The organism is Aestuariimicrobium soli (assembly GCF_051192575.1).
Classification (GTDB): domain Bacteria; phylum Actinomycetota; class Actinomycetes; order Propionibacteriales; family Propionibacteriaceae; genus Aestuariimicrobium; species Aestuariimicrobium soli.
This window is the reverse complement of sequence record NZ_JBPJSQ010000006.1, coordinates 56,053-282,931: the sequence shown is the minus strand read 5'-3', so window position 1 is coordinate 282,931 and position 226,879 is coordinate 56,053. Positions and strand designations below refer to the sequence as shown.

At 70.0% G+C, this 226,879-nt stretch carries 199 protein-coding genes, 4 tRNA genes, 1 other RNA gene and 3 pseudogenes (2 of these 207 running past the window's edge); 100 read left to right on the top strand and 107 right to left on the bottom strand.

Annotation, left to right across the window (positions count from 1 at the left end; translation table 11 throughout):
• Positions 1 to 490: the 3' portion of a YbaK/EbsC family protein gene (locus tag ACSDQ9_RS08095; RefSeq protein WP_435145866.1), read on the top strand. Its footprint begins 56 nt before the window's first position; only the last 490 of its 546 coding nucleotides appear in the window; its start codon lies beyond the left edge, outside the window; it ends in the stop codon at positions 488 to 490.
• 61 nt (positions 491 to 551) lie between these two features.
• Here ACSDQ9_RS08095 and ACSDQ9_RS08090 read toward each other — a convergent pair whose 3' ends face one another.
• Complete coding sequence (locus ACSDQ9_RS08090; protein WP_435145864.1) at positions 552 to 1,661, bottom strand: glycoside hydrolase family 172 protein; 1,110 nt, start codon at positions 1,659 to 1,661, stop codon at positions 552 to 554.
• Positions 1,662 to 1,946: 285 nt separating this feature from the next.
• Here ACSDQ9_RS08090 and ACSDQ9_RS08085 point away from each other — a divergent pair, with 285 nt between their 5' ends.
• Positions 1,947 to 3,461: a GMC oxidoreductase gene (locus ACSDQ9_RS08085; protein WP_435145862.1), complete on the top strand. Its 1,515-nt coding sequence runs from the start codon at positions 1,947 to 1,949 to the stop codon at positions 3,459 to 3,461.
• 34 nt (positions 3,462 to 3,495) lie between these two features.
• On the opposite strand, the gene ACSDQ9_RS08080 is transcribed toward ACSDQ9_RS08085, so the two are convergent.
• Complete coding sequence (locus tag ACSDQ9_RS08080) at positions 3,496 to 4,149, bottom strand: GNAT family N-acetyltransferase (RefSeq protein ID WP_435145860.1); 654 nt, start codon at positions 4,147 to 4,149, stop codon at positions 3,496 to 3,498.
• A 116-nt stretch (positions 4,150 to 4,265) separates the two neighbouring features.
• On the opposite strand from ACSDQ9_RS08080, the gene ACSDQ9_RS08075 reads away from it, so the two are divergent.
• Positions 4,266 to 4,874: a CueP family metal-binding protein gene (locus ACSDQ9_RS08075; RefSeq protein ID WP_435145858.1), complete on the top strand. Its 609-nt coding sequence runs from the start codon at positions 4,266 to 4,268 to the stop codon at positions 4,872 to 4,874.
• Positions 4,875 to 4,898: 24 nt separating this feature from the next.
• Here ACSDQ9_RS08075 and upp read toward each other — a convergent pair whose 3' ends face one another.
• Positions 4,899 to 5,540, bottom strand: a complete 642-nt coding sequence (upp, locus tag ACSDQ9_RS08070; RefSeq protein WP_435145856.1) for a uracil phosphoribosyltransferase — start codon at positions 5,538 to 5,540, stop codon at positions 4,899 to 4,901.
• Positions 5,541 to 5,664: 124 nt separating this feature from the next.
• Here upp and ACSDQ9_RS08065 point away from each other — a divergent pair, with 124 nt between their 5' ends.
• The 5 genes from ACSDQ9_RS08065 to ACSDQ9_RS08045 all read left to right on the top strand — a co-directional run bounded on the left by ACSDQ9_RS08065 (position 5,665) and on the right by ACSDQ9_RS08045 (position 9,304).
• Positions 5,665 to 6,273 (top strand): tRNA adenosine deaminase-associated protein, encoded by a 609-nt coding sequence (locus ACSDQ9_RS08065; RefSeq protein ID WP_435145854.1) that lies wholly within the window; start codon positions 5,665 to 5,667, stop codon positions 6,271 to 6,273.
• Positions 6,274 to 6,312: 39 nt separating this feature from the next.
• Positions 6,313 to 6,750 carry a tRNA adenosine(34) deaminase TadA gene (tadA, locus tag ACSDQ9_RS08060; RefSeq protein ID WP_435146340.1) on the top strand — a complete coding sequence of 146 codons (438 nt, stop codon included), beginning with the start codon at positions 6,313 to 6,315 and terminating at the stop codon, positions 6,748 to 6,750.
• Between the two features lie 92 nt (positions 6,751 to 6,842).
• A tRNA-Ser gene (locus ACSDQ9_RS08055) sits at positions 6,843 to 6,927 on the top strand.
• Between the two features lie 113 nt (positions 6,928 to 7,040).
• The gene (locus tag ACSDQ9_RS08050) at positions 7,041 to 8,537 is read left to right on the top strand and encodes a potassium/proton antiporter (RefSeq protein ID WP_435145852.1); all 1,497 of its coding nucleotides are present in this window, start codon (positions 7,041 to 7,043) and stop codon (positions 8,535 to 8,537) included.
• A gap of 332 nt (positions 8,538 to 8,869) precedes the next feature.
• Complete coding sequence (locus tag ACSDQ9_RS08045) at positions 8,870 to 9,304, top strand: hypothetical protein (RefSeq protein ID WP_435145851.1); 435 nt, start codon at positions 8,870 to 8,872, stop codon at positions 9,302 to 9,304.
• Between the two features lie 163 nt (positions 9,305 to 9,467).
• Here ACSDQ9_RS08045 and ACSDQ9_RS08040 read toward each other — a convergent pair whose 3' ends face one another.
• Positions 9,468 to 10,016, bottom strand: a complete 549-nt coding sequence (locus ACSDQ9_RS08040; protein ID WP_435145849.1) for a LytR C-terminal domain-containing protein — start codon at positions 10,014 to 10,016, stop codon at positions 9,468 to 9,470.
• Positions 10,017 to 10,086: 70 nt separating this feature from the next.
• Positions 10,087 to 10,380 carry a type II toxin-antitoxin system VapB family antitoxin gene (locus ACSDQ9_RS08035; protein WP_435145847.1) on the bottom strand — a complete coding sequence of 98 codons (294 nt, stop codon included), beginning with the start codon at positions 10,378 to 10,380 and terminating at the stop codon, positions 10,087 to 10,089.
• A gap of 144 nt (positions 10,381 to 10,524) precedes the next feature.
• On the opposite strand from ACSDQ9_RS08035, the gene ACSDQ9_RS08030 reads away from it, so the two are divergent.
• Positions 10,525 to 12,147, top strand: coding sequence for a helicase HerA-like domain-containing protein (locus ACSDQ9_RS08030; protein WP_435145845.1), 1,623 nt, complete (start codon positions 10,525 to 10,527; stop codon positions 12,145 to 12,147).
• A gap of 25 nt (positions 12,148 to 12,172) precedes the next feature.
• On the opposite strand, the gene ACSDQ9_RS08025 is transcribed toward ACSDQ9_RS08030, so the two are convergent.
• From ACSDQ9_RS08025 to ngcE, 3 genes are read right to left on the bottom strand one after another with little or no spacing between them, the layout of a single operon-like run.
• Entirely contained in the window at positions 12,173 to 13,075 is a 903-nt protein-coding gene (locus ACSDQ9_RS08025) for a carbohydrate ABC transporter permease (RefSeq protein ID WP_435145843.1), read from the bottom strand.
• On the bottom strand, positions 13,072 to 14,058 hold the full coding sequence (locus tag ACSDQ9_RS08020; RefSeq protein ID WP_435145841.1) for a carbohydrate ABC transporter permease: 987 nt from the start codon (positions 14,056 to 14,058) through the stop codon (positions 13,072 to 13,074). Before ACSDQ9_RS08020 ends, ACSDQ9_RS08025 begins: the two co-directional genes overlap by 4 nt.
• Complete coding sequence (gene ngcE / locus ACSDQ9_RS08015) at positions 14,055 to 15,470, bottom strand: N-acetylglucosamine/diacetylchitobiose ABC transporter substrate-binding protein (protein WP_435145839.1); 1,416 nt, start codon at positions 15,468 to 15,470, stop codon at positions 14,055 to 14,057. The genes ACSDQ9_RS08020 and ngcE overlap by 4 nt, the downstream gene beginning before the upstream one ends.
• A gap of 228 nt (positions 15,471 to 15,698) precedes the next feature.
• On the opposite strand from ngcE, the gene ACSDQ9_RS08010 reads away from it, so the two are divergent.
• The 6 genes from ACSDQ9_RS08010 to ACSDQ9_RS07985 all read left to right on the top strand — a co-directional run bounded on the left by ACSDQ9_RS08010 (position 15,699) and on the right by ACSDQ9_RS07985 (position 21,895).
• Positions 15,699 to 16,955, top strand: a complete 1,257-nt coding sequence (locus ACSDQ9_RS08010) for a multidrug effflux MFS transporter (protein WP_435145837.1) — start codon at positions 15,699 to 15,701, stop codon at positions 16,953 to 16,955.
• Entirely contained in the window at positions 16,952 to 17,932 is a 981-nt protein-coding gene (locus ACSDQ9_RS08005) for an N-acetylglucosamine kinase (RefSeq protein ID WP_435145835.1), read from the top strand. The genes ACSDQ9_RS08010 and ACSDQ9_RS08005 overlap by 4 nt, the downstream gene beginning before the upstream one ends.
• A 177-nt stretch (positions 17,933 to 18,109) precedes the next feature.
• Positions 18,110 to 18,823: an EcsC family protein gene (locus tag ACSDQ9_RS08000; RefSeq protein ID WP_435145833.1), complete on the top strand. Its 714-nt coding sequence runs from the start codon at positions 18,110 to 18,112 to the stop codon at positions 18,821 to 18,823.
• Between the two features lie 168 nt (positions 18,824 to 18,991).
• A complete protein-coding gene (locus tag ACSDQ9_RS07995) occupies positions 18,992 to 20,083 on the top strand; it encodes a LolA family protein (protein ID WP_435145831.1) in 1,092 nt (363 codons plus the stop codon).
• A complete protein-coding gene (locus ACSDQ9_RS07990; RefSeq protein ID WP_435145830.1) occupies positions 20,080 to 21,027 on the top strand; it encodes an ABC transporter ATP-binding protein in 948 nt (315 codons plus the stop codon). Before ACSDQ9_RS07995 ends, ACSDQ9_RS07990 begins: the two co-directional genes overlap by 4 nt.
• Positions 21,017 to 21,895: an ABC transporter permease gene (locus ACSDQ9_RS07985; protein ID WP_435145828.1), complete on the top strand. Its 879-nt coding sequence runs from the start codon at positions 21,017 to 21,019 to the stop codon at positions 21,893 to 21,895. Before ACSDQ9_RS07990 ends, ACSDQ9_RS07985 begins: the two co-directional genes overlap by 11 nt.
• A gap of 30 nt (positions 21,896 to 21,925) precedes the next feature.
• Here ACSDQ9_RS07985 and ACSDQ9_RS07980 read toward each other — a convergent pair whose 3' ends face one another.
• On the bottom strand, positions 21,926 to 22,603 hold the full coding sequence (locus tag ACSDQ9_RS07980) for a hypothetical protein (RefSeq protein ID WP_435145826.1): 678 nt from the start codon (positions 22,601 to 22,603) through the stop codon (positions 21,926 to 21,928).
• A 12-nt stretch (positions 22,604 to 22,615) separates the two neighbouring features.
• Entirely contained in the window at positions 22,616 to 23,797 is a 1,182-nt protein-coding gene (locus tag ACSDQ9_RS07975) for an MFS transporter (protein ID WP_435145824.1), read from the bottom strand.
• Between the two features lie 219 nt (positions 23,798 to 24,016).
• Between ACSDQ9_RS07975 and ACSDQ9_RS07970 the strand changes: the two genes are divergently transcribed.
• The 5 genes from ACSDQ9_RS07970 (at position 24,017) to ACSDQ9_RS07950 (ending at position 29,775) form a co-directional block, all read left to right on the top strand.
• Positions 24,017 to 24,871, top strand: a complete 855-nt coding sequence (locus tag ACSDQ9_RS07970; protein WP_435145822.1) for a phytanoyl-CoA dioxygenase family protein — start codon at positions 24,017 to 24,019, stop codon at positions 24,869 to 24,871.
• An 80-nt stretch (positions 24,872 to 24,951) separates the two neighbouring features.
• Complete coding sequence (locus tag ACSDQ9_RS07965; protein WP_435145820.1) at positions 24,952 to 25,884, top strand: AraC family transcriptional regulator; 933 nt, start codon at positions 24,952 to 24,954, stop codon at positions 25,882 to 25,884.
• A 146-nt stretch (positions 25,885 to 26,030) separates the two neighbouring features.
• Positions 26,031 to 28,172 (top strand): sialate O-acetylesterase, encoded by a 2,142-nt coding sequence (locus ACSDQ9_RS07960; protein WP_435145818.1) that lies wholly within the window; start codon positions 26,031 to 26,033, stop codon positions 28,170 to 28,172.
• 202 nt (positions 28,173 to 28,374) lie between these two features.
• Positions 28,375 to 29,421 (top strand): Gfo/Idh/MocA family protein, encoded by a 1,047-nt coding sequence (locus ACSDQ9_RS07955; protein ID WP_435145816.1) that lies wholly within the window; start codon positions 28,375 to 28,377, stop codon positions 29,419 to 29,421.
• Positions 29,422 to 29,589: 168 nt separating this feature from the next.
• The gene (locus ACSDQ9_RS07950; RefSeq protein ID WP_435146338.1) at positions 29,590 to 29,775 is read left to right on the top strand and encodes an ATP-binding protein; all 186 of its coding nucleotides are present in this window, start codon (positions 29,590 to 29,592) and stop codon (positions 29,773 to 29,775) included.
• Between the two features lie 994 nt (positions 29,776 to 30,769).
• Here the strand turns inward: ACSDQ9_RS07950 and ACSDQ9_RS07945 are convergent.
• Both ACSDQ9_RS07945 and ACSDQ9_RS07940 read right to left on the bottom strand, forming a co-directional pair.
• On the bottom strand, positions 30,770 to 32,059 hold the full coding sequence (locus tag ACSDQ9_RS07945) for a hypothetical protein (protein WP_435145814.1): 1,290 nt from the start codon (positions 32,057 to 32,059) through the stop codon (positions 30,770 to 30,772).
• Between the two features lie 195 nt (positions 32,060 to 32,254).
• Positions 32,255 to 33,553: a DUF6884 domain-containing protein gene (locus ACSDQ9_RS07940; protein WP_435145812.1), complete on the bottom strand. Its 1,299-nt coding sequence runs from the start codon at positions 33,551 to 33,553 to the stop codon at positions 32,255 to 32,257.
• Positions 33,554 to 34,217: 664 nt separating this feature from the next.
• On the opposite strand from ACSDQ9_RS07940, the gene ACSDQ9_RS07935 reads away from it, so the two are divergent.
• Together ACSDQ9_RS07935 and ACSDQ9_RS07930 are read left to right on the top strand one after the other, a co-directional pair.
• Positions 34,218 to 34,748 (top strand): hypothetical protein, encoded by a 531-nt coding sequence (locus ACSDQ9_RS07935; protein WP_435145810.1) that lies wholly within the window; start codon positions 34,218 to 34,220, stop codon positions 34,746 to 34,748.
• Between the two features lie 32 nt (positions 34,749 to 34,780).
• Positions 34,781 to 35,527 carry an ArsR/SmtB family transcription factor gene (locus tag ACSDQ9_RS07930; RefSeq protein ID WP_435145808.1) on the top strand — a complete coding sequence of 249 codons (747 nt, stop codon included), beginning with the start codon at positions 34,781 to 34,783 and terminating at the stop codon, positions 35,525 to 35,527.
• Positions 35,528 to 35,771: 244 nt separating this feature from the next.
• Here the strand turns inward: ACSDQ9_RS07930 and ACSDQ9_RS07925 are convergent, their stop codons facing one another.
• From ACSDQ9_RS07925 to ACSDQ9_RS07905, 5 genes are all read right to left on the bottom strand, one after another.
• On the bottom strand, positions 35,772 to 36,044 hold the full coding sequence (locus ACSDQ9_RS07925) for a DUF7218 family protein (protein ID WP_435145807.1): 273 nt from the start codon (positions 36,042 to 36,044) through the stop codon (positions 35,772 to 35,774).
• Between the two features lie 22 nt (positions 36,045 to 36,066).
• Positions 36,067 to 36,987, bottom strand: a complete 921-nt coding sequence (locus tag ACSDQ9_RS07920; protein ID WP_435145806.1) for an SDR family oxidoreductase — start codon at positions 36,985 to 36,987, stop codon at positions 36,067 to 36,069.
• Between the two features lie 118 nt (positions 36,988 to 37,105).
• Positions 37,106 to 37,193, bottom strand: a tRNA-Ser gene (locus ACSDQ9_RS07915).
• Positions 37,194 to 37,308: 115 nt separating this feature from the next.
• Positions 37,309 to 37,593: a hypothetical protein gene (locus ACSDQ9_RS07910; RefSeq protein ID WP_435145804.1), complete on the bottom strand. Its 285-nt coding sequence runs from the start codon at positions 37,591 to 37,593 to the stop codon at positions 37,309 to 37,311.
• Positions 37,590 to 37,934, bottom strand: coding sequence for an SHOCT domain-containing protein (locus ACSDQ9_RS07905; protein ID WP_435145802.1), 345 nt, complete (start codon positions 37,932 to 37,934; stop codon positions 37,590 to 37,592). The genes ACSDQ9_RS07910 and ACSDQ9_RS07905 overlap by 4 nt, the downstream gene beginning before the upstream one ends.
• A gap of 142 nt (positions 37,935 to 38,076) precedes the next feature.
• Between ACSDQ9_RS07905 and ACSDQ9_RS07900 the strand changes: the two genes are divergently transcribed.
• Positions 38,077 to 39,303 carry a sensor histidine kinase gene (locus ACSDQ9_RS07900; RefSeq protein WP_435145800.1) on the top strand — a complete coding sequence of 409 codons (1,227 nt, stop codon included), beginning with the start codon at positions 38,077 to 38,079 and terminating at the stop codon, positions 39,301 to 39,303.
• A complete protein-coding gene (locus ACSDQ9_RS07895; protein WP_435145798.1) occupies positions 39,300 to 39,956 on the top strand; it encodes a response regulator in 657 nt (218 codons plus the stop codon). The genes ACSDQ9_RS07900 and ACSDQ9_RS07895 overlap by 4 nt, the downstream gene beginning before the upstream one ends.
• Here the strand turns inward: ACSDQ9_RS07895 and ACSDQ9_RS07890 are convergent.
• A complete protein-coding gene (locus ACSDQ9_RS07890; protein ID WP_435145796.1) occupies positions 39,935 to 40,807 on the bottom strand; it encodes an oxygenase MpaB family protein in 873 nt (290 codons plus the stop codon). The genes ACSDQ9_RS07895 and ACSDQ9_RS07890 overlap by 22 nt on opposite strands.
• Before the next feature lie 59 nt (positions 40,808 to 40,866).
• Here ACSDQ9_RS07890 and ffs point away from each other — a divergent pair.
• From ffs to recR, 5 genes are all read left to right on the top strand, one after another.
• An RNA gene (gene ffs / locus ACSDQ9_RS07885) (signal recognition particle sRNA small type) lies at positions 40,867 to 40,957 on the top strand.
• Between the two features lie 223 nt (positions 40,958 to 41,180).
• Positions 41,181 to 43,775 carry a DNA polymerase III subunit gamma and tau gene (locus ACSDQ9_RS07880; RefSeq protein WP_435145794.1) on the top strand — a complete coding sequence of 865 codons (2,595 nt, stop codon included), beginning with the start codon at positions 41,181 to 41,183 and terminating at the stop codon, positions 43,773 to 43,775.
• Between the two features lie 122 nt (positions 43,776 to 43,897).
• Entirely contained in the window at positions 43,898 to 45,985 is a 2,088-nt protein-coding gene (locus ACSDQ9_RS07875) for an NAD(+) synthase (protein WP_435145792.1), read from the top strand.
• A gap of 63 nt (positions 45,986 to 46,048) precedes the next feature.
• A complete protein-coding gene (locus ACSDQ9_RS07870; protein ID WP_435145790.1) occupies positions 46,049 to 46,345 on the top strand; it encodes a YbaB/EbfC family nucleoid-associated protein in 297 nt (98 codons plus the stop codon).
• 6 nt (positions 46,346 to 46,351) lie between these two features.
• Complete coding sequence (recR, locus tag ACSDQ9_RS07865) at positions 46,352 to 46,966, top strand: recombination mediator RecR (RefSeq protein ID WP_435145788.1); 615 nt, start codon at positions 46,352 to 46,354, stop codon at positions 46,964 to 46,966.
• Positions 46,967 to 47,275: 309 nt separating this feature from the next.
• Here the strand turns inward: recR and ACSDQ9_RS07860 are convergent, their stop codons facing one another.
• A complete protein-coding gene (locus ACSDQ9_RS07860; protein ID WP_435145786.1) occupies positions 47,276 to 48,697 on the bottom strand; it encodes a threonine/serine exporter family protein in 1,422 nt (473 codons plus the stop codon).
• Positions 48,698 to 48,771: 74 nt separating this feature from the next.
• Here ACSDQ9_RS07860 and ACSDQ9_RS07855 point away from each other — a divergent pair, with 74 nt between their 5' ends.
• The 3 genes from ACSDQ9_RS07855 to ACSDQ9_RS07845 all read left to right on the top strand — a co-directional run bounded on the left by ACSDQ9_RS07855 (position 48,772) and on the right by ACSDQ9_RS07845 (position 52,116).
• Positions 48,772 to 49,557, top strand: a complete 786-nt coding sequence (locus ACSDQ9_RS07855; RefSeq protein WP_435145785.1) for an alpha/beta hydrolase — start codon at positions 48,772 to 48,774, stop codon at positions 49,555 to 49,557.
• A 186-nt stretch (positions 49,558 to 49,743) separates the two neighbouring features.
• Positions 49,744 to 51,336 (top strand): glycoside hydrolase family 10 protein, encoded by a 1,593-nt coding sequence (locus tag ACSDQ9_RS07850; protein ID WP_435145783.1) that lies wholly within the window; start codon positions 49,744 to 49,746, stop codon positions 51,334 to 51,336.
• A gap of 33 nt (positions 51,337 to 51,369) precedes the next feature.
• Positions 51,370 to 52,116 (top strand): DUF1345 domain-containing protein, encoded by a 747-nt coding sequence (locus ACSDQ9_RS07845; RefSeq protein ID WP_435145781.1) that lies wholly within the window; start codon positions 51,370 to 51,372, stop codon positions 52,114 to 52,116.
• A 19-nt stretch (positions 52,117 to 52,135) separates the two neighbouring features.
• On the opposite strand, the gene ACSDQ9_RS07840 is transcribed toward ACSDQ9_RS07845, so the two are convergent.
• The 6 genes from ACSDQ9_RS07840 to ACSDQ9_RS07815 form a co-directional block, all read right to left on the bottom strand.
• Positions 52,136 to 53,293: a hypothetical protein gene (locus ACSDQ9_RS07840; RefSeq protein WP_435145780.1), complete on the bottom strand. Its 1,158-nt coding sequence runs from the start codon at positions 53,291 to 53,293 to the stop codon at positions 52,136 to 52,138.
• Between the two features lie 115 nt (positions 53,294 to 53,408).
• The gene (locus ACSDQ9_RS07835) at positions 53,409 to 55,808 is read right to left on the bottom strand and encodes a glycoside hydrolase family 2 TIM barrel-domain containing protein (RefSeq protein ID WP_435145778.1); all 2,400 of its coding nucleotides are present in this window, start codon (positions 55,806 to 55,808) and stop codon (positions 53,409 to 53,411) included.
• A gap of 12 nt (positions 55,809 to 55,820) precedes the next feature.
• Positions 55,821 to 56,474: a DUF624 domain-containing protein gene (locus ACSDQ9_RS07830; protein ID WP_435145776.1), complete on the bottom strand. Its 654-nt coding sequence runs from the start codon at positions 56,472 to 56,474 to the stop codon at positions 55,821 to 55,823.
• Between the two features lie 96 nt (positions 56,475 to 56,570).
• The gene (locus tag ACSDQ9_RS07825) at positions 56,571 to 58,142 is read right to left on the bottom strand and encodes an ABC transporter substrate-binding protein (RefSeq protein ID WP_435145774.1); all 1,572 of its coding nucleotides are present in this window, start codon (positions 58,140 to 58,142) and stop codon (positions 56,571 to 56,573) included.
• An 84-nt stretch (positions 58,143 to 58,226) separates the two neighbouring features.
• Positions 58,227 to 59,246 (bottom strand): carbohydrate ABC transporter permease, encoded by a 1,020-nt coding sequence (locus tag ACSDQ9_RS07820; protein WP_435145772.1) that lies wholly within the window; start codon positions 59,244 to 59,246, stop codon positions 58,227 to 58,229.
• Positions 59,247 to 59,266: 20 nt separating this feature from the next.
• A complete protein-coding gene (locus tag ACSDQ9_RS07815; protein ID WP_435145770.1) occupies positions 59,267 to 60,268 on the bottom strand; it encodes an ABC transporter permease in 1,002 nt (333 codons plus the stop codon).
• A gap of 335 nt (positions 60,269 to 60,603) precedes the next feature.
• On the opposite strand from ACSDQ9_RS07815, the gene ACSDQ9_RS07810 reads away from it, so the two are divergent.
• Together ACSDQ9_RS07810 and ACSDQ9_RS07805 are read left to right on the top strand one after the other, a co-directional pair.
• Complete coding sequence (locus tag ACSDQ9_RS07810; protein ID WP_435145768.1) at positions 60,604 to 60,984, top strand: DUF2249 domain-containing protein; 381 nt, start codon at positions 60,604 to 60,606, stop codon at positions 60,982 to 60,984.
• A 32-nt stretch (positions 60,985 to 61,016) separates the two neighbouring features.
• Entirely contained in the window at positions 61,017 to 61,499 is a 483-nt protein-coding gene (locus ACSDQ9_RS07805) for a hemerythrin domain-containing protein (protein ID WP_435145766.1), read from the top strand.
• Positions 61,500 to 61,524: 25 nt separating this feature from the next.
• On the opposite strand, the gene ACSDQ9_RS07800 is transcribed toward ACSDQ9_RS07805, so the two are convergent.
• Positions 61,525 to 62,445 carry a MerR family transcriptional regulator gene (locus tag ACSDQ9_RS07800; RefSeq protein WP_435145764.1) on the bottom strand — a complete coding sequence of 307 codons (921 nt, stop codon included), beginning with the start codon at positions 62,443 to 62,445 and terminating at the stop codon, positions 61,525 to 61,527.
• 152 nt (positions 62,446 to 62,597) lie between these two features.
• On the opposite strand from ACSDQ9_RS07800, the pseudogene idi reads away from it, so the two are divergent.
• The 4 genes and pseudogenes from idi to ACSDQ9_RS07780 all read left to right on the top strand — a co-directional run.
• Positions 62,598 to 63,128 (top strand): annotated as a pseudogene (idi, locus tag ACSDQ9_RS07795) (isopentenyl-diphosphate Delta-isomerase); the annotation flags it as partial.
• Between the two features lie 30 nt (positions 63,129 to 63,158).
• Entirely contained in the window at positions 63,159 to 64,247 is a 1,089-nt protein-coding gene (locus ACSDQ9_RS07790; protein WP_435146336.1) for a polyprenyl synthetase family protein, read from the top strand.
• Complete coding sequence (crtI, locus tag ACSDQ9_RS07785) at positions 64,244 to 65,719, top strand: phytoene desaturase family protein (protein ID WP_435145760.1); 1,476 nt, start codon at positions 64,244 to 64,246, stop codon at positions 65,717 to 65,719. The genes ACSDQ9_RS07790 and crtI overlap by 4 nt, the downstream gene beginning before the upstream one ends.
• Positions 65,716 to 66,600 (top strand): phytoene/squalene synthase family protein, encoded by an 885-nt coding sequence (locus ACSDQ9_RS07780; protein WP_435145758.1) that lies wholly within the window; start codon positions 65,716 to 65,718, stop codon positions 66,598 to 66,600. The genes crtI and ACSDQ9_RS07780 overlap by 4 nt, the downstream gene beginning before the upstream one ends.
• A 5-nt stretch (positions 66,601 to 66,605) precedes the next feature.
• Here ACSDQ9_RS07780 and ACSDQ9_RS07775 read toward each other — a convergent pair whose 3' ends face one another.
• From ACSDQ9_RS07775 to ACSDQ9_RS07755, 5 genes are read right to left on the bottom strand one after another with little or no spacing between them, the layout of a single operon-like run.
• Entirely contained in the window at positions 66,606 to 68,168 is a 1,563-nt protein-coding gene (locus ACSDQ9_RS07775) for an FAD-dependent oxidoreductase (protein ID WP_435145756.1), read from the bottom strand.
• A complete protein-coding gene (locus ACSDQ9_RS07770; protein WP_435145754.1) occupies positions 68,165 to 68,956 on the bottom strand; it encodes a class I SAM-dependent methyltransferase in 792 nt (263 codons plus the stop codon). The genes ACSDQ9_RS07775 and ACSDQ9_RS07770 overlap by 4 nt, the downstream gene beginning before the upstream one ends.
• Positions 68,953 to 69,312 (bottom strand): lycopene cyclase domain-containing protein, encoded by a 360-nt coding sequence (locus tag ACSDQ9_RS07765; RefSeq protein WP_435145752.1) that lies wholly within the window; start codon positions 69,310 to 69,312, stop codon positions 68,953 to 68,955. The genes ACSDQ9_RS07770 and ACSDQ9_RS07765 overlap by 4 nt, the downstream gene beginning before the upstream one ends.
• The gene (locus ACSDQ9_RS07760; RefSeq protein ID WP_435145750.1) at positions 69,309 to 69,692 is read right to left on the bottom strand and encodes a lycopene cyclase domain-containing protein; all 384 of its coding nucleotides are present in this window, start codon (positions 69,690 to 69,692) and stop codon (positions 69,309 to 69,311) included. The genes ACSDQ9_RS07765 and ACSDQ9_RS07760 overlap by 4 nt, the downstream gene beginning before the upstream one ends.
• Complete coding sequence (locus ACSDQ9_RS07755) at positions 69,689 to 71,056, bottom strand: cytochrome P450 (RefSeq protein ID WP_435145748.1); 1,368 nt, start codon at positions 71,054 to 71,056, stop codon at positions 69,689 to 69,691. Before ACSDQ9_RS07755 ends, ACSDQ9_RS07760 begins: the two co-directional genes overlap by 4 nt.
• A 215-nt stretch (positions 71,057 to 71,271) precedes the next feature.
• Between ACSDQ9_RS07755 and ACSDQ9_RS07750 the strand changes: the two genes are divergently transcribed.
• The 5 genes from ACSDQ9_RS07750 to ileS all read left to right on the top strand — a co-directional run bounded on the left by ACSDQ9_RS07750 (position 71,272) and on the right by ileS (position 78,836).
• Complete coding sequence (locus tag ACSDQ9_RS07750; protein ID WP_435145746.1) at positions 71,272 to 72,666, top strand: cryptochrome/photolyase family protein; 1,395 nt, start codon at positions 71,272 to 71,274, stop codon at positions 72,664 to 72,666.
• A complete protein-coding gene (locus ACSDQ9_RS07745; protein ID WP_435145744.1) occupies positions 72,663 to 73,412 on the top strand; it encodes a CPBP family intramembrane glutamic endopeptidase in 750 nt (249 codons plus the stop codon). Before ACSDQ9_RS07750 ends, ACSDQ9_RS07745 begins: the two co-directional genes overlap by 4 nt.
• A 1-nt stretch (position 73,413) precedes the next feature.
• Positions 73,414 to 74,445 carry an NAD(P)H-binding protein gene (locus ACSDQ9_RS07740; protein WP_435145743.1) on the top strand — a complete coding sequence of 344 codons (1,032 nt, stop codon included), beginning with the start codon at positions 73,414 to 73,416 and terminating at the stop codon, positions 74,443 to 74,445.
• Complete coding sequence (locus ACSDQ9_RS07735) at positions 74,445 to 75,314, top strand: hypothetical protein (RefSeq protein WP_435145741.1); 870 nt, start codon at positions 74,445 to 74,447, stop codon at positions 75,312 to 75,314. Before ACSDQ9_RS07740 ends, ACSDQ9_RS07735 begins: the two co-directional genes overlap by 1 nt.
• Positions 75,315 to 75,593: 279 nt before the next feature.
• A complete protein-coding gene (gene ileS, locus ACSDQ9_RS07730; protein WP_435145740.1) occupies positions 75,594 to 78,836 on the top strand; it encodes an isoleucine--tRNA ligase in 3,243 nt (1,080 codons plus the stop codon).
• 109 nt (positions 78,837 to 78,945) lie between these two features.
• Here the strand turns inward: ileS and ACSDQ9_RS07725 are convergent, their stop codons facing one another.
• Both ACSDQ9_RS07725 and ACSDQ9_RS07720 read right to left on the bottom strand, forming a co-directional pair.
• Entirely contained in the window at positions 78,946 to 79,947 is a 1,002-nt protein-coding gene (locus tag ACSDQ9_RS07725) for a Gfo/Idh/MocA family protein (RefSeq protein WP_435145738.1), read from the bottom strand.
• Positions 79,944 to 80,435, bottom strand: coding sequence for a DUF1707 SHOCT-like domain-containing protein (locus ACSDQ9_RS07720; protein ID WP_435145736.1), 492 nt, complete (start codon positions 80,433 to 80,435; stop codon positions 79,944 to 79,946). Before ACSDQ9_RS07720 ends, ACSDQ9_RS07725 begins: the two co-directional genes overlap by 4 nt.
• Positions 80,436 to 80,587: 152 nt before the next feature.
• Here ACSDQ9_RS07720 and ACSDQ9_RS07715 point away from each other — a divergent pair, with 152 nt between their 5' ends.
• Positions 80,588 to 81,091, top strand: a complete 504-nt coding sequence (locus ACSDQ9_RS07715; protein WP_435145734.1) for an antitoxin — start codon at positions 80,588 to 80,590, stop codon at positions 81,089 to 81,091.
• A gap of 58 nt (positions 81,092 to 81,149) precedes the next feature.
• On the opposite strand, the gene ACSDQ9_RS07710 is transcribed toward ACSDQ9_RS07715, so the two are convergent.
• A complete protein-coding gene (locus tag ACSDQ9_RS07710; RefSeq protein ID WP_435145732.1) occupies positions 81,150 to 81,893 on the bottom strand; it encodes an SAM-dependent methyltransferase in 744 nt (247 codons plus the stop codon).
• Positions 81,894 to 82,210: 317 nt separating this feature from the next.
• On the opposite strand from ACSDQ9_RS07710, the gene ACSDQ9_RS07705 reads away from it, so the two are divergent.
• The 6 genes from ACSDQ9_RS07705 (at position 82,211) to ACSDQ9_RS07680 (ending at position 89,174) form a co-directional block, all read left to right on the top strand.
• A complete protein-coding gene (locus ACSDQ9_RS07705) occupies positions 82,211 to 83,311 on the top strand; it encodes a Gfo/Idh/MocA family protein (RefSeq protein ID WP_435145731.1) in 1,101 nt (366 codons plus the stop codon).
• 61 nt (positions 83,312 to 83,372) lie between these two features.
• The gene (locus tag ACSDQ9_RS07700; RefSeq protein ID WP_435145729.1) at positions 83,373 to 84,647 is read left to right on the top strand and encodes an aspartate kinase; all 1,275 of its coding nucleotides are present in this window, start codon (positions 83,373 to 83,375) and stop codon (positions 84,645 to 84,647) included.
• Between the two features lie 59 nt (positions 84,648 to 84,706).
• Entirely contained in the window at positions 84,707 to 86,326 is a 1,620-nt protein-coding gene (murJ, locus tag ACSDQ9_RS07695) for a murein biosynthesis integral membrane protein MurJ (protein WP_435145728.1), read from the top strand.
• A 44-nt stretch (positions 86,327 to 86,370) separates the two neighbouring features.
• A complete protein-coding gene (locus ACSDQ9_RS07690) occupies positions 86,371 to 87,069 on the top strand; it encodes a Pr6Pr family membrane protein (RefSeq protein ID WP_435145727.1) in 699 nt (232 codons plus the stop codon).
• A complete protein-coding gene (locus tag ACSDQ9_RS07685) occupies positions 87,066 to 88,109 on the top strand; it encodes an endonuclease/exonuclease/phosphatase family protein (protein ID WP_435145726.1) in 1,044 nt (347 codons plus the stop codon). Before ACSDQ9_RS07690 ends, ACSDQ9_RS07685 begins: the two co-directional genes overlap by 4 nt.
• Before the next feature lie 75 nt (positions 88,110 to 88,184).
• Positions 88,185 to 89,174, top strand: coding sequence for an SdpI family protein (locus tag ACSDQ9_RS07680; protein WP_435145724.1), 990 nt, complete (start codon positions 88,185 to 88,187; stop codon positions 89,172 to 89,174).
• On the opposite strand, the gene ACSDQ9_RS07675 is transcribed toward ACSDQ9_RS07680, so the two are convergent.
• The 6 genes from ACSDQ9_RS07675 to rfbB form a co-directional block, all read right to left on the bottom strand.
• Positions 89,146 to 90,015 carry an arsenate reductase/protein-tyrosine-phosphatase family protein gene (locus ACSDQ9_RS07675; RefSeq protein WP_435145722.1) on the bottom strand — a complete coding sequence of 290 codons (870 nt, stop codon included), beginning with the start codon at positions 90,013 to 90,015 and terminating at the stop codon, positions 89,146 to 89,148. The genes ACSDQ9_RS07680 and ACSDQ9_RS07675 overlap by 29 nt on opposite strands.
• Positions 90,012 to 90,872 carry a nucleotidyltransferase family protein gene (locus tag ACSDQ9_RS07670; protein WP_435145720.1) on the bottom strand — a complete coding sequence of 287 codons (861 nt, stop codon included), beginning with the start codon at positions 90,870 to 90,872 and terminating at the stop codon, positions 90,012 to 90,014. Before ACSDQ9_RS07670 ends, ACSDQ9_RS07675 begins: the two co-directional genes overlap by 4 nt.
• A 68-nt stretch (positions 90,873 to 90,940) precedes the next feature.
• Entirely contained in the window at positions 90,941 to 91,237 is a 297-nt protein-coding gene (locus tag ACSDQ9_RS07665; RefSeq protein WP_435145719.1) for a hypothetical protein, read from the bottom strand.
• A complete protein-coding gene (locus ACSDQ9_RS07660; RefSeq protein ID WP_435145717.1) occupies positions 91,234 to 92,067 on the bottom strand; it encodes a hypothetical protein in 834 nt (277 codons plus the stop codon). The genes ACSDQ9_RS07665 and ACSDQ9_RS07660 overlap by 4 nt, the downstream gene beginning before the upstream one ends.
• Positions 92,064 to 93,473, bottom strand: a complete 1,410-nt coding sequence (locus ACSDQ9_RS07655) for a sugar nucleotide-binding protein (protein ID WP_435145715.1) — start codon at positions 93,471 to 93,473, stop codon at positions 92,064 to 92,066. The genes ACSDQ9_RS07660 and ACSDQ9_RS07655 overlap by 4 nt, the downstream gene beginning before the upstream one ends.
• A gap of 12 nt (positions 93,474 to 93,485) precedes the next feature.
• Positions 93,486 to 94,484 carry a dTDP-glucose 4,6-dehydratase gene (rfbB, locus tag ACSDQ9_RS07650; protein WP_435145713.1) on the bottom strand — a complete coding sequence of 333 codons (999 nt, stop codon included), beginning with the start codon at positions 94,482 to 94,484 and terminating at the stop codon, positions 93,486 to 93,488.
• Between the two features lie 59 nt (positions 94,485 to 94,543).
• Between rfbB and rfbA the strand changes: the two genes are divergently transcribed.
• The 4 genes from rfbA to ACSDQ9_RS07630 are packed head-to-tail and all read left to right on the top strand — an operon-like array spanning position 94,544 to position 97,822.
• A complete protein-coding gene (gene rfbA / locus ACSDQ9_RS07645; protein WP_435145711.1) occupies positions 94,544 to 95,419 on the top strand; it encodes a glucose-1-phosphate thymidylyltransferase RfbA in 876 nt (291 codons plus the stop codon).
• On the top strand, positions 95,419 to 95,967 hold the full coding sequence (locus ACSDQ9_RS07640; protein WP_435145710.1) for an acyltransferase: 549 nt from the start codon (positions 95,419 to 95,421) through the stop codon (positions 95,965 to 95,967). Before rfbA ends, ACSDQ9_RS07640 begins: the two co-directional genes overlap by 1 nt.
• On the top strand, positions 95,967 to 96,977 hold the full coding sequence (locus ACSDQ9_RS07635; RefSeq protein ID WP_435145708.1) for a CgeB family protein: 1,011 nt from the start codon (positions 95,967 to 95,969) through the stop codon (positions 96,975 to 96,977). Before ACSDQ9_RS07640 ends, ACSDQ9_RS07635 begins: the two co-directional genes overlap by 1 nt.
• Positions 96,968 to 97,822 (top strand): glycosyltransferase family 25 protein, encoded by an 855-nt coding sequence (locus ACSDQ9_RS07630; protein WP_435145706.1) that lies wholly within the window; start codon positions 96,968 to 96,970, stop codon positions 97,820 to 97,822. The genes ACSDQ9_RS07635 and ACSDQ9_RS07630 overlap by 10 nt, the downstream gene beginning before the upstream one ends.
• A gap of 7 nt (positions 97,823 to 97,829) precedes the next feature.
• Here ACSDQ9_RS07630 and ACSDQ9_RS07625 read toward each other — a convergent pair whose 3' ends face one another.
• From ACSDQ9_RS07625 to ACSDQ9_RS07610, 4 genes are all read right to left on the bottom strand, one after another.
• Positions 97,830 to 98,690 (bottom strand): glycosyltransferase family 32 protein, encoded by an 861-nt coding sequence (locus ACSDQ9_RS07625; RefSeq protein WP_435145704.1) that lies wholly within the window; start codon positions 98,688 to 98,690, stop codon positions 97,830 to 97,832.
• Entirely contained in the window at positions 98,687 to 99,616 is a 930-nt protein-coding gene (locus ACSDQ9_RS07620; protein WP_435145702.1) for a glycosyltransferase family 2 protein, read from the bottom strand. Before ACSDQ9_RS07620 ends, ACSDQ9_RS07625 begins: the two co-directional genes overlap by 4 nt.
• Positions 99,613 to 100,563 (bottom strand): glycosyltransferase family protein, encoded by a 951-nt coding sequence (locus ACSDQ9_RS07615; RefSeq protein WP_435145701.1) that lies wholly within the window; start codon positions 100,561 to 100,563, stop codon positions 99,613 to 99,615. The genes ACSDQ9_RS07620 and ACSDQ9_RS07615 overlap by 4 nt, the downstream gene beginning before the upstream one ends.
• A 72-nt stretch (positions 100,564 to 100,635) precedes the next feature.
• Entirely contained in the window at positions 100,636 to 102,096 is a 1,461-nt protein-coding gene (locus ACSDQ9_RS07610; RefSeq protein WP_435145699.1) for a sugar transferase, read from the bottom strand.
• A 134-nt stretch (positions 102,097 to 102,230) separates the two neighbouring features.
• Here ACSDQ9_RS07610 and ACSDQ9_RS07605 point away from each other — a divergent pair, with 134 nt between their 5' ends.
• The 6 genes from ACSDQ9_RS07605 to ACSDQ9_RS07580 are packed head-to-tail and all read left to right on the top strand — an operon-like array spanning position 102,231 to position 110,192.
• The gene (locus ACSDQ9_RS07605; RefSeq protein ID WP_435145697.1) at positions 102,231 to 103,784 is read left to right on the top strand and encodes a tyrosine-protein kinase domain-containing protein; all 1,554 of its coding nucleotides are present in this window, start codon (positions 102,231 to 102,233) and stop codon (positions 103,782 to 103,784) included.
• Positions 103,785 to 103,794: 10 nt separating this feature from the next.
• Positions 103,795 to 105,051, top strand: a complete 1,257-nt coding sequence (locus tag ACSDQ9_RS07600) for an O-antigen ligase family protein (RefSeq protein WP_435145695.1) — start codon at positions 103,795 to 103,797, stop codon at positions 105,049 to 105,051.
• Positions 105,048 to 106,076 carry an NAD-dependent epimerase/dehydratase family protein gene (locus ACSDQ9_RS07595; protein WP_435145693.1) on the top strand — a complete coding sequence of 343 codons (1,029 nt, stop codon included), beginning with the start codon at positions 105,048 to 105,050 and terminating at the stop codon, positions 106,074 to 106,076. The genes ACSDQ9_RS07600 and ACSDQ9_RS07595 overlap by 4 nt, the downstream gene beginning before the upstream one ends.
• A gap of 59 nt (positions 106,077 to 106,135) precedes the next feature.
• Positions 106,136 to 107,131: a hypothetical protein gene (locus tag ACSDQ9_RS07590; RefSeq protein ID WP_435145691.1), complete on the top strand. Its 996-nt coding sequence runs from the start codon at positions 106,136 to 106,138 to the stop codon at positions 107,129 to 107,131.
• A complete protein-coding gene (locus tag ACSDQ9_RS07585; protein ID WP_435145689.1) occupies positions 107,128 to 108,939 on the top strand; it encodes an ABC transporter ATP-binding protein in 1,812 nt (603 codons plus the stop codon). Before ACSDQ9_RS07590 ends, ACSDQ9_RS07585 begins: the two co-directional genes overlap by 4 nt.
• Positions 108,936 to 110,192, top strand: a complete 1,257-nt coding sequence (locus ACSDQ9_RS07580; RefSeq protein WP_435145688.1) for a glycosyltransferase — start codon at positions 108,936 to 108,938, stop codon at positions 110,190 to 110,192. The genes ACSDQ9_RS07585 and ACSDQ9_RS07580 overlap by 4 nt, the downstream gene beginning before the upstream one ends.
• Here ACSDQ9_RS07580 and ACSDQ9_RS07575 read toward each other — a convergent pair.
• The 10 genes from ACSDQ9_RS07575 to ACSDQ9_RS07530 form a co-directional block, all read right to left on the bottom strand.
• On the bottom strand, positions 110,167 to 111,147 hold the full coding sequence (locus ACSDQ9_RS07575) for a glycosyltransferase (protein WP_435145686.1): 981 nt from the start codon (positions 111,145 to 111,147) through the stop codon (positions 110,167 to 110,169). The two genes, ACSDQ9_RS07580 and ACSDQ9_RS07575, sit on opposite strands and share 26 nt — an antisense overlap.
• On the bottom strand, positions 111,137 to 112,336 hold the full coding sequence (locus tag ACSDQ9_RS07570; protein ID WP_435145684.1) for a glycosyltransferase: 1,200 nt from the start codon (positions 112,334 to 112,336) through the stop codon (positions 111,137 to 111,139). Before ACSDQ9_RS07570 ends, ACSDQ9_RS07575 begins: the two co-directional genes overlap by 11 nt.
• On the bottom strand, positions 112,333 to 113,310 hold the full coding sequence (locus ACSDQ9_RS07565) for a glycosyltransferase family 2 protein (RefSeq protein ID WP_435145682.1): 978 nt from the start codon (positions 113,308 to 113,310) through the stop codon (positions 112,333 to 112,335). The genes ACSDQ9_RS07570 and ACSDQ9_RS07565 overlap by 4 nt, the downstream gene beginning before the upstream one ends.
• An 11-nt stretch (positions 113,311 to 113,321) precedes the next feature.
• A complete protein-coding gene (locus ACSDQ9_RS07560) occupies positions 113,322 to 114,332 on the bottom strand; it encodes a glycosyltransferase family 2 protein (RefSeq protein ID WP_435145680.1) in 1,011 nt (336 codons plus the stop codon).
• Complete coding sequence (locus ACSDQ9_RS07555) at positions 114,325 to 115,446, bottom strand: glycosyltransferase (RefSeq protein ID WP_435145679.1); 1,122 nt, start codon at positions 115,444 to 115,446, stop codon at positions 114,325 to 114,327. The genes ACSDQ9_RS07560 and ACSDQ9_RS07555 overlap by 8 nt, the downstream gene beginning before the upstream one ends.
• Positions 115,443 to 116,447 (bottom strand): glycosyltransferase family 4 protein, encoded by a 1,005-nt coding sequence (locus ACSDQ9_RS07550; protein WP_435145677.1) that lies wholly within the window; start codon positions 116,445 to 116,447, stop codon positions 115,443 to 115,445. Before ACSDQ9_RS07550 ends, ACSDQ9_RS07555 begins: the two co-directional genes overlap by 4 nt.
• Positions 116,444 to 117,574, bottom strand: coding sequence for a glycosyltransferase family 4 protein (locus tag ACSDQ9_RS07545; RefSeq protein ID WP_435145674.1), 1,131 nt, complete (start codon positions 117,572 to 117,574; stop codon positions 116,444 to 116,446). Before ACSDQ9_RS07545 ends, ACSDQ9_RS07550 begins: the two co-directional genes overlap by 4 nt.
• A complete protein-coding gene (locus ACSDQ9_RS07540) occupies positions 117,574 to 119,817 on the bottom strand; it encodes an N-acetylneuraminate synthase family protein (RefSeq protein ID WP_435145671.1) in 2,244 nt (747 codons plus the stop codon). Before ACSDQ9_RS07540 ends, ACSDQ9_RS07545 begins: the two co-directional genes overlap by 1 nt.
• Positions 119,818 to 119,920: 103 nt before the next feature.
• Positions 119,921 to 120,610 carry an acylneuraminate cytidylyltransferase family protein gene (locus ACSDQ9_RS07535; protein ID WP_435145668.1) on the bottom strand — a complete coding sequence of 230 codons (690 nt, stop codon included), beginning with the start codon at positions 120,608 to 120,610 and terminating at the stop codon, positions 119,921 to 119,923.
• Entirely contained in the window at positions 120,607 to 121,530 is a 924-nt protein-coding gene (locus ACSDQ9_RS07530) for a hypothetical protein (protein ID WP_435145665.1), read from the bottom strand. Before ACSDQ9_RS07530 ends, ACSDQ9_RS07535 begins: the two co-directional genes overlap by 4 nt.
• A 65-nt stretch (positions 121,531 to 121,595) precedes the next feature.
• Here ACSDQ9_RS07530 and ACSDQ9_RS07525 point away from each other — a divergent pair, with 65 nt between their 5' ends.
• From ACSDQ9_RS07525 to ACSDQ9_RS07495, 7 genes and pseudogenes are all read left to right on the top strand, one after another.
• Positions 121,596 to 122,618 carry a glycosyltransferase family 2 protein gene (locus ACSDQ9_RS07525; RefSeq protein WP_435145662.1) on the top strand — a complete coding sequence of 341 codons (1,023 nt, stop codon included), beginning with the start codon at positions 121,596 to 121,598 and terminating at the stop codon, positions 122,616 to 122,618.
• 26 nt (positions 122,619 to 122,644) lie between these two features.
• Positions 122,645 to 123,163 (top strand): annotated as a pseudogene (locus ACSDQ9_RS07520) (acyltransferase); the annotation flags it as partial.
• A gap of 69 nt (positions 123,164 to 123,232) precedes the next feature.
• Entirely contained in the window at positions 123,233 to 124,282 is a 1,050-nt protein-coding gene (locus ACSDQ9_RS07515) for a prephenate dehydrogenase (protein ID WP_435145659.1), read from the top strand.
• A gap of 182 nt (positions 124,283 to 124,464) precedes the next feature.
• On the top strand, positions 124,465 to 125,520 hold the full coding sequence (locus ACSDQ9_RS07510) for a glycosyltransferase family protein (RefSeq protein ID WP_435145657.1): 1,056 nt from the start codon (positions 124,465 to 124,467) through the stop codon (positions 125,518 to 125,520).
• A gap of 195 nt (positions 125,521 to 125,715) precedes the next feature.
• A complete protein-coding gene (locus tag ACSDQ9_RS07505) occupies positions 125,716 to 126,192 on the top strand; it encodes a polysaccharide pyruvyl transferase family protein (protein WP_435146334.1) in 477 nt (158 codons plus the stop codon).
• A gap of 44 nt (positions 126,193 to 126,236) precedes the next feature.
• Positions 126,237 to 127,244 carry a TlpA family protein disulfide reductase gene (locus ACSDQ9_RS07500; protein WP_435146332.1) on the top strand — a complete coding sequence of 336 codons (1,008 nt, stop codon included), beginning with the start codon at positions 126,237 to 126,239 and terminating at the stop codon, positions 127,242 to 127,244.
• A gap of 148 nt (positions 127,245 to 127,392) precedes the next feature.
• Complete coding sequence (locus ACSDQ9_RS07495; RefSeq protein ID WP_435145654.1) at positions 127,393 to 127,983, top strand: hypothetical protein; 591 nt, start codon at positions 127,393 to 127,395, stop codon at positions 127,981 to 127,983.
• A 91-nt stretch (positions 127,984 to 128,074) separates the two neighbouring features.
• Here the strand turns inward: ACSDQ9_RS07495 and ACSDQ9_RS07490 are convergent, their stop codons facing one another.
• Together ACSDQ9_RS07490 and ACSDQ9_RS07485 are read right to left on the bottom strand one after the other, a co-directional pair.
• Entirely contained in the window at positions 128,075 to 128,740 is a 666-nt protein-coding gene (locus ACSDQ9_RS07490) for a response regulator (RefSeq protein WP_435145652.1), read from the bottom strand.
• A gap of 90 nt (positions 128,741 to 128,830) precedes the next feature.
• The gene (locus ACSDQ9_RS07485; RefSeq protein ID WP_435145650.1) at positions 128,831 to 130,072 is read right to left on the bottom strand and encodes a sensor histidine kinase; all 1,242 of its coding nucleotides are present in this window, start codon (positions 130,070 to 130,072) and stop codon (positions 128,831 to 128,833) included.
• 167 nt (positions 130,073 to 130,239) lie between these two features.
• Here ACSDQ9_RS07485 and ACSDQ9_RS07480 point away from each other — a divergent pair, with 167 nt between their 5' ends.
• Both ACSDQ9_RS07480 and ACSDQ9_RS07475 read left to right on the top strand, forming a co-directional pair.
• A complete protein-coding gene (locus ACSDQ9_RS07480; protein WP_435145647.1) occupies positions 130,240 to 130,920 on the top strand; it encodes an FxLYD domain-containing protein in 681 nt (226 codons plus the stop codon).
• A gap of 168 nt (positions 130,921 to 131,088) precedes the next feature.
• The gene (locus tag ACSDQ9_RS07475; RefSeq protein WP_435145644.1) at positions 131,089 to 131,388 is read left to right on the top strand and encodes a hypothetical protein; all 300 of its coding nucleotides are present in this window, start codon (positions 131,089 to 131,091) and stop codon (positions 131,386 to 131,388) included.
• A gap of 80 nt (positions 131,389 to 131,468) precedes the next feature.
• On the opposite strand, the gene ACSDQ9_RS07470 is transcribed toward ACSDQ9_RS07475, so the two are convergent.
• From ACSDQ9_RS07470 to ACSDQ9_RS07430, 9 genes are all read right to left on the bottom strand, one after another.
• A tRNA-Leu gene (locus ACSDQ9_RS07470) sits at positions 131,469 to 131,551 on the bottom strand.
• A gap of 105 nt (positions 131,552 to 131,656) precedes the next feature.
• A complete protein-coding gene (locus ACSDQ9_RS07465; protein WP_435145641.1) occupies positions 131,657 to 132,286 on the bottom strand; it encodes a histidine phosphatase family protein in 630 nt (209 codons plus the stop codon).
• A 46-nt stretch (positions 132,287 to 132,332) separates the two neighbouring features.
• Positions 132,333 to 133,589, bottom strand: a complete 1,257-nt coding sequence (locus ACSDQ9_RS07460; protein WP_435145638.1) for an MFS transporter — start codon at positions 133,587 to 133,589, stop codon at positions 132,333 to 132,335.
• A 190-nt stretch (positions 133,590 to 133,779) separates the two neighbouring features.
• On the bottom strand, positions 133,780 to 134,907 hold the full coding sequence (locus tag ACSDQ9_RS07455) for an ABC transporter ATP-binding protein (protein ID WP_435145635.1): 1,128 nt from the start codon (positions 134,905 to 134,907) through the stop codon (positions 133,780 to 133,782).
• A complete protein-coding gene (locus ACSDQ9_RS07450) occupies positions 134,904 to 135,719 on the bottom strand; it encodes an ABC transporter permease (RefSeq protein ID WP_435145633.1) in 816 nt (271 codons plus the stop codon). The genes ACSDQ9_RS07455 and ACSDQ9_RS07450 overlap by 4 nt, the downstream gene beginning before the upstream one ends.
• A complete protein-coding gene (locus tag ACSDQ9_RS07445) occupies positions 135,716 to 136,639 on the bottom strand; it encodes an ABC transporter permease (protein ID WP_435145630.1) in 924 nt (307 codons plus the stop codon). The genes ACSDQ9_RS07450 and ACSDQ9_RS07445 overlap by 4 nt, the downstream gene beginning before the upstream one ends.
• Positions 136,636 to 137,805, bottom strand: a complete 1,170-nt coding sequence (locus tag ACSDQ9_RS07440) for an extracellular solute-binding protein (RefSeq protein ID WP_435145627.1) — start codon at positions 137,803 to 137,805, stop codon at positions 136,636 to 136,638. The genes ACSDQ9_RS07445 and ACSDQ9_RS07440 overlap by 4 nt, the downstream gene beginning before the upstream one ends.
• Before the next feature lie 55 nt (positions 137,806 to 137,860).
• On the bottom strand, positions 137,861 to 139,171 hold the full coding sequence (locus ACSDQ9_RS07435) for a cutinase family protein (RefSeq protein ID WP_435145624.1): 1,311 nt from the start codon (positions 139,169 to 139,171) through the stop codon (positions 137,861 to 137,863).
• Positions 139,172 to 139,230: 59 nt separating this feature from the next.
• Entirely contained in the window at positions 139,231 to 139,698 is a 468-nt protein-coding gene (locus ACSDQ9_RS07430; protein ID WP_435145622.1) for a YbhB/YbcL family Raf kinase inhibitor-like protein, read from the bottom strand.
• Positions 139,699 to 139,797: 99 nt separating this feature from the next.
• Here ACSDQ9_RS07430 and ACSDQ9_RS07425 point away from each other — a divergent pair, with 99 nt between their 5' ends.
• Positions 139,798 to 140,553: a beta/alpha barrel domain-containing protein gene (locus tag ACSDQ9_RS07425; protein WP_435145620.1), complete on the top strand. Its 756-nt coding sequence runs from the start codon at positions 139,798 to 139,800 to the stop codon at positions 140,551 to 140,553.
• Positions 140,554 to 140,668: 115 nt separating this feature from the next.
• Here ACSDQ9_RS07425 and ACSDQ9_RS07420 read toward each other — a convergent pair whose 3' ends face one another.
• From ACSDQ9_RS07420 to ACSDQ9_RS07405, 4 genes are all read right to left on the bottom strand, one after another.
• Positions 140,669 to 141,730, bottom strand: a complete 1,062-nt coding sequence (locus ACSDQ9_RS07420) for an ABC transporter ATP-binding protein (RefSeq protein ID WP_435145617.1) — start codon at positions 141,728 to 141,730, stop codon at positions 140,669 to 140,671.
• A complete protein-coding gene (locus ACSDQ9_RS07415) occupies positions 141,727 to 143,169 on the bottom strand; it encodes an ABC transporter permease (RefSeq protein WP_435145615.1) in 1,443 nt (480 codons plus the stop codon). The genes ACSDQ9_RS07420 and ACSDQ9_RS07415 overlap by 4 nt, the downstream gene beginning before the upstream one ends.
• Positions 143,170 to 143,291: 122 nt before the next feature.
• Positions 143,292 to 144,356, bottom strand: a complete 1,065-nt coding sequence (locus ACSDQ9_RS07410; protein ID WP_435145612.1) for an iron ABC transporter substrate-binding protein — start codon at positions 144,354 to 144,356, stop codon at positions 143,292 to 143,294.
• A gap of 111 nt (positions 144,357 to 144,467) precedes the next feature.
• Positions 144,468 to 144,611: a hypothetical protein gene (locus ACSDQ9_RS07405; RefSeq protein WP_435145609.1), complete on the bottom strand. Its 144-nt coding sequence runs from the start codon at positions 144,609 to 144,611 to the stop codon at positions 144,468 to 144,470.
• A gap of 186 nt (positions 144,612 to 144,797) precedes the next feature.
• On the opposite strand from ACSDQ9_RS07405, the gene ACSDQ9_RS07400 reads away from it, so the two are divergent.
• Both ACSDQ9_RS07400 and pgi read left to right on the top strand, forming a co-directional pair.
• Positions 144,798 to 145,895, top strand: coding sequence for an SH3 domain-containing protein (locus ACSDQ9_RS07400; protein ID WP_435145606.1), 1,098 nt, complete (start codon positions 144,798 to 144,800; stop codon positions 145,893 to 145,895).
• An 88-nt stretch (positions 145,896 to 145,983) separates the two neighbouring features.
• Positions 145,984 to 147,663: a glucose-6-phosphate isomerase gene (pgi, locus tag ACSDQ9_RS07395; RefSeq protein ID WP_435145603.1), complete on the top strand. Its 1,680-nt coding sequence runs from the start codon at positions 145,984 to 145,986 to the stop codon at positions 147,661 to 147,663.
• A 78-nt stretch (positions 147,664 to 147,741) separates the two neighbouring features.
• On the opposite strand, the gene ACSDQ9_RS07390 is transcribed toward pgi, so the two are convergent.
• On the bottom strand, positions 147,742 to 148,167 hold the full coding sequence (locus ACSDQ9_RS07390; protein WP_435145601.1) for a MarR family winged helix-turn-helix transcriptional regulator: 426 nt from the start codon (positions 148,165 to 148,167) through the stop codon (positions 147,742 to 147,744).
• 152 nt (positions 148,168 to 148,319) lie between these two features.
• Between ACSDQ9_RS07390 and ACSDQ9_RS07385 the strand changes: the two genes are divergently transcribed.
• Together ACSDQ9_RS07385 and ACSDQ9_RS07380 are read left to right on the top strand one after the other, a co-directional pair.
• The gene (locus tag ACSDQ9_RS07385; RefSeq protein WP_435145598.1) at positions 148,320 to 150,143 is read left to right on the top strand and encodes an ABC transporter ATP-binding protein; all 1,824 of its coding nucleotides are present in this window, start codon (positions 148,320 to 148,322) and stop codon (positions 150,141 to 150,143) included.
• A gap of 292 nt (positions 150,144 to 150,435) precedes the next feature.
• On the top strand, positions 150,436 to 151,434 hold the full coding sequence (locus ACSDQ9_RS07380; protein ID WP_435145595.1) for a hypothetical protein: 999 nt from the start codon (positions 150,436 to 150,438) through the stop codon (positions 151,432 to 151,434).
• Between the two features lie 94 nt (positions 151,435 to 151,528).
• On the opposite strand, the gene ACSDQ9_RS07375 is transcribed toward ACSDQ9_RS07380, so the two are convergent.
• The 3 genes from ACSDQ9_RS07375 to ACSDQ9_RS07365 form a co-directional block, all read right to left on the bottom strand.
• Positions 151,529 to 152,695, bottom strand: coding sequence for a nucleotide sugar dehydrogenase (locus ACSDQ9_RS07375; protein ID WP_435145592.1), 1,167 nt, complete (start codon positions 152,693 to 152,695; stop codon positions 151,529 to 151,531).
• 223 nt (positions 152,696 to 152,918) lie between these two features.
• The gene (locus ACSDQ9_RS07370) at positions 152,919 to 153,116 is read right to left on the bottom strand and encodes a hypothetical protein (RefSeq protein WP_435145590.1); all 198 of its coding nucleotides are present in this window, start codon (positions 153,114 to 153,116) and stop codon (positions 152,919 to 152,921) included.
• A gap of 16 nt (positions 153,117 to 153,132) precedes the next feature.
• Positions 153,133 to 153,963 (bottom strand): aldo/keto reductase, encoded by an 831-nt coding sequence (locus tag ACSDQ9_RS07365; protein ID WP_435145587.1) that lies wholly within the window; start codon positions 153,961 to 153,963, stop codon positions 153,133 to 153,135.
• 111 nt (positions 153,964 to 154,074) lie between these two features.
• Between ACSDQ9_RS07365 and argS the strand changes: the two genes are divergently transcribed.
• Entirely contained in the window at positions 154,075 to 155,715 is a 1,641-nt protein-coding gene (argS, locus tag ACSDQ9_RS07360; RefSeq protein ID WP_435145584.1) for an arginine--tRNA ligase, read from the top strand.
• 49 nt (positions 155,716 to 155,764) lie between these two features.
• On the opposite strand, the gene ppgK is transcribed toward argS, so the two are convergent.
• From ppgK to ACSDQ9_RS07315, 9 genes are all read right to left on the bottom strand, one after another.
• Positions 155,765 to 156,655 carry a polyphosphate--glucose phosphotransferase gene (ppgK, locus tag ACSDQ9_RS07355; protein ID WP_435145581.1) on the bottom strand — a complete coding sequence of 297 codons (891 nt, stop codon included), beginning with the start codon at positions 156,653 to 156,655 and terminating at the stop codon, positions 155,765 to 155,767.
• A gap of 264 nt (positions 156,656 to 156,919) precedes the next feature.
• Positions 156,920 to 158,278, bottom strand: a complete 1,359-nt coding sequence (locus ACSDQ9_RS07350; protein WP_435145578.1) for a PH domain-containing protein — start codon at positions 158,276 to 158,278, stop codon at positions 156,920 to 156,922.
• Positions 158,275 to 158,763 (bottom strand): PH domain-containing protein, encoded by a 489-nt coding sequence (locus ACSDQ9_RS07345; protein WP_435145575.1) that lies wholly within the window; start codon positions 158,761 to 158,763, stop codon positions 158,275 to 158,277. Before ACSDQ9_RS07345 ends, ACSDQ9_RS07350 begins: the two co-directional genes overlap by 4 nt.
• A 168-nt stretch (positions 158,764 to 158,931) precedes the next feature.
• Positions 158,932 to 159,642, bottom strand: coding sequence for a DUF1707 SHOCT-like domain-containing protein (locus tag ACSDQ9_RS07340; protein ID WP_435145572.1), 711 nt, complete (start codon positions 159,640 to 159,642; stop codon positions 158,932 to 158,934).
• A 98-nt stretch (positions 159,643 to 159,740) separates the two neighbouring features.
• A complete protein-coding gene (locus ACSDQ9_RS07335) occupies positions 159,741 to 161,525 on the bottom strand; it encodes a hypothetical protein (protein ID WP_435145569.1) in 1,785 nt (594 codons plus the stop codon).
• Complete coding sequence (locus tag ACSDQ9_RS07330) at positions 161,522 to 162,145, bottom strand: SigE family RNA polymerase sigma factor (RefSeq protein WP_435145567.1); 624 nt, start codon at positions 162,143 to 162,145, stop codon at positions 161,522 to 161,524. Before ACSDQ9_RS07330 ends, ACSDQ9_RS07335 begins: the two co-directional genes overlap by 4 nt.
• Positions 162,146 to 162,249: 104 nt before the next feature.
• Positions 162,250 to 162,320: transfer RNA gene (locus tag ACSDQ9_RS07325), tRNA-Gly, on the bottom strand.
• Positions 162,321 to 162,365: 45 nt separating this feature from the next.
• Positions 162,366 to 162,938 (bottom strand): type II toxin-antitoxin system PemK/MazF family toxin, encoded by a 573-nt coding sequence (locus ACSDQ9_RS07320; protein WP_435145565.1) that lies wholly within the window; start codon positions 162,936 to 162,938, stop codon positions 162,366 to 162,368.
• Positions 162,939 to 162,986: 48 nt separating this feature from the next.
• Complete coding sequence (locus tag ACSDQ9_RS07315) at positions 162,987 to 163,841, bottom strand: hypothetical protein (RefSeq protein ID WP_435145562.1); 855 nt, start codon at positions 163,839 to 163,841, stop codon at positions 162,987 to 162,989.
• Between the two features lie 172 nt (positions 163,842 to 164,013).
• Here ACSDQ9_RS07315 and ACSDQ9_RS07310 point away from each other — a divergent pair, with 172 nt between their 5' ends.
• Positions 164,014 to 165,825, top strand: coding sequence for an ABC transporter ATP-binding protein (locus ACSDQ9_RS07310; RefSeq protein ID WP_435145560.1), 1,812 nt, complete (start codon positions 164,014 to 164,016; stop codon positions 165,823 to 165,825).
• Positions 165,809 to 167,683, top strand: a complete 1,875-nt coding sequence (locus ACSDQ9_RS07305) for an ABC transporter ATP-binding protein (protein WP_435145557.1) — start codon at positions 165,809 to 165,811, stop codon at positions 167,681 to 167,683. The genes ACSDQ9_RS07310 and ACSDQ9_RS07305 overlap by 17 nt, the downstream gene beginning before the upstream one ends.
• 183 nt (positions 167,684 to 167,866) lie before the next feature.
• Here the strand turns inward: ACSDQ9_RS07305 and ACSDQ9_RS07300 are convergent, their stop codons facing one another.
• The 5 genes from ACSDQ9_RS07300 to ACSDQ9_RS07280 all read right to left on the bottom strand — a co-directional run bounded on the left by ACSDQ9_RS07300 (position 167,867) and on the right by ACSDQ9_RS07280 (position 173,756).
• The gene (locus tag ACSDQ9_RS07300; RefSeq protein ID WP_435145555.1) at positions 167,867 to 169,105 is read right to left on the bottom strand and encodes a M20 metallopeptidase family protein; all 1,239 of its coding nucleotides are present in this window, start codon (positions 169,103 to 169,105) and stop codon (positions 167,867 to 167,869) included.
• A 40-nt stretch (positions 169,106 to 169,145) separates the two neighbouring features.
• Positions 169,146 to 170,660: an acetyl-CoA hydrolase/transferase family protein gene (locus tag ACSDQ9_RS07295; RefSeq protein ID WP_435145553.1), complete on the bottom strand. Its 1,515-nt coding sequence runs from the start codon at positions 170,658 to 170,660 to the stop codon at positions 169,146 to 169,148.
• A gap of 137 nt (positions 170,661 to 170,797) precedes the next feature.
• Positions 170,798 to 171,625: an aldose epimerase family protein gene (locus ACSDQ9_RS07290; protein WP_435145550.1), complete on the bottom strand. Its 828-nt coding sequence runs from the start codon at positions 171,623 to 171,625 to the stop codon at positions 170,798 to 170,800.
• Between the two features lie 98 nt (positions 171,626 to 171,723).
• Entirely contained in the window at positions 171,724 to 172,626 is a 903-nt protein-coding gene (gene serB / locus ACSDQ9_RS07285) for a phosphoserine phosphatase SerB (protein WP_435145548.1), read from the bottom strand.
• Positions 172,623 to 173,756 carry a class I SAM-dependent methyltransferase gene (locus ACSDQ9_RS07280; protein WP_435145546.1) on the bottom strand — a complete coding sequence of 378 codons (1,134 nt, stop codon included), beginning with the start codon at positions 173,754 to 173,756 and terminating at the stop codon, positions 172,623 to 172,625. Before ACSDQ9_RS07280 ends, serB begins: the two co-directional genes overlap by 4 nt.
• 223 nt (positions 173,757 to 173,979) lie before the next feature.
• On the opposite strand from ACSDQ9_RS07280, the gene ACSDQ9_RS07275 reads away from it, so the two are divergent.
• The 6 genes from ACSDQ9_RS07275 to ACSDQ9_RS07250 all read left to right on the top strand — a co-directional run bounded on the left by ACSDQ9_RS07275 (position 173,980) and on the right by ACSDQ9_RS07250 (position 188,649).
• Positions 173,980 to 176,256 (top strand): FHA domain-containing protein, encoded by a 2,277-nt coding sequence (locus ACSDQ9_RS07275; protein WP_435145544.1) that lies wholly within the window; start codon positions 173,980 to 173,982, stop codon positions 176,254 to 176,256.
• A 28-nt stretch (positions 176,257 to 176,284) separates the two neighbouring features.
• Positions 176,285 to 182,425: an Ig-like domain-containing protein gene (locus tag ACSDQ9_RS07270; protein WP_435145542.1), complete on the top strand. Its 6,141-nt coding sequence runs from the start codon at positions 176,285 to 176,287 to the stop codon at positions 182,423 to 182,425.
• Between the two features lie 48 nt (positions 182,426 to 182,473).
• The gene (locus ACSDQ9_RS07265; RefSeq protein WP_435145539.1) at positions 182,474 to 183,445 is read left to right on the top strand and encodes an AAA family ATPase; all 972 of its coding nucleotides are present in this window, start codon (positions 182,474 to 182,476) and stop codon (positions 183,443 to 183,445) included.
• Between the two features lie 20 nt (positions 183,446 to 183,465).
• A complete protein-coding gene (locus ACSDQ9_RS07260; protein ID WP_435145536.1) occupies positions 183,466 to 184,737 on the top strand; it encodes a DUF58 domain-containing protein in 1,272 nt (423 codons plus the stop codon).
• A complete protein-coding gene (locus ACSDQ9_RS07255) occupies positions 184,734 to 187,268 on the top strand; it encodes a transglutaminase family protein (protein ID WP_435145533.1) in 2,535 nt (844 codons plus the stop codon). The genes ACSDQ9_RS07260 and ACSDQ9_RS07255 overlap by 4 nt, the downstream gene beginning before the upstream one ends.
• Positions 187,269 to 187,371: 103 nt before the next feature.
• Entirely contained in the window at positions 187,372 to 188,649 is a 1,278-nt protein-coding gene (locus tag ACSDQ9_RS07250; RefSeq protein ID WP_435145530.1) for an RDD family protein, read from the top strand.
• 30 nt (positions 188,650 to 188,679) lie between these two features.
• On the opposite strand, the gene dcd is transcribed toward ACSDQ9_RS07250, so the two are convergent.
• The 3 genes from dcd to ACSDQ9_RS07235 all read right to left on the bottom strand — a co-directional run bounded on the left by dcd (position 188,680) and on the right by ACSDQ9_RS07235 (position 191,118).
• The gene (gene dcd / locus ACSDQ9_RS07245; RefSeq protein WP_435145528.1) at positions 188,680 to 189,255 is read right to left on the bottom strand and encodes a dCTP deaminase; all 576 of its coding nucleotides are present in this window, start codon (positions 189,253 to 189,255) and stop codon (positions 188,680 to 188,682) included.
• A 33-nt stretch (positions 189,256 to 189,288) separates the two neighbouring features.
• Positions 189,289 to 190,062 carry a deoxyribose-phosphate aldolase gene (gene deoC, locus ACSDQ9_RS07240; RefSeq protein WP_435145525.1) on the bottom strand — a complete coding sequence of 258 codons (774 nt, stop codon included), beginning with the start codon at positions 190,060 to 190,062 and terminating at the stop codon, positions 189,289 to 189,291.
• 63 nt (positions 190,063 to 190,125) lie between these two features.
• A complete protein-coding gene (locus ACSDQ9_RS07235) occupies positions 190,126 to 191,118 on the bottom strand; it encodes a glucosaminidase domain-containing protein (protein WP_435145522.1) in 993 nt (330 codons plus the stop codon).
• Between the two features lie 166 nt (positions 191,119 to 191,284).
• Here ACSDQ9_RS07235 and ACSDQ9_RS07230 point away from each other — a divergent pair, with 166 nt between their 5' ends.
• A complete protein-coding gene (locus ACSDQ9_RS07230) occupies positions 191,285 to 192,832 on the top strand; it encodes a hypothetical protein (RefSeq protein ID WP_435145520.1) in 1,548 nt (515 codons plus the stop codon).
• Here the strand turns inward: ACSDQ9_RS07230 and ACSDQ9_RS07225 are convergent.
• From ACSDQ9_RS07225 to ACSDQ9_RS07215, 3 genes are all read right to left on the bottom strand, one after another.
• Positions 192,809 to 194,341 (bottom strand): sensor histidine kinase, encoded by a 1,533-nt coding sequence (locus tag ACSDQ9_RS07225; protein ID WP_435145518.1) that lies wholly within the window; start codon positions 194,339 to 194,341, stop codon positions 192,809 to 192,811. The two genes, ACSDQ9_RS07230 and ACSDQ9_RS07225, sit on opposite strands and share 24 nt — an antisense overlap.
• Positions 194,338 to 195,060 carry a response regulator transcription factor gene (locus ACSDQ9_RS07220; RefSeq protein WP_435145515.1) on the bottom strand — a complete coding sequence of 241 codons (723 nt, stop codon included), beginning with the start codon at positions 195,058 to 195,060 and terminating at the stop codon, positions 194,338 to 194,340. Before ACSDQ9_RS07220 ends, ACSDQ9_RS07225 begins: the two co-directional genes overlap by 4 nt.
• 65 nt (positions 195,061 to 195,125) lie before the next feature.
• The gene (locus tag ACSDQ9_RS07215) at positions 195,126 to 195,581 is read right to left on the bottom strand and encodes a DoxX family protein (protein ID WP_435145512.1); all 456 of its coding nucleotides are present in this window, start codon (positions 195,579 to 195,581) and stop codon (positions 195,126 to 195,128) included.
• Positions 195,582 to 195,721: 140 nt separating this feature from the next.
• Between ACSDQ9_RS07215 and ACSDQ9_RS07210 the strand changes: the two genes are divergently transcribed.
• The gene (locus ACSDQ9_RS07210) at positions 195,722 to 196,462 is read left to right on the top strand and encodes a YaaA family protein (RefSeq protein WP_435145509.1); all 741 of its coding nucleotides are present in this window, start codon (positions 195,722 to 195,724) and stop codon (positions 196,460 to 196,462) included.
• Positions 196,463 to 196,512: 50 nt separating this feature from the next.
• Positions 196,513 to 196,935: a hypothetical protein gene (locus ACSDQ9_RS07205; RefSeq protein ID WP_435145506.1), complete on the top strand. Its 423-nt coding sequence runs from the start codon at positions 196,513 to 196,515 to the stop codon at positions 196,933 to 196,935.
• Positions 196,936 to 196,950: 15 nt separating this feature from the next.
• Here the strand turns inward: ACSDQ9_RS07205 and ACSDQ9_RS07200 are convergent, their stop codons facing one another.
• The 6 genes from ACSDQ9_RS07200 to ACSDQ9_RS07175 all read right to left on the bottom strand — a co-directional run bounded on the left by ACSDQ9_RS07200 (position 196,951) and on the right by ACSDQ9_RS07175 (position 204,140).
• Positions 196,951 to 197,880, bottom strand: a complete 930-nt coding sequence (locus tag ACSDQ9_RS07200) for a siderophore-interacting protein (protein ID WP_435145504.1) — start codon at positions 197,878 to 197,880, stop codon at positions 196,951 to 196,953.
• Between the two features lie 76 nt (positions 197,881 to 197,956).
• Entirely contained in the window at positions 197,957 to 200,131 is a 2,175-nt protein-coding gene (locus ACSDQ9_RS07195; RefSeq protein WP_435145501.1) for an iron ABC transporter permease, read from the bottom strand.
• 11 nt (positions 200,132 to 200,142) lie between these two features.
• Positions 200,143 to 201,144 carry an ABC transporter substrate-binding protein gene (locus ACSDQ9_RS07190; protein WP_435145498.1) on the bottom strand — a complete coding sequence of 334 codons (1,002 nt, stop codon included), beginning with the start codon at positions 201,142 to 201,144 and terminating at the stop codon, positions 200,143 to 200,145.
• Between the two features lie 64 nt (positions 201,145 to 201,208).
• A complete protein-coding gene (locus ACSDQ9_RS07185; protein ID WP_435145496.1) occupies positions 201,209 to 202,156 on the bottom strand; it encodes an ABC transporter ATP-binding protein in 948 nt (315 codons plus the stop codon).
• Positions 202,157 to 202,320: 164 nt separating this feature from the next.
• Complete coding sequence (locus ACSDQ9_RS07180; RefSeq protein WP_435145493.1) at positions 202,321 to 203,139, bottom strand: DUF3152 domain-containing protein; 819 nt, start codon at positions 203,137 to 203,139, stop codon at positions 202,321 to 202,323.
• A 257-nt stretch (positions 203,140 to 203,396) separates the two neighbouring features.
• Positions 203,397 to 204,140: a DUF3152 domain-containing protein gene (locus tag ACSDQ9_RS07175; protein ID WP_435145491.1), complete on the bottom strand. Its 744-nt coding sequence runs from the start codon at positions 204,138 to 204,140 to the stop codon at positions 203,397 to 203,399.
• 90 nt (positions 204,141 to 204,230) lie between these two features.
• Between ACSDQ9_RS07175 and ACSDQ9_RS07170 the strand changes: the two genes are divergently transcribed.
• The 8 genes and pseudogenes from ACSDQ9_RS07170 (at position 204,231) to ACSDQ9_RS07135 (ending at position 212,081) form a co-directional block, all read left to right on the top strand.
• A complete protein-coding gene (locus ACSDQ9_RS07170) occupies positions 204,231 to 205,106 on the top strand; it encodes an aldo/keto reductase (RefSeq protein WP_435145488.1) in 876 nt (291 codons plus the stop codon).
• A gap of 61 nt (positions 205,107 to 205,167) precedes the next feature.
• A pseudogene (locus ACSDQ9_RS07165) lies at positions 205,168 to 205,317 on the top strand (LacI family DNA-binding transcriptional regulator); the annotation flags it as partial.
• A gap of 56 nt (positions 205,318 to 205,373) precedes the next feature.
• Positions 205,374 to 206,183, top strand: a complete 810-nt coding sequence (locus tag ACSDQ9_RS07160) for a LacI family DNA-binding transcriptional regulator (protein ID WP_435145485.1) — start codon at positions 205,374 to 205,376, stop codon at positions 206,181 to 206,183.
• A gap of 181 nt (positions 206,184 to 206,364) precedes the next feature.
• Positions 206,365 to 208,254, top strand: coding sequence for a molecular chaperone DnaK (dnaK, locus tag ACSDQ9_RS07155; protein WP_435145483.1), 1,890 nt, complete (start codon positions 206,365 to 206,367; stop codon positions 208,252 to 208,254).
• A gap of 142 nt (positions 208,255 to 208,396) precedes the next feature.
• Positions 208,397 to 208,954 (top strand): nucleotide exchange factor GrpE, encoded by a 558-nt coding sequence (locus tag ACSDQ9_RS07150; RefSeq protein WP_435145480.1) that lies wholly within the window; start codon positions 208,397 to 208,399, stop codon positions 208,952 to 208,954.
• A gap of 29 nt (positions 208,955 to 208,983) precedes the next feature.
• Positions 208,984 to 210,141 (top strand): molecular chaperone DnaJ, encoded by a 1,158-nt coding sequence (gene dnaJ / locus ACSDQ9_RS07145; protein ID WP_435145478.1) that lies wholly within the window; start codon positions 208,984 to 208,986, stop codon positions 210,139 to 210,141.
• 2 nt (positions 210,142 to 210,143) lie between these two features.
• Positions 210,144 to 210,563, top strand: a complete 420-nt coding sequence (locus ACSDQ9_RS07140; RefSeq protein ID WP_435145475.1) for a heat shock protein transcriptional repressor HspR — start codon at positions 210,144 to 210,146, stop codon at positions 210,561 to 210,563.
• A 270-nt stretch (positions 210,564 to 210,833) separates the two neighbouring features.
• Entirely contained in the window at positions 210,834 to 212,081 is a 1,248-nt protein-coding gene (locus ACSDQ9_RS07135) for a prolyl oligopeptidase family serine peptidase (RefSeq protein WP_435145473.1), read from the top strand.
• Positions 212,082 to 212,194: 113 nt separating this feature from the next.
• Here the strand turns inward: ACSDQ9_RS07135 and ACSDQ9_RS07130 are convergent, their stop codons facing one another.
• Together ACSDQ9_RS07130 and ACSDQ9_RS07125 are read right to left on the bottom strand one after the other, a co-directional pair.
• The gene (locus ACSDQ9_RS07130) at positions 212,195 to 212,614 is read right to left on the bottom strand and encodes a CBS domain-containing protein (RefSeq protein ID WP_435145470.1); all 420 of its coding nucleotides are present in this window, start codon (positions 212,612 to 212,614) and stop codon (positions 212,195 to 212,197) included.
• Positions 212,615 to 212,726: 112 nt separating this feature from the next.
• Positions 212,727 to 212,981 (bottom strand): RNA-binding S4 domain-containing protein, encoded by a 255-nt coding sequence (locus ACSDQ9_RS07125; protein ID WP_435145467.1) that lies wholly within the window; start codon positions 212,979 to 212,981, stop codon positions 212,727 to 212,729.
• Between the two features lie 147 nt (positions 212,982 to 213,128).
• Here ACSDQ9_RS07125 and ACSDQ9_RS07120 point away from each other — a divergent pair, with 147 nt between their 5' ends.
• The gene (locus ACSDQ9_RS07120) at positions 213,129 to 214,175 is read left to right on the top strand and encodes an LLM class flavin-dependent oxidoreductase (protein ID WP_435145464.1); all 1,047 of its coding nucleotides are present in this window, start codon (positions 213,129 to 213,131) and stop codon (positions 214,173 to 214,175) included.
• 45 nt (positions 214,176 to 214,220) lie between these two features.
• Here ACSDQ9_RS07120 and ACSDQ9_RS07115 read toward each other — a convergent pair whose 3' ends face one another.
• The 3 genes from ACSDQ9_RS07115 to dgoD are packed head-to-tail and all read right to left on the bottom strand — an operon-like array spanning position 214,221 to position 216,963.
• A complete protein-coding gene (locus ACSDQ9_RS07115) occupies positions 214,221 to 215,138 on the bottom strand; it encodes a sugar kinase (RefSeq protein ID WP_435145461.1) in 918 nt (305 codons plus the stop codon).
• Between the two features lie 29 nt (positions 215,139 to 215,167).
• Positions 215,168 to 215,791, bottom strand: a complete 624-nt coding sequence (locus tag ACSDQ9_RS07110) for a bifunctional 4-hydroxy-2-oxoglutarate aldolase/2-dehydro-3-deoxy-phosphogluconate aldolase (RefSeq protein ID WP_435145458.1) — start codon at positions 215,789 to 215,791, stop codon at positions 215,168 to 215,170.
• Between the two features lie 2 nt (positions 215,792 to 215,793).
• On the bottom strand, positions 215,794 to 216,963 hold the full coding sequence (gene dgoD / locus ACSDQ9_RS07105; protein WP_435145456.1) for a galactonate dehydratase: 1,170 nt from the start codon (positions 216,961 to 216,963) through the stop codon (positions 215,794 to 215,796).
• A gap of 75 nt (positions 216,964 to 217,038) precedes the next feature.
• Between dgoD and ACSDQ9_RS07100 the strand changes: the two genes are divergently transcribed.
• The 4 genes from ACSDQ9_RS07100 to ACSDQ9_RS07085 all read left to right on the top strand — a co-directional run bounded on the left by ACSDQ9_RS07100 (position 217,039) and on the right by ACSDQ9_RS07085 (position 222,804).
• Complete coding sequence (locus ACSDQ9_RS07100; RefSeq protein WP_435145454.1) at positions 217,039 to 217,308, top strand: hypothetical protein; 270 nt, start codon at positions 217,039 to 217,041, stop codon at positions 217,306 to 217,308.
• A 77-nt stretch (positions 217,309 to 217,385) separates the two neighbouring features.
• Positions 217,386 to 218,411, top strand: a complete 1,026-nt coding sequence (locus ACSDQ9_RS07095) for a LacI family DNA-binding transcriptional regulator (protein ID WP_435145451.1) — start codon at positions 217,386 to 217,388, stop codon at positions 218,409 to 218,411.
• 142 nt (positions 218,412 to 218,553) lie between these two features.
• Positions 218,554 to 221,847 (top strand): FN3 associated domain-containing protein, encoded by a 3,294-nt coding sequence (locus tag ACSDQ9_RS07090; RefSeq protein ID WP_435145449.1) that lies wholly within the window; start codon positions 218,554 to 218,556, stop codon positions 221,845 to 221,847.
• Between the two features lie 27 nt (positions 221,848 to 221,874).
• Entirely contained in the window at positions 221,875 to 222,804 is a 930-nt protein-coding gene (locus tag ACSDQ9_RS07085; protein WP_435145447.1) for a carbohydrate kinase family protein, read from the top strand.
• Between the two features lie 41 nt (positions 222,805 to 222,845).
• On the opposite strand, the gene ACSDQ9_RS07080 is transcribed toward ACSDQ9_RS07085, so the two are convergent.
• A complete protein-coding gene (locus ACSDQ9_RS07080; protein ID WP_435145445.1) occupies positions 222,846 to 223,625 on the bottom strand; it encodes a VOC family protein in 780 nt (259 codons plus the stop codon).
• 356 nt (positions 223,626 to 223,981) lie between these two features.
• Here ACSDQ9_RS07080 and clpB point away from each other — a divergent pair, with 356 nt between their 5' ends.
• A complete protein-coding gene (gene clpB, locus ACSDQ9_RS07075) occupies positions 223,982 to 226,543 on the top strand; it encodes an ATP-dependent chaperone ClpB (protein WP_435146330.1) in 2,562 nt (853 codons plus the stop codon).
• On the opposite strand, the gene ACSDQ9_RS07070 is transcribed toward clpB, so the two are convergent.
• Entirely contained in the window at positions 226,535 to 226,801 is a 267-nt protein-coding gene (locus ACSDQ9_RS07070; RefSeq protein ID WP_435145442.1) for a Rossmann-fold NAD(P)-binding domain-containing protein, read from the bottom strand. The two genes, clpB and ACSDQ9_RS07070, sit on opposite strands and share 9 nt — an antisense overlap.
• 48 nt (positions 226,802 to 226,849) lie before the next feature.
• Positions 226,850 to 226,879: the 3' portion of an NAD-dependent epimerase/dehydratase family protein gene (locus ACSDQ9_RS07065; RefSeq protein ID WP_435145439.1), read on the bottom strand. 255 nt of this gene lie beyond the right edge of the window; only the last 30 of its 285 coding nucleotides appear in the window; the start codon falls outside the window, past its right edge; the stop codon is at positions 226,850 to 226,852.

Sequence of the window (226,879 nt, the reverse complement as noted above, 5' to 3'; positions counted from 1 at the left end):
CCAACGTCTCGACCTGCTCGCCACCCCGGTGGCGCACGCCATCGCGGCGCTGCCCGATGCCCGGGTGTTTGCGATCGACCCCGACCTGGCCGACACCGCCGCCCTCAACGAGGCCTTCGACCTGCCCGGGGAGTCGGCCGCCAACTGCGTGCTCGTGGCGGGGCGTCGTGGCGACGACGAGCGCTGGGTCGCCTGCCTGGCGCTGGCGACGACCCGTGTCGACGTGAACAAGACCGTGCGCAAGAAGCTCGACGTGCGCAAGGCCAGCTTCGCCCCCATGGACGAGGCGGTCGGCCGCTCCGGCATGGAGTACGGCGGCATCACGCCCGTCGGGTTGCCGGACGAGTGGCCGATCTGGATCGACGCCGCCGTGCACGCCCAGGACTGGGTCTGCATCGGCGCGGGCATCCGCGGCGCGAAGCTGCTGGTTCCCGGTGCCTCGCTGGCGGGGTTGCCGCATGCCGAGGTGGTCGAGGGGTTGGCGGCCTGAGTCGTTGGCGGCCTGACTCGTTGGTGGCCTGAGTCGTTGGTGGCCTGACGGGGACCTGCGCTCAGACCACCTCGAGGTCGTCCACCGAACCCAGGGTCGGGAACGGGGCGTGCGGTTCGCTCTGGTACCAGAACGCCGTCGACGCGATGTCGTCGCGCAGCGGCAGGTACCGCCCCTGGCCGTCGCGCTCGGTGCCCCAACCCAGCGCCTGCACGGTCACCTTGAGGTCGGACGAGAACCTGATCGGGTCGGGCACATGCCAGCGGTACAGCCCGAATCGCTGGTTCATGCGATACGGAGGCTCGGGCTGGATCACCTGCGGCAGGCCCAGCCACGGCGTCGAGTAGGTGCCGTACTGTCCCGGCGGCTGCTCGAAGTTCCAGGCCCCGCCGAAGTAGTCCTCGGTGCCGGTGCCGCAGATGGTCGGCCACTCGTCGCCGTCGAGGTGGAACTTGACCTCGCCCTCACCCCACCAGCCGTTGTTGTTCGCCTGCCACGCCAGGTAGGTGCCGACGTAGTGCCCCTGCCCGCGAACCCCGTCGAGCAGCGTGTGCACCGCGCCCCGGGCCAGCGGGTTCGACCGGCGCCACTGGGCATGGAAGTAGGCCGCGTCATCGGGCACATCGGTGAGGGCGTAGGTCGCCTGGTAGTAGAAGCCGCGGCACTCGTCGCCGACCAGGTTCTCGACGGTGATCCGGGCGCGGCGGCGGAACGGCAGCTGCCAGTAGGAGTTGAAGCCGCCGGCCGGGTTGACGGCGATGGGCATCGAGTTGACGTTGGCGCGCTCGCACCAGCCCATGGCGAAGAAGTCACCCAGCGGCACCTCGACCGAGGGGGTCTCCTCGTCGTCCCAGTACATCCGCAGCACCAGCCGTCGCCACCAGGTCGGGTGCACGGTGAGCCAGAGGTGTTGGATGCAGCCGGGGCCCTCGATGTCGGCCAGCACCACGGTCTGGTGCCCGGCGATGTCGATGGAGGGGGAGACCTTCCACCCCTGGCCCAGCTCACGGGCGACGACCGCCCCGGTGCCCTCGGTGGCCTTGCCGCCTTCGCCCTTGGCCCCCGTCGGGTTCTCGGCGCTGATCGAGCGGGTGAGCGCGGGGGAGAGCAGGGCGAGGTTGCCCAGGTGGGTGCCCAGGCCGTTGAACGTGGGGTGCTGCGGTGAACTCATGTGTCCCACGTTGTCAGCTGGCGCCCAGGTTCGCCGCGAATCGTCCGAAGAGCCATCTGCCGCCTCTCGTGGCATCTGCCCACGTTGCACCAGGGGGCAAACGAGACAAGAGGCGGCAGACGACGGGAGGGGCTGAACCGGCGACCGACCGAACCGGGAGTGGTCTCGACGGGCCGTCCGAACGCGCACCACCCTCGTCGACGGCACTACAGTGAGACCGCACCCAAGGTCTGCCGTGGCACCCTTCCCGCCGACCTCCCACCACTGTTGCTTCGAGGCATCCGCATGACTGAATCCGTCGACGTGCTCATCATTGGCTCCGGACCCGTCGGGTCGACCTGGGCACGAACCCTCGGCGAGGCCAAGCCCGACCTGTCCCTGCTGATGGTCGAGGTCGGCCCCGAGATCCCCGGTACCCGCGGCGACCACACCCGCAACAAGTCCGCGGACGACCGCCACGCCGCCGAACTGCGCACCCAGGGGCCCGACCGGGGCATCGTCCGCGCCGACGCGCTCGACGACATCGCCCCCGGCCTGGACCCCAGCCTGGAGTTCCGGCTGACCATTCTGCCCGGGTTGTTCTTCCTCGACCCGCGTCCCGAGCGCGGCGACGGCGAGGTCGGCCTGCCGGCCGCCAGCATGGCCTCCGGCGTCGGTGGCATGGGCATCCACTGGGGCACCTCGTGCCCGCGCCCGAGCCAGTCCGAGCGCATCGGTTTCATTCCCGAGAACGAGCTCGACGAGGCCCTCGACAAGGCCGAACAGCTGCTGCAGGTAACCACCCCGCCGGTTCCGGGCCACGGCCTCGCCGAGGTCGTCCGGCAGGCCATGGCCGAGGTCTTCGACGGCCCCGGCCTCACCCCGGCCCAGTTCATGCCGACCGCCACCCACTGGGAGCAGGCCGCCGACGGCACCCAGAAGCTCGTCTTCTCGGGCTCCGGCGCCATTCTGGGCGACCTCGAGTCCGAGGTGCCCGGCTTCGAGCTGCGCTCCGAGACCCTCGCCAAGCGGGTGATCGTCGAGAACGGACGAGCCGTGGGCGCCGAACTGGTCAACCGCGTCACCGGCGAGAGCTATGAGGTGCGCGCCGACCGGGTCATCGTCTGTGCTGACGGCCTGCGCACCCCGCAGGTGCTGTTCGCCTCGGGGGTGCGCCCGCCGATGCTGGGCAAGACCCTCAACGAGCACTTCCAGGTGAACACCTTCGTCCAGCTCTCCGAGGAGTTCAATCCCGACCACTTCGAGCACGGCCCCCGCGACATCGTGCAGCCGATCGTCCCGTTCTCCGACGACCGCCCCATGCAGGGAGGCACGATCCTGCTGGCCAACTCGGCCTTCGCCGACGCCGACGACCAGCACGAACACTCCAAGTTCGCCCTGCTGGCCTGGTACGGCGCGAAGGATCTGCGCGAGCAGGACGCGGTCGAGTTCTCCGACACCGAGACCGACTTCTACGGCATGCCGAAGATGCGCATTCGCTACGGCCGGTCGGCGGTCGACGAGCAGACCCTTGCGGACATGAAGGCGAATTCGACCCGGATGGGCGAACGCATCGGCACCATCACCATGCCTCCCACCGAGGCGGCCGGCGGCTCGTCCCTGCACTACCAGGGCACGGTGCGCATGGGTGAGACCAACGACGGCAGCTCGGTCTGCGACCCGTGGCTGAAGGTGTGGGACGTCGACGGACTGTACGTGGGCGGCAACGGGGTCATTCCGACCTCGACGGCGTGCAACCCGACGCTCACCTCGGTGGCGCTGGCCTGGCGGGCAGCCCGCCAGCTGGCCTCCGAGCTGTGACCAGACCCCACCCCCACGAGGTCGGCCAGGGAGCTCAGTCGAGGCCCACGAAGGCCCGGAAGGCGTCGACGCCCGCGTAGCTGATCGGCTCGTCGGGGCGGACGAATGCCTCCGGGGTCAGCACCAGCGCGTGGTGGGTCTGCCACCCGCGCTCGTCGGCGCGAGGTTCGCGGGTGGTGTCGGCGATCCGGTAACCCACCTTGCGGCTCACCCCGAGCGAGGGCTGGTTGTCGGTGAAGGCACCGGAACGACACTCGACGGCACCCAGCTGATCGAACGCGAGCGCGCACGCCAACTGCCGCATGCGGGTGCCGATGCCTCGCCCCTGGAAGGCGAGGCCGAGCCACGACCCGGTGGTGGCGACGCGCACGGTGGCGAAGTGGCGACCCGAGAGTCCCTGCACCCCGACCACGCGGCCGTTCTCGAAGACCCCCAGGGTCAGCTCCCAGTCGTCGGGGGTGATCGCCGCTCGCCTCGACCACAGGAAACGCAGCGTGTTGGCCGGCAGGTCGGCGGGGTCGGCCAGGGTCCACGGATGCTGGAACGGCATGAAGTCGGGCGCATGCACCCCCGCCCGGGCCACCTCGACGAGGGCGGGCAGGTCGTCGTCCGACAACCACCGCAGTTCGAGGTCGCCGCAGCGCACCCGCACCCCGGCGGGCGGGAACAGGTCGATGAGAGTGGCCATGGGGTCACCCTGCCAGAGCGCCGGAGCCGCCGAACAGTGCATTTCGCGGACCCCCCTTGGGGGTGTGGCGGGTTTGGGGGCAGACTGTCGCTGAATCGTTTCGAAGGAGCTGCCCCGTGACCACCGTTCTGACCCGCCGCGGCCTCGCCGTGGGCGCGTTGGTCAGTGCGCTCGCGTCGACGGCAGCCTGCGGACGATCCACCGCCTCGTCGTCGTCAGTGGCTGCCGGGGCGGCGGCGGTCACCGACGACCTCGCCGCTCTATTGGGTCGCCACGGGCTCGCGGGCCGGACGGTCGAAGAGGTGGTCGAGGCCCTCGATCGCGACCCCCGGCCGCGACCGCTGTCGTTACGGGCCAAGGTGCGCTCGACCTCGGTGGTGCTGACGGACGACCGCAGTGAGCTCGTGGTTCCGCTGACCGGGGGGCGTCACTACCTGGCGATCGCCCCGTTCGAGGCGACCACCCACGAGTGTCACGTCCATGCGGCGGGATCCTGCTCCGGCGAACTGCCCGACGAGCCGGTGCACGTCACCATCACCAGCGCCAAGGGGGTGGTGTTGGTCGACACCGACGCCGTCACCCACGCCAATGGTTTCGTGGGCTTCTGGGTGCCCCGCGGGCTCAAGGGAACGGTCGAGGTGGCCTGCTCGAGCAAGCGCGGTCAGGTGGCCTTCTCGTCCGACCCGAAGGGCGCCACCTGCCTGACCAACCTGCAGATCAACTGACCCCATCCGCAAGAGGGGGCAGGCTCACTCGGCCAGGCCGTAGAGCCGGTCGCCGGCGTCGCCCAGCCCGGGCACGATGTAGCCGTGCTCGTTGAGGCGCTCGTCGACGGCCGAGACCACCAGCGTGCAGGGCACGTCGAGGTCTCCCACCAGCGCCTCGAAGTTCGCGATCCCCTCGGGGGCGGCCAGCAGGCAGATGCAGGTGATGTGGTCGGCGCCGCGATCGACCAGGAACTTCACCGTGCCACCCAGCGACCCACCCGTGGCCAGCATCGGGTCGAGCACGTAGCACTGACGCCCGGTGAGGTCGTGGGGGAGGCGCTCGGCATAGGTCACCGGCTGCAACGTCTCTTCGTTGCGGGCCATGCCCACGAACCCGACCTCGGCGGTCGGCACCAGCTTCATCATGCCCTCGAGCATGCCCAGCCCGGCCCGCAGGATCGGCACCACCAGCGGGGCGGGGCGAGACAGTCGGGTGCCAAGCGTCGGCGCCACCGGCGTCTCGATCTCGTACTGCTCGACGCGCACCTCGCGGGTGGCCTCGTAGGCGAGCAGGGTGACCAGTTCCTCCACCAGTTGGCGGAAGGTGGTCGAGTCGGTGTCCTTCTTGCGCAGCAGGGTCAGCTTGTGATCCACGAGTGGGTGTTCGACGACTTTGAGTTCCACGCCCCCACTGTCCCACACGGCTGCCTCTCATACCCGGGTGACCTCGCCGTCGCGACATGGCACGATGGAGGCACGTCCGTCCCGAGTGGTCGGGGATTCGTCCGGGCGGGTGAAGGAGGACGCCATGACCGCCGACGGTGACGACGTGTTCACCCGCGATGACGACGACCTCGACGATCTCGACCTCGAGGAAGTCGAGGACGACGACGATGATGACGAGGACGACGACGACTACGACGACGACCTCGAAGACGCCACCGTCGAAGACATCGACTGCGTCGTGGCCCTCTACCGCGAGGACGGGTTGCCCGTCGCCCAGTCGCTGGCGCCCGAACTGGCCAACGACCTCGATGAACTGATCGACCAGTTGCGCCGGCTTCCCGGCGACGCCGGTTCGCTGGGTGCGGTGTCGATTGCCGGTGAGTTCTTCGTGCTGGTGCGCGTGCGCGGACGCAACGTGCAGGCGATGCTGTCTGACTCACTGGCCGCGCAGGAGTGGCCGATCGCCCGCGACGTGGTCGACTACCTGGGCGTCGATGTCTCCGATGACGACGATGACGATGCCGAGTTGGTCGGCGACCTCGACATGCTGGCCGACCTGGGCGTGAGCGAGTTCGAACTCGAGAACCTGCTCGAAGACCTCGACGAGAGCTCGGACGACCAGCTGGCCAGGTTGGCCAACCGCATCAAGTTCGGGCCGCAGTTCCAGCGTGCCGCCGCCCAACTGGGCTGACGCGGCACCACTGGGCTGATGAGCAAGTGGGACGAGCCGATGCGGCACGCGCTCACCGAGGCCCGGGCGGCGCTCGAGCACGGTGACGTGCCGATCGGGGCGGTGGTGCTCGATCGTGATGGACGAGTGATCGCGCGCGCCCACAATGAACGCGAGCGCCACGGCGACCCGACCGCGCACGCCGAGGTGGTGGCCCTGCGCCGCGCCGCCGAGCACACCGGCGAGTGGCGGCTCGAGGGCTGCACGCTGGTGGTCACCCTGGAACCGTGCACGATGTGCGCCGGCGCCCTGGTGCTCGCCCGGGTCGGCCGCCTCGTCTTCGGCGCCTTCGACGAGAAGGCGGGGGCGGTGTCGTCCCTGTTCGACGTCGTGCGCGACCCGCGACTGAACCACCGCCCCGAGGTGGTCAGCGGGGTGCTGGCGGACGAGAGCGCCGCCCTGCTGCGGCAGTTCTTCGCCGGCCACCGCGCCGGCTGACCCCCGTGCCAGGGCCACAGTGATGCTCGGGTCACGGGCTGCCAGGGGGCTCGATTGGCGGCAGGGGACTCGTCCGCGCTATGGTTTTCGGCGGTGACGTGTCTGAGCGGCCGAAAGAGCTCGCCTCGAAAGCGAGTGTGGTGAAAGCCACCGAGGGTTCAAATCCCTCCGTCACCGCCGAGTGAACTCCCGGGTCCCGTCCAAGGGCCCGGGAGTTCTCTTTCTGCCGGCTGCCCTGCGGTAAGTTTCGACCAGCTTCCCGCCACCCGCCCCGACAGAGAGGGCCGCCCGTGAGCCTTGACCACGCCCTGCTGCTCGCGGCTGCGGTCACGCTCGTCGCGATCGGCGCGGCGCGGTTGTCGGCGCGGGTGGGTCTGCCGGCGCTGCTGCTGTTCCTCGGGGTGGGCATGGTGCTCGGCGACTCGATCCTCGGCATCGCCTTCAGCGACACCCGCCTCGCCGCCGAGCTGGGCTTCGCGGCGCTGGTGGTGATCCTGGCCGAGGGTGGTCTGACCACCAAGTGGGACGAGATCAGGCCGGCCGTCGGCATGTCGATGCTGCTGGCCACGGTCAGTGTCGGGGTGACGGTCGCCCTGGTCGGCGGATTCGGCCATTACGTCTTCGGGCTGTCGCCGGCGGTCTCGATCGTGTTGGGTGGCATCGTCGCCTCGACCGATGCGGCAGCAGTCTTCTCGGTGCTGCGCAACGTGCCGATCCCGGGGCGACTGCGGGCCTCGCTGGAGGCCGAGTCGGGCCTCAACGATGCCCCCACCGTGCTGATCGTCACCGCCGCGACCGGGGTGGCGCTGGGCCACGCACCCGAGGGCGGGTGGTGGATGGCGGTGCTGCTCGTGGTCGTCGAACTGCTGGCCGGGCAGGTGTTGGGGCTGGTGGTCGGCTTCGTGGCGGCCTGGGTGATGCGCAGGGTGCAGCTGCCGTCGTCCGGTCTGTACGCCATCGCGGCCGTCGCCTGGGCCTTCGGGGTCTACGAGCTGGCCGAGGTGCTGCACGTCTCGGGGTTCGCCGCCGCCTACGTGGCCTCAGTGGTGCTCGGCAACTCACAGCTGCCGCACCGGCAATCGGTGCGTGCCTTCGCCGAGGGGGTCGGGTGGATCGCCCAGATCGGTCTGTTCGTCATGCTCGGGCTGCTGGCCAGCCCCGGTCGCATCACCTGGGCCGTGGTCAGCGGCGCCCTCGTGCTGGGGCTGTTCCTGATCGTGGTGGCTCGTCCGTTGTCGGTGGCGGTGGTCGCGGCCTGGTTCCGGGTGCCGTGGCGCGAGCAGGTGTTCATGAGCTGGGCTGGTCTGCGCGGAGCGGTGCCGATCATCTTGTGCACGATCCCGCTGGCGGCCGAGGTTCCGGGGGCGCAGCAACTGTTCGACACGGTGCTGGTGCTGGTGATCGTGTTCACGTTCGTGCAGGGGCCGACGTTGCCGTGGGTGGCCAAGCGGCTGGGGCTGCTCGACCCGCACGGGCCCACCGATGTCGACATCGAGGCCGCACCGCTCGACCGGCTGCGCGCCGACCTGTTGCAGGTGCGGGTTCCGGTCGGGTCGAAGTTGGCTGGTGTCAGCGTGCGTGAGCTGCGGTTGCCGAAGAACGCGGTCGTCTCGCTGGTGATCCGCGACGACACCCCCTTCGCCCCCGCCGGTCGCGACCGACTCGAGGTGGGCGACGAGCTGATGATCATCACCCCGAGCCAGCAGCGCGCCAAGGTCGAGGTGCGGCTCACCGAGATCGGACGAGGTGGCCGCCTGGCCCGGTGGAACGGGATCCGCGCCGACTGACCCCTGCCGTCGCCGGTTGGTAGCGGGGAGTGGTCAAACCGCAGCAGCTGAGGCCCATCGATCCCTGGTGCGGATCGATGGGCCTCAGCTGCTGCAGTTTGACCACGGTCGAGGCCGCACCGACCACCCCTCACCAGAGACGAGCACCTGACCGGACTGCGCGAGGGGGCCATGATGGCAGCATGCGCGTGCCTTCGAGGTTGCCCCAAGACGAAGTTCAATGGCTTGGCCTTGATGACCGCTCTTGGCCTGAAACGGCTAGATTCGGTCCCCGACGGTTTGAGACGTATGCACGACTACGCTTCATCCCGGACCCCCAGTGGCCCGGACAAATGGAACACGACGTGCAACTGCCACCCGATCACCTGAGCGAAGGTCAACAGCTCAGCGGGGTCTTGGGTGTCTTGTCACGACATACGAGCACGCCACATCGAGTCTTCTTCTGCGTCTGGGACGGCTGGTGCGACCTCAATCATTCCCCCGAGTGCAGCATCGGCACTGATGATCGCTCCTACTACACGTTTGCAGGGGGTCTCGATCACACTCCCCCTGGCTGGGCGTCGTTGGACGCGGGCGAACTGCCAGCCCTGATGTGGCCCGCAGACCACAGCTGGATCGTCACCAACGACGTGGACCTGCACTGGGCGGGGATTGGATGCTCGGCTGGTGCAGTGCAAGATTTGCTGGCGCTGGACTTGGATGTGGTTCGGGTGGATCGAGATGATGAGTTCCCAAGCTTCTCCGGCGGGGCCGCCAATCGGCTTTAGCTGCTGAAGACGTTGGTGGCGCTGGTCGGGGCGAGTGGGGCCAACGGCTGGTCTGCAGTGTGGGGCAGCCCAGTCGAATCTGCCGCGGGTGCTTGGGTCGACCCTTGCCGCGGGGCCGGACGGGCCTCGTGGCAGACAATGCCATCGCGTGACGGGGGCCGGCTCAGCGGGTGGGAGTGGCCGACGGAGAACCCGAGGGCGATCCCGACGGCGTGGGGGTGGCCGAGGTGGGCAGGCAGACCTCGCCGCCCGGAACCGCGATCCACAGGGCACCCTTGTCGTTCATGCCGGCGTATTCGGTGCCGATCAGCACGTCGACGGTGTGGTCGGGACGATCGTCCGCCTTGATGGTGGCGCCCTTGAAGTGGCCGGCGACCAGCTTCACCTCGGGGTTGGCGGCCGCGGCGCCGACGATGACGGTCTGCTTGACCCGCTCATCGGTGTTGTCGACGTGCTTGATGATGAACCCCTTGGCCTTCAACGCCTTGGCGACGGAATTGGCCTGGCCAGCCTTGTAGCCGCCGTTGAACACGCTGACGGTGACCTGCTTGGCCTCGAGCTTCTGCGGAACCTTCTGCGTCACGCACGGGTCGGGCAGGTGCTCGGGCACGGGTGCCATCACGTTCTTGTAGCCCCACCACGCTCCCCACGTGAGTAGGCCGAGCAGGCCGAGTAGCAGCACGGGGGTGGCGATCATCCGCACGATGCGCATCTGGTCGTGTCTCCTGTCCTCGGCGGCTGGGTCGGGGTGGGGGCGGGCAAGTCGTCCGCCCGGGGTGCGGTCAGTTCAGTTCGAGCACGCGGGCGTGCATCGTCTGCCTCTGCTGCAGCGCCGCGCGCAGGGCGCGGTGCAGGCCGTCCTCGAGGAAGAGTTCGCCGCGGTAGCTGACCACGTGGGCGAAGAGATCGCCGTAGAAGGTGCTGTCGTCCTCGAGCAACGCCTCGAGATCGAGGGTGCGCTTCGTGGTCACCAACTCGTCGAGCCGCACCTGGTGGGGGGCGATGGCCGCCCACTGCTTCTGCACATACCCGTGGTCGGGATAGGGCCGGGTGTCACCCACACGCTTGAAGATCACTCGGTCACTCTAGCCAGCCGATGGCCTGCATCAAGGACCGACCCTCAAGCCGTGCTCAAGCCGTGACCAACTCCTTGGGGTTCTGTCAGCCCTGTCTCAGCTTCCGGGGTGTGGGCCGCCGAGGGGTGGATTAGATTCCTTGTCATGAGCACTGACGCGACCCCGCCGGGAACCGACTCCACCGGCACGAAGGCCATCGTGGATTCCATCACCCGGGGCTACACCTTCGAGGAGGCCAGCATCGAACTGGGGGTGCTGATGGCCGATGACACCCCGGTGCCCGACGCGAAGATCCGCATCCCCCTGAGCATGCTGAACCGTCACGGACTGGTGGCCGGCGCCACCGGCACGGGCAAGACGAAGACGTTGCAGCTGATGGCCGAGCAGATCTCGGCGGCCGGCGTGCCCGTCTTCGCCGCCGACATCAAGGGCGACCTGTCGGGGCTGGCTTCACCCGGTGAGTCGAACGAGAAGCTGCTGGCGCGCACCCAGAAGATCGGTCAGGACTGGCAGCCGATCGCTGCCCCTGTCGAGTTCTACGCCCTCGGCGGCGAGGGCATCGGGGTGCCGCTGCGGGCCACCATGTCGTCGTTCGGGCCGATCCTGCTGTCGAAGGTGCTCGAGCTCAACGACACCCAGGAGTCGACCCTCGGCCTCGTCTTCCACTACGCCGACCAGGCCGGTCTGCCGTTGCTCGACCTGGCCGATCTGCGGGCCGTGCTCACCCATCTCACCTCCGACGAGGGCAAGCAGGAACTGAAGAACATCGGCGGTGTCTCGGCGGCGACCGTGGGGGTGATCCTGCGGGCGCTGATCACCCTGGGCGACCAGGGGGCCGACACCTTCTTCGGTGAACCCGAGTTCGACACCCGCGACCTGCTGCACGTGACCGGCGACGGACGAGGCGTCATCTCGCTGCTGGAGTTGCCCAACCTGCAGTCGCGGCCCGCCATCTTCTCGACCTTCCTGATGTGGCTGCTGGCCGACCTCTTCCATGACCTGCCCGAGGTGGGCGACGTCGACAAGCCGAAGCTGGTCTTCTTCTTCGACGAGGCCCACCTGCTCTTCGACGGCGCCTCGAAGGCGTTCCTCGACGCCATCGCGCAGACCGTCCGGTTGATCCGGTCGAAGGGTGTGGGTGTCTTCTTCGTCACCCAGACCCCCAAGGACGTTCCGGACGACGTGCTCGCCCAGCTGGGGTCGCGGGTGCAGCACCAACTGCGCGCCCACACCCCCAATGATGCGAAGGCCCTGAAGCAGACGGTGCAGACGTTCCCCACCTCGTCCTACGACCTGGCCGAGGTGCTGCAGCAACTGGGCATCGGCGAGGCGATCGTCACCGTGATGGACCCGGACGGCGCCCCCACCCCGGTGGCCTGGACGCGGATGCGCGCCCCGCAGACGCTGATGGCACCCACGGACGAAGCGGCCATGCGAGCAGGCGTCGCGCAGTCGCAGATGCAGGGCAAGTACGGGCAGGCCATCGACCGCGACTCCGCCCGCGAGATGTTGGCCCGCAAGCTCGAGGAGGGGGCCGCCCAGGCGCAGGCCGAGCAGGCCCAGGCCGATGCCGCCAAGCAGGCGGCCGCAGACGAGAAGGAGCGGGCCCGCCTCGAGCGCGAGGCTGCCCGGGGCCAACGGTCGACCCGCGCCCAGAAGTCGGCGGTCGAGAACGTGATGGGCAATACCGTCGTGAAGTCGTTCATCCGCACCGCGGGGAACGAGATCATCCGTTCCATCTTCGGCACGGCCCGTAGGCGCCGCTGACCGGGGCGACGGGCCGTCCGACCCCTTATTTCATGGTTCCCTGGGCGACCGAACCCTGCAGCTGGCGCTGGAACAGCAGGTACACCAGCAGCACCGGCGCCACGGTGATCACGACGGCGGCGAACATGGCGCCGAAGTCGACCGCGTAGCCGGCGTCCGAGGTGAACCTCGCGAGCCCTTGGCTGAGCACGTAGTTGTCCTGATTCGTGTTCAGCGCCACGGGCAGCACGAACTGGTTCCACAGGCCGAGGAAGTTCATGATCGCCACCGACGCGAGCCCCGGCTTGGCCATGGGCAGCATCACCTGGAAGAAGGTGCGCCACTCGCCGGCGCCGTCGATCGCCGCAGCCTCGCTGATCTCGTAGGGCAGGGTGCGGAAGAACGAGTACAGGAAGAACACGGTGAACGGCAGCGCGAAGCCGACGTAGGTCATGATCAACCCGAACAGGGTGTCCTTGATGCCCAGCTGCTGCAGGATGAAGAACAGCGGCACGATGGCCAGGAAGATCGGCAGCATCAGCCCGGCCAGCAGCACGTAGTAGATGATCCGCGAACCGGGGAACTCGAAGCGCGCCAGCACGTAGGCGCACATCGCCCCCAGCAGCATCACCAGGAACAGCGCGCAACCGACCACGACGATCGTGTTCAGGAAGTAGTCGCCGATGCCGGCGGTGTTCCAGGCCGCGGTGTAGTTCGACACGTTGAACGACGACGGCCACGAGAACGGCGAGATGAAGATCTCGCGGGTGGTCTTGAACGAGGTCATCAGGGTCCACAGCATCGGGAGCACGACGACCAGGCTCCAGAGCACCAGCACGACGTGCGCGCCGACGCTGAAGGCGATGTCGCCGCCCTTGGCCGCGTCGGGAGATGGGGCGGGCGCCGGGGCCGTAGTGGGGGCCGGGGTGGAGGTGCTGGGAGCGCTCATGCCATCGTCACCTGGTCCTTGCCTCCGGCGAGGCGGTTGATCGCGAACACGATGGCCGCGAAGAGCATGGTCAGCAGTCCGATCACGACGCCCATCGCGCAGGCGACCCCGAACAGGTTCTTGCCGAAGGCCGTGTTCAGCAGCACCTGCGCCATCGTCAGGGTGGAGTTGTCGGGCCCACCGAACGGGTTCAACACGGCCACGTAGACATACAGGTCGAGCGCGGCGATGCCGAGGTAGATGAAGGCGGTCTGCACGTTCTCGCGGATCAGGGGAAGAGTGATCGACACCGCGGTGCGCAGGCGGGAGGCACCGTCGATGCGGGCGGCCTCGTAAATCTCGGCGGGAATGCCCTTGATGGCCGCGATGAACAAGATCATGTAGAAGCCGATGTAGCCCCACATGATGACGAAGGTGGTGACGGCCTTGGCGGTCGACACCTCGCCCAGCCAGGCGAAGTCGTCGAAGGACGACAGGCCGAGCCAGGTCAGCAGGCCGTTCACGAGCCCGTTGGGGTCGAAGATCAGGCTCCACATCAGGCCGACCACGACGGCGGGAATGGCGTAGGGGAAGAACGACACCACCCGGTAGAGGCCCGCACCGCGCAATCCGCGGGTCTGGCCCACGGATCGTCCGGCGACCGTGATGACGGTGGCCAACGCCAGGGCCAGCACGATCACGCAGATCGGCAGCACCAGGGCGAAGAAGAAGTTGTTGCCCATCGCCTTGAGAAAGATGTCGTCGGTGAGCACCCGCTGGTAGTTGGCGAGGCCGACGAAGTCCATCTTCTTGGAGTAGCCGCCCCAGTTGGTGAACGAGTAGCCGATGGCTTGCACGAACGGCGAGACGACGAAGATCACGTAGATCGCCAGCGGCACGCCCAGGAAGGCGGCCATGAAGGTGATCCGGTCGAGGGTCCAGCGGTTGCGCCGCCGCCGGCGGGGGGCCGCGGTGACCGCGGCCCCCCGCACGGCGTCGCTCACTTGGTGACCTCGATCTTCTTCACCGAGTCGTCATTGCGCACCTTGTCGGTGATCCCCTGCAGCGCCTTGGTGAGCCCGGCGGCATCCAACTGCCCGGCCAGGAAGGAGTTCCACGGCACGAGCATGTCCTTGTTGGTGCCGTACAAGCTCACGAAGCGCCAGTTGAAGGTCTTGTCGCCGGCGTTGGTGAGCATGGTGGTCTGCGAGACCAGCGCCGTCGACCCGAAGCCGTCCGCGGGCACCGTGTCCTTCACGATGGTGGGCGACAGCCGGGTCTTGGCGAAGTTGGTGGCCGCCTCCTTCGACAGCATGGCCCGCATGAACTCCTTGCCCGAGGCGACGTTCTTGCCCTTGGCCGGCACGATGAACGGTTCGCCGGCGGCTGCCCGCACGGCCTCGTGCCCCATCGCGGGGCTGTCCGAGACGGCCAACTCGGGCACGCCGGTCATCTTGAAGCCGTCCTTGGTCTGCTTCGACATCTCGTTTTCGATCCACGAGCCCGAGGGGTAGAGCAGCGCTTCCTGGGCCTGCGACCACTGCGCCTGGGCGGCGGTGAACTGGGTGCCCTGGCCGCCGGGCTTCATGTACCCGGCCTTGATGATGGCCTCCAGGCCCTGGATGGCTCCCTGCACCTGCGGGAGCGACCAGCAGCCCTCCTTGAGGTTCTCCAGGGCCAGGCGCACCTCGTCGCCACCCTCCTTGATGGCCGAGTCGACCACCAGGGTCTGGTAGTAGGTGGCGGCTTCCTTGCCCCACAGGAACAGGTACTTGCCCTTCTCCTTCGCCTTGGCGCCGAGCTCGAGTGCCTCGGCCCAGGTCTTCGGCGGGGTCCAGCCGTTCTCCTCGAAGAGGCTGGCCGAGTACCAGATGCCGTAGACGCTCATCACGTAGTTGATGACCTTGAACTTGCCGTCGTAGACGCCGGGGTCCTTCACCCCTGGGAAGAGGGTGTCGGCGATCGGGGTGCCTTCGTAGTTCTTGGCCTCGAAGACGTCGTCGAGTTCGGCCAGCTGGTCGAGGATGGCTCCCAGGCCCATGGCGCCGGCGCCCGAGTTGTCGACCACATCGGGGGGTGTGCCGCCGACGAAACGAGGCTGCAGCTCCTGGGCGATCTGCGTCGAGGGCTTCACCTCGGCCTTCAGGCCGGGGAACTTCTTCTTCATCTGGTCGGCGGCGAACGTGCAGTAGTCGTAGCCGTAGCCGCCGTTGAAGATCACGGCCTCGAGCGAGGCGTCCTCGGCGACACCGAAGGGGTTGTCGTCTGTCTTGTCGGCGCCGCCGGTGTCGGTGGTGGTTTCGTCCGAGCCGCCACCGGTCGCGCAGGCCGCCAGTGGCGCCACGGCCAGAGCGGCGATGGCGCCGGTCAGCAGACCGCGCCGCCCGAAGGGGCTGGTCTCGAGAATCGGGGTCATGGTTCCTCCAGAATCGATCGTCATTGATGGGGGAGGCGTCAGCGTTGCCCTTCCTTGCGCGGAGCACCCGCCCCGGGTTGATCCGGGGCGAGCGATTCGCTCACTGACAAAGGGGTGCACACTGATCGCTTGAGCGTTGATTCACTCAACCACGGGCGAGGTTCAGGGCGGGCCGTGGCGCCCTCGGACGAGGCGGTTCGCTCTCGTCCGCTGTGCTTGGATGAACCGGTGACCCAGACCCAGCACCGCCACCACCTCGGCGTGACGATCATCATCGCGATGCTGGGCATGATCGGTCCGTTCACCATCGACACGATGTTCCCGGCGTTCGCGCAGATCGGTCGCGCCTTCACCGTCGACACGGTGGCACTGCAGCAGCTCACCAGCGTCTACCTGGTCTCGTTCGCGGTGATGTCGCTGTTCCACGGCCCCATCTCCGATGCCGTCGGACGAAAGCCGGTCATGCTGGCGGGCCTCGCCGTGTACGCCCTGGCCTCGGCGGGTGCCGCGTTGGCCCCCGACTTCGGTGTCGTGCTCGCGTTCCGCGCGCTGCAGGGGCTGTCGGCCGGAGCCGGCCAGATCATCTCGCGCGCGCTCATCCGCGACCTGTTCGCGGGTGCCCAGGCCCAACGGCTGATGGCCCAGGTGTCGATGATCTTCGCCGTCGCCCCGGCGTTGGCGCCGGTGATGGGTGGCTGGATCCTGCTGGTGGGCGACTGGCGGTTGACCTTCTGGTTCCTGGTGGTGTTCGCCGCCGTGCTGTGGGGGTTGGTCTCGCTGGGGCTGCCGGAGACCCACCCCGCCGAGCGCCGGGTGCCGTTGCGGGTGCCCACCATGCTGCGTGGCCTGCGGGCCGTCTTCACCAACCGCATCTTCCTGCGGTTGGGGGTGGCGGCGGCGTTCTCGTTCGCCGCCCAGTTCCTCTACATCTCGGCGGCGCCGATCTTCATCGTCGACCTGCTCGGCAAGGGCGAACGCGACTTCTGGATCTTCTTCGTGCCGATGATCGCCGGCATGATGGCGGGCTTCTTCATCAACGCCCGCATGGCCGAGCGCATCTCGGGGCGGCGCCTCGCCACCATCGGGTACTGCCTGGCCATCGGCGCAGGCCTGCTGAACGTGATCCTGTCGGCCCTGCCGAGTGCCCCGCAGCTGCCGTGGGCGGTCGTCGGGCCGATGCTGATCGCCTTCGGGGTGGCCCTCAGCTTCCCGGTGGTCAATCTGGTGATGCTCGACCTGTTCCCGCTGCTGCGCGGGGCCGCGGCGTCGGGTCAGTCGTTCCTGCAGCTGCTGCTCAATGCCGCCCTGGCTGGCGTGATCGCCCCGCTGGTGACCGGCAGCGTGTTGCAGTTGGCGCTGGCGTCGGCGGCCTTCTCGCTCGGTGGCTTCCTGCTGTGGTTGTGGCACCTGCGGGCCGTCCCCGCCGAGGTGCCCGACGAGCTGGCCGGCTCTCAGGGGGCCACCTCGGCTGGGGGTGTCGCGTGATCGTTGTCGGCGTGGACGCCGGCGGCACCTCGACCAAGGCGCTGGCCTGGGACGTCTCGACGGCGGCCGTCGTCGGCACCGGCCGCTCCGGCCCCGGCAACCCCAACTCGGCGGGCGTCGACCTGGCCCGCGGCCACGTGCTCGAGGCGGTGCTCGGCTGTGTCGGTGAACGAGTCGAGGAGGTCGGCTCGGTCGCGCTCACGATGGCCGGCGGGTCGGCCACCGGGGGAGCGTTGGCCGGGCTCGACGAGGCCGCCCGCGCCGCCGGACTCAAAGGTGCGATCACCGTGCACCCCGACCAGCTCGGCGCCTGGTTCTCGGGCACGGCGAGCGAGCGCGGGGTGGTGCTGATCGCGGGCACGGGGGCGGTGGCCGCCACGGTCGTCGACGGCCGCATCGATGCGCTCGTCGACGGAGCGGGCTGGCTGCTGGGTGACGACGGGGCGGGCTTCTGGATCGGTCGTCGCGCCGTGCACGATGTGCTCGCCGCCATCGACGGACGAGGCCCCGCCTCCGCCCTGGTCGATCTCGTGCTGGCCCGCACCCCGCAGGAGGCGCGGCACCGCGATCGTCCGGGTGACCCCCGTCGGGTGGCCGTCATCGAGCACTGCTACGGCCTTCGTCCGGCGCAACTGGCGGGGTTCGCGCCCCTAGTGGTGCAGTCCGCGGGCGACCCGGTCGCCGACCGCATCCTGGCCGACGCCGCCGACCTGCTGGTGGGCACGCTCGACGCCGCGCTCACCCGGCTCGGCGACTCGTCCGGGGGTGCGGGTGACGAGGCCGAGGTGGTGCTCGCCGGGTCGATCGCGGGAGTCGACTCGGTAATCCGTGACCGGTTGGTCGCCCGACTCGACGGACGAGCCCGGTACGCCGGCGACGGCGTGATCGGCGCCACCCTGATCGCCCTGCGCGAGGCCGGGCTGCCCGCCGACGACAACGTACGGGCCGCGCTGGTGGCCGCCTCGTCGGGCCGCTGACGCACCCACCCCGAGGGGTTCAGGGCAAACCCTGAAAGCTCCCGTGGCGGGCATGCTGTGGGCCGAATCACGCCGTGGCTGGGCCGATTCCGTGCAAATCTTGTCTGTGGACCAGTGGCCGACCAGGGCCGAGTCTCTCGCGCATCACCCGCGCGAACCCAGCACAGGAGGACCCTCATGGGACTGTTCGACATCTTCGGCAACAAGAGCGACAAGGCCCCTCAGCGACCGGCCATGGATGCCGCGACCGATGGGGCCGGCGATGACGTCGCCACCCGGCTGATCCAGCAGCTGCTGGCCGTCGGGATCGACGGCAAGGGCCCCGCGAAGAGTGCCGCCACCGTGGCCGACAAGGTGCTGGCCGACTGCGGCGGCGACGTCGAGAAGGCCATCAACAAGCTGTGCGCCGGCTACCTGCGCACCGCCGCCGGCGCCGGTTTCCTGACCGGTCTGGGTGGTTTCGTCACCATGCCGGTGGCCCTGCCCGCCAACATCGTGGAGTTCTACGTCGTCGGCACCCGCATGGTCGCCGGTGTCGCCCACCTGCGTGGCTACGACCTCGACAAGGCGCAGGTGCGCACCGCGGTGCTGCTCACCCTGTCGGGTTCGGGTGGCTACGACGTGCTGCAGAAGGTGGGCGTGAACCCGGTCACCGGCAAGGCCACGGCCGTCGCCCTCGAGCGGCTGCCGCAGGCGGCGCTGATGATGGTCAACAAGGGCATCGGCTTCCGGCTGATCCGCCAGCTCACCACCAAGGGCCTGTCGAAGCTCGGCAAGTTCGTTCCCCTGGCGGGCGGTGTCATCGGCGGCGGGCTCGACCTGTACCTGATGAACCGCATCGCCGACAACGCCCGCCGCGAGTTCCCGCTGTCGGTGAACTCGAAGCTCTGAGCCGACGCGCTCTGAAGCGCCACCCGCAGGGTGACGCAATCGCGACTGCTCGACGCCGAATCTGGCCCCCAGAGGGCTGGTTTCGGCGTCGAGCAGTCGTATCTGCGTCACCCAAGGTCACGACCTTGGTCTGACGACGCCCTACCATCGCGGGAGCACAATGGAGGCATGACGAACTTGGCAGCCCAGAAGGCCCCGCGTGCCCGCGTCAGGTGGGTCGCTCCCGTCGCCGTGCTGGGGATCGCGCTGGCCGTGCCGGCGCTGGTGCAGACCAGCGCGAAGGCCGACCCGACGCTCCCGGCCATCACCGCCGAGAAGCTGGTCGCCGACGTGATCGCGGCCAAGCCGGCGGCGATGCAGGGTGAGATCACCCAAACGATGGACATCGGCCTGCCCGAGCTGGTCGGTGGGGTGCAGAAGCCCTCGACCCTCGACGTGATGAACCTGGCCCAGGGCACCCACACCTGGCGCGTCTGGTACGACGGTCAGCAGTCCGGCCGGCTCGCGCTGGTCGACGGCACCAGCGAGGCCGCGATCATCACCAACCCGACCGACACCTGGGTGTGGAGCTCCCTCGACCGCGAGGCCGTCCACTCGAAGACCCCGGCCGGTCAGGGCCCCCGCGAGGAGCTCACCGTCACTCCCGCCGAGGCCGCCAAGAAGCTGCTCACCACCGCGGACGAGTCCACCGCCGTCACCGTCGCGGGCACCACGACCGTGGCCGGCCACGCCGCCTACGACCTGACCCTGACCCCCAAGGACGGCACCACCTTGGTGAAGAAGGTGTCGATCGCGGTCGAGGCCACCACCAATCAGCCGCTGCGGGTGCAGGTCTACTCGACGCGGCAGAGCGACCCGGCGGTCAACATCGGGTTCACCTCGCTGCAGTTCACCCAGCCCGACCCCTCGGTGTTCACGTTCACCGCGCCCCCCGGCACCAAGGTGACCGAGAAGTCCGACGTCAAGGCCTCGAAGCCGACCACCCCGAAGAAGCCGGTGCAGACCCCCGAGCGCACGGGCCAGAAGCCGACCGTCACCGGGTCGGGCTGGGGCACCGTCGTCGTCGCCAACGGCCTCGGTGACCTCACCGGAGCCCCGGCCGAGCTGACCGGAGTGCTGCAGACGCTGCCGAAGGTCTCGGGCGACTGGGGCAGCGGACGCATCTTCGAGGGCACCCTGTTCACGGTAGTCGTCACCGATCAGGGTCGGGTCGCCGCCGGAGCGGTGCCCGCAGCCCAGCTCTATGCGGCCCTGAAGTGACCGCCACCGAGCAACACCTGCACGCCGTCCTCACCTCGGGACTGACCAAGACCTTCGGCCAGCAGCGCGCCGTCGACGACGTCGATCTGGTCGTCCCACGGGGAGCCGTCTACGGTTTCCTGGGCCCCAACGGTTCGGGCAAGACCACCACCATCCGCATGCTGCTCGGGCTGATCCATCCCACGGCCGGGTCGGTCACCCTGCTCGACGAGGCTATGCCCGCCCGGGCCGGACGCGTGCTTCCCCGGGTCGGTGCCCTCGTCGAGGGCCCGGCCTTCCACCTCCACCTGAACGGACGCGACAACCTGCGCCGCCTCGACGCCGCCGATGCGACGGCCGACCCGGGCACCTCGTCCGCGCGCATCGGTGCCGCCCTCGAACGGGTCGGACTCACGGCGGCGGCCAGGAAGCGGGTCAAGAACTACTCGCTGGGCATGAAGCAGCGGCTCGGCATCGCGGCGGCCCTGCTGCAGCCCCATGACCTGCTGGTGCTCGACGAGCCCACCAACGGGCTCGACCCGCAGGGCACGCGCGAGGTGCGCACGCTGGTGGCCGGGTTGGCCCACGACGGCACCACCGTGCTGGTGTCGAGCCATCTGCTCGCCGAGGTCGAGCAGATGTGCAGCCACGTCGGCGTGATGAGCAAGGGACGACTGGTCGCCCAGGACTCGCTGGCGGCATTGCGCCGCGCCCACGGGGTGCGGGTGCGGGTGACCACGCCCGACACCGACCTGGCCGTCGGCGCGCTGACCGGGCTGGGACTCAGCGAGGTCGCGTCGTCCGGGGCCGCTGAGGTGACCGCCCGCCTGGGTGACCACGAGGTCGAGGCGGTCGTGCCCGCCCTGGTGGGGGCCGGGGCCAGGGTGCTGGGGTTCCAGGCCGACTCCGACAGCCTCGAGGAACGATTCGTGGAACTGACCGGGGAGGGATTCGATGTCCGCTGAACGGGTGGACGACGTGGCCGTCGACGAGTCCGAGGCCCCGCAGCCGGCCGTGCCACCCCAGCGCAGGCGGCTGGCGTTCTGGCGGCTCTACCGCAGCGAGGTCGCGCTGATGCTGTCGCGGCGGCGCAACCAACTGGGCATGCTCATCCTGGCCGCGGTGCCGATCGTGATGGCGGTCGCCATCAAGACCTCGGGCGATGACGGCGGCCTGATCGTCTCGGTGGCCAACGGCACGGTGATCCCGATGTTGGCGCTGATGATGGAGTCGGCCTTCTTCCTGCCCATGGCGATGTCACTGCTCGCCGGCGACGCCATTGCCGGTGAGGCGCACGCCGGCACCCTGCGCTACCTGCTGATCACCCCCGTCGGGCGGGTGCGGCTCTTGGCCGTGAAGTTCCTCGGCCTGATGACCGGTGCCTTCCTGGGCACCTTCCTGATCACCGTCGTCGGGCTCGTCGTGGGGCTCGCGGTGTTCGGCGCAGGCCCGTCGATGACCCTGTCGGGCACGTCGATCACGTTCGCCCAGTCGCTCGGACGAGTGACCCTGATGGCGCTGTTCCTGGCGCTGATGATGACGGCCGTGGGAGCGGTCGGGCTGTTCCTGTCGACGTTGGTCGACCAGCCGTTGGGCGTGACCGTCGGGTGCATGGTGGTGGTGATCCTCAGCTGGTTGGCCGAGGCGACCACGCAGTTGTCGTGGCTGCAGCCCTACCTGCTCACCCACTGGTTCCTGCAGTTCACCGACGTGTTGCGCGACCCGCCGCTCTGGTCGCGGGCGGTGACCGGGCTGTGGGTCGCGCTCGGGTGGACGGCCGTGGCGCTGGTCGCGGCCTGGGCCCGGTTCACCAGCAAGGACATCGCCAGCTGAGGCGTGGTCGTCCGGCGCTCACCGGGCCGGTCAGGCCCGCGGATCGCCCTGCACCACCTCGACGGGCACGCCGTGGCGGTCGGCCTGCTCGGCGATCGTCCGCAGGGCCTGCTCGCGCTCGGCATCGGTGCGTTCGGCCAGGCTGATCAGCGTGAACCCCGCCCGGGCGCCGATCTCGTCGATGATCTGGGCCTTCTGCACGGTGGTGGTGGCTCGGGCGAGCACCCCCTTGGCGTCGGGCAGCCGGAACCTCACCTCCAGGTGGTTGAGACCGTCGTGGAAGGCCTTCGCCGCGATCGCCAGCCCCAGTCGGTCGCCGCGGGGGTGGTCGTGCAGATTGATGCGGTCGTGGGTGACGACCTCGACCGCGGAAATCTCGGCCCAGTCGAGGCGAAGGGCGCCGGCCACCAGCAGGTGATCGGGCATGACCACGAGGTCGATCAGGTCATCGCCCCGTAGCTTGGCTGTCGACCGGTGGTTGACCCAGAGCAGCACGGTCAGCACGAGACTGGCGAGGGCCAACCCCGCGATCACCCAGGCCCACCAGCGGCCCACGATCACGGCCATGGTCACGAAGCCCACGCTCAGCGCGGACGACAGCAGCACCGGTCGGATCGCTGCCCGGGCGCGCGCCAAGGCCTCGGTCGGGCTCGTCCAGAGCGCCAGCAATTGCCCGGGGCGGATGGCGGGGGAGGCGGAGTCGTCCATGCACGAACTGTGTCAGGCGACCGGTTCGGGCGCCACGGTGGCCCTCGCCGCGGGGGTCGCCGTTCGTCCGGCGATCAGCACCAACAGCAGCCCCACCAGGGTGGTCGGAATCGCCAGATAGAACACGCCCGGGTAGCTCCAGGTGGCGGTGGCGCCTAGGGCGATGATGGCGCCCGAGAGAATCGCCCCGACCTTCGAGGCATTGTTGAACAGTCCCGAGGCCAGCCCGGGCCGGGCGATGATCGACTGGAAGAGCGTCAGCCCCACCCCGGTCATGGTGGCGAAGCCCCACGACTTGAAGGCCTGCCAGGGCACCAGCAGCCACGGGTTGGTGATCACCGACATGCCCGCGTAGTAGACCATGAAGCTCACCGCCCCCGTCGCCACCAGCGCGAACGGCGAGAAGCGGCGGTTGAGTCGTCCGAGCAGCATCAGGGCGGGGGCCTCGAGGCCGGCGGCGGTGCCGAGTGCGATGCCGGCCCAGAAGACGGGCAGTCCGCGGTGGTCGTGCACGAGCAGCTGGGTGACCGCGACGGTGGCCGCGTTGCCGGCGCTGAGCAGCACGAACGCCGCGAAGATCGCCACCAGGCTGAGCCGTGAGATCTGCAGTTCGGGGGTGATGGTCGACGCGGCGGCTGCGTCGTCGGTGGTCATGCTCGGACGAGTCGCCTGCAGCGCCACGGTGACGGCGCTGACCAGCACCCCGGCCCCGAGAATCAACCAGAGCACCGCGTGAGGTCCGGCGGCGCCGATGGCGAAGGTGGCCAGCGGCTGGCCGGCGATCCAGGCGAACGAGACCCAGGCGCGCACGTTGAGCACGTCGGAGGCGGTGAACCCCGCGTGCCGCATGTGGGCGAACAGCAGCGTCATGCCCACCGTGGCGGGGGCGGCGAGCAGCAGCATCGACGCGACGCCCAACCACAGGGAGCCCGCGGCCAGCATCACGCCCGCCCAAGCCACCGACGCCAGCCCGCAGACCAGCATGGGGCGCAGGTAGTCGCCGATCCGGTCGGCGAAGCCCGGAATCAGCAGCGAGACGACCAGCCCGAAGGCGTTGTAGCCGCCCAGGATCCAGCCGACCTGCTGCGCGGTGGCGCCGAACAACTCGGTGAGCAGCAGGGCGATGGTTGGGCCGAGGAAGCTGAACAACAGTCCCCAGAGCAGGGCGGAGGCCGACACCAGGAATCGCTGCACCCCGACACCCTGTCACTCGTTCAGTTCGAGGGCGCGGTTGCCCATGTTTTTCGCTCAAGGACGGGTCTTCGCTCACGGCCGGCTGGGTGCGTCGAGTGGGAGCCGTGTCTGGCGGCCGTGTCCGGATCACCCCCCATCGCCGTCCGTCGATCCCGTTGTCGCTCCCGGGCGGGCGCCGTAGCGTCGGAGTCACCGACAACGAAGCCCAGGAGGGCCACCATGACCATCACTGCAGCGCCGCAGACCGACCTGACCGCGCCGCCCGCCACGTACGCCGACGAGGTGCTCGCCGACTACGCCCGCCAGTACGCCGAGCAGGGGTTCGTCCGCGTGAAGGGCCTGCTCAGCAAGGACGAGGCCGCCGCCTACCGGGCCGAGACGCACCGGCTGCTGGCCGCGCTGAACCGCAACGACGACCCGACCTGGGGGTCGGCCGCCGAGGTCGCCGGCGGGGTCAAGACCAGCCTGCAGCACCTGCATGACGCGCAGTTCTACTCGGCGGCCTTCAGCCGGCTGCTGGTCGACCCTCGCTTCACCGAGGTGGCGTCGGCGGTGCTGGGCACCCCCAACCTGCAGTTGCACCACACCAAGGCCTTCGTGAAGCCGCCGGCCAACGGATCGCCGTTCCCGTTCCACCAGGACTATCCGTTCTTCCCGCATCGCGACCACAAGGTCGGCGCCGTGATCTTCCACTTCGACGACGCCCCGGTCGCCAAGGGCTGCGTGAAGGTGGTGCCGGGCAGCCATCTCGAGGGCCCCCGCGAGCACGACTCGAACGGAGGCTTCCACCTGCCCGACATCGACCCGGCCACGGCGATCGACCTCGAGTGCGAGGCCGGTGACGCCATCTTCTTCCCCTACCTGACGGTGCATGCCTCCGGGGTGAACGTCGCCGACGAGGCCCGCACCACCTGGCTCGTGCAGTTCCGGGATCCGGCGGATCGTCCGACCGTGAAGTCGCACGACCACTCGCTGGGGCAGGGCATGATCCTGGCCGGAGTCGACCCGAGCGGCCGCTCGGGTGGGGAGCCGCCGGCCCCGGCAGCCGGTCAGCCCGCCATGATGGGGGGATGAGTCCCGCCCCGGCTTCCTTCGATGGTGGTCAGGATGCAGCACCACGGGCCGAGCATTGCGCACCAGACAATGCCTCGGCTGTGGTGCTGCATCCTGACCACGAGGCGCTCGGTCAGGCCGACGTGTCGGCGCTGATCGGACGATTGACCGCCACCCGCATCGACGGGTGCGACGTCGATTTCACCGACTGGGGCTTCTACCCAGACGCGGCCCACGGTGGCGTGCCCTGGCGCAACTGGTGGCACCGGCACTCCTACTACGAGGTCTGTCTGGCCTATGCGGGCGCGGGGGAGTTCCGGCACGGCGACGAGGTGTTCACCATCACCCCGGGTCAGGTCTTCCTTGCCCGCCCCGGCGTGCTGCACGAGATCGAGTCGAGCACCGACGACCCCCTCGGTATCGCCTTCTGGGGGCTCGACCTGGTCGGGTCACTGCCGGTGCCGATGCCCGCCTGGGCGCTCGGGCTCGACCACGGCCCGGTGGTCTCGACGCGGGTGGGGTCGCTGCCCGCGTTGGTCAGTGCGCTGGCCGCCGAGGCGAGGTCTCCGAGGTCGGGCGCCGCCGGAGTTCTGCGCGCTCTCGGGGCAGCGCTGGTGGTCGAGACCGGGCGTGCCTTCGCCGCCCCCGACACCCTGGCCGTCGAACCACCCCCGCGCGACCGCGGCGAGCAGCAGTACCGGGTGATGGTGCGTTACCTGCGTGACAATCTCGGACGGCCCGTCGCCGTGCGCGACGTCGCGGCGGCCGTGCACCTGTCGGAACGGCATGCCGAGCGCCTCTTCCGGCAGCAGGCGGGGGAGTCGCTGATGGTCACCCTGCGTCGGCTGCGGGTGGAGCGGGCGGCCGGGTTGCTGCGCGACGGCGACGACAGCGTCACCGACGTGGCGGCGCGGGTGGGCTATCTCGACGTGGCGTCGTTCCGGGCCGCCTTCCGTGAGGTGCTGGGGCAGTCGCCGAGCGAGTACCGGCGCACGAACGGAACCGTGCACAGGGGGGCGGCGCGCCAGGGGTGACCCCTCGTGGTCACGGGCTGCGGGGTGGTCACGGGCTGCGGGGTGGTCACGGGCTGCGGGTTTGGTCGGGGGCTGCGGGTTTGGTCGCCCGCGGTACCCCGGGGGAAGATGAACCAGCCCCACCCCTCGCCCCGGAGACCTGCACCATGCGCCGACGCCACCGCCCGCTTGCGGTGCCCCCGTGGCTGCTCGTGGTCCTGGTCACGGCGCTCGTGGTCGCCGTCGGGGTGGCCGGAGTGCTCGCCCAGCGCCTGCTGCAGCGCACGCCCGACGCCCCTACCACGCCGCTGGTGACCGGGGCGGACGGTCGTCCGACGACCGCCTGCGACGCAGCCGCCGAGGCCGAGGGGCTCGTGCCGATGAGGGTGCTCGACCTGCCCGAACACGCCAGTTGGACGACCACCCCGCCCGCCTACGCCTATGACCAGGTGCCGCAGGGGTTCGTGCCCGAACGCGTGGGCTACTGCCTTGAACTGGGCGACAAGGCCAGCAGCCGGTGGGCGTTCGCGTCGATGCTGCCGACGGGCAAGGAGTCCGATCTGGGGATGCCCATCGGGGTCGGCGCCATCACCCGCCAGTCCGCCCGCGACCTCACGGTGGCCAGCAGCGACGGCTCGGTGCCCGCGGTGGAGCACGGCAGCGGCTGGCTCGAGATGTGGCCCAATTCGTACTCGGCGCTGGCGTCGCGGCAGGTGCCCGGGCGCTACGCCGGCGACGAGTACCCCTCCGACGAGGTCTTCGACGCCGACGACACCCCCAGCGGCGGTGAGTTCGGCTCCTTCCAGGTGCACAGCGTCGATGCCGCGGCCCGCACGTCGGCCACCGTGCTGGCCGTCAACGGGTGGGCGGGCCGTTCGAGCCTCGACGTCGGCATCGGCTCGGCGGCCGGGCAGGACGCGGGTCACACCAATCCCGACTGGACGTTCGCGCAGAACGCCGGGGAGTTCTCGACCAGGCGGCTGACGTTCTACGCCCGCGAGGCCTCGGCGGTGGTCGAGACCGGGCCCAAGCCGCTGCAGTTGTTCGCGCGCGAACCGGGGGCCGCGCAGGTGCGCACGACCATCGCGGGTCGGGTCACCGGCCCGTCGGTGCGCGTGCGGCTGGCGACGACCCGGGCGGGCTCGACCACCGTGACCGACCTGCCGCTGTCGCAGGGGCGGTTCTCGTCCGAGGTGACCATTCCGGTGGCCCTGGCGGGAACCACCTTCGAACTGCGCGCCACGTCGGGTGCGGTCGAGCGGGTGGTCTGGCGGGCCGAGGACGTGCTGGCCGGCGACGTGATCCTGGTCGAGGGGCAGTCGAACGCGGTGGCGGCGCGCATCAAGGGCACGGGGCACGCGGCGGAGTCGCGGTTCGTCCGCAGTTACGGCTCGCAGACCTGGTTGACCGCGGCCAGCCTCGCCGACGACCAGTGGAATCTGGGGGTCGCCGACACGCTCGGCAATGCCGGCTCGATCGGGCAGTGGGCGGCCGAGATGGGGCACCGCATCGTGACCGAGCAGAAGGTGCCGGTGGCGATCATCAACGGCGGCCACGGCGGCAAGCCGATCGGCTTCTTCCAGCGGTCCGTCGACGGGGCCGCCGACCCCGACACCAACTACGGCCGCACGATCCTGCGGCTGCGTGGTGCCGGGGTGCAGCAGAAGTTGTCGGGGGTGTTCTGGTACCAGGGTGAGGGTGACCACGACAAGGCCTCCGTGCACGTGGCCGGGTTCAGCCAACTGGTGGCCGACTGGCGCGACGACCTCGACGGGCCGCGCATCTACGTGCACCAGGTGCGTGCCTCGCCCTGCGACGACCCGGCCGCGATCGCCCTGCGAGAGGGGCAGCGTGAACTGCGCGGACGACTCGACGTGCGCCTGCTGTCGACCAACGGCCTGAACGCCCAGATCGACTGCCACTTCGACTTCGAGGGCGGCTACCGGGTGCTGGGGGACTGGAACTACCGGGTGCTCGCGGCCGACCTGTACGGCGCCCCGGGGCAGGGCGTGCAGGCGCCCGACGTGGCCGCGGCCCAGCTGGATCGGCAGAACGGCCGGGTGGTCTGGCTCAGCCTGCGCGACGCCGACACGCTCACCGTCGACCCCGGCGCCGAGCGAAACTTCGTGATCGCCGGCACCGTGGTCACGTCGGTCACCTTCGAGAACGGACGACTGAAGCTGACGGCAGCCTCCGACGTGGCGGCGGGTGCTGAGGTGCGCTATCTGGGCCACTTCGGGTCGGGGCCGTGGGTCAGGGCCTCGGGTGGGCCGGGGCTGCTGGCGTTCGCGGGGGTTCGGGTCGGCTGAGGTCTGGGTGGCTGGGGTTGTGGGTCGATGGTGGTCAAACCGCAGCAGTACAGGGCCATCGATCCCTGGTGCGGACCGTTGGCCCTGTGCTGCTGCAGTGTGACCACGTCGCGCCGGTCACCCCCATCGTCCTGCTGCCCGGGGCTCGGCAACCTTTGGCAAGGCCGCGGGGGCCGGGGAACGCCTTCCTAGGGTGGAGCCCATGACTGCACCCTTCCGCTTCGCCGCCATCGGACTCGACCACGCCCACATCTACGGCCAGGTCAAGGGCCTGCTCGAGCAGGGGGGTGAGCTCGTCGGCCTGTGGACCGGTGATCCCTCGTCCGCCGTGGCCCAGACGGTCAAGCAGAACTACCCGGACTTCCGCTGGGTCGACGATGCCGAGGAAATCTACGGTGACCCCAGCATCGACATCGTGGTCACCGCGGCGGTGCCCGCCGATCGCGCCGAGATCACCGTGAAGGCCCTGCGCTCGGGGCACCACGTCGTCACCGACAAGCCCGGCGCCACCACCTTCGAGCAACTGCAGGCCATTCGCGACGCGGTCACCGAGTCGGGCAAGTTCTGGTCGGTGACCTTCTCGGAGCGCTTCGAGGTGCCCAGCGTCACCAAGGCCGGGCAGTTGGTGCGTGAGGGTCGCATCGGCACCGTCGTGCAGACGCTGGGGCTCGGCCCCCACCGTGAGATCGACAAGGTTCATCTGGGCACCGGGGCGACGGGTCGTCCGGAGTGGTTCTACGACGACTCGCGTTTCGGCGGAATCCTGTGCGACATCGCCTCGCACCAGATCGACCAGTTCCTGTGGTTCACCGGTCAGTCCGACGGCGAGATCGTGCACTCCGCTGTGGGCAATTTCGCCCACCCTGACACCCCGAAGATGCAGGACTTCGGCGAGATCGTGCTCAAGGCCGGCGACGCCCAGGGTTACATTCGCGTCGACTGGTTCAATCCGCAGGGCCTGCCCACCTGGGGCGACGGTCGACTCGTGATTCTGGGCACCAAGGGCTACATCGAGCTGCGCAAGTACGTCGACATCGAGGGACGTGAGGGCACCGATCACCTGTTCGTGGTGGACGACAACGGCACCGAGTACATCCACTGCGAAGACGTCGCCCTCGACTACTACCCCAATCTGGTGAAGGCCTTGTCGGAGGGCATGGACGCGGCCGAGCAGGAGCAGATGTTCACCGTCATGCGGCTGGCGATCACCGCCCAGCTAAATGCCGAGAGGCGCGGATACGCGGTCTGAAGGGGGCGGAGTCAGCAGTGATCAGGGGGCGCATGGCATGCGTGCTCGTCGGGGTCGGGGCCGGAGGATCAGTGCGCCCCGCCACTACTGAGTCAAGACCTATCGAGTAACGAGGAGTACTCCAACCCAGCGCCACCTCGTCCGAGTCGTCCGGCGGCTGACGTGAGCATGCTGGCCGTCGAGGGACTCCATTTCCGCTTCCGGCGCGGCGACGACGACCTGTTCGACGGGCTCACCCACGAGTTCACCCCCGGCCGGATCACCGCGCTCACCGGCCCGTCGGGGCGCGGCAAGTCCACTCTGTTGTACGTGCTCGGGCTGCTGCTCACCCCTACCCCGCCACCTGCGCGTTGAGGTCGCGGGCCGTCTGCGCGGTGGCGGCTCCCAGGACCACAGAAGCCCCCCACGGTGACCGGGGGGCTTCTGCCCTCTGGGAGGCTGGCGGAGGATACGAGATTCGAACTCGCAAACTCGCAACTTCCGATTCCTTGTCAGAGGGTGGATATGGCGTCTGACTAGGGTGTCTGGTTCATCACTATTCGCTTTGCGTGGACACGCGTAGGCATGGCAAGCGAATCTCGGGGCACACTCGGGGCACGAATCGTTCTTCAATCTGTTACGAGATGCGGCGGCAGAGGAAGCGAGAGGGGGCTGAGCCATGGCGGAGGGCCGGCGACCGTGGGGCAAGGTTCGTCAGCTTCCCTCCGGGCGTTACCATGCGTCCTACATCCTCGGCAGCGTTCGCGGCGGTTATCCGGGCACCCGGTACACCGCGCTCCAGACGTTTGATGCGAAGGGGGACGCCTGGGGGTGGCTCGACCGGGAACATCGGCTGATCGATCGCGGCGACTGGACTCCGCCGATAGACCGATTCCGCGAAGCCGAGGAGGAGCGCCAGCGCAAGGAAGCCGTCAGGCAGGCAGCGGCGGCGGTGCCCACCATCGGCGCCTACAGCTCGCAGTACTTGGAGCGCAGTGAACTCGCTGCCACGTCGCGGGACCGCTACCGACAGCTCCTGAAGTTCTACATCCTTGCCGAGCCGGCGACGATCACACGGCGGGGGATGATCAAGGGCAAGCCCGTCGCGAAGCACAGCCTCGGCGGTGTGCGCGTCACCGAGTTGACCCGCGCAGATGTGCGCCTGTGGTGGCAGGGTCCCCCGGTCAGCACGCGCGAGTCGTCGTGCCGGCAGGCACGGGGGTGGTCGACCTCGAGACATCCGTACGGCGACCATCGACGAGAATCTGACCGCTTCAGACGACGACTTGAGTTTTCGTGCCCTCCCCGAATGTGCTCAGTGAACGGCACGAGTACCCTCGGGCGCGATGACGTGGGCCGCCACTTCCCATCAGGCTTCGTCTGTGGAGGCGATCTGCTTGGTCTCCCGCTCGCCTCCATCGTCTACAGAGATGACCTGCACGATCTCGCCATCGGCGGTGCTGAGGAAGAGAAGCTCCACGTCGTGCTCCTTGCCAGTGGGGGAGGCGGCCAGTGCACGGATCTGCTCTTGACGTTTTGTGACTGACTTGACGCTGTCGTGCCAGCGGCCCTTCAACTCGATCGTCGTGAGTTGCTCCGTGATTGACGCGGCTGCACGGTCCGCCTCTTCGAGCTGGTGGGCCTGCGAGTCCAGGAATTTGCGGAGCGCCCTGTACGGGTTCTGTGGATCTGCGAGCGCAATCCCGGCAGCATCAGCCAGAAGTGCTTTTCGCCTGATTGCGATTGCACCACGAGCCATGTGGAGTCCGCGGATGACGTAGTCGATGTCCTCGCGATTATGGGCGAGGAGTTCCTCGAGCCGACGGTAGTCGACCTTGCCGTCCGCGTCGACGAGCTTCTTGATGAGACCTTGGTGCTTATCCAAGAACTGCTGGGAGCGATGGAACTCGTCGTAGGCGCTCTTGAGAGCCAGATCGAGATTCGGGTTGTGGCCGTCGAGCATCAGGCTGATCGCCCGGGTCAGCTGAGCATCAGCGGATCGTTGGTCCTTGATCCGCTCGACGTAGTGCCGCTCCTCCTGGCGGCCCAGGAGCGCCTCCACCTTCCGCTGGTGGGCGCGCAACTCGCGCTGGGCGACCATGTCGACGACCATGACCGTGCCGGCGACTGCGAACACCGGCCAGCCGGCAGCAATCGCTCCGCCGGCCGCCACCGGCTTCAAGACGGCTTGTGCCGTGATACCCGTCCCGTTGCGGGCGAAGCCCCTGAAACCCGAGGTCCCCACTGCCTTCACCAGTTCGGCCCCCTTGGGAAGCAGGACACGATAGAGCGTGGGGTTGGCCGGGTTCAGAGCCTTCACGATCTCGACCATCGACTGCTGGGCCGAAGTGTTGACCGGCACTGTATGAAACTTCGCGATCTCTGCTTCGGCAACTGGACGGTACTCGACAGCGATCGGAACCGCGGCCTCTTCAAGTGCTTCCCAGACAGTCATGGCCGAAGAGTCGACGACGCGAAGCACCTCCTGCGACACGAGCACGCCTGCCAACGGGTACTCCGGGGCCATCTCAGCCTCGGGGACCTCGGTGGCGTCCTCGTGCTGTGGGTCGCTTGGCGCAGGGCGCTTGGCGAATCGCCAGAGCAGCGCGGCGGCCACCAGCACCGCGATGATTGCAGCGACGATCAGCAGGGGCTCCATGGGCCACAGGCTATTCGGACCCAGCGACAATCCGAGGATGGCGGCGTATTCCGCGCCACCCATGTCGCAGGGTGCGCGAGGGTGGCCTTTCGGCTGGTCCACCCGACGCGCAAGCCCTATCGTGCCGCGGCGGGCCTGTCTCCCTGCGTCACCAGAACTGACGACGAGCCATGGCCGGGTACACCTAGCGGCCAGTTACCTTCGTTGATCGTCGGAGGCGACTCGACTGTCCGACGCGACTCTGCGCCGTAAGTCGGTCAGCCGGGCCCGGGCGTGGGTCCGCGGCATCTTCGCGAGGTTGAGGGGCGGATCGAGCGCACCGAGCACGCGCGTCTCGAGTTGGTCGAGGGCGTCGGCGTCGGCCACCGGGACGGCGATGACCCGAAGGTGCTCATACATCCATCGGGTCAGCCGGTCCTCGTCGATCGTGGATTCCCCACGCTGGGAGGCGAGCACCGCACCGAGCGTGCGGCGAAAGGTCGAAAAGTCGTGGCGTCCGCCCAAGTGCATGCCGCGGATGCGACCCCACAGGGTGTTTGACGACTTCTGACCGCTCTTGGCTCGGGTGGCGCCCGCGAGCCCCGCGTAGATCAACCCGCTGCCGATTGGATGGCCGAGCCCTTCGCTGAGGTCGCGCGCGCCGGCGTCGTCCACCCACCAGCTGTAAAGGCCAGGCCCGCCAAACCCAGCCCCCTGGGTCGCCACGAAGTCCTTCGGGGTCAAAGCGTGATCGGCCCGCCGAAGCTGATCCACCAACAGGGACGCCGACGGCGGCTGCGTGCCGGGCGCCGAGCCACCCACGGCGCTGTACCACCCCAGCCGCTGCCCGAGCGTGAGCCCAGCCAGCGGCTCGACCACCTGCGCACCCGCCGCTAGTAGGTGGGCCCGGATGGCGTCGGTGTAGGCAGCCCCCGCATGCACCTCGATCACACGCCCCTCAAGAGTGCCGGACGCTGCCAGCAGTTGGTGAGTCACCGAGATCCCCCACTGGCGACGATAGGAGGCCGAGGCCCTGGCGAGGTGAAGTTCGTAGGGCTCGATCACCTCTTCCGGCGCCACGAGTCCGTACTTCGCGGACAGGATGTACCAGCGCTCCGTTGTCTCCTCGGCGTATCGACGCGCCTTGCGGAACAGGTCCGAGACGTACAGATCCTTGGCAGGGGCAGCACGGCTCTGTTTGCTCTTCACGCAGCCCACGAGCACGATGTCGGGCCCACCCGATGACCGAACTGGAGCCAGCGATGGGTCTGGCTTGGGGAGATGGCGGTGCACCGGCCGATCAGGGCTACCAGCGCGGATGAACGTCACGCACCGGCCGGGGACGACATCGGTCGTCGTGAAGCCCGGCCACCCGGACCTCGCACCTGACCAGAATGCGCGGTGATTCCTCGCCGACGCCGGCAGCCCGCCAACGAGCGCATCCAGTTCCTCCCAGTCAAACGTGCGCTCATCAACGTCACGGAGTGCCTCGCGGAGCGGATCCCAATTGGCCATGCTTGCCATTCTGACCGGGGTGTGGGCGCAACGGGGCTGCTTGTCCGCCCACGCGTCGGCACGGTGCCGGCGCAGCGAACCCAGCCCACAGCGATCCGCGATGCCCACAGCCGCCCCGCCAGCGCGTGACCGCTGCCCGCAGCAGTCCTCTTCCCGACCAACGCGAACAAGCACTCTCAAGCTGCTGGCAGGGCGACGCGAGGTAGCCGACTCACTCGGTCAGCGACCGCGGCCGTGACAGCGAGGTCGGGTGCGGGCAACGATGGAACAAAGCGTCGACGTCGCGTGGGGCGAGCGTGAGGATCCGGCCGCACCGGTTGACGGGGAGCACGCCCTCGGCAATCCGGCGACGCAGGGTCTTCACGCTTACCCCGATCCGGACAGCTGTCGCAGGCAGTGACTCGTAGGTATGCGCGGTCATGGGACTTCCCTTCTTTGGCCCCAAGTGAGCGGGCCTGTGGGGAGAGAGGACCACGTCATCGTTACCCGTCCGCTGCGTCGGGAGGTGCCCACATCCGCCTTTCCAGAGCCGCGCTCCAGCCCTGTGCCGACGTGTCGTTCCTTGTGGAGAGCGGGTTAGGTGACTGTCCGGGCAGGCGAAGCAATGGAAGGCGCAGGGCGCGGGCCCGCTGCGACTCCGCTGGAATGGCCGTGGGCCGCCTGATTGTTCATCAGGCCACCGGTCGGACAGTTCCTCGACGAGACCCGCCTGCTGCGCGACGCCCTCGGCCAACTGGTCACCGGGGCACTGGCCGGCCTGTTCGACGCTCCCACCACCATCGCCGTCGACTGGACGGCGCCGATCCAGTCGTTCTCCCTGTCGCGCCTCGAACCCCTCGGCGACGAGGCCATGGGCATCGCCTTGACCTGCCTGTCGTCGTGGGGGCGCGCCATGCGCGAGATCAAGGCCCCCGGCGACCTGCGCATCAACATCCACGACGAGATGTGGAAGCAGATGCGCCTCGGCCTCGAAGCCGTCAAGAGCCTGGACGCCGACATGCGGTTCTCCCGCCGCGACGGCGAGATCCAGTTCGTCGTCGGCCACAAGCCCGGCGACATGCTCTCCGTCGGTGAGTCGACCTCCGCCGCCACTGCGATCGCCAAGGAATTGCTGAACCTCGCAGACCTGAAGATCCAGGGGCAGGACCCCAGCGCGCCGAGGAAGAGCGACAGCACGACGGCGGGCAGCCCTTGACATGTGAGTATTTGGTCACACATCATCGGTCCATGGAGGACGTGTTCAGGGCCTTGGCGGATCCATCCCGCCGGATGCTCCTCGACAGCCTGCGCAGTCGCGACGGCCAAAGCTTGGGTGAGCTGTGCGAGGTCCTCCCGAACATGACTCGTTATGGCGTCAGTTCTCACCTTGACGTCTTGGAGGCAGCCGATCTGATCTCGTCGAGGCGCGACGGTCGACTCAAGCTCCACTACCTCAACGCTGTCCCCCTACGCGAGATCCAGCGTCGCTGGCTCTCCAACTTCGGCGCCGCGACAGCGGATCGCCTGCTCGGCCTCAAGGCCTCCGTCGAACACAAGGAGAATGCAATGAACGACCGACACGTCTACACCGTGTACATCGACGCGCCTCGGCAGGCGGTCTGGGACGAGCTCACCGCCACCGGCCGTCCGCTCGAATGGCTCTATGGATCCATCACGGAGGCCACGTGGGAGAAGGGGACGCGCTACTCGTACTCCACGGCAAGCGGCGATGTGCTCATCGACGGCGAGGTCGTCGAGGTGCGCGAGCCCGAGTACCTCGCCATCACGTTCGACTGCCATTGGGACCCGGAGGTCGAGGCCGAGGCGCCCGGCCTGACAGAGTACGAGCTGACAGAGGAGAAGGGGCAGACCAAGTTCGTCGTGATCCAGTCCAAGAACGGGCCGGTCACCACCGCCCAGTCGATCGAAGCGACGCCGTGGATCTATTCGACGTTCAAGAGCGTGATCGAGGCACGGAGCGGCAGCTTGGCCTGATCGCCGCATGGCGACGGCAGCGCCGTGCTGGGCGGGGTCGCCGCGGGGCTCGCCTGGCTGGTCACGGTCCTGGGTGGCGGCGCGCTGCTCGCCTCGTCGTCGGCGTCGGGTGGGCGGGGTTCCTCCGCCGCCGCTTCGGCGGCCTCACCGGCGGCCCCTTCGGCGCGGTGGTCGAGGTGACGACGACGGTGGTCCTCCTCGCCGCCGCCCTCGCCGGTTGACCTCACTGGCTGTGTGACGTGACTCAGTGGTTGCGCAACGCGTCGATCAGTTCATCCTTCGACATCGATGAGCGACCCTCGATCCCGATCTCGCGCGCCCGATCCATGAGTTCCTTCTTCGTCCGGTCCTCGTAGTCTTCGGCCTCGGCACCCTTGCGGCCGACCTCCTCCCGCGACGTCGCCGCAGCGGCGTTGGCAATCCTGGCCGCCTTCTCCTTGCTGGCCCCGTCGTCGCGCAGGGCCTCGTACAGCTCCGGGTCCTTGACCGAGGGTGCCGGTGTCTTCTTCTTCGGCATTGTTCCTCCTTTGGTGAGCAGGTCAGATGGTCGCCCGACCGCCCGTGACGCCGATGATCGTGCCCGACACGTAGCTGGCATCACGCGGTGACGCCAGGAACACGTACGCGGGCGCGAGTTCGGCGGGCTGCCCGGCGCGACCCAGCGGGGTGTCGGCCCCGAACTCTTTCATCTCCTCGCCATCGCGCGTGGCCGGCTGCAGTGGCGTCCAGATCGGGCCGGGGGCGACCGCGTTGACCCGGATGCCCTTGGGGCCCAGACTGTCGGCCAGCGTGACGGTCAAGTTGTTGATGGCCGCCTTCGACGCGGCGTATTCGATGAGGCGCTCGGACGGGTCGTAGGACTGGATCGAGCTGGTGTTGATCACCGACGACCCGGGCCCCATATGGGCGACGGCTGCTTTGGTGATCCACAGCGTCGCCTGGACGTTGGTGTTGAAGACTCGGTCGACGGTCTCCTTTTCCAGTCCCTCGAGACCGCCAGCCCCGTCGCGGGTGAAGTGGAAGCCCGCGTTGTTGACGAGGATGTCGATTCCGCCGAGTTCCTTGACGGTATCGGCCACCAATTGGGAACAGAACTGCGCATCCTGGATGTCGCCGGGCAACGAGACACCCTTGCGACCGGCCTTCTTGATCCACTCGACGGTGTCGTCGGCGTCGGACTGCTCCTCGGGCAGGTGGTTGATCACGACATCGGCGCCTTCGCGGGCGAACGCGATGGCGACGGCGCGGCCGATGCCCGAATCGCCTCCGGTGATCAGAGCGCGCATCCCCTCGAGCTTGCCGTGGCCCTCGTAGCTCTCCTCGCCGTGGTCGGGCACCGGATCCATCTTCAGCGCCAGCCCCGGCGGCGGCTGTTCCTGCGAAGGGAACCCGCCGTCGGGATGACTGGCGAGGTCCTTTGCGTGCTTGGCCACCTGCGCTTCATTGTCCTGCTTTGGCACCCTGAATCCTCCTGAGGCGGTTGTCTTCGACGGCGATTTCGACCCTAACCCCGCTCTGACAAGGCTGTCCAGAGGTTCCGTGACAAAACGAAGACCCCGCCGAGGGGGCGGGGTCTCATGGCGGAGGATACGGGATTTGAACCCGTGAGGGCGTGAACCCAACCCGCTTTCCAAGCGAGCGCCATAGGCCTCTAGGCGAATCCTCCGCCGGGCAGCTTACAGGCTCACGCTCGTCCGGCGCGAACCGCCACCGCCCGCCGACCGACCGAGGCCCGCAGGCCAGCTTGTACCGGGGGGCCGACGAGGTCCGGGGGACACCCGTCAGCGCTCGTGGAGCAGGGCGCTGCGCTCCAGGTACTCGTCGGGGGAGAGGTCACCGTCGGCGAGGCGACGGGCCAGCACCTCCTCGGGGGTCTCGCCCCGCTGCACCAGAGCGGCCTCCGGTCCGTACTGGTGTGCCCACGACGGTCCGAACGGACGACCGCTTAGCTCGCCGGGGTGGCGGCTGCCGACGAGCTGCTCACGGCCCTCCCAGGCGAGCGGACCCAGCCGGCCCTTCTTGTACAGCACGAGCAGCAGCACGGCCACCATGATGACGCCGGTCACTGGTCAGCCTTTCCGTTGGCGGCTCCCGGGCTGCGCAGCACCGAACTGCGCTCCAGGAACTCCTCGGGGGTGATGTCGCCCGTTGCCAGGCGCATCTTGAGGGTCTCGAAGGCGGCGTCCTCGGCCGGCCGGCTCGCCGACCAACCCGTCACTGGGGAGGCGTCGCGGTGTCGTCCGAGCCAACGAATCGGCCCGACGCGACCCTTGGTGACCAGGACCACCGCGGCCACCGCGAGAGCGAGGAAGAACAGGGCGGGCAGGATCAGGCCGAACAGGCCGGGCCCGTGGTGCATGCTGCCGAAACCGGGGTGCATGCCGCCGTGCAGAAGGTAAGTGTCCATGGCTTCAAGTGAACGCGGGTGAGCTCTCGCGCACATCGGCCAGGATGCTGGTCTTCGCGCGGCGCTCCTACGTCAGCTGACGTAGGCGAAACTCGTCCCGGCAACCGATGTCGACACCGTCACGGTCTCGTAGGCTCGAACGGTGAGCCTTCCACCCACCCCGGCCGCCGACGGCCTCGCCCAGCGCGCCCGCACGCGCGGTTGGCGGTGGCTGCTCGACGCCGCGGCCGGGTTCGGCATCGGCTGGCTGCTGGTCGGGGGGTGGATCGTCACGCACCAGGGCTGGCAGCCCGACGGACGGGGGCCGGCCGGCCGTCATCCACGCCTGGACGAGCACGCACTGGCCCCCGACGGGTGGGTGCGTGGTTCGAGCGTGCTGGTGGGGGTCGCGGTGCTCGCCAGCCACCTCGCCCCGCGCACGGCCTGGGTGGTCGGACTCGCCGGCGTCGCCCTCTACCTGGCCAACGGCGGCGCCCCGGTCGCGGCCGTCATCGCGGTGGTCGTGCTCGGCAAGGGACTGCTGTCGCTACCGCAGCCCACCCGCCAGTGGCCGTGGCTGCTCGGATTGGTCCCCGCCTACGGCGCGGTTCTGCTGGCCGACGACGCCGGCGCGACCGCCCTGTTCCAGGTGCCGACCATGATGGTCTGGACGGTGCTGCCGCTGCTCGCCGTCGCCGCCGTCCGGGCCCGGGGCCGCCAGCGTCGCCGCGACCGGCAGCTCGAACTCGACCGGGTGGCGCGCGCCGAACGACTGCGACTCGCCCGCGACATCCACGACGTCGTCGGCCACTCCCTCTCGCTCATCTCGCTGCAGTCCGGGGTGGCCCTGCGGGTGCTCGACACCGACCCCAGCCAGGCCCGTCGCAGCCTCGAGGCCATCCGCGAGACCTCCAAGCAGGCCCTCACCGAGGTGCGCACCACGCTGGGAGTCTTCCGGGAAGACACCCCGGACGAGCCTCCGCTCGCCCCGACCCCGGGGCTCGTGCAGGTCAGGCGGCTGGTGGAGCAGGCGGCGTCGTCCGGGGTGGACGTGACGCTGACCAGCGAGGTCGACCCCGCGACGGTGCCGGCGAGCATCCAGGCCGTGGCGCACCGGGTGGTGCAGGAGGGGGTGACCAATGCGTTGCGGCACGCCCCGGGGGCGTCGGTCAGGGTCGAGCTCGTTACGACCGGTGACGCGTTGCTGGTGAGGGTGGCCGACACCGGACGACCGGTGGCCCCCGTGGTCGAGGGCAACGGTCTGACCGGCATGCGGGAGCGCGTGGAGGCGGTCGGCGGACGGCTCAGTCTTGGGCTCGGGAAGACGGGACCGAGCGGGAGTGGGTTCGTGGTGGAGGCCACGTTGCCGATCGGGGGGCGGGACGCATGATCACCGTGGTGCTGGTCGACGACCAACCGCTGGTGCGGATGGGGCTGCGGGCCCTGCTCGACGCCGAGGGCGACATCGCGGTGGTGGCCGAGGGGTCCGACGGTGACGAGGGGGTGCGGCTCGTCCGCCGTCACCGACCGCAGGTCGTGCTCATGGACATCCGCATGCCCGGAGTCGACGGGCTGACCGCCCTGCGCGAGATCGTCGGCGACCCCGACCTGGCGGGCGTGCGGGTCGTGGTGCTGACCACCTTCGAGTTGGACGAGTACGTGTTCACGGCGCTCGAGGCCGGGGCATCGGGCTTCCTCATCAAGGACGCCGAACCGGACGACATCGTGCGGGCGGTGCGGGCCGCGGCGGTCGGGGAGGGACTGCTGTCGCCGACGGTCACCAGGCGGGTCATCGGGAGTTTCGCCGGCACGGGGCTGGCGCGGCGGTCGTCCGTCGTGCACCCCGGACTCGACCAGCTGACCGACCGCGAGCGGGAGGTGCTGGGGCTGGTTGCGGAGGGGCTCAACAATGACGAGATCGCGGCGCGGCTGGTGATTTCGAAGGCGACGGCGCGCACCCACGTCGGCAACATCTTGGGCAAGCTGGGTGCCCGCGACCGGGCGCAGTTGGTGGTGATCGCCTACCGCTCGGGGCTGGCCTGAGCGACCCCGCGCGACCCGACCCCGGCGAGGCCCCAGCGGACGGTCTTCACGCCGAGTCGGCCACGGAGTCGTCCGCTGCGGGGTTGCGGGAAGCCGAGCATCTCGGCCGCCCACGGCTGCAGGATCGCGAGCCCGCCGGTGGCCAGCAGCCCGTATGCGGGGCGGGCCCACCACTGCAGCGGGGGCTCGTCGAGCAGGAACCGGGCGGCCTCGAGGGCGGCGGGGGAGACCTCGAGCTCGGCGCGGAACGAGTCGATGGCGGCCTCGAGCTCGGCGACCGAGGTGGGCGGCGTCGGAACGCCGAGCTTGGCGGCGGCGAGGCCGGCCTGGGCGACGTAGCGGTCCTCGTCGGCGGTTGTCAGCGGGTCATTGCCGTAGGCGCGGTGGCCGGTGAGGAAGGCCCAGATCTCGGCGACGTGCACCCACTCGAGCAGGCGCGGGTCACTGGCGCGGTAGGGGCGTCCGCGGAAGTCCTTGCCGCGCACCCGGTCGTGCACGGAGCGGACCCGGGCGATCATCGCCTCGGCGTCGTCGATGGTGCCGAAAGTGGTGCGTCCGATGTAGTCGCTGGTGCGCTGCAGCCGCCCCCACGGGTCGGTCTTGTAGCCCGAGTGGCCGGTGACGCCGGCCATCGCGAGCGGGTGCAGGGACTGCAGCAGCAGGGCGGTGACGCCGCTGGAGAACATGGCGGCGTCGTCGTGCACCCGCCAGACGGGATCGGCCGGGGTGAACCAGCGTTCGCCGGGCTTGTCGACGGTGTCGGCGCGCCTGGCCAGCGCGTCGTCGCCGCCGACGCGGTGCACGATCGCCATGCCGACGCGGCGCTGCAGGGGTGCGAGGGCTGTGGGCATGGGTCCAGCGTAGGCGGCGCCGGTTGGGACGACGCTGCCCCACCGGCTAGACTGCTCGGCAACCCCCGTGCGGCGGCACCTCGCCCAACTCCCCCAGGGTCGGAAGACAGCAAGGGTAAGTGAGCTCTGTCGGGTGCGCGGGGGCCTTTTCATGTCCGGACTCTGCCCGCCCTCCCTCCGCGCCCGCCCTCGTCCCGCGCCCGCCCTCGTCCCGCGTTTGCCTCTCGGACGTGCAGTTGCCCTTGTTGCAACAGCGGCAGATGGATCGTGGGCAGGCAAACGCGGATGTGGGGATCGGGGTGGAGGCCGGAACGACGAGGGGCAGAGTCGGCGGCTGGCGAAACTGTCGCACCGCTTCTCTAGAGTGGGGCCCGTGACTGACGACTACGACGACGCCCTGGACTTCGACGACGACGTCGAGGGCTCGGACGACGCCGACCTCGCCTTCGAGCAGGACGGCCCCGGCCTGTTCGACTTCGACGACGCGGACGAACCCGCTGCCGCCAGCACCGAACCCGAGGTGGTGGACGAGCCGGACGATGCGCCCGCCGATGAGCCGGCCGATGACCCCGTGGTCGAACTCGCTCCTCCGGCCGCGGCGGAGCGGGCCCCTCGTCCGACCGTTCCCGACGCACCGTTGGCCCTGTACCGCCGCTACCGGCCGGACACGTTCGCCGACGTGATCGGCCAGGAGCACGTGACCGAGCCGTTGCAGCGGGCGCTGGCCAACAACAAGGTGAATCACGCCTACCTGTTCTCGGGTCCGCGCGGGTGTGGGAAGACCACGTCGGCCCGCATTCTGGCGCGGGCCCTCAACTGCGAGCAGGGGCCGACCCCGACGCCGTGCGGCGAGTGCCAGAGTTGCCGCGAACTGGCGCGCGGGGGATCGGGGTCGATCGACGTCATCGAGATCGACGCGGCCTCCCACGGTGGCGTGGAGGATGCCCGTGACCTGCGGGAACGCGCCTTCTTCGCACCGGTGAACAGCCGCTACAAGATCTACATCGTCGACGAGGCGCACATGGTGACCTCGGCCGGTTTCAACGCGCTGCTGAAGCTGGTGGAGGAACCGCCCCCGCACGTGAAGTTCATCTTCGCCACGACCGAGCCCGAGAAGGTCATTGGCACGATCCGGTCGCGCACCCACCACTACCCGTTCCGGTTGGTCCCGCCGAAGGTGCTGTCGAGTTACCTGGGCAGGCTGTGCGAGGCCGAGGGGGTGCCGGTCGACGAGTCCGTGCTGCCGCTGGTGGTGCGCGCCGGGGCGGGGTCGGTGCGCGACTCCCTGTCGGTGCTCGACCAACTGCTCGGCGGTGCCGGTGACCAGGGGGTCAGTTACGAGCAGGCCGCCAGCCTGCTGGGCTTCACCCCCGACACCCTGCTCGACGAGATCATGGACGCGTTCGCCGCCGGTGACGCCAAGGGGGTGTTCGCCACCGTCGACAAGGTGATCGAGGTGGGGCAGGACCCGCGCCGGTTCGCCGAGGACCTGCTGCGTCGGTTGCGTGACCTGGTGATCGTGGCGGCGGTGCCCGATGCGGTGTCGTCGGGGCTGATCGACGTCGCCGGCGACCAGGCCGAGCGGCTCACCGTGCAGGCCCGAGGACTGGGTGCCGGCGAGTTGACCCGTGCCGCCGAGGTGATCGCCCAGGGGCTGACCGACATGCGTGGGACGACCGCCCCGCGTCTGCACCTCGAGCTGATGTGCTCGCGGGTGCTGCTGCCGGGTGCCGACGTCGACGGACGAGGCATCCACGCCCGCCTCGACCGGCTCGAGCGCAGGTTGGCCGACACCGGGGTGCCGGTGGACCGCAGCGCGGGGTCGCCGACGCCGGAGCCCTCGCCCCGGGAGTGGGACGACGCGGCGGCCGTGGCGGAGCGCCCGGCCGCTCGCCCGGTCCAGCGCCCAGCGGCTCCGGAGGCGCCGGAAGGCAGTCAGGGTGCTTCGCTGCAGGAACCCGCGCGGGAGTTTAAGGCTCAGGAGCCGACCAAACCCGAGCCGACGAACCCGCAGCCGGTGACGCAGTCGCAGGCAAGTCAGCCGGCGTCCCAGCCGGACGCGAGCGAGCCGCAGACCCAGGCCGAGCGGCCACGTTCGCTGCAGCGCCCACCCGCCCAGCGACGTCCCGAGCAGCCCCAGGAGGCGGCCCCGCAGCGTCCGACGGCCGCCGCGTCGGCACCGGGCACGGTCGACGTCACCCGCGTTCGCGCGGAGTGGCCGCGCGTGCTCGAGGAGGTGCGGTCGCGGCGTCGGTTCTCCTGGATCCTGCTGAGCCAGAACGCTCAGGTGCTCGACGTGACCGACGGGGTGCTGACGTTGGGGTTCGCCAACCCGGGGGCGCGTGACAACTACTCCCAGGGCGGCACCCCCGATGTGTTGGCCGACTCGCTGGTGGAGGTGCTCGGCGCCAACCTGCACGTGAACGCGGTGGTCGACGGCACCGAGCGCAGCCACGCCGCCCGCGGTGGGCAGCCGACCGGGCGTCCCACGCAGGGGCCGGCCGCGGCTGGTTCGTCCCACGGTGGGGCGAGTGGCCGTCAGGCGGGCGGGTCGGTGACCCCCGACACACAGGGCCAGGCTGGCGCGGCGAGCGCGCCGGTCGCCGGTGCGGCGGGGCGTCATCTGCAGGCGGTGCCCGATCCGTCTCACCCGTCGTCGCAGGAGCCGCCGCCCGAGGGTGACGACGACCCCGACCCGGCCGACGACGCCACTCGAGCGGAGCTGGCCCCGCCCGCCGATGGCGGCGCCGAGGCGCGTGCGGATCACTCCGACCACGTGCGGCGGGCGAAGCAGGCCATTCGTCCGACGGTGACGGCCAGCCCGCCCTCGCCGGACATTCCGGCAGCCCCGGACGAGGACGAGGGCGACGTGCTCGCCGAGGACGACGACCCGGTCATCGACTCTGGTGCGTCGGCGCACGAGCTGATCGCGAAGCACCTGGGCGGCACCATCATCCACGAGGAGTGATCGGTTCCCGTCGGTCGAGGTTGTGCAGATTCCGTCGGTCGCTCGTGCCTCGCTCCTCCTCGATCAGGGGTGGTGGGGGTTCCTCCGGTCGAGGGTGACCGCGAACAACTAGGCTCACGGCCATGGACTTCCGCAACGCCTACGCCCAGGGGTTCGCCCGCGTCGCCGCCTGCACGGTTCCCGTCGCCGACTTCGATCCGGCCACCAATGTCGCCCGCATCATCGAGCAGGCGAAGGCGCTGCACGACCAGCACGTGGCCGTGGCCGTCTTCCCCGAGCTGGGGGTCAGCGGCTACGCCCTCGATGACCTGCTGCTGACCGATTCGCTGCTCGATGCGGTCGATGCCGGCGTCACCGAGATCGTCGAGGCCTCCCGCGACCTGATGCCGATCCTCGTCGTCGGCGCACCTCTGCCCATCGGCCACCGCCTGTACAACTGCGCGGTGGTCGTCCATCGCGGCGAGGTGCTGGGCATCGTCCCGAAGATGTACCTGCCGAACTACCGCGAGTTCTACGAGAAGCGTCACTTCGCCTCCGCCGCGACCCTCGAGGTCGACGAGATCGAGCGCCCCGAGTGGGTGCGGCCCGGCTCCGACCCGTGGGTGCCCGTCGGCTCCCGGTTGCTCTTCCAAGTCGACGACGTGCCCGGGCTCACCATCCACGTCGAGGTCTGCGAAGACATGTGGGTGCCCGTGCCGCCCAGCTCGCACGCCGCGCTGCACGGCGCCACGGTGCTGCTGAACCTGTCCGCCTCGCCGATCACCATCGGACGAGCCGCCGACCGTCACCTGCTGGCGCGCTCGGCCTCGGCCCGTGACAACGCCGTCTACGCCTACGCGGCCGCGATGTTCGGGGAGTCGACCACCGACCTCTCGTGGGACGGCATGACCATGGTCTACGAGGTGGGCGCCCTGTTGGGCGAGAGCGAGCGCTTCCCGCAGACGGCCCAGGCCACCGTCGTCGACGTCGACCTCGACCGGTTGCGGCAGGAGCGCTTGCGCCAGGGGTCGTTCGACGACAACCGCGCGGCGCTGACCAGCGAGGGCTGGGACGACGGCTACACCGTCGTGCACACCGAGCTCGACCCGCCCGCCGGCGACCTCGGGCTGCTGCGCAAGATCGACCGCTTTCCGTTTGTGCCCGACGATCCCTCCCGCCTCGAGCAGGACTGCTACGAGGGCTACAACATCCAGGTCTCGGGGCTCGAGCGGCGCATGCTCGCCATCGGTGGCGGCAACCCCGAGAAGGCGCCGAAGATCTGCATCGGGGTCTCCGGTGGCCTCGACTCCACGCACGCGCTGATCGTCGCCGCCAAGGCGTGCGACCGGCTCGGGCTGCCGCGCACGCACATCCTCGCCTACACGATGCCCGGGTTTGCCACCACGGAACACACCAAGTCGAACGCCCAGTTGCTCTCGGAGGCGCTGGGGGTCACCTTCGAGGAGGTGGACATTCGTCCGATGTCGACGCAGTTGCTCAAGGATCTCAAGCATCCGTTCGGCGACGGCGAAGAGGTCTACGACGTCACCTTCGAGAACGTGCAGGCCGGCGTGCGGTACGACTTCCTGTTCCGGGCCGCCAACCACCACGGCGGCATCGTGCTGGGCACCGGTGACCTGTCGGAGCTGGCCCTGGGGTGGTGCACCTACGGGGTCGGCGACCAGATGAGCCATTACGGGGTCAACACGGGCGTGCCGAAGACCCTGATGCAGCACCTGATCAGGTGGGTGGTCTCGTCCGGTCAGTTCGACGACGAGGTGAACGGACTGCTGGAGAGCATTCTCGACACCGAGATCACCCCCGAGCTGATCCCGACCAAGGAGGGCGAGACGCCGCAGTCGACCGAGGCGTCGGTGGGGCCGTACTCGCTGCAGGACTTCACTCTCTACCAGTTGCTGCGCCACGGCACTCGTCCGCGCAAGATCGCCTACCTGGCGTGGGTCGCCTGGCACGACCGGGAGGCCGGGGAGTGGCCCGCGGGCTTCCCGGACGACGACAAGGTCGCCTTCGACCTGCCCACGATTCGCCAGTGGCTGGTGACCTTCGTGAAGCGGTTCGCGACCAACCAGTTCAAGCGGTCGGCGCTGCCCAACGGCCCCAAGGTGGTCTCGGGGGGCACGCTCAGCCCGCGCGGCGACTGGCGGATGCCGTCTGACGTGAGCGCGAAAGTGTGGCTCGACGAGATCGAACGCGACGTCCCCACCGCCTAGACTGTCGGGGTACGTGTGACCCACACCCCGATGTGACGAGGAGACACCGTGTTCGGTGAAGGCATGGACATGAACGCCCTGCTGGCGCAGGCCCAGGCCGTGCAGGCCCAGCTGCAGTCGGCCCAGGAGGAACTCGCCAACTCCGAGTTCACCGGTTCGGCCGGCGGCGACCTGGTCGTCGCCACCGTCAAGGGGTCGGGGGAGCTGACCAACCTAATCATCAAGCCCGAGGCCATCGACCCGGACGATGCCGAAGGTCTCGCCGACCTGGTGCTGGCCGCGGTGCGGTCGGCCAACTCGCAGCTGCAGGCCAAGGCGGCCGCCGTGATGCCGCAGATGCCCGGCGGACTGGGATTCTGAGCCTTCGTGTATGAGGGTGCACTGCAGGAGGTGATCGATGCGCTGGGCACGCTGCCCGGCATCGGTCCCCGCTCGGCCCAACGGATCGCCTTCCACCTGCTCGACGCCCCTGTCGAGGACGTCAACCGGCTCGCGGATGCCCTGCGCGAGCTCAAGGAGAAGGCCAAGTTCTGCGAGGTCTGCTTCAACGTCTCGACCGAGGATCGCTGCGCCATCTGCCGCGATCCGCGCCGCGACCACAGCTACCTCTGCGTCGTCGAGGAGTCCAAAGACGTCATGGCGATCGAGCGCACCCGCGAGTTCCGTGGGCTCTACCACGTGCTCGGCGGCACCATCTCGCCGATCGACGGACGAGGCCCCGGCGACCTGCACATCAGGGAACTCTTCCAGCGCCTGCAGGACCCGGCGATCACCGAGGTCATTCTGGCCACCGACCCCACCGTCGACGGTGAGGCCACCGCCACCTACCTGACGCGCCAGCTGTCGCCCACGGGGGTGACCGTGTCGCGCTTGGCCAGCGGGCTGCCGGTCGGTGGCGATCTCGAGTACGCCGACGAGGTCACCCTCGGTCGTGCCTTCGACGGACGACGCGTGGTCTCCCAGGCGGCTCCGGTTCAGTGATCGGGTCGTAGACCCCCCGCCCAGCACCCAGCCGCCCCGACCCAACCGCCCCGCACGCAAACCGCCCCGCACCCATGGCGACTTGGCTTCAGTTGGTGCACTTGGCTTCGCTCCAGACCTGAAGCCAAGTGCACGAACTGAAGCCAAGTCGGGTGTGGCGGGGGGGTTGGTCGGGTGTGGCGGGGGGTTGGTCGGGTGTGGCGGGGGTTGGTCGGGTGTGGCCCGGGCTGGTGGGGGTGCCCGGCTGGTGGGGGTGCGAGCTGGTGGGGGTGCCGGGGTTGGCGGACGTGGCCAGCGCCGGTGAACACCTCAGCGGGTCGGCGGTGTCTCCGGCGTGTTCCGGCGCCAGGCCTTCATCAGGGAGCGCCGCTCCTGGGCGTTGGCGGGCAGGCCGAACGGACGAGCGACCATCGCCCCGAACGCCGAACCCGCCGCCAACCAGACGGCCGTCAACACGGCGGTGAGCAGCAGGCGGGGGGACTCCGAGGCCAGCACCGTCTGCCCCTGGTCGAGTTGCACCGTCGCCAACAGCCCGCGGTAGGTGATCATGCCGGGCAGCAGCGAGACCACCCCGGCCGACAGCAGCGCGAGCTGGGGGATCCGCCACCGGCGCGTGCCCAGTTGGGCGACGAACGAGACCGCGAAGGCGCCCAACCCGGCGGCGGCGGCCGTGCCGATCTGGTGCACCAGCAACCCCGACACCACCACCCCGAGCGCTCCGAGACCCGCGCTCAGCGGCAGCGATCGCGGGCCGAGATGGCTCGAGACGGCGAAACTCAACGAGATCAGCATGGCGGCGGGCACCTGCACCATCAGGGGAGTGATGCCTCCCACCTGGGGCGTGAGGTAGGCCGGCACCCCGAACCTGAGCCCGATCCACAGGGTGGTCAGCAGCCCGAAGATGATGCCGCCTGTCTGCAGCAGCACCTCGATCATGCGGGCGCCCGACGTGACGTAGTACCCGTCGATGGCATCGCGGGCGGCGGTCATCAGGGCCAGTCCCGACAGCATCGCCACCATCCCAGCCGAGACCACCATCGACGGCGACACCGACAGCGGCACCGCGGGAGTGGCTCGTCCGACCATGATCAGGATCGCCACCAGGCCCAGCACGGCGGCGCCCGAGATCTGCTGGAAGAACCCCGGCATGCGGGTGCGCGCGACGAGCCACTGCACCCGCTCGATCACGGCGCAGACCAGCGCCGCGAACACGATCTCGCCCAGGTTGGCGCCGATCAGCAGGGCGACCGCGCCGCCCAGCACGCCCGTGGCCGTGGTCACCAGCCACCCGCGATAGGTCCGCGGACTGCGAGCCTCCGCCACCACGGCCTCACGCGCGGCCATCAACTCGAGCCGACCAGCGGCGATGTCCTGCCCGATCCCCTCGAGCCGGGCCAGTCGCTGGTAGTCGGTGGCCCTCGTCCGCACGGTGCGCAGCAGCGAGATCGGGTCCTCGTCGAAGCCGCGCTGGTGGGTCATCGTGACCGAGGTGAAGGTGACGTCGACGTGGCTGGGCACGCCGTAGTGGTCGGCGACCAGCAGTGCGAGTGCGGTGGCATCGGCCGCCGAGGCGCCCGCCCCCAGCGACAGCGATGCCAGCCGGGTGGCCACGTCGAGCACGATCCTGGCCTGCCTGGCCTCGAGTTCCTTCAGGGACTCCTCGCCGGTGAGGGTCGTCGAGGTCTCCCGACTCGCCTTCCAGGCGGCTCGTGCCCGTTCGCGCCAGTCCATGGCCGTGAGCCTAGTGCGTGGTGTCGTTTGGCGAGACGGGCCCCTCGTCCGGGCGTTCTGACTAGGGTCGAGACATGATTCATGCGCGCCTCGAACTGTTCAGCGAATCCCTCGGTATGTGCACCTCCGTGACGGTGCTGCTGCCCCAGAAGACCACCGGCCAGATCGGCATGGCGGGGGCCACCAGCGACGGCAAGCCGCCCGTCCTGTGGCTCCTGCACGGAGGCAGCGATGACGACACCATCTGGCTGCGGCGCACCTCGATCGAGCGCTACGCCGCCGAGTACGGCATCGCGGTGATCATGCCGCAGGCGGCGCTCAGCTTCTACTGCGACGAGGTGCACGGCCAGAAGTGGTGGACCTGGATCTCCGAGGAGCTGCCCGCCATTCTCGCCGACACCTTCCAGCTCTCGCAGCGCCGCGAGGAGACCTTCGTCGCCGGGCTGTCGATGGGCGGGTTCGGCGCGTTCAAGCTGGCCCTCAACCAGCCCGGACGATTCGCTGCCGCCGCCTCGCTGTCGGGTGCCCTGTGGAGCCTCAGCCCCGAGTTGAAGGAGCGCCTCAGTGAGCGCTTCCACCACGTCTGGGGGGACGAGGGCCTGGTCGAGGGCGGCCCCGACGACCTGGTGGGCCTGCTCAACACGGTCGACAAGCAGGCCCTGCCCAAGCTGTGGACGACCTGCGGCACCGAGGACTTCCTCTTCGAGGACAACCTCGTCTTCGAGAAGGCCGCCGCCGAGGCCGGGGCACCGCTCGAGATCGAGCACCGCCCGGGCGAGCACGAGTGGGGCTACTGGGACCAGGCCATCCAGGACGTGTTGGCGTGGCTGCCGATCGAGAAGGCCGCCGGCACCCACTGAGTCACCCCACCCGCATCTGCCCACGTTGCGCGCACCTGCCGCATGTTGCAACGAGGGCAGATGCGAGCAACGTGGGCAGATTGCGTGGGGGTTTCTCCCCGATTCCGGACGAACGACCCCCGCGCATGCTTGGTTGGTCAGATCCGCTCATCCCGAGCGGGGTCTGAACCCCCCGGAAGGACCTCCATGACTCCCGTCAGCCGCCGTGCACTTCTGGGCAGCGCCGCCCTCGGGGCCGCCGCCTGCTCGGTCGGGCTGGGCACCGTCGCCCAGGCCGCACCCACCTCGTCCACCATCACCCCCGGTGACCCCTACGGCCCCGGAACCGACCTGCACACGCGCAAGTTCGACCTGCGCGCCATGTGGATCGCCACCGTCACCAACATCGACTTCCCGTCGAAGCGTGGGCTCACCGCCGACCAGATGAAGGCCGAACTGATCGCCTGGCTCGACCTCGCGCAGCGGTCGAACCACAACGCCGTCGTCTACCAGGTGCGTCCGACGGCCGACACCTTCTGGCCATCGGCGCTGGAGCCGTGGTCGCACTGGCTCACCGGCACCCAGGGCAAGGACCCCGGCTTCGACCCGCTGCAGTTCTGCATCGACGAGGCACACGCCCGCGGGCTCGAGGTGCACGCCTGGTACAACCCCTTCCGCGTGGCCATGGACGAGGCCGGTGCGGCCCTCATCCCGACGCATCCTGCCCGCGTGCACCCCGACTGGACGATCCCGTACGGCGGCAAGCTCTACTACAACCCGGGTGTTCCCGAGGCGCGCCAGCACAGCATCGACGTGATCATGGAATCGGTGCGGGCCTACGACATCGACGCCGTGCACTTCGACGACTACTTCTACCCCTACCCGGTCGCGGGCGTGACCTTCCACGACGAGGAGCAGTACGCCCAGTACGGCAACGGCATGAGCCTGGCCGACTGGCGCCGCTCCAACATCGACGACCTGGTGCTCCGGCTCGGTGCGGCCATCAAGCAGGCCAAGCCCGAGGTGCAGTTCGGGGTCTCGCCGTTCGCCGTGTGGCGCAACGTCGGCACCGACCCCGAAGGCTCGCAGACCACCGCCGGCGCGCAGACCTACGACGACCTGTACGCCGACACCCGCAAGTGGGTGCGGGAGGGCTGGATCGACTACATCACCCCGCAGATCTACTGGTCGCTCACCCTCGCCGCCGCCGAGTACGACAAGGTCGCCGAGTGGTGGCTCGAGCAGTGCGAGGGCCGCAACGTGCACCTCTACATCGGGCAGGCCACCTACAAGGTCGCGCTCAACTTCGACCCGCCGTGGAGCGATCCGCAGGAGCTCAACCGGCACCTCGAGTGGAACGCCCAGTACGGCGAGCGCATCGGCGGCAACATGTACTTCTCGGCCAAGGACGTGCGGGCCAACCGGCTCGACGCCACGGCCATCGTGAACGCCACGTGGTACTCCCGCCCGGCGCTCACGCCGCGGTCGCCCTGGCTCGACGCCGTGGCTCCGAGCGCACCGCAGAAGGCCTGGCGGCTGCCGCAGGACCGCATCAACGTGCTGTACGGCTCGTCCGACACGAATGCGCTGCTCATCTACCGGGTGCCTGCCGGAGTCACGCCGACTCCCGAGGCCCTGGCCGATGCCCGTCACCTCGAGGCGATCGTGCCGGCGGTGCCCAACGACGGTGAGGAGCGGCTGCAGACGATCACGCTGCCGGCGGGATCGTCCGGCGATGTCTACTACGTCAGCGCTGCCGACCGGCTCAGCAACGAGTCGGCTGCGGTGCGGGTGCGCTGAACGACGACACCGCCCGTGCCTTAGGCTCGGCCGATGACCGAGACCACGCCTGACGACCACCTGCTGCCCCCACCGGCGCCGACGCTGACCACCGCCCAGAGACTGCTGGGCAATGAACTGGGCCGTCATGGGCTGGCGATGATGGTGGCGGTGGTCGTCGGGCTGCTGGCCAGTCTGTGGTTCGTGGTCACCCGGACGCGCGGGAGCGGCCTCGCGCTGCTGTTGACCAGCTACGGCCTCTACGGCTTCACCTATCTGGGCCTGAGCCACTGGTTGTTCCGCGGGCTGCGCGGGGTGGAGCTCCGAGAGGTGTTGCGGGCGACCTCGTCCCCGAGCAGCACCCTGCGAGCCTGGTTGCTGGGTCTGCACCCGACCTCGTGGGGGCTCACCTCGGCGCTGTTGGCGATGGCGGCCGTCGGTGCCGTGGTGGGCTTCGGCCGGGACTGGGGTGGCGCCCACGTGATGATCTCGGCGGTGCTCTGTCTGCTCGGCAGCTGGGTGTTGCTGTTCGCCACCTTCGCCGTCGAGTACGCCCGACTGTGGGCCTCGGGTGAGCATCTGCGGTTCCCCACCAGGCCTGGCGACAGGGACGACCAGGTGCGCGCCTTCGAGGACTTCATCTACCTGGGCGTGCAGGTCTCCACGACCTTCGCCTCGTCCGACGTGGAACTCCTGACGACGCGGGTGCGGCGACTGGTGACCACTCAGGCGTTGGTCGGCTTCGTCTACTCGACGGTGATTCTGGCCCTGTTCATCTCGCTGGTGCTCACCCGGGTGTGACGCGGGCGACGAGGCCGGGTCAGCGTTTGATCGTGATCGCGGTCGTCAGCGGACCCTTGGCCTTGAGGGCGAGGGTGCGCTTGATGCCCTCCTTGTAGGTGATCACGAACGAGGGGGGCAGGGTGAGAGTCAGGGTTCCGCCGGTGACCTGTTGGGGCACGTCGAAGAGCACCTGCTGGGGGTTAGTCTGCGTGATGTTCTTCCACAGATCGATCACCTGGCCGCGCGCCTTCGCGACCTGCTTGCCGACCGTGAGCGTCACCTGACGGGTGGGGTCGATGCTCACCTGCACCGGCCAGTTGTCGTAGTCGGCCCGCGTGCGGTGGGCGAGGACGAGCCACCCGCGTCCGGCCTTCGCCCAGCCGACCTGGGGGTGCCACGGTGTCAGGAAGCACTCGTCGGGCACGAACTCGGTCTCGACCGTGATGCCGCCGGAGTTGGTGCCGTCCGACCAGGTGGCACTCGTCGTTGCCGTCGGGGCGGTGGCCTTCGTGGTCACGGACGAGGCCGCCAGCGCCATCAGTTGGCTGGCGGCATCATCGGCGAGCCTGCCGGTGCGCAGGTCGAACGTGGCGGTCCGCTTCTCGTCCGTGACGGTCAGGGCGGCCTTGGCGCCCTTCGGCACGCTGAGCGCCAGCGCGATCACCTTGCCCGCGAAGCCGACGTTGTCGTGGTGGGTGCCGACGAGTTCCGTCAGGTCGATGTCGGCCTTGCCGGCGACGATCCGGCCGACTCCGCGGTGCTCCTTGGTGAGGGACATCGGTGCCCACGGCCGCAGCAGGACCAGCAACCACTCCTGACCCGAGGCAGCCGGACGAGGCCGGGCGGTGGGGCCGCCCTCGCCGGCGACCTGCCACACCCACAGCGACGGGAGTTCCTGGGAGATCGCGGTCTGCACCCGAAACGACAGGTGGGGGGCGCCCAACGTGCCGGACGACATGCCCTTCAGCGCCAGGCGGGGGTCGCTGGCGAAGGCCTTCGAGATGACGGCGTCGGGCGGGGCGGGGGTCGAGGACCGGCTGGGGCTGGTGGTGGGGGCGGGTTGCTGCGAGCTGTCGTGGGCCGAGGTTGTCGGCGAGACGAGGCTGCAGGCGGAGAGGGCCGACAGCGACGCCGATGAGAGGACGACGAGGCCGAGTCCGCGACGGGTGAACGACGGATGGAGGCGATCAGTCACGTCGTCCATTGTCGGGAAGGTGGGGTCAGGGCGCGTGTCCGTGGGTGATCTCGACACGGCCGCGGGCGCCCTACTCGATCAGCGGTGGTGGGGACGCTCAGCGGTGGTCGTCCTCTCAGCGGTGGCCGGGAACCTGGACCGTCACCGGGGGCAGTCCCTCTGGATGCACCGTCACCGCACCGGACCCCCGCACGTAGACGATGGCTCGCCCCTCGAAGGTGCGTCGCCGGGGCTCGCGGTAGGCCGTGGTGTCGGCCAGATCGCCGTTGTCGAGGCCCAGCAGCGTCGGCCCGTCCACCGTCACCGAAACCTCGACCTGATTGTCGGCTCCCTCGACCACGCGACCCGACTCGTCCACCAGGGTCAGCTCGAGCTGGTGCACCTCCCCGCTCACCCGGGCCGCCGACGGCGCGGGCGTCCACTCGTCCACCGTGAGCGCCGCCGCCACTCCGGACGCCTCCAGTTCGTCCGTCGCCTCGTCGGTGCCGCGGCGCGCGACCGCCCGCAGCACACCCCCGGCGGGGTTCGCTCGTCCGCGGAAGTACCCGCGCTCGTCGTCGAAGGTCAGCTCGACGGTGGCATCACCGCAGGTCAGCTCGACCTCGTCGGCGTTGGAGAAGACCGCCACCTCGAGCTCGTCCGCCCCCTCGCCCGCACCCACCGAAGACCACACCCGAGCGAACGGACGCCGCCACTCGCTGTCCGCGTCCACCTCGTCGGCCACCGGCCGGGTGGCGAGATGCACCACCAACGACTCCGACCACCACGAACGGCGCAGGTGGAAGCGCTGCTTGGGGAAGCCCGCCGTGGTCAGCAGTCCGGCGCCCGACCCGTGGCTCGGCCAGCCGTGGGTCTCGCCCAGGTAGTCGATGCCGGTCCACAGGAACTGTCCCGAGATGAAGGGGTGGTCGGTGACGGCGCGCCACTCGGCCCACCCGTGGCCGTTCTCGGAGCCCAGCAGCGGCTGGTCGACGAACCGCGCATGGTCGTCGACGTAGAGGTGCTCCTTGTAGTTGTAGCCGATCAGGTCGAGCCGATCGAGCAGCCCGGTGCGGCTCGACAGCTCCGGGAACGCGGCCGCCAGTGTGACCGGACGCGACGGGTCGTGGCGCTTGACGATGTCGATCAGCTCACCCGCCAGCGTCGTGAGCCGGCGGATGTCGGGCCGGTTGGGGTCGTAGACCCGCTCGGCCGCCGGCTTGTTGGCGTCGTTGTTGCCGGTCATCTCGTTGAACAGCGGGCTGGCGTAGGGGTCGTTCGGGTAGTCGATCTCGTTGCCGATGCTCCAGGCGATCACGCTGGGGTGCAGCTTGTTGGCCTCGACCATCGCCACCAGGTCGGCCTCGTGCCACGCCGGGTAGTCCTTGGCGTAACCCTGCAGCTTCGGCGGGTAGACGTTGTGCCCCTGCCACCACTTGTTCTTGGGGCTCTCCCACTCGTCGAAGGCCTCGTCGATGACGAACAGTCCGAGCTCGTCGCAGAGGTCGTACAGCTCCGGCGAGTGGGGGTTGTGGGCCATCCTGACCGCGTTGCAGCCACCAGACTGCAGCGTCTGCAGCCGCCTCAGCCACACCTCCTTCGGCACGGCGACGCCCAGCGGTCCGGCGTCCTCGTGCAGGCAGACCCCCTTCAGGGTGCGCGGCTCGCCGTTGACGAAGAACCCGTCGTCGGTGTCGAACGCCAGGGTCCGCAGGCCCACCACCGCGGTCTCCCGGGAGAGCTCCACCCCGTCGGACGAGGTGACCACGGTCACCCACTCGTGCAGGTGCGGGTGCTCGTCCGACCACAGCGCCGGCGAGGAGACGTGCTCCGTGGAGTGCAGGTCGGCGCGCTCGCGGGCCGTCAGCGACAGGCGGTGGCTGCGGGTGGCCACCGTCGACTCCTCGACCCCGTCGGTGGCGCGACGCTGGAGGGTGTGGGTGACCACCACCTCGCGGGCCTCGTCGGTGTGGTTCACCACGGTCTGGCTGAGCTCGACGACGGCGAGGTTCTCGTCCGCGCTCGTGGTGACGAGCATGGACCCGTGCTCGGCCACCGCGACCGAACCGCGCACCTGCAGGTCGACCCGGCGGGTGAGGCCAGTGCCGTTGTACCAGCGGGAATCGGCCAGGTCGTGGCGCTCGACGCGCACGGCGATCACCAGGTCGTCGTCCGGCGCGTAGCCGAGGATCTCGGTCAGGTCGAAGCTGAACGTCGACCACCCGTTGGGCCGACCGCCCAGGTGGTAACCGTTCACCCACACGTCGGCGTTCTTGTAGACGCCGTGGAAGACGAGCCGCAGATGGTCGCCGTCGCGCAGCCCCAGGTCGGCGATGGAGGCGTGGCAGCGGTACCAGCCGACCCCGCCGGGCAGGTACCCCGTGCCGCTGGAGGCGGTCTGGTCGAAATCGAGTTCCACGGCCCAGTCGTGGGGCACGCGGACGGCGCGGAAGTGGGACTCGTCGGTACTCTTCTTCCAGGCGTCGGCGTCGTCACCGAGCAGGAAGACCCAGTCGGTGAGGGTGTGGTCAGACATGCGGGGCAAACCTCAGTTCATGGCAGGGGGAGTGTCGGGGAAGGCGCCGTAGCGGCGGAAGACGCGGACGAAGACCGTCGCGTTCAGGAAGGCGATGCCGGCGAAACCGAACGCCAGCCAGGCGATGCCCCAGCCGACGGCGATCGGGTACCAGACCGAGACCACGACGGCGAGCACGGAGACCAGGGCGACGGTGAACGCCGACACCCCGTGGCGGGCCGACATGCGGCGCGAGATGTTGAGCACCTCGGGCACGGAGTTCTCGAAGGTGGCCTGGTAGGGGAAGACGAACAGGATGGTCGAGACCACCCGGAACCCGAACCAGATCACCCCGATCCACAGGACGATCCGCCACCCCGTCGAGACGTTGAGGTTCTCGGCGACCACCCACCAGGCGCCCACCACCGCGAGCAGCAGCAGGCAGATGACGCCCAGGATCGTCCCCTGCTTGAAGTTGGCGCGGAACGAGTCGAGGTAGCGGCGCGAGACCGACTCGTAGTCGTCGGTGACCAGCCGCATGGCGGTGTCGTTGAGGGCGGTGAGCGAGGCGCCGAGGGTGACCACCGGCAGCGAGGTGGCGATGAACAACAGGTTCAGCACCATGACGTCGGCGAGCTTGGCCAGGAACCGCGACAAGGGCGAGTACGGGCTGAGCAGGTTGGCCACGGCGGGGTCCTTCGGGAGGGTGGACGAGGGGCCGCGGAGGGTACGGCCCCTCGTCCGGGTTCGGGCTGGGTGGACGGCCGGGTCAACCGGCCACGATCACTTCAGCTTGTTGTCGGTGGCCCACTTGTCGAGCTGGGCCTGGATCTCCTTCTTGGCGTCCTCGTAGCCGGCCTGCTTGAGCTTGTCACGCATCTCGGTGATGGCCTTCTCGGGGTCGGCGAACTTGCCGTACTGCAGCTGCGGGATGTACTGCGAGAACACCGAACCCATGGCGGCCAGGGTCGAGTCGAGGTTGGTCTTGTCGAACTGCAGGGTCGAGTACGGGTAGTCCTTCGCCATGCCATCCAACTCCTTGAAGATCTCCGCCTTGTTGGCCGGCTCGCTCACGCGCGGCAGCTCGAACTCGTCCATGCGGCCGGCCCAGAAGTTGGTGCCGAGGGAGTCCTTCGAGGCGTCGTAGCCCTTGGGGGTGTCGAGCTTGTTGTCGCTGGTGATGACGTAGTCGGTGCCCTCGATGCCGAAGTTCAGCAGGCGGTAGCACTCCTCGTCGTTGCGCAGCAGGTCGTAGACCTTGAGCGCTCGGGAGGGGTTCTTCGAGTTCGCGGCGACGGCCATCGCACCGTGGGTCTTGATGTCGCGGAAGATGTTCTTGTTCTCCTGACCGAACCAGAACATGTTGACGCCGGCGTTGGGCTGGCGCTCCTTCATCGAGGTGATCAGGCCGAGGTAGGTCTGGGTGTGGTGCTGGTCGGCACCCGACAGGCCTGACAGGAACTCCTCGCGGGTGTCGCCGTCGTAGTTGAGGGCGTCCTCGCGCCAGACGCCCAACTCGCCCCACTGCTTGGCGATCTTGGCGGCGTCGATCAGCTCCGACGACTCGGCGTACCACGATCCGACGGTGTAGGGATCGGCGGCGGTGGTCTGGAAGGGGTAGTAGTTGCCGGCCGACAGCTGCTGGATGGTCTGGCCGTCGGTGTGGCCCTGCAGGTAACCGGTCAGCGGGGTCTCGTTGGCGCCGGCCACATCCCACGGGAAGGCTTTCTTCTGGTTCTGCTTCACCCAGGTGAAGTAGGTGGTCAGGTCGTCCCAGGTCTGTGCCTTGCCGTCGGCCAGGCCGGCCTCCTTGGCCCAGTCCTCGCGGTAGAAGTAGCCGTGGTTCGTCCACTGGGTGTAGTTGTCCTCCGGCATGAAGTAGATCTTGCCGTCGGGCAGCTTGCAGAGGTCCCAGTCGCCCTTGGAGTTGACCTGCTCCCAGGTCTTGGGGGCGTTGGTCTTGAGGATGTCCTCGTCCATGGCGTAGAAGGCGCCCTTCTGGGCGTTCTCCCAGCCGAACAGCCAGTCGGTGGCGGTGGTGATCAGGTCGATCTTCGAGTCGCCCGACAGCAGCTGCACGTTGTACTGGGTCTGCCAGTCGGCCCATTCCACGTAGAACAGGTCGAGGGTGGCCTTGACCTTCTCGGTGAGGATCGGGTTCAGCTTCTCGAGCATCTTCTGGTAGCGCCCGTTGGTTGGCTTGTCGCCCAGCACGAGCATGGTGATCTTGACCTGGGTGTTCTCGTCGACGCTGTCACCGCTGCCCCCCTTGCTGCACGCGGCGAGGGTGGTGGCGGCCGCAGCTGCGGCGACGGATCCGAGGACGGCACGACGGGAGAGTGCGGTGTGGAACATGATTTTCCTTGACTTTCGACGGGACTTGCTGGTGGTTGGCGTTGCTGGATGAGGTGTTGGTGAATGGGCGGACGAGGGTGGGTGTCAGCCCTTGACGGCGCCGACGGTGATGCCGCTGACGAAGTACTTCTGCACGAACGGGTAGAGCAGGATGATCGGACCCGTCGCGACGACTGCGCTGGCCATCTTCAGGGTGTTGCTGGGCAGGTCGGTGATGGTGACGTTGGCGCCGGCCACCGAGGTGCGCAGGGCATTGGCGGTGTTGATGATGTTGTAGAGGTAGTACTGCAGCGGCTTGAACTCGACGGTGCTGCCGAGGTACAGCGAGCTGAGGTACCACTCGTTCCAGTAGCCCAGCGCGAGGAAGAGGCCGATCGTGGCCAGGGCCGGCTTGAGCATCGGCAGCACCAGTTGGGCGAAGATGCGGAAGTCGCCAGCGCCGTCGATCTTCCCCGACTCGATCACCTCGTAGGGCACCGAGCGTGCGAAGTTCTTCATCAGGATGATCAGCCACGGCGACAGCAGCAGCTGCAGGAAGACGGCCAGGTAGTTGCCGCGCAGTCCCAGGGTCACGGCCACCCACAGGTAGGTGGGGGCCAGGCCCGCCGAGAACAACGTCGTGAAGTAGATGAAGAACGAGATGTGGTTGCGCATCGGGAAGTCCTTGCGCTGCAGCGCGTAGCCGGTCATCGCGGTGATGGCCAGGCCGAGCGCCGAACCGGCCACTGTCATGATGACCGTGACCGCGTAGCTGCCCACGATCTGCCGCGGCGAGCGGAAGATCAGCTCGTAGGCGTCGGTCGAGAAGCCGCGGGGGAACAGGCTGAAGCCGTGTTCCATGATCAGCGACTCCTTCGAGAACGACGCCGAGATGATCAGCAGGAAGGGCAGCGCGCACAGGATCGCGAAGATGCCCACGGTGACGTACGAGATCGTCCGCAGGGCCACCTCGGAACTGTCGAGCTTCATCTTGCGAGGCCCGCTCGGCATGGTGGTGCCGGTCAGGTCGGGGGTACCCAGGCTGGGTCCGCCGGGAGTGACCGCGTCGGTGTCGGTGGTGCCGGCCGCCGGAATGCCAGCGCCGGTGACGTGTGCTGTGCTCATGTCAGGCTCCTTCGTCCGGCTCAGAAGAGGGCGTAGTCGGCATTGATACGACGGACGATCCAGTTGACCGTCATCACCAACAGGAATCCGAACAGGGACTGGTACAGACCCACCGCCGTCGAGGTGGTGAAGTTGTTCTGCGACGTGAGCATGCGATAGACGCTGGTTTCGATGATGTCGGTGGTCTGGTAGAGCTGGGCGTTGTTGCCGACGAGGTTCCAGAACAGACCGAAATTGCCGCGCATGATGCCGCCCAGCGAGAACAGCAGCAGAATCACGAAGGTGGGCTTGAGGCTCGGCAGAATGATGTAGCGAATGCGCTGCCAGGCCGAGGCGCCGTCGATGGCGGCGGCCTCGAACATCGAACTGTCGAGGCCCATGATGGCCGCGAAGTAGACGATGGAGCCGTAGCCGGTGGACTGCCACAGGTGGGCGAGAATGATGATGAACGGCCACAGCCCGGCCTGGGAGTAGATCTTGATCGGGTCGCCGCCGGTGGCCTTGACGAGGGCGTTGACCGCGCCGGTGTCGTAGTTCAGCAGGTTGAACGCGATCACGCCGATCAGCACCACCGAGACGAAGTAGGGCAGGAACATCAGCGTCTGGCTGACCTTCTTGAAGTACTTCGAGCGAATCTCGTTGAGCATCAGTGCGAGCGCGATCTGCAGCACGTTGCCGATCACGATGAAGGCGAGGTTGTAGAGCACCGTGTTCTTGGTGAGCAGCCACAACTGGCCCGACTTGATCAGGAACTCGAAGTTGCGCATGCCCACGAAGGGGCTGCCGAAGATGCCGTCGCGGTAGTTGAAGTTGGTGAACGCGATGTAGGCACCCGGCATGGGGCCGTAGGCGAACACCAGGAAGAACAGGATGGCCGGCAGGCACATCAACAGCAGGGTCTTGCTGTGCCGCATGCCCTTCCAGAAGCTTGGGCCCGTCGACGGGCGGGAATCTCGTCCGCGCCGCTCACGGGTGCGGGCGCGTGCTGCCCCTGCGGTGGGTTCGGGGGTTGCTGTCGCCACGTACCGGTCCTCGCTCTCGGGGGAATGTTTGCGTTGCCATTGGTGGCCGCGGATGCCCGGGGTGCTGCGCTGGTGATGCAGTGGTGATGCGGTGGTGATGCGGTGGGCGGTGCGATCTGGCGGTGCGGGAACGTTCCCTGGGTGTCTTCCTTGACTGACCGAGCATCCGGTGCCGACGGTGGCCCCTGCTCGTGAATGGAACGATACAAAGCGGCGCTCGGGGGTGTCAAGGGTTTCGTGGTTGCGCTGCCATGTGAGCCTCGGCGGCTGGTCGCGGGGTCGGGATAGGGCACCCCGCTGGGAGTTTGCACAGGAGGAGTGGGTAAACCTGTGACATGGACATCACGACACCCGACCTGCCCACCACCGATCTCACCGACCTGCCCAGCGCCGAGACCACCAGGCGCGAACTGCCCCTCAGCGAGGCCCCCGCTTCCGGCTGCGGCTGTGGCGGCCACGACGAGGTGCTCCCCGAACTCGACGCGCGGGCGATTCCGCACGCCATCCGCCACGGCGCCATCCTCGGCGCGCTGGGTCAGCTGACGCCGGGGAAGGGCCTGGTGCTGGTGGCTCCGCACGACCCCAAGCCGCTGCTGCGCCAGATCACCGACATCTTCGGTGACTCGCTCACCGTCACCTACGACCAGCGCGGCGCCGACTCACCCCAGGCGGACGGTGCCGATGCGGCCTGGAAGCTGCGGATGGTGCGCCGCTGATGTGCAGTTACTGCGGCTGCGACGCGATCGGCGTGATCGGTCGATTCATGGACGAGCACGTCGAGATCATCAACGCCACGGGAGATCTGCGGCGTGCCGTCGAGGGTGGCGATGCCGACGAGTGCCGCCGCGGAGTCGAAGCGGTGGCGGGCCTGCTCGGCCCTCACACGGGCGCCGAAGAGGTGGGCCTGTTCAGCGTGATGAAGAAGCAGGACGAGTTCGTCGACTACGTCACCCAGTTGTGCGGCGAACACGTCGGCCTGGACGACCTGCTCGAGTGCGTGGCGACCGAGCCCGATCCGACGCTGCGGCACCAGGTCTTCGACCTCTTCGAGGACGCCCTGCGTGCCCACATCGACCGCGAGGACAACAGCCTCTTCCCCGCAGCGGCCGTCTCGCTGGTCGGCCCCGACTGGGACGAGATCGACACGCTCACCCATGAGTATGACCACGGCACCGGCCGAGCCCATGCCCACGAACCGCGCACGCACGAACCGCACGCCCTACACGATTGAGGACGTTCTGTCGGGCTGAGTCCCGTCAGGCGCGGCCCGCCAGCATGGCTCGGTGCAATTCGTGTGCGGCGTCCACGACGTCGTCCGTGAGGGGCGTGGCTCCGCTCACCTCGCCGCGCGCACTCCCGCCGACCCATACGGGCACGCGGGGCGAGAGGCTCGACAATGACCTGACCACAAGGTTCGCGGCCGCCGCATCGGTGTCGCTGTGGGCGCCGATCACCGCCACTCTGGCGTGGCTCTTCGTCGCGGCCTCGCGCCAGTCGCTCGCCGGTAGATCTGCCCCCAGGTAGACGACCCGTGCACCGAGTCGGCGCAGGCAGGTCGCGAAGGCGAGAACTGCGATCTCATGACGCGCGCCCGGCGGCAGGCCCACCAAGACGATCGGTCCGGCCTTGCCCGGTCGCACCGTCCCTGATTCCTGCTGCCCTGGGCTTGATCCCACGTGCTGCCCCGAGCTTGCTTCTTCCGACTCGTGGAAGCTGTTCGACAGGGCACGCATCAACTCCGCCGAGATCTGGTGCTCCTGTGCCACGGAGATCTCGCCGGTGGCCCACGCCTGGCCGATCCGCCCCAGTTGGGGTATCAGCCACGACCTGATGACGGCGTCGAACGAACCCGAGCCGAAGGCCCGATCCACGGTGGACGAGAGCAGTCCCGGGTCGAGGGATGACACAGCCTCAACCAAGTCTCCACCCTCGTCCGTCGGCGTTGCGGCATTCCGTCCGACCGGCCCTGCGGTCAGGCTCGCGGCTGCTTGCGCGGCGCGCATGCCCTCGCCCACGCGGGCGGCCATCTCGCGAAGGATCTCGATCTGGTTGGCGTCGTAGAGCCGATACCCACCCTCGCTCCTGGTGGGTTGGATGATGCCGTAGCGGCGTTCCCAGGCGCGCAGGGTGCTCGTGGCGACGCCCGAGAGCGCCGCTGCCTGGCTGACCGTGTACACCTGTTCCCCTTCCCGGCCGCGGATCGCGTGCCGACCCACGTCGCCGGGTGGGTCTGAGAAGATGCCACGGAATTGCTTGCGCGCGTTCGACCGCCCGGCTACCTTGGAACAACATTAGACAAACATTCGACAGGGTGTCGTGAGGGGCATGAATGTCACAGACTTCTGAGTATCCGGCATCGCCGTCCGGTGACGACGTGGTGCTGCTCGATGACTCGGGCCACCAGATCGGGCGGGCCGACCGACTCAGGGTGCACTCGTCGGAGACCCCCTTGCATCTGGCCTTCTCGACCTACTTGTTCAACGCGCACGGTGACGTGCTGCTCACCCGCCGTGCGGTCACCAAGGCCACCTGGCCGGGGGTGTGGACGAACTCGGCCTGCGGGCACCCTCGTCCGGGTGAAGACCTCGAGTCGGCCGCGCGCCGCCGGATCAGGGAGGAACTGGGACTGACCGTGGGACCCTTGGTGCCCCTGCTGCCGGACTTCCGCTACCGCGCCACAGATGCCTCGGGCATCGTCGAGAACGAGGTCTGCCCGGTGTATGCAGGCTTCGTCACCGACGAGGACCCCGTCGCCGACCCCGCCGAGGTGGCGGAGTGGGTGTGGGTCCCGTGGCGGAGTCTGACCACGGCTGTCGCGGCGATCCCGCAGGCCTACAGCCCGTGGTCGGTGCTGCAGATACCGCAGGTCGACCGTGCCCTGTCGGCTGGCATGGCCGGTGGGCTGACGGTGGTCCCCGATCTGGCTGCCGCGAAGCGCGAGGTCGACCAGGTGCTGCGCGAGACCCTGGTCACCCTGAGTGCCCAGTGGTCGGTGCACACGGAGGGCTTGGGCGTTGACGTGCTCTCGGAGGACCTGCCCGGCTGGCTGCTCGCACTGCTCGCCACAGGCGGCAAGCGGCTACGCACGACGATGGTCTATTGGGGTTTCATCGCCGCCGGTGGTGTGCCGGACGGTCAGGGTTACCGTCACATGCTGCGCGCCGCTGCCGCCATCGAACTGCTGCATCTGTTCGCGCTGATCCATGACGACGTGATGGACGAGTCGGACCAGCGACGTGGCCGCCCCTCGGCGCACGTGCAGGCCACCCTCTGGCATCGCACGCACGGTGCACGGGGCGAGAGCGAGGCCTTCGGGCGGAACCTGGCAATCCTGCTCGGTGACCTCGCCCACGCCCTCGCCGACGGGCTGGTCGACTGCTTGCCTGAGTCAATGCGCCGGGTGTGGCGGGAGTTGTCGGTGGAACTGATAGCCGGTCAACGGGCCGACCTCACCGGAGCGGCGGCCGGGCGCCGTGATCGGAGCCACGCCGAGCACGTGGCCCGCACCAAGTCAGGGCGCTACACGGTCACCCGACCGCTGCAGTTGGGGGCTGCAGCCGCTGGCGCCCAGGACAGTGTGGTCGACTGCCTGACCACGTGTGGGGATCACCTCGGACGAGCCTTTGCCTTGCGCGACGACCTGCTGGGGGTGTGGGGCGACCCTGCGCTGACCGGGAAACCCGCCGGCGACGACCTGTTCGAGGGCAAGGCGACGGTGCTGCTGTCATTGGCCCGGGAGCGCCTTACCGGCGAGTCTGCCGACCTGCTGGCTCGGGTGGGAACCCCTGCCTTCACCCACGAGGACGTGCCCACCCTGGCTGACCTGATGCGTCGAGCAGGAGTGGAGGAGAGGGTCGAGACCATGATCACCGAAGAAGTGGACGAGGCGATGGACTGCCTGGCCGGTGCACCGCTGGCGCGCGCCGGTGTCAACGGCCTGACCGAGGCGGCGCAGATGCTCGCATGGCGCACGGCATGAGGGCGGGCCACACCATCGTGGTCGGTGCCGGGCTGGCGGGTCTGGCAGCCGCGCTGCACTTGGCCGGCGATGGTCAGCGGGTCACGCTGCTGGAGCGCGAAGAGCAACCGGGTGGCCGAAACGGCTCCTTGGAGCAGGACGGGTTCCGCTTCGACACCGGTCCCACCGTCTTCACCATGGTGTCGCTGTTGAGAGAGGCCTTTGCCGCTGTCGGCCGCCGGCTCGAGGACTACGTCAGCCTGCGTCTGCTCGACCCCGCCTACCATGCCTTCTTCGCCGACGGCTCGCGCCTGCTGGTGCGCCCCGGTCACGAGAAGATGCGGGAGGTGATCGCGGACGAGTGCGGCGAGCGCGATGCCCGCGCCTTCGACGACTTCGTGGCCTGGCTGCGACGGCTCAACGACGTCGAGATGCCGCACTTCATCGACACCAACTTCGACTCGCCGCTGGGGCTGGTGCGCTCGCCCCGGGCTGTGGCCGAACTGGTGCGATTGAGGGCCTTCCGCAGCCTCGGTCCCGAGGTGGCCCGCCGCTTCTCCGACGAGCGACTGCACCGGGTGTTCAGCTTCCAGGCGATGTACGCGGGCCTGGCCCCGGCCCAGGCCAGGGCCCTGTACGCGGTGATCACCTACATGGACTCGATCGAGGGCGTCTGGTTCCCCGAGGGCGGCATGCACGCTGTACCGGTCGCGATGGCCCGGGCCGCCAGCGATGCCGGAGTCGAGATCCGCTACCGGGCGTCCGTCGACCGGGTGACCAGGCGGGCGGACGGGTCCGCGTCCGGGGTGCACCTGGAGTCGGGGGAACGCATCGCGGCCGACGCCGTGGTGGTGACCGCCGATCTGCCGGTCGCCTACCAGAAGCTGCTGCCGGACCTGACCCCGCCCCGGGTGGCCCGCCGCGGTCGATACTCACCCAGCGCGGTGGTCTGGCACCTCGGCGTGCGCGGTGGTCCGCCGGAGGGCTCCGGGCACCACAACATCCACTTCGGCGACCAGTGGGACGAGGCGTTCCGCGACCTGTTGGAGCGCGGTCGCACGATGCGCGACCCCTCCCGGTTCGTCTCCGTGCCGTCGGTGGACGACCCGGACGCCGCGCCACCGGGCTGCAGCACCCTGTACGTGCTCGAACCGGTGCCCAACCTCGAGGTCGGCCGGATCGACTGGGCCCAGGAGGGCCCCCGCCTGCGCGAGCGCATGCTCCGATTCCTGGAGGCCTCCGGCTATCCCACCGAGATCGTCACGGAGCGGTTGGTCACGCCGGCCGACTGGGCCGAGCAGGGGATGGCGGCGGGCACCCCGTTCGCACTCGCCCACACGATCGCCCAGACCGGTCCCTTCCGGCCGCGCAACGTCGACCGGCGGGTGCCGGGGCTGGTGTTCGCGGGCTCCGGCACCACCCCCGGAGTGGGCATCCCGATGGTGCTGATCTCGGGCAAGCTGGCCGCCCGCAGGGTCCGCGAGCTGTCATGACCGGCAGTCTCGAGGTCGGCTACCGGCGCTGCGCCGAGCTCACCCACCGGTACGGCACCACCTACTACTGGGGTGCTCGGTTGCTGCCCCGATCGCAGCGGCGGGACGTGTTCGCCGTGTACGCGTTGTGCCGGCTGGCCGACGACATCGTGGACGAGCCCGAACGGGTCGACCTGGCGGTGCCGCAGGAGGGCACCCCCGGCGAGCGGCTGGCGGCCTTCCGTGACCAGTTCTTCCGGGCGCTCGCGGCCGGCACCTCGGACGAGCCGGTGATGGCGGCGATCGTCGACAGCATCGGGAGCCGTGGTACCGATCCGGAGTGCTTCGAGCGGTTCTTCCGGGCGATGGCCTCCGACCTGGACCGCTCCACGTGGCAGAGCTGGCAGGAACTCCGCGAGGTCTACATGGAGGGGTCCGCGGCGGTCATCGGCGAGATGATGCTGCCGGTGCTGGAACCGCTCACGCCCGAGGCCAAGGGCCCGGCCAGGTCGCTCGGGAACGCCTTCCAGCTCACGAACTTCCTGCGCGACGTCGACGAAGACCTCGACCGTGGACGCGTCTACCTCCCCCAGGAGGACCTGCTTCGGCACGGGGCCGACCCGTGGCTGCGCAGGGTGACGCCGCAATGGCGCACCATGATGGCCGAGCAGGTCGCCCGGGCCAGGGCCCTGTACGCCCACGGTCAGGAAGGGCTGGCGATGTTGCCGGCTCCGTCGCGTCGCTGCGTGGGCACGGCGTTGGTGCTCTACAGCCGCATCCTCGACCGGATCGAGGCCGCTGACTACGACGTCTTCTCCGGGCGGATCAGAGTGCCAGACTCCGAGAAGCTCGGCGTGCTGGTGAGGTCGTGCGTGCTCGGGGTGCCCCGGGTCGATTTCTGAGCCCTTCAGCGGGCCAGCACGCCGGTCAGCGGCACCGTCCACAGGTCAACCCCACGCACGCCCCACCCCGCCAGCAGCTGGTTGGCTGCCTGGAACCCGGTGGTGGCCGCCCGTTCCATCAGCGCGACTGGTTGGTCGCAGCGCACCCAGTCCCCGGCGAGCACGAGCCGCGGCGAGGGCGTACCGACGCCGGGACGATCGTTCCACGGTTCGGGGGTGATCAGGGCGCAGTCGTCCCGCACCAGCACCTCGCGGTGCAGCACCGGCGCGGTGCGGGTCTCGGGCCAGGCGCGGTGCAGTTGCCGCTCGAGGTCGGCCACCAACCGGTCGCGAGCGGAGGTGTCGTCCAGCACGGCAGGAGGGCAGGCGTAGGCATGCAGCTCGACCACCGATCCTCCGTGCTCGCGTGCCCATGTGGCGGCGCCGGCCTCGAAGCGCTCCAGCAGCGAGATGTTGTCGAGGGCGCCGTAGCCGGCGGTGCCCAGGAAGGCGGGACGGTCCGCATCCGCAGGGGTACCCAGCCAGAGGCGGGTGACCACGAATGGCGGGGCGTTGCGAGTGCGCTCGACGGCCTCACTCCACGCAGCCCAGAGCGAGGGGTTTCGTGGATACAGCTCGGCTGTCGGCAAGTGGGCGACCACCTCCCGGGCTGCTCGGGGATCGGTCGCCAGCACGCAGGCGTCGGCGGTCAGGAGCTCGTCGCCGAGCGTGGCCTGCACCGAGCCCTCGTCCAGCTGCAGGTCGGTCACCGCCGTCCCGGTGACAACCCGGACGCCGAGGTCGGTGAGACGGCGCCCGAGCGGTGCCCACAACCGGGTGTCGTAGTCGTCATCGGGCACGTCGAACAGCAGGCCCTCGGATGACCCCATGAAGTAGGTGTGGAACATGGCGACCAGTTCGCCCGCCCCGAACTCGGCGGGGTCGGCGAAGAACGACCGGGCGAACACCTCCAAGGCCAGTTCGCGGGCCGGACGCGGGAACCGCAGCCGGTCGAGGAAGTCGGCGGCCGACTCGCCGTCGTAGGCGGCGTGGGTTCCGGGGAAGCGGCACCTCAGCAGCTCCATCGCCGCCGGCACGTTGACGCCCGCCAGCGAACGCAGGGTGAAGGCGGGGCTGCGCATCACGAACCGGGCGACCGACCACGGGGGAGTGGTCGGGAGGCCCGCGAACGAGTCGCGCATGCCGTCGGGGCGCTGCAGCGGGTAGTCGTCCACCGCGGTCAGGAAGCCCAGCCCGGGATCGACCCGGCCGAGCAGGGAGCGCAGGTTGTAGTACTGGCGGAAGAAGGCGTGGAACCCGCGGCTCATGGTGCGCCCCCCGGGCAGCGGCCAGGCGGCCACCCGTCCGCCGAGCCTTTCGGTGGACTCGACCAGGGTCACCCGCACCCCGGCCTCCGCCAGCACGGTCGCGGACGCCAGCCCGGCGATCCCGCCGCCCACCACCAGCACGTGGTGGCGGGCGTCGTCCCCGTCCGCACCCGTGGGCCCCGGGTGCCGGACGGCGTGCGGGTCTGTGCCCGGGTGCCGGTGACCACCGGTGGACGTGGTCCGCAGTCGGGGGAGTCTCATGCTGCACGCTCGTCGTCGGGTTCGGGAAGGTGGGCCCGCTCGGGCGCTCCCGCCCGGGACGGGGCGCTCGCCGCCGGTGCCTCCGGGGCGCGCGCAACGAAGGTGTGCAGCACCCCGCGCTGCCAGCCACCGGCCGTCCGGGTGGCGATGTCGGTGAAGCCGGCAGCCGCGAGCCGGTCGCAGAAGGTGGTCACCGAGTCGAACTCGACCACACTCCGCCACAGGTAGCGGTGCAGGTGCCGGTCACCGCCCACCAGGGTCGCCAGCGGCAGGATCACTCCGCGGCAGACCGCGTCCCACACGCGGCGGGCGCGCCGGTTGCCGGCCACCGAGTACTCCATCGCCACCAGCCAGCCGCCGGGGCGCAGCAGGTCGCGCACCTCCGCGATGCCCTGGTCGCGACGCTCAGGGGGCACGTTGCGGAACAGGTAGCAGGCGAGCACCCCGTCGTGGCTGCCGCGACCCCAGTCGTCCGGGTCGAGCTCGCCGATCACCGCCTGGTCGAACCTGACCCGGGCCGGCCAGTCCTTGTGCGCGGCCCGCCGCAGCATGCCCGAGGAGGCGTCCAGCCCGACGATGGACGAGTCGTGGGGCAGCGCCCCGAGCAGGGCGCGGGTGGAGGCGCCGGTGCCGCAGGCCAGGTCGAGGGTCGAGAGGCCGGGCCGATCGCCCAGGCGGGTGGCCAGCACCTCGGCAGCGCGGCGGAGTTCCAGGTGGTAGCCCGGGTTGAGGGCGACCAGCAGGTCGTAGTGGCTGGCGCCGTGGTCAAAGGCGTCGGTGGTGGTCATCGGGCGTCCTTCCTGTGGTCGGTGCGCCGGCGCCCCAGATGGGTCCACACCAGCAGCGTGAGCGTCACCATCGCCCACCCGAAACCGAAGTCCTCGACCGGGATGTCCCACGGCACGCGCAGGCCCAGGTGATGGGCGGGGTTGTAGAGCACGATCGGGTCGCTGAGCTTGGTCAACCAGCCATCGACCAGGGCTTGGAAGAAGAAGACGATCGCGATCCCCAGCCAGTACTGCAGGCTGCGGAACAGGCCGGTGCGCAGCCACAGCAGTTCGACGGCCACCACGCCGACCACCGCCAGCACGGTCAGCAGGGTGTACTCCGGGATTCCGAAAGATGCCGACTGCCACGGGGTCATGGGGTCTCCTCCCGGTGGCTGGCACCGGATTGCCCGGCCTCGGGTTCGCGACGGGTCCCCAGGCGGCGGACGAGCCCGAGCACCGTGCCGACGGCCTCGTGGGTGAGCAGACCGCAGATCGGGACCACCACGAAGAAGACCAGTTCCTCCAGGGGCATCGGGCCCAGCATGATGCCCGTGGTGAACCTCGGGCTGTAGCGCCAGTGGTCACGGATGATGCCGAGCACGTCCCAGGCCACGAACACCACCAACGTCGGCAGCAGCGCGAGCAGCAGCCTCAGGGGGCGGCGGTAGACGCGGGCTCGCAGCACGAACTCCAGCGGCAGCGTGATCAGCAGGCAGCCGGCCATCAGGGCCAGGTACTGCAGGTGGTCGTTCACGGTGTGCCTCCCGACGATCCGGCGGTGCCCCCCGGGCTTTTGACCCGACCGGGGCTCGCCATCAGTCGGAGCCGCAAGCCGCGCACCACGTAGCCCTCGATCAGGTCGGCCCATTCAACCGTCGGCTCGGCAATCGTCGGCTCGGTCACCACCACGGGCGCCCGGTCGAGCAGGCGGCTGATCAGCACTTCTGCCTCGAGCAGGGCCAGCGGCTGGCCGGGGCACTTGTGCGCGCCGTCACCGAAGGTGAGCCCGGTGGCCTGCACGCCGCTCGGCATCGATCGTCCGGGGCAGAGCGCACCGGGATCATCGGTGATCGCCCGCGGGTCGGTGTTCGCCTGCCGCACGGCCACGTCGACCAGGTCGCCGGCAGGGATCGTCCAGGCCCGGTCGCCGTCGGTCACGGTGAACGGGGCGGTCACTCGGCGGTAAAGGTGCCCGACCACCGGTTCCAATCGCAGGATCTCGGCCAGCACGGCGCGGCGCCCCTCGGGCTCGGCAGCCCGATAGGCGTCCCCGAGGGCCTGGTCGGTGAGCAGGTGCCAGGCGGCCATGGTGATGAACTCGCGGGTAGTGACCATGCCAGCGGTGCCGTAGGTGACGCACTCCACCAGGATGTCGGCGTCGGTGTGCCCCTCGGCGATCAGGTGGCTGATGATGTCGTCGCCGGGTCGACGCCGCCGCTGCCGGATGGCCGGCCGCACGTCGGCCAGGTGGAAGCCGACGATCGGCACCAGGCCGCGCGCCGCCGCCGTCGCCCACTGGCGGCCGCTGCGTCCGAGCCGTGGCTTCGACAGGTCGAACGGGGGCTGCCGGAAGAAGGCGGTCAGTCGCCGGGCCATCGCCCTGGTGTGGTCAGAACCCGCACGCGGGTGGTCACCGACGCCGAAAACGGCGGACCTGATCCGCCGACGTGCGGTTTCTGCGGCGGTCGGGGTGCGGGTGAGCCCCACCACCTCGGCCGTGACCTCGACGGTGAACAGCAATGCCAGCTCGTCGAGGGGGAAGGATTCGGCGTCGGCCACCTCGTCGAGCAGGTGGTCTGCGGTCCGCTCCATGGTGGCGAGGTAGCGTTCGGTCATCACGGACGGCGCGAAGAACCGGGCCACCTTCGAGCGCTGTGCGTCGTGCTCGGGGCCGTCGGAGATCAGGATCGGGTGGTGGCGGAACCAGCCGCGCGGGATCCACTCGGCGGTGAAGCCGGCCTGGCTGGTCTGGCGACGGGCCCGCAACACCTGCCTGGCGGCCTCCAGTGAGCGCACCCGCCAGATGCCGTTCTCGCGCACCACCCTGGCGGCGCCGGCGCCCGTGTCCCAGTCGGGTTCGCCGGCCCTGCTGGCGCGGCGACGTGATGGTGCGCTCACGCGTCGTCCCTCCCTGCCGACCGGCATCGGTGTGGCCCCGTCGAATGGCAGTGATGCGGAGCCGGTACCGCAACACTAGTGCCCCCCTCGGGGTGGTTGTGCAATGTGTGTCCAATGTTTAGGCTGCCGGGGAGGGCACATCGGCCAGCGGCGCGCGCCGGATCGTGTCGGGGTGGTCGAGCACACGACCCATCACCCGAGGAGGGCGGACGACGATGACAGCCGGACGGACAGCGGTGGTGTGGCTCAGGCGAGACCTGCGCCGGGCCGACCTCCCGCTGCTGGCGGCGGCCCATGAGCGATCCGGCGGAGGGCCGGTCGCGGTGGTGTTCGTGCTGGACCCCGCCTTCCTGGACGGGGCTGGAGCCGCCCGCCGCGGATGGCTCGCCGCGACGCTGCTGGCCCTGCGCGAGAGCTACGAGGGGCGGCTGACCCTGCTCCACGGTGACCCGGCCGAGCAGATCCCCGCCTTCGCCCGAGCGATCGGCGCCACCTCGGTGCACGTCTCGACCGAGACCGAGCCCGCCGGCGCCGATCGTGACCGACGGGTCGCATCCGCTCTTCACGAGCACGACATCGCCTGGGTCGAGACTGGCAGCCCGTACGCCGTGACCCCCGGCCGGGTGCTGACCAAGGCGGGCGGACCGCACGGCACCTTCAGCAGTTTCGAGCGCACCTGGCGCGAGCACGGCTGGCGGGCTCCCGCCGAGGAGCCTGAGGGGCTGGTGATCGCCGACGACGCCTCGCACGCGGGCGCCTGGAAGCTGGTCGAGCAGTTGCTGGACGACCCCGACCATCCCGACCTGCCCGACGCGGGGGAGGGGGCTGCCCTGGACCGGTGGCACGCGTTCCTGGACGACGGCCTGCTGAGCTACGCCGATCGACGCGACCGCGCCGACCTGCAGCAGGCGACCTCCGAGCTCTCCCCCTACCTGAAGTTCGGGGTGCTGCACCCGCGCACCCTGCTCGCCGACCTGGCGCCGCACACGGGCAAGGGCGCCGACCGCTTCCGCTCCGAGCTGGCCTGGCGGGAGTTCTACGCCGACGTGCTGCACCACCACCCCGCGAGTCTCACCGGCGACCTGCGCGATGCCCTGGCCGGCATGGAGTACGACGCCGACGAGCAGGCCCTGAAGGCCTGGCAGCAGGGACGCACCGGGTTCCCGCTGGTCGACGCCGGCATGCGCCAACTGCTGGCGATCGGTTGGATGCACAACCGGGTGCGGATGGTGACCGCCAGCTTCCTCACCAAGGACCTGCACGTCTGGTGGCCGGCTGGCGCGCAATGGTTCCTCGACCACCTGATCGATGGCGACCTCGCCTCCAACACCCACGGCTGGCAGTGGGTGGCAGGCACCGGCACCGACGCAGCGCCCTACTTCCGGGTGTTCAACCCGGTCAAGCAGGGCCAGACCCACGACCCCGACGGCGACTACGTGCGCCGCTGGGTTCCCGAACTCGCCCACCTCAGCGGTGCCGCGGTGCATGAGCCTTGGCAGGCCGAGGACGGCTACCTTCACGGCTACCCCGAACGGATCATCGACCACGCGGACGAGCGTCGGGTGGCGCTGGCCCGTCACGATCAGGCCCGTCATCGGAACTCGTCATGACGAGGGCCGGACGACGTGCCGCCTGGACCGCCCCGATGTCGGAGCTGCGGGACTTCCTGGACGCCTCCCTGGTGGACCGGGTCGACGAGCCGGCCCCGCAGACCGCGGCAGCGCTCGTCCGTCGGCGGGTGGTGGTGGCCGTGACGGTCGTGCTCGGCGCGCTGGCCCTGGGCGCCGCGCTGGCGATCACCCCGGGCGACCCATGGTTCTACCCGGCAGGCCTGGGCGTGGCCGGGTTGTGGGTGGTGGGCGCGGTGGCGTCCGGCCCCCTGCACCTCGGACGAGGGCGCACCCGCTCCGGAACGGCGAGCCGCGGGGTGCTTCAGGGCCTGATCCTGGGCCTGATCCTGCTGGTCGTCTTCCTGCTGGGGGCCCTGCTGATCGGACGGGTGCCGGTGCTGCGCTCACCCGTGGACGATCTACTGGCCCATGCCGCCAGCGGCTCGCTCGCGCTGGTCGCGCTCGTCACCGTGGTGAACGGGATCGCCGAGGAATTGTTCTTCCGTGGGGCCGTGTTCAGCGCCTCGCCTCGCCGCTGGGCGATCCTCGTCTCGACCGTGGGGTATGCCTGCTCCACCCTGTTCTCCGGTGTGCCGTTGCTCACCTTCGGAGCCCTCTGTCTGGGGCTGGTCACCTCCGCGCAGCGGCGCGTCACCGGAGGTGTCGCGGGCCCGATCGCCACCCACCTGACCTGGTCGCTCGGCATGTTGCTGCTGCTCGGCCCCGCCCTCGACCTGGGGAGCTGACATGACCGATCCGACCCACCGCCCCGACTCTCGACCTGCCAGCCCGGGCAGTCCCGCGGCCGACCCGACCCCCACAGCGACCCAGTCGGCGTCCAGTCGGTTGGCTCTCGTCACCGGTGCCACCGGAGCCATCGGCTCCGCGCTGGTGGGCGCCCTGCTCGCCGACGGCTGGCGGGTGCGGGTGCTCGTCCGCCACCCCGAGGGGGTCGACCCGGACTGGACCGACCCCCATCGACTCGGGCCCGACCGCGCAGCACCGGTGCAGGTGGTGGTCGGGGACCTGTCCGACGACGACGCGCTGGCCGAGGCGCTCGAGGACTGCGAGGTGGCCTACTACCTGGTGCACTCGATGGGCGCCGGCCACGACTTCGTGCAACGGGACCGCCGGCTGGCCGCCGGCTTCGGACGGGCCGCGAAGGCGGCCGGGGTCGCCCGGATCGTCTACCTCAGCGGACTGCATCCCGAGGGACCGTTGTCCCCCCACCTCGGCTCGCGGGTCGAGGTCGGCGAGATCCTGCTCGGCTGCGGGGTTCCGACGGCCGTGCTGCAGGCGGGCATCGTGCTGGGCGCCGACTCCGCGTCGTTCGCGATGCTGCGGTACCTCACCGAGCGCCTGCCGGTGATGGTGGGCCCGAAGTGGCTGCGCAATCGCATCCAACCGATCGCCCTGGCCGACGTGGTGCACTACCTCGTGCGCGCCGGGTCGCTGCCCGCCGACGTGAACCGCACCATCGACATCGGCATGCCCGAGGTGTTCACCTACGCGCAGATGATGCAGCGCTACGCACGGGTCACCGGCCTCCGGCGCAGAATCGTGGTGACGGTGCCGGTGCTGACCCCGTGGCTCGCCTCCCACTGGGTGGGGCTGGTCACCCCGGTGGACGCTGCCGTCGCGAAACCCCTGGTCGGCAGCCTGATCCACGAGGCGGTGAAGCGTGAGGACGATGCCGCTGGCCTGCTCGGCGACCCGCCCGGCGGGCTGACCGGATTCGACGAGGCCGTGCGGAGGGCACTGGCCGGAGAGGACCTCTGATGAGCACCCATGACCTCGACCGGAGCGGGGCCGCGCCCCAACGCGCCGAGACCAGCCTCGGCCGCGTGCGCCGGGTGGGAACCGGACGCCGGCTGCTCGACACGCTGGGGCTGATCGCCATGGCCATCGGCACCCTGTGGGGCTTCGGCCTTCTCGGCAGCCCGGTCGAGCAGACCGCGGGTGGTTCCCTGTCGGCGGATGCCACCCTGATCGCCCCGGGCAGCCCCGCGTTCTCGATCTGGTCGGTGATCTATCTGTTGCTGGTCGTCTACGTGGTCTGGCTGTGGACGCCGAGCGGCGCCGTCTCGGCGAGGGCGGCCTCCCTCGGGCCGCTGCCGGCGATCTCGATGGTGCTGAACGGCGCCTGGCTCGGCATCACCCAGGCCGGCTGGCTGTGGGTGAGCGTGGTCGACATCGTCGCCCTGGCGCTCGTGCTCGGACTGCTGATGCGCCGGCTCGCGCGGTCGAGGCCCCGGGGAACCGTCGAGGCGGTGGTGCTCGATCTCACCTACGGGCTGTACCTGGGCTGGGTGGCGGTGGCCACCTGTGCCAACGTCACCGCGGCCGCCGTGGGCAGTGGCGTCGACCTCGGTGTCACGGGCAACACGGTGGCCGCCGTCGTGGTGCTGGTGGTCGCGGCCGCCCTCGGGCTGGTCTTCTCTCGCACCCTGGCCGCTCCGGGCATCGCCCTCGCGATGGTCTGGGGGCTGGGCTGGATCGCGTGGGGACGACTGGCCGCCGACCCGCACTCGGTGGTGGTCGGGGCGGTGGCAGCGGTCGCCGCGCTGGCGGTGGCGGCGGCCTTCCTGACCCGCAAGGGTGAACCCGCTCCCCGCCGGGGCGAGCGGCTGCCCGCTGCGGCGGCGTAGGCGAGCCGGGCCGGAAGTGAGTTGGAGGCTCGTGGGCACGCGATCTAGGATTGGGTCGTCCACGAGGCGTTGAAGGGGCCATCACCCCGGAGCCGCCGGAAGAACGGGATCCAACCCCCTGAGGGAAGGCTCCTCACTAGAACCGGCTGTGGCGGCCATGAGCGGGTGCACCCCCACCGGGGAGGCGCCAAGGAGGGTGGTACCGCGGGGTCCTGCGCGAGCGGGGGCTCGTCCCTTCGTCCGACCGTGTTCCGCGAGGAACCCACCGACGAGGGATTCATGACCGACCAACCCGTGCCCGCTCCCACTGCAGCCGCCTACCCGCCGGTCCCGGCGAGCGTGAACCTGCCCGAGGTCGACCGCGAGGTGCTCGCGCTGTGGGCCGAGCAGGGCACCTTCGACGCCTCCCTCGCGCGCACCGCCGAGGGCGAGGCCTGGACCTTCTACGAGGGTCCGCCCACGGCCAACGGCCAGCCCGGCACCCACCACGTCGAGGCCCGGGTCTTCAAGGACGTCTTCCCCCGGTTCAAGACCATGCAGGGCTTCCACGTCGAGCGCCGTGCCGGCTGGGACTGCCACGGGCTGCCGGTCGAACTGGCCGTCGAGAAGGAACTCGGGTTCAACGGCAAGGCCGACATCGAGGCCTTCGGTGTCGAGGCGTTCAACGCCCAGTGCCGCGAGTCGGTGGGGCGCCACGTCGGCGAGTTCGCCAAGCTCACCGAGCGCATGGGCTACTGGGTGAACATGGACGAGGCCTACTGGACGATGTCACCGGCCTACGTGCAGAGCGTGTGGTGGGCGCTGAAGCAGATCTTCGACAACGGGCTGCTCGTCGAGGACTTCCGGGTGGCGCCGTGGTGCCCCCGCGACCAGACCACCTTGTCGGACCACGAATTGGCGCAGGGCTACGAAGACGTCGTCGACCCCTCGGTCTACGTCACCATGCCGCTGACCTCGGGGCCCCTGGCCGGCCGGGCAGCGCTGCTGGTCTGGACGACCACGCCCTGGACCCTGCCCTCGAACACGGCCGTCGCGGTGCACCCCGAGGTGACCTACGTGGCCGCCACCAACGGTCAGCAGACCCTGGTGGTCGCCGAGCCGCTGTTCGAGAAGAACCTGGGCGCGACCACGGACGACGGTCAGCCGGTCTGGCAGATCACCGAGCGGTTCACCGGCGCCGAGATGGAGTTCTGGACCTACGACCGCGTCTTCGACCTCGTCGAGTTCGGCGACAGCGAGCCGCTGCAGCCTAGCGACGACCCGGCCCGCCAGCGGGCGCGCGAGGCCGTCGGCACCCGCAGTCACTTCGTCGTGCTCGCCGACTACGTCACCACCGAGGACGGCACCGGGCTGGTGCACCAGTCGCCTGCCTTCGGCGCCGACGACATGGCGGTCTGCCGATCCTACGGCCTGCCGATGATCAACCCGGTGCGCCCCGACGGCACCTTCGAGGCCGAGCTCCCGCTGGTCGGTGGCGTCTTCTTCAAGACCGCCGACACCACCCTGGTCGCCGACCTGGGCGAGCGCGGCCGACTGTTCAAGAAGGTCGACTATGAGCACAGCTACCCGCACTGCTGGCGCTGCCACACCGCGCTGCTCTACTACGCCCAGCCCTCGTGGTACATCCGCACCACGCAGCGCCGCGAGGAGCTGCTGCGCGAGAACGAGAACACCACCTGGTACCCCGAGAACATCAAGCACGGCCGCTACGGCGACTGGCTCGACAACAACATCGACTGGGCCCTGTCGCGCAACCGCTACTGGGGCACTCCGCTGCCCATCTGGCGCAACGACGCCGACCCCTCGAAGCTGGTCTGCGTGGGCTCGCTCGCCGAGCTGTCGGAGCTGACCGGTGAGGACCAGTCGTCCCTCGACCCGCACCGCCCCTTCGTCGACGACATCACCTTCACCCTGCCCGGCGAGGAGGGCACCTACCGGCGCGTGCCCGAGGTGATCGACGCCTGGTTCGACTCGGGCTCGATGCCGTTCGCGCAGCTGGGCTACCCCCACGCCGAGGGGTCGGTCGAGGCCTTCCGGAAGGCCTACCCGGCCGACTTCATCTGCGAGGCGATCGACCAGACCCGCGGCTGGTTCTACACGCTGATGGCGATCGGCACTTTGGTGTTCGACCAGAGCTCGTACTCCAACGTGCTCTGCCTGGGCCACATCCTGGCCGAGGACGGCAAGAAGATGTCGAAGCACCTGGGCAACATCCTGCTGCCCATCCCGTTGATGGACGAGCACGGTGCCGACGCGGTCCGGTGGTTCATGGCGGCCTCCGGTTCGCCGTGGAGTGCTCGTCGCGTGGGTCACACCGCGCTGCAGGAGGTCGTCCGCAAGGTGCTGTTGACCTATTGGAACACGGTGGCCTTCCAGGCGCTGTACGCCCGCGCCAACCAGTGGTCGCCCGCCGACGGGCTGGCCGAGCCGACCCACGTGCTCGACCGCTGGCTGACGGCCTCGCTCAACCAACTGGTCGCCGACGTCACCGAGCGGCTCGAGAACTTCGACACCCAGGGCGCCGGATCGGAGCTGGCGGAGTTCATCGACGTGCTCTCGAACTGGTACGTGCGTCGCTCGCGCCGCCGGTTCTGGGACGGAGATCTGGGCGCGCTGTCGACGCTGCACCGGGTGCTGGTCACCCTCACCCAGCTGATGGCGCCGCTGATGCCCTTCGTCACCGAGCGCGTCTGGCAAGACCTGGTGGTCGCCACCGACCCGAGTGCACCCGCCTCGGTGCACCTGTCGAGTTGGCCGGTTGCCGCCGCGGGCACCGACGAGGATGCGTCGTTGGCGCGGGCCATGACGGTCACCCGCCGGCTCGTCGAGCTGGGCCGGTCGGCGCGCGCCGAGTCGAAGATGAAGACCCGGCAGCCGCTGTCACGCATCCTGGTGCCGTCGCAGGCCTTCGCGCAGTTGGACGAGGAGCTGCTGGCCGAGATCCGCGCCGAGTTGAACGTCGAGGCCGTGGAGTCGTTCGCCTCGGCCGGAGATCTCGTCGACCACTCGGCCAAGGGCAACTTCCGGGCGCTGGGCAAGCGCTTCGGCAAGCAGACGCCGCTGGTGGCTCAGGCGATCGCCGCGGCCGATGCCGCCCAGTTGGCGGCCTCGCTGGCGGCGACCGGGGTGGCCACCGTCGATTTCGAGGGCGGCACCGAGGTCTCGTCCGATGAGGTGATCGTCACCGAGCGCCCGCGCGAGGGCTGGAGTGTGGTCAACGAGCAGGGTGAGACGGTTGCGCTCGACCTCGAGCTGACGCCCGCGTTGGTCTCGGCCGGGCTGGCCCGCGAGGTCGTCCGGTTCGTGCAGGAGACCCGCAAGGGTTCCGGCCTCGACGTCTCCGACCGGATCTCGCTGGCGTGGTCGGCCGAGTCCGACGACCTGGCCGCCGCGGTGCGCGAGCACCAGGCACTGATCGCCGACGAGGTGCTCGCCACCACGGTCTCGGAGCAGGACTCGAGCGGCGACGACTGGGTGCGCGAGGCCGATCTGGGCCTGGCGGTGCGCGTCACCAAGGCCTGACCGCCTCCACAACCCGCACGCGGGCTCGTTCGACCCCCTGAGAAGGCAGTCGAACGAGCCCGCGTTCGGGTTGTGGCGGTGATGGTGCCCCAACGAGGGGGCAGGGTTCTCAGTCGTCGTGGTGGACGATGCCGAGGTCGCCCAGGGCCCGCTGCATCAGACCCTGCACGTGCAGGGTGTCGGCCAGCGGCATCCGCTCGCACTCGGTGCGACCCTCGCGGAGGGCCTCGGTGACCGCGGCGAACTCGTGGGCGTAGCCCTTGCCGATCAGGCCCTCGCAGGGGAAATCGCGGGCGGGTTCCCCCGTGCGGCGCAGCACCAACCCGGGGGAGTGGTGGAAGCGGGGCAGGATCTCCAGGTGCCCCTCGGTGCCCATCAGCACCATCCGCCCGGGGCCGGCGGCGGTCAGGGCGATCATCAGGCTCGAATGCCGGCCGTTGCCGTGGTCGAGCACCATCGTGGCCTGACCCTCGACACCGTTGGGCAGCTTCGACCCCCAGGTGTGGATCGCCTCGGCGTGACCGAGGAAGTCCGTCGCCACGCTGATCACGTAGACGCCCAGATCGAGCATGGCGCCACCGCCGAGGGCCGGGTTGAACAACCGGTCGTCGGGGTCGAACTCCCGCGGCGCGTAGAGATCGGCCTGGATGCTGCGCAGTTCGCCGATCTCGCCGGCGTTGATCAGCGCGTGGGCCTGCGCGATCACCGGGTGGAAGCGGGTCCACATCGCCTCCATGCAGAAGGCGCCGGCGTCTCGGGCCGCCCGCACCATCTCGTCGGCTCCCTCGAACGTCGCCGCGAACGACTTCTCGACGACCACGCCCGCGCCCTGACCGATCGCCGCCAAGGCCGCCTTGCGGTGCTGCGCCTGCGGGGTGCCGACGTAGACCACGTGCACGTCGGGGTGCGCCGCCAAGGCCTCGACCGAGTCGAAGGCCTCGTCGAGGTCGTGCTCGTCGGCGAAGGCCCGGGCGCGCTCGAGGCTGCGCGAGGCCACCCCGACCACCCGGACTCCGTCGACCATCCGCAGGTCAGCCAGGATCGTCGCACTCACCCGGCCGGTGCCCACGATGCCCCAGCCGATCGTGGTCGACGGATCGGCGGAGGTCATTCGATCTCCCGACGGTTCCCGCGATGGTCGCCGTGCACCTTGCGGCGGCCCGAACGGTCCTCGATGCCGAACGAGTTCAGAATGACCGGCATCACGAACACCGGCACCAGCATCAGCCACCACCACTCCCACCCGAAGGCGAAGTTGATGATCAGCGCGGCCGGCCACATCAGGCCGGTCACCAATCGCGCGGTCCGTTGGGCCGACGTGGTCGGCTGCTTCGGGGTCGCCTCGGACGACACCGCCGTCGCCTCCCGCGGCACGGCCAGTGCCTGCGCGGCACTGACGCCTGCCGTGCTGGCGAAGTCGGTCGTGGGGAGGTCAACGAACAGGGGCCTGAGGTCAGCCATGGTCTTGGCCTGCAGCGCCCGCTGCATCCGCTCCTCGAACTCGCTCAGGTCGAGCCGACCCGCGGCGTGGTGGGCCTGCAGCTCTTGGACCGCCTTGTCGCGCTCGGTGTCGCCGATCCTCTGGGGCACGTCAGACATGTGGTCAGCCTAGTGCCGCCGTCGACCAACTCCGACGGGGGGCCACCGGCCTGGGTTAGGTTGGCGGCAAGGGCCACCCCGCACCCGATCGACGAGTCCCGCCGAGGTTCCACGATCGGACGACGGGCCCGCCCCCCGATTGAGGAGAACCGATGAGCAACGAACCGCAGTCGATCTCGCGCGCCGACATCGACAAGGCCGGCCAGCAGGCCAAGGACTACGCCCGCGAACACCCCGACCAGACTCGCAGCGTGATCGACAAGATCGAGGACGCCATCGACGCCCGCACCGGGGGAAAGTACTCGGGTGCCATCGACAAGGCCGGTGACTTCGTCGAGCAGCAGCTGGGCCTGCCCAACAACCAGGGAGGTCAGGAGACCCAGCCGGCCCCGACGGACCAGACCACGGACCAGACCACGGATCCGAGCCAGCCCACCGTCCCCACGCAGCCCACCCAGCCGACCGTCCCCACGCAGCCCACCGAGCCCGTCGACCCGAGCTCCACCGAACCGATCGAGGCTGACGCCCCGACGCGGGGTGGCGTGGCCGAGGCGGGTGTTGACGGGGGCGAGAACGAGTACGACCCGGTCGAGACCGAGCCGCGTCCGCGGTCGTCCGACAGCTCCGTGAACGAGCCACCCACCGGCCAGCCCTGACAAACCGACCGCCCGGTGCTGACCCCGGCACGACTGGAACAAAGACCCCTCGCGGGGCTCAGCGCTTCATCATCGCCAGCACACCCCACCCGAGGAAGCGGCGCTGGTAGCGGGCGTAGTTTGCGGGAGCCGTGTCGAGTTCGAGCCGCAGTTCGGGCACCAGTTCGTCGCCGGGGTGGGCGTCGATGAACCGCCTCAGGTTCAGCCACTGGGCGGCCACGTACCGGTCCCAGCTGTGCTCGTCGGCGTGCACCATCTCGACCACGTCCCAGCCGGCGCCCTGCACCCGGGTGATCAGCCCGTCGAGGGTGAGGAAGTCGTCCACCGACGTCGCGTGGCAGCCCCGTACCGCTTCGTCGTCGGGGGGAAGCTCGCGCCAGTAGGGTTCCCCGACCAGAGCGATTCCGCCCGGTAGCAGGGACCTTTCCAGCAGCGCGAGCGTGCCCACCACCCCGCCGCCGATCCAGGTGGCGCCGCAGCAGGCGGCCACGTCCACCGCAGGGTCGGCCTCGAACCCGGACGCGTCCTGTTCGACGAAGGTGACGGCATCGGCGACGCCCAGCTCCAGCGCCCGCTGCCGGGCGGCGGCCACGAACGGAGGGTGGAGGTCGACCCCGACCCCACGGACACCGTGGTCGGTGGCCCATTGGCAGAGCATTTCGCCCTTGCCGCATGCGAGGTCGAGCACGGTGGTGCCGGGTCGCAGACCGATGGCAGAGCCCAGCACCCCCAGCTTCTCGGGGGTGAACGGATCGAGAATGCGGTGGCTCGACTCTGCGATCGTGAAGCGGCGTGGCAGCACCGGGCTTCCTCTCTGGTGGACGGGCGGGAGGGCGACCGTGCGGAGCACGGCGACCGTCGACCCGCGCGTATCCGACGGGTCCGACCCCGGGCACGCTACGCAACCCACCCCCGGTGCGCCACCGAGAATCTGACCACGTGCAGGCAGGCCGGGTGGGGCCCCCGGAGGGCAAGGATGGTCTCCGGGTTCCGGAACCGTCCGAGGTACCTTTCGCTGACACCCCCGATGTGGTGGGGTGTACCCACTGAACGGCCGCTCAGTTCGAGGCCGCTCGCCATGCCATGACCGCGAGGTCACACCCAGTGGAGAGGTCGCCCATGGACGTGCGCCTGAGGTCGGTCATCATCGGAGCCGGAATGATCGGCTCCGTGCACAGGCGAGCCTCCATCCTGGCGGCGGGTGACATCGTGGGGGTGCTCGCCGGACGACCCGAGACCACTCGCCGCGCCGCCGACAAGTGGGGCGTGCCCGCCCTCGACTCGCTCGACGACCTCGCCCGGCTGCAGCCCGACGTGGTGCACGTCTGCACGCCCAACGGGTTGCATGCCGAGCAGGTGAAGGCCGCCATCGACGCCGGTGCCCACGTGATCTGCGAGAAGCCGATGTCGGTCAGCTCCACCGAGGCCGACGAGATGGTCGACTGGGCGAACCGGGCCGGCGTGATCGCCACCGTGCCCTTCGTCTACCGCTTCCACCCGCTGGTGCGCGAGATTCGCGCCCGGGTGCGCAAGGGCGAGTTCGGACGATGGCAACTGCTGCACGGCTCCTACCTGCAGGACTGGCTGCTCTCGCGCCAGGCCACCAGCTGGCGGGTCGACGCGGCCGCCGGCGGCCCCTCGCGGGCCTTCGCCGACATCGGTTCGCACTGGTGTGACCTGATGGAGTTCGTCACGGGCGAGCGCATCGAGTCGCTCTCGTCCGAGATCGCCACCACGGTGCCCAGCCGACCGAAACCGGGCGGCGCCGAGGGGGAGCGCATCGACGTCACCACCGAAGACGTGGCCTCGATCGTCTTCCGCACCCAGACGGGCGTGCTCGGCACCGCGACCATCTCGCAGGTCTCGGCAGGCCGCAAGAACCGGCTCTGGTTCGAGTTCGACGGCGAGCACCGCTCGGCCGTGTTCGACCAGGAGTCACCCGAGACGATCTGGCTGGGCACCCTCGACGCCGAGCACATCGTGCGGCGTGACCCACGGGTGGGTTCGGAGGAGCAGCGCCGGCTCTCGGTGCTGCCCGCGGGGCACGCCCAGGGGTATGCCGAGTGCTTCGACGCCTTCGTGGCCGACACCTACGCGGTCATCCGCGGCGAGGAGCGCGAGGGATTGCCGACGTTCGCCGATGGCCTGCGTTCGTCCCGCGTGGTCGATGCGGTCGTGCAGAGCGCCCAGACCGGCAAGCGCGTGCGCGTCGCCAGTTGACGGACGAGCGCACCCGTCCTCGGCGGCGCTGACTACAGTGGCCCGAGACCCAGGAGGTGTGATGGCACGAGTCGTCCAGAAGTTCGGTGGATCGTCGGTGGCGGACGCCGATTCGATCAAGCGCGTCGCCCGTCGGATCAGCGCCGCCAAGCGCGCCGGCAACGACGTCGTGATCGTGATCTCGGCCATGGGCGACACCACCGATGAACTGATGGATCTCGCGCTGCAGGTGAGCCCCCAGCCGCACCCGCGCGAGCTCGACATGCTGCTCACCACCGGCGAGCGCCAGTCCGCGGCCCTGCTCGCCATGGCCCTGAGCGACCTCGGATTGAAGGCCAAGAGCTACACCGGCTCGCAGGCGGGCGTGATCACCACCGGCACCCACGGCGATGCCCGCATCACCAAGATCACTCCCGGCCGCATCCAGGAGGCGCTCAACGACGACAACATCGTCATCGTCGCCGGCTTCCAGGGCGTCAGCCAGGACACCAAGGACATCACCACGCTCGGACGAGGCGCCTCCGACACCACCGCCGTGGCGCTGGCGGCCGCCCTCGAGGCCGAGTACTGCGAGATCTACTCCGACGTCGACGGTGTCTTCACCGCCGACCCGCGCATCGTGCCGGGCGCCCGTCGCATTCCCGAGATCAGCTACGAGGAGATGCTCGAGATGGCCGCCAACGGCGCCAAGATCCTGCACCTGCGCTGCGTGGAGTACGCCCGCCGCGAGAACGTGCCCGTGCACGTTCGCTCCTCGTTCTCGGACAAGCCCGGCACCTGGGTGAAGGACGCCGCCGACATCTCCAAGGAGACCGCCATGGAACAGACCATCATCTCGGGCGTCGCCCACGACCGCAGCGAGGCCAAGATCACCGTCGTCGGCGTTCCCGACCAGGTGGGCCAGGCCGCGCGCATCTTCGATGTCGTCGCCAAGGCCAACATCAACGTCGACATGATCGTGCAGAACGTGTCGGACATCTCGTCCAACCGCACCGAGGTCAGCTTCACCCTGCCTGCCTCCGACGGTCGCACGGCCATCGACGCGCTCCGCGCCGCCCAGGGCGACATCGACTTCACCGACGTGCTCTTCGACGACGGCATCGGCAAGGTCTCGGTCGTCGGGGTGGGCATGCGCTCCAATCCCGGAGTGACGGCTCGTTTCTTCTCGGCGCTGGCCGCCGAGGGCATCAACATCCAGATGATCTCCACCTCCGAGATCCGCATCTCGGTGGTCGTCTCGGCCGAGCGGGTCGACGATGCCGTGCGGGCCGCCCACACCGCGTTCGGGCTCGACGCCGACGGCGAGGCGGTCGTCTACGGGGGCACCGGTCGCTGAACGCCGGGGCCCGCGCGCACGGGCCGCTACCCTTGGCCGCATGTCTGAGCAGGTGATGCATGGCTGAGCGGGGTTCCGAGCCGTCGATCGGACGAGCCTCCGCCGTCATGGCCGCTGGCACGATGGTGAGCCGTGTGCTCGGCATGGTGCGGGCCTCGCTGCTGACCGCCTGCGTCGGCATCTCGCTGGGCGCCGACGCCTTCCAGGTGGCCAACACGCTGCCCAACTACATCTACATCCTGCTGTCGGCCGGGGTGCTCAACGCCGTCCTGATCCCGCAGATCACCAAGGCGATGAAGAACCCCGACGGGGGGCGCGACTTCGTCGACCGGCTGATCACCGCCGCCCTGCTGCTGGTGCTCGCCGCGGCGGTGGTTGCCACCGTGCTCACCCCGCTGCTGATTCGCGCCACCTCGAACCTGCCCCCCGACGAGTACCGGTTGGCGGTGATGTTCGGCTACGTGTGCCTGCCGCAGATCGCCTTCTACGGGCTGTACGCCGTGCTCGGGCAGGTGCTGAACGCGCGCGACCAGTTCGCTGCCTTCATGTGGACCCCCGTGCTCGCGAACGTCGTGCAGATCGGCGGGCTGGTCTACTTCCTGGTCACCTGGGGTCGGCAGGGCAGCGAGGCCGTCTGGACGTGGCCGATGGTGTGGGTGCTGGCCGGCACCACCACGGCGGGCATCGTCGTGCAGGGGCTGGCGCTGGTGATCCCCCTCGTCCGGGGTGGGTTCCGGTACCGACCGCGGTTCGGTTTGCGGGGACGAGGCTTCGGCTCGGCCTCGCGCATGCTGGGGTGGACCTTCTCGGCCCTGCTGCTGGCCCAGCTGGGCGGCATCGCGGTGCAGTGGGTGATCAACACTGTGCGCGGCGAGAACGGAGACGTGCCCGGGTTGTTGGCGCGGGACAACGCCTTCCTGATCTTCATGCTGCCGCACAGCTTCGTGACCACCTCGATCCTGACCGCGCTGTTCCCGCGGATGAGCCGTGCGGCCCACGACGACGACGTGCGCCAGCAGCGCTCGCTGCTGCGGCAGGGGCTCGAACTGCCCGCCGTGGCCGTGTTCCCAATGAGCGCCGGCATGATCGCTCTGGCCTACCCGATCTTCCGGGTGCTGTTCCCGCGCCTGACACCGCTCGAGGCCAGTCAGGAGGCGTGGATCCTGGCGCTGATGGCCGTGGGCACCATGGCCTTCGGGGTGACCACCCTGCAGCAGCGGTACTGCTTCGCCCGCGAAGAGGGGCGCAAGAATCTCTGGTTGCAGGCGCTGCTGACGGGAGTGCAGGTGGGCTTCGCGCTGGCGGCCTTCCTCGTGCCCGCCCGCTGGGCCGTCGCCATGACCGGTCTCGGCATGACCGTGGCGAACACGGTGGCCGGACTCGCGTTCGTGCTGGTGGCCCGCCGCGACCTCGGGCGGATCGGGTTGGAGCGCACCGTCCGGCTGTATGTGCGAGTGGTTTTCGTCTCGGTGTGTGCCGGCCTGATGTGCTGGGGGGTCTCGACCGCGCTGGGGGCGCTCGGGGACCAGTTGCTGATCGAGGTGCTGCGCCTCGTGGCGGCCGGAACCGTCTTCCTGGTGGCCTACTTCGGGCTGGCCAAGCTCTTCCACATCACCGAGGTCGACGACTTCGTGCGCCCGGTGATCAGCCGGGTTCCCGGCCTGCGCCGCTTCGCCTGAGCCGGCCCGAGTGCGGACGAGGCGCCGGGGGTTAGGCTGAGCGCGTGCCGATCACCTCGCGCCCGTGGGCGCTCGCCTTTCGCGCTGCCGCGCTGCTGGTCATCGCCACGGGCATCCTGCGGGTCTCGGGCGTCGCCGGACCCGAGTTCCTGCCGCGTGCCTTCCTCTACTACACCGTGATGTCGAACCTGCTGTGCCTGGTCTGGATGGCGGTGCTGGTGGTGACCACCATCGTCGACCTGCGTCGTCGGGGGCCCCACGGCACCAGCACGCCCTCACCGCGCTTCTCGGCCGCGGTGGCCATGGCGATCGGCATCACGCTGCTGATCTACATGGTGGTGCTGATGCCCGCGAGCTTCTCCCAGCCCGGTACGAGCACCGCCTTCACCCTCACCGACAACCTGGTGCACCTGTTCACGCCGCTGCTGTTGATCATCGACTTCGTCGCCTTCGTGCCCCACGGCCGGGTGCGACGCACCGACCCGTGGCTGTGGCTGCCGTTCCCGCTGGTCTACGTGATCTTCGCGTTCACCTACTCCGGGCTGGGTGGCCGGTTCGCCGCCGACACCAAGGTGCCCTACCACTTCATGGACGTCGACGCGCTCGGCGTGGGGGGCGTCGCCCTGTGGCTGGTGGGTCTGGCCGTGGCCCTGGCCCTCGTGGGTCACCTGCTGTGGCTGCTCGACCGCCGCCTCGGTGCCTCGGCGGAACCCGAGCACGAGCGCGCACCAGTCGAGGCGTGAACGCCGTCGCGAAAGGTCTCGGCGCGCTGCTGGTGATCGCCGTGGCCGCCGCCCTGCTGGTCGTCGGCGCCCCCGGACTGTTCGGCTGGTCGATGGTGAACCCGCTGGGTCAGATCGTCGCCTTCCGGGGAGCGATGGCCGCCGCTGGCGTCGCCTGCCTGCTGGTGGTGGGGCTGCCCACGGCCGTGGTGGCCCTCGCCCGGCGCCGGCGCCCCGGCGTCACGGCGCTCGCTCTGCTGCTGGTGCTGGCCCTGTTCACGGTCGGCAACCTCGCGGTGTTGGCCTCCCGCGGTCTCGATGGGAGCGCCCGGGTGACGTGGGGCCAGCTCGCCACCCACCCCGAAAACTCCGGCGAGATCACCCTGCTGTCGCTCAACACCTTGTGGGACGAGGTCCCGGTGGCCACCATGGTCGAGCACGTGCGCGACTCGGGGGCCGACGTGATCGCCATGCCCGAGGCCGAGGCCCCCTACAGTCGCGAGCTGGCCGCCGACCTGCAGGCGGCCGGGCTGGGGTCATGGCAGGTGTTCGCCACCTCGAACCCGTGGCCGAACGCGATGCTGGTGTCGTCCGCGATGGGGGAGTACCGGCTCACCGACACCGACATCAGGGGGCTGGTGATCGCCGACCCGGTGGGGCATGACGGCCCGCGGTTGATGACGGTGCACGCCACCCCGCCGCCGCAACCCTGGCCGCTCGACTCGGCCCAGAACCGGCACTACCTCAAGGAGTGGTGGCAGCGCACGACCACGCAGATCACGGCCGAGATCAGGTCGAGCGACCACGTCATCGCGGCCGGCGACTTCAATGCGACGGTCGACCATGAGACCCTCGACTTCGGTGACCACGTCAACGCCCTCGACGGGGCGGGCGGCTGGGGCACGTGGCCGCGGCGACTGCCGTCGTGGGCGGGGGCCGCGATCGACCACGTCGTCGTCGACCCCACCCACTGGCGCATCGGTGGTCGATGGGTGCTGGACGAGCCCCGCTCCGACCACCGCGCGCTGGTGGTGCGGCTCACCAGGATCCCCGCACAGTGATGATCAGGGCTCGCTGAGGATCCGGGGCGTTGAGCCCCGCGAGGTGGGCTCGGCCCGGACACCTAGACTGACGCCATGAGCGCCGACGCCCCCTCCACCTCCGGTTCCGCCGTGCGGGCGGTGGTCGTCCCACTGGTCGTGCTCGCCGCGGTGCTGGCCTTGACGACCGCCTGGGTGTGGTCATTGCGTGAGGAACTGGGCGACCGGGTCGCCATCCACTGGGGCGCCAAGGGAGCGCCCGACGCGTGGGCGTCGGTGACCTCGGCACTGATCGGCAACGGTGCCATCACGGCGGCCACCGTGGCGGTGGTGATGGCGCTGGCCGTCTGGGTGCGTGAACGGGTGGCCCTGCCAGCGCTCGCCAGCGGCATGGCGACCTTCCTGGGCGTGGGCACCAACGGTCTGGTCGCCAGCCAGGCGGGCAACGACGGGCAGAGCCAACTTGGCTTCGAGCTCGTGCTCGGGCTCGTCGCGGGCATCGTCGTGGGGGTGGTGGTGGCCGCCGTGCTGTGGAAGCTGAAGCAGCGCGAGCCCCAGCCGGTGGCCGGCCCCGGCCCGCTGCCGCCGGGTGCTCCGGTGCTCGACGTGGCCGACGACGTCGCCATCGTCTGGCGCGGCCAGACCCGCACCGGAGCGGCCATGTATGTCGTGCCCTTCCTGGGGCTGCTGCCCATCGCCGGCTTCCTGGTCTTCGCCGTGGTGACCCGCGTGTGGGGCATGGCGGTGTTCATGCTGGTGTTGACGGTGGTGATGGGGCTGCTGTTCGTGATGCTGCGGTGCGACGTGACCGTCGACCAGCGCGGGCTGCGGGCCACCGCCGGCCGAATCACCTGGCTCAACGTGCCGCTCGATCAGATTCGTTCGGCCACGGTCGACCATGTGGAGCCGCTCGGCGACTTCGGCGGCTGGGGCATCCGCTTCGGGCGCCGCGGTCTCGGGCTGGTGACCTCCCGCGGTCAGGCCGTGTTGGTGACCCGTGCCGAGGCGCGCGATGCCTGCGTCACCGTCACCGATCCCGAGGGGTGCGCCGCGGCGATCAACGCCCTCGTCCAGCGACGCCGCTGAGAGCGGTCAGCACCGGTTCGAGCAGGGCGTCAATCCGTCGTCCGCACGCGTCGGCCGCCGCCTGGCCGCGCGCGTAGGGGTCGGCGACGTCGTCGTCGGCGTGGCGGGTGCGGTGGGTCCAGAGGTGTTCGCGCACCTGGTCGACGGACGATCCCGGCGGCAGCGTCGCCAGTTCGCGGGCCGCGTGGCCGAGCACGAACGTGCGCTGCGCCAGGTGGGGCCATTCGTCCAACACCCAGCTGCGATGCGTGCGCGACATCGTCAGGATCAGGTCGGACGACTCCGCCACCTCGCGGGTGAGCTGTCGGGCGCGGTGCGGCACGTTCTCGCCGAGGGCGAGCGTCATCGGCGGGTCCATGGGCTGACCGACCAGCGCTTGGGTGCCCGCCGACGAGAACGAGACCCCGGCCAGTCCCGCCCGGTGGGCCCGGTGTTGGGCATAGGCCGAGCGGCAGATGTTGGCGGTGCAGACGAAGACCACCCGGGTCGTGCTCACGGGCTCCGAGGGCGCGGGCCCGGCCGCGGGGCGGTCGGCCTCCTCCAGCACCCCGATCTCCTCGAGTACCCCGGCCTCGACCAACTCGCGGACGAAGGCGGCCGTGGTCTCGGCCACCCCGGGCTCGTCGGGCCAGCGCTCGAGGCAGGCGGCCACGGGGTCGTCCCCCGCGGCGACGTCGGTGAACACGAGGGCGGCGATGTCCTCCAGGGTGACGGGGCGTCCGTCGGGCATGCGCATGGCGTGCACGGCACCCGAGGCGGGGTCGAGGTGCCAGGCGGTGTCGGGGTGCACGCGCCAGACCGGATCGTCGTGGGCGGGCCCCAGGCTGCGGCGGGCGGTCATGGGCGCTCCCGTCCGAACAGTTCGGCGAACGCCCGCCGGCGGCGCTCCCGGCGAGCCCGACGCACCTCGTCGGCGGTCGGCGTGCGCCCGAGGTCGAGGGCCAGGCGGTCGGTGTTCAGTCGCATGGCCCGCACCAGCACCGACGCCGCCTGCCAGGGGGTACGAGCCGCCCGCAGCCGGGCCCGCCATTCGGCCGAGCGGCTGTGTGGTTCGACCGACGAGAACTGCTTCCACAACAGGTATTCGGGTGCCTCGCGGTGCTGGTCGAGTTCGCCGATGGCGGCCGCCAGGGCCACCGTCGCGTCGAGCTCGTGCGCGAGGTCGCGCACCCGCTCCTGGTCGAGGGCGTCGGCCTGGTGCCAGGCGCGCACCACGTCTCCCTGGTTCGCGCCCTGCGATCGTGCGGCGTGCAACAGCAGCAACAGCCGCTGGTCGTCGAGGGCCGGAACGGAGCAGGCGCGGTGGGCGATCTCGATGCTCTCGCGGCGCGACCACCATGCCGCGAACGCCTCGCCCGGCCGCACCCCAATCCCCGGGTAGTGGCGGTGCACGTCGGCATGACCCAGCAGCGGGTGCCAGATGTTCGCCGCGTGTTCGAAGGGCGAGCCGGTGTCGAACCGGCTGCGCTGCTCGCTGCCGTGTCGCCGCAGGGCATCGAGGTACCGCTGGGCGTGATCGGGGCGCACCAGCACGTCGGCATCGGTCGACTGCCGCGGCTCGGGCCGTCCGCGGGCGCTGTGCAGCAGTAGTTCGGTGTGCAGGGCGGGCCCCTTGACGTGCAGCACGTCGACACCGGCCTCGTCCGCGACCGACTGCAGGTAGGCGTGCATCAGTCGCACCCGGGGGCCGATGGGCACGGGTACATCAGTGGGCGCAGGTACCTCAGTGGGCGCAGGAAACTCAGTGGGCAGGGGCACGTCGCTGGTCATGGGCCCACCCGCTGGAGCAGCCCCGATTCCACCAGCTCGGCCACCTGACCGGCCACGGCTTCGAGCAGACCACCGCCGGGGGGTTCGCCGAAGGCCTCGCGGCAGACCTCGGCCAACCGCGTCAGGTCGCGCGGGCCGGCCGCGCACTCCTCTATCAGCACGCACGCGACGGGACCCACCCAGAGCAGGTGGTCGAGGGTGAGCGCCAGGGCGCGGTCGTCGACGACCAGCAGGTCGTTGAAGGTGGACGACACGGTCCACCGCTCGGCGGGAGTCTGGGTGCGGGTGGTCACGGTCGGCCGCCCAGCAGGGTGGCCGCCCGGTCGAGCAGGTCGGTGTGCTCGGTGTAGGTCCAGCGTTCGGCTCCACCGGTGCTTGCGAGCAGGTCGGCGACGACGTGCAGGGCCCGCGGCAGGCGGCCCAGTGACGAGGTCTGCGACGCCATCGCCTCAATGGCGTCGAGGGTCGCGAGCGGGCTCACCCGCACGCCGGAAGTAGCCAGGGCGACTCGGTCGAGCACCACCAGTTTCGCGAGCCACGGCGTCGCGTGGGCCGGCAACAGCCCGAGGTCGTCGGGGCTGGTTTCGGCCTTGTGGGGATCGGTGCCGCGCAGTGACAACGGCTTCGGGTAGGCGGCGATGGTGCCGTCGGTGCGCATGCCCACGGTCTCGTCGGAGAGGTAGCCGTACTGGCGCGCGAGGGTGCAGGCGAGGGTGGTCTTGCCGGTGCCGCCGGGCGCGATGAACACCAGCGACGCTCCCGTGACGGGGTGGGTGACGCCGCCGGCATGGGCGAGGAACAGCCGCCCCACCTGCTGCTCGATGAAGGCATGGGTGACCTGCTGGGTGACCAGTTGCATCAGCGGGTCGGGGTCGGTTCCCTGCACCCGGTTGGCATCGTTGGGGAACGGGTCGTGCCGTCCGAGGCGCACCGTGACCCGTTGACCGGCCGATCCCGCGTCGTCCGCGAGCTCGCCGTCGACGAGGCAGCGTGACCAGGCCCGCAGCAGCCTCTGCCACAACAGGTCGTCGGCCGCCGGGTCGTCGCCGTCGAGCAGTTCGAGGGTCACCTGCCCGTCGAGGGCGGCCAGCAGCACCCGGCGACTCCGCTCCGGCTGCGTCATGGCGACACCCCGTCGAGGTGACCGTTCGCCCGCAGGTGGTCGACCAGTCGTTCGTCCCAGGGGGCGGGGGTGAATCCGCTGGCGATGAGTTTGTCGAGTGCGAGGGCGCTGTGGTTCGGACGCGGTGCGGCGGTGGTGCCGGCGGTGTAGGCGGCGGTGGTGATGCCGGTCACGTCGCCTGGGTCTCGTCCGCAGAGCTCGAAGACGCGCGCGGCGATGTCGGCCCAGCTGACGACGGGGCCGGTGTTGGTCAGGTTGTAGGTGCCGGGGGCGGCGCCGCTGTCGAGCAGGTGGACGATGCCGGCGGCGAGGTCGGTGGTGAACGTCAGTCGTCCGACTTGGTCGTCGACCACTTGCGGGCTGACGCCGGTGGCGGCCACCCGGGCCATGGTGTCGACGAAGTTGCGGCCGTCGCCGATCACCCAGCTGGAGCGCACGATCCAGTGCTGGTCGACGGTGGCGGCGAGCAGGTCGCCGGCGGCTTTGGTCTGGCCGTAGACGCCGAGCGGGGTGGGCGGTTCGTCCTCGGTGTGTTCGGTGGTCTCGCCGTCGAAGACGTAGTCGGACGAGACGTGCACCAGCCGCAGCCGGTGCCGGCGGCAGGCGGCAGCGAGTCGGGCGACGCCGGTGGCGTTGGTGGCCCAGGCGTCGCGGCGACCGTCGGTGGTTTCGGCGGCGTCGACGGCGGTGTGGGCGGCGGCGTTGATGACGGTGTCGACGCGGGTGAAGTCGAAGGTGTCGATGCTGGTGGGATCGGCGAGGTCGAGTTCGGCGCGGGTGGGGGTGAGGGCGTCGGGCAGCAGGTGTGCGAGCGCTCGTCCGAGTTGGCCGCCGGCGCCGATGATCACCGTCTGCCGCGGAGTCATCGGGGTGACGTCGGCCAGCAGCGGGTGGGCGCGGTCGGCGTCGGAGATCTCGCACTGGTCCGCGGGGATCGGCCAGTCGATTGCCAGGGTCGGGTCGAACAGGTTGACGTAGGTGTAGCGGTCGCGCGCCTCGGCGCTCCAGTGGTCGTTGACCAGGTAGCTGTAGGCGGTGCCGTCGGCCAGCGTCTGGTAGGAGTTGCCGACGCCACGGGGCACGAACACGGCCGTGTCGGGGCCGAGTTCGAGGGTGACCGTGGTGCCGAAACCGGGCCCGGGGCGCAGGTCGACCCAGGCGGCGAAGACGCGGCCGGTGGCGACGCTGACCAGTTTGTCCCACGGCTCGGCGTGGAAGCCGCGGGTGGCGCCGCGATCGGAGCGCGCGACGCTGTGCTGCACCGGCCCGAAGTCGGGAAGCCCGAGGGCGGTCATCTTGGCGCGCTGCCAGTTCTCCTTGAACCAGCCGCGATTGTCACCGTGCAGGGGTAGGTGCAGTGCGAGCAGGCCGTGGATGGCCGTGGGCTCGAGACTGAGGTCGCTCATCGGGTGCCCACGTCAGTGACCGGTGGTGGCGTACTTGGCCTCGGTGGCGGCCTTGAGTGGACGCCACCAGTGCTCGTGGTCGCGGTACCAGGCGATGGTGGCGGCCAGCCCGTCGCGGAAGTTGGTGTAGGCGGGCGACCAGCCCAGTTCGTCGCGCAGCCGGTTGGCGTCGATGGCGTAGCGCAGGTCGTGCCCGGCCCGGTCGATGACGTGGTCGTAGGCGTCGCGGGGTTGACCCATCAGTTCGAGGATCAGCTCGACGACGGTCGTGTTGTTGAGCTCGCCGTCGGCGCCGATCAGGTAGGTCTCACCGGGGGTGCCGGCCTCGAGAATGCGGTCGACGGCCGAGTTGTGGTCGTCGACGTGGATCCAGTCGCGCACGTTCTGGCCGGTGCCGTAGAGGCGGGGGCGCACGCCGTCGAGCACGTTGGTGATCTGGCGGGGGATGAACTTCTCGACGTGCTGGCGTGGGCCGTAGTTGTTGGAGCAGTTCGAGATGGTGGCGTGCACGCCGAAACTGCGCACCCAGGCCCGCACCAGGTGGTCCGATCCCGCCTTGGAGGCCGAGTAGGGGCTGGACGGGTTGTAGGGGGTCTGGGCGGTGAACCGGGCGGGGTCGTCGAGTTCGAGGTCGCCGTAGACCTCGTCGGTCGAGATGTGGTGCAACCGAGTCCCGTGTCGACGAACCGCCTCGAGCAGGGTGAACGTGCCCACCAGATTCGTCCGGATGAAAGGCGAGGGGTCGTTCAGGGAGTTGTCGTTGTGGCTCTCGGCGGCGAAGTGGACGACGATGTCGTGGGCCGCGATCAGGTCGTCGACGAGGGCCTCGTCGGTGATGTCGCCCTCGACGAGCCGGAACCGTTCGGGGTCGAGACCTTCCAGCGAACTGGGTTGGGCGGCGTAGGTGAGCGCGTCGAGCACCGTCACGGTGTCGGTGGTGGTGGCCAGCCGACGGTGGACGAAGTTCGAGCCAATGAACCCGGCCCCCCCGGTGCACAAGATCGCGGTCACGAGCCCATCCTAGGCGTAGTCATGGCCGGGAACGGGGCTGCCTCTGCCATGCTGGGGGCATGAAGGGAATCATCCTTGCGGGGGGCACGGGATCCCGGCTGCATCCGATCACCCTGGGCACCAGCAAGCAGTTGATGCCGGTCTACGACAAGCCCATGATCTACTACCCGCTGTCGACGCTGATCTTCGCCGGCATTCGCGAGGTGCTGGTGATCACCACCCCCCACGAGGCGGGGGCGTTCCGACAGTTGCTCGGCGACGGGTCGTCGTTCGGCATCAGCATCGAGTATGCGGTGCAGCCCGAGCCGAAGGGTCTGGCCCAGGCCTTCACCATCGGCGCCGATTTCATCGGGGACGAGAAGGTCTGCCTCGTGCTGGGCGACAACATCTTCCACGGGCAGGGCCTGGGCACCCAGTTGGCGCGCATGGCCGACGTCGACGGGGCCGCGGTGTTCGGGTACTGGGTGGCCGACCCGACCGCGTACGGCGTCGTCGAGGTGGACGAGACCGGGTTGGCCGTCTCGATCGAGGAGAAGCCGGCCCAACCCCGCTCGCACCACGCCGTGCCGGGGCTTTACTTCTACGACAACGAGGTGGTCGAGATCGCCCGCGGGCTGACCCCGTCGGCGCGGGGCGAGGTCGAGATCACCGACGTCAATCGCCACTACCTCGAACGCGGACGACTGCACGTCACCCTGCTGCCGCGGGGTACGGCGTGGCTCGACACCGGAACCTTCGATTCCCTCAATGACGCCTCCAACTTCGTCCGCACCCTGCAGGCACGACAGGGACTGCAGGTCGGCTGCCCCGAAGAGGCCGCTTGGCGGCAGGGTTTCCTGTCGGACGAGGACCTGCGCGAGCTCGCGGGGCGTTACGCCAAGTCCGGCTACGGGGGTTATCTGCAGCAGTTGCTGGAGTTCGGGAGGGTCGGGTGATGCCGAACCTGGCCAGAACGGTTGTCGAGAAGCTGCCGGGGTTGCGGTACCGGCGGTGGCAACTGGCGATGCCCCTGCTGCGCCGCGCCTTCGCACACCTGGGTGACGGCACGGTGATCGTCGCACCGCTGACCCTCAGCGGAACCGAGCGGATCTCCATCGGGGCCAACACCATCCTTCGCGACGGTGCCTGGCTGGCGACCGAGGGGCCGACGTCGTCCCTGTCGGTGGGCGACGACACCTACATCGGTCACCGCTGCCACCTGCATTCCATCGACCCGGTCAGCATCGGGTCGGGCTGCGTCTTCGCCGACAACGTGCTGGTCACCTCGACCGATCACGAGCGCGGCAACCGGCATCTCGTGCGCGGCACCGGCCCGGTGGTGATCGGGGATCGCGTGTTCCTCGGGCAGAACGTGGTCGTGCTCGGCGGGGTGACCATCGGTGACGGGGCCACGGTGGCCGCCAACGCCGTCGTCACCCGCGACGTCGCCGCCGGTGCCGTGGTCGGGGGCATCCCGGCGCGGCCGATCGGGCGCCAGCCCTGATGAGCCGACGGTTGCTGCTGGTCAGCCCCACGTTCCACGGCTACTGGCGCTCGATCGAGCGGGCCTTCACCGAGCTCGGCTACCAGACCGTCACCCATTGCTACGACGCGGCCCCGCGCAGCGAGAAGGTCTGGAACAAGCTGCGGCACGAACTGCCGGCCCGGGTGCGGGGGGAGCGTCGTCACCTCTCCCACGAACTGGTGACGGCTCGCGCCATCGCCGCGCTGCGCGAGGCTCGGCCCGATGTCGTGCTGGTCGTGCGGGGGGATGCGCTCACCGCCGACTTCTGGCAGGAGGTGCGTACCCTCGGTGCGAGGCCCGCGATGTGGCTCTACGACGAACTGCGCCGCACCCACCACGACCCGTCGACCATCGGCAGCTGGGCTGCCATCGCCACCTACTCGGCCGACGACGCAGCCGACCTGCGCCGGGCCGGGGTGCCCGCTGAGCACGTTCCGTTGGCCTTCGACCCGACCCTGACACCAGACCCGAGCCGGGTCACCGGAGTGCCGGCCTTCACCTTCATCGGTGCCCGCTACGGCCGGCGCGAGGAGTACCTGCGAGCACTGATGGCCGCCGGAATGCCCGTGCGCGCCTTCGGCCGCGACTGGTCGTCGCACCCGGTCGATCTCGCGCGCACGTTCCGGGCCTCGCCCGTGGGCCTGCCCTGGGGGCGAGACCTGCCCCTGGCCGACGCCTACCGGGTGATGGCTGGCAGTGTGGCCACCCTCAACGTGCACGGTGACCAGGACGGTTTCACCATGCGCACCTTCGAGGCCGCCGGAGTCGGGGCCGTCCAGCTGGTCGATCGACCCGACGTGGCCGACCTGTACGAACCCGGGAGCGAAGTGCTGGTGTTCACCGACCCCGACGAGCTGGCACGACTCGCCCGCGACGTGCTCGCCTCGAGCGACCGGATGGCCGCACTGCGCGAGGCCGCACGCCGCCGCACCCTGGCCGAGCACACGTTCGGCCACCGGGCTCGCCGGTTGGCATCACTGTGGGACTGAGTGCGCGACCGGCGGTGGTCGACCGGGTCGTCATCGCCCTGCCCGACGAGAACCGGCTCGAGAGCTTCCGGGCCTGCCCGGGGGGCGAGTCCTTCCGGGTGTTCTGGGCGGTCGACGGCCGGGGCGGCCGGGCGGCGGAGCGGTTCGACACCAACCGCTTCGTGGCGCGCGTGGGATCGCCCGCCACCGGCGGCGAGATGGGGTGCGTGTTGAGCCACCTGAGCGTCGTCACCGCGTTCGCGAACGAGGTCGGCGCCGACACGGATCTCATGGTCGTCGCCGAAGATGATGCCCTCCTGGGCCGCGACTTCGAGGCGGTGCTCGATCGACTCGTCCGACGCCTGCGGCCCATCGGGGTGGTCGTGTTGGCCGACCCGTTCGGGGCGGCCGGACGACGCGACTTCTTCGGGGCTTCCGAACGATGGGCGCAGCTGTCGGCCCTGGCCGTGCCGGTCGGCCCCGCGCACCGGCCCCTGCAGTACCGGGTGGGGCGGGTCGAGGGGCACCTCATGGGGGCCGGTCTGTACCTCATCACTCGGCGGGCCGCTCGCCGGTACGCGGACTGGGCCGCGCTGCAGGGTCGCCCCCACTGGGTGGCCGACGACTACGGCTTCTGGGCCCGCGAGGCACGCATCGGTGTGCGGCTGGTGCGCCCCAACCTCGCCGGCTGGGTCGGCGGAACCCAGTTGGAGCGACCCGAACCGGGTCGGGCCACCGAGATCCTGCGCGAGCACCAACGGTCGGGGTCGCTCCTCGAACGACTCCGGTGGCGCCTGGCCCCGCGAACGCGGCTACGTCGGCTCGCCGCCTCCCTGCGCGCCGCTCGGCGGCGCGACCCGAGCTGAGCCACGGTCAGCGGTAGTCGGTGAGCTGGGGAGTCAGCCCGTCGCGCAGCAGCACGTGGTCGTGGAAACGGAAGGCCAGGGGCTGCACGATGGTGCCGAGTATGCCGAACCACTCCAGTGGGTAGAGCGGGTCGTCGCCCCAGACCCCGCCCGGATGGGCGCGAAGCTCCGGCAGGTGGTGATCGAGGGTGCGGGTCACCTCGTCCCACCACATCGTCGACAACGGCGTGCCCGGGCGGGCGATGAAGGCGCACATGCCCGGCAGGTGGGTGTGGTGCTGGCGCAGCTCGCGGCCCAGCGGTTCCGGGGAGGCGGCGACCGCCAGGCCGTCGACCTCGGGGTAGCCGAGCATCATGGCGTCAGGTGTCTCGTCCATGGCGTCGAAGGCGGGCAGCCACGAATGACGCGCGGGCTTGAGGTCGCTGTAGCCACCCCCGTGGTGGTGCATGAGGTAGGCCCGCAGGTAGTCGGAGCGGTGCACCAGCGACAGGTGTTCGTAGGCCTCGTGCACGGGGGCCCCGGGCACGATCCAGGCGTCGAGCGTGGCGGGTGAGACCACCTCGACCGGCACCTCGGCCACCGCACGAAGGCTCGCGAGTGCCCGCTCCCGGTTCGGTGTCAGCGGATTGTCACCGGTCCAGCACACGAAGATGCGCCGCGGAACCTCGACGCCCAGCCACGACTCCGGTGCGACCTGAGGGTCACGGTTGACGAAGTGGTGCGGCGAGAGGGTGGGATCCCACGCGGGTTCGTGGGCCAGCGAGTGTGCACGCAGTCGCGCCCGGGTGCGGGCGAGGCGTGCATGCCGCAGGCGTTCCGCGAGCCGGTGTTTGGTCTGCCGGGCGATCCCCAGCGGCGAGGGGGTCATGACGGTCCGGCCGAGGTCTGTGAAGCGGGCCCGATCAACAGCGGCGCGGGCATCCGGCCGAGCAACCGGAAGATGACGTGGCCCTCGAACTCGCCCAGCGTGGTGCCGGCGGCCGACGCCAGCGCCCGCCGACCCGCGCGGGAGGCGGTGAGCCAACGCAGGGGCAGCCGTGCGTAGGTGGTGACCAGGGCCTTCGCGGAGTAGCGCGCACTCATCACGTTGCCGAGGCGTTCCCGGTGACGTTGGCGCAGCATGATGTTGCCGCGGCCCCAGGTGCGGTGCTGGCGGAAGGCGGAGGCGTCGTCCGCGCGCAGCCGCACACTCACGACGGCCGGTTCGCGGGTCAGGGTGAGCCCGTGGTGCTGCGCGCGCCACCCGAAGTCGATGTCCTCGACGGCGTAGCGGTAGCTCTCGTCGAATCCGCCCACGGCCAGCGCAGCCTCGCGCTCGAGGGCGACGTTGCCCGAAGCGATGCCCGGCAGGTGGCCGGCGACCTCGACCAGGTCTTTCTCGAGGCCGCCCCCGAGCGGCCCGTTGAGCCGAGCGAAGTCGAGCCAGCCGGTGACGATGCTCCCGGGGCCCACGAACCGGGCCATCGAGGCCACCCAGTCGTCGGCCACCACGTCGTCGGCATCGCAGAAGGCCACCACTCGACCGCGAGCGGCGAGGATGCCGACGTTGCGGGCATGGGCGGCACCCCGCCGGTCGGAGGCATCGAGCACCCGCAGCGCGGCGAACTGGTCGGCGAACTGGGCGACCCGTGCGCGCGTGCCATCGGTCGAGCCGTTGTCGCACACGAGTACCTCAAATTCTGGCACCCTGCGGTCGGTCGCATCGGTCTGGCGCGCGAGCGCGGCCAACTGGTCGCCGATCGTGGCGGCGCCGTTCAGCACGGGGACGATGACGCTGACCTCGGGAGTGCTCATGCCCGGGCCGCCCGCCAGTTGCGCCAGCGGATGCGCACGGTGTCGGGGGACCGCCGCAGCTTGTCGGTGAACACCCAGCGCAGCCGGTCGGCCTCGCCCAGCAGCTTGTCGCGATGGCTGGTGCGCCGACCGGCCATCACCTGTTCGATGCCGTCGAGCAGTACGGCCGCGTACTGCTCGTGCCCGTCGACGGGGTGGTCGAGCAGCGAGGCCAGTTTGGGGTTGTCGTCTGCCACCTCGACGTGGCAGCCGCAGGCTCGTCCCTCGAGCACGGCTCGCTCACCGCCACCCTGCAGCTCACACGGCACCAACACCGACCGGGCACGGTTGTAGAGGTCGGCGAGCTCGGCCTGCGACACATGGTCGATCAGGGTGACGCCCTCGGCCCGGAAGTGCTGCAGTTGGGCTGGATCCGCCGAGCTGAGATCGCCGGCCACCACCCGCACCCCCTGCTTGTCGAGCAGGCGTTCGGGCCGCTTGAACGATGCCATCCGACCGACGAACAGCCAGTCGATGTCGCGCTCCCGGTGCTGGTCGTGCATCACCCGCGAATCGACCGCGAGCCCCTGCAGGGCCAGGGGGTGGCGGGCGACGCGGGGGGCGTACCAGGGGGTCTCGTAGAACAACACGTCGTAGCGCAACGACTGCACGAACGACTGCGGACGACTCGAGCCAGCGATCACCAGACCGCAGGGGGTGTTGGTGCGGGCCAGGGCGCCGGCGGACAGCGCGTCGGGATACCAACCCCAGTCGCTGCGCACGAGCACGAAGTCGGCGTCGAGCAGGCGGGCCCGCTGGGCGGCGGCGTCGGCGTTGTACGGGTGGACGTTCAGCCACTCGACCTCATGCCGGGTGGCGACCACCTCGAGCGCGGCCGAGAACCCGTCGAAGTCCTTCCCATAGGCCTGCGAGACCGTGGGCAGGGCATGCACGACGTTGATCTTCACGGCTCTCCAGCGGGGATCTTCACGGCTCTCCAGCGGGCTCGGGGTCACCGCAGATCGTACGACCGTGGTCGCTCAGTAGGCGCCGTTGGGGCGCAGGACGGCCCAGACGGTGCGCAGCAGGATCGTGAGGTCCTGCAGGAACGACCAGTTGTCGACGTAGTACAGGTCGAGGCGCACCGCATCGTTCCAGCTCAGGTCGGAGCGGCCCGACACCTGCCACAGACCGGTGATGCCCGGGCGCACGTCGAGGCGACGCAGCACGTGGGACTTGTAGTGGTCGACCTCCTGCTCCAGGGCCGGTCGGGGGCCGACAAGGCTCATCTCGCCCTTCAGCACGTTCACCAACTGGGGCAGCTCGTCGATCGAGTACCGGCGAATGAATCGGCCCACCGCCGTGACCCGCGGGTCGTGGCGCAGCTTGAACAGCACCCCGTTGCCGTCGTGCTCGATCAGGGTGTGCTTGAGGGCCTCCGCGTCGACGACCATGCTGCGGAACTTCAGGCAGTTGAACACCTCACCCGTGCGGCCCACCCGGCGCTGGCGGAAGATGACCGGGCCACCGTCCTCGAGCTTGATCGCGAGCATGGCGAGCAGCATGACGGGGCTGAGCAGCAGCAGGGCGACGGAGGCGGCGAGCACGTCGAAGCTGCGCTTGAGCCCGCGCCCGGCCCGCTCGGCCTGGGGCTTGGCCACCGTCATCAGCGGCACCCCGGCGATGGTCTGCACGTCGACGCGGTTGGACGAGATCTCGGCCAGCGACGGGATCACGATCAGGCGGGCCTGTTCGCGTTCGAGCTCGCGGGCCAGCTCGTTGAAGTGGTTGGCCCCACGCAGCGATCCCTCGACGAAGATGACCGCGTCCGCCTTGGTGCTGCGCACGGCCCGCAGAGCGTCGTCGGGCGTGCCCAGCACCGGAATGCCCGACGTGGGGGCCGGCTCACCGGGGTGGGTGAGGGCGCCGATCAGGTCGTAGCCGATCCAGGGTTCGCGCTGGAAGACGGCGGCCAGGTGGTCGATCCCACGCGGGTGACCGGCGATCACCATCGGCACTCGCATCGACCCGCGGCGGCGGGCGCCGTGCAGGGCACGCCGCATCAGGTGCCGCCCGAGCACCAGCAGGGGGATGCCGATCAGGAAGCTGAGGAAGTAGAAGGCACGCGACAGCGGGTAGTTGGAGAGGTAGGCGCCGATGCCGAGCAGGGCGGCGGCCACCACGGTCGCGTTGATCACGGTGCGGTACTCGACGGTGCCGGCACCCAGGTGCTTCTGGCTGTAGGAACCCAGGGCCAGCAGCGAGACCAGCCAGACTCCGATCACGACGGCGATGGCCGGGCGCACCAGGGAGTCAACGTCGCCGCGGTGTGGGAACAGGGTGAGTTGGCTGCGCAGGTTGAGGGCGAGCGTCGTGGTCACCGCGATGACGGCGGCGTCGACGGCGAAGATCGCCCACTGGAGATACCGCAGGTGGCGGGCGTCGCCCGTCCACGTGATTCGACGCAGTTCCCCCGACGGCGCGAAAGTCTGAGATCGCACAGGTAGCACCTACACTTCAAGCACTGCCTCGCTCGCCCCCCGCGAGCGTGTAACAGCGTTACAAAGTATGGCATGCTCGGCTCGCAAATGACAGCCCCGAAAATGCCCGTCGCCATCGCGCTGAAGGAAAGCCCATGACCCTGCTTGACATTGTGCGACTGCTGCGCAGGAATGCGCTCATTTTGCTGGCGTTCATGCTGGTGGGAGCGGGTTTGGGGGCGGCTTGGACCTACACGCGCCCGACCGTCTACGCCAGTCAGGCGGTGGGATTGGTGGTCGCCGGAGACACCGCCACGGTGGTGGGAGCGACATCGGGTGACCTGCTCGCCCAGCAGCGTGCCGCGGCCTACACGAATCTGATGACGACGGGTCCGGTGCTGCAGCGCGTGAACGCCGAGGTGTCGAAGAAGGGGCTCCCGGTCGGCGGTTTCTGGGCCACGTCGGTGCCCGGCACGGCCTTCATCAGGGTGCACGCCTCGGCCTCGACACCCCAGTCGGCCCAGGCCACCGCGAACGCCGCTCTGGCGGCCCTGGTCGCCGAGGCGCTGCGCATGGAGACCTACGGCCAGGTGCAGACGATGGAGACGCCTCCGCCCGACGGCCAGCTGCGCAAGCTGACGGCGATCCACGTGTTGCCCTACGAGCAGGCCGGGCTGCCCGGTGCACCGGCCCGGGTGGGGCTGGTCAGGAACCTCGCGCTCGGGGCCGTCGCTGGCTTCCTCGCCGGCCTCGCACTGGTGGTGGTGCGCCGCAAGCTCGACGTGAAGGTGCGCACCCAGAGCGATGTTGAGTCGCTCACCGGTCATTCGGTGCTCGGTCTGCTGCCCGATTCCAAGGAGGTGCGCCGCCAGCGCAACGCGGGGGTCGGCTCGTTGGCCGGCCTGCCCGGGGAGTCGTTGCGCAAGTTGCGCACCAACCTGCGCTTCGTGCACGTGGACGACCCGGTGCACTCGCTGGTGGTGACCAGCGCCAATCCGGGTGAGGGCAAGTCGACGGTCGCCTCGAACCTGGCTCGGGTGATGGCGCTGTCGGGTCAGTCGGTGGTGTTGCTCGACTGCGACCTGCGCCGGCCGGTGCAGGGCAAGGCGTTCGGCATCGACTCGTCCGTCGGTCTCACCCAGGTGCTGGCCGGCGACATCTCCGTCGACGAGGCCTTGGTCGAGACGAAGGTGACCGGACTGAGGGTGCTGCCCGCGGGCCGGGTTCCCCCCAACCCCAGCGAACTCGTGGGCTCGCGCAAGATGAGCGAGCTGATTGCCTCGCTCTCGAAGGACCACCTGGTGGTCATCGATGCCCCTCCGATGCTGGCGGTGACCGATGCGGCCCTGCTGGCCCGGGCCAGCGGTGGGGCACTGTTCGTCGCCTCGGCCGGTCGCACCCCGAAGGACCAGCTGGCCAACTGCGCCAAGCAGCTCGACCTGGTCGGGGCCACACTGCTGGGCACCGTGCTCAACCGGGTGCCCCGGCGCGGCATCAGCGAGGCCATGTACGGCTACGCGACCGGCGGCTACATCTCCAAGCAGGAGAAGTACTACACGTCGGCCACGGTCGAGAGCGAGACGGTCGTCATTCCCGAGTCGCCCATGCCGGTGGGACGAGCCTCCGCCAAGCACACGCCGGCGCATCGTCCGAGTCAGGCGGCACGGGCGCGCCGGGGCGTGGTCTCCGATGACACCCTCCACGGCTGAGTCGACGGCCGTGGCAGCGGCCGCCGCGATCACCGGATCGGCCGCGCCGGCGTCCGCCGCCGACCAGGTCGCGGACCAGCGACCGTGGTCGCTCGAGCCGGCCCCACCGCGTGGAGAGGCGCCGCGGGACTCGTGGGCCCGGTGGCTCGGTGGCGTCGTCCTCATCGACTTCCTGATCGGTTTCGGTCTGCTGTGGGACCGCTATCCGCTGCCCGGGCTGAACCAACCGATCGGCGTGCCCCTGCTCGTGGTGGGCATCGTGGTGGCGGCCTGGCGCCGCCCCACCCGCAGGCTGCCCACGCTGGGGCTGATCGTGGCGCTCTACGGGTTCATGCTCGGCTGGGCGGTGCTCGTCTCGCACCTGAACCACCTGAACTGGTACCAGCGCGCGGCCAAGATGACGATCCTGATGGTGTTCGCCCTAGCGATCGCCCAGGGACGACTGCACCTGCGCAGCCTGCTGCAGGGTCTGGTGGTCGCCATGCTGGTCAACGTTCCGCTCTACTACGCGGGGCTCACCCCCGACAACTACCCGCCCTTCCTGACCGGCTTCTTCGGAGACAAGAACATCGCCGGCATGATGTACGCCACCCTCGGCGTGCTCGGCCTGCTGCTGCACCGCCGCTGGTCGCTGCGAGTGGCGCACGTGGTGGTCTTCGGGGCGGCTCTGGCGCTGACCGGGTCGCGCACCTCGATGGCGGCCATGGCCGTGGCGCTGGTCTGGCTGGCGCTGCGCAATGTCTTCCCGTTGCTGATGCGCCTCGGGCTGGCCGCCGTGCTGGTGGCCACGCTGGCCACCATCGAGGCCCAGTTCTCGCGGGTGCTGTTCTTCCGTGACCGCGAGGGCACCGACTGGTTCCGGGAACAGATCGACCTCGCCACCGCCGCGAAGCTGGCCCTGTCGCCCTGGTACGGCGACGGCCTCACCACGGCCTGGGTGCGCATGGGGTACCGATTCATGTACTTCCACAACTCCTACTCGTCCATGCGCATCGAGGGTGGCTGGGTGATGGTGGCCGTCATGCTGCTGCTGTTCGGCTGGTTCGCGGCCGGTTTCCTCATGCAACGCAAGGCACGTGCCGACGAACTCGTCACCGAGGCCGCCATGGTGGTCGTGCTGGTGTGCGCGTGGAAGCTGGGCGAGGTGTTCTTCACCACGCCTGCGTTCCTCGTCCTCGGGGCGGGGCTGCTCACCCGGCGGTCCGTGCCACGGCCGGCCCCGGCGTCGTCCGTCACTCCGATCGCACCGCCCAGGAGGTCATCGTGAAGATCCTGATCACCGGAGGGGCCGGGTTCATCGGCCACCACCTGGCCGCGGCCCTGACCGCCGACGAAGGCCATGCCGTGACGGCCCTGGACTCGCTGCTCGCCCAGGTGCACGACGACCCTTCCGCCGACCGCGACCGCTTCCCCGGCCCGGTGGTGCAGGGCGATGTGGCCGACGCCGCGGTCTGGCAGGAGCTCGCCCCACACGACGCCATCGTCCATCTGGCGGCCGAGACCGGAACCGGTCAGTCGATGTACGAGCAGGACCGCTACCGACGGGTCAATGTCGAGGGCACCCGGCTCGCCGGCGAGGCGGCCAGGCGGTGGGGGGTGCCGCTGGTGGCACTGAGCTCGCGGGCCGTCTACGGCGAGGGGCAGCGCGACGACGCGGGTGCGCCGCGCGCCTCGCGTGAGGACGACCCGCTCGCCCCCGTGTCGTTCTACGGCACCACCAAGGTCGAGGCCGAGGCGAGCGTGGCCGACGTCGCCCGCGAGGTCCCCGTCACGCTGCTGCGTCCGCAGAACGTGGTCGGCCACGGGCAGGCGCTCCGCAATCCCTACACCGGGGTGCTGGCCGCCTTCCTGGCGAGGCTGCGGGAGGGTCGTCCGGTGCAGATCTACGGCGACGGCCACGAGACCCGTGACTTCGTCCACGTCAGCGACGTCGTCCGGGTCATCGTCTGGGCGCTGGGTCGTCCTTCAGTGCAGTCCGCGGACGATTCGCCGCTGGTGCTCAATGTCGGCACGGGCACCCGCACGAGCCTGGTCGACCTGGCCCGGCACGCCATCGCGGCGGCCCCGACCGGCGGCACCCTCGAACACGTCGACGTGCACCGGGCCGGCGACATCGAGCACGCCTGTGCCGACCTGACCCAGCTGCGGGCCGTCGGGGCGCCGGTACCCACCCTGAGCTCCGGGGAGGCGATCGCCGATTTCATCGTGCGGTCCTGGGCCCAGCCCGGTGCCGACTCCTCGATCTGGGACGACGCCCTCACCGAGCTGCGTACCCGAGGGCTGGCCCGGTGACGGCTCAGGTCTGGTGCGTCACACCCGCCTCATCGGGGGGTTGGGGGCCGGTCACGGCGATGGCGCATCTGGTCGCCCGGTTGTGGGAGACCGAGCTCGTCGAGGTGCATCCCACCCGCGACTACGGGTTGGTGCGCAAGCTCGCTTCGATGGCGCCGCGAGTGCGCGGCCCGCGTGGTCCGCTGTTGGTGATCGCCGCTCACCCGGGCGACCTGCTGGCGCTCGCCGATGCGCGGGTGCTGCTGGGTCGGGTCGGGCAGGTGGGCGCCTGGATCATCGACTCCTTCTGGGACGAACGCCTGCCCCGGTTCGCGCGGGAGGGCTCGACGATCGATCGCGTGTGGATCACCGATCACGAACTCGTCGACCGCTACCGCGATCGCACGGGCATCGAGTGCGGGTGGGCGCCTTGGGGTTCCGACGCGCTCGACTGGCCCGGGGTGAGGGGATCGGCGGGGCCGGGTTCGGACGGGCGCGATGTCGACGTGTTGCGCCTGGGGCGCCAGCCCGCCGCCTGGGCCGACGACGACGTCAATCGGGCCCTCTTCGAGGAGCGCGGGCTGACCTATCAGGGAACGTTCGTGGGCAGTCAGACCGATGGGCTCGCCAACCAGCGCGAGGTGGTGCGCCAGTTGTCGCGGACGAAGGTGGTGCTCGCCTCCGGCAATCTGGCCAGCCCGGCCGACTACACCCACCCCACCCGGGACTACCTCACCGGACGATTCACCGACGCCGTCACCTGCGGTGCCCTGGTGGCCGGCAGCCTGCCGAAGGTGCGGGCCGCCGACCTGCTGCCCGACGAGGCCAAGGTCGAGATCGACGTGAGCAGCCGCGGGGCCGGGCTGGCCGCCATCGAGGCCGCCGTCGCCTCGTGGTCGCCCGACCTCGAGCGCCGCCTGCGGCACCACGCCCTCGTCCACCTTGACTGGCGGCATCGTGTGCGCGACATCTCCGAGGCCCTGGGGGTGGTGACGCCCACGCTCACTGCGGAACTGGCACGGTTGGATCACGAGGTCGCGGTGGCCGGAGCCGCCGCAGGGAAGGGCTGCGCATGATCGACGACGTGCGGTACCTGCTGGGCACCTTCACCCGGCGCGATCGCCTCGGTCTGGTGCTCTACGTGGTCGTGGGCTTCGTGGTGTCGATGATGGACCTGCTGGGGTTGGCGGCCGTGCTGCCGCTGATGCAGGTGTTGTTGGGAGCCGACCTCGATTCCGGCTACATCGGAGCCTTGCACCGGCTCTTCCCGGGCGATCCCTCGCGCAGGGCGTTCGTGACCTGGATGGCCGTGCTGATGGTGGGGGCCTTCGCGCTGAAGTCGGTGGCCAGTCTGCTGATGACCCGATGGAGCGCGGGGCTGGTGATCCGCCTGCAGATTCGCAGCTCGACCCGCCTGCTCGACGCACTGCTGTCGGAGAGTTACCTGCGCCATCGTCAGCGCGACACGGCCGAGGCGTTGCGCACGATCGACGCGGCCGTCGGTGATGCCCACGGCAAGGTGCTGGGCGGGCTGCTGTCGTTGGTCTCGTCGGTGTTCTCGACGGTGGTCATTCTCGGCCTGCTGCTTGTGGTCGCGCCGGCCGTGACGGCCGTCGCGATCGTCTACTTCGGGCTGGTCGTCTTCTGGCTGCAGCGGGTGCTCGCCCGCCGCAACGTCGCCGCCGGCCGCGATGCGGTGATGTCGGCCTGGGATCGCAGCCACGCCCTGATCAACGCCCTGCAGGGCTTCCGCGAGGTGCGCATGCACGACGCCAAGCCGGAGTTCGTGCGCCGGTTCCTGGAGGCCAGCGAGCGTAACGGATCGGCCGCCCGACGGGCGCTGGTGTACTCGGTGGTGCCCCGCTACGTGCTGGAACTGATGAGCATCTCGGGCATCGCGATCATTCTCGTGCTGGTGATGCTCACCTCCGACCCGGCGGGGTTGATGCCCACCCTGACGCTGCTGGTGGCCGCCACCATCAAGCTGATGCCCACCATGGCCGCACTGACCGCCACCCTCGGGCAGATCCGCGCCGGAACCACCGGACTGCACCTGGCCGTGCAGGCACTGCGCGACGTTCCTCCCGGCCTGCGGGAGCAGACCTCGGGGGCGCCGTCGCGGGGGCTCGAGGAGGCCAGAGACCTGCTCGTCGACGACGTGAGTTTCCGCTACCCAGACGGCGCCGACGACGTCTTGCGCGACATCACGCTGCGCGTTCCCGCCGGGACGTCGTTGGCCCTGTGCGGGTCGAGCGGGTCGGGCAAGACCACGCTCGTCGACGTCATGCTCGGGCTGATCGAACCCGACCGGGGGCGGGTCACCTACGGGTCGCGCACGGTCACCGAACTGGGGTCGACCTGGCGGGGCACGGTCGCCTACGTACCCCAGGACGTGTACCTGCTGAACGACTCACTGGCCGCCAACATCGCGTTCGGCGAGGCAGCCCACCTGCGCGACGAGGCCCGCGTGCGGGCCGCCGTCGAGGGTGCCCGCCTGAGCGAGGTGGTGGCGGGCCTGCCCGACGGTCTCGACTCGATGCTGGGGGAGCGCGGTGCCCGACTGTCGGGTGGTCAGCGGCAACGCATCGGCATCGCCCGCGCGCTGTACCGCCGTCCGCGGGTGATCGTCTTCGACGAGGCCACCTCGGCCCTCGACAACGAGACCGAGAACGAGATCACCCAGTCCATCCGGGCACTGCAGGGCGAGGTCACGACGGTCATCGTCGCCCACCGGTTGTCGACCGTGCGCCACGTCGACCAGCTCGCCTTCCTCGAGAGCGGACGAGTCGCCGGCCTCGGCACCTTCTCGCAGGTGCGGGAGCAATCGTCCGCCTTCAACCGCATGGTCGAGCTGGGGCGCCTCGACGACGAGGTGGGGCCGTGACCGACGGCTGGCCCAGCCAGGTGCGCCGAGTGGTGTTCGTGGCGCCGCGGGTGCCCGAGACGTCGGGTGGGGCCACCTACGTGGAGAACATGTCGGCCGCCCTCGTGGCCCGTGGCATCGATGTGGAGCACATCTCGCTCGCGCCGGGCACCCGGCCCGAGCGGTTCCCGACCTTCGTGGTCAATCCCCGCCCCGGCCTGCACGCGGGACCGGTGCTGCGGGGTGGCGCGCTGGCGGGCACCGGGTGGCGGGTGCACCGGGTCGCCGTCGCGGTCGCCCGGGCCACCGCCAAGACCGCCGATCGCCGGTGGTTGCGCCTGCGCTTGCGGCGACAGTTGCGCCGGTACGGCGACGACACCCTGCTGGTGTTCACCCATGTATTGGCCGCCAGAGCCGTGGACGAGTCGGGGTGGCGGGTCGAGCCCGGATCCGGCCCCCTGCGGGTGGGCCAGCACCATTCGAGCTTCGACAGCCTCGACCACGAGACGTGGTTGCGGGCCGCCATCCCCGAGCACTTCGCCGGGTTCGACGGGTTCAGCGGGCTGACCGACGATGACGCCCAGCGGTTCGCCGAGTTGCTGCCCGGGGTGCCGTGCCGGGGGATCGGCAACCCCTTTCTGCCGGTGGAGGTACCCCGCTCGATGCCGGTCGCCGACTCCCGCACGGCGGTCGCCGTGGCCCGGTTGTCGGGAGAGAAGCAGCACGCGCTGATGGTGCGAGCCTTCGTCGCGGCGGTGCGCTCGTCCCCAGGCCTGCGGGGCTGGCGGCTGGCGATTCACGGGGAGGGTGGGGAACGTCCGCTCATCGAGTCGGTGGTGGACGACCTGGACGCGCAAGCCTTGGTGTCGCTGCCGGGTGAGACCGGCGACCCACTGGGTGTGCTGGGTGGGGCCGGGCTCGCCCTGCTCACCTCGTCGTTCGAGGGTTTCCCGATGACGGTGCTCGAGGCGGCCCAGGCTCGGGTACCCCTGGTGGCGCTGGACTGCTCGCCCGGGGTCAGATTGCTGGTCGGCGAGAATGGGTGGTTGGTGCCACCGACGGGCGGCGTGGCGGGGCTGGTGGCTGCCCTCGTCGAGGCGATGGGCGACGACCGCGAACGTCAACGCCGTGGCGAGAGGGCCCACGCCCACCTGGACCGCTGGCACCCCGACGCCGTGCTGGCTCAATGGGGGGAGTTCGCCCAGCTGCTGCTCGCGCGGCGAGGCGCCGGCCAGGTCAGCGAGCCGGTCATTGGCCGGAGCGGCCCGACCTGAGGCGCGCTGCCACCCTCGACACCCGGGAGAAGACCTCGGGCTCGCGCCGCACCCCGAGCCCGATCAGCAGGGCCCGGAGGCGCAGGTTCGGGGCGGCTCGACCTGCCGCCGCCTTGGTGAAGCCTTCGCGCGCCACCTCGGGGTGGGCGCCCGTGCGCCACAGCTGGATCGCGCGCGGTGGCACGTGCCTGCGCAGGGCCTCGTCGAGGTCGGCGTCGATGCCGAACAGTTTGGTGAGCATGGCGACCCGCGCACCGAGGTGGTCGGGGTCGAGGTCGGTGAGCCGGGTCGAGCCCAGCGAGGTGGCGAGTTGCCGAAAGCTCACCAGCGGGTCGTCGACCGCCAGCACCGGGTGACGGGCGGCGAGCCGAAGCCACAGATCATGGTCCTCGTAGAACCAACGCTCGTCGTAGCCCCCGACCTGCCGCACCCGGTCGGTGACCAGCAACACCGAGGCGGCCACGATCCAGTTCCAGACCACCAGGTCTGTGACCACCCGGCCGCTGGCCGGCTCCGGCCAGCCGTGCACGGTCCGCAGGCTGGGGGCGATCACGTCCCCCCGCTCGTCGATGACCCGGGCGTCGCTGTAGACGAGGGCGGCCCGTCGTCCGTCGTCGACCCAGGCGTTGACCTGACGACTGAGGCGATCGGGGCGCATCAGGTCGTCGCCGGAGAGGTAGGCGTACAGCGGGGTGTCGATGGTGGCGAGCGCGCGGTTGAGTCCGGCGCACAGGCCCAGATTGTGGTCGTGCAGGTCGAGTTCCCACGTGGGGGCGTGCTCGGCACACCAGGCCCGGACGACCTCGCTGGTGCCGTCGGGCGATGCGTCGTCGATCACCAGCACCCGGGCCGGGGGCAGCGTCTGCGCGAGCACCGAGGCGAGGGCCTCTTCGACGTGTTCTCGATGGTTGTAGGCGACGACGACCACGGTCACCCCGGGGCGGTCAGCGCTCACGGTCGCTCCCGAGCAGGGCGGCGATCCTCGCGGTGAAGGCGTCGGGTGAGAACTCGGCGGCGCGGGCCCGGCAGGCGCCCTCGATGCTGGCGCGTTCGCTCTCCGTCAGCGATGCGACCCTGCGGGTGGCCGCGGCCAGGTCGTCGAGGGTGATCCACCGTTCGGCCCCGGCCACGGGCGCCACCACCTCGCGGGGGCCGGCCGTGTCGATGACGACCGGGATCACCCCGGCGCTCATCGCCTCGACGGTGGTGATGCCGAAGTGCTCCTGCGTCTCGGGGTGCTCGGTGACCGACTCCCCGAACCCCTGGGCGTGCCAGAAGATCGTCGACGACGCGTAGAGCGTCGCGAGGTCGGCATGCGGGAGGTTGGGGTGCAGGGTGACCGGGGCTCCCTGGGCGCGGTCGCGCAGCGATGCGAGGTAATCCTGCTGATCGTTCGGGCAGGTGCCGGCCAGCTGCAGTTCCCACCCCTGGTCGTGCAGGTCGGTGAGGGTGCAGAAGGCGTCGACGAGCACGTCGTGTCGCTTGTTGGGCACTCCGGGCACGGGTCGTTCGATGCGGCCGACGGCCACGATCTGACGGCGACGGGTCGCGTCAGCCTCCATGGGGGAGCACGGGGGCGGCACGACCACCGCGGTGCGGCCCCAGCGTGACCGCACGTGGTTGGCCGTGAAGCCGGAGTTGGCGACGATGGTGTCGTAGCTGCCCAGCGCGTCTGGGCCGTGGCCCAGCAGCCCGCGGCGCGCCCGGGCAACCACTGCCATGGCGGCGGCCCGCCACCACGGTCGCCAGCGGTGGTCACGACGGTGCGGGAAATGGCAGACGTAGACATTGCGGTCGCTGGCCACCCCGGGCAGTTCGGCCTTGTACAGGCAGGTGAACTGCACGGACGGGCCCAGCCGCCGCAGGGCCCCCGTCCACCCAAGTTCCTCGACCAGATCGAACAGCGAGGTGGGCAGCCGCCTCGACCACGAGGGTGGGGTGGGCAGGTGGACGACCCGAACGCCGGTCAGGTCGATGCCGAAGTGGCGCTCGAACTCGGGCACCTCGCCGCGATCGGTGGCCAGCACCACGGCGGTTGCCGGCGGTGTGAGCCCGCGCAGCGCCGCCGCCAGCCCGACTGCGTACCGTTCGGCGCCACCGCCATTGAGCAGGCCCGGCATGACGACCACGAGCGGACCGGTCACGAGGGACTCCCGCCCGGAGCCGGCCGGTTACCAGCCGCGGGTCCCTGGGCGTGCGCGGCCGTGGTGAACCCGGCCACGGCAGCCGACTCGACCGCCCACGCGACCAGCTTGCGACCCACGGGGCGCGGCACCACGGGCAGCATCCGGTCGACGGTCGCCGTCCATCGGTCGAGCCGGCGTTCGTCGAGGCGGTTCGCGGAGGCGCGCACCAGTCGGTTCCACGGATCGTCCCCCAGCGGAACGGCCCGACCGGACGACCCCGGCCCGTGGATCTGCTCGAACCGTGCCCGGGCCGCTCCCGAGTCCCAGGCGCGGCGGGCCCGGATGGCGGTGGTCACCGAGGCCAGGTGGTGACGCACGGTGGCGCCGTCGGCCAATTCGATGGGGATGCCCAGGGCCCGCAGGCGGTAGCCGAAGTCGAGGTCTTCCCAGCCGTAGCCGCGGTAGCGGGCGTCGTAGCCGCCGAGCTCGACGTAGACCTCTCGGGTGCACGAGACATTGCCTCCCCACAGCCGCCACCGCTCGTCGGGGGGCGTGGCGCGGGCGTTCGCTCGTCCGGTCTGGTCGGCCCAGGCCCCGTAGGCGCGGGCGTAGGCGTTGTCGGGGGCGACGTTCTCGGGCAGGCCGACGACTCCCACCCGCTCGCCGCGGGCCGCGGCCGCCTCGTGCGGGGCGACGTGGGCGGCCACGTGCCCCGGCGACAGTTCGAAGTCGTCGTCGGCGCGGATGAGCACGTCGCCCGTGGCCTCGGCGAAGCCGGCATTGAGGGCGGCAACCCGGCCACGGTTCTCGGGGAACACGACCGTGCGCACGGCGAGGTCGTCATGGACGTCGGCGAAGCGGCGCACCACTGACTCCGAACCGTCGACGTCGCCGTCGAGCACCACCACGGCCTCCCAGTCGGGGTGGGTCTGCGCGGCCAGCGTGGCCAGCAGCAGCGGCAGGCGGCGCGCGCCGCCGCGGCTGGGGACCACGACTGTTGCTCTCACGACGCACCCCCGCAGACCTCTTCGACTCCCGGTGGGGGGTCGTCCGCGCTGACCAACCACGCCTCACGGGAGTGGCGCCCGCGCAGCAGTTCGAGCTCGGTGACCACGTGCGCGACGCGGGTCAGCAGGTAGCGGGCCCGCTGACGACGATCGGGCAGCCCGCCGCCCCGCAGCGCCCACGGCGTGCGCAGCAGCGCGATCGTCGATGCCTTCACTCCCAGTCGGGGGCCGAACCGTTCGGGGTGGCGATGCCACATGATCGTCTCGGCCTTGCCCGACAGATAGACCTTGCGGACGAGTCGCCGCAGCCCCGTGGTGGTGCGGAACCACACCAGCATCGCCTCCTCGCCCACGAAGGTGCAGCCGGCGGCATTGGCGCGGAGGGCGAACTCGCTGTCGTCGCAGCCGTAGGGGGGCAACGACTCGTCGAAGCCACCGAGGGCGAAGTAGGCGTCCCGTCGCACCGCGAAGTTGCAGCCGATGAACAGGATCGCCTGGTAGCCGTGGATGATCCCGCCGGGATTGATCGCCGGGGCATCGGGGTGCTGCACCGGCTCCTGCAGTTCACGGTTGAGCCCGGCCACCACCTCGCCGTCCTGGCTGGCGTCGACGGCGGCCTCGAGCCACTGCTCGCTCACCCGGTCGTCACAGTCGCAGAACGCCAGCAGTCGCCCTCGGGCGGCCAGGGCCCCGGCGTTGCGGGCGTGGCAGATGCCGGCGCGCCCGGAGGCATCGGCGATCCTGACGGGCACCCCGATCTCCGGGGCCAGTTCGCGGACGACCCGGCGGGTGCCGTCGGTCGACCCGTTGTCGGCGATCACCACCTCCCACGATCCGGTGAAGGTCTGCTCGGCCAGGGCGCGAAGTTGATCGCCGATCCAGGCCTCGCCGTTGCGCACGGGGATGATCACCGACGCCTCGAACTCGGGCACCTCGATATCTGGCCCCTCGAACTCAGGCCCCTCGATGTCTGGCGCCTCGACGTCGGGCCTCCCGGGCTCAGTCATGATGGCCCCCCTGACCTGCGGCGACCCTGGCGGCGGCCGATCGGAGTGCCTCGGCGAACACCTCGGGGGAGAACCGGCGAGCGTGCTCGAGGATCGGCTCGCGGGCCAGCGGTTCGGCCGCCAGCCGGCGCACGGCCGACGCGATCGCCGCGGCGTCGGGCTCGTCGAAGAACCAGCCGCTGACCCCCTCGACCACGGTGTCGAGGTAGCCGCCCGCCCGCAGCGCGAGGGTCGGCACCCCGAAACCGAAACCCTCCACCGGTGTCAGCCCGAAGTCCTCGTGGCTGGGGGCGATCACGGCGCGCGCCCCGGCGTAGGCCGTGCGCAGTTGCGCGTCACTGAGGCCTTCCGCGAGCCGGACGTTGGCCGGCAGCCGTGCCGCCAGCTGGTCGCGCTGGGGGCCTCGTCCGACCACCAGCAACCGTTCGTCCGGCAGTGCGCGGAAGGCGTCGATGGCCCGATCGACGTTCTTGTAGGGCAGCAGTCGGCTGACCAACAGGTGATGGTCGGGCCAGTCGGCCAACTGCCCGACCGGCTCGCGCGGGCCGGCCGGGTCGAGGCCCGCGGGCGGGGGAACCACCGTCGCCTCGATGCCGTAGACGGCGCGGATGCGGTCGCGCACCACCGTGGAATTGCACAGGTAGGCGGCGGCCGAACGAGCGGCGCGTTGGTCCCAGGCCACCAGTGGGGGACGAAGGGCCTTCAGCACCCACCCCTGCGGCGAGGTGAACCAGCGGCGGCCGAGGTACTCGTCGGCCAGGTAGAGGAAGCGGGCCGGGGAGTGGCAGTAGACCAGCGTGGGTGCCTCGGTGCGGATGCCGTGGGCGAAGCCGGTCGTCGAGACCACCATCACCTCGGCATCGCTGCCCGCGCGAGCGCGCCCGAAGGCCCAGCCGAACAGCGGCAGCCCGAGCCGAAAGTTGCGGCGCAGGGCCGCGACCCGGTTCAGCACCGAGGTGCGCACCGGCACCTCGCGGAACTCGGGGAAGGTGTCCGGCGGTGAGTAGAGCGAGGTAAACAGCTCGGCGCCGGGGAAGACCCGGGTGAGCTCGAGGGCGACCCGTTCGGCGCCGCCGCGCTGGGTGAGGTAGTCGTGGGCGAGGGCGACCTTCATGGCTCACCCGCCTCGGCGGCCAGGGCGGCGTTCACCCGGTCGGCGACGGCGTCCCACCGGAAGTGGGCAGCGCGGAGGGGGCCGGCCGTGGCCAGTCGGCGGCGCAGGTCCTCGTTGGTCAGGGTTTGTTCGATGCCGTGCCGGATCGCCTCCACGTCGGTGGGGTCCACGACCACAGCCGCGTCGGCCACCACCTCGGGGAGCGAGGTGCTGTTCGACGCGACCACCGGCACGCCGCAGGCCATGCCCTCGAGGGCAGGCAGACCGAAGCCCTCGTGCAGGGAGGCCACCACCACCGTGCGGGCGCCGCGGTACAGGGCGGCCAGGCGGGCATCGTCCACGTCGGTCTCGAACCCGATCCGATCGGCGACGCCCAGCGCGGCGGCCCGGTCGAGCAGCGAGCGATCGGGAGCGGTCACCAGCCGCAGGGTGACGTCGGGCAGCCCGGCCAGTGCCTGCAGCACCCGGTCGAGGTTCCGGTGCGGTTTGGGGTTGCCGACGTGCAGCAGGTACGGGCTGTGGCTCGCAGCAGCGGCACCGTCGGGCCGGAAGAGGTCGTCGACGCCGTTGCCGACCACCGTGATCCGGGCCGGGTCGACGCCGGCCCAGTCGGCGATCCGATCGCGGCTGTACTCGCTGACGGTCAGCACCGCACCGCGAGGGCGGCGCACCGCTCGGCGCACCACCTGCCGGTAGTAGGCGTCCTTGGCCCGGGAGCGTTCCCCCTCGACCTCGAGGTGAATCAGGTCGTGCACCGTGAAGGCGTGCGGTCCCCGCCAGCTCAGGCAGGGGGTGTAGCCGGGCGAGAACCAGGTCGCGCTCCGCTCGTGGCCGCCCGCCGCCCGGTGCGGCAACAGTTCGCTCTCGATCAGTCCGCGCGGCGAGACCGGGTGGGCACCGTGCACGTCGACGACACTGCCGGCCAGTCGGGGACGCAACTCGCGGGCGAATCGTCCGATGCCGTGGCGCCCGGCCCAGCGGGCGTCGAAGACCAGCCTCATGCCGCCCGCTCCCCACGCATCACCCGGTCGTACACGTCGCTCAGCTGGGCGGCCATGCCCACCACGGTGGGCACACGCGCGGGCAGGGTCGGACGACGGTCGGGCCGCAGCGCCTGCTCGAGGGCGACGGCGACGAACCCGTCGAGGTCGTCGAGGGCGGCGATGCAGTGGTCGGGCAGGATCTCGGGGTTGCCGCCGATCGGGCTGGCCGCCACCCCCATTCCCTCGGAGACCGCGTCGAGCAGCGTGTAGGAGCAGTTGTCGGACTTCGAGGGCTGCAGCACGACGTCGTGGCTGGCCATGGCCTGGTCGGCGTCGACGAAGCCGGGAAAGGAGACCCGGTCGGCCACCCCGAGGTCGGCGGCCAGGCCTCGCAGTGCGGGCAGGCACTCCCCGGCTCCCGCAACCGTCAGCGTGGCCTCCGGGTGCATCCCGGCGATGCGCGCGAACGCCCGCACCGACATCTCGACGTTCTTCTCCGGTGACAACCGGGTGAGGGAGAGGAACCTCAGGCCCGGCTCGGGGCGGGGACTCGCGCGGCGGCGGTCGACCCCGTTGAGGATGACCCGCACCGGCTGGGTGGGGTGCCACCAGCGCACCATGTCGCGGCGGGTCGAGTCGCTGACCGCGACCAGGCCCCGAAAACGCCGCAGCCGAAGGTGATGGATCGCCTCCATCGTGCGGGCCCGGGCGGGCGTCGAGTGGAACATGAAGCGGTCAGGTGGAATGTGGTGCTCGGTCGAGACCAGTCGGGGCGGCAGCCCCACCGTGGCCATGGCGGCCAGCAGATCGGCCCGCGCCAGGTGCGAATGCACGATCGCCGGTCGCATCTCCCGCACCAGGCTGCGCAGTCGCCGCACCGCGAGATCGGTGCGCACGCCGGGTCGGTCACCCTCGGCGGGTTCGATGGCGACCGGAACGGCGCTCACGCCTGACCTGGCTCGCGGCAGGGAGCGCACCTCGTCCAGCAACGGGCCCTCGGGCGCGGCGACCGTGAGTTGCCAACCGGGAACGCCGACGCGCATGAGGTCGATGACGTGGCGGGCCACGCCAGCCAGGTTCGAGACCGGCACCACCAGCAGAACCGTGCGGTCGGCCGTCAGCGCGTCGACCCCGGGCGCGGTCATCAGAACCACTGCTCCAACCGGTCGAGCGCCGTCCAGAAGCCGGCGCCGTTGTTGGTGTGGCCCATCCAGATCTCGGGAATGAACCCGACGCCGGGTGCCAGTTCGTCCAGTTGCTTGGCCAGCACCGGCCAGTCGACCTCGCCCTCGCCGATCTGGGGACCCTCACCGTCGACGCCCTCGGCATCGACCACGTGCAGGTGCTCGGTGTGCGGGGCCAGCGCCTCGACGTAGTCGGAGAACGACCGCCGGTGGAAGTTCGCCGCCAACTTGGAGTGCGAGATGTCGAGGGTCAGCCGCTGGCCGTAATGGGTGCAGAAGTCGACCGTGTCGTCGAGGCCCATGAACAGGTTGTGGTACTGCTGGCCGCCCATCAGCCACGGGTACGGCGGCAGGGTCTGCGCGGTCAGGCGCACGTCGCTGGTGTCGAGTCGCTCGATCGCCCGGGCGATGCGCGCATACATCGCCGGCCGCTCGGCGGGGTCGACGAAACCGTCGGCGGTGAAGCCGCCCATGGTGGCGATCACCACGGGGGCCTCGTCGACGGTGAACCAGCGGGTGAGCGCCCGGGTGATGCCGATCACCTTCTGGGTCTCGGCGATCGAGCGCTCCCAGACCTCGTCGTCGGGGCTGGCCAGGTTCACGATGAAGTCGCCCGCGTAGAGGTCGGGCAGGTGCACCGTGAACCCGACGGGAAGCCGGTGGTCGAAGACCTCGTCGAGGTCCATCTCGACGTCCTTGTACGACAGGTGGAACTCGAGGAAGTCGGGGTTGGAGTCGGCCAGCAGGGCCGCATGGTCGTGGTAGCGCACCGGCAACCCCCACGGCCGCCGGAAGTGGTAGGCCCGTCCCCGGGCGGCGAGGTCGGTGAGGTCGGCGGGGTAGAAGAAGTCGCCGGCCTCGACCACGCGGTTGGTGGTGCGGCCGACCAGGTCGCCCATCCGGTTGGGTTGCAGCCCACGGCCGGGGGAGCGCACGTCGATGGCGTCGCGGGTGATCCGCTCGCCCACCTCGATGCGCCGGCTGGCCACCAGCGACTTCGCCAGGTTGACCCGGTTCATCGACTCCCCGGTCGACACCACCCGCGCGTCGCCGGTGCCCAGCGACTCCTCGAGCTCTCGCACCCGGTCGACCATCTGCCGGAACTCGTGGGGCAGCAGGCTCACCTTGTGGTCGTTGCCCTCGAGGGTGCGGTCGGTCGTGAAGTGCTTCTCGATGATGCGGGCACCCAAGGCGACCGCGGCCAACGGCACGTGGAATCCTCGCTCGTGGCCGGAGTAGCCGACCGGCGCGCCCGAGATCTCCGCGAGCCGCGCCAGGTAGCGCAGATTGATGTCCTTGAACGGCGCCGGATAGGTCGACTGGCAGTGCAGCATCGCGAACGGCGACCCGGAGGCGCGCAGCAGGTCGGCCGCCTGCCGAATCTCGTCCTCGGTGCTCATGCCCGTCGACACGATCATCGGCAGCCCGGTGGCGACCATGTCAGTGAGCAGCTCGTGGTTGGTGAGATCGGCGCTGGCCACCTTCAGCCCGGCCACGCCGTAGTCGGCCAGCACCCGCACGCTGGGTGAGTCCCAGGGGGTGCAGAACACGTCGAGATCGCGATGGCGGCAGTGGTCGAAGACCTCGACCAGCTGCTCGGCCCGCAGCGAGAACTTCTGCAGCAGGTTGAGCGTGTACTGGGCCCCGAGGTCTTCCCCCGCGGACGATCCTCCGGCCTGCCGGTAGGTGGCGTCGAGGTCGCGCAACTGGAACTTGACGATGTCGGCGCCGGACTCGGCGGCGAGGTCGACCAGTTCCTTCGCGAACGCGACGCTGCCCTGGTGGTTGTTGCCGATCTCGGCGATCAGCAGCGTGGGGTCGTCGGACGAGATGCGGTGGCGGCCGATCTGCAGGGCCCGGCGGTCGAGACTGGCGATCGCCACGACGCGACCGGCGTCGTCCACGATCGGCACGTGGCTGACCGGCGCCGTGAGCAGCGCGGCGATCTCACGGTGCGGTGTGGCCTCGGTGGCGCGCACGCACCGCGGGTTGGCCGCCAGCGCACAGTCGGCGTCCAAGGAACTTTCGGGGCTGGCGATCAGCCAGCGCCGCACGTCACCGTCGGAGAGCGAGCCGACCAGGTGGCCATGACCGTCGACGACGAACACGATACGGGACTGGTTGGCGTCGATGCGTCGCAGAGCGGCCAGCATCGGCTCGCCCTGCACGATGACGAATGGCGCCACCTGGCGATCGATCAGCACGGCGTCCCCTCTCGCAAACGATCTCTCCCGCTGAACTGTAGCCGTGGGCACTGACACATTCGGCTGCCTGTCGCGGTGACCCAGCCCGGCCGGTCAGTCCGGGTCAGTCCGGCCGGTGGTGGGCCATCACCGACGTGGCCGTCTGCAGGTCGAAGAGGGTGTCGATGTCGATGCCCTCGTCCTCGTCCATCACGAACAATCCGATGCGGCCACCCACACGGTTGCCGGTGTCGCGATAGATCGACGTGCGGGTCACGTAGACCGACCCGGTCTCGCGGTAACGCAGGTCGGTGGGCGCCATGTCCTGTCGGCGGCGGCGGTGCTGCCAGTCCCAGTGGGCGACGCCCTCGCCGGTGGTGGCCATGCCCCACAGGAACGGCGGCGAGGGCACGACCCCGACCAGCGAGTCGAACTCGCCGCCCTCGAACTGGTCGAGGGCCCGCTGCAGGGTGCCGGGGTGGCGCACCGGTGAGGTCGCCTGCAGCAGCATGGTCACGGCCGGGTGGTCCCCGCGCTCGGCCAGCACATCGAGGGTGTGCAGCACGACCGGTTCGGTCGCCGTCGTGTCTTGCGCGAGGTCGATCGGACGAGGCACGACCTCGGCACCCGCCGCGCTCGAGACCGCGGCGATCTCGTCGTCCTCGGTCGACACCACCACGCGCAACCCTTCGACGGCGAGGGCCTGCTCGATCGTCCACACGATCAGCGGCTTGCCCTGCAGCACCTGCAGGTTCTTGCGGGGAATGCCCTTCGAGCCGCCGCGGGCGGGAATGACGGCAACGGCGTCGATCATGCGACGTCCTTCCTGGTGAGGGTCCAGTAGCGCTCGTGGCCGGGCAGGCGCCCGGGGGTCGACAGCCGCCGTTCGACGGGGTCCATCACGTCGAGCTGCGACCGGTAGGCCGCGATGCGGGCGAACTTGTCGTCGACGTCGACGGCCAGCTCGGTGAGGTCGGGCTGCAGGCCGAGCCGTTGGGCCACGGAGGCGACTTCGGCGTCGGCCGGTTCCGCCCACAGGTAGGGCAGGTCTTCGTACAGCACCACCGTGCAGGGGCAGCGAGGGTCGGTGGCCACCTCGAGCACCAGATCGCGGACGGCCACATGGTCGGTGTTGACCGCCAGGCCACGCCGTCGGGCGGCGGCGCGGCGGCGCTGGTGGTCGGCGTGCATGGCGGCCCGCACGAGGCGCAGCCCCCAGGTGCGGATGTCCCGGGGGAGCGGGGCGCTGTCCTGCTGGGGCGGGTCGAGAGGGTCGCCTGCGGGTGTCGACGCCGGACGGCGAGGGCGCCACCGCTCCCAGACGGCCGATGCCACCCGGGCGCCCGCGCACGCCGGGGCCAGCACGACGCCATCGGGGTGGTCGGTCAGCCAGACTCGGAGCTCCTCGGCCAGGCCGGCGAGGTCGCGCCGGCGCCGAGCCGGGTTCGTGTACGGGCCGTCGAGCAGGGGCAGGTGGCGGATCGTGGCCCGACTGCCCGCAAAGGCGGCCTCGTCCTCGGCCCTGCGGGCGGCGAGGGTCGCCGTCGAGTCGGGGAAGCCGCAGGCCTGGTCCCACGCCGTGGTCACCGCCGGGTCGGGCAGGCCCGCGAACACGGTCCAGACCTCGACGGGTCGGTGCTGCACGACGGCGGCGGCGCTGAACACCAGGTCGTCCAGATGGGGCGACAATGCCAGCACGGGCACGTCGTCATCGCGGAGCCAGGCGGCGGACATGCCCACATCCTAGGGTTGGGTCAGCCTCCACTTCGGGGTCGAACGAGGCGGGAAGGGGGTGTGGTGTGTCGAACGAACGCGATCTGGCGCTGCCGCCCCGCCTGTCGGTGATCGTGCCGTGCCATGACTCGTCCGCCGTGATCGGGGGGCAACTCGAGGCCCTGAGCCGGCAGGTCGACGCGCCGGCCTTCGAGGTGATCTGCGTCGACAACCGATCATCGGACGACCTCGCGGCCGCCGTCTCACCCTGGACGAGCCGCCTGCGCGTGCAGGTCGTGACCGCTGACCTGCTCGCCAACCCCGGCTACGCCCGCAACGTGGGCGTGGCCCATGCCCGCGCCGACAAGCTCGCCTTCTGCGACTCCGATGACCACGTCGCCCCCACCTGGGTGCGCGATGCCGCCCGCGCGCTCGACGCGGCCGCGATCGTCAACGGGGGCGCGACCCCGGTCGCCGACGCCGACTTCTCCCACGGTCCCGACCATCTCGACGACCTGCTCGACGAGCAGGCGCTGGCCACCCGCCCCGTCGACGTGGCGTTGCCGGCCGCGCCGGTGCCCTACCCGATCCTGCTCGGTGGTTCGTGCGCCGTGCGGCGTGCGGTCTACCTCGAGTTGGGCGGCTACGACGTCGCCATGCCCTACGGCGTCGAAGACAACGACCTGGCGCTGCGGGCCCAGCAGGCCGGGCACGAAATCGCCCGCTCGAGTGGCATGCGGCTGGCCTATCGCTCCCGACCCGAGGGCACGCGCACGGCCGCGGACGAGTTCCGCACGGGGCTGCGCCACCAGTTGCTGGCCGCTCGCCATCACTTGGTCGGACGATCGCCCAGCCTGCCGCGGCGCTGGTGGTGGGGGCTGCCCCGCTGCCTGGGGGCGGCCGTGCGGATGCTCGTCCGACCCGGATCGCGGGACTGGCGGGGGTGGCGGCACCGCACCGCCTTCCAGTGGGGTCTGCTGGTGGGGCGAGCGAGGTTCGGTTGGTTCGGACGACCGCCTCGTCCGCGACTCGGCGTGGGGCTGTCGACGCAAGCCGAGGGCAACGACCGCCCAGCACCTGCGCCCGCTCAGGGCCCCGTGCCAGACTGACCACCATCGACGAGGGAGGGAATCAGATGAAGCTGGGAGTGCTGCTCGAGAAGGCGCCCGCGGTCCGGTTCCACGCCTACCGGCTGGCCATGCCGTTCCTGCGCTCATCGTTCGGACGACTCGGTGCGGGCTCGGTGATCGTGAGCCCCATCGCGATTCGCGGCATCGCCCAGATGTACATCGGGCGCAACCTCTTGGTGCGCGAACATGGGTGGCTGCAGACCGAGTTCGACTCGACGTTGACCATCGGGCATGACGTCTTCATCGGCTACCGGTGTCACGTTCACGCCGTCGACGACGTGGTGATCGGTGACCGCACGATGATCGCCAACGACGTCACCATCTCTTCGGGGGCGCACGGCGCCGAAGACCACTTCGAGGTGCTCAAGGACGGGCCGATCGTCATCGGGCGCAACGTTTTCATCGGCGAGAAGGTGCTGATCAAGGGCGGCATCACGATCGGTGACGACGCCGTGGTCGGAGCCGGGTCGGTGGTCACGCGCGACGTGCCGGCGGGTGCGACGGTGGCTGGGGTGCCGGCGCGCGTCTTGAGCGACGGCTCCCAGCCGCGCCGGGGAACCTGACAGGTCGGGCTGCATGCGTCGGAGCACTGAATGAGCACGCGTGAGGGAGCGGGGCTGGCCTTTCCGGACGATCTGGCGGCCTGGCAGCGGTGGGCCGAGAGGCGCCACGGAGTGCAGGGGGCGCTGCGTCGGGCCAAGGGCACGCTGCGCCCGAGTGAACCTGCGACGGCGACGCTCTGGTTGCCCCCGGACGAGCCGACCACGCTGGTGGTGATGGACAACCTGTCACCCAGTTGCCGGCTGGTGATCCATGAGCCGCTGCGGCACGCCGCCGACCTGCGCCGGGTGGCGGTGCTCACCGAGGTGCCCGACCCTTTGTTGCCGGAGTTCGGCGACGGCGCGCAGTGGTCGCCGGTGGAGTTCATCGGCCCGGGCCAGCTACCCCGCTCGATCGAACGGGTGCTGTCGCTGGGCGCCTTCAATCGGCTGTCGGCGGTGGTCGAGGGGTGGGCCAAACCGCGCGACAAGCAGTTCGTCGTCGTGCAGCACGGACTGATGACCCCCTGGGCTCCTCCGCTGAACGACGGCGACCACCTGCTGGCATGGAGCGAGGCCGACGCCCACTTCTGGTCGGCCGACCGTGACTCGATCACGTGGCAGGTCGTCGGCCCGCAGATGCTCTGGGAGGCCGCCGGTCGGCCCGCAGCGGAGGTGGTCGACGATCGACCCGTGATGCTCGGGCAGTTGCACGGCATCGAGTTGCCCAGGCTGCAGAAGGTGCGCGTGTACGAGTCGTTCTGTCTCCGGCAGGGCGCCGACTACCGCCCCCATCCGATCGAGCGCGATGTCGCCTCGCGGGCGGCCCATGCGTGGTTGCAGCGCCGGGGAGTCGGCTTCGAGACCAGCGGTCGTCCGTTGGTCGATCTCGGACGACCCGTGGTCTCGATCTTCTCGACCGGAACGCTCGAGGCGGCCCAACGCGGGCTGCCGGCGTGGGTGCACCACCCCAGCCCGCCGGCGTGGGTGCGCGACTTCTGGGCGCGCTACGGGTTGCGCGAATTCGGGGACGAGCCCACGGCTGCCTGGTCGATGGGTGCGGACGAGCCCGCTGCCCTGATCGCGCGCGCTGTGGGGTTGTGAGGGGGCTGGGCGGGCGGCTCGTGGTCGTCCACTGATCGGATTCGGCGCTGAGCTGCGAGTTCTTGCCAGTGGATGGCACGAACTCGCAGAGTGACACCGTTTCGGATCGGTGAGGCGAGGTGACTCTGGCGCACGAGCCCGCCAGCACGCCCTTCGGGGTAGGTTGAGCGGGGGTGGGCTGCGTGAAAGCGCTTCTGACGAACACGAATCTGAGCGACCGAGGGGGGTCGCAACGCTGGGTCGAGACGATGGCTCGCGAGATGTTGCGCCGCGGCTGGGAAGTCAAGGTGTTCTGTCCGGGCCCCAACACCCTGCTTCCATGGCTCCCGCCACACAGCTCGGGTGACACCTACGATCTGGCGTTGGTGAATCATCGCGATTGCTTCCGCGAGATTCGCCGAGTCCCCATCGACCGGCTGGTGTACACCGCCCATGGGTTCCTCCCCGATCAGGAGTGGGTCCCCTCGGGCGCTGACGCTTACGTTGCGGTCTCTGAGCTGACGGCGGCACACATCCCTTGGCGCTCCACCGTCATTCGCAACCCGATCGACATCGACCACTTCACCGAAGTCAGGCCGGTGAATCGGACGCCGATCCGCGCTCTGATCCTCTCCAATCGGGCGTCAAGAGCTCGCGACCTGATTCGAGCAGCGTGTCGACTGACGGGCATGGAGCTTCGAGAAGCGGGGATGCCGAACCCCGTTGACGACCCCGCGCCTCTCATCAACGAGGCCGACATTGTGTTCACCATCGGCCGAGGGGTGCCCGAAGCCCTGGCGTGCAATCGCAACGTGTACGCGATGGATTGGTACGGGGCGAAGGGCTACGTCACCGGGGAGACGGCGGTGAGGTTTCGGCTGGACAACTATGCGGGCCACCTGGACTCTCACTGGCCCACCGCCGAGGCATTGGCGCGCGATCTGACTGACAACTACGACCCGAACCGGACGATGCGCGACTACGCGGTGGCCGAGCATGCGCCCGCGGGGGTGCTGGACAGGTATCTCGATGTCGCCTCGCGCGTCCCTGGCCACCGCTTGCGGGCGGCGCGGCTCATGCGCCGTTTGGGCGGCCCGTTGACGACGCACCGCCTGACGAAACTCGCGGGCTACGCCGTCGCCGGCCGGCCGTGGGAGGGAGTCCGCGCGGCGATGTCCACGGATCAGCACCCACCGGTGCTCATCCGGTCCAGACTGCCCGACGGTGTGACGCTGACGTCCAAGGTGATGCTGGGCTGAGGAAAGCGGTCTCGTCGTCCACCCTTTTGGGCACGGTGGGGCCGGAATCGACCGGGGGAGACGTGCGTACGAGGCTGGCTCACTACAGCAGGTATGACGGGTTGGCGAGACGGAGCCTGCGCAACGCCGGACTGGTTGTCGGGGCAACGTTGAGCACCGTCGCACGCGGCGGGAGGCCACGGGTCGTCCGTGCCCATGGGGGACCCCGGCCTGCTGGTGTCGCGATCGATCCGTCGCCGCCCGGTGCGGACGCGGGTTGCGTTTCTCGCCCATCACGATCATCGGGACCACGGCGCGTTCGACGACTTCCTGCACCGGTATGGCGGCGTTGTCGACGTCATAGACGTCAGGCTCCCCTTGGTCACGGTCGCGCGGCGCATTGCCCAGGCGGGCACGGTGGTCTCGTCATCACTGCATGGCCTCATCGTCGCCGACAGCTTGGGCGTTCCCGCCGAGCGGGCCCTCACCGGTGAGGGGCTGCTCGGTGGGAACGTCAAATTCGATGATTACGAGGCGGTCGTGAAACCGGAGCCTCGCTGGCTCGAGGTCGACGGCCAGACGTCCCTCGAGGCGCTGGAGCGAGTTGCCACGACTGTCGACGCGGCCCGAGTGCGGACGATTCAGGACGATCTCCTGCGCGCACTGCACGGGGCACTGGCGCGGCAAGGCTGAGCCTGAGGTGGGCACAATCGGTGCTCACTAGAATCATGCCCGTGATGCACTCTCTGGGGTTGGGGATCCCCCTCGTGCTGGCCGCCGTGTTGGTGCTCAGCGCAGTGATGAAGTGGCGAAGTCCTCAGCCCGCGCGAGACTCGTTCGTGGCGCTGCGGCTGCCCGGATGGCTGTCCCGATCCGTCGCACCCGCGCTGCTGCCCTGGGGGGAACTCGCCCTGGCCGTCGGCCTCCTGGTGCTGCCCGGTGTCGTCGGGATCGGCTTCGCGGCGGCCTCCGTCGTGCTGATGCTCGTGTACCTGATCGTGGTGCTTCGGGCACTGAGTTGGGACGAGAAGGTCGTGTGCGGCTGCTTCGGGGAGCTCGGCCTCGGCGAGGTGACGCCTCGCACTGCTGTGCGGAACGCGGTGCTGGTGGCCCTGGCCGTGACGTCGCTCGTGAGCATGGGCCGAGGTGCGTCCACGGTGCAGCGGTGGGCGGCGGCGACGTCGTCCGATGCTGGCTGGTTGGTGGTCGCCGTGACGGCCGTGGTCGTGGCGTGGCTGATCGGTGCCGGTGCGTCGAAGGATTCGTCTGCCCCTGAGGCGTCCGCCCACGAGCACGATGCGGACTACCTGCGAACCCCCATTCCCTATGGGCGGCTCCGGACTGCCGAGGGCACCGAGGTTCACCTCAGGGATCTGGCGTTCCACCAGGCACAGCTGCTGGTGTTCCTGTCGACCACCTGCGCCGGGTGCCAGCGCATCGCCGAGCAGCTGCCCGCCTGGGCGGCCGAACTGGACCCCGCGGTGGTCGTCCGCCCGGTGTACGGGGGACGGGTCAACGTCGACGACCCGACCCTCTGCCTGCACGACTGGGCCATGTTCGACCCGGCCCACGAGGTCTCGGGCACGCTGCGATTGGGCACCGTTCCCGCGGCGGTTCTTCTGGGGGCCGACGGGCTGTTGGCTGGCGGCCCGGTGGAGGGCGAGGCAGACACCCGAGAACTGTGCGAGACAGTGGTCGACCAGGTGCGTGCGGCACGATTGCCGGAGAACCACCCGCACCCCTGACGACGGTTCCCGACGGAACCGCCAATCACGCGAAATATCACGGGCTGATTTGGGGTGGACACTGCTCCCGACCACGATTACAGTGGCCCGTGACGGTGAGCCCGGGGATGGCTTGCCTGACTACATCGTGTCTCTGGGGGGAGATCACATGTCCGACAAGACCATTTCGCGACGCACCGTGACGGCGGGCGTCGCATGGGCTGTGCCCACGGTCGTCATTGCTGGAGCCGTGCCGGCCTTCGCCGTGTCGAAGGGCACCGTCACCCTCACGCAGTTGTCGAACGGGTGCAAGCAGCCCGGCGATTCGTGTGACAAGAACCCGTGGAACGTCTCCAAGGGTTACCTGCTGAAGGTGAAGCTGTGCAGCAGTGTGGCGGCCCCGGTGAGCGTCACCATCCAGCCAGCAAGCGTGACGTTCAACGGCGAGGCGAAGACGATGGCCTTGGATGTCAGCGACCAGTCTCTGCCCGCCGGTTGGACCGGCACCCAGTCGGGTTCGAACCTGATCGTGACGGCTCCGGCCGCCACGGGCGGAGTTCCCGTGTGCGCCGACCTCGTGTTCAGCCTCACCAACGCGACCAGCGAGAACGCGAACATTCAGGGATCGGCCGCTTTCACGTGGACGACCATCGCACCGGCCCCGCCGCGCACCGGTTCGGGTTCCCTCATTCTGAGTGTGAGCGCCACCAACCCGTGCAACAACTGCCAGCCGCCGGCCTCACCGCCTCCCGCGCCGTGATGCACCAGAACCCCGGTCCCCATGGACCGGGGTTCTTCATGTCAGGGTCCGATGAATCTGCTCACGGGCCGGTCAGCCTGCCCCGCACCCCTCAGGAGACCGGCAGGAGCCCCGCGCGCTCGGCGAGCACGGCCAGCTCCACGCGATTGCGCACCCCCAGCTTGGTCTGGGCCGCCGACAGGTGCGTCTTGACCGTCGCCTCCGACAGGTAGAGCGAGGCACCGATGGCAGCGTTCGTCAGACCTTCTGCCATCCGAATGACGACCTCGCGCTCGCGTTCCGTGAGCGAGTTCATCGCCCTGGCAGCCTCGTGCCGAGCAGCTGACGGATCCCCCTGGTCGAGGTGGTCGAGCAACTGGCGGGTGCTCTTGGGCGACAACACGGCCTCGCCACGCACCACGGTGCGCACGGCTTCGATGATGGCCATCGGCTCGGCGCTCTTCAGCAGGTAGCCGCTGGCGCCGGCCGCCAGGGTGCGGACGAGCGCGTCGTCCACGTCCCAGGTGGTCAGTGCAATCACCTGGGGAGGGTCGGGCAAGGCGCGCACGGCACGAGTGGCCTCGACGCCGTTGACCCGCGCCATCCGCAGGTCCATGAGCACCACGTGCGGGCGGTGTGCCGCGGTGGCGGCCACCACCTCGTCCCCGTCGTGCACCTCGCCCACGACCTGCAGGTCGGGGGCACTCGACAGCAACAGGCGAAGGCCCGCACACACCAGCGGGTCGTCATCCACCAGCAACACACGAATCAACGTCACGCTCTCACCCTAGGAATCGACTCCGACAAATCCTTGCCACGGTCACGCATGGCCACCGTCACACAGGGCCCACGTCACGCAGGGTGGTCGTCAGCGTGACCGCCCCCGCCACGGCAACTCCACCCGCACCCGGAACGTGCTGCCGCCCTGGTCGAGACCGAAGTCGACGCGACCTCCCAGCAACTCCGCCCGCTCGCGAATGCCCAGCAGCCCGCGGGCCCCACCCGGAGCCGGCGGCAGCCCACCCAGGTAGCGGTTGACCGTCTCGATCGCTAGCCCCACGTCGGGACCACCCTGCACCTGCAGCCACACCGGCTCGCCGGGCGCGTGCTTGCGGGCGTTGGTCAGCAGTTCCTGCACCGTGCGGAAGGCAGCCCTTGTCAGCGCCGGATCGGCCCGCTCCGCGTGCTCCACGAAGACCGACGAGCTGACCGACTGGCCGGCCGCGACGGCGTCGCGCACCACCAGCGTCATCTCGCTGAGCGGGATCTCGGGCAGTTCGCTCGCCGAGGGCTCCCGCAGCATGGTGAGCAGCGAGGTCAGATCGTGCATGGCCTCTCCCACGCTCTGGCGCACCAGCCGAGCCGACGCCTGCAGTGCGGGGGAGTCAGCTGCGTGCAGTTCCACCGCGCCGGCGTGCAGACTCAGCAGCGACAGTCGGTGCCCCATGGCGTCGTGCACCTCCCGGGCGATGCGCACCCGCTCCTGTTGCCGCGCGACCTCGTCGCCCAATTGTCGCGACGTGACGTGGGAGCTGTCGGCCTGGGCCGAGGCGACCCGGGCGAGCCGGTGGCCACGCACGGCCAGCCCGGCCCCCACAGCGGCGGCGTAGAACAGGATGGCCGCGATCAGAATCACCAGGGCCGGTACGGGTTCGGACGACGGCCCCGACCCGAGCAGGGCGTGCGCGAAGGACGCCTCCCGGGGTTGGGCCGTCGCATCGAGGGCCACCACCGTCGCCGAGGTGACGGCCACCAGCGCCGCGGTGCACCACACCGCCGGGCCGCGGCGACGAGCCAGCAGGCAGGCGAGCAAGACGTAGGCCAGGGTGTTGCCGATCGGGATGACCAGCGGCGCGACGGCCGCGGCGATCGTCAGCGCGAAGGGCAGGCGATGGCGCCAGAACAGCGCCAGCGGGCTGACCACGCACGCCAACATGGTCACCGCCGACAGCAGCACCAACCAGCCGGGCGCATCGGGTGTGGTGACCCGGTGCACCAGCGGTGAGAAAGCCGCGCTGACGAGGCAACACACCGCCAGCGGGACGATGGCCACGGCGGCTCGCCACCGCGGCGGTCGTCGTCCATCACCCACACTCTGGAACTCGAGCACGACTCGAGCCTAGGAACCGACTCTGACATTTCGCCTCAGCCGTTTGGTGGGTCGTGGGGGTGTGCGCACGAGCCGATCGGACGAGAGCGATGGAGCCGATCGGGCGATGTGGGGGAGGGGGCATGGGCGGTGGACTGGAGTCAGTTCCGATCACACAGGAGTTCACGATGAACCAGCCCGGCCCTCAGCACCCGACGTTTCCTCAGTCCGCGATTTCTGCCTCGCAGCAGCAGCCCGGTCAGCAGTTCCCCGGTCAGCAGTTCCAGGGGCAGCAGTTCCAGGGGCAGCCGTTCCAGGGGCAGCAGTTCCAGCAGCCGCCCAAGCAGCGCAAGCCCCTGCTCAAGCGGTGGTGGGTGTGGGCCCTGGGCGTGGTCGCACTGATCGTGGTGATCGCCTCCGTCAGCAGCGGCGGCGACCAGCCCACCGCGGCACCCGCCGAGGGCGCGGAGTCGTCCGTGGTGGCGGACGAGGCCACCGCGTCGTCCGCCGGCACCTCGGCCAGCGGCGCAGCCAAGGCGACCAACGCTGCTCCGCCGAGCCAGGCCGCGAAGCCGGCCGTGACGAAGGCCCCCGAGCGCCTCACGCTCGACAAGGGGTGGAAGCTCGACAAGTCCAACCCGTACATGGTGCAGGTGGTCGGTTACGTGTCGAACAACACCGACAAGCCCATCGACAACTACGTGCAGATCACGTTCTCGGCGCTCGACAAGAACGGGGCCAACGTGGGCGACTGCCTGGCGAACGCGAACACGATCGACGCGAACGGCAAGTGGAAGTTCGAGGCCTTCTGCACGGCAGAAGCCGACGAGGTGCACACCGTGCGCTTCAAGGAGATCACGGGCTTCTGAGCGGCGGCAGACCCCCGGCGCACAGCCGGGAGTGCGGGCGCGATCCCGGGGGGAGGTCGTGCTCGTGGGGGTCCCGGTCGAATGGGCCGGGGCCCCGCGTCGCGCGCTCAGCGGGTGGGTGCCGGGAGGATCCCCATCTGGGCGTACGCAGGCTTCAGCCGTCGGATCATGGTGGGCGTCGGCCCCCTGCTCGCGCGGCTGATTCACGCCGGGGCCTCGTCCGACCCGATCATCGCCGACCTGGTGGAGACCATCGACCGGGAACGCCGCACCGGCAACGGGCACATGGTGCAGGCGATGGAGGCGGCGCACGGGTTGCCGCCGGGGATGACGCGCGAGCCGGTGATCGACGTGGTCTGGACCCTCACCTCGCCCGAGGTGGCCGACCGGCTGCTGCGGCGCTGCGGATGGACACCCGGGCAGTACGAGCGGCTGCTCGCCACCAGCCTGCAGGCCTTCCTGGCCTGAGTTGCTGGTGGCCTGAGTGGGTGGACAGGCAACGAACGAAGGCCCGGCCCCCATCAAGGGGATCCGGGCCTTCCGTTGCGTGCGCGAGAGAGGAGTTGAACCTCCACGTCCCAAGGGACACTGGCACCTGAAGCCAGCGCGTCTGCCATTCCGCCACTCGCGCAACACTGGATCTCTCCAGCCCCGAAAGGTTAGCACGCACTCCGCGGGCTGCGCACATCGAGGCCGCAGGCGGCCCGGGCAGTCCGGGTCGCCCGGTGAGCGCGCGTCACTCGGACTGCAGGGCCTCCGCCAGCGGCAGCCAGTTCCAGTGCACGATCGCCGGGTTGTGGCGTTCGTACCCGAGGACGCACAGGGCGCCCGCATCGAGGATCAGCTGGGCGCCGAACCGGGGCTCGGTGCGCAACCACACCGACGCCAGCACGCGCAGCAGGTGCCCGTGCGCCACCAGGGCGACGTCGCCGGTCACCAGCGCCGGCATCACCCGATCGATCACCGCCCTCGCCCGCGCCGAGACCTGCTCGATGGTCTCACCGGGTGTCTCCCCGGGCACGACCCCGTCGTCCCACACATTCCAGTCGTAGCCCAACTCGTCGCGAATCTCGGCGGTGGTGCGACCCTCGTAGCCGCCGTAGTCCCACTCGACGAGGTTCGGATCGACCTGGTGGTCACCGAGCCCGGCCAGTTCGGCGGTCCGACGGGCCCGCTGCAGCGGCGAGGCGAGCACCAGCGAGAAGTCGAACCCCGCCAGGTTGGGGGCGATCTCGGCGGCCAGCTTCTCGCCCTTGGGCAGCAGCGGCACGTCGGTGAGCCCGGTGTGCTTCATCGCCTCCGACCACGCGGTCTTGCCGTGGCGGATCAACACCAGCCGGTGCTCGGGAATCGGGCGCGCGTTCATGGCATCACTCAACCACTCCGCGCCACGCCCGCGGGCCGTCCGACGCTCAGATCGGCACGGACCCCTCGCCGACACCGTCGAGCTCGCGCCCGCGACGTTCTGGGACGAGGGCCAGTGTCACCACCAGGTCGATCACGTAGATGGCGGCCAGCAGGGCGATCGCGATTGCGAATCCGCGCCAGCCGACCACCAGGCCGATCAGCCAGGGGGCGAACCCGCCGACGCCTCGTCCGATGTTGAACAGCAGGTTCTGGGCGGTGCCGCGCACATTGGTGGGGAAGAGTTCGGCCGTCAGCGCGCCGTAGCCACCCATCATGCCGTTGACGAAGGCGCCCATCACGGCACCGCCGATCAGCATGGCGATCGGGTCGTCGAGCCGGCTGAACACCACCACCGAGATGGCCGCCCCCACCTGGTAGGCGAGGAACATGGGGCGTCGTCCGATGCGGTCGGCGAGCACCCCGAACAGCAGGATGCCGACGATCATGCCGAGCACCGTCACCGCCGTCCACAACGCCGACTTGTTGATCGAGAAGCCGTGCTGCTTGGCCAGATAGCTGGGCAGCCAGAGCATCAACCCGTAGTAGCCGAAGTTCTGCACCGACGTCAGCACGATGACGGCGATCGAGTGCTTGACCCGGGTGGGCGTCGAGAACAACTCGCGCACCGGGTTCTTGACCCGCTCCATCTGGGTGAACATCTCGGGTTCGTCGACGTGGCGGCGGGTGAAGAAGGCGAGCACCGCGGGGATGGCACCGATCAGGAACAGTCCGCGCCAGCCGATCGAGGGGTTGCTGAGCGCCCACGCCGAGACGCCGGCCGCGAGCAGCACGCCCACCTGCCAGCCGACGGCCACGAACGATGCCGCCCGGGCGCGCCACTTCGCGGGCCAGGCCTCGGTCGCCAGGGTCATGCCGACCCCGTACTCGGCGCCGAGGCCGACGCCTGCGAGGAAGCGGAAGAACAGCAGCCAGCCATGGCTGGGCGACAGGCCGGTGGCGGCGGTGAACACGGCGAAGACCAGGATCGAGATGGTCAGTACCTTCACCCGGCCGATCCGGTCGGACAGCACGCCGCCGACCGCGCCGCCGAGCACGGCACCGATCAGGGTGACGGTCGCCAGCAGGCCCGACTGGCCCGGGTCGAGGGTGAAGTGGGCGGCGATCGCTCCCAGCGAGAAGCTGAGGATGAGCAGGTCGAAGCCATCCATGGCGTAGCCGACGCTCGAGGCGAGCAGGGCCTTGGCGGCGTAGCGACTGGGTCGCTCGTCCGGGGCAACGGGGGTGGTGGGCGCGGCGGACACGATGCCTCCAGCTGGGGGGTGGTCAAAATCGCCGCTCACACTAGCGAATCAAACCGCCCGACACCGCCACAACCCGCACGCAGGCTCGCGCGACCCCCTTGTTGGGCCTCCCACGAAGCCCGCGTGCGGGTTGTGGTGCTCATCGGCCGCACGAGAGATCAGGTGGCAAACAAAAGGGACCAGAAATGCCTCAGTCGACCCGTTGGCCGTCGCGGAAGTACCAGATCTGGCCCAGATCAACCCCGACCCGATCCCCGACCGCCGGCACCTCGGGGTTCACCAGCGACCCGTTCACGTAGGCCACCAGTTCCACCGGCTCACGGCCGACACCGCCAGGCCCAGCCTCCCCACCGGGAGCATCAATCGCCACCCGCACCTCGACGAAGTGTCCGTGGGGAGTCACCCGGGTCACCTCGCCGATCCGGCCCACCTCACCGCTCCGGGACGACCCCCCGCCGGCAACCCCGCACCCAGCCGGCACCAGCCGCACCGCCTCGGGGCGCACCGCGGAGACGAGGCCCTCGTCCGCCCCCGTCGTCGACAGCCCCGACGCCGTCAGTCGGCCGGGCACCTTGGTGACCGACCCGACGAAGGTGGCGACGAACTCAGTGCGCGGGTTGGCGTACAACTCACCCGGGGCCGAGACCTGCTCGATGCGGCCGTCGTTCATCACCGCGACCCGGTCAGACATGGCCATGGCCTCGTCCTGGTCGTGGGTGACCATCACGGTGGTGATGCCGAGCCGCTGCTGAATCTCCCGAATGTCTTCGCGCACCCGCACGCGCAGCTTGGCGTCGAGGTTCGACAGGGGTTCGTCGAGCAGCAGCACCGCTGGCTCCTGCACCAGCGCCCGCGCCAGGGCGGTGCGCTGCTGCTCGCCGCCCGAGATGCGGGCCGGGCGGGAGTCCTTGTGGTGCAGCAAGTTGACCAACGCGAGCACGCGCTCGACCCGCTCGGTGATCTCGGCGCGCGGTCGCTTCTTCAGCTTCAGCGGGAAGGCGACGTTCTTGGCGACGGTCATGTGTGGCCACAAGGCGTAGTTCTGGAACACCATCGCCGACGGACGACGCTCCGGCGGCAGGCTGGTGACATCGCGCGAGCCCACCGTGACGGTGCCGCCGTCGGGTTCGAGGAAGCCCGCGATCATGCGCAGGGTGGTGGTCTTGCCGCAGCCCGAGGGCCCCAGCAGGCACACGAGTTCGCCGGCGGCCACGTCGAGCGACAGGTTGTCGACGATGGTGCGGCCACCGAGGTTCTTGTGCAGTCCGTCGATCACCAGGCCGGAGCCCAGATCGTCCGGCATCACGGTCTCACTCACTTGATCTGGAACCCTTCGGCCAGTTGCCCACCCATGATCTGCTTGCGCACCAGCATCAGCAGCCCCACGGAGGGAATCGTCAACAGAATCGAGAACACGGCCGACACCTGCTTGGGGTAGTTCAACACCAGCGAGTACATCTGGGTCGGCATGGTCATGTAGTCGGGGGCTCCCACCAGATAGGTGCCCTGGGCCTCGTCCCAACTGGCGATGAAGCTCATGATCGCGGCCACCATGATCGCAGGCAGCGCCATCGGCAGGGTCACCGACCAGAACACCCGCAGCGGGCCGGCGCCGGCGTCGCGGGCGGCCTCCTCGAGCGAGCGCGGCACCGACGAGAACGCGGCCGCCGGAATCCAGGTCATGAACACCACCGTGCCCAGCACGTGCACGATCAGCACGCCCACCACCGTCTGCATCAACTGCAGCGCGTAGAACAGGCTGGCGATGGCCACGAACAGCCCCATCTTGGGGAAGGCGTTGACCGCGAACAGCGTCACCAGCATGAACCGGCGCCCCGGGAACTGGTAGCGGCTGAAGGCATAGGCAGCCGGCAGGCAGATCGCCGCCGAGATGGCCACGGTCAGCACCGCGAAGGTGATCGAGTTCTGCAGCGCGATGGTCATCATCGGGTCGTCGACGACCACCCGCCACCAGCGCAGGGTGAAGCCGCTGGGCCACAGGTTCGGGTAGGTCCACTCGGTCGCGAACGCCCGCGAGGCCAGCCACACCAAAGGCCCGAGGATGAAGACCGCCAGCAGCACCATGAACAGGCTGACCGACACCTTGCCGACAGCGCGCCAACCACTCATGCGCCCGACTCCTTGCTCGATCGGAAATTGGCCCAGATGTAGGCCAGGGCGATCAGTGAGGCGGCGGCGAACACCACGACGGCCATCACGATCGACTGCTGCGGCTGGTTGTAGGCCGTGAAGTAGTTGGCCATGTCGACGCCCAGCATGGTGGGCGCGTTGGGCCCGGTGAAGTAGGGCACGGTGAACGAACCGATGATGCCGATGGCCGTGAACGTGGCCGCGATCACGATGGGCACGAACGCCATCGGCAGGATCACCGAGAACGTCGTGCGGACGAGCCCGGCGCCCGAGTCGCGGGCGGCATCGATGAGGGAGTCGGGCACCGCCTGCACCCCCGAGGCGCACATCAGCACCGCGAACGGCAGCGAGCACCACACCTGGGCGATGATCACCGCCGTGATCGTGTAGCCGAAGCTGGGCCCGTCGACCCCGAACTGGGCGAACAGCGAGCGCAGGAAACCGTCGGGGGCGTAGAACATCAGCACCGACCACGACGCGATGACCACGGGGATGAACTGCGGCACCACCGCCAGCGTCGTCAGCGCCTTCGCCGCCCACCCGCCGGCGAGCCGTAGGTAGAGCGCGATGATCAGCGCCAACGCCAGCACGATCACCGTCGAGACGGCCGTGACCAGCAGCGTCACCGCCAGATCGGTCTGGAACCGCTGGTTGGTGAGCATCTGCCGGTAGGCGCCCAGCGTGCCCCACCACTGGGTCTTCTCGAACTGGTGCTGGGCGATCAGCGCCGTCGTCCGGTTCAACCCGCCGGTGTGTCCCAACGAGTAGCCGACGGCCAACACGATCGGGAAGCCGGTGAAGGCGGCCACCAGCAGCAGCGGCGGCGAGGCCATCAGCAGGCCGCGCAGCGACCTCGTCCGGGCTCGCCGTCGCCGACTGCGGGTGACGGTGACACTCACTTGCCGGGCACCTGCTGGTCCCACTGCGCCGACATGTCGTTGCCGACCTTGTCGAGGTAACCCGGGCGCAGCACGTCGGGGTGGGCCTCCTTGAAGATGGCCTGGGTCTCGGCGGGCAGCTTCTCGAGCGGGATCACCGGGAAGCCGGCGATCTGGTTGGCGATCAGCGCCTGCGACTCGGGCGAGAGCACGAAGTCGGCGAGCTTGAGCGCATCGGCCTTCTTCTTGCTGGCCGCGACGACACCCAGGTAGGCGGCCCCACCGGTGAAGCTGGGGTTGGTGATCTGGGTCGCCTTGATCTTCTCGGGCACCAGGCCGGTCTTCTGCCCCGAGATGAACTGGTCGCTCCACGCGGTGCACATCGAGATCTGGCCGCTGGCCAGCAGTTCCAGCACCTGCGAGTTGCCGTTGGGGTAGACACCCTTCTGGTAGATCGACGGGCCGAGGGCCTTGAGCTCGGCGAAGCCCTTCGACCAGCCCTTCATCGCCTCGGTGTCGTAGGTGGTGCGCAGCGTGTCGGCGGCCGCGGGGTCGAGGAACTTGTCGAGCACCGTGGTGACCCAGGCGCTGCCGGACCCACCCGACTTCGGCGGGCAGTAGGTGAACTGACCGGGGTTGTCCTTGATCCACGCGAGCACCTCGTCGAGCGTGGCCGGCGGGGTCGTCACCTTGTCGGGGTTGTAGGCCAGCAGCACGGACGACCCGCGGTACGGAATGCCGCCGCCCTTGCCGGCCGCCACCACGTTCTCGGGAACCCCGGCGAGGTTGGGCACGTTGGCCGTCGACACCTTCTCCATCACGCCCGCCTCCGCGAGGCCCGTGACGAAGCCGGCGTCGACCAGGTCGATGCCGGAATCCTTGCCCTGGCTCTGGGCGGCGGTCAGCTTCGCCTGCGTCTGCGCATCGTGCTCACCGTGCAGGTCGAGCTGCACCTTCACGGAGTAGCCCGGGTTGGCCTTGACGAAGGCGGGAATGAGCGCCTTCTCCCACAGCTCCTGCATGTTGGTGTCGCCGGAGAGGAAGACGGTCAGGTTGGTGCCCGAACCCGAGTTGCCCGAGGCGGACGAGCCCGGATTGGCGTCGGTGGACTTCTTGGCGCAGCCCGCGACGGCGGTGGCCGCGCCGGCGGCGGAGAGGGCGAGCAGGGTGCGACGTGCGAGGGTCATGGGGAAACTCCTGGTGACGTGGGGCTCGAGGGACCGGTGGGGTACGTCGTTGACCCTAGGCCCGTGGGGTGCCATTCGGCAGCGGTTCGGAGGACTCCCGGTGATCGGGCGATGAACTCGCGGTGACCGGTGATCGGGGCGAGTCGGCGGACGAGGCCGACGCCCCGGCGACGGGCCGGCGGGGGCGGGACGGCCGTCGTCCGGCTCGGTGACCGAGCGCGAAGGCGACCACCAGCAGCGGTAGCGCGGCCGCGACGGCGACGCCCACCAGCCACCACTGCCGGTCGACCGTCACCTGCACGGTCGGCTGCGGACGCGCCGCCGAGCTGGGCTCGGACGAGGCGCTGGCCGGGGGAGCCGCGATCGGGGGCAGGGCGGCGATCGCGGTGCTGGCCGCCTCGATGGTCGGCGCCAACACCTCGGGCGTGTACCCGGAATGGATGGGCCGCGTGCGATCGATCTCGGCCGACAGGGTGGTCGCCTGCACCATCACCTGCGCCATCGACTGCCCGGCATCGCAGACCAGGTCGCCGGCCTGACAGACCGAGTAGGTGCTCTGGTAGGCCAGCGGCGGAATCTCGGCGTGCTGGGCCACCATGGCCGCGCGAATGTCGGCGACGTCGAAGGTGCCCTGGTAGAGGTTGATGGTCGTCTGGATGAGGGTGCGCACCGCCTGGTCGCGGTCGGTCTGGCCGCCGCGTCGGGCCTGCTCGCGCAGCAGATAGAGCATGGCTCCCAACCCGATGGCGTTCTGCGACGCCGACCCGGAGATCTCGCGCACGCTCTGCCCAGGGTAGTGGCTGGGGTTGCCCACCAGGATCGCGGCGGCCAGCCGGGCGGGGGCCTCGGGTGCCGACCCGAGAGCGGCGGTGATCACCTGGGCGCCCTGCGAGAAGCCGGCCAGGATCGTCCGTTCGGCGGGGCAGCGGGAGGCCTGGTCGGTGAGCAGGGTGGCGAGCCGGGTGGCGCCGGTGCGGGCCGAGGTGAAGTACTCGGTGGAGGGCATCGGCTGGTCGAGCAGCAGCGACGCCATCGGCACCCCGGTCAGGGTGTGCGGATCGGCGGCCGGGTAGTCGAGCCACACCTGGCGGACCGACCCCGTCGTCCATCGTTCGGCGAGGCCGTCGCGCACCCGCGTGACCGTCGGCCCGTACCCGGCGGGCTCGCCCGAGCCGCGCACGCCGACGAACAGGAAGTCGGCGCAGGCCTGGTCACCGACGGCGGACGAGGCCACCGGCGTGCCCGACCAGGCCTCGGGGGCCGCGGCCGCCGGGGTGGGGCGGACGACCGCGCCGACCAGCGCCAATGCCGTCGCCACGGCGGCCACCAGCAGGCGACCCAAAGCGGACGAACGGTGCAGGCTCATGCCTCCCATTCAACCCCACCCCGCTCGCCGGCCAGGAGCGCGGGGGCGCCGGACCGGCCTCATGCCTCCGGCTGGGCGAAGGTCGCGGTGAAGCTCGCGCTGTCCAAGGCCTGGGCCAGCACCGTGAACCGCACCTGCGCCGAGGTGGCCTCGTCGGGCAGGTCGAGGCGTTCCACCGGCAGCGCGTACACGGTGTGCACGTAGCGGTGGGCCGGTCCGGGCGGGGGGCAGGCGCCGCCGTAGCCGCGATACCCGTAGTCATTGATCCATTCGCGGGCGCCGGCCGGCAGGGGCCCGCCCTCGTCGACGCTGGTGATGGTGGCGGGCAGGTCGATGGCCACCCAGTGCCACCAGCCCGAACCCGTCGGCGCGTCGGGGTCGTAAATGGTGATGGCGTACGAGGCGGTGCCCTCGGGGGCGTCGCTCCAGCGCAGGTCGGGGATGACGTTCTGCCCGCCGGAGCCCTGCTCGGTGTACTTCAGCTCGATGGCGGAGTCGGCGGGAATGCCGGTTGACTCGAGTTTCATCAGGCCCTCCATGGGTCGGTTCCGATGCCTCGAGGCTAGCCCGCGCGGCCGAGGCGCGGGCCGGTTCGTGCACTCCGTGCCCACTGGCATGATGGGCGCATGACCGACGCCCTGCCCGCCTGCCTCGCCGAGCCTCGCATCGTGGCGGCGCTGCCCGCTCGTCCGATGGAGCAGGCCTCGTTCCTGCGCGTGGGAGCCGTGCTCGAGATTCTCGCCCAGCGGGGCTTTCGCACCGTCTCACTGCACGTCAGCAATGCCGCGTGGTTGGACGACCTCGTGCCCGTCTTCGGCGCCCGGCTCGCCTTCGGTCTGCACGGTGCCCTGACGGTGGACGACCTGGGTCTCGAGAAGCAGCCGGCGTTCGTGCTGGCCAACAACGCCGACCCCGAGCTGCTGGAGGCCGGGCGCGCGGCCGGGGTGACGGTGCTGCCGGCCGCCCTGACGCCGAACGAGTTGCTGGCGGCGAGCCGGTTGGGGGCGCCGGCGGTGCAGGTGCTGCCCGCCGACGTGATGGGTGGCGCCTACGGGGAGTCGCTGCAGCACGTGCTGCCCGCCGGGGTCGCGCTCGTGCCGCGCGGTGGGCTGGGAGCTTGGGCGCTCGGTCGCTGGTTCAAGGTGGAGGCTCCCGTGTGCATCGCGGACGACACCCTGTTCGCCGACGCCTTCGAGCCCGACGGCAACCTCGGCCAACTGCGTGACCGTTGCGCGAGCTTCCTTGACCAGGTGCCCGAGGTTCAGGTGCCCGAGGTTCAGGTGCCCGAGGTTCAGGTGCCCGAGGGCCAGGTGGCCGAGGGCCAGGTGCCCGAGGGCCAGGTGGCCGAGGGTCAGGTGCCCGAGCCGGCCGCAGGCGAGTAGAACCACACACACTCGAACGAAAACGTGCGGCCCTCAGGAACTTTCCTGGGGGTTGAACCCTTTGATGACGGTTTGTGGACGTGATGCCGGTTTGTGGACGAAGGTCTCGTGGCTCTCAGGCGTGCTGCGGAGCGCTCGGCACCACCAGGGCTCGTCCGATCAGGCTGATCGTCATGCGATCGCCCACGCGCAGCGGCTGATCCGTCGACACCCGGAAGGTGGGTCCGTCGGCCGACGCCCCGGCCTCCGGCACCGGGCCCAGCGTCAACCGACGATGGTCCCCGTGGAAGGCCAGGGAGCGCACCACCCAGCGACCGTGCAGGTCCAACTTGGCCGCCACCTGGTGGGGGCGTGCGATCACCGTCGCTCGTCCCTCGGGCACGCCCATGGCGGGCACCGGTCCGATCACGGTCTCCGCCACCCCGGCTCGCACCACCGCGTCGAGTTCGAGGGTCGAGCCCAGCAGGCGCGCGGTGGCCACGTCGACGGGGCGTTCATAGACGACCTGCGGCCCACCCACCTGGCGCAACTCGCCGGCTTCGAGCACGGCCACCAGGTCGGCGAAGGCCAGCGCCTCCTCCTGATCATGGGTCACCAACAGCGTGGTCACGCCGGCCTCGCGCAAGACCTCGCCGACGAGGTCGCGCGTCGCCTCACGCAGATGGGTGTCGAGTGCCGAGAAGGGTTCGTCCAGCAGCATCACCGCTGGTCGGCGGGCCAGAGCGCGGGCCAGCGAAACCCGTTGTTGCTGTCCGCCCGACAGCTGGTCGGGGCGGCGAGCGGCCAGATCGGCCGACAGGTTCACCGTCTGCAGCAGCTCGGCGACGCGCTCGTCCGTGCGTTCACGTCGCGGGAGGCCGAAGCCGACGTTCGCGCCCACGCTCAGGTGGGGGAACAGGGCGCCGTCCTGCGAGACGTACCCGATGGAGCGCTTGTTGGGCGGCACCCACACCGACCCGCAGACCGGCACCCCCTGAATGCTGATGTCGCCGGCGGTGGGCGGTTCGAAGCCGCCGATGCACCGCAGCAGGGTGGTCTTCCCGCTCCCGGACGGCCCGACCACCGCCAACACCGAACCCGCCGGCACGGTCAGGTCGATGCCGTGGAGCACCTCGGTCGAGCCGTAGGCCGCCCTCACCCCCCGGACGACGAGGGCGTCGCTGACGGAGTCGATCACGGGCGGTCTCCTCGCGTTTCGCGGAACAAGATGATCGTCATCGGCACCGACAGCACGATCAACGCGAGTGCGTACGGCGCGCTCGCAGGGTAGTCCAGTTCGCTCGACAGCGACCAGAATCGCGACGCCAGCGTCGAGGTGCCTGTCGGCGCCAGCAGCAACGTGGCGGTGAGTTCGCCGGCGATGCCCAGGAAGGCCATCGACGCGGCGGCCCCGAAGGCCGGTGCCAATAGGGGAATCGACACCCGCGCCAGCGTGGTCACCGGCCCCCGCCCGAGCGAGCGGGACGCCTCACCCAGGCCGGTCGGCACCTGCGCCATGCCCGCCCGCAGGCTGGCGACCGCCCGCGGCAGGAAGAGCACCACGTAGGCGGCGATCAGCAACAAGGAGGTCTGGTACACCGGTCGCGCCCACCGGATGGCGACCGTCACGAACGCCAGCGCGACCACGATGCCGGGCAGCGAGGCGCAGATGAAGGCCACGCCCTCCAGGGCCCGGCTCCACCGGGTCGGACGACGCACCGACAGCCACGCCAGCGGTCCGGCGGCGAGGCAGGTCGCCACCGCTCCGACCCCCGCGAGCGCCAGCGTGCTGCCGATGGCCGGCACCAACGCGGAGTCGAGCTCGACCCCCACCGACAGCCAGTGCGCCAACGACCACACGGGCACGCCCAGCGCGGCCCCGAGCAGCGCGACTGTGCCCACCGCGACCGGGACGATCCACCAGCCGAGCCCGACCCGGCGCTGACGGCGGGCCACCCCCGAACCCAACCGGGCGTGGCGCTGTCGTCCTCGCACCGCCGTCTCACCGGACAGCACCACCAGGCACAACAGCACGAGCACCCCGGCCAGCATCGAGGCCGCCGGGGCCGCGAAGGTCGAGCGGAACTGGTCGTAGATCGCGGTCGTGAACGTGTCGTAGCGGACGAACGCGAACGCCCCGTACTCCGCGAGCAGGTGCAGCGCCACCAGCAGGGCTCCACCCAGCACGGGCAGCCGCAGCTGGGGCAGCACCACGCGCAGCAGGGTGCCCCGGGCGGTGAGACCGAGCGCTCGTCCGGACTCTTCGAGGGCGGGGTCGAGGCGGCGCAGGGTGGCGAGCACCGGCAGGTAGACGAACGGGAAGTAGCTGATGGTCGCGATCAGCGAGGCGCCGGCGAGCCCGGCGATCGAGGGCCACACCGTCGCCCAGGCGTAGCTCATGACGAACGCCGGAACGGCCAGGGGAGCCACGAAGGCCGCCGACAACCAGCGCGGCACCCGCGTGCGCTCGACCAGCAGGGCGGCTCCCGTGCCGATCACCACGGTCGCCGGCACCACTACCAGCAACAACGCGATGGTGTTGCCCAGCAGCTCCGCGACCCGCGGGCGGAAGACCAGTCGACGGATCAGAGCGGGACCGGCGTCGATCGTCGCCGCGACGATGAATCCGATCGGCACCAGACACAGGGAGACGACGAGCACCGCCGCCGCGATGGTGACCGGAACGTGGTCAAGCGGCGACGGTGTGCGTCGGGGGGCTCGGGACAACCGGTCCCGGCCCGGGCTCAGGGTGGTCGACGTCAGAGAAGTCCTGCCGACTGCATGAGCTCAACGACCTTGGGGCTGTTCAGGGTCGCGGGGTCGATCTTCGGCGCACCCAGCTCCGACAAGGGCTTGAGCTTGGCGTTGGCCGCGACCTCGGAGGCGACCGGGTACTCGAACGAGGTGCCGTCCTTGAGCACGGTCTGGCCGGCCTTGGCGGTGATGTGCGCCAAGAACTGCTGGGCCGCGTCGGCATTCTTCGAGCTCTTCAGCACACCGCCGCCCGAGACCGACACGAACGCCCCGGGATCGGAGTTGCCGAAGTAGTGCAGGTTGACCTTCGCGCTGTTCTGCCCACCCTTGGCCTGGTCGCCGAAGTAGTAGTAGTGGTAGATGACGCCCCCCTCGAACTCGCCAGCGTTGACGGCCTTCATCACGGCCGAGTTGCCCTTGATGGCGGTCGAGTTCTGCTTCATGGCCTTCAGCCAGGCAAGGGTCTCGTCCTCGCCCTTGAGCTGCAGGATGGCCGAGACGATGGCCTGGAAGTCGGCGCCCGACGGAGAGGCGGCCCAGCGGCCCTTCCACTCCGGCTTGGCGAGATCCATGATCGAGGTGGGCAACGTCGACTCGTTGAGCTTGTCGGTGTTGTAGACGAAGACGGTCGAGCGGGCGGCGATGCCGGTCCAAGCGCCGGTGGTGGGGCGGTACTGCTCGGGCACCTGGCTCAGGATCTCGTCGTTGACGGGCGCGAACAGGCCGGCGTTCTCGACGATGGTCATCGCGGGGGAGTTCTCGGTCAGGAAGACGTCGGCCGGCGACTTGTCACCCTCGGCGACCAGCTGGTTGGCCATCTCGGTGTCGGACCCCTGGCGCACCTCGACCTTGATGCCGGTGGCCTTGGTGAAGCCGTCGATCCACTCCTGGGTCAGGGACTCGTGCTGCGCGTTGTAGACGGTCAGCGTGCCGCCGGCGGCGGCTCCCGAGGTGGTCGACCCGCCGGACGAGGGGGTGGCCGACGGGCTCGAGCACGCGGCCATGGTGGCGGCGGTGACGGTGGTGGCGGCGGCTCCGAGAAGGGCGCGGCGGGTCAGGCGGAAGCTCATGCAGACAAGGCTTGCCTAACCTGCGGCAATTAGGCAAGTTGAGGTTTGTGAAATCCGCCATCTGGATCAGTCCTTGGTGGCGTCAGGCCTCGATGCCCCTCAGTCCTCGGCTCAGTCCTCGATGAACGAGTCCGTCGGCTCGTCGTCGTCGGTGCGACCGTGGGCCAGCAGCATCCACCCGATCGAGATGATCACCCCGGCCCCCACGACCAGGGCGAACACGATCAGCACCACCTCGGGGGTTGACTGGGTCACGGTTCGCCTCCTTGCGCGGGTGGCCGCAGGTCGTCCGTCGACCGCGGATGGGCCCACCCTAATGAGCGCGTCGGGCGCACGGACGGCTCGAATCATTTGGTTTTGCTGAGAAAATCGCTGAGAATGTTCAGGATGTTGGGTGGCGCGAGCCGCCGACGACCGACCGCTGTCAAGCAGAGGAACCCCATGAGCCAGTCAGAGTCCACCGCACCCCGCCGGGGTCGCGACGCCTCCGACGAACCCGCGGACGACACCACGGCACCGGCCGCCCGGCACGCCCTCGAGGAGACCGAGCCCGCGACGCAGGGGTGGCGCGGCCGCCGTCGCGTCAAGGTTGGAGTGGCCATCACCGCCGCCGCACTGCTGCTCGGATCGCTCGGGGCGATCGCGGTGCGCGGCTCCGACTCGTCCCTCGAGACCACGGTGGCTCAGGACTCACCGCAGGCCACGGCCAGCGTCGCCGCTCGCGCCACCGATCAGGTGAACCGTTCGAGCCGTCGCAGTGCCCTGCCCTCGGCCTCGGGACTGGACACTGCCGACATCGAAGCCGCCGTGAAGGCCGCGGCGGCCGTGAAGGTCACCGCACCGGCGAAGCCCGCCACCACCGCCGCGAAGCCGGCCACCAAGAAGCCCACCGCCACCCCGGCGGCGCCCCAGTGGCCCACCGTGTTGTGGAAGGCCCGCGGCACCCGCTACGCGACCACCAACCTGAACATCCGCGCCACCCCGACCGAGGCCTCGGCCGTGGTCACGGTGGTGGCACCCGGTACCGCGCTGGCGACCACCGCGGCCGTGTTCGGCGACTACCGACAGGTGACCTGGAAGGGCAAGGCGGCCTGGGTGAGCAAGGCCTACCTGTCCACCGAGAAGCCGGTGGCGGCCACCTCCTCGTCCTCCTCGAGCGGGTCGGTTGGCACGTCATCGGGCACCACCAGCGGCTCGTGCTCGAAGTCGATGCCCGCCGGTGTCATCGCGGCCGGACGTGCGGCGGCCCTCGAGGCATGCCAGCGATTCCCGGCGATCACCTCGTTCGGGGGCTACCGCGCCGGCGATTCCGGCGAGCACGGCTCCGGCCACGCCGTCGACATGATGGTCAGCGGTCAGGCGGGCTGGGAGGTGGCCCGGTGGGCCCGGGCCAATGCCTCGCGGCTCGGCATCACCGAGGTGATCTACGCCCAGCAGATCTGGACGACCCAGCGCGCCGGCGACGGCTGGCGGCCGATGTCTGACCGAGGCTCGACCACGGCCAATCACTACGACCACGTGCACATCACCCTGGGCTGACCGCGGCAGCTCGTCCGCCATCGAGGTGTTGTCGCGCCAACCCTTGGCAGCGGGCTTCGCGCCCACGGCGGGGTCATAGTCTGGTGCCATGACTGCACCGGTTGACCCCACCACCACCTCGGCCTGGCAGCGTCTGGCCGACCTCGCCGACGACTTCACGCCCGATCTGCGCGGCTGGTTCGCGGACGACTCCGAGCGAGCGGCCCGGTTCACCCTCGACGCGGGCGATCTGCACGTCGACCTGTCGAAGAACTGGGTCACCGACGAGGTGCGCGAGCAGTTGCTGGCGTTGGCCGACGAGGTCGGTGTCACCACCCGGCTGCAGGCGATGGTCGGTGGCGAGCACATCAACGTCACCGAGGATCGCGCCGTGCTACACACCGCGCTGCGTCTGCCCGCGGACGCCACCCTGAGCGTCGACGGTCAGGACGTCGTCGCCGACGTTCACGCCACCCTCGAGAAGGTGTACGCGTTCTCCGACCGGGTGCGGTCGGGCGAGTGGACCGGTGCCACCGGCAAGCGCATCGAGACGGTCGTCAACATCGGCATCGGAGGCTCCGACCTCGGCCCAGTGATGGTCTACGAGGCGCTGCTGCCCTACAAGCAGGCGGGGCTCAGCTGCCGGTTCGTGTCGAACATCGACCCCACCGACATCGCCGAGAAGACGGCCGACCTCGACCCCGAGACCACGCTGGTGATCGTCTGCTCCAAGACCTTCACCACGCTCGAGACCCTGACCAACGCCCGGTTGGCGAAGGCATGGCTGCTCGACGGACTGGTCACCTCCCGCGCCATCGACGACTCGGACGAGGCCCGCGCCGACGCCGTCAGCAAGCACTTCGTGGCCGTCTCGACGGCGCTCGACAAGGTCGCAGCCTTCGGCATCGACCCCGAGAACGCCTTCGGCTTCTGGGACTGGGTGGGCGGCCGCTACTCGGTCGACTCGGCCGTCGGCACTGCCGTGGCCGTGGCCATCGGACGAGACAACTTCGCCGACTTCCTGGCCGGATTCCACGCCATCGACCAGCACTTCCTCACCGCCTCGCCCGAGCAGAACGTGCCCCTGCTGATGGGGCTTTTGAACGTCTGGTACGTCAACTTCCACGGTGCCGCCAGCCACGCCGTGCTGCCGTACGCGCAGTACCTGCACCGGTTCGCGGCCTACCTGCAGCAGCTGACCATGGAGTCGAACGGCAAGTCCGTGCGCTGGGACGGCACCGACGTCACCACCGACACCGGTGAGGTGTTCTGGGGTGAGCCCGGCACCAATGGCCAGCACGCCTTCTACCAGCTGATCCACCAGGGCACCCGACTGATCCCGGCCGACTTCATCGCCGTGGCCAACCCCGCGCACGCCCTGCGTGACGGTGAGCACGACGTGCACGAGTTGTTCCTGTCGAACTTCTTCGCGCAGACGGCCGCGCTCGCGTTCGGCAAGACGGCGGACGAGGTTCGAGCCGAGGGAACGGCCGAGGCGATCGTTCCGGCCCGGGTGTTCGAGGGCAATCGTCCGACCACCTCGATCATGGCGTCGGCGCTCACCCCCTCGGTGGTGGGGCAGCTGATCGCGCTGTACGAGCACATCACCTTCGTGCAGGGCGTCGTCTGGGGCATCGACTCGTTCGACCAGTGGGGGGTCGAGCTCGGCAAGAAGCTGGCGCTGCAGATCGCGCCGGCGGTGGCCGGGGACGATCAGGCGCTGGCCTCGCAGGACGGTTCGACGCAGGCGCTGGTGCGCTGGTATCGGGAGCAGCGTCAGGGTCGCTGACTCCTTGGATCGGGCTCTGCCGCCGATCCGTGGTTTGGGGGTGGCGGGCAGCGGGGGAGGAGGGGCCCGCTGGGGCGGTCAGTCCCCGGAGGTCTCCAACACCCGTCGAAGCAGTGCCGCCAGCTGCTCGCGCTCGGCCTCGTCCAGACCCGCCAGATGGGCTTCCTGGCTCGCGCGTCGGGCAGCGCCGGCGGTCGCGAGCACCGCTCGTCCGTGATCGGTCAACCGGACGACCACCGCCCGGCGATCGGTCGGGTCTGGTTCACGGGTGACCAGCGTGGCCCGCTCGAGCGCGTCGATCACCTCGGTGGCGGAGCGGGGAGTGATGCGCAGTTCCTGGGCAACGACGCCGACGCGGGCGTTCTCGGTGCGATCGATGGTCGCCAGGGCCCGGAACTCGTGCGGCGAGATGCCGACCGGTTCGAGCGCCTCGGCCCAGCGTCGACGCATGCCCCGGGTGGCCTGCATCAGCAGACCGCCGAGGTCGTCCGAGGTGTCGCTCATGGGGATGATCGTAGCGAGGTGTTGCTCCTCACCACAATGTGAGGTAACCTCATTATTACCTCGGCTAAGTGGGGCCCCCGGCGATCGTCCCTTCGACCGCTGCGTGCGGACCACCCGGCCGACCCTGGAACCATGTGTCGAAAGGAGCATCCATGACTGCGATGCCACCCCCTGGCGGAGGTGGGGGCTGGGGCCCCCGCAAGATCGATCCCGCCGACCGCAAACAACTCGCCGAGTCGCCCGTCTCGCTGCGCCGGATCGCCCGACTGTTCGCCCCCAACAAGGGTCAGGTGACCCTGGTGATGGGGCTGCTCGTCGGTGCCTCGCTGCTGGGCATCGTGCCGCCCTTCCTGACCCGCGAGATCATCGACCACGCCCTGCCCGACGGCAACCTGCGGCTGCTGGTGATCTGCACGGTCGCGATGGTCGCCGTCGCGGCGCTCGCGGCCGTCTTCAACGTGCTGCAGACCTGGCTGTCGACCGTCATCGGGCAGAAGATCATGCACCGGCTGCGCTCCGACGTCTTCACCCACCTGCAGCGGCAGTCGGTCGGCTTCTTCACCCGCACTCGCGCCGGCGAGGTGCAGTCGCGCATCACCAACGACATCGGCGGCATGCAGTCGGTGGTCACCGACACCGTCACCTCGGTCGCGTCGAACCTCACCACCGTGATCGCGATGGCCGCGGCCATGGTGATGCTCGACTGGCGGCTCTCGTTGGTGTCGCTCGTCGTGCTGCCGCTGGCCGTCTTCTTCTCCCGGCAGGTGGCCGTGCTCAGGCGCGAGATCACCTCGCGCCAGCAGCGGACCCTCGCCGACCTGCTCTCGCAGGTGGGGGAGGGGCTGTCGATCTCGGGCATCCGGCTCACCAAGACGATGGGTGCCCAGAAGCAGGTCACCGATCGTTTCGTGAACACCTCCAGCGAACTGATCGACCTCGAGGTGCGCTCCCAGCTGGCGGGACGATGGCGCATGGCCACCATGAGCATCGTGTTCGCGGCGATCCCCGCCGTGCTGTACCTCGCCGCAGGCCTGCCCGGCATCCGCAACGGCATCACCATCGGCACCCTGGTCGCCTTCATCGCCATCCAGGGCGGCATCTTCCGGCCGGTGATGGGCCTGCTCAACACGGGCGTCTCGGTTGTCTCGTCGATGGCGCTGTTCAGCCGCATCTTCGGCTACCTCGACCTGCCCGTCGAGGTGGACGACCCGGCCCACCCGGTCACGATCGACCCGGCCGAGGTGCGCGGCGAGGTGGCCTTCGAGCACGTCACCTTCAGCTACCCCGGAGCCGACGAGCCAGCGGTCGTCGACGTCAACCTGACGGTGCCCGCGGGCACGTCGCTGGCGCTGACGGGCGAGACCGGTTCGGGCAAGAGTTCGCTCGCCTCGCTGGTGGCGCGGCTGGCCGACCCCACCTCGGGGCGGATCACCATCGACGGCATCGACATCACCAGCATGCGGCTGGCCGACCTGTCGTCCGTCGTGGGGGTGGTCAGCCAGGAGACCTACCTGTTCCACGCGACCATCCGCGACAACCTGCTGTTCGCCAAGGCCAGTGCCACGGACGAAGAGCTGTGGCAGGCGCTGCGGGCCGCGCAGATCGCACCGCTGATCGAGTCGCTGCCGCAGGGCCTCGACACGGTCGTCGGGGAGCGCGGGCAGCGGTTCTCGGGTGGTGAGCAGCAGCGACTCGCGATCGCCAGGGTGGTGCTGCGCAATCCGCGCATCATCGTGCTGGACGAGGCCACCTCGGCCCTCGACAACGACACCGAGCGCGAGGTGCAGCGGGCCCTCGATGCGCTGGCGGTGGGTCGCACCTCGATCACCATCGCTCACCGGCTCTCGACGGTGCGCGAGTCGGACCAGATCGCCGTGCTCGACCACGGACGAGTGGTGGAGTTGGGCACCCACGAGGAGTTGGTGAGCCGTGGTGGACGCTACGCGAGCCTGGCTCGGGTGCCCGCCGTCGCCTGACGTCGCCCCTTCTGAGCCGCTCGCGCCCTCGTCCCGCGCCGCCTGGCATCCGCAAACTCTCACCAAACGGTGCGACCGGTAGGAACTTTCCTGCGGGTCGCACCGTTTGGTGGGAGTCTGCGTCCGGGGGGCCGGGGGGAGCGACGAACAGCGTCCGCAAAGCCGACACCCAAGTCCGTCCGGTCAGCGACTCGCGAGCAGTTGTCCACAGGCGGACGACGGGTCCGAGAGTTGTCCACAGGCTTGCAGGAGGGGTCTGGTGCATCCCGCCTCGGCTGCACAGAATCGGGGGATGGCAGACGACACCACCCCTGAACTCGTGTGGACCGCCGACCTCGTCGGTCGCGGGCACTCCCAGAACTCGATCAAGCGCTGGGTGCGCTCGGGCACGCTCGAGCGACTGACCTGGGGTGCCTACCTCCGCGACAGACCGATCGCCGAGATCCCGGCCGTCGACTCCGAGCGCCGACACCTGCTGCGCACCAAGGCCGTGCTTCGTCGATTCGGCGGACGAGCGGCAGCCAGTCATCACAGCGGCGCATTGCTGCACGGGCTGCCGGTCTGGGGTGCCGATCTGGGCAACGTTCACCTGACCCGCGATCACGACGACCAGGCCAGACGGGCGAGCGGGGTGATCGTGCACCAGACCTGCCGCGGACAGCAGCTGACGACCACCCCCGAGGGTTGGCCGGTCCTGGGGGTCGCCGACTGTGTGGTGGGGGTCGGCCTGGGATCGGCGCCCCGACAGTCCCTTCCCACGACTGCACTGGTGGCCGCTGATGCTGCCCTGCATCAAGGGCTGGTGTCCTTCGATGAGCTGGACGAGGCCGTCGCCCGGCTGAAGGGATATCGAGGGATCGGGCCGGTGCGTGCGGCGCTCGTCCATGCGGATGGCCGTCACGAGAGTCCCGCAGAGACCCGGATGGCGGTGTTCCTGCGAGCGACGGATCTGCCGTTCGTCCCGCAGTACGAGGTGTGGGTTGACGGCACCACCTATCGCAGCGACTTCAAGCTGATCGACCATCCGGTGCTGATCGAGGTCGACGGCATGGGCAAGTACGGGGACCCGTCAAGCATGACGCCGGACGACATCAGCCGCGCCCTCAAGGTGGAGAAACAGCGCGAGGACGCCCTGCGGAGCCTGGGTCATGTCGTCGTCCGGGTGACGTGGGACGACCTGAGGAATGAGTCGGTGCTGCGGGGGCGGATCAGGGCCGCCATCGACCTCGCGCGACGGCTCTCGGATTCGTCCGACGTCTACAGACCCTCAGGAAACGTGCGACCCGCATGAACCTTCCTACCGGTCGCACTCTTTGGTGAGGGTTTGCGCCCCTGAGAGCGGGGCAGAGGGCGCGGCAGGGGGCGTGGCCAGCGGTGGCGGGCTCTCAGTCGGAGCCGAACAGGTCGCGGGTGTAGACCTTGTCCGCCACGTCGGCCAATGCCTCCGACCGACGGTTGGCGACGATCACGTCGGCCTGGCGCTTGAACTCGTCCAGATCGCGCACCACCCGCGAGTGGAAGAACTCGTCCGCCTCGAGCGCCGGCTCGTAGACGATCACCTCGACGCCCTTGGCCTTGATGCGCTTCATGATCCCCTGGATGGACGACGACCTGAAGTTGTCGGAGCCCGCCTTCATGGTGAGGCGATGAATGCCGACGACCTTCGGATCCCGCGCGAGGATGTCGCGCGCGATGAAGTCCTTGCGGGTGGCATTGGAGTCGACGATCGCCTGGATCAGCGTCTGCGGCACGTCGGTGTAATTGGCCAGCAGCTGCTTGGTGTCCTTGGGCAGGCAGTAGCCGCCGTAGCCGAAGCTGGGGTTGTTGTAGTGCGCGCCGATGCGCGGGTCGAGCCCGACACCGTCGATGATCTGGCGGGTGTCGAGCCCGTGCGTGGCCGCGTAGGTGTCGAGCTCGTTGAAGTACGACACCCGCATCGCCAGATAGGTGTTGGCGAACAGCTTGATGGCCTCGGCCTCGGTTGAACCGGTCAGCAGCACCGGCACGTCGGAGTCCAGCGCTCCTTCGACCAGCAGCCCGGCGAAGACCTGCGCCGGCTCGGTCTGCGACCCGACGACGATCCGCGACGGGTGCAGGTTGTCGTACAGGGCGCGCCCCTCGCGCAGGAACTCCGGTGAGAAGAAGATGCTCTGCCCGGGGTGCTGGTCGCGCAGCGCGTTGGTGTAACCCACCGGGATCGTCGACTTGATCACCACCGACGCCTGCGGGGCCAGCGCCACCGCCTGGGCCACCACTGAGTCGACCGTGGAGGTGTTGAAGAAGTTGCGGTCGGGGTCGTAGTCGGTCGGGGTCGCCACCACGATGAAGTCGGCCCCCGGGTAGGCGTCGGCCGGATCGGTGGTCGCGCGCAGGTTCAGCTCGGTCTCGGCGAGGTGCTGTTCGAGCTCCGGATCGGCGATGGTCGACCGGTGCGCATTCGCCACCTCCACTCGCTCCGGATTGATGTCGACCGCCACCACCTCGTGACGCTCCGCCAGCAGCACCGCCAATGACATTCCGACATAGCCGAGCCCGGCCACCGCAATCTTCATGCCGTCAGGGTACCGACCATGCTGACCTTGCCCCACGTCCGGCTTGCCCTGCGCTCGGCAGACTCGCACGAAAGACTGCGACCCGTAGGAATCTTCATGGGGGTTGCACCCTTTCCTGGGTGTCTGAGGTCTCGCTGGGGTTGGGAGCTCGCTGGAGTTGCGGAGCGCCGCGGTTGCGAGCTCGCCGGCTGCGAGTCTCGCTGGGCGGTGGTGATGCTCCCCCTCACCTCAGCTCGTCGAGGTCGGCCTCCAGACGACGGACGACGGCCGGCAGCTCGTGGGCCAGCACCGCGACCACCGCCGTGTTGCCCCCGCCCGTCAACGCGCCCTGCACTCCGCGGCGCACGATCACGGACCGGGGCTCCGACCCCAGGGCGCCGCCCAGGTCAGACCACTCCAGTCCGAAGGGAAGCGTGGTCACGACCTGAACCGATCGCTCAGAAGGAGGCCGTTGCCGGGTCCGCTCCCTGCCGGAAACCACGGTCGAGCCCCGAGATCACCGACAGCTGGTCCTCCGAGAGCTCGAAGTCGAAGACGTCGAAGTTCTCGGCGATCCGCGAGGGAGTCACCGACTTCGGGAACACGATCAGCCCCTGCTGCAGGTGCCAGCGCAGAATCACCTGGGCGGGCGTCTTCCCGACAGCTTCGGCGATCGCGACCACCTCGGGCAGGGTGATGTCGCCGGGCTCGGACTGGTTGCCCAGCGGGGTGTACACCTCGGTGGTGATGCCCAACGACTCGTTGAACTCGCGCAACTCGCGCTGTTGGAAGGTGGGGTGCACCTCGATCTGGTTGACGCTCGGCGTCGCGCCGTTCAGCGCCTCCAGGTTCGGCACCAGGAAGTTCGAGACGCCGATCGAGCGCGCCAGTCCCTCGGCCTTGAACTGCTGCAGGGCGTCCCAAGCCTCGACGTAGGCGTCGCCGTACTTCACGGTCGCCGGCCAGTGGATCAGGTAGAGGTCGACGTGGTCGAGCCCCAGCTTCTCGAGCGAGCTCTCGATGCCGCGCCGGGCGTCGCCGGCCAGGTGCGCGTCGTTCCACAGCTTGGTGGTCACGAACAGGTCGTCGCGGGCGATGCCCGACTCGGCGATGGCCTTGCCGACCCCCTGCTCGTTGCCGTAGACGGCCGCGGTGTCGAGGTGCCGGTAGCCGACCTCGAGGGCGGTGGCGACGGCGGGAACGATGTCGTCGGTCGAGACCTGCCAGACGCCGAAGCCGAACTGCGGAATCTCGACGCCGTCGTTGAGGGTGATCGTGGGCACGCTCATGGTGAAACCTTCTTCCGTGGGGGACGCCCCGACCCTACCGAGGACGAACCACTCGCCCCCACCCCAGCACGGGTGCGCGGGGCCCATTTCGCGCGTGGAAGAATGTGGCCCATGCCCGTTGCCTCGCTCGTCCAGACGCTCACCGACCGTTTCGCCGCCGCCGTGGGTGGCGATCCGGAACTTCGCCCCGCGAGCAAGCCCCAGTTCGGGCAGTTCCAGTGCAACGTCGCGATGCGCCTGGCCAAGCAGCAGGGACGAAACCCCCGCGAGGTCGCCGCCGCCATCATCGAGGCCGCCGACGTCGACGACCTGTGCGAGCCGCTCGAGATCGCCGGCCCCGGATTCATCAACATCCGCATCAAGCCGAGCGTGCTGGCCGCCGAGGCCGCCCGCGTGCTGGCCGCCCCGAACGCCGGCATCGCCCCCACGACCACCCCCGAGCGCGTCGTCATCGACTACTCGGCTCCCAACGTGGCCAAGCAGATGCACGTCGGCCACCTGCGCACCACCATCATCGGCGACTGCTTCAACCGCGTGCTCACCGCCGTCGGACACACCGTCATCCCGCAGAACCACATCGGCGACTGGGGCACCCAGTTCGGCATGCTGATCGAGCAGATTCTGGACGAGGGTCTCGATGCCTCGACCCTGACCCTGGCCGACGCCGATGCTCTCTACAAGCGCGCCGCCGCCCACTTCAAGGAGGACGTCGACTTCGCCAAGCGGGCCCGCGCCCGGGTGGCCGTCTTCCAGGGCGGTGACGAGGAGTCGCTGGCGGTCTGGTGGCAGTTGATCGAGGTCTCCAAGCAGGGCTTCAACCAGGCCTACGCGCGGCTCAACGTGCTGCTGGTCGACGACGACCTGGCGGGGGAGTCGACCTACAACGACGACCTGCCGGTGCTGGTCGCCGAGCTCGAGAACTCAGGCGTGGCGGTGGTCGACCAGGGCGCGCTGTGCGTCTTCGTCGACGGCATCGAGGCGCCCCTGATCGTCCGCAAGTCAGACGGGGGTTACGGGTACGCCACCACCGACTTGGCCGCCATCCGCCGCCGGGTCAACGATCTGGACGCCGATCGGATCATCTACGTGACCGACGCCCGGCAGGGGGGCCACTTCGCCCAGGTATTCGCCGCCGCCCGCAAGGCGGGTTTCCTGCCCGACGACGTCGAGGTGCAGCACGTCGGCTACGGCATGGTGCTCGGCGACGACAACAAGCCGCTGAAGTCGCGCGACGGGTCGGCCGCCAAGCTGGTCGATCTGCTCGACGCCGCCGAGCAGGTGGCCGAGCCGGCGATCGCGCTCGCGGCGATCAAGTACGCCGACCTGTCGTCGGGCCTGCAGAAGGACTACGTCTTCGACCCCGATCGTATGACCCAGACGACCGGCAACACCGGCCCCTACCTGCAGTACGCCCACGCGCGCTGCCAGCAGATCCTGCGCCGGGCCGAGGCCGAGAATCTCCCCGTCGGGCCGCTGACCCGCACCGACGAGGTCGCCGAGCAGACGCTGGCCCTGCTGCTGTCGCGTTTCGGTGACGTGGTGGCCGAGGTGGCGACCAGCCTGCAGCCGCACAAGCTGTGCACCCATCTCTACGAGACCGCGGTGGCCTACGCGACCTTCTACGAGCAGTGCCCGGTGCTGAAGAGTGAGGGCGAAGTGCGCGCCTCGCGACTGGCGCTGTGCCGGGCAACCGCCCAGGTGCTCGCCACCGGGCTCGACCTGCTCGGCATCGAGGCCCCCGACCGCATGTGACGACAACGGAGCCCCCGACCACGCATGGTCGGGGGCTCCGTTCCGTAGGTCAGTCCTCGTCGACGAGGGTGTTCTCTCCCGCGGGAACCTCGGGGGCGACATCGGGGTTCTCGACCCGCTGCTGCGCCAGCGTGGCCGCACCGATGATGCCCGCCTTGTTGCGCAGCGCGGCCGGAATGACCGGGGTGCGCAGCTTGAGCAGCGGAATGAACTTCTCGTGGTCCTTCGAGACGCCGCCGCCGATCACGAACAGGTCAGGCCACATCAGGGCCTCGACCACCTCGTAGTAACGCTGCAGACGCTTGGTGGCCCACTCCTTGTACGACAGGCCCTCCTTGTCCTTCACCGACGAGGCGGCCCGCGACTCGGCATCGTGGCCGTCGATCTCGAGGTGGCCGAACTCGGAGTTGGGGATCAGCACACCGTTGTTGATGATGGCCGAGCCGATGCCGGTGCCCTGGGTGGTGAGGATCACCAGGCCGCTGACGCCCTTCGCGGCACCGTGGTGCACCTCGGCGACGCCGGCGGCGTCCGCGTCGTTGACGACCGTGATCGGACGACCCAGCCGCTCCGCGAAGAAGGTCTCGGCCTCGAGGCCCTTCCAATCCTTGTGCAGGTTGGCGATCATCGGGATGTGGCCGTGCACGACCGGCGCCGGCACGGTCAGCCCGATGGGGGCATCACCGATCTGGTCGGCGAAGTGGTCGACGATCTGGGCGACCACGTCGGCCACATTCGAGGGGGTCGACTTCGCCGGGGTGTCGATCCGCAGGCGCTCACCGGCGAAGTCGCCGGTCTCGAGGTCGACGGGCGCGCCCTTGATGCCCGAACCACCGATGTCAATGCCAAGAACGATGCTCATGGGGTCCAGCCTAGGGCCACCGAACGGGGCGAGTGGGCAGTGGCCGCCATCCGCACCGCGGCGCCGGCTCGCGCTCATCCGGCAAACGACTGCTCGCCCGTTCGAGGGCCGGAATTCGTCCGGATGTCGGGGGAAACCCTTCGGGCCCGGTGGAAACCTGAAGTTTGCTCACGGCGGATCGGGAAACCTTTGCACTTGAAGGAAATGTCCGTAACCTTGTTACGAGGACGGTGGTCGGGATGCGAACGCTGGTCCTGGGATTGCCACTGGGGGGTGGCATCTGGGCTGGGTCCGCGATGCTTGGGCTCGACCGGGGGCTGGGATTCCACAGCGCCCTAGCGGTCACGGCTTCGCGGGCCCGCCCCACAACTTGGGCCTCACGCTCCGCACCCACTGCCGTGCGACGGCGGGATCGACTCCACTGACGTTGACGTCGACCACCGATCCGCTGATCTGCACCGAGAACCCCGCCAGCCCGAGCCGTCGTTCCAGCGGACCCTGTGACACCCGCCGCGCCTGCATGCGCGACCGCGCCACCACGCTGAGGCGTGACTGCAGCCGACCCGATCGGTCGGCCACCACCTGCTCCGAGACGGCCCAGCCACGCTGCCGCCAGTCCAGCGGATGCAACCAGCGGGCGCGGCGGGGGAGCGGCTGCCAGTCGAGGGCATCCAGGTCGACCTCCGGCCACACGGCCCGCAGCACGCGGGTGACCTCGTCCCACGTGCCGACCGGAAGCAGCACGGTGCTGCCGCCCTCGTCGGCCTCGTCGCCGGCATAGCCGAGCACGGCGAACCGCACCCGCCACCAGCCCCAACGTCGCCACCACCACGACTGCGACAACTCGATGCCCTGCACCCGCTCGACGGGCACCGTCTGACTGACCGTGTCCGTGAGCCCCCGGGCCACCCGCACCACCGACGGCTCGGGCGCGTGCAGGCGGTAGTTCCACTCCTTGACGACACGGTTGAGCACCAGGGCCGCCAGCCCCCACACGGCCGGCACGACCAGGCCAGCGAACGCGAAGGTCGAGGTGACGATCGAGGGCACCAGCGCGAGGGCGGCGAAGAGCACGGCCCACAGGAAGTCGTGACTGGTCACCACTGCTGCCACCAGCCGCCCCGGAGGCACGCTCACCACCACGTCGTCGACTCGCTCCGGCGACTCATCGTCCCCGGGGGCATCGGTCGGTGCCGTGCCCCACGTTTCCGAGCGGACGAGGGCCGCCCTGCCCACCAACTCGTCCCGCAGGGCCTCGGCCCGGGATCGTCCGAGGAACTCGAGCTTCTGCGGGGCCCCGCCACCGACATCGAGGCGCAGCCCACACACGCCGACGAGCCGGGCCGCGAACGGGGCGACGATGTCGATGGACTGAATCTTGGAGTAGTTGACGACCGTCGAGGAGTTCCAGATGAACCGGGTCTCCAACCGCAGGGCATCGGCGTCGAGGCGGTAGCTGGTCGCGCGCCAACTGATGAACCCCGCGACGACGGACACCAGCAGGGCCGCGAGCAGGATCCAGGCCCACCACGACAGGTGGTCGAACTCGAATCGCCCGCCGTTCTCGAGCCACGAGCGGCCACCGAAGAACACCAGGGCCAGCAGCCCGACCCAGCCCTTGACGACCGGGGTGAGGGGGTGGAGCCGTTCCGGAGGGGTGTCGACCTCCCGAGCGGACGAGGCCGGGGTCGGCTGGCTCACAGACCCATGCTCCGGGCCTCGGCGCGTTCGGTGAGCCGATCGCGCAGGGCCGCGGCGGCATCCGCGTCGAGCCCGGGAATCGTGGCTTGGGAGGCGCCGGACGCGGTGACCAGTTGCACCGTGGCCAGGTTGAACGAGCGCTCGATCGGGCCCGAGGTGATGTTCACCGCCTGCATGCGCCCGTACGGCACGACGGTCAGCGTGCGCCACAGCAGTCCGTGCGTCAGGTACAGCTCGTCATCGCGCTCGGCGTATCCCCACGAGGCCGCCCACCGGGCCTGACGCTGATGCCGCCACACCGTCACCGCGAGCAGGGCCGCCCCCACGACCACCGCCACCCACCAGGGCGCCCAGATCGCGAGTGGCACCACCGCCAGTACGAGCAGGATCGGCCACGTGATCAGCACCATGCGGCGCTTGAGACGAGCGAAGTCGGGTGAGAGACGCTGCCAAGCCTCACGGGGTGGGGCGAAGAGCTCGTCCATGCCCCCAGCCTACCGAGGCCGCACCCACCGCCACCCGGCGCTCGACCCAGCCCGGGATGGTCCGACGAACGGGTGAGCCCGCGACGAACGCTGCTCTCGATCACGAATCCGGTCGAAAAGCGGCCCGCAGGAACATCGACGGCAGTGTTCGTCGCAGACGCGCGCGACTCAGGAGCGCGACTGCTTGAGCGCCCGCCGCGCCGACTTCTTCACCAGCGAGATGAATGACTTGTGGTCGGGGCCGATCACCTTCACCTCACCCATGAAGGTGACCCCCGTGATCGTGATGGTGGGGCCACCAGCGACGGGCGGACGAGTGCCCACCACCTTCGACTCACCCATGATGTTCGAGACCCGGTCGATCACCTGCACGCCGGCCGGCACGATCACCTTCAGGTCGCCCAGACCCACCATCACCTCGATCTCGACGTGGGGATCCTCCATCACACCCTGGGTGAGGTCGATGATCGCGTCGCCGAGCCCCACCAGCACGCTGGTCTTGCGATGCATCCGCCATCCGGGGCTGTCGCGGCGGGCCGTCCCGAGAATGCCGAACAGGCTGTCGGAGTCCGACGCGACGTGCGAGGGGTCCACCACGACGAGTTGGTCGGGCCCGGGCTCGGCGCGTACCGCGGGTGGGGGGCTGGTGTACTGCTGCACCTGCGTGGTCGGCATCAGGTCGGCGGTGATCGGGGCCAGATCGTTGAACGTCTTCGAAGCCAGCACCTGCCCGGTGCGCTCGTCGAACTCCTCGCGGGTGATCCGTCCCTCGGCGTAGGCGGTGGTCAACACCGTGGTCACCAGTTCGCGGTCCTCGTCGGAGATGCGGAAATGACCGCCGGGAACCTCGGACGACGGCGGGGTGACGGGAGTGCTCATGGCCCCCACCGTAGGTGGTCGGACCGGGGTCTGACGACGGTTTGCGGGACGGATCAGGGACACCTCCGGGAGCCCACCCGGCTCGGATCGTGCCCCCCTCAGCGGGCGTACCGATCGAGCACGGCCTGACTCTCCGCGCCCGGTGTCCACACCATCGGACGGCCCGTCGCATCGTCCCAGGTGAGCTGGTGCTGCTGGCCAGCGACCGCGCGCACCCAGATCAACTCACCGTTGGGGCGCAGCAGTACGAGCACGACCTCTCCGGGGGCGACCGAGGCCTGCGGCGTCGACCGCAGCACCAGGTCGTCCACCACCGTTTGCCGATCGGACGCGGTCAGCACCCGGCCGGCGATGTCGTCGTCCGTGCTGACCGACGTGCCGTTCGGATCGCAGAACCGCACCTCGGTGGCCTGATCGGGTGTCATCGGCATCAGCGTGCGCCAGGTGTCCCACAGGCACAACTTGCCGGGAGCTCGGGCGGTGGCCGGTGCCCACCCCGGTTGCTCCCGTTGCGTCGTCATCAGACGGACGAAGGTCTCGATGGCTCGCTGCTGGGGGTGGCAGTCGCCGGCCGGCAGATCGAGCCTGACCGACGTGCCATCGGGTTGCAGGGCGACGAACCATTCGTCCGACCGGTTGGGGCTGCAGGCGCCGGGGCCGGTGCCGAGGCTGGCGACGAACTCGGGGATGCCGGTGGTGAGCGGCTCCGCGGGTCCGAACCGCCAGGTCGAGCAGAACCAGATCTGGGTCGACTCGGCCGGCAGGGTGCCGTCGGTCGAGGTGGTCGGCGCCGCCCCCTGGCAGGCCTGGGTCGTTCCCTCGGACGGGGTGGAGGTGGCGGTCGGCGAGCCTGGGGTGCCAGATCCCGAGGTGCCTGCGCCCACGGCCGCGATCACCCGTCGGCTGGCCTGTGAGGGCACCCACCCCCACACCCCCTCGGTGTCGCGGAAGACGTAGCCCGACAGGGATTGGCTGTACTCGAGGCGCAGGAACTCTCCGTTGGCCTGACGCAGCTGCAGCACCGGGTTGTCGGGCATTCCGCCGTCGGTGACCTTCGTCCGGTTCTGCTCGACGTCGGCCACCAGGGCGGGGACGGCGGCCTCGTCGACCATGGCGGCGTGCGTGCCGCCCTGCGCGTCCCTGGTGCAGACGGCCACCTGGGTGACCCACTCGAGACGGGCCGGGATGGTCGACCGATAGGTCTGACAAGGGGTGAAGCCGTGGGTGGCGGGGGAGACGGCGGCGGGTTCGCGGCCGTTGCGCTGGGCCTGCAGGCCGGCGATGGTGGCCTCTTGCATGGTGGTGAACCCGAGTCGTCCGCCGAACTCGCCGCAGCCGGCCGCCATGCCCACGAGCACGCGGCGGGACCCGTCGGCATAGCTCAGGATCGCCATGCCCGGGATGGACGCGTCGGCCGTGCAGGCATAGCCCGTGCGAGGCGGGGTCTTGAGGGCGTTGTAGGTGTCGACCCAGGCGTCGAGGCCGGTGGTGAGCGGCTCCGGCGGGGCGTACTCACTGAAGTACGGGCTGTCGCCGCCGGTGCACCACTGCAGCGAGACGGCCCCGTGGGGCAGGGTCACGGGTGCGGGGAACCCGCGGTAGGCCTCGGAGAACGCCTCCGAGTCGGCGGGACAGGCGACGGCCACCGGTGCGGTGTGGGTGCCGGTGGGGGCGGCGGGGACGGCCCGACCGGCCCCGCCGGCACCGGTCAGCTGCGCCGCGATCACCGCGACCACCACCGCCACCAGGGCGGCACCGGAGCCGGCCATGGCGAACCGGCGGCGGCGGGATCGTCCGCGCTCCTCGGCGCGTGAGGCCCAGTGGGTCGGCTTCGGGGGATCGGGCACGACCGCGTCGAGGCGGTCGCGGAAGGTGTCGTTCATGGCGTGCCCTCTGGGCTCTCATCGAGGGTTGGCAGGGCCGCGCGGTCGGCGTCGGCCAAGTGGGGCGAGCGGCGCAGGGCCGCCAGGGCGCGGTGGGCGTGCTGTTTCACGGCGCCGCGCGAGATGCCGAGCAGGTCGGCGGCCTGGGCCTCGGTGAGGTCGTCGTAGTAACGCAGCACCAGTACGGCCCGCTGCTGGCGGGGCAGGGCGAACAGCGCGCGGGCGAGGTCGGGCTCGTCCGCGTTCACCTCGGACGACGGCGCGGTGCCGCCTCGGTCGTGGTCGACGTCGCTGGCGCTCTCGCGCCACACACCACGGCGCCACCAGCTGGCGTGGGCGTTGACGATGGCGCGGCGCACGTAGGCCTCGGGGGACTGCTCGGCGGTGTTGAGGCGGTCGAAGCGCGACCAGCAACGCGCCAGGGCGTCCTGCACGAGGTCCTCGGCCCGTTGGTGGTCGCCGGTCAGCAGCCAGGCCGTGCGCCACAGGGCTCGTCCGCGGGTCTGCACGAACTCCTCGAAGCTGGCCCAGCGGGGTGCGGACGCGCCGGAAGCGGCCGCCGTGGCCGTGTCGTCGGCCTCCCTGCCCACCATGCTGGTGAGGATAGGCGCGCTGGTCATCGTCCCTCCCCGACTCGCTCTCACCGTGATCAACGCGAGATGAGGGCGGCATGGTTGACACGACACCGGTGGCGCCGAAGAGGGGGTGGGGTGGGCATGAAAAGAGCGGGCGACGGGAATCGAACCCGCGTGTCCAGCTTGGGAAGCTGGCGCTCTACCATTGAGCTACGCCCGCGTGCCCGGCTGCATCGACCGGACGACGCCCGAGTCTAGCGGGCCTTCACCGGTATCGGCGAACCGCCTCCGCGACCTTGCGGAATCGTCCCTCATCGAGGCGTTCGCCGGCCGTCCGCACCGCGGCGGGGTCGACCCGGATGATCCGGTCCACGCGAGCCTCGCTGGCGCGTCGCTGCTTGTCCCACGCGCCGGTGCCGACGTCGATCCAGTGCCGGCCCGCGCGGGCCTCCTGCTCCTGGTCGCGATCGTGGTCCTTGCTGGTCAGCGGCAGGGCGAGCAGCCAGTCGCCGTCGCGCCCGATCAGCAGCACCGGACGATCCTTGCCCTGGCTGTGGTCCTCCTCGTAGGGCACCCACGTCCAGACCACCTCGCCGGGGTCGGGCAGGTCGCCGGGGTGCGGCGCATAGGTGATGGAGAGGTCGCCCGTGTAGTCCCCGGGGTAGTCGCTGCCTGCGTGCGGGGAGGGGGACTGCCGAGTGGTCGACGTGCGGTTGGTCGAGCTCCGCTTGGCGGTGGTTCGCGTGCCGGTGGTGCGCTTGCGCACCTCGCTGCGCAGGGTCTTCTCGGCCGCGCGAGCCAGTGCCTCGATCAGGGTGCGTCCCCAGGAGTTCGCCATGGGACGACCCTAGCGGGCGGGGTGTCGAGGCTGAGGGGGTGCGGGCGCTCAGAGGTAGCGGGGCTCGGGGCCGTAATGCACGTTGCGCAGGTCGCGGGGGTAGACGTCGGGGGTGGCCCGGAAGGCCTGCCACAGGGCGAAGTAGCGAGTGACCGCGGGCAACCACAACCAGCCCGCGCCCACAGCGGCCAGCGGGATGGCGACGTAGGCCCAGTCGTTCAGCAGGATGGCCAGGCAGGAGAGCGCCACGGCCACGAGTGCGGCGATCCGGCTCCACTTGTGGCCGTTCCAGGCGTTGAACGCGGCGATTGCCGGGGCCGCAACCATGACAGCACCGGCGCCGGCCGCGGCGACGGCGAGCAGCACGGCGGTCAGCGACCACGAGTCGGGCTTGGCCCACTCGACCATGCGGATCGAGGTGGGGAACGAGTGCAGGTGGATCATGTCCCACCAGACCTTGACCAGGGCGGCGGCGGAGGCCACCGACGAGGCGTACAGGAACCCGATGGCCACCAGCATCATCGGCGCCCGGCGCGGCTGTCCCGTGGCCTCGGAGACGGGGATCGCGGGCTGCAGTTCGTCCAGCGGGGGGAGGGTCTCGATCTGTTTGGGCCCGGCAGGCTGGTGGGGCGTGGAAGGCAGAGTCTGGTCGACCTGCCGGATCGATGCGTGGGCGACCGGCGCGGCCTGAACCTGTGCCTGCACGGGTGCCTGTTCGGGATGGTGAGGGGCCTGCTCGGAATGGTGAGGGGCGTGCTCGGACTGCTGAGGGGGCGGCTCAGGACGGGCGTACTGCTCATCCATGGACCTGCGCGCCCTTACTCGCGTGGAGTCGGCGTCGGGTGCCTCGTCCGGCGCGGGCATGCCGCGTCCGCCGGGCGGGCCACCAGCCTGCTCGCTCACTCGTCCTCCTCGGTTGCGCTCCCGGCCAGCCTAGCGGCCGGCGCGTCCACGGTCGTCGGCCCGGAGGCCCCGCGCTTTCCGGAGGGGCGATCTGGACACCGCCCCCGGATGGTCGCGCGACGTCGTTAGAGTGACGGGCGATCCAGAGAGGGGTGGCGACCAGGTGCGGAACATGCGGCGGTTGGTGCGCTTCCTGGCCCCCTACAAGGTGCTGGTGATCCTGGCGCCGCTGATGATGGCCCTCGAGGTCACCGGGGACCTGATGATGCCCCGGCTGGTGCAGCACATCATCGACGAGGGCATTCTGGTCGACGACCGCGGTGAGGTGCTGCGATCCGGGGTGCTGATGGTGGTGATTGCCCTGGTGGGCATGGTCGCCGGCGTGCTCTGCGGGGTGTTCGCCATCCGCGCCTCGCTCGGCTTCGCCGCCGATCTGCGCGAGGCCCAGTTCCGCACGGTTCAGCAGCTGAGTTTCGGCAACCTCGATCGACTCGAGACCGGCAGCCTGATCACCCGACTGACAACCGACGTCACCCAGCTCAGCGATGCCGTCCAGATGGCGATCCGCATCATGATCCGCTCGCCCCTGACGCTGTTGGGCAGTCTGGTGCTGGGCATTCTCACCGCCCCCCGGCTTGCGCCGCTGTTCGTGGTGCTGTTCCCGGTGATCGCGGTGTTGATCGCGGTGGTCATGAAGAAGGCCTTCCCGCGCTTCCGCGTCGTGCAGAGCAAGCTCGACCGCATCAATGCGATCATCCAGGAGAACCTCGCCGGGGTGCGGGTCGTGAAGGCCTTCGCCCGGCACGACCACGAGCGGCGGCGCTTCGGGGTCGGCAACGACGACCTGCGCGACACGACGCTCGGGGCCACCTACATCATGGTCGCGGTGATGCCCCTGATCATGTTCGTCGTCAACGTCGGGTTGGTCGCCGCGCTCTGGTTCGGGGGCGTGCGGGTGATTGACGGCGACCTCGACCTCGGCGCCCTGGTCGCCTTCACCAACTACCTCGTGCAGTCGCTGTCGGGGCTGATGATGCTGTCGATGATCATCGTGCGGTTCACCCGCGCCGAGGTCTCGGCCGAGCGGGTCAACGAGGTGCTCGACTCGGTGCCCGACCTCGCGCAACCGACTGTCACCTCGTCGCAGGACGGCCCGGCCCTGCGTGGCGAGGTCAGCTTCGAGCACGTCGGGTTCCGCTTCTCGGAGGATTCCGACGACGTGCTCCGTGATCTCAGCTTCACGGTGCGGCCGGGGCAGGTGCTGGCCATTCTGGGCGCGACCGGGTCGGGCAAGTCGGCCCTGGTGGGGTTGATCCCACGCTTCTACGACGCCACCTCGGGCGTGGTGCGCATCGACGGCCACGACGTGCGGGAGATTCCCGAGCCGACTCTGCGCCACACCGTCGCCATCGCCCTGCAGGAGGCCGTGCTGTTCTCGGGCACCATCGCCGACAACATCCGCTTCGGCAACGAGTACGCCACCCGTCAGGAGGTCGAGCGCGCCGCCGAGATGGCACAGGCGGCGGAGTTCGTCCGCGCGCTGCCCGAGGGGTTCGACTCGGTGGTCGGGCAGCGCGGGGTCAACCTCTCCGGTGGCCAGCGGCAGCGACTCGCGATCGCCCGGGCCCTGGTGCAGCGGGCACAGGTGTTGGTGCTGGACGATTCCACCAGCGCCGTCGACGTGGCCACCGAGGCGCGCATCCAGGCGGCCCTGGCCACCATCGACCAGACCTGCATCATCGTCGCCCAGCGCATCAGCGCCGTGATCGGGGCCGACCGCATTCTGGTGCTCGACGACGGCCGGATCGTGGCCGACGGCACCCACGACGAGCTGCTGCGCGGCAATGCCACCTACCGCGAGATCTGCCTGAGCCAGTTCCCGGAGGGGCAACTGCCGGCGGGGCCCTCGTCCCTGGTGGCGGGGCTGTCGGACGTCGACGAGGCCACCACCGACGAGGAGGACGATCGTGTCGCAACCTCCTAGGCCCGGTGGCGGCGGCGCCCGCTTTCTCACCGAGAAGTCGCAGGCCAAGGACACCCGACGTACCCTCGCGCGGCTGTGGGGCTACCTTCGCCACCAGCGCGCCGGCTTGGTCACCGCCCTGGCGCTGGTGGTGCTCGCCACGCTCAGCCAGTTGGCGGGTCCCTATCTGATGGGTCGCGCCATCGACGCGTTCATCGTCCCGGGTGACCGCCCCGGGCTGGCGAGCATCCTGATGCTGATGGTCGCGGTCTACACGCTGGCCGCCGGCTTCACCTGGCTGCAGTCGAGGGTGATGGCCGCGGTGGCCCAGCGCACCGTGCACGCCCTGCGCACCGACACCTTCGACAAGCTGCAGCGCCTGCCCGTGAAGTTCTTCGACACCCGACCCCACGGCGACACCATGAGCCGGGTCACCAACGATGTCGAGGCGATCAGCCAGATCCTCACCGAGTCGACCACGCAGATCATCTCGAGCGTGCTCACCGGCGTCGGCGTGATCGTGCTGATGGTGTGGATGCAACCCACCCTTGCGGTGGTCAGCGTGGCCTCGCTGTTGGTCACCTCGCTGGTGGTCAACACCTGGATCGGGCGGCGGACGAAGGCCGGCTTCCGCGCCCAGCAGCGCCACCTCGGCCTGCTCAACGGGCTGATCGAGGAGACCATCACCGGGCAGCGGGTGGTGAAGGCGCACCACGAGGAACACGCGCGCACCGAGGCCTTCCGCGCGGCCAACCTCGACCTGCGCACCTCATCGACCAGGGCGCAGACCTTCGCCGGCATCGTCGGGCCGCTGATGAACTTCTCGAACAACCTCGCGATGGGCCTCACGGTCGCCACCGGAGCGGTGCTGGTGCTCGCCTCGGCGGCCACAGTCGGCACCCTGGCCGCCTTCATCACCTATCTGCGCCAACTCAGCCAGCCCATCAACCAGCTGGCGAACCTCTACAACCAGCTGCAGAGCGCCCTGGCCGGAGCCGAACGCATCTTCGAGATCCTGGACGAGCCCGACGAGGTCGACGCCGAGCTGAGCGAGCGGGCGGCCATCGAGCGGGGCGAGGTGGTCTTCGACCGGGTCGGGTTCAGCTACGACGGCACCACCCCGGTGCTGTCGGACGTGTCGTTGCACGCCCGGCCTGGTGAGGTGATCGCCCTCGTCGGCCCCACCGGCGCCGGCAAGACCACCGTGATCAACCTGCTCACCCGGTTCTACGAGATCGATTCGGGTCGGGTGCTGATCGACGGACGACCGCTGGCCGAGCTCGCCAAGGCCGACCTGCGGCGCCAGCTGGGGGTGGTGCTGCAGGACAGCTTCCTGTTCGTGGGCACCGTGAAGGACAACCTGCGCTACGGCCGTCCCGAGGCCACCGACGACGAGATCGAGCGCGCCGCCCGGCTGGCCCAGGCACACGACTTCATCCACCACCTGCCGCAGGGGTACGACACGGTGCTGACCGAGCGGGGCGCCAATGTCAGTCAGGGGCAGCGACAGCTGATCGCGATCGCCCGTGCCCTGTTGGCCGACCCGGCGATCCTGATTCTCGACGAGGCCACCTCGAACGTCGACACCCGCACCGAGCAGCTGATCCAGACGGGCATGACGGCGTTGATGCGGGGGCGCACCAGCTTCGTGATCGCGCACCGGCTGTCGACGATCAGGCAGGCCGACCAGATTCTGGTGATCAACCACGGGCGGGTGGTCGAGCACGGCACCCATGACGAACTGCTGGCGGCGGATGGCTTCTACGCGCGCCTGCACCGCAGCCAGTTCGAGGGCGACGCGCAGTTGGATCGCGAGGAGGAGGAGGCCCAGATTCGCGAGCAGGTGCGCGAGAGTGCGGCCGCCTCGTCCGTCGACTAGCCGCGGCCTCGTCCGACCAGCCGCGGACCTCGTCCCACAAGACGCAGACTCTCACCAAAACGTCCGGCCCCCAGGAACTTTCCTGGGAGCCGCACGTTTTCTTGCCGGTTTGTCGGGTGGGGGTGGCGGACGAGGGCGCCAGGTCGAGACACGGCGATCTCGACAGGTCGCTCGGTCCCGGGCTCAGGGGTGGGTGGCGCCGCCCTTGCCGGCGAGGCGACCGATCGTCCGCACGGCCAACTCCGCCATCAGGGCCGCACCGTCGGCCAGCACGCCGTCGTCGTAGGTGGCCAGGGGGGAGTGGTTGAAGGCCGAGGTCAGGTGGTCGGCCTCACGCGGCACCGCAGAGAGGGCGATGTAGCACCCGGGCACCTCCTGCAGCACCCGACTGAAGTCCTCCGAACCCGCCAGCGGCGAGGCCCACTCGGAATAGCGGTCGTCGCCGAAGACCTCGCGCACCGTCGCCGCCGTGAAGGCCGCGTAGTCGGCGTCGTTGACGGTCACCGGGTAGGACGTGCGGTAGCTGGCCTCGGCCTCGCAGCCGTGGGCCGAGGCGATGCCCTGGGCCAGTCGGGTGAGGGTCTCGCCCAAGCGGGTGGTGTTCGTCTCGGAGTAGCAGCGCACGGTCGCCTCGAGCGTGCCCTCGGCCGGGATGACGTTCTCGGCCGTGCCCGCGTTCAGCTTGCCCACCGTGACCACGACCGGGTCGAAGGGGCTGTACTCGCGGGTGACCATCGTGTGGGTGGCGGTCACCAGTTCGGCCAGGGCGGGAACCGGATCGGTCGCCAACCACGGCGTCGACCCGTGACCGCCCTTGCCCCGAATGGTGGCCTTGAACTTGTTGGTGGCCGCCATGATCGGCCCCGGACGCGTCGCGAAGGTGCCGTTCGGCTCGAGCGCCGAGAACACGTGGATGGCGAAGGCGGCGTCGGCGCGGGTGCCGGCCGCGTCGAGAATGCCCTCCTCGATCATGAACCGGGCGCCGTCCAGCCCCTCCTCGCCCGGCTGGAACATGAACACCACGTCGCCCGCGAGGTCGTCCCTCACGTGGCAGAGCGTGCGCACCGCCCCCATCAGCAGACTCATGTGCAGGTCGTGCCCGCACGCGTGCATGGCGCCGTTGGTGCTGGCGAAGTCGAGCCCGGTCTGCTCGGTGACCGGCAGGGCGTCCATGTCGCCGCGCAGCAGCACGACCGGACGATCCTCCACCCGTTCCGGCGCCCGGCCGCCTCGCAGCACCGCCGTGATCGAGCTGAGGCTCTCACCCGTGGTGATCTCCAGCGGCAGCCCCTCCAGTTCCGACAGCAGGAGTTGCTGGGTCTGGGGAAGGTCGAGCCCGATCTCGGGAATCTGGTGCAGATCGCGGCGCAGGCGCACGAGGTCGTCCTGCAGGGTGTGGGCGTGGGCGAGCAGATCGGTCATGACCCGACGGTATCGCTCCCGCCCCACCCGTAACCCCGGCTCAGGCCTTCATCGTGCCTTCCGACAGGAACTTCACGTGCCAGCTGAGCGCGTTGGCCAGGTCGTGCGGGGTGTGCATGCCGTTGGCCTTCTTCTCGGCCTGGGCGACGTAGTCGAGCAGTTGCTCCTTGTAGTCGGGGTGGGCCACCTTCTCGATGATCACCTTGGCGCGACGGCGAGGCGACAGGCCGCGCAGGTCGGCCAGGCCCTGTTCGGTGATGATCACGTCGGTGTCGTGCTCGGTGTGGTCGACGTGGTTGACCATCGGCACGATGCACGAGATCGCCCCACCCTTCGCGGTCGAGGGGGTGACGAAGCACGACAGGTAGCCGTTGCGGGTGAAGTCACCCGACCCACCGATGCCGTTCTGCATGCGAGAGCCCATCACGTGGGTCGAGTTCACGTTGCCGTAGATGTCGGCCTCGATCATGCCGTTGCAGGCGATGACCCCCTGGCGGCGGATCAGCTCGGGGTGGTTCGAGACGTCTTGCGGGCGCAGGATGATCAGGTCGCGGTACAACTTGGCGTTGTCGTTGACCTTCTGGGCGGCCTCCGGCGACAGCGAGAAGGCGGTGGCCGACGCGATGGTCAGCTTGCCCGAGTCGAGCAGGTCGACCATGCCGTCCTGGATCACCTCGGTGTACGAGGTCAGGTTCTCGAAGGGGCCCTCGAGCAGACCGGCCAGCACCGCGTTGGCAATGTTGCCCACACCCGACTGCAGCGGCAGCAGGTTCTCGGGCAGTCGTCCGGCCTTGACCTCGAGGTCGAAGAAGTCGAGCAGGTGCGACGCGATCGCCTTGGAGTCGTCGTCGAGCGGCTTGAACGGGCTGTTGCGGTCGGGACCGTTCGTGATGACGACCGCGGCGACCTTGTCGGCGTCGACGTGCAGGGTGTGACCACCGATGCGATCCGAGGGCTTGGTCAGCGGGATCGGCTTGCGGTTCGGCGGCAGCGCGGCGATGTCGTAGTAGATGTCGTGCATGCCGAACAGGTCTTCGGACTGCCACTCGTTCAGCTCGAGAATGACCTTGTCGGCTGCCTCGATGTAGGTGCGGTTCAGTCCGATCGAGGACGAGGGCACGAGCTCGCCCTCGGCCGTGATGCCCGAGATCTCGATGACCGCGACGTGCAGCTTGCCGAAGAAGCCCTGCGAGACGTAGGTGGCGCCGTGGGAGAGGTGCACGTCGGAGTAGTGGGCCGAGCCGTCGTTGATCTTGGCCCGCATGATCGGGTCGGACTGGTAGGGCATGCGCCAGTCGACGGCGTCGGCCTCGGCCAGCGCGCCGTCGAGTTCGGGGGCGGTCGAGGCACCCGTCCAGACGCCGATCTTGAATTCGTCACCCTTGTTGTGGGCGGCCTTGGCGCGCTCGGCGATCGCCATCGGCACCGCCTTGGGGTACCCCGACCCGGTGAACCCCGAGAATCCGACGTTCATGCCGTGCTGCACGAAGGCGGCAGCCTCGTCGGCAGTCATGACCTTCTGGCGAAAACCCTCGTTGGCGATGCGAGCGGACATCTTTCCTCCTTGAAAGCGGCGGCGGGAGCGAACCCTTCGGGAAGCACGTTAGCCCAGCGGCAGGGGAGAGCACCCGCCGCCCCCGCACAACGCGGCATCGTGGTGCGCGAGTGCGTCCGCTCAGCGAGTGGGTCGGCTCAGCGGGCCTCGACCCTGATGCGGGTCACCAGCCGGTGGGTGGCGCCCGGCTCGAGCTGCAGGGCGTGGTCACGGCAGACCGCGGACTCGATGCAGACGAACTCCCGCCAGTGGTCGTTGGTCACCCCGAGGCCGGGGTCGCTGGCCGGCCGGGGGTTCCAGACCACGACCTGCGGCGATCCCTCGCGCTCCACGTGCACGGTGCGGGCCCAGCCGGGGTCGTCCAGAGTGAGCGGGCCGGTCACCTCGACCACCGCGTCGGTGCGGGGGCGCACGGGCACGGGGGCGTCGGGAATGGTGTCGACCCGGTCGCGCACCGCGTCCCAGTACCGGGATCCCTCGAGCCCGCCGATCGAGACGGCGGTCACGTCGGAGACGGCCAGGTAGGTGTGGTGGGCGGCCTCCACCCGTTGTACCTGACCGCCGTTGTTGGTGAACTCGAGCACCAGTTCGAGTGAGCCGGGGGTCATCGTGACCGTGTGCCAGACCTCGAGCTGGTCGTTGACCAGCCAGTGCCTGACCGTGAGTTCACTGCCGTCTGCCGACCAGTCCTCGTCCAGTCGCTCCCAGGCCTGACGCCGGGCGATCCCGTGGGCGGGTACGCCGCCGACCCCGAACCAGGGGAAACAGATCGGCACCCCGCCGCGCAGGTAGGGCCCGTCCTGGTCGTCGACGGACGATTCCCACAGCGATTCCGGCGCGTGCCAGAGCACGGGGTGGTCGCTCGTGGTCGGCTGCCACGCCATCACGTGGGCTCCGTGGTCGGCCACCCACCAGCGGCCGTCGTCGGTGCCGACTCCCTCGAGTTTGGTCAGTTCAGATCCCATGGTCGGGTGCCCTTTCCCCCTCAGATCGACGGTACCGGCACATCGACGGTACCGGCACAGCGACCGTACTCGTCTGGCACCGGGCGGGCAGGTCGAGGTCAGTCCTGGTGCGCGAGGGGGTCGGCCAGCAGCGCCAGCACGGCGTCGAGTCGCGGGAAGGTGATCGCGGCGTCGGCCTGCTCGGCCGTCACCGGCTTGGCGCAGTAGGCCACTCCGAGGCCGGCGGTGGCCAGCAGGTCGAGGTCGTTGGCTCCGTCGCCGACCCCCACACACAGGTCGAGGGGCGCATCGAACTCGGTCGCCCAGGCTCGCAGTTGGGTCGCCTTGAACGAGCGGTCGACGACGGGGCCGGTTGTTCGTCCGGTCAACCGGCCGTCGACCACCTCGAGCACGTTGGCGGCGAAGACGTCGATGCCCAGGTCACGGACGAGGGGTTCGACCAGGTTCACGAAGCCGCCGCTGACGACACCGAACCGGCCCCCGAGGGCGTGCACGTGGTCGACGAGTTCGCGGGCCCCGGTGCTGAGGTGCACGCTCGGCAGCACCTCGTCGAAGACGCTCACGGGCAGCCCCTCGAGGGTGGCGACCCGTTCAGCGAGCGAGGCGGCGAAGTCGAGTTCCCCCCGCATCGCGCGCTCGGTGATGGCGGCCACCCTGCGGCCCACCCCGGCGGCCTCGGCCAGCAGGTCGATCGCCTCGGTGGTGGTCAGGGTGGAGTCGACATCGGTGACGACCAGTCGCGGCGGGTGGATCGCCAACGGTCCCTGCACGAGGGCGTGGTCGCAGCCGTGATCGGCGGCCAGGTCGGCGAGCCGGTGGGCGTGTTCGTCCGTCGAGCTGGCCAGCGCGGCGATGCACCAACCCCAGTCGCCGGTGCGCATCTCCATCTCGAAGTCGTCGCCGGTGATGGTGGCGTCGTCGAAGAGGTCGAGCAGGTCGTCACCCGCGTCGTCGGGAAGGTCGCCGGGGCCGAACAGGACATGTCGCGCGAGGGTGGTCACGCCCCCAGCCTAGGCATGTGCTCGCGGGCACGCCCCGGTGGCCGGTCGTCCGCGGACGAGTTGACCAGGCGGATCACGGAGAACTGCCGGTCCTGCGCGACGCGCTCGGCTCCCGGATGTTGCTCGCGCAGCAGCGCCAGCCACGGCAGATGGGTGTTGTGGACGATCCACAGCTGCCCCTCGGGGGCGAGCCGCCGCGGGGCGAGCCGCAGCAGGTCACGGGTGAAGGTCGAGTCCTTGGCGATGCCCTGGTGGAAAGGCGGATTGGTGACGATCAGGTCGAAGGGTTCCTCGTGGCGGAGCAGGTCGAGCCCGTCGCCCCAGACCACGGACGAGCTCCCCTGGCCCCGGTCGAGCTGGTCGTTGGCGGCCAGGGTGAGCCGGGTGGCGGCGGCCCCGGCCCACGACAGGTCAACCGCCGTCAGGTGGGCGCCGGGCAGCGCCCGCACCAGGGCGGACGACAGCGTGCCGTTCCCCGAGCCCACGTCGAGCACCCGCAGCGGTCGCCCCGCTCGGGCACCGAACGAGCGGATGGAGCTCAGTTGACCGAGCAGCAGGCGAGTGCCGGGGTCGAGCCGGGTGGTGCCGAAGGTGCCTCCGTGTGCGGCGATGGTCAACCCGTCGCGTCGCACCCGGCGGGGCCACCGCGTCTCGGGGGGCACGGCCGGCACCTCGCGGGGCCCGTGGGCGTGCAGCACCCGGTGCTTGTCGCGTCCGCGCGAGCCGTGCACGTCGGTGTACCAGCGGGCCAGCACGTCATTCATCCGCCGCACCAGGTCTTTCTCGCGGGCGACGGCCAGCAGTCGCCGCACCCCGCTGGCGTGCGCCCAGCCTGCGTACTCGTCCAGGTGGTCGAGGGAGGTGGGCAGACGCAGCAGGCACAGGTCGGCGGTGATGGAGTCGTCCGGGGTGGTGCGGGTGGCAGCCGGCAGCAGGGCGTGTCGATCGGCCGGGTCACAGAAGGCCAGCACCGGGTGGCGCTCGCTGAGCTGGCCGGCCAGCTCGGGCTCGTCGATGACCAGTAGCCGATCGGGGCGAGTCGCGGGGTCGTGCCCGTGGGCGCCCGGGGACAGGCCCGCCTCGTCGAGCAGCAGTCGGGAGCCGGCGTCGGTGGCGAAAGTGCTGGCCATGACGACGAAGCTACCGCGCCCAGACGCCGCGTCACCCGGTCGTCGCACGGCTGTCACACGACTGTGCGTTGTCAACGATTCGGACACATTCGGCAGGCGAAGCGGCCGCAGATGGCACCGACGGTTGACACAATGGCCCCCTGACGCCCTCGGCGCGCGAGACCCGGGACGAACCCTTCGCGTGCTCTGGAACACGGGGACCCGCCCCGAAATGGAGGATCTGATGTCGCAGCGCTACGCCGCTTGGCGTGCCACCTACACCCCAGGACGGCACGTCGTGCTTGCCGGGCCCAGCTCGCTGGTGATCCTGCAGCCGGCGCCCGCCCACATGTCGACCCTGCTGAACGGCATCTGGGACGCGGTGGTCGACTCGGGTTCGATCGACGACCTGGTGTCGAGACTGAGCGCCTACCGCCTCGATCGGATGCCGAACTTCGGCGCCTTCTTCTGGGACGAGTCGGGCATGCATTCGCTGTGCCGTGGCCGTATTCAGGTGGTTGACCCACTGACGGGCGACGTGCTCAACACCGGCGAGGGCGTGGTCACCTGGCGCGAGGCGGGCATCGCCGCCGACCTCGTGCGCGTCGACATGGAGCCCGTCGACCAGGAGGCCGAGCTGCAGCTCCCCCTGATGGTGGGAGCGGTCAGCGCCTCGGCCATCGTGCTCGATGCCACCGGCACCACGCAGGCCTCGTTCCCGGCAGCCAAGGAGGGTGCGGACGAGGCCCCCGCCGCTCCCCAGAGCGAGCAGACCCCGGCCGCCGAGCCGCACCTGCGGGTGCTGCCCGCCGTGGCGCCCACCCTTGACCAACCGGACCTGGGTGACCAGCCCGGCCAGGGTGACCAGCCCGACCAGGCGCTGGACGTGGCAGCGCAGGCGGAGTTCGCCGACGACGAGTCGGAGCACGAGGTGGCCGAGGCCGATGTCACCGGATTCGGGGCGGCTCCGCGCCCGGTCGCGCCCTCGCCGGTAGCGGCCCCAGAAACGGGCCCGGGTGAGCCGGAATCGAGTGAGCCCGCTGCCAGTGAGCCCGCTGCCAGTGAGCCGGAGTCCAGTGAGCCGGAGTCCAGTGAGCCGGAGTCCAGTGAGCCCGCGCAGACGGAGGAGCCCGCGCCGTCGACCGGCGAGCCCATGAACCAGCGGGGAGGCGGCACCGGGGAGGACCCGGCGTTCGCGCTGTTCGGTGGGGGATTCGGCCCCGACGTGGACGAGCCCGAGTCGGACCAGGACGCCCAGTCGCCCGAGCGAACCGACGAGCCGACCGACGTGCTGCCCGCCGTTGATGCGGACGACGAGTCGACTGCCCAGGAGACCGGTTCGGACGAGGCGAGCCAGCAGCCCCAGCAGTACGAGCAGCAGGGGTATGGGCAGCAGGGGTACGGGCAGCAGGGGTATGGGCAGCCGTCGTACGGGGAGCAGCCTCAGCAGTTCGGCCAGCAGCAGCAGAATCCGTACGGCCAGCAGCAGAATCCGTATGGCCAGCCCCAGCAGAATCAGCAGCAGCAGTTCGGCCAGCAGCAGCCGCCACAGAATACCCACGGACAACAGCCGCCCCCGCAGAACCCTTACGGCCAGCAACCGCAGCAGCAGTACGGCCAGCAGCAGTACGGCCAGCAGCAGTACGGGCAGCAGCAATATGGCCAGCAGCCCCAGCAGAACCCTTACGGCCAGCAGCCCCAGCAGTACGGGCAGCCCCAGCAGTACGGGCAGCCCCAGCAGTACGGGCAGCCCCAGCAGTACGGGCAGCCCCAGCAGTACGGGCAGCAGAACCAGGGCCAATCCGCACCCTTCGGAGCGGGCGCCTTTGGGGCCCCCGTCTCGCAGCCGTCGGCAGCACCCCTGCCCCCGGTCTCCCAGCCCTCGGCTCCCGCCTCCCAGCCTTCCGCGCCGGCCTCCCAGCCTTCAGCGCCGGCCTCCCAGCCCTCCGCGGGCTGGGCCCCGAGTATCGGTCAGGCCGAAGAGGACGCCCACGATGGCGAGACCATCTTCGTGACCGGCATCGCCGCCACCCACAAGCCGGCGGCCGGCCACCGCGGTGCCGATGAGGGGCTGGTGCTGGCGTCGATGTGCGCGGCCGGTCACCCGAATCCGCCCGGCAGTCAGCGGTGCCGCCTGTGCCCGGCCCCGGTGGACGCCCGCAACCAGCGGCTGGTGAATCGTCCGAGCCTCGCCGTGCTGAGTGCCTCGTCCGGTGACCGCATCGACGTCGCCGGGCCGGTCGTGATCGGTCGAGCGCCGTCGACCGCCGGTCAGGAGCCGGGCGCCGTGACGCTCAAGGTGCCGTCGCCCTCCAGCGACATCAGCCGTAACCACGTCGTGGTCGCGCCGCGTGACTGGAACCTGCAGGTCACCGACCTGCATTCCACCAACGGCACCATCGTCCGGCATGAGAACGAGGCGCCGATTCGCCTCAACCCGGGCGAGAGTGTGACCATCGGAGTGGGCGATGTCCTGGATCTCGGTGACGGGGTCACGATCCAGGTGCAGTCCCCGTCCTGACCGGAGGTCCAGCTGACAGCGAGACGTGATGGCCCAACGTGAATCCCACCTGCGCGAATCCCGCCTGCTCCGACGAGCGGCGCGGGCGTTCCGTCGTGTCTGGGGGGCCGTGCTGGTGGTCACCCTCGCCCTGGGCATCTTGGTGGCCGCCTGGCTCGTCCCCGGTCTCAAGGTTCGCGACCTGCACCTGAACGAGGGCTCGATCTTCGCGGTCAACACCGCCGAATCGTTGGTCGGCAACCTCAACCTGCAGTCGGACGATCTGGCCAACGCCGCCCCCGTGGGTGCCGCCAACTATCAGGTGATGCAGGACGAGCGGATGGTCATCGTCCGCTCAACCAGCCCCAACCAGTTGTCGGCCTACGACCCGGCGAGCAACCAGATCGGCAGCCCCGTCACGCTGCCGCCCAACTCGGCGGTCACCTACGGCAACCGGGTGCTGGCGGTGGCCAACCCCGACAACGGTCGCGTCTGGTACGGCACCGTCGACCAGATGCTCGAGACCGACTTCCAGCAGGCCAAGGCCCAGCTCGAGGTCGGCGAGCAGGGCACGGCCACCGTCACCGTCTCGGGCAAGGTGATCGGGCTGTCTGTCGCGACCTCCGAACTCGTGCGACCCGATGGCTCGAAGGTGGCGCTGCCGTGGCGTCTGGATGCCGCCGCCGATGTGCAGCTCAGCGCCGTGGGCGACGTGGCCGTGGTGCTCGACCGCACCAGCCAGCAGGTGTGGGTCGAGGGCAATGAGCGCCCCAACGCGGTCGATGCCGGGTCGACGGCCCAGTTGCCCGCCCCGACCGGTGACCTGTCGGGGTTCGACGGAGCGCAGGCCATCTACTCCACCCGGGCCGGTCTGAACGCCCTCACCAAGAACGGCATCCGGTCGCTCTCGGGACTGATGAACCTGCCGCCGGTCACCCCGATCGTGGTGGGTGACTGCGTGCACGCGGTCTTCGGCAATCGCTACGTGAAGCGGTGCACCGGCGACGACGCCGCCACCGTGCAGGCCATTCCGGAGCTGCCGGGCTCGTCCGATCTGCACTTCCTCACCAACCGCGGTGCCACGGTGCTGAACGACTCCACCTCGGGCTACATCTGGCTGGTCGACAAGAACCTCAAGCTGATCAAGGACTGGACCCGGGTCGCCCCCGCCAAGGACACCTCCGAGAAGGAGTCGGAGGACACCGAACGCATCGTCAACCTCGATCGGACGAAGCCGAACCGCCCGCCGGTCGCCAAGAACGATCCCGGGCTGACCGCGCGCGTGGGCCGGTCGACGGTGCTGCGCCTGCTCGACAACGACTCCGACCCCGACGGCGACATCCTGACGATTCTCGGGCCACCGAAGGTGAAGGGCGCCTCGCTGGAGCTGATCCAGGGTGGCACCGGCATCCAGATCACCCTTCCCGCGGGTGCCAAGGACGTCGTCGACTTCAACTACACGATCTCGGACGGACGGGGTAAGACGGCGACGGCCCGTGCGAGCGTCAAGCCGATCCCGGCCGACCAGAGCGTGTCGAACCAGTTGCCGGAACACTTCCGCCCGCTGGTGAAGCTGCAGGTGAACTCGGGGCAACGGGCCACCAAGCGGGCGTTGCTCGACTGGCGTGACACCGACGGCGACGACATGATCCTGCTCGACGCCAAGGTCGACGGCGCCGACGACGAGGTGACCTTCACCTCCGACGGCACGGTCACCTTCCAGGACGTCGGCAAGACGACCGGCACGAAGAAGGTCGTCCTCACCGTCTCCGACGGCAATCCGGCGGGCAAGACGACCGTCTCGGAGATGCTGGTCGAGGTGGTCAAGGACAAGATCGTCCCGCCCGTGGCGAACGGTGACCAGGTGGCGACCCGCGTCGGCACCGAGGTGACCGTCGACCCGTTGGCCAACGACATCGGCAACAACCTGACGCTGCGCGAGCCCACGCTCGAGGGTGACCCCAAGAACGCCACCCTGACGCCGAACCACCAGGACAACACGTTCCGGTTCAAGGCCAGCGTCGAGGGCACCTACTACGTGCAGTACAAGGCCAGCAACGGCCCCTTCGACACCGGTCTGGTGCGCATCGACGTGGCCGGGGCGACCAGCCAGAACTCGCGGCCCGTCGCCGCCCGCGACGTGGTGCTGCTCCCGCCGGGAGGCTCGACCCTGGTCGACCCGCTGCTGAACGACTCCGACGCCGACGGCGACGTGCTGGTGCTGCAGACCGTCTCGTCCGACCCGCACCTCTCGGTGGTCATGGAGCAGCGTCGGTACCTGACCATCACCGCCGATCGCACCCCCGACAAGCCGGTGACGCTGACTTACCGCGTCTCCGACGGCACCTACACCGCCGACGGCACCATCGTGGTGATCCCGACCAAGTTGGTGGGCAGCCAGAAGCCGCAGGCCCAGCGCGACCAGGTGAAGGCCCGCGCGGGTTCGATCGTGACCATCAACCCGCTCGACAACGACTCGTCCCCGATCGGTCTGCCGCTGACGATCGACAAGATCGTCGAGGGGCCGGCCGGACGAGCGTGGGTCGACGGTGACACCATCCGGGTGGCGGTGCCGCCCACGTCGACCGGTGTCGGGCTGACCTACCAGATCCGCGACTCCGACGGGCAGACCGATTCGGCCTCCATCGAGATCTCGGTGGTCTCCACCGATGCCCAGAACGAGGCTCCTCAACCGCGGGCCGTCGAGGCGCGGGTGCTGGCGGGGACGACCAACCGCATCCTGATCCCGCTCGACGGCATCGACAACAACGGCGACCCGGTGCGACTGCTGGGGCTCGACCGCGGACCGACGCTGGGGCGGGTGACCCAGGTCGGTGACCACTACCTCACCTATCAGGCGTTCCCGAACTCGCAGGGCACCGACTCGTTCCGTTACAGCGTCGTCGACTCCTACGGGGCCGTCGGCGTCGGCGAGGTACGCGTCGGGGTGGCGCCCGCTGTCGGCGTGAACGCCCAACCCGTTGGCACCGATGACTCGATCACGGTGCGTCCCGGACGACCCGTGCACCTGTTGTTGCTCGGCAACGACTACGACCCCGACGGTGACAACTTCGGCTTCGCCGCCCGGGAACCGATCGACATGGCGATTCCCACGAAGGTGGTCAACAACAACGCCATCACCTTCACCTCGCCGACCAAGGTGGGCCAGGTTCCCGGCAAGTACTACGTGACCGACGCCCGCGGCGCCGACGGCTCCGGCACGATCACCGTCGACGTGCGCCAGAACGCGCCCAACCTGCGGCCGGTGGCCGTCGACGACCAGGTCGACGTGACCGCGATCATCGACAAGGACTACATCGAGGCCCCCATTCTCAAGAACGACTACGACCCCGACGGGGCCGCCAGTCGACTGCGGGTGGCCGTGCCCGCCCAGGAGGGCATCGAGGCGACCGCCGACCAGGCTGCCAAGACGGTGCGGGTGAAGGTGGCCGACCAGGCCCAGCAGGTGCGCTACACCATCACCGACGACGAGGGTGCGACCGCGACGGCCGTCATCAACGTGCCCGGCCGCAACGACGTCGTCCCCATGCTCAAGAACCCCAAGACCTCGCTGCAGGTGGTGGCGGGCCAGCGCACCACCATCGACCTGAACGATCTGGTGCGGGGCACCAACGGGCGGCGCGTGCAGCTGACCTCGGGCGACCGGGTGTTCAAGACCACCGGCGAGGTGATCCCGTCGATCGACAAGATCGACTGGACCCCGGCGATCGAGTACGAGGGCCCGGCCGCCATCGTGTTCGAGGTGATGGACAAGGTGCCCGCCGGCGACAAGACCGCCAAGCGCGCGGTCATCTCGGTGCCGGTGACCGTGAAGCCGGCCCCCAACCTCTCCGAGAACGACCGCAAGAAGAAGGCCAAGCTCGAACTGCCGCCCCGCCTGCGCGGTGACGCCCCGGTGATGAAGGTGGGCCAGGGCGAACCCGAGCAGCGCCTCGACGTCTCCGGCTACTGGGTCGACCCCAACGGTCAGGACTTCTCCTTCGACGAGTGGCGGATCGCCTCGGGGTCGGGCATCACCTGGCGTCAGGACGCCAGCCACTCGATGATCTACGTCACCGCCGGCGTGACCACCAAGCCCGGCACGATCATCAAGCTGCGCAGCCGGGTCGTCGACGCGGCCAACTCGTCCGTGGGAGCGGAGCTGACCATTCAGGTCGTCGGGTCGACCCGACCCCGCCCGACCACCGTCACCGACGTGGTGGACGACGCCAACGCCGGTCAGGACCGCGCCGTGGCGGTGCTCAGCAACGACAAGTCGAACCTGGTCAACAACACCGACCTGAAGCTGGTCGGCACCCCGCAGGTCGAGGCCGGCGAGGGCCGCGCCCGCATCTCCGGCGACCAGGTCGTGGTTCACCCCGCCGACGGGTTCGTGGGCACCATGACCGTGCGCTACACGGTCGTCGACGGCACCCTCGACCCCAACCGTCAGTCCGACGGCCGCATCCGGCTCACCGTGCGCTCGAAGCCCGGCCCGCCCGGAACCCCGCGGGGGGAGTCGGTGGGCGACGGCAAGGTGGTGCTCACCTGGACCGATGGTGCCGCCAACGGTCTGCCCATCGACTCCCGCGTCGTCAGCGGCACGTCGCCGGGCGGGGCATCGGTGCAGCAGTCGTGCGCGACCAACACCTGCACCATCACCAAGCTCACCAACGGCAAGGACTACACGTTCACCGTGACCCAGACCAATGAGTTGGGTTCGGCCACCTCGCGGCCCTCGGGAACGCTGCGACCCGACGTGAAGCCCGAGAAGATGAGCCCCCCGCGCGTCGAGTTCGACGACCAGGCGCTGAAGCTCAGCTGGGACAAGGGCGTCACCCGCGGTTCACCCATCGTGGAGTACCGAGTGACGATGGTCGGCACCGGCCAGACGAAGTCCACCAAGGGCACCTCGCTGGTCTGGGACGGTCTCGAGAACGGCAAGGACTACCAGTTCACCGTGGCCGCCTCGAACCGTCGCGCCGACGGCGGCGCCGGTGATCCCACGGGGTGGTCGGACGAATCCGAGGCCTCGCAGACCGAGCACCCGACCGGGCCGCCGCCCGCGCCGACGGCCGTCACCGCGCGCGACACCGGCCAGAAGCAGGGTGGCGAGGTCGAGATCAGCTGGAAGGCTCCGGTGATCCCGGCGCCCGCCAACCGCGATGCCGTGCAGTACCTCGTCTATGCCAATGGTCAGCTGATCAGCGGCGCCGACCCGATCGACGGCACCACGTTGTTGTTCAAGGGCGCCAACAACGGCACCGCTTACACCTTCACGGTGCAGGGCAAGACCCGCCACGAGAAGCCGGGCCCGATGAGTGCCCCCTCTCCCGAGGTGGTGCCCTACGGCGCTCCGGACCAATTGGTGGGCGCGAACATCGTCGGCAACGACGGCTCCCTGACCCTGCTGCTGCCCAACCGTGGCGAGGCGAACGGACGGGCGATCGACCGGGTGTTCGGCACGGTGCGTGACCGCAGCCGCGACCGCGACGTGCGCACCTTCGACCTGCCCGTCGTCAACGGCAAGGTGCAGGGCGTGATCCCGGTGCCCGAGAACGGCCCGCTCTACGACGTCGCCGTCTCGGCCTCGTCGGGGGGGAAGGACTCCACGCAGGTCGGCTACACCAACGGCACCCGGACGCACGGCGCCCCGCTGGCGCCGGTGGTCGTCCCCCACGGCGTGATCCAGGGCAAGAACAACCGGCCCACCATGCGGGTCGACGTCTCGCTGCCCAGTGACTTCTCCGACTCGACGGGGCGCTACTCCAACGGCAACCCCCTGGACGACCTCAAGGTCAGTGTCACCGGCGTCACCAATCCGGGCAGCCAGGGGGCCGACGAGGTGGCCTACGCCAAGGAGCTGGGCAACGTGCCCGGCAACGTGACGGCCGCGGTGCAGGGCACCTCGGTGTCGACCACGGCATCGATCACCCCGCCGATCGTGTGGCGTGAACTCGACGGCAAGCTGCGCGTCAGCGTCTCGGGATGGAGCCAGGCCAGCGGCGCCAACTGCACGGTGAGCGGCGGCTACAAGGGGATCAAGAACATCGACAACAACTCCTACGCCGACTTCGCCATGGACGTTCCGCCCGGCCAGACCCCGCCCCCCGACCCCGGCTCGTTCAGGATCAGCTGCAGCAACGGCGGCGAACTGTTCCCGGTCACCGCCGTCGTCACCGGCGGCTGAGACGCCCGACCACCACCCCCGAACCCACCCACACCACCAAGGACACCCATGGCCATCACCCCCGACCAGGTCAGCTGGTTCTCCGAGACCTTCGGCAACGTCGTCCGCAACGTCGAGCGGGTCATCATCGGCAAGACCGAGGCGATCCGGCTGGCGGTCACCTGCATGGTGGCCGAGGGACACCTGCTGCTGGAGGACTACCCGGGAACCGGCAAGACGACGCTCGCGCGCGCCCTGGCCCAGTCGGTGGAGGGCACGTCGAGCCGCATCCAGTTCACCCCAGACCTGCTGCCCTCCGACGTCACCGGCGTCACCATCTACGACCAGAAGTCGGGCCAGTTCGAGTTCCACCAGGGCCCGATCTTCGCCTCGGTCGTGCTGGCGGACGAGATCAACCGCGCCTCGCCGAAGACCCAGTCGGCGTTGCTCGAGGTGATGGAGGAGAGCCGGGTCACCGTCGACGGCAAGACGTACTCCGCCGGCAGCCCCTTCATGGTGATCGCCACCCAGAACCCCATTGAGCAGGCCGGCACGTACCGCCTGCCCGAGGCGCAGCTCGACCGATTCCTGATGAAGACGACGCTGGGCTACCCCGATCGCGAGGGCACCCTGCGCATCCTGTCCACCGGCGGCACCCGGCCGCGGTCGGCGGCGTTGGCGGCTGTGATCACCTCGCAGGCGGTCGCCGAGATGAGCCAGTTGGCCTCGGCCGTGCACATCGAACCGACGGTGCTCGACTACATCGCTCGGTTGGTCGAGGAGACCCGCACCACCGACGACGTGCGGTTGGGCGTCTCGATCCGCGGGGCGCTGGCCCTGGTGCGCACCTCGCGGGTGTGGGCCGCTTCGCAGGGGCGCCACTTCGTGGTGCCGGACGACGTCAAGATGCTCGCGGTGCCCTGCCTGAGCCACCGCATCATCCTCGACCCCGAGAGTGAGTTCAACGGTGTCACCGAGGCCGATGTGATGGCCCGCGTGATCGGCACCGTGCAGCCCCCGACCGAGCGCGCCTCGGCCTGAGAACGGTTCGTCGACCCCCCATGACCCAGACCGCGATTCCCCCCACCGTGCCGCCGGTTGCCCCGGCGACCGGTGGGTGGCAGCTTCCCCAGGCCGTCGAGCCGCCGACACTCGACGGCGCCCGGGGAGTGCTGCGCCGCATCGGTCAGGTCAGCGGGCTGACGGCTGCCGGGTGGACCGCCCTGCTGGTGGTGCTGGTGGCCGGTCTTCTCGGATGGCTGCTGCACTGGCACGAGTTGCTGGTGATGGCGCTGATGGTGATGGTGCTCGTCTTGGTGGCGCTCCTGTTCACCCTGGGACGGCCGCGGTACGCCGTGCGGCTCACGCTGGAGTCGAACCGGGTGCGCGTCGGCGAGACCGCCGAGGGTGCCCTGGCCGTGCGCAACGAGGCCGGGCGGCGCAGCTTCGGCTCGCGGCTCGACCTGCCCGTCGGCGAGCAGATGGCCAGTTTCTCGGTGCCGTCGCTGGGGTCGGGGTCGTCGCACAGCGAGGACTTCGTGGTGCCCACCGACCGTCGTGGGGTGATCGAGCTGGGTCCGGTGCAGTCGGTGCAGGGCGATCCGTTCGCCCTGTCGGGGCGGTCGACGACGTGGACGCAGATGACCGAACTGTTCGTGCACCCGCTCACCGTCGACCTGCCGGGTCGCCACACCGGCTTCGTGCACGACCTCGAGGGGCACGCCTCGACGCAGCTGACCAACTCCGACATGAGCTTCCACGCCCTGCGCGAGTACGTTCCCGGTGACGACCGCCGGCACATCCACTGGCGGTCGTCGGCGCGCACCGGTCAGCTGATGGTGCGTCAGTTCGAGGAGAGCCGTCAGTCGCGCGTCGCGGTCGCCCTCGACGTCAGCCGTGAGAGCTACCTCTCCGAGGAGGAGTTCGAGTTGGCGGTCAGCGTGGTCGGTTCGGTCGCGCTGCAGTGCGTGCGCGAGGACAATCCGTTGGCCGTCATGACCCAGACCGAGACGCTGCCCGCCGTCAGTGCCCTGCGGGTGTTGGACGAGCTGGCCCGCGTCGAGCAGGGCACGCGCGGGGGAGTGCTCGCCCTCGTCCGCGCCGTCAACGACCGCGAACCGGGTGCCTCGATCGTGGTGCTGGTCACCGGCTCCGGCCAGTCGCTGGAGCGACTGCGGCGGGCGGTGCGCGCCTTCGACGTCGACACCAAGGTGATCGCCGTCGCCGCCCAGCCCGACTCCGACCTGTCGGTGCGCACCGTCGCCAACACGACCGTGATGCGGGTGGACGACCTGGCGAACCTGCCGCGGGCGATGCGGAGGGCGATGGCATGAGTGATTTCTCGACCGATCCCGGTCTGCCCCCGTCGGACGAGACCCGCGTTCGCCCACGCCGGGGTGTCGAGGCGCCGGCCACCCGGGGGCGCGACTCACGCACGGGCCGTCGCGGCATCGCCCCGGAAACCGGGTCCGACGCCGCATCCCGGTCCACGACCAACTCGCCGGCGGGGCCGAGCCGGATGGCCACCCGCGGGCGCGCCGACACCGGGCGGACTCCACGCCGCCTCACCAGCCGCGCGCGGGCTCGCATCGACGCCCGGGTGCCGTTCGAGCGGGTGCGCGGTCCCGGGCGCCGGCTGTGGCTGGCCCTCGACGTGGTCGTGCTGATGATGCTCGCGGGGCTGCTGCTGGTCGGCTGGCTCCCCACCTTCGGGTGGGGATGGGTGGCCGTCACGGTGCTGGGCGGTTCCGCGCTGGGGCTGCTGGTGGCGGCCCTCGGGTGGCGGTTCCGTTGGAACACGGCCGGTGTGCTGGCCGCGGGACTGGTCGGCTGGTTCGGTCTGGGCGGCCTGCTGGCCATGCCCTCGTCCGCCCTCGGCCGGGTGGTGCCGACCCTGCGCACGCTCACCGGTCTGGCGACCGGTCCGGTGACGGCGCCCAAGGCGATCCTCACCCTGGAGCCCCCGATCGGCGAGACGTTCAACCTGCTGACGGTGCCGCTGCTGGTGGCGATGGTGGCGGCCGCCGCCGGCCTGTCGATCAGCCTGCGGTCGCGTCGTCCGACGTTGGCGTGGGTGCCGATGGGCCTCGCCCTGCTGGTGACCTGGGGGCTGGGCACCTCGGTGACGCGCTGGCCGGTGTGGACCGGCTTGGCCGCCGTGATGGTGGTGGTGGTGTGGACGAGCACTCGCCGTCGGATGATTCGCGAGACGCTGGTCAGCCAGCGCCGGCGCACGGCTTGGCTCGCACCGCTGGTCGGCGCCACCGTGCTCGCCGTGGCGGGCGGCGCCACCTGGGCGGCGGCCGAGGCGCTCACCCCCACGCACGCGCGCACGATCGCCCGGCAGGGGGTGCAGCCGCCGTTGCAGATCAACCGCTACGCCTCACCGCTGCAGCAGTTCCGTGGCCAGATCACCATGAACAAGACCACCGTGCTGTTCACGGTACAGGGTCTGCCGAAGGACTCCTCGATCAGGGTGGCCACGATGGACACCTACGACGGGCTGACCTACAACGTCAGCAATGCCGACGACGAGGGCTCGCAGGGTGGTCGTTTCACCCGGGTGGGGGCGCGCATCGTCGACCCGACCCCGGGCCAGGAGGTCGAGGCCGAGGTCACCATCGGTGCCTACCGCAACCCGTGGGTGCCCACCGTCGGCCAGACCACCGCGGTGCGGTTCGGCGGGGCCCGCGGGGTCGCGCTCAGCGACACCTTCCACTACAACCGCACGTCGGGCACCGGTCTGACCACCGCCGGCCTGCAGCAGGGCGACAGCTACACGATCACCGGGGTGGTGCCGCAGCGTCCCTCGGACGATCGGATCGCCGCCGCCGGGGCCGGCGACGCGAGCCTGCCGATTCCCGCAGGGCTGCCCGACACCATCAAGGACCTCGCCCTGAGGTGGACCGCCGGGTCGGTCAGTCGCGGCGACGCCATGCTCAAGCTCGAGCAGGCGTTGCAGCAGGGGTGGTTCAGCAATGGGCAGGAGAACGAGGTGCGCTCCCTGTCGGGTCACAGCTATGACCGCATGCAGGTCTTGCTCACCAATCCCGAGCAGATGATCGGCGACGAGGAGCAGTACGCCGTCGCGATGGCCCTGATGGCTCGCCAGCTCGGGGTGCCGGCCCGCGTGGTCTACGGCTTCAAGGCTCCCGAGGGTGGCTCCGGCGACGTGCGCGGGCAGGACGTGCGCGCCTGGACCGAGGTGCAACTCTCAGGTCTGGGGTGGGTGGCGTTCAATCCGACCCCCGACCACGACCGGGTGCTGAAGAAGGTGGACGAGCAGACCCCGCCTCGTCCGCGACCCCACGTCGACAACCCCCCGCCGGTGCCCAAGAAGCCGAAGGCTCCCCCCGGCGACAACAACCTCGAGGTCGATGAGGCCAAGCCCCCGGCGGACGAGACCCCCATCGACTGGCGTCGCGTCGGCACCGTGGCGGCCGTCGTCGGGTTGCCCGCGATCACCCTGGTCGGGCCCGTCGTGCTCATCCTGGGGCTGAAGACCCGGCGGCGACTCCACCGCAAGAACGACCCGGTGGTCGCCAACCGCTTCGCCGGCGCGTGGTCGGAGCTGGTCGACAAGGTGCGCGATCTCGGGCGCAGCCCCGCGCCGACCGCGACCCGCTCCGAGCAGGCCGAGACGTTGGCCCTGCAGTTCCCCCGGTTGATCGAATCGGCCGACCCGATCGCGCTGGCCAAGCGGGCCGACGCGGTGGTGTTCAGCCCCGACCGGGTCGACGAGGAGCAGGCCACCGACTTCTGGCGCACCATGGGCGAGGCCGAGAAGGGTGTGCGGCGGTCGGTGTCGTGGTGGCGCTGGGTGCGCTCGCGATTGTCCACGCGCTCCTTCCGGAGCTACCGATGAACCCGCGGTCTTGGCAGACTGGCAACAACGTCGACCGGGGGACGCCCCCGCAGCAGGCGGTAACCGAGCGGTCACGCGGGTGACGACAGGGGTGAGGACGACCATGGCGAAGAACATGCCGACGGGGGTGCAGGTGGCCCCGCTGTGGCGGCGCGTCGTTGCCCTGCTGATTGATTCCGTGGTGCCCGCCCTGTTGGTCGTCGCGCAGACGGCGCTGGCCTCGCGCCTCGACTCCTCGCAGGTGCTGGTCACCACCCTGGTGACCGGCATCATCGGGCTGGCTTGGTTCGTGTTGCTGTGGTGGTCGTACGGCACCCGTGGTGCGGGCCCGGGCTATCGCCTCATGGGGTTGCAGCTCGTGGGGTTGCTCGACGGCAAGCCGCTCGGATGGGGGCGGTGGATCGTCCGCCAGTTGGTGTTCGCGGCCGTGGGCGGCACCGGCGTCGGCCTGATCGCTCTGCTGATCTTCCTGGTCATCCACGAACGCCGCCAGGGCTGGCACGACCTGGCTGGCAAGGCGGTCGCGATCCGATCGCTCGCGTCGGCATCCGAGCCCCGGCAGCGGACGACCGCCACCCAGACCCGCGCCCACTCCACCACGGTGGCCCTGCCGCCGCACCTGGTGGCGGCGGCCTTCGACGGCTCCGCCCACCAGAACTACGGGCAGCAGGGTGACGGGCAGGCTTACGGGCAGCAGCCTTACGGGCAGCAGGGTCCCGGAGGGGCGCCGGGCGGGGGCGGGCCCTCGTCCCAGCAGCCGTCGGCGCACGCCGCTGCCGGTGTCACCGAGGACACGGGCTGGCGGCCGCCGCCGCGCCCGGGGTCGCAGCCCGCGACCGGTGCGCCCAGCGGGTGGGGGCAGGCACCCTCGTCCGCACCCCCGCAGCACCAGGAACCCAACCCGCCGCAGTCGGCGCCCTCGGCCAACCCGATGCAGGAGACGGCGGTGCGCGTCGTGCAGCGTGAGGCCCTGCCCGAGGACGACGAGTACGGCACCCGGCTCGCCCCGGCGCGCGCGAATGTGCCCAGTCGTCCCGGTCACCAGGGGTGGTTCGTGCAGTTGGACGACGGCCGGCGCGTGCCGGTCGAGGGGAAGGTGCTGATCGGACGACGCCCGAACCAGCCCACCGACGGCACGACCGCGACCCTCGTCGAGGTGGGCGAGGGCGGTCACGCCATCTCGAAGGTGCACCTGGCGCTGGGGGTCGATGCCCGGGGTCTGTACGTGACCGATCTGGGCTCCACCAATGGCACCGCGCTCGTGAACCAGGCCGGTGAGCTCGACCCGTGCCAGCCCGGCGTGCAGACCCGGGTGAGGGAGGGGCAGACGGTGAGCTTCGGCGACCGCAGCCTGGTGGTCATGCGGCAGCCCGCGCTCTGAGCGCCCTCAGATGCCCGCGCCCTGAGCGCCTCAGATCGGCGTGCGGTGGAAGTTCTGGTGGCTGCGGCTGGCCGTCGGTCCACGCTGGCCCTGGTAGCGCGACAGGTGCGCCCCCTGACCGTAGGGCTGCTCCGCGGGCGAGCTCAGCTGGAAGAAGCACAGCTGGCCGATCTTCATGCCCGGGTACAGCTTGATCGGCAACGTGGCCACGTTCGAGAGCTCGAGCGTGACGTGACCCGTGAAGCCGGGGTCGATGAAGCCCGCGGTCGAGTGGGTGAGCAGGCCCAGTCGTCCAAGTGAGGACTTGCCCTCGAGCCGGGCCGCGACGTCGTCCGGCAGGGTGACCAGTTCCAGGGTGGCGCCCAGCACGAACTCGCCCGGGTGCAGCACGAAGGGCTCGTCCCCGTCGGGTTCGACCAGGCGCGTCAGTTCCGCCTGTTCCTCGGCCGGGTCGATCACCGGGTAGCGGTGGTTTTCGAAGATCCGGAAGAACCGGTCGAGGCGCACGTCGACGCTCGACGGCTGCACCATCTCGGGGGTCCAGGGGTCGAGGTGCACACGTCCGCCGTCGATCTGGGCGCGAATGTCACGGTCGGAAAGCAGCATGCGGGTTCCTGCGTCGGGGTCGGGGGTCGGTTCTCAGTAGGACGAGTCGCCGGTCGCGGGGGAGCCGTCGAGCACCGCGCGGGTGCCCGAGAGTCCCAGCCGGGTGGCCCCGGCCTCGATCATGGCGATCGCGGTGGCGTGGTCGCGGATGCCGCCGGAGGCCTTCACACCCAGCCGTCCACCCACCGTCTCGGCCATCAGGCGCACCGCTTCGACGGACGCTCCACCAGCCGGGTGGAAACCGGTCGAGGTCTTCACGAAGTCGGCTCCCGCGGCCTCGGACGCCCGGCAGGCCGCCACGATCTCCTCATCGGTCAGGGCTGCCGACTCGATGATCACCTTCAGCACCTTCGGGGCGGGAATCTCAGCACGCACGGCCGCGATCTCGGCCTGCACCTGGTCGACCAGTCCCGCCTTCAACAGACCGATGTCGATGACCATGTCGACCTCGTCGACGCCGGCGGCAACGGACTCGCGCGCCTCGGCGGCCTTCACGGCGGGCGTGTGCTTGCCCGAGGGGAAACCGCAGACGACCGCGAGCAGCACGTCACCGAGGTCGGCCTGGATGGGCAGCATGTTCGGCGAGACGCAGATCGAGTAGGTGCCCAGCTCCCGGGCCTCCTCGGCCAGGGCCGTGACGTCGGCCGCCGTGGCGTCGGTCTTCAGCAGCGTGTGGTCGACGTAACGAGCGAGCTGCGACCGGGTCAGCGCGTCTGCCCCGGGTGATTCGGTGCTGGTTGAATCGGCCCTGGTTGAATCGGCCCTGGTTGAATCGGCCCTGGTTGAATCGGCGCTGGGCGTGGGCATGGTGGCTCCTTCGGTGGTCGTCACAACTCTAGGGCCTCCCGCGACCCGGTGACGGGGTGGGCGTCAGTCGCCGGTCGAGGGCAGGGCCACCGGACGACCCGAGGGTCGCGCGCTGGGGGTGCTGGACGAGCCGGTGGTGTCGCCGCCCGCCGGCAGCGGGGCGACCTGCGCCGGGTGCACGATCTGCGGGTCCTGGGTGCGCTGACGCGCCAGCGGCGGTTCTTCCAGCACGATTCCCTCGGCGGTGGCCGTCGGCGTGGCGGTGGGAGAGGTCGTGACGGTCGGGTCGGTCGAGGGCGTCGGGGAGCTCGAGGGCGTCGGGGTGGCCCCGATGCTGGAGTCGCTGGAGCTGGCGACGGGAGAACTGGCAACGGGAGAACTGGCGACGGGGGAGCTGGCGACGGGGGAGCTGGCGACGGGCGCGGCGCTCACCGACGCGGGGGCGGCCGCTCGTCCGACGGTCGTGGTGGGACGAATGGCCTCACCGATGCGGGTGCCCTTGTCGTACTGGAACAGGTTGCTCGAGACCATCACCTTGTAGAGCAGGTGCGCGTAGTTCGGGTCGGTGGCGTAGCCGGCGCGCTGGATCTCCTGGGCGAACAGCCGGGGGTCCTGGTTGACGGTGAACGCCGCCCCATAGATGCCCCGGGTCGTCAGGTAGTAGCCGTGGTCGGCCAGCGAGTCGGTGGGGCTGGCGTAGCTGCGGAAGTACTCGGTGCGGGTGTACCAGACGCCGCCGAGGTACTCCTTGGTCTGCATCGGCACGCACCCGGACTGGTACGGGCTCACGCTCCCGCCGGGCACACACTTGATGCCGAAGTAGGCGTTGTACTGCTGTGAGAGGGACGACCCGCCCCAGCCGCTCTCGAGAATGGCCTGCGACATGGTGACCGACACCGGCACGCCGAACTCCTCCCAGCTCTGCTCGGCACCGGGAAGCATCGAGTCGATGAAGGCTCGCTGTTCGGCGGCGGTGGCGCCCTGGGCCGGTCGGGCGGACTGCCACACCATCAGGGTGACGGCGGCCAGGAGGCTGGCGAACAGGGCGATGGCCACACGGCGGAGGGGTGCATCGACGGTTGCGCTGCGACCCGACACCGGGGGGCGTGCGTGGGTACGTGTCACGCGACCATGATCGAAGCTGGGTGCCCGCGTTGTCATTCCCCACGTCAAGTGCAGGTTGAGCCCTCGGCTGCACCCGCGCCAGCGTAGCCTTCGGAGGGTGACGAACCCTCCGCAGAACCCGTACGGGCAGCCGACACCGCCTCCTTCGGGGGGCGGACAGCCCGGGAACCAGCCGTCGGCCACTCCGCCCCAGGGGCAGCCGTCGTCGTCCGGATACGACCAACCCACCCAGCAACTGCCCCCCGCGGAGCAGTACGGGCAGCCCCACCACGGGCAGGGCCAGAACCCGCAAGGCCAGTACGGGCAGGGTCAGCAGTACGGGCAACCGCAGCAGGGTCAGTACGGTCAAGGCCAGCAGTACGGCCAGGCTCAGCAGGGCCAGCAGTACGGACAGCCCCAGCAGGGCCAGTACGGCCAGGGTCAGCAGTACGGCCAGGCTCAGCAGGGTCAGTATGGGCAGGCCCAGTACGGGCAGCCCCAGCAGGGCGGCCAGTACCAGGGCGGCCAGTACCAGGGCGGCCAGTATCAGGGCCCGGGTGCACCCTCGGGGGCGCCGCCCAAGAAGTCCCGCACGCCCCTGATTCTGGGGATCGTCGGCGTGCTGGTGGTGGCGTTGATCGTCGTGTTCGCCATCCGTGGTCTGACCGGCAGGGGTCAACAGGCCGATCCCCCGGTTTCTCCGTCGGGCACGTCGGCGCCGCCGACCTCCGGTGACCCCAGCGGGTCGCCGACGGAGTCGGCTTCCACGGATGAGCCGACCAGTGCTTCGTCCGACCCCTCGAGCGAGACCTCGGACGAACCGGCCCAACCCGCGGGCGACACCCTGAAGGCGATCACGCTGGTGACCGACCAGGGATTCTCGTGCACCGATGAGGGTCGGCCCGGGTTCGTGAGCCAGATCTGCACGCACTACGACGAGGCCCCGGCCATGAGCGTCTACGTGGGCGGGTTCGCGGACGGCACGTTGGGGCGGCTGACGCTCAACGTGCAATCGGCGAGTCAGCCGACCGTGTCGAAGAAGTTGTCGACCGACCTGATCGCCATGATGGCCGGCGCCGATGCGGCCGCCGTGCAGACCACCATCGCCAAGGGCACGAGCGCCAAGTACGCCGAGGGGCGCACCGACACCTTCGACTACCGCGGCAAGGCCGACGGATCGGTCGTGATGCACGCCCTCGACTTCCCGCCGGGTGATGCCGAACTGAAGCCCGTCACCGTCTCGCGCTCGGCCCTGCAGACCTGGGCCAAGGCGCGTGGCTACGCCTGCACCACCGACGGCGCGGCCGAGACCTGCCAACTGCAGACGGCCGAACACCGCCTGCGCGTGCGCGCCACGGCGTTGTCGCGGTCGGACGACTCCCAGCAGATGCGGGTCTCGATCTACATCGAGTCGAAGAGCAGCGCGACCGCCGCCAGCCTGCTCAAGGAACACGCCACGGCGCTCTACCAGACGCTCGGCGAGGGCGGTGCCGCGGCGCTGACCACCATGGACGAAGCCCCCTCCGAGGGGTCCACCGAATACCGCGACGGCTACCTCATCGACTACTACCCGGCCTCGAAGACGACCCCTCGCGACGGATACACCCACTACTCGGCGCTGTACATCCTGGCCAGCTGCTGGTCAGACCTCTACAACATCTGCTGATCCGGGCCGGGCGCCCCCGACAGACGAAGGGAACCGCAGTTCGAAGCGGGTGTCGCCGGGCACGCTGGTCACCGATGCCGTGCCACCGTGGGCGGCCATCACGGCCTGCACGATGGCCAACCCGAGGCCGGTCGAGGGCTCGGACGAGTGGGCGCGCGCGACATCGGCCCTGGCAAACCGCTCGAACACCTGACCGGCGACCTCCTCGGGAATGCCCGGGCCGGTGTCCCGCACCTCGATGACGGCCCAGGAGCGGTCGCCGCTGGTCTCGGCCCTCACTGAGGCCGTCACCAGCGTGCCGGCCGGGGTGTGCTTGCGGGCGTTCGACAGCAGGTTGACCACCACCTGAACGAGGCGGTGACGATCGGCCCAGGCCATCACCGGACGATCGGCAGGCGGCAGCGCGACCGTCCACTGGTGGCCACCACCCGCGGCCCGGGCGTCGGACACGGCGTTCAGCACCACCTCGACGCAGTCGACCTGCTCGGGCGCCAGATTCGGGTCGGAGTCGAGGCGGGCCAGCAGCAGCAGATCCTCCACGAGGCTCGACATGCGGCTCGACTCCGATTCGATGCGGGCCATCGCGAAACCCGTCTCTCCGGGCAGCTCGGCTCGTCCGCGGCGCGTGAGTTCGGCGTACCCGCGAATGGAGGCCAGGGGGTTGCGCAGTTCGTGGGAGGCGTCGGCGACGAAGCGGCGCACCTTGGTCTCGGACTCCTGTCGGGCTGCGAGCGCCGACTCGACGTTGTCGAGCATCTGGTTGAAGGCGCGGCCGACCTGACCCACCTCGTTGTCGGGGTCGGTGTCGACGGCCCGCATCGGAAGGGCGACCTCGCCGGTGCGCAGGTCGAGCTGGCCCACCTGGTGCGCGGTCTCCGCCAACCGGGTCAACGGACGAAGGCTGCGGTGCACCACCGGGCGGGTGACCAGCACGGCCACGGCGATCGCCACCACGGTCAGTCCCGAGACAATGATCAGCACGGTCGTGGTCATCCGGTTCACCTGGGCCAACGGCACCGCGGCCACATAGGTGCCGTCGGACCGATTCACGCTGATCACCCGGTACGAGCCCAGGTCGTCCAACGTCACGGTGCGGATCTGGTTGTCGTCGGGAAGGTTGAGCAAGGTGGTGACGACGGCGGCCGAGGGCACGACCAGTTGACCCTCGGAGACGACGCGAGCGGTGGCGAGGTTGCCACGCTGCTGCACGATGATCGTGCCGATCGGGTTGCCGAGCTCGTCCGCCCCGCGCGGGGGACCGGTGGTGCCACCGGGGCCGCCGGGGCGCGCCTGCCGGGCGGCGACGGCCTGCAGCTGGTCGTCCATCTGGTTGACCAGCACCTGACGCACCGCGAGCAGCGACACCACGGTGCTCACCACCAGCACCACCGCGACGATGATGCTCACCCGCACCACCAGCTGGCGGGACAGGGAGCCCCGGTGGCGGGCGGCGGGTTCGTGGCTGGCCGGGGTGCCCGAGGGCCCGTCGAGGGTGGCTGGCACGGTCACTGGGGCGCCTTCAGCACGTAGCCGGCGCCGCGCATCGTGTGGATCATCGGTTCGCGGTTGGCGTCGATCTTCTTGCGCAGGTAGGAGATGTAGAGCTCGACGACATTGGCCTGGCCGCCGAAGTCGTAGTTCCACACGCGATCGAGAATCTGCGCCTTCGACAGCACCCGGCGGGGATTGCGCATCAGGTAGCGCAGCAGCTCGAACTCGGTGGCGGTGAGTTGGATCGGGTCGCCACCACGGCTGACCTCGTGGGAGTCCTCGTCGAGCATCAGGTCACCGACCACCAAGGTGGTGTCGGTGCGGGCCTCGGTGGCTCCACTGCGGCGCAGCAGGGCCCGCAGCCGGGCCACCATCTCTTCCAGCGAGAAGGGCTTGGTGACGTAGTCGTCGCCGCCCGCGGTCAGCCCCTGGATGCGGTCGTTCACCGCGTCCTTGGCTGTCAGGAAGATCACCGGCACCTCGGGCTGCTCGGCACGGATGCGGCGCATCACTTCGAGGCCGTCGAAGTCGGGCAGCATCATGTCGAGAATGATCACGTCGGGGCGCACCTCCCGCGCGGCCTTGACCGCTGTCAGCCCGGTCGCGGCTGTCGCCACCTGCCAGCCCTCGTAGCGCAGGGCCAGGGCCAGCAGGTCGGTGATGCTCGGCTCGTCGTCGACGGCCAACACCTGAATGGGGGAGCCATCGGGCTTGGTGAGCTGCTGTGCGGTGGTCATGCCTCAACTGTGACACCGAGGCAGGCGGGTTCGCTGTGGGTCGCCTGTGGGAAACCTGTGAAAGATCAGGCCGGGTCGGCGTCGTCGATGTAGTGGGCCTGGCGGTCGTCCGGGCTGCGCCGGAACAGGGCGTCGACGCCCGCCCGACCCGAGCCGAAGGTCAGGAAGATCAGGCCGAGGCTGGCCAGGGCGAGGTTGTACTCGTAGCCGTCCTGGGCCAGGTGCGGGCCGTGGCCCCACTTGGCGAACCCGATGATCATGGCCTGCTCGACCAGCAGCACCAGCCCCAACAGGGGAGTGACCAGGCCGAACACCAGCAGGGCGCCCCCGATCACCTCGAAGGCGATCGTGCCCCACGCGAACACCTCCGGGTAGGGCACCTTGAGGTCGGTGAGAATCTGCACCTGCTTGGGTTGTCCGTCCGACCAGCGCGTCCAACCGTGCACCATCAGGATGGCTCCGGTGGCGATGCGCGCCAGCATCAGGGCGAGATCCTGACAGACGCGGATGAATCCCCTCATGCGATTCCCTTCGTTGGGGGCCACAGCGTGTGCCGATCGTGCCAAACCCGCCGCCCGATGTCCACGCCCCGCGCGGAGGGCCCGCTCGCGGGCTGCCCCGCCCGCGGAGCACCCGGGCGCGGGTTCACTAGGATCGGCGGGTGCTCATCCTGCTGCCGCCGTCCGAGGGCAAGTCCAGCCGCCGCCGCGGCACCCCGATGCGGGTCGAGTCCCTCACCATGGACGACCTCACGGCCGCCCGCCGGTCGGTGATGGCGGCCCTGGCCGAGGCCAGCGCCCGCCCCGATGCGCTCGAGGTCCTCGGGGTGGGGGCCAGCGTCGCCGCCGACGTGGCGGCCAACCTGCACCTGACCACCGCTGCGGCCCTCCGGGTCTCCGAGCTCTACACGGGGGTGCTGTTCGACGCGCTCGACCTCGACTCCCTCGACGTCGCCTCCCGCCGCCGCGCCCAGCGGCAGGTGCGGGTGTTCTCCGCCCTGCACGGGGTGCTCACCCTCACCGATCGCGTGTCGCCCTACCGGCTGGCCGCCGGGGTCGACCTGCCCGGCATCGGCCAGGTCACCACGTTCTGGCGTCACCACCTGCGCGGACTCGACCAGGCCTGGTCGGGTGACCTGCTGGTCGACTGCCGCAGTGGCTCGTACCGTCCGATGTGGCGGCCCGATGACCGCTCCCGCTGGGTGCAGGTCGAGGTGCCGGGTGCCTCGCACTTCGCCAAGCACACCCGCGGGCTGGTGGCGCGCAGGCTCGTCCAACATCAGGGACGGCTGACGCGCCCCGAGCAGTTGGTGCACCCGTTGGCCGAGTTCTCACCCGAGCTCGTCGCCGAGGGCAGGGGCGCCGATCGCGGCTGGACGCTGACGGTGCGGCCCCCTCACTGAGCCACCTGTGACCCCGGCGCTGTGGCACCCGACTTTGACACGATGGCCACATGCCCGAGCCGTCCCACGCCAGCCCGAGTTCGTCGAGCACCGCGACGCTCGAGGTCGTCTGCCACCGCGGCTTGGGGCACCAGAGCCGGATCGAGTTCAACGGTCTGGCGGTGCCCGAGCGGGCCCCCCGCACGTTCGGCGACACGGTGCCCGCCGGTGAGATCGAGGTGATGGGCCAGCACCGCGTCAGGTACGGCTGGAGCACCCCGGAGCGCAGGGTGATCAGGGTCGCGCCGGGGCAGCGGATGACGCTGTTCTACACCCCGCCGTTGCTCGCCAGCGACGGCGCGCAGCTCACCGACCGGCCGGTGAAGCCCCACTGGGGAACGGCAGCGGTCGCGCTGGCCGTGCTCGGGGGGCTGGCGGCCGCGGGCATCCTGCTCGCGGTGGTGCTCATGCTCGTCGGACTGCTCAGCAACTGAGCGCCCGCGGGTGCATCAGCTGCCCGCGACGCCCCGCTTCCAGTAGCCCATGAACGAGACCTCCTGCTTGGGCACGCCCGCCGCCTTGGCCTCGGCACGCAGGGTGCGCACCCACGAGGCCTCGCCGGCGACCCAGGCCTGCCGACCACCGGTGGCGTCCAGGTGCTCCTGGTCGAGCTCGTCCCAGAGAATCTCGGCCTGGTCACTCGCCTGGCTGTCGTCCGCGACGGACGATGCCGCCACCGCCGCGCCGAAGACCCCCACGGCCCGCTCGCCGCGTTCCCGCACCCGCCAGTCGACCGTCACACCGGCGGGCGCCACCACGTCGCGGACGTCATCGGCGTGCGGCACCTCGAGCACCACCCGTCCGCGCGCGTCGTCCGGCAGAGTCGAGACGATGTTCAGCACCGCGGGCAGCGCGGTCTCGTCGCCCACCAGCAGCACCTGCCCCGTGGCCTCGGTGCGCCAGGCGACCCCGACGCGGTCGTGGCCCTCGACCCGTCGGTCGCCGGCGACCAGCAGCGTGCGCGCCCCCAGCGGTGCCGAGGTGGCGAACTGCATGCCGGGGGCATGGTCAGTGTCGCTGGGGTCAGTGTCGGTGAGGGGGTGCACGGCGACGTCGAGCTGCACCTCGCCCGAGCCATCGTTGCCGGAGCCGTCGTTACTGGAGCCGTCCGTGTCTGGGGTCACCGAGATCAACGTGTAGGTGCGCAGTTTCGGTCCGCGAGCGCCGGCGGCGACCAGGGCGGCGTACCAGTCGTCCCCGCTGGTCAGCATGAGATCGAGCGCCTCGTCGTCGCCGAACAGCAGCTTCACGCGCTGGTCGAGCAGGGTGGGGGAACAGTCGGCGAGGTCGTCCCCGCGCAGCGTCAGCCGCACGAACGTGGGCGACACCTGCTCACGGGCGACCAGCGTGACGTCGTAGATCTTGTAGGGGCGGCTCATGAGAACTCCTGGGTGGGGGGCAGGGGGCGAGAGGGGACGAGGGCAGGGGTGGGTGACGGCCTCACGTGACGGCCCTTCACTTGACGGCCCGATTGGCGAACAGCAGCCACCAGAACAGCGGGGCGCCAACCAGCGAACAGACCAGCCCGACCGGCAGCTGGGCGGGGGCCAGGGCGGTGCGGCCGAGGGTGTCGGCGCCCAGCACCACCAGCCCGCCGAGCAGCACGGAGGGCCCGGTCATGCGGCGATGGTCGGGGCCGACGAGCAGGCGGGCCAGGTGTGGCGCGATCAGTCCGACGAAGCCGATCACCCCGATGGCGGCGGTCGCCGCCCCGGTCAGGGCCACGGCGGCGAGCAGCGCCCCGCCGCGCACCCAGTTCTGGCGCACGCCCAGCAGCTTTGGGGTGTCCGGATCGAGTTGCACCAGGTCGAGATCGCCTCGGAACATCCACACGCCCAGCAGCACGAGCACCACCAACGCGGCGACCGGGGGCAGGTTCGAGGCCACCGTCGAATAGGTTGAGCCGCCCAACCAGGTGATGGCCCGCGTCTGGTTCCACGGGTCGGTCGAGACGACCAGCAGCGTGCACAGCGCCTGGAACCCCGCCGCAAGCCCGAGCCCCACCATCACCAGACGGGTGGGGTCGAAGCCGCCGCGAGAACTCAGCGCCATCAGCGCGCCACCCGCGACCAACGCTCCCACCAGGGCGAACGTGTTGATCCAGCCGACGGTCAGCGGTACCGCGAGCACCGAGGCCCCGACGATGACCGCCAGCGCCCCCGCCCCGGCACCCGCCGAGACGCCCAACAGGCCGGGGTCGGCCAGCGGATTGCGGGTGACGGCCTGGGTCAGCGTGCCGGCCAGCGCCAACGCCATGCCGGCCAGCACGGCGGCCGCCACGCGGGGCCACCGGGTGTCGAGCATGAACGTGATCCGACCCGAGGCCTGCCCCAGGACCCAGTTCCAGACATCGCCCATCAGCAGCCAGCCGTCGCCGGCGAGCAGGGCCAACGAGGCCCCCACGACGACGAGGACGAACGCGGCCAGCGTCGCCACGAGCGCCCACCGGGCGAGTCGCGGTCTTCCGTGGCCGACCATCGCGGTCGCATCGGAGCGACCCGTGCGCATGCCTTGGCTGAGCACGACCAGGAAGACCGCACCCAGCAGGGTGGTGATCACGCCGGTGGGAATGCGGGCGGCCTCGCCGGCCCCGATCACGGCGCGCAGGGCCACGTCAGAGCCGATCACCAGCAGCGCCCCGACCAGACCGGCGAAGGGGATCAGCCAGCGGTGTCGGTGCAAGCCCTTGAGCCATCGCCCCGACAGTCGGACGAGGGCCGGTGCGCACAAACCGACGAAACCCAGCGGCCCGGCCAGCGCCACGGCGGTGGCCGCCAACAGCACGGCCAGCACGACCGCCACCAGGCGGGTGCGCAGCACGTTGAGCCCGAGGGTGCGGGCCTGGTCGTCACCGAGGTTGAGCAGATCCAGCTGCCCGCCCATCAGCATCAGCACCAGCAGGCTGGCGCCGATCACCACCGCGGCCTGCACCGAGGCGTGAGGATCGGCCTGGCTGAGGGAGCCGGCCCCCCAGGCGAAGAGTCCCTGGGTCTCCTGGGAGAAGATCAGCAGCAGTGCCGAGGTGACGCTCGCCAGCGCCATGGTGAGCACCGAACCACCCAGCACGAGCCTGACGGCATCACCGGAGGCACCCGTGAGCACGAACGCGAGGGCCGCGGCGACCAGTCCACCCAGTAGGGCCACGCCGGTGCCGCCGAGCAGCCCCAACTGAATGCCGAAGGCGGCCACCAGCGTGAGCGCCAGGTAGGCGCCGGCGTTCACCGCGAGCGTGTCCGGCGAGGCCAGCGGGTTGCGGGCCACCGACTGCAGGGTGGCGCCGGCCGCTCCGAGAGCCAGCCCGACGAGTAGCCCAGCCGCCAGTCGGGGAAACCGGGAGGCGAGCACGATGTCGGCCGTCTGGCCATCGGCTCGTCCGGTGTCGGAGGCGTGACCCGTGAGCGCCCGCCACACGTCGACCAGACCGACATCGGCAGTGCCCTGGGTGAGGTGCACCACCGCGAGGGCGAGCAGGGCCACCACCCCCACCCCCAGGGCAACGGCGAGGCGTCGGGCCTGTCGTTGGTCGAGGGGGCGGGGGGTGACGGACGACGCCCGCGCCCGCGTGGCGCTGGAGGCGGCCGCGCTGCTGCTCTTGCGGGCGCTGGCGATGCCGATCATGGGTCGGTGCACGCGAACCCGGGTCAGGCGGCCAGCTGCTTGACGAGCTCGTCGACCCACTGTGTCAGCGAGGCGGGACCGCCGTAGACCCAGACGCCGTTGGCGGCGGCCTTGACCTTCCCGTCCTTGACGAACTGCAGACCCTTCCAGACGGCGTTGTTGGCCAACTGGGTGGTCGAGTCGGTGGTGCCGTTGGCCCAGTTCAGGAAGGTGAGGGTCGGGTCGAGCTTGGTCAGGCCCTCGAGATCGAGCGAGCCGATGCCCCAGCCGTCGTCACCGGGCTCGGTGTAGGCGTTGGTGAGCCCGAGCAGCTTGCCCACCGCGCCCGGAACGGAGCGGTCGGAGTGCATGCGCACGTCGACGGCCGAACCCTGCACGTTCACGTAGCTGAACACGTAGGGGGTGGTCACCGAGACCAGCTTCGACTTCGAGTCGGCGATGTGCGACTCGAATGCCTGCCAGATGGTCTCGGCCTCGGCGCTCTTGCCGAGCAGCAGGGCGGTGTCGGTGAAGTTCTTCTTCACCTGACCGAGCGGGTCGGAGGCCTTGGCTCCGGTCAGCAGCACGACGGGCGCGATCTTCTCGGCCTGGGCGAGGGCGGTGTCGGGCACCGAGCCCTCCACGCCGAGAATCAGGTCGGGTTCGGCCTTGGCGATCGACTCCAGGCTGGGCTCGGAGCGCATGCCGACGTCGATCGGGTCGCCGGTGAGCTTCTGGCTGGTCACCCAGCTGGTGAAGCCCTTGACGTCGGCCACGCCGACGGGCTGCACGCCGAGGGTGAGCACATCCTCGGTCGGGCCCCACTCGAGCACGACCACGCGGGTGGCCGGCTTGTCGAGGGTGATCGTCTTGCCGCGGGAGTCGGTGACGGTGATGGGTGCGCTCGACGAACCGGCGGACGACGCACCCGTCGTCGCCGTGGTGGCGTTCGGCTGGGCGGCCTCGGTGGTGCCGCAGGCGGCGAGCAGGGCGGTGGCCGAGAGGCCTGCGGTGGCCCCGAAAAGGGCGCGACGGGTCAACGACATGGGTGTTCCTCGGGTTGGGATGTGCTGGGACTGGCGGAGTGGGAGTGGGGAAGGCGGGTCGGGCTCAGGCCGACAACGTGGTGGCCGGGCGGCCGATGGCGTCTTCGAGCCGCTGGCGCGTGGCGCACCGGGGCAGAGGGCGCACTTGCGGTCGTCCGTCGTGCAGGACGACCTCGATGGGGGTCTGGTAGGCGCGGGTGAGCGCCTTCTGGGTGAGCACCTCGGCGGGGGTGCCCTCGGCGACGATGGCGCCGTCGACCAGCAGGGCCACCCGATCGGCGACGGTGGCGGCCTGATTGAGGTCGTGGAGCACCACCCCGACGGCGACCCCGTGGTCGTCGGCCAGGTCGCGAATCAGGTCGAGCAGTTCTGACTGGTAGCGCAGGTCGAGGTGATTGGTGGGCTCGTCGAGCAGCAGCACGGGGGTCTGCTGGGCGAGGCAACTGGCCAGCCAGACGCGCTGCACCTGGCCACCGGAGAGTTCGTCGATGGCGCGGTCGGCGAGGTCCTCGACGCCGGTGAGGTTCATGGCGCGCTGCACGGCCGCCTCGCCGTGAGGGTCGGCGCCGATCCAGCGGGACTTGTGGGGGTGACGGCCCAGCCCGACGATCTCGCGGACGGTCATGCCGGCCGGGGTCGGGCGATGCTGGGTGAGCATGGCGAGCCGGGTCGCGAATTGCTTGGGGGAGAGCGCCATGCAGTCGAGCAGGGCCTCGGGGTGCTGGGCCTCGGTGTGCACGCTCTCGGGGTGCTGGGCCTCGGTTTGCTCGCTCCCGTTGCTGGCCAGGTGCAGCTCACCGGCCTCGAGTCCGTGCAGGCGGGCCATGCCGCGCAGCAGCGTCGACTTGCCCGACCCGTTCGGGCCCACGAGCGCGAGCACCTCGCCGGCGCGCACCTGCAGGCTGGCCTCGTGCACCACGGTGTGGCTGCCGTAGGCCAGGCGCACGTTGGTGGCGCGCAGGGCGCGGGTGACGGACGAGGGCGCAGTGCCGGGGGCCGCTGTGGAGCTCATGTCCATGAGGTTAGGCTCACCTAAACCATTATGGCAAGCCGAGCCTGTGATTAATCAGCCGGTGGACGAGCGGCCCGGGGATCCACCTCTCCGGCAAGCCCGTGGTCGAGGTGACCTGCCCCTGGGTGATGCCGGGCAGGTTCCTCGTCGGTGAGAGCTGACGCTCAGGGCGACGTGGCCGGCCACGCGTTCGCGACGCAGCCGCCCAACCCCTTGCTCTGTTGCATCATCACCGGGGCGGGCTGGCCCTTGCCGGGGCACGGCTTGTGCCCCAGGTGCAGGAAGTGCCCCACCTCGTGGTTGACGACGTAGGCGCGGTACACCGCCGTGTCGGTGTAGGTGGGGGTGCGGTGGAGCCATCGGTCAGAGTTGATCAGCACCGTCTCGCCGGCCTCGCAGCTCCAGACTCCCTTGGTGTCCAGCGGACACAGTTTGTCGACGGTCGGGGGCGCGGCGATGGTGAGGGTGAGTTCGGCGCGCTTGGCGTCGCTCACCAGTTCGAACCGCACGCCGCGTGACTGGGGAATGTCGGTGCCCATCCAGCCGCGCTTGTCGTTGAGGGCCGCGTGCACCTCGCGGGCGGCCTCGTCCGCCTTGATGCCGGTTCCCTGCTCAACCCGCACGACGTAGCGGACGGTGCGCGCCCCCTTGCTGACCGGCGCGAGGTTCAGGGTCGAGATGTCGAACTTTCCGGTCGACTTCGTGCCCGAGCGGACGATGCCGTCGCTCCCAGTGGAGGGCGCTCCGGGTGTGGGTGCCTTGCTGCTGCGCTGGGTGGCCGAGGAGGCACTGGTCGTCGCTGCAGCGCTCGCCGCGGTCGTTGCTGCCGATGCCGAGGTGGTGGGTGCCGAGGATGCGGGAGGAGTCCAGCTGGGAGTCGGATTCGCGGGCGGATTCCCCACCGACGTGGCCGTCGCGCAGGCGCTCAGGCACACCAGCAGGGCTGCCATGGCCACCTTTGGCCAGGGCGAGTGGACGGCCATGAGGACTCCTTCGGAGCGGGTCGGCGACTCGCCCCCGAGGCTAGCGGTGCATCGCCAGTGCTCCGAGGAGGGTGTCGCCCGTGTCGCAAAACCCGCTCGAGGGCCGTCAGCGCAGGAAAGTGTGTGAAATGCGCATCTGAAACGGGGTTCGTTCCCCAGATGAGCCACGAACCCCGTTTCGGGCGCGCATCTCACACGCGCAGGACGACGTCAGCCGCCGGGCCTGGACATGCGGGGCCGTCAGGAGTGGGGCCGGGTCAGGAATTGGACCGCGTCGGCCACGGATTCGCCACGCAGCCCTTCAGACCCTTGCTCTGCTGCATCATCACCGGCGCGGTGAGCCCCGCCCCTGCGCACTCCGCGTGGCCCAACCCGAGAAAGTGCCCGACTTCGTGGTTGATCATGTAGGCCCGATAGGCGGTGGGATCGCTGTATGTGGGGGTGAGGAACTGCCAGCGGTCGGAGTTGATCAGCACGTGTTGTCCGTCGTCGCAGCTCCAGATGCCGCCGGTGTCAAGGGGGCACAGAGCGTCAACGGTCGGGGGAGCGGCGATGCTGATCGTGAAGTCGGCGTCGCGTGGATCGCTCACCAACCAGAACGACGACCCGGCCGTGGGCTTCGTCCGCGTCGACTTCCAGCCGCGGGGGTCATCGAGGATCGCCTGAATCTGTCGTCCGGCATCGTTCGGCTTGATCGGCACCCCCTGCTCGACGCGAACCACGTAGCGGATGACCCGGCTGCCCCGCTTGGCCGGCGGGATCGACAGCTGGGCGACGTTGAACTTTCCCGAGCCACGCTGGCCGCTGCGCACGATGCCCTCGGGGCTGTCGTCCTCGGCGGTGTCATCGGTCTGGGCACTCGCACCAGGCTGGCCGCCGGTGAGGGCGCGGCCGACCCCGGAGCACCCCGTCAGCATCGCCACCGAGGTGCACGTCAGGGCGGCGACGGTGAGCAGGCGGGCGAGGCCGAGGCGCGCCGCGCGTCGGGTACGAGGAGTCATGCCCGCCAGCCTGCCGCCTCGGCGGGTCGGATCAGGTCTGACCCGGGTCCGAACCTGCTGCGACCACGGACCTCGTGGTGGAATGGGCGGGTGATCCGCGCTGCGCTCCCGGTGCCCATCGTCGTCCTGAACACCGGACGAACCGTGCCCCAACTCGGGTTCGGCACCTACAAGCTGACCCCCGAGCAAACGGGGCCCGCGGTCTCGTCCGCGCTGGAGGTGGGTTTCCGCCACATCGACACGGCCGCCATGTACGGCAACGAGCGCGAGGTGGGCCGGGCGCTCGCCACCAGCGGGCTGGCGCGCGAGGAGTACTTCCTGACGACCAAGCTCGACAACCCCGACCACGAACCGGCCGCGGCCCGGGCGGCCTTCGCGCGCTCCCTCGACCTGCTCGGGGTCGAGTGGGTCGACCTGTACCTGATCCACTGGCCGATGCCGCGCACGACCGACTTCGTCGCCACCTGGCGCACCCTCGCCGAGTTCGTGGACGACGGCCGGGCCCGCGCCATCGGGGTGTCGAACTTCCAGCCCGAACACCTGCGCACCATCGTCGACGCCACCGGTGTGGTGCCCGCCGTCAACCAGGTCGAGGTGACCCCCTACCTCACCCAGGAGCCGCTCCGCGCCCTGCATCGCGAGCTCGGCATCGTCACCGAGGCCTGGTCGCCGCTGGCACGGGGCCAGGTGCTCACCGATCCCACCGTGGTCGCTCACGCCCAGCGCCTCGGCTGCACCCCCGCGCAACTGGTGGTGGCCTGGCACCTGCACCGCGGCGACGTCGTCTTCCCCAAGACCACCTCGGTCGAGCGGCTCCGCGAGAACGCGGGTGCGCTCGACCTGCTTCCCCCCGACCCCCTGACCCCCGGGCGGTTGGACGAGGCTGCCGTGGCGGCGCTCTCGTCCCTCAACGAGAACCGGCGGGTGGGCTCGAGCCCCGACGACGTGGAGCTCGGCACGCGCTGAGACGCCGACCCGCGGCGAGCCGACCGGCGCCGCGGCGGGCGATCACCGGCATGATGGGGGCATGACTGCCGCCTCTCGCCGCGCCACGATGCGCGACGTCGCCGAGCGGGCCGGGGTCTCACGACAGTTGGCCTCGCTGGTGCTCGGGGGCAAGCCGGGGCCCAGTGATGCCAGCCGCGAGGCCGTGCTCGCCGCCGCCGCCCAGCTCGACTACCACCCCAACTCGCCGCGCAGCTGCTGCGGCAGGCGCGCACCCGCACGATCGGGGTGCTGTTCGAGGCCCGCAACCCCTTCGAGGCCCGGGTCGTCGAACGCCTGCTCGAGGCGGCCGAAGGGGCCGGTTTCCGCGTCCAGCTGGCACCGGTCACCCCCCATCGGACGACCGAGGTGGTGGTGCAGGAACTGCTCGAGTTCCGGGTCGAGGCCATGGCCTGCTTCAACCCCGACGCCAGTTCGCCGTCGCTGCAGCACGCCCTGGCGACCATGCCCGTCGTCTGGCTGGGGGAGCGCCCCGGTGACCCGCGCGCCGACGCGGTGCACGCGGACGACGTGCTCGGCCTGCGGCTCGTCGTCGAGCACCTGACCGGGCTCGGCCACCGCGCCATCTGTTACGCCGGTGGTGTGGGTGGGCTGGTCGGCGCCGACCGCGCCGAGGCCTACCGCGACGCCATGCGGGCGGTGGGGCTGGCCGACGAGATCGACGTGGTGTCCGTCGGGTTCCTCGAGGAGTCCGGTGCCGAGGCCGCCCGGGCGCTGCTGGCTCGCGACGTGTTGCCCACGGCCGTCATCGGCTGCTCCGACCAGGTGGGGGCCGCGCTGGTGACCGTGTTCGCGCAGGCCGGGGTCGACGTTCCCGGTCAGGTGTCGGTGACGGGCTACGACGACAGCAACCTGGCCGCGATCTCGTACCTCTCGCTGACGGCGGTGCGTCAGCACGTCGATGTCACCGTGGCGGCCACCCTGGCCGCCATCGAGCGTCGGCTGGCCGATCCGCGGGCCACGCCCGAGACGGTTGCGACGGTGACCTCGCTGACGGTGCGCGGCTCCACGGGGCCGGCGCGCTCGTCCGCTGTCTGACCGCCCGACCGTCGACCCACACGCGCCAACAGGCGACCCCGGAACCCGGGAACAACCCTGATCTTCCCAGGGTTGAGTCTGGTGCGCTCAACTTCCATTTGCCCTCGACCCCGGGGCGTCCTAGAGTTGAGCCAGCAAGACTCAAGTACGTCTTCAACCCCGAACATCTGGAGGAAACACCATGGCTCGTGCAGTCGGTATCGACCTCGGAACCACCAACTCCGTCGTCGCCGTGCTCGAAGGTGGCGAACCCACCGTCATTCCCAACGCCGAGGGTGCCCGCACCACCCCGTCGGTCGTCGCGTTCGCCAAGGGTGGCGAGGTGCTGGTCGGCGAGGTCGCCAAGCGCCAGGCCGTCACCAACGTCGACCGCACCATCCGCTCGGTCAAGCGCCACATGGGCACCGACTGGTCGATCGAGATCGACTCCAAGTCGTACAAGCCCCAGCAGATCTCGGCCTTCGTGCTGCAGAAGCTCAAGCGCGACGCCGAGGCCTACCTCGGTGAGCCCGTCACCAACGCCGTGATCACCGTGCCGGCCTACTTCTCCGATGCCGAGCGTCAGGCCACCAAGGAGGCCGGTGAGATCGCCGGTCTGACCGTCGACCGCATCATCAACGAGCCCACCGCCGCCGCGCTGGCGTACGGCCTCGACAAGGGCGACACTGAGCAGACCATCCTGGTCTTCGACCTCGGTGGTGGCACCTTCGACGTGTCGCTGCTCGAGATCTCCGACGGCGTCTTCGAGGTGAAGGCCACCAAGGGCGACAACCGCCTCGGTGGCGACGACTGGGACCAGCGGATCGTCGACTGGCTCGTCACGCAGTTCAAGAACAAGTTCGGCGTCGACCTGTCGAAGGACAAGATGGCCCGCCAGCGCCTGCAGGAGGCGGCCGAGCGCGCCAAGATCGAGCTGTCGTCCGCGCAGGACACCGCCATCAACCTGCCCTACATCACCGCCGGTGCCGAGGGCCCCATGCACCTGGACGAGAAGCTGACTCGCGCCGAGTTCCAGCGCCTCACCCAGGACCTGCTGGATCGCTGCCGGGCGCCGTTCAACGCGGTGCTCTCCGACGCCAAGATCTCGGTCGGCCAGGTCGACCAGGTCATCCTCGTCGGCGGTTCGACCCGCATGCCGGCCGTGGCCGAACTGGTCAAGGAGCTGGCTGGCAAGGATCCCCACAAGGGCGTCAACCCGGACGAGGTGGTCGCCCTGGGTGCCTCGCTGCAGGCCGGTGTGCTGAAGGGCGAGGTGAAGGACGTGCTGCTGCTCGACGTCACCCCGCTGAGCCTCGGCATCGAGACCAAGGGTGGCGTGATGACCAAGATCATCGAGCGCAACACCACCATCCCGACCAAGCGTTCCGAGGTGTTCACCACCGCCGAGGACAACCAGCCGTCGGTGATGATCCAGGTCTTCCAGGGTGAGCGTGACTTCGCCCGCGACAACAAGTCGCTCGGCAACTTCGAGCTCACCGGTCTGATGCCGGCCCCGCGTGGCCTGCCGCAGATCGAGGTCACCTTCGACATCGATGCCAACGGCATCGTGCACGTGTCGGCCAAGGACATGGCGACCGGCAAGGAGCAGTCGATGACCGTGACCGGTGGCTCGGCCCTGGGCAAGGACGACATCGACCGCATGGTCAAGGAGGCCGAGGCCCACGCCGAGGAGGACAAGAAGCGTCGCGAGGCGGTCGAGACCCGCAACGAGGCCGACGCCCTGGCGTTCCGCACCGAGAAGCTGCTGAACGAGAACGGCGACAAGATCTCCGACGACGTGAAGCAGCCGGTCACCGAGGCCCTCGAGACGTTGAAGGAGGCCCTGAAGGGCACCGACAACGACGATGCGGTCAAGGCAGCCATGGACGACCTGAACACCAAGGCTTCGGCCATGGGTCAGGCGATGTACGCCCAGGCGCAGGCCGAGGCCCAGGCGGCCGAGGGCTCGTCCGATGCCCAGACCGACGCTCAGGCCGAGGCTGACAACGGCGAGTCGTCTTCGGACGACGACGTGGTCGACGCCGAGATCGTGGACGAGGACAAGCCGGCCGACGGCACCTCGAACAACTGAGAACCCGCGGGCCATCGACACCGTCGGTGACCCGGAACCGCCCCGGGGGTGGAGGTCTGACCCTCCACCCCCGGTGGCGCATGGGGCAAGATCGACGTGGGCAGATTTCGAGGCGCATGGGGCGCCACAGGAGGATGACGAAGTGAGCGAAGAGAACCGACCCGAGGGCGACATCGCCGCCGAGGCCGAGCAGTACCTGATCCAGCAGGAGGCCAGCCAGACCGAGGGCGAGGTCACCGACGAGGCCGCCGGTGAGCCGGCACCCAGTCGCGAGCAGGAGCTCGAGACGCTGGTGAGAGAGCGCACCGCCGACCTGCAGCGTCTGCAGGCCGAGTACGTGAACTACAAGAAGCGCGTCGACCGCGACCGTGCGCACGCGCGCCAGGCGGGCGTGGAGTCGGTCGTGCAGGAACTGCTGCCGGTGCTCGACTCGATCGAGATGGCCCGTCAGCACGACGACCTCGGGGGCGGCTTCAAGCTGGTCGCCGACGAGCTCGAGAAGGTCGCCGGCAAGCACGGTCTGTCGTCGTTCGGGGCCGTGGGCGACGCGTTCGACCCGCAGCACCACGACGCGCTGATGCAGGTGCCCATGGACGAGGCCATCGAGGTGACCACCGTCTCGCAGGTCATGCAGCGCGGCTACTCGCTGCACGGGCGCGTCATTCGTCCGGCGCGGGTCGCCGTCGCGGAACCGAACTGACCACTCCCTGAGCCTGGAAGGAGGCACGAATGAGTACCAAGGACTGGATCGAGAAGGACTACTACAAGGTGCTGGGTGTCTCCAAGGACGCCAAGCCCGAGGAGATCAAGAAGGCCTTCCGCAAGATCGCGCGCGAGAACCACCCCGACCAGAACCCGGGTGACAAGGAGCGCGAGAAGAAGTTCAAGGAGGCCTCCGAGGCGAACACGGTGCTCTCGGACCCCAAGAAGCGCAAGGAGTACGACGAGGCCCGCTCGCTGTTCGGCGGCGGCGGGTTCCGTTTCCCGCGCGGTGGGTCGTCCACGCCCGGTGCTGGTGGGGTCGACGACCTGTTCCGGCACGCGACCGGGCAGGGCGAGAGCTTCTCGGATCTCTTCGGCGGGTTGTTCAACCAGGCCAGTGGGGGTGCCCGTCGTCCGAGCGGACGAGGCCCCCGCCGCGGTGCCGACGTCGAGGGGGAGGTGACGATCGCCTTCAACGAGGCGATCGACGGCACCACGGTCGGCGTGCAGATGGTCTCCGAGCAGGCCTGCGAGGCGTGCCGGGGCACCGGGGCGAAGGCCGGCACCGTGCCGCGCGTGTGCACCACCTGCCACGGCTCGGGCATGACCGCCACCCAGTCGGGCGGCGTGTTCTCGGTGTCGGAGCCCTGCCGCGACTGCAAGGGGCGCGGGCTGATCGTGGACGACCCCTGCCAGGTCTGTCATGGGTCCGGGCGTGGGCGGTCGACCAAGACGATGCAGGTCCGCATTCCCGCCGGGGTCTCCGACGGCCAGCGCATCCGCATCAAGGGCAAGGGGTCGCCCGGCGAGAACGGGGGCGCCGCCGGTGACCTCTACGTGATCGTGCACGTGCGCGCCCACCAACTGTTCGGGCGCAGCGGCGACAACCTCACCATCGAGGTGCCCGTGACCTTCTCGGAGGCATCGCTGGGCGCCACCATCGAGGTGCCCACGCTCGGCGGGGCAGCCGTGAAGCTGAAGGTGCCCGAGGGCACGCCCAACGGGCGCACCTTCCGCGTGCGCGGCAAGGGTGTGTCGAAGTCCGACGGCAGCAAGGGTGACCTGCTGGTCACTGTCGACGTGCAGGTGCCCACCGAACTGTCGGACGAGGCCAAGCGCGCCCTGGCCGACTACGAGAAGGCCGCCGGGGTGAGCAACCCGCGCGGCAGCCTGTTCGGGGTCTGACCATGAGCACGCAGGTGCCGCAGTTGGTCGACCGCGACGCGCCGATCTTCTCCATCAGCGTCGCGGCCGGCCTCGCGGGCATGCACCCCCAGACCCTGCGGGGCTACGACAAGCTGGGGCTCGTCCAGCCCAGGCGGGCCAAGGGGCGGGGTCGGCGCTATTCGATGCGCGACGTGCAGCGGCTGCGGTTGATCCAGCACCTGTCGCAGGTCGAGGGCATCAACCTGACGGGCATCCAGCGCATTCTCGACATGGAGGCCGAGATCGAGCGTCTGCGCGCGACCGTCGAGCGGGTGGGGGAGCAGCGCGACGCCGCCTTGGCGCAGTTGGCGGCCAGCGGACGAGTGTTCACCGCCGAGACGTCGGGGGCCGTGCACCTGGGGCGGGTCATCCGGGGGCAGCGGGCGCTACCGAGCCGCTGATCGTCCGGCGGACATTTTCAGCAAACCTATTGCTGAGCAACCATTCAGTATGGTTGGCTTCAAGTCACCTGATCAGGGACACGCGTGTGTTGTGACGGCCCGCACCGGAGCGGAGCCGCCTTCGATGCCAGCTGGGTGAATGCTCGCCCGAGGGATCGTCCTTTCTCCCATCCCTACTGCCCCCATGTTTCTCCCACCACTGCCGCCACCTGGCCGTGCGATGCATCGCGCCTTGTCAGCGGGGTGATCCAGACGAAGGAGTCTGTACCCATGTCCCAGTCCCTCTCCTCCCTCAGCCGTCGCGCCGTGCTCGGAACCGTCGCAGCGGTGCCGCTCGCAGGGGTCGCGGCCTCCGCCCTGGCGGCGCCGTCCACCACCGCCTCGGTGCGGTTCACGCTCAACGCCACGGTGCTCGACGGCGGCGAGCAGGTCAGCTCGGTCTCGTTCGACGCCAGCGCGCTGGGGCCGATCGATCCGGCCAGCATCACCACCGGCACCTTCACCGTGCACGCGAAGGCCACCAGCCCCATCCCCAATGGTGGGCTGATCTTCTCGGAGTACGACCTCGACCGCTCCGTCACCTCGGCGAGCATCGACAACAAGCGGGTGATCACCCTCGAGCTCGAGACCGCCGAGGGGCTGACGGGCGGCGGCACCCTGGGCTACCTGCTCAACACCGGCCGCAACGTCGAGCTCGACCTCGTCTACACCATCACGCAGAACCAGCCGATCCGCCTCAAGAACGGCCGCCAGGCCACCATCTCGTCCTTCGTGCAGGGCGACCTGGTGAGCCCGGAGGTCGACGCGTTCAGCTACGGCACCTCGGCCGGGGGCATGAACTACCGGCTGTTCACCCCCGACAAGGCCAAGAACAACGGCAACAAGAAGTTCCCGTTGGTCGTGTGGCTGCACGGCGGCGGCGAGGGCGGCATGGGCACCCGGCAGACCAACGAGGCGCAGTTGCGCGCCAACCGTGGTGCGCTGGGCTTCGCGACGCCCGAGGCGCAGGCCATTTTCGGCGGCGCCTACGTGGTGGCCCCGCAGTGCGTGTCGGCCTGGATGTCGAACGGTCCGTTGTTCGCGCCGCAGATCAAGGCGTTGATCGACGAGCTGGTGAAGAAGCACAACGTCGATCCCAAGCGGATCAGCGTGCTCGGGTGCTCGAACGGTGGCTACATGACGTTGAAGATGGAGTCGGACTACCCGACCTTCTTCGCGGCGGGCGTGCCGATCTGCTGCGCTGCGACGCGGAACTTCTTCACCGATGCCGACCTGATCAAGGTGCGGTCCACGCCGACCTGGCTGGTGCACTCCAAGGACGACACCACGCTGCCCTACCTCCCCAACACGATGCGGGTGGCCGGGCTGGTGCCGGAGGCGCGGCTGTCGCTCTACGAGAACGTCACCTGGAACGGCTACCAGTACGCCGGTCACTGGTCGTGGATCTACGTCGCCCACAACGATCCGCAGGTCGACGGCGAGCACCTGTGGCAGTGGATGGCGGCCCAGAAGCGGTGACCGTGGTCGCGCTCGACTGAGCTCATCCTCCCTCCATCGGCTCCGGCCACTCCGAGATCCTCGGGGTGGCCGGAGTCACGTTCGTCCCCAGCAGGTCGGTGTGGTGGCGGAGGTCAGCTGTTGACGTAGCGCTCGAGGTGATCGCGCTCGGCCTCGAGCTCGTCCAGCCGAATCTTCACCACGTCGCCGATGCTGACCACGCCCTTCAGCTGGCCGTCGACCACCACCGGGAGGTGGCGGAATCGTCCGGCGGTCATGGTCTCGGCGAGGGAGCGGGTGTCGTCATCGGGGGTGCAGGTGACGACCTCGCTGGTCATCAGGGTGGCAACGGCGGCGTCGGCCGGGGCGCCGGCGCGGAAGTGCCGCACGACGTCGCGCTCACTGGCGATGCCGACGACCCGGTCGTCGTCCACCACCACCACGGCGCCGACCCGATGATCGGCCAGCACCTCGAGCAGCTCACTCACGGTCGCACTCGAGGGCAGGGTGAGCACCTGGGAGCCCTTGTTGCTGAGGATGTCCTGGACGCGCATGGCTCATCTGACCACGCACGAGCGGCCTGGTGCCAGAGGTTGTTCGGACGATGACCCGAGCCGTCTCAACGCTCGGTCGGTGGGGTGGGGTGGCAGGTGCCCGGGTCGGGCATCACCAAGGCAGGTCGTCGCCCTCGTCGCCCTCGTCGCCCACGACCGCCTCGAGGGTGGAGCCGTCGGGCATGGTGACGGCGACCCGCATGCCGTCGGCGAGCTGGCGCCCGCGGCGGGTCTCGACCTCGCCGTCGACCGTGACCAGACCAGCCTGGATCCACTCCCGAGCCTGGCCACCGGTGTCGGCGAGCCCGGCGAACTTGACGAACTGGCCCAGCCGGATGGGTTCGGGCGTGCGGAGCTCTTCACTCATGGGTGGAGCCTATCCATGACGCAATCGCGACTGCTCGACACCGATACGCCCCCCAGGGGTGGGCTTGCCGTGTCGAGCAGTCACGATTGCGTCACGTGCCACGGTGACGGCCCGGAATGCCGCCCCCGGGGCCGGCGTTGAGGCAGCGTGAAGGCTTTCGGATTCCTCAGTTTCGGTCACTACGCGCCCCGCGGCTACGACGCCCGCGAAATGCTGCACCAGGCCGTCGAGATCGCCCAGGGCGCCGACGAATTGGGGGTCAACGGCGCCTACTTCCGGGTGCACCACTTCGCCCGGCAGGCCGCCTCGCCGATGCCGCTGCTCAGCGCCATCTCGGCCACCACCCGCCACATCGAGGTGGGCACCGGAGTCATTGACATGCGCTACGAGAACCCCTACTACCTGGCCGAAGAGGCGGCCGCGCTCGACCTGCTCAGTGACGGGCGCGTGGCGCTCGGCGTGAGTCGGGGATCGCCCGAGCCCGCGCTGCGGGGCTGGGAGGCGTTCGGCTACACCGGCTCCGACGACCCCCGCGGTGCCGATCTCGGGCGCGCGAAGTTCGAGCAGTTCATGGCGGCCATCCGTGGCGAGACCGTGGTCGACGCGGACCCCCGCCAGTTCGGCCCCGGGCAGCGGCTGGCCATCGAGCCGCGCTCGGACGACCTTCCCCGCCACATCTGGTGGGGCGCCGGCACCCGCGCCACCGCCGAATGGGCCGCCGAGCTGGGGGTCAACCTGATGAGTTCCACGCTGCTCACCGAGGCGACCGGCCAGGCATTCGGTGACCTGCAAGCCGAGCAGATCGACGCCTACCGGGCCGCGTGGAAGGCCGCCGGTCACGACTGGACCCCGCGGGTCTCGGTGAGCCGGTCGATCGTCCCCGTGACCACGGACGAGGATCGTGAGCTGATCGGCATGGGGTTGGGCGGCGGTTCGTCCGACCAGATCGGGGTGATCGACGGCATGCGGTCGACGTTCGGCAAGACCTACACCGGCGAACCGCACGAGCTGGTCGAGCAGCTTCGCCACGATGCCGCCGTGATGGCCGCCGACACGCTGATGATCACCATCCCCGCGCAGTTGGGCGTGGCGTACAACCTGCACCTGCTGGAGTCGTTCGCCGAGTTCGTGGCGCCCGAGTTGGGGTGGCTGCCGAACACCGAGGGTGCGGTCGGGGGCTACCCGATCGACTGAGGCTGGGCAACTGAGGCTGGGCGACTGAGGCTGGGCAACTGAGGCTCAGCGGCTGACGTCGTCGGACGACCCCCGGTCGCGCCGGGCCAGCTCCGCCTGGAGTTCGGCCCGGGTTGGCAGGCCCTCCCAGTCGCCGCGGTGGCGCACGCACGCGCAGCCCAGCAGGGTGCCGCGCCGAGCCGCCTCGACCGGGGACAGCCCCTCCAGCAGCCCGGACACCAGGCCGGCGGTGAAGGCGTCGCCGGCGCCGACCGGGTCGACCTCGGGCACCGCGATGGTGGGCACCTCCGTGGCGCCGTCATGGGTGGTTACGCGGCAGCCCCGCTCCCCGAGCTTCTCGACCACCAGCGACGGTCCCAGTTCCAGGGCTGCGGCGGGGGAGTCGGCGATCAGGGTGAGTTCGTCGGGGGATCCGACCACGACCGAGGCGTGGGCGGCGAGTTCCCGCAGGGTGGGGCGTGCCTGCTCGCGCGACCACAGCTTCGTCCGATGGTTCACGTCGAGAACGACGTCGCAGCCGAGCGCACGGGCGGCGCTGGCGACGGCCAGCGTCGCCTCGCGGGCGTCGGGCCCGAGGGCGGGGGTGATGCCGGAGAGCACCACCAGCGAGGGCGCACTCGCACGCAGGTCGGCCACCGCCGGCTCGGGTCGCAGGGCCGAGGCCGCCGAGCCGGCGCGGTGGTAGTCGACGCTGGAGCCGAACGATGTCGGCATGAGGAACATGTGCCCGGTCGGACGATCGGGGTCGAGTTCGGCGGCCACCTCGACCCCCTCGGCCGTCAGCTCGCGGACGATCAACCGCCCGAAGGCGTCGTCACCGACCCGCGAGTACCAGCGCACCGGGTGGCCCAGTCGGGCCAGGGCGATGGCGACGTTCGACTCGGCCCCCGCCACATGGGTGGTCCAGGTGGGGGCGGTCGCGGCCGGGCCGCCCGCTCGCAGGCTGATCATGGTCTCACCCATGGTCCACACGGTGGGCAAGCTCGAGTTGATCATGGTCGACACGCCCGGACGAAGTCTCGCGCGCGCGCCTCGAGCTCGTGCAGCGAGCCGCCGGTGGCGGCGTCACCCACGAGCGGCGAGCCGATGCCGAACCCCAACGCGCCGGCCGCACGATAGGCCGCGATGTCGGCCAGGCCGACGCCGCCGACCGCCAGCAGGGGCACCTGCGGCAGAGGGTCGCGCAGCGCCTTCAGGTGCGTGGGGCCGCCGGAGCTGGCCGGGAAGATCTTGACGGCCGTCGCGCCGGCGGCATGGGCCGCGATGACCTCGCTGGGCGTCCAGGCGCCGGCCAGGACCGGCAGGCCGAGCTCCCGGGAGGCCGCCACCCCCTCACAGAGGCCGGGGGTGACCGTGAAGCGTGCGCCCGCGTCGGCCACGCGCCCGGCATCGGCGCGGGTGAGCACGGTGCCCGCCCCCACCCACGTCTCGGGGTGTGCGCTGGCCAGGTCGGCGATGGCTTCGGCGGCATCGGGCGTGGTCAGGGCCACTTCCAGCACCTCGACCCCGGCCGCCAGCAGCACTCGTCCGATGGTGGCGGCGTGCCCCGCCTCGCGGCACCGGATGATGGCACACAGGCCGGTGCGGGTGAGCGTCTGCAGCAGGTCGTCGGGCATGGTCACCACTCCGCGAACGAGCCGTCGCGGTGGCGCCAGATGGGGCCGCGCCAGCCGTGGGGGGAGCGGTCGGCCTCGCGGATGGCGGCCTCGTCCAGTTCGATGCCGAGGCCCGGGGAGTCCCAGCGTTCGAGGAAGCCGTCGCGTCCCGTGAGCGGCGTGGTGTCGAGCAGCAGGTCGAGCAGGTCGGCGTCGCGGTTGTAGTGGATGCCCAGGGACTGCTCCTGGATGACGTGGTTGGGGGTGGCGAAACCGACCTGCAGGCAGGCCGCGAGGGCGATCGGTCCGAGCGGGCAGTGGGGGGCGAGCAGGGCGCCGTGGGCCTCGGCCAACGAAGCGATCTTGCGGGTCTCGGTGATGCCGCCCGCGTGGCTGAGGTCGGGCTGCACGACCGCGACCCCGGCCGCCAGCACGGGCAGGAACTCCTGGCGGGAGTAGAGCCGCTCCCCGGTGGCGATCGGCAGGTGAGTGTGGGCGACGAGATCGGCGAACAGGTGGCTGTTCTCGGGCACCACCGGCTCCTCGATGAACATCGGACGCACCGGCTCGAGTTCCTTGATCAACAGGCGGGCGGCGGGGAACGAGACCCGCCCGTGGAAGTCGATGCCGATGTCACCGTTGGGGCCCATAGCCTCGCGCGCCGCGGCGGCTCGGTCGACGGCAGCGCCGATGTCGGCCCCACTGGGCAGGCCTCCCAGGGCCGCAGTGGCGTTCATCTTGATGGCGGTGAGGCCCGACTCGCGGGCGGCGGTGGCGGCCTCACGCACGCCCGCGGGCTCGTCCCCACCGATCCACCCGTAGATGCGGATGCGGTCGCGGACGGCGCCGCCCAGCAACTGGTGCACGGGCACGCCGAGGCGCTTGCCGAGAATGTCCCACAGCGCCTGGTCGATGCCCGACACGGCGCTGGCGAGGATCGGGCCACCGCGGTAGAAGGACCCCTTGGTGAGCACCTGCCAGAGGTCTTCGATGCGGCCGGGATCGGTGCCAATCGCGAGCTCGGCGAGCTGGTGCACGGCGGTGCGCACCGTCTCGGAACGGCCCTCGCAGGTGGCCTCTCCCCACCCGATGAGTCCTTGGGTCGTCTCGACCCTGACCAGCAGCCAGCGGGGGGCCACCAGGAAGGTCTCGATGCGGGCGATGGTGTCGGCGGTGACGGCGGCGTCGCTCATGGAGCCAGTCAACCGCACGGCGTGCGCCGTGGGGACTCGTCCCATGGGTGACCCGCGGTCGGGTGACCATGGAGCATGACCGAAGCTGATGCCTCAGGCGACCGTGACGATCTCGTTCCCGAGTTCGTGCCGCCGCTGATCGCCGTGTTGACCGCCGTCGAGCGTGACAAGGGTGCGCCCCTGACCCTCGATGAGGTGATCGAGGTGCGCGACCACGCCACCTGCATCAAGTCGCCGAAGCGACTGGCCGAGCAGATGGCCGAGCAGCGCGGGTACGCCGATCTCGATCCGGAGAACGTCTGGGACGAGTGGCAGGCCTGGCTGACGGTGCGCGACCAGTCGTGAGTCGCGGACGAGGGCTGGCGAGGGTGTCGCTGATGGGGCGTGAGCGGAACAGTCGTCCGAGGTCCTAGGGTCTACCCATGATCTCCGGTGGTGGGCGCCCGCGTCGCGAGCCGTCGCTGGCCGACGTCGCCAAGGCTGCGGGGGTGTCGGCCCAGACCGTTTCGAGGGTGGCCACCGGATCGGACCGGGTTCGTCCGACCACGAAGGAGCGCGTGGTCGCGGCCATGCAGGAACTCGGCTACCGCCCCAATGGCGCCGCCCGCGCGCTCAAGTACGGGCGGTACCGCTCGATCGGCGTGATCATGTTCACGCTGGCCTCGTACGGGAACGTGCGAACCCTCAGTGCGGTCGCCGACGAGGCCGATCGGGGCGGTTATTCGCTGAGTTTCATCTCGCTGCGGGCCGCCACCGAGGCCAGTCTGTCAGGTGCCTTCCACCGGCTGGCCGAGCAGGCCGTCGACGGGGTGATCATTCTGATCGAGTCGCACGTCGCGCGCGACGCGGCGATTCGCATTCCGCCCGGCATGCCGGTGGTGGTGATCGATTCGAGTGCCGACGGGGCGCATCCGTTCGTCGACACCGACCAGGCGCAGGGGGCGCGGCAGGCCACCGAGCACCTGCTCGATCTGGGGCACGAGACCGTCTTCCACATCGCGGGGCCCGAGGGCTCGTACTCCGCGCAGCGGCGGCTGGCGGCCTGGCAGGCGGTGCTCGAGGAGCGTGGGCTGCGCGTGCCCGTCCCGTTCGTCGGTGACTGGTCGGCCGACAGCGGACGAGCCGCCGGCGAGTGGCTGGCTCGCATGCCCGACGCGACGGCCGTGTTCGCCGCGAACGACCAGATGGCGCTGGGGCTGATGCACGCCCTGCACGAACGCGGGCGGCGGCTGCCCGACGAGATGAGCATCGTCGGGTTCGACGACACCCCGGAGTCGGGGAACTTCTGGCCGCCGCTGACCTCGGTGCACCAGAACTTCGCCGAGGTGGGTGTGCAGGCCCTGCGGGCGTTGATCACTCTCATTGAGCGCGGCGAGGTGGCCGATCCGGTGATCGTGCCCACCACACTCGTGGTGCGGGGGAGCACGACCACCCCGCCTGCGCTCTGAGATTTTCTCGCCTGACCCATGGACGCCGCCGTTGCAGCGGGTTAGTGTTCCCGCATCGAATGATTGCGCAAACATGTAACGTCACAGTCCGACGTCACGTGGGCCACACCGTGGCGACGCGCTCGACCCCGAACGGAACCCCATGACAACGACGTCACTCCGCTTCCGCACGTTGGGAGTGGCCCTGGCCACCTCGGCGCTGACGGTGGCCGGCCTTGTCTCACCTCCGAACGCCGACGCCCAGACCTTCACGGGAGTCGCCGAACCGACCAACTACGCCGTCGAGGTCGGACGGCAGCCATCGCTGCCCGCCCAACTGGCGGTCACCACCGCGGAGGGCCAGCAGGTCCAGGCCCCGGTTGCCTGGGATCTGGCAGGCATGACGTTCGCCAAGCCGTACAAGTCGTACACGGTCTACGGGCAGGTCGACGGGCTCTCGTCGCCGGTCACGGCCACGGTGGAGACGCTCGCCCCCGACACGATCTGGTACGTGGACTCGGGCACCGCGGCCAGCGGTTCGGCGGCCCACGCCGGCGCCAAGCGTCTGCTCGGCGGTGAGTTGCTGAACGACGCCTCCGACCAGGCCAAGAGTGCGGCTGTCGCATGGGGGTACTCGGGTCAGGACGGGCTGCGCACAGACGCGGGTGACAAGGACGCGAACGGTCTCTACGGCTTCAACGGTGCGGGCAACACCATCACCTACGACCTCACCCTGCCGGCCGGTGACTACACCCTGGCGCTGGGCATCCATGAGTGGTGGAGTGCCACCGATCGGGAGATGCGCGCCTCGATCAGTGACAGCCAGGGGCGCGCAACGACCGTGGTGACCAGCACGCCCGGTCAGATCACGCCCACCAATCGCACCTCGGCGATGCAGGGTCGGTTCACGGTGCCAACCGACGGCGCTGGCGGGGTCAAGCTGCAGGTCAGCAACGTCACGTGGCAGGGCGCATCCGTGGCGTGGTTCGCCGTGGCGCAGGGCGCCCAAACCCTCGACCTGAGCCCCGACGTCTCGGTGGCGCCGACGATCTCGCCGTCGCCGGCCACGACCTACGGTCGTCCCCAGACGATCTCGATCACTGCCGCGGCCGGGGCCGTCGTGTACTACACGACCGACGGCAGCACCCCGTCGCGTACCCATGGGACGCTCTACACCGAGACGTTCGTGCTCGACCGGTCGACCACGGTCAAGGCGGTCGCCGTGACCAATGGGGTCACCAGCCCCGTGACCACCGCCGACTACACCATCGTGGTGCAGGACGGGCCCTACACCGCAGTGCCGGTCGGGCAGCCCTGGTTCGACACCGCGGGCAACGTGATCCAGGCCCACGGGGGCGGGTTCCTCGAGCACGGCGGTTGGTACTACTGGGTCGGTGAGGACAAGTCGCACAACGGGGCATCCTTCAACGGTGTGAACCTCTACCGTTCCAAGGACCTGCTCAACTGGGACTTCGTCGCCCAGATCCTCAAGCCCGAGGCCGCTGGCCTCGACTGCAACGTGCGGGGGTCGGCCACCTGCAAGGTCGAGCGGCCCAAGCTGCTGTTCAACGAGGCGAGCAACACCTTTGTGCTCTGGGGTCACTGGGAGACGTCGACCTCGTACGCGGCCTCCGAGGTGGTGGTGGCCACGTCGTCCACCATCGACGGTGACTACGCGGTTTCCTACCACGGACGACCCGGTGCCGGCACGGTCTGGGACCTGGACCAGGAGCGGGCCATCGAGGCGCTGGTCACCTCGGGCAGCCAGCCCGACCTGGAGCACGCCGAAGCCGCCTATCGGGCGGCGGGCAACGTGCCCAGCGGCCACCAGTCCCGCGACTTCACGGTCTACGTCGACGACCGCGGCCGCGGCTGGCTGATCTCGGCCGAAGCCCACGAACAACTGCGCATCTACCCGCTGTCCGCCGACTACACACAGCCCGACGTCGCGGGTTCCTACCCGCTCTTCCACGGCGAGAGCCGCGAGGCGGCCGCGATCACCCAGTTCGACGGCGTCTACTACCTGTTCACCTCGGGGCAGTCGGGCTGGTACCCCAACCAGTTGAAGTACGCGACTACGACCGACCTTGCCGACCCCTCGGCGTGGTCGGCCAACCAGAACGTCGGCAACAACACCACCTTCAAGTCGCAGCCCACCTCGATCATGCAGGTGCAGCGCACCGAGGGTGGCAGCTCGTTGGTCTACATGGGTGACCGGTGGGTGCCGAGCGCGCTCGGCACCTCGACCTACGTCTGGCTGCCTTTGCAGATCGACCCCGCCACGCGGGCGGTCACGCTCGACTACACCGACCGTTGGTCGCTGGACACCTCGACTGGTGCCATCGTCAATCAGGCCGACCGTCTGGTCTCCCAGGGCAAGCCCGCGACGGCGAGCCCGGCAGGGTCGCTGTCGGCGGGCTACACCGACGGAGTGGCCGATCCCGGTGAGGTCTCGGGCCTGACACCCGCCCGGGCTGCGAACGACGGCATCGCCTACACCACCAATCGCTACGACAACAGCCACTACTACACCCCGAACGGCACGGTGCCGTTCACCTGGCAGGTCGACCTCGGGGTCGTGACCGATCTGTCTCGCGTCGACATCAGCTGGCGCAGTTATAACGGCTCGGAGTCGTACTCGGGCTACGTGCTCGAGGGCTCCGTGGACGGCACCACGTGGTCAACGCTGATCGACCGCAGGGCCAACCGCACCGTCGGCTTCACCAGTGACCGGGTCGACGGCTGGTACCGGCACGTGCGGGTGCGGGTGACCTCCGTGGTCAACGACCACAACGGCAGTTCAGCTGCCTGGGCCGCAGGTCTGGTCGAGGTGCAGGTCTACGGACTGCCGGAGACCGATGCCGCCGACGGCGCCACGGTGGCACCGGGGCAAGGGGTGCTGAGCACGGACGAGGGCTGGGACACCGGCCTGAAGGATGGCACCTTCACCGTGACCATGAACCTGTGGCACGGCGCCAACGGCAGCATCTTCCGGCTCTACCGAGACGGAGTGCTGGTCGATCGCGTGCCCCTGACGATGCACTCACCGTCGGCCCAGGCTGCCACCGTCGACGTGGCGGGCCTCGTGAACGGTACGTACGTGTTCACCGGTGAGCTGGCGAACTCCGCTGGGGTGACCGCCACCAAGCCCGTGACCGTGGTGGTGACCGATGCCACGCCGGGGTCGCCCCAGCTGGCCGCGGAGAACAAGGACGGTGACGGGGCCTACACCGTGACGGCCACGCTGTGGTGGGGCACCAACGCCACGGCCTACCGGATCCTGGAGGACGGTGTGGAGGTCGCCAGAGGTGACCTGACTGCGGCCTCGCCCGGGAAGCAGTCGGTTGGCGTGGCGCTCACGGGTCGGGCGAAGGGCACGCACACGTACGTCGCCGAGTTCTCGAACGCCGCCGGAGTGACCTCCAGCAAGGCGCTGGCGGTGAAGGTGACCACGTGACCGGTGGCGACCCCCTATCGTCGTGGCATGAACACTCGCGTGCTGGTGCTCGGTGAGGCACTCGTCGACGTCGTGCAGCAGGCCGGGGCCGAGGCCCCGACCGAGCACCCCGGGGGGTCGCCCCTCAACGTGGCCGTCGGTCTGGCCTGTCTCGACCATCCCGTCGACCTGGCCACCTGGATCGGACGAGATGACCGCGGTAGCCGCCTGCGGCAGGTGATGGATGGCGCCGGCGTGGGGCTGGTCGAGGGCAGCGACGCGGCCGTCTCGACCCCGATCGCTCTGGCCCAGGTCGATGCCGACGGCCGGGCCAGTTACACCTTCGAGCTCGAGTGGCGCCTGCCACCCCTGGGCGTCGACGACCTGGCCAACTACGGGCACCTGCACACCGGATCGTTCGCGGCCACGCTCGCTCCCGGCGGGGACGCCGTGGTCGACGCGGTGGCGACCGTGCGGGGTCGGGCGACCGTGTCGTACGACCCCAACGTTCGGCCGGCCCTGATGGGGGCGCCGGAGTTGGTCCGCGCACGCATCGAGGGCTTGGTGGCTGCCGCCGACGTGGTGAAGGTCTCCGATGAAGACATCGAGTGGCTCTACCCCGACACCATCGAAGACAACGTGATCCGCGCATGGGCTGCCAGCGGGCCGGCCCTGGTCGTGGTCACCCGCGGGCCGGAGCCGGTCAAGGCGATGCTCGCCCTCGACGGGGAACTGAGGGAGGTGGATCGTCCGGCCGTTGACGTGGTCGACACCGTGGGCGCCGGTGACTCGTTCATGGCGGGCCTGTTGTCGGCGCTCCTCGACGCCGGGCTGCTGGGCTCGCCCGAGGCCGCGGCCTCACTGCGGGTCGCGACGTGGGACGAGGTGGCGCCCGCCATCGACCAGGGCGTGCGCACCTCGGGCGTGACGGTCGGCCAGGCCGGCGCCTACGCGCCGACCCGGCTCGAGCTCAGCTGAGCATCGGACCGTCCGGACGACCTGTTCCGCCGGACGGCGACTCAGCCTCGCTGCGGCGGTGTGATCACCTGGAACGAGGCGCCCTGGTCGTCGGCAACCGTGGCCAGTCGTCCGAAGGGGGAGTCGATGGGGCCATCGAGCACCGTGCCGCCGAGGGAGGTTGCCTTCGCGATGGTCTCGTCGACGTCGGGCACGTTGACGTAGAGGCGCCAGTACGACGGTACCTGCTCAGGCAGGTACGGGGCCGCGTCGCAGATGCCCGCGACGGCGCCCTGACCCTCGCCGATGGTCGAGTACCGCCACTCCTCACCGGCCTCGCCCGAGGGGTCGACCATGGGCGCGACGGCGGCACCGAACACCTGTGGGTAGAAGCCGAGGGCATCGTCGTACTGCTTGGTCATCAGTTCGAACCACGACGTCTGGAAGGCGCCCCCCTTGGCCATGCTCGGACGACTGCCGCCCTGCCAGGCGCCCACGGCGGCGCCACTGGAGTCCTGGTAGAAGGCCATGCGACCCTGATCGGCGATGTCCATGGGCTCGACCAGCACGGTACCGCCGGCCTCGCGGACGGCTGCGGTGGTGGCGTCGATGTCGACAGAGTTGAGGTAGAGCGCGAACGAGTCGGGCATCTCGCCCCATTCGGCCTGCTTGACCATGGCGCCGCCGATGTCGGTGCCCGCGGCCTTGATGATCTGGTAGTGGCCGAACTCCTCACCCTGGTCGTCGAACGACCAGCCGAAGAGTTCGCCGTAGAAGCGGGTGGCCTTGTCGGAGTCGGAGGTGGTCAGTTCCATCCACACCGGTTCGCCGGGCACGGGCATGAGGGTGCTCCTCTCGTCACTCGGGCGCTCACCCGAGGCGTTGCCCACCCTAGGAGCGAGCTCCGACAGAAACGCCGGTGCGGGTGAAGTTGCCGCGCGTCGGCTGATGGCCATGCCGCGATCGACGTGACGCGATCGTGACTGTTCGAGCCCCAGAACCGCCCTCTGAGGCACCTCAGTGGTGTCGAGCAGTCACGATTGCGTCACCGCTCAGGGTTCGTCCGGGGTTGTGAGGGCCCCCTTCCAGCGGAATAGTGGACGGCGCACTAGAGTTGAGTCAGGTGGACTCAACTTTGCGTCCAGAACTCTCGGAAGCCATCCCAGGAGAACCCTTGAACACTGACAAGCTGACCTCGATGAGCCGCGACGCCGTCTCGGCGGCGGTCCGCACCGCCCTCACGCAGGGCAACCCCCAGGCGGAGCCGAGCCACCTGTTGCACGCCCTGCTGCTCACCCCCGACAACACGGTCTCGGCGCTGCTGCAGAGCCTGAAGATCGATCCGCAGATCGTGAAGGCGGCCGCCCAGGGCGCGATGGCGAAGCTGCCGTCGGCGCAGGGCTCGTCCGTCTCGCAGCCCACCCTGTCGGGGCCGTTCGCGCGCGTGCTCGCCGACGCCGAGACCCGGGCGCAGTCGCTCGGTGACTCGTTCGTCGCCACCGAGCACCTGCTGATCTCGCTGGCCACCGTCACCTCCGACGCCAGCTCGATCCTCACCCAGTTGGGCGCCACCACCAAGAAGCTCACCGATGCCTTCCAGGCCAACCGCGGCGACAAGCGCGTCACCTCGGCCGAGTCGGAGGGTGGCGAGTCGGCGCTCGACAAGTACTCCGTCGACCTCACCCAGCGCGCCCGCGACGGCAAGCTCGACCCTGTGATCGGTCGCGACGCCGAGATTCGCCGAGTCGTGCAGGTGCTGGCCCGCCGCTCCAAGAACAACCCCGTGCTGATCGGCGAGCCCGGCGTCGGCAAGACCGCCGTCGTCGAGGGGCTGGCCCAGCGGGTCATCGCCGGCGACGTGCCCGACTCGCTGCGCGGACGACGGGTCGTCTCGCTCGACCTCGCCTCCATGGTCGCCGGCTCGAAGTACCGCGGCGAGTTCGAGGAACGCCTCAAGGCGGTGCTCAATGAGATCCGCGACGCCGAGGGCCAGATCATCACGTTCATCGACGAGCTGCACACGGTCGTCGGCGCCGGCGCCACCGGCGAGGGCTCCATGGACGCCGGCAACATGCTCAAGCCCATGCTGGCCCGCGGGGAACTGCGCATGATCGGGGCCACCACGCTGGACGAGTACCGCGAGCGCATCGAGAAGGACCCGGCTCTGGAGCGCCGCTTCCAGCAGGTCTACGTCGGCGAACCCTCGGTCGAGGACACCATCGCCATCCTGCGTGGCCTGCGCGAACGCTACGAGGCCCACCACAAGGTGCGCATCACCGACGGCGCGCTGGTCGCGGCCGCCTCGCTGTCGAGCCGCTACATCACCTCGCGACAGCTGCCCGACAAGGCCATCGACCTGATCGACGAGGCCGCCTCGCGGCTGCGCATGGAGATCGACTCCTCCCCTGAAGAGATTGACGTGCTGCGCCGCAATGTCGACCGCATGTCGATGGAGGAGTTCGCGCTCACCAAGGAGGACGACCCCGGCTCCCGTGCCCGCCTGCAGCGACTGCAGGCCGACCTGGCCGACGCCAAGGAGACCCTGCGTGGGCTCGAGGCGCGCTGGGAGGCCGAGAAGTCCGGCTTGAACAAGGTGGGCGAGATCAAGGAGCAGATCGACAAGCTGCGCACCGAGGCCGACCGGCTCGTCCGGCAGGGCGACCTCGCGAAGGCCGCCGAGATCCAGTACGGCCGCATCCCCGAGCTCGACAAGCAGCTCGAGGCCGCCGCCGAGGCCGAGGAGACCACCCCGAAGATGGTCTCCGAAGAGGTTGGCTCGCACGACATCGCCGACGTGGTCTCGGCCTGGACCGGGATTCCGGTCGGGAAGATGCTGCAGGGCGAGTCCGAGAAGCTGTTGACCATGGAGTCCCACCTCGGTGAGCGTCTGATCGGTCAGCAGCGGGCCGTCACCGCGGTGAGCGACGCGGTGCGCCGTTCCCGCGCCGGGATCAGCGACCCGAATCGTCCGACCGGTTCGTTCCTGTTCCTCGGGCCGACCGGCGTCGGCAAGACCGAGCTGGCCAAGTCGTTGGCGGAGTTCCTGTTCGACGACGAGTCGGCCATGGTGCGCATCGACATGAGTGAGTACTCCGAGAAGCACTCGGTCTCGCGCCTCGTGGGTGCCCCTCCCGGCTACGTCGGTTACGAGGAGGGCGGCCAGCTCACCGAGGCGGTGCGGCGTCGTCCGTACTCGGTGGTGCTGCTCGACGAGGTCGAGAAGGCCCACCCCGACCTGTTCAACATCCTGCTCCAGGTGCTCGACGACGGGCGCCTCACCGACGGGCAGGGGCGGACGGTCGACTTCCGCAACACCATTCTGATCATGACCTCGAACCTGGGTTCGCAGTTCCTGGCCGACCAGAATCTCGATGCCAAGGCCAAGCACGACGCGGTGATGGGGGTGGTGCGGCAGAACTTCCGCCCCGAGTTCCTCAACCGCCTCGACGACGTGGTCTTCTTCGACCCGCTGACCACGGCCGACCTGACGCGGATCGTCGACACCAACCTGGTGAAGGTGAACAAGCGTCTGGCCGAGCGGCGCATCACCATCGACGTCACCCCCGGCGCCAAGGACTGGCTGGCGGCCACCGGTTTCGACCCGGTCTACGGCGCTCGGCCGCTGCGTCGCCTGATCCAGACGACGCTCGAGGACGCGCTGGCCCGCAAGCTGCTGGCCGGCGAGGTCGCCGACGGCGACACGGTGCTGGTCGACGTCAACGACACCTTCGACGGGCTCGAGGTGAGTCGCTCAGCGTGACAGCTCTGCGCGCCACCACGCGAGGGTGGCGCGCAGTCCTTCGTCCAGGGGAGTGGGGTCGAGCCCGAGCCGCTGCTGGGAGTCACGCGAGTCCATCACGAAGGGCTGCGTGAACATGTGCCCGGTCTCGGCCAGCTCACGCATGCCCGGCATGGCGACGCCGAGGGCGGTCAACAGCCAGATCGGCAGTGACCAGACCCGGCGAGGCTTCACGCCGGCCACGTCGGCAGCGAGGTCGACCAGCTGCTGCCCGCTCACCGCCGGCGCCGTCGGGGCGTGGACGACGGCGTCGCGGGCGGGGTTGTCCTACAGCTCGGGAAGGCCGGCCGCCCGCAC

What these genes read in the sequence shown, in the direction of transcription:
- ACSDQ9_RS08090 (WP_435145864.1), bottom strand. Translation starts at nt 1,661, where the DNA reads ATGAGTTCACCGCAGCACCCCACGTTCAACGGCCTGGGCACCCACCTG.
- ACSDQ9_RS08085 (WP_435145862.1), top strand. Translation starts at nt 1,947, where the DNA reads ATGACTGAATCCGTCGACGTGCTCATCATTGGCTCCGGACCCGTCGGG.
- ACSDQ9_RS08080 (WP_435145860.1), bottom strand. Translation starts at nt 4,149, where the DNA reads ATGGCCACTCTCATCGACCTGTTCCCGCCCGCCGGGGTGCGGGTGCGC.
- ACSDQ9_RS08065 (WP_435145854.1), top strand. Translation starts at nt 5,665, where the DNA reads ATGACCGCCGACGGTGACGACGTGTTCACCCGCGATGACGACGACCTC.
- tadA (WP_435146340.1), top strand. Translation starts at nt 6,313, where the DNA reads ATGCGGCACGCGCTCACCGAGGCCCGGGCGGCGCTCGAGCACGGTGAC.
- ACSDQ9_RS08045 (WP_435145851.1), top strand. Translation starts at nt 8,870, where the DNA reads ATGGAACACGACGTGCAACTGCCACCCGATCACCTGAGCGAAGGTCAA.
- ACSDQ9_RS08040 (WP_435145849.1), bottom strand. Translation starts at nt 10,016, where the DNA reads ATGCGCATCGTGCGGATGATCGCCACCCCCGTGCTGCTACTCGGCCTG.
- ACSDQ9_RS08030 (WP_435145845.1), top strand. Translation starts at nt 10,525, where the DNA reads ATGAGCACTGACGCGACCCCGCCGGGAACCGACTCCACCGGCACGAAG.
- ACSDQ9_RS08025 (WP_435145843.1), bottom strand. Translation starts at nt 13,075, where the DNA reads ATGAGCGCTCCCAGCACCTCCACCCCGGCCCCCACTACGGCCCCGGCG.
- ngcE (WP_435145839.1), bottom strand. Translation starts at nt 15,470, where the DNA reads ATGACCCCGATTCTCGAGACCAGCCCCTTCGGGCGGCGCGGTCTGCTG.
- ACSDQ9_RS08000 (WP_435145833.1), top strand. Translation starts at nt 18,110, where the DNA reads ATGGGACTGTTCGACATCTTCGGCAACAAGAGCGACAAGGCCCCTCAG.
- ACSDQ9_RS07995 (WP_435145831.1), top strand. Translation starts at nt 18,992, where the DNA reads ATGACGAACTTGGCAGCCCAGAAGGCCCCGCGTGCCCGCGTCAGGTGG.
- ACSDQ9_RS07985 (WP_435145828.1), top strand. Translation starts at nt 21,017, where the DNA reads ATGTCCGCTGAACGGGTGGACGACGTGGCCGTCGACGAGTCCGAGGCC.
- ACSDQ9_RS07980 (WP_435145826.1), bottom strand. Translation starts at nt 22,603, where the DNA reads ATGGACGACTCCGCCTCCCCCGCCATCCGCCCCGGGCAATTGCTGGCG.
- ACSDQ9_RS07970 (WP_435145822.1), top strand. Translation starts at nt 24,017, where the DNA reads ATGACCATCACTGCAGCGCCGCAGACCGACCTGACCGCGCCGCCCGCC.
- ACSDQ9_RS07960 (WP_435145818.1), top strand. Translation starts at nt 26,031, where the DNA reads ATGCGCCGACGCCACCGCCCGCTTGCGGTGCCCCCGTGGCTGCTCGTG.
- ACSDQ9_RS07955 (WP_435145816.1), top strand. Translation starts at nt 28,375, where the DNA reads ATGACTGCACCCTTCCGCTTCGCCGCCATCGGACTCGACCACGCCCAC.
- ACSDQ9_RS07950 (WP_435146338.1), top strand. Translation starts at nt 29,590, where the DNA reads ATGCTGGCCGTCGAGGGACTCCATTTCCGCTTCCGGCGCGGCGACGAC.
- ACSDQ9_RS07945 (WP_435145814.1), bottom strand. Translation starts at nt 32,059, where the DNA reads ATGGAGCCCCTGCTGATCGTCGCTGCAATCATCGCGGTGCTGGTGGCC.
- ACSDQ9_RS07940 (WP_435145812.1), bottom strand. Translation starts at nt 33,553, where the DNA reads ATGGCCAATTGGGATCCGCTCCGCGAGGCACTCCGTGACGTTGATGAG.
- ACSDQ9_RS07930 (WP_435145808.1), top strand. Translation starts at nt 34,781, where the DNA reads ATGGAGGACGTGTTCAGGGCCTTGGCGGATCCATCCCGCCGGATGCTC.
- ACSDQ9_RS07925 (WP_435145807.1), bottom strand. Translation starts at nt 36,044, where the DNA reads ATGCCGAAGAAGAAGACACCGGCACCCTCGGTCAAGGACCCGGAGCTG.
- ACSDQ9_RS07905 (WP_435145802.1), bottom strand. Translation starts at nt 37,934, where the DNA reads ATGGACACTTACCTTCTGCACGGCGGCATGCACCCCGGTTTCGGCAGC.
- ACSDQ9_RS07895 (WP_435145798.1), top strand. Translation starts at nt 39,300, where the DNA reads ATGATCACCGTGGTGCTGGTCGACGACCAACCGCTGGTGCGGATGGGG.
- ACSDQ9_RS07890 (WP_435145796.1), bottom strand. Translation starts at nt 40,807, where the DNA reads ATGCCCACAGCCCTCGCACCCCTGCAGCGCCGCGTCGGCATGGCGATC.
- ACSDQ9_RS07875 (WP_435145792.1), top strand. Translation starts at nt 43,898, where the DNA reads ATGGACTTCCGCAACGCCTACGCCCAGGGGTTCGCCCGCGTCGCCGCC.
- ACSDQ9_RS07870 (WP_435145790.1), top strand. Translation starts at nt 46,049, where the DNA reads ATGGACATGAACGCCCTGCTGGCGCAGGCCCAGGCCGTGCAGGCCCAG.
- ACSDQ9_RS07860 (WP_435145786.1), bottom strand. Translation starts at nt 48,697, where the DNA reads ATGGACTGGCGCGAACGGGCACGAGCCGCCTGGAAGGCGAGTCGGGAG.
- ACSDQ9_RS07855 (WP_435145785.1), top strand. Translation starts at nt 48,772, where the DNA reads ATGATTCATGCGCGCCTCGAACTGTTCAGCGAATCCCTCGGTATGTGC.
- ACSDQ9_RS07850 (WP_435145783.1), top strand. Translation starts at nt 49,744, where the DNA reads ATGACTCCCGTCAGCCGCCGTGCACTTCTGGGCAGCGCCGCCCTCGGG.
- ACSDQ9_RS07845 (WP_435145781.1), top strand. Translation starts at nt 51,370, where the DNA reads ATGACCGAGACCACGCCTGACGACCACCTGCTGCCCCCACCGGCGCCG.
- ACSDQ9_RS07835 (WP_435145778.1), bottom strand. Translation starts at nt 55,808, where the DNA reads ATGTCTGACCACACCCTCACCGACTGGGTCTTCCTGCTCGGTGACGAC.
- ACSDQ9_RS07825 (WP_435145774.1), bottom strand. Translation starts at nt 58,142, where the DNA reads ATGTTCCACACCGCACTCTCCCGTCGTGCCGTCCTCGGATCCGTCGCC.
- ACSDQ9_RS07820 (WP_435145772.1), bottom strand. Translation starts at nt 59,246, where the DNA reads ATGAGCACAGCACACGTCACCGGCGCTGGCATTCCGGCGGCCGGCACC.
- ACSDQ9_RS07810 (WP_435145768.1), top strand. Translation starts at nt 60,604, where the DNA reads ATGGACATCACGACACCCGACCTGCCCACCACCGATCTCACCGACCTG.
- ACSDQ9_RS07790 (WP_435146336.1), top strand. Translation starts at nt 63,159, where the DNA reads ATGGCCGGTGGGCTGACGGTGGTCCCCGATCTGGCTGCCGCGAAGCGC.
- crtI (WP_435145760.1), top strand. Translation starts at nt 64,244, where the DNA reads ATGAGGGCGGGCCACACCATCGTGGTCGGTGCCGGGCTGGCGGGTCTG.
- ACSDQ9_RS07780 (WP_435145758.1), top strand. Translation starts at nt 65,716, where the DNA reads ATGACCGGCAGTCTCGAGGTCGGCTACCGGCGCTGCGCCGAGCTCACC.
- ACSDQ9_RS07775 (WP_435145756.1), bottom strand. Translation starts at nt 68,168, where the DNA reads ATGAGACTCCCCCGACTGCGGACCACGTCCACCGGTGGTCACCGGCAC.
- ACSDQ9_RS07770 (WP_435145754.1), bottom strand. Translation starts at nt 68,956, where the DNA reads ATGACCACCACCGACGCCTTTGACCACGGCGCCAGCCACTACGACCTG.
- ACSDQ9_RS07765 (WP_435145752.1), bottom strand. Translation starts at nt 69,312, where the DNA reads ATGACCCCGTGGCAGTCGGCATCTTTCGGAATCCCGGAGTACACCCTG.
- ACSDQ9_RS07750 (WP_435145746.1), top strand. Translation starts at nt 71,272, where the DNA reads ATGACAGCCGGACGGACAGCGGTGGTGTGGCTCAGGCGAGACCTGCGC.
- ACSDQ9_RS07745 (WP_435145744.1), top strand. Translation starts at nt 72,663, where the DNA reads ATGACGAGGGCCGGACGACGTGCCGCCTGGACCGCCCCGATGTCGGAG.
- ACSDQ9_RS07740 (WP_435145743.1), top strand. Translation starts at nt 73,414, where the DNA reads ATGACCGATCCGACCCACCGCCCCGACTCTCGACCTGCCAGCCCGGGC.
- ACSDQ9_RS07735 (WP_435145741.1), top strand. Translation starts at nt 74,445, where the DNA reads ATGAGCACCCATGACCTCGACCGGAGCGGGGCCGCGCCCCAACGCGCC.
- ileS (WP_435145740.1), top strand. Translation starts at nt 75,594, where the DNA reads ATGACCGACCAACCCGTGCCCGCTCCCACTGCAGCCGCCTACCCGCCG.
- ACSDQ9_RS07725 (WP_435145738.1), bottom strand. Translation starts at nt 79,947, where the DNA reads ATGACCTCCGCCGATCCGTCGACCACGATCGGCTGGGGCATCGTGGGC.
- ACSDQ9_RS07720 (WP_435145736.1), bottom strand. Translation starts at nt 80,435, where the DNA reads ATGTCTGACGTGCCCCAGAGGATCGGCGACACCGAGCGCGACAAGGCG.
- ACSDQ9_RS07715 (WP_435145734.1), top strand. Translation starts at nt 80,588, where the DNA reads ATGAGCAACGAACCGCAGTCGATCTCGCGCGCCGACATCGACAAGGCC.
- ACSDQ9_RS07705 (WP_435145731.1), top strand. Translation starts at nt 82,211, where the DNA reads ATGGACGTGCGCCTGAGGTCGGTCATCATCGGAGCCGGAATGATCGGC.
- ACSDQ9_RS07700 (WP_435145729.1), top strand. Translation starts at nt 83,373, where the DNA reads ATGGCACGAGTCGTCCAGAAGTTCGGTGGATCGTCGGTGGCGGACGCC.
- murJ (WP_435145728.1), top strand. Translation starts at nt 84,707, where the DNA reads ATGGCTGAGCGGGGTTCCGAGCCGTCGATCGGACGAGCCTCCGCCGTC.
- ACSDQ9_RS07680 (WP_435145724.1), top strand. Translation starts at nt 88,185, where the DNA reads ATGAGCGCCGACGCCCCCTCCACCTCCGGTTCCGCCGTGCGGGCGGTG.
- ACSDQ9_RS07675 (WP_435145722.1), bottom strand. Translation starts at nt 90,015, where the DNA reads ATGACCGCCCGCCGCAGCCTGGGGCCCGCCCACGACGATCCGGTCTGG.
- ACSDQ9_RS07660 (WP_435145717.1), bottom strand. Translation starts at nt 92,067, where the DNA reads ATGACGCAGCCGGAGCGGAGTCGCCGGGTGCTGCTGGCCGCCCTCGAC.
- ACSDQ9_RS07655 (WP_435145715.1), bottom strand. Translation starts at nt 93,473, where the DNA reads ATGAGCGACCTCAGTCTCGAGCCCACGGCCATCCACGGCCTGCTCGCA.
- rfbA (WP_435145711.1), top strand. Translation starts at nt 94,544, where the DNA reads ATGAAGGGAATCATCCTTGCGGGGGGCACGGGATCCCGGCTGCATCCG.
- ACSDQ9_RS07640 (WP_435145710.1), top strand. Translation starts at nt 95,419, where the DNA reads ATGCCGAACCTGGCCAGAACGGTTGTCGAGAAGCTGCCGGGGTTGCGG.
- ACSDQ9_RS07635 (WP_435145708.1), top strand. Translation starts at nt 95,967, where the DNA reads ATGAGCCGACGGTTGCTGCTGGTCAGCCCCACGTTCCACGGCTACTGG.
- ACSDQ9_RS07625 (WP_435145704.1), bottom strand. Translation starts at nt 98,690, where the DNA reads ATGACCCCCTCGCCGCTGGGGATCGCCCGGCAGACCAAACACCGGCTC.
- ACSDQ9_RS07620 (WP_435145702.1), bottom strand. Translation starts at nt 99,616, where the DNA reads ATGAGCACTCCCGAGGTCAGCGTCATCGTCCCCGTGCTGAACGGCGCC.
- ACSDQ9_RS07605 (WP_435145697.1), top strand. Translation starts at nt 102,231, where the DNA reads ATGACCCTGCTTGACATTGTGCGACTGCTGCGCAGGAATGCGCTCATT.
- ACSDQ9_RS07590 (WP_435145691.1), top strand. Translation starts at nt 106,136, where the DNA reads ATGGCGCATCTGGTCGCCCGGTTGTGGGAGACCGAGCTCGTCGAGGTG.
- ACSDQ9_RS07585 (WP_435145689.1), top strand. Translation starts at nt 107,128, where the DNA reads ATGATCGACGACGTGCGGTACCTGCTGGGCACCTTCACCCGGCGCGAT.
- ACSDQ9_RS07560 (WP_435145680.1), bottom strand. Translation starts at nt 114,332, where the DNA reads ATGACTGAGCCCGGGAGGCCCGACGTCGAGGCGCCAGACATCGAGGGG.
- ACSDQ9_RS07555 (WP_435145679.1), bottom strand. Translation starts at nt 115,446, where the DNA reads ATGAAGGTCGCCCTCGCCCACGACTACCTCACCCAGCGCGGCGGCGCC.
- ACSDQ9_RS07550 (WP_435145677.1), bottom strand. Translation starts at nt 116,447, where the DNA reads ATGAGGCTGGTCTTCGACGCCCGCTGGGCCGGGCGCCACGGCATCGGA.
- ACSDQ9_RS07545 (WP_435145674.1), bottom strand. Translation starts at nt 117,574, where the DNA reads ATGACCGCGCCCGGGGTCGACGCGCTGACGGCCGACCGCACGGTTCTG.
- ACSDQ9_RS07535 (WP_435145668.1), bottom strand. Translation starts at nt 120,610, where the DNA reads ATGATCGACGCCGTTGCCGTCATTCCCGCCCGCGGCGGCTCGAAGGGC.
- ACSDQ9_RS07530 (WP_435145665.1), bottom strand. Translation starts at nt 121,530, where the DNA reads ATGTCCGCCGCCTGGCTCCGCGATGACGACGTGCCCGTGCTGGCATTG.
- ACSDQ9_RS07515 (WP_435145659.1), top strand. Translation starts at nt 123,233, where the DNA reads ATGAGCACGCGTGAGGGAGCGGGGCTGGCCTTTCCGGACGATCTGGCG.
- ACSDQ9_RS07505 (WP_435146334.1), top strand. Translation starts at nt 125,716, where the DNA reads ATGGGGGACCCCGGCCTGCTGGTGTCGCGATCGATCCGTCGCCGCCCG.
- ACSDQ9_RS07500 (WP_435146332.1), top strand. Translation starts at nt 126,237, where the DNA reads ATGCACTCTCTGGGGTTGGGGATCCCCCTCGTGCTGGCCGCCGTGTTG.
- ACSDQ9_RS07495 (WP_435145654.1), top strand. Translation starts at nt 127,393, where the DNA reads ATGTCCGACAAGACCATTTCGCGACGCACCGTGACGGCGGGCGTCGCA.
- ACSDQ9_RS07480 (WP_435145647.1), top strand. Translation starts at nt 130,240, where the DNA reads ATGAACCAGCCCGGCCCTCAGCACCCGACGTTTCCTCAGTCCGCGATT.
- ACSDQ9_RS07475 (WP_435145644.1), top strand. Translation starts at nt 131,089, where the DNA reads ATGGTGGGCGTCGGCCCCCTGCTCGCGCGGCTGATTCACGCCGGGGCC.
- ACSDQ9_RS07465 (WP_435145641.1), bottom strand. Translation starts at nt 132,286, where the DNA reads ATGAACGCGCGCCCGATTCCCGAGCACCGGCTGGTGTTGATCCGCCAC.
- ACSDQ9_RS07450 (WP_435145633.1), bottom strand. Translation starts at nt 135,719, where the DNA reads ATGAGTGGTTGGCGCGCTGTCGGCAAGGTGTCGGTCAGCCTGTTCATG.
- ACSDQ9_RS07440 (WP_435145627.1), bottom strand. Translation starts at nt 137,805, where the DNA reads ATGACCCTCGCACGTCGCACCCTGCTCGCCCTCTCCGCCGCCGGCGCG.
- ACSDQ9_RS07435 (WP_435145624.1), bottom strand. Translation starts at nt 139,171, where the DNA reads ATGAGCCTGCACCGTTCGTCCGCTTTGGGTCGCCTGCTGGTGGCCGCC.
- ACSDQ9_RS07430 (WP_435145622.1), bottom strand. Translation starts at nt 139,698, where the DNA reads ATGAAACTCGAGTCAACCGGCATTCCCGCCGACTCCGCCATCGAGCTG.
- ACSDQ9_RS07425 (WP_435145620.1), top strand. Translation starts at nt 139,798, where the DNA reads ATGACCGACGCCCTGCCCGCCTGCCTCGCCGAGCCTCGCATCGTGGCG.
- ACSDQ9_RS07410 (WP_435145612.1), bottom strand. Translation starts at nt 144,356, where the DNA reads ATGAGCTTCCGCCTGACCCGCCGCGCCCTTCTCGGAGCCGCCGCCACC.
- ACSDQ9_RS07400 (WP_435145606.1), top strand. Translation starts at nt 144,798, where the DNA reads ATGAGCCAGTCAGAGTCCACCGCACCCCGCCGGGGTCGCGACGCCTCC.
- pgi (WP_435145603.1), top strand. Translation starts at nt 145,984, where the DNA reads ATGACTGCACCGGTTGACCCCACCACCACCTCGGCCTGGCAGCGTCTG.
- ACSDQ9_RS07390 (WP_435145601.1), bottom strand. Translation starts at nt 148,167, where the DNA reads ATGAGCGACACCTCGGACGACCTCGGCGGTCTGCTGATGCAGGCCACC.
- ACSDQ9_RS07385 (WP_435145598.1), top strand. Translation starts at nt 148,320, where the DNA reads ATGACTGCGATGCCACCCCCTGGCGGAGGTGGGGGCTGGGGCCCCCGC.
- ACSDQ9_RS07380 (WP_435145595.1), top strand. Translation starts at nt 150,436, where the DNA reads ATGGCAGACGACACCACCCCTGAACTCGTGTGGACCGCCGACCTCGTC.
- ACSDQ9_RS07375 (WP_435145592.1), bottom strand. Translation starts at nt 152,695, where the DNA reads ATGAAGATTGCGGTGGCCGGGCTCGGCTATGTCGGAATGTCATTGGCG.
- ACSDQ9_RS07365 (WP_435145587.1), bottom strand. Translation starts at nt 153,963, where the DNA reads ATGAGCGTGCCCACGATCACCCTCAACGACGGCGTCGAGATTCCGCAG.
- argS (WP_435145584.1), top strand. Translation starts at nt 154,075, where the DNA reads ATGCCCGTTGCCTCGCTCGTCCAGACGCTCACCGACCGTTTCGCCGCC.
- ppgK (WP_435145581.1), bottom strand. Translation starts at nt 156,655, where the DNA reads ATGAGCGCGAGCCGGCGCCGCGGTGCGGATGGCGGCCACTGCCCACTC.
- ACSDQ9_RS07345 (WP_435145575.1), bottom strand. Translation starts at nt 158,763, where the DNA reads ATGGACGAGCTCTTCGCCCCACCCCGTGAGGCTTGGCAGCGTCTCTCA.
- ACSDQ9_RS07340 (WP_435145572.1), bottom strand. Translation starts at nt 159,642, where the DNA reads ATGAGCACTCCCGTCACCCCGCCGTCGTCCGAGGTTCCCGGCGGTCAT.
- ACSDQ9_RS07335 (WP_435145569.1), bottom strand. Translation starts at nt 161,525, where the DNA reads ATGAACGACACCTTCCGCGACCGCCTCGACGCGGTCGTGCCCGATCCC.
- ACSDQ9_RS07330 (WP_435145567.1), bottom strand. Translation starts at nt 162,145, where the DNA reads ATGACCAGCGCGCCTATCCTCACCAGCATGGTGGGCAGGGAGGCCGAC.
- ACSDQ9_RS07320 (WP_435145565.1), bottom strand. Translation starts at nt 162,938, where the DNA reads ATGGCGAACTCCTGGGGACGCACCCTGATCGAGGCACTGGCTCGCGCG.
- ACSDQ9_RS07310 (WP_435145560.1), top strand. Translation starts at nt 164,014, where the DNA reads ATGCGGCGGTTGGTGCGCTTCCTGGCCCCCTACAAGGTGCTGGTGATC.
- ACSDQ9_RS07300 (WP_435145555.1), bottom strand. Translation starts at nt 169,105, where the DNA reads ATGACCGATCTGCTCGCCCACGCCCACACCCTGCAGGACGACCTCGTG.
- ACSDQ9_RS07295 (WP_435145553.1), bottom strand. Translation starts at nt 170,660, where the DNA reads ATGTCCGCTCGCATCGCCAACGAGGGTTTTCGCCAGAAGGTCATGACT.
- ACSDQ9_RS07290 (WP_435145550.1), bottom strand. Translation starts at nt 171,625, where the DNA reads ATGGGATCTGAACTGACCAAACTCGAGGGAGTCGGCACCGACGACGGC.
- ACSDQ9_RS07280 (WP_435145546.1), bottom strand. Translation starts at nt 173,756, where the DNA reads ATGGCCAGCACTTTCGCCACCGACGCCGGCTCCCGACTGCTGCTCGAC.
- ACSDQ9_RS07275 (WP_435145544.1), top strand. Translation starts at nt 173,980, where the DNA reads ATGTCGCAGCGCTACGCCGCTTGGCGTGCCACCTACACCCCAGGACGG.
- ACSDQ9_RS07270 (WP_435145542.1), top strand. Translation starts at nt 176,285, where the DNA reads ATGGCCCAACGTGAATCCCACCTGCGCGAATCCCGCCTGCTCCGACGA.
- ACSDQ9_RS07265 (WP_435145539.1), top strand. Translation starts at nt 182,474, where the DNA reads ATGGCCATCACCCCCGACCAGGTCAGCTGGTTCTCCGAGACCTTCGGC.
- ACSDQ9_RS07260 (WP_435145536.1), top strand. Translation starts at nt 183,466, where the DNA reads ATGACCCAGACCGCGATTCCCCCCACCGTGCCGCCGGTTGCCCCGGCG.
- ACSDQ9_RS07255 (WP_435145533.1), top strand. Translation starts at nt 184,734, where the DNA reads ATGAGTGATTTCTCGACCGATCCCGGTCTGCCCCCGTCGGACGAGACC.
- ACSDQ9_RS07250 (WP_435145530.1), top strand. Translation starts at nt 187,372, where the DNA reads ATGGCGAAGAACATGCCGACGGGGGTGCAGGTGGCCCCGCTGTGGCGG.
- dcd (WP_435145528.1), bottom strand. Translation starts at nt 189,255, where the DNA reads ATGCTGCTTTCCGACCGTGACATTCGCGCCCAGATCGACGGCGGACGT.
- deoC (WP_435145525.1), bottom strand. Translation starts at nt 190,062, where the DNA reads ATGCCCACGCCCAGCGCCGATTCAACCAGGGCCGATTCAACCAGGGCC.
- ACSDQ9_RS07220 (WP_435145515.1), bottom strand. Translation starts at nt 195,060, where the DNA reads ATGACCACCGCACAGCAGCTCACCAAGCCCGATGGCTCCCCCATTCAG.
- ACSDQ9_RS07215 (WP_435145512.1), bottom strand. Translation starts at nt 195,581, where the DNA reads ATGAGGGGATTCATCCGCGTCTGTCAGGATCTCGCCCTGATGCTGGCG.
- ACSDQ9_RS07205 (WP_435145506.1), top strand. Translation starts at nt 196,513, where the DNA reads ATGCCCGAGCCGTCCCACGCCAGCCCGAGTTCGTCGAGCACCGCGACG.
- ACSDQ9_RS07200 (WP_435145504.1), bottom strand. Translation starts at nt 197,880, where the DNA reads ATGAGCCGCCCCTACAAGATCTACGACGTCACGCTGGTCGCCCGTGAG.
- ACSDQ9_RS07190 (WP_435145498.1), bottom strand. Translation starts at nt 201,144, where the DNA reads ATGTCGTTGACCCGTCGCGCCCTTTTCGGGGCCACCGCAGGCCTCTCG.
- ACSDQ9_RS07185 (WP_435145496.1), bottom strand. Translation starts at nt 202,156, where the DNA reads ATGAGCTCCACAGCGGCCCCCGGCACTGCGCCCTCGTCCGTCACCCGC.
- ACSDQ9_RS07180 (WP_435145493.1), bottom strand. Translation starts at nt 203,139, where the DNA reads ATGGCCGTCCACTCGCCCTGGCCAAAGGTGGCCATGGCAGCCCTGCTG.
- ACSDQ9_RS07175 (WP_435145491.1), bottom strand. Translation starts at nt 204,140, where the DNA reads ATGACTCCTCGTACCCGACGCGCGGCGCGCCTCGGCCTCGCCCGCCTG.
- dnaK (WP_435145483.1), top strand. Translation starts at nt 206,365, where the DNA reads ATGGCTCGTGCAGTCGGTATCGACCTCGGAACCACCAACTCCGTCGTC.
- dnaJ (WP_435145478.1), top strand. Translation starts at nt 208,984, where the DNA reads ATGAGTACCAAGGACTGGATCGAGAAGGACTACTACAAGGTGCTGGGT.
- ACSDQ9_RS07140 (WP_435145475.1), top strand. Translation starts at nt 210,144, where the DNA reads ATGAGCACGCAGGTGCCGCAGTTGGTCGACCGCGACGCGCCGATCTTC.
- ACSDQ9_RS07135 (WP_435145473.1), top strand. Translation starts at nt 210,834, where the DNA reads ATGTCCCAGTCCCTCTCCTCCCTCAGCCGTCGCGCCGTGCTCGGAACC.
- ACSDQ9_RS07130 (WP_435145470.1), bottom strand. Translation starts at nt 212,614, where the DNA reads ATGCGCGTCCAGGACATCCTCAGCAACAAGGGCTCCCAGGTGCTCACC.
- ACSDQ9_RS07125 (WP_435145467.1), bottom strand. Translation starts at nt 212,981, where the DNA reads ATGAGTGAAGAGCTCCGCACGCCCGAACCCATCCGGCTGGGCCAGTTC.
- ACSDQ9_RS07115 (WP_435145461.1), bottom strand. Translation starts at nt 215,138, where the DNA reads ATGGGTGAGACCATGATCAGCCTGCGAGCGGGCGGCCCGGCCGCGACC.
- ACSDQ9_RS07110 (WP_435145458.1), bottom strand. Translation starts at nt 215,791, where the DNA reads ATGCCCGACGACCTGCTGCAGACGCTCACCCGCACCGGCCTGTGTGCC.
- dgoD (WP_435145456.1), bottom strand. Translation starts at nt 216,963, where the DNA reads ATGAGCGACGCCGCCGTCACCGCCGACACCATCGCCCGCATCGAGACC.
- ACSDQ9_RS07100 (WP_435145454.1), top strand. Translation starts at nt 217,039, where the DNA reads ATGACCGAAGCTGATGCCTCAGGCGACCGTGACGATCTCGTTCCCGAG.
- ACSDQ9_RS07095 (WP_435145451.1), top strand. Translation starts at nt 217,386, where the DNA reads ATGATCTCCGGTGGTGGGCGCCCGCGTCGCGAGCCGTCGCTGGCCGAC.
- ACSDQ9_RS07090 (WP_435145449.1), top strand. Translation starts at nt 218,554, where the DNA reads ATGACAACGACGTCACTCCGCTTCCGCACGTTGGGAGTGGCCCTGGCC.
- ACSDQ9_RS07085 (WP_435145447.1), top strand. Translation starts at nt 221,875, where the DNA reads ATGAACACTCGCGTGCTGGTGCTCGGTGAGGCACTCGTCGACGTCGTG.
- ACSDQ9_RS07080 (WP_435145445.1), bottom strand. Translation starts at nt 223,625, where the DNA reads ATGCCCGTGCCCGGCGAACCGGTGTGGATGGAACTGACCACCTCCGAC.
- clpB (WP_435146330.1), top strand. Translation starts at nt 223,982, where the DNA reads ATGAGCCGCGACGCCGTCTCGGCGGCGGTCCGCACCGCCCTCACGCAG.